The organism is Mycolicibacterium brisbanense, assembly GCF_001570425.1.
Classification (GTDB): domain Bacteria; phylum Actinomycetota; class Actinomycetes; order Mycobacteriales; family Mycobacteriaceae; genus Mycobacterium; species Mycobacterium brisbanense.
The window spans coordinates 1-223,161 of sequence record NZ_BCSX01000018.1 but is presented as its reverse complement, the minus strand read 5'-3'; the positions used below and the strand labels follow the sequence as shown (position 1 = coordinate 223,161).

Annotated in this window: 226 protein-coding genes and 1 pseudogene (1 of these 227 only partly in view); 113 read left to right on the top strand and 114 right to left on the bottom strand. The window is 67.1% G+C overall.

Annotated features, from left to right (window positions below; all coding sequences use genetic code 11):
* From RMCB_RS07700 to RMCB_RS07690, 3 genes are all read right to left on the bottom strand, one after another.
* Nucleotides 1-230: the 5' portion of a thiamine pyrophosphate-requiring protein gene (locus RMCB_RS07700; protein WP_062828288.1), read on the bottom strand. The gene continues 1,570 nt to the left of window position 1, outside the view; only the first 230 of its 1,800 coding nucleotides appear in the window; it begins with the start codon at nt 228-230; its stop codon lies off the left edge, out of view.
* Nucleotides 231-283: 53 nt separating this feature from the next.
* Nucleotides 284-1,297, bottom strand: coding sequence for an SDR family oxidoreductase (locus RMCB_RS07695; protein ID WP_062828287.1), 1,014 nt, complete (start codon nt 1,295-1,297; stop codon nt 284-286).
* 94 nt (nt 1,298-1,391) lie between these two features.
* Nucleotides 1,392-1,937 (bottom strand): hypothetical protein, encoded by a 546-nt coding sequence (locus RMCB_RS07690; RefSeq protein ID WP_062828286.1) that lies wholly within the window; start codon nt 1,935-1,937, stop codon nt 1,392-1,394.
* Nucleotides 1,938-2,089: 152 nt separating this feature from the next.
* Between RMCB_RS07690 and RMCB_RS07685 the strand changes: the two genes are divergently transcribed.
* A complete protein-coding gene (locus tag RMCB_RS07685) occupies nt 2,090-2,575 on the top strand; it encodes a MarR family winged helix-turn-helix transcriptional regulator (RefSeq protein ID WP_062828351.1) in 486 nt (161 codons plus the stop codon).
* Nucleotides 2,576-2,645: 70 nt separating this feature from the next.
* Nucleotides 2,646-2,837 (top strand): CsbD family protein, encoded by a 192-nt coding sequence (locus RMCB_RS07680; protein WP_029373436.1) that lies wholly within the window; start codon nt 2,646-2,648, stop codon nt 2,835-2,837.
* A gap of 316 nt (nt 2,838-3,153) precedes the next feature.
* Here RMCB_RS07680 and RMCB_RS07675 read toward each other — a convergent pair whose 3' ends face one another.
* Both RMCB_RS07675 and RMCB_RS07670 read right to left on the bottom strand, forming a co-directional pair.
* Nucleotides 3,154-3,762: an LGFP repeat-containing protein gene (locus RMCB_RS07675; RefSeq protein WP_029373431.1), complete on the bottom strand. Its 609-nt coding sequence runs from the start codon at nt 3,760-3,762 to the stop codon at nt 3,154-3,156.
* 346 nt (nt 3,763-4,108) lie between these two features.
* Nucleotides 4,109-4,906, bottom strand: coding sequence for a transporter substrate-binding domain-containing protein (locus tag RMCB_RS07670; RefSeq protein ID WP_234792031.1), 798 nt, complete (start codon nt 4,904-4,906; stop codon nt 4,109-4,111).
* A 568-nt stretch (nt 4,907-5,474) separates the two neighbouring features.
* Between RMCB_RS07670 and RMCB_RS07665 the strand changes: the two genes are divergently transcribed.
* Nucleotides 5,475-6,821 carry a phenylacetate--CoA ligase family protein gene (locus RMCB_RS07665; protein ID WP_109784201.1) on the top strand — a complete coding sequence of 449 codons (1,347 nt, stop codon included), beginning with the start codon at nt 5,475-5,477 and terminating at the stop codon, nt 6,819-6,821.
* Between the two features lie 13 nt (nt 6,822-6,834).
* Here the strand turns inward: RMCB_RS07665 and RMCB_RS07660 are convergent, their stop codons facing one another.
* Nucleotides 6,835-7,488, bottom strand: coding sequence for an AmiS/UreI family transporter (locus RMCB_RS07660; RefSeq protein ID WP_062828349.1), 654 nt, complete (start codon nt 7,486-7,488; stop codon nt 6,835-6,837).
* Between the two features lie 237 nt (nt 7,489-7,725).
* Nucleotides 7,726-8,721 (bottom strand): helix-turn-helix transcriptional regulator, encoded by a 996-nt coding sequence (locus RMCB_RS07655; protein WP_062828285.1) that lies wholly within the window; start codon nt 8,719-8,721, stop codon nt 7,726-7,728.
* A gap of 384 nt (nt 8,722-9,105) precedes the next feature.
* Between RMCB_RS07655 and RMCB_RS07650 the strand changes: the two genes are divergently transcribed.
* From RMCB_RS07650 to RMCB_RS07625, 6 genes are read left to right on the top strand one after another with little or no spacing between them, the layout of a single operon-like run.
* Nucleotides 9,106-9,807 (top strand): urease subunit beta, encoded by a 702-nt coding sequence (locus tag RMCB_RS07650; RefSeq protein WP_062828284.1) that lies wholly within the window; start codon nt 9,106-9,108, stop codon nt 9,805-9,807.
* A 1-nt stretch (nt 9,808) separates the two neighbouring features.
* Nucleotides 9,809-11,530, top strand: a complete 1,722-nt coding sequence (gene ureC / locus RMCB_RS07645; protein ID WP_029373425.1) for an urease subunit alpha — start codon at nt 9,809-9,811, stop codon at nt 11,528-11,530.
* A gap of 13 nt (nt 11,531-11,543) precedes the next feature.
* The gene (gene ureG, locus RMCB_RS07640; protein ID WP_062828283.1) at nt 11,544-12,164 is read left to right on the top strand and encodes an urease accessory protein UreG; all 621 of its coding nucleotides are present in this window, start codon (nt 11,544-11,546) and stop codon (nt 12,162-12,164) included.
* Nucleotides 12,161-12,946, top strand: coding sequence for an urease accessory protein UreD (locus tag RMCB_RS07635; protein WP_062828282.1), 786 nt, complete (start codon nt 12,161-12,163; stop codon nt 12,944-12,946). The genes ureG (RMCB_RS07640) and RMCB_RS07635 overlap by 4 nt, the downstream gene beginning before the upstream one ends.
* Before the next feature lie 11 nt (nt 12,947-12,957).
* On the top strand, nt 12,958-13,440 hold the full coding sequence (locus RMCB_RS07630; RefSeq protein ID WP_062828281.1) for an urease accessory protein UreE: 483 nt from the start codon (nt 12,958-12,960) through the stop codon (nt 13,438-13,440).
* A complete protein-coding gene (locus tag RMCB_RS07625; protein WP_029373421.1) occupies nt 13,421-14,119 on the top strand; it encodes an urease accessory protein UreF in 699 nt (232 codons plus the stop codon). The genes RMCB_RS07630 and RMCB_RS07625 overlap by 20 nt, the downstream gene beginning before the upstream one ends.
* Before the next feature lie 15 nt (nt 14,120-14,134).
* Here the strand turns inward: RMCB_RS07625 and RMCB_RS07620 are convergent, their stop codons facing one another.
* A complete protein-coding gene (locus RMCB_RS07620) occupies nt 14,135-14,563 on the bottom strand; it encodes a cellulose-binding domain-containing protein (RefSeq protein ID WP_234792030.1) in 429 nt (142 codons plus the stop codon).
* Between the two features lie 165 nt (nt 14,564-14,728).
* Here RMCB_RS07620 and RMCB_RS07615 point away from each other — a divergent pair, with 165 nt between their 5' ends.
* The gene (locus RMCB_RS07615; protein WP_062828279.1) at nt 14,729-15,130 is read left to right on the top strand and encodes a type II toxin-antitoxin system VapC family toxin; all 402 of its coding nucleotides are present in this window, start codon (nt 14,729-14,731) and stop codon (nt 15,128-15,130) included.
* A 71-nt stretch (nt 15,131-15,201) separates the two neighbouring features.
* On the opposite strand, the gene RMCB_RS07610 is transcribed toward RMCB_RS07615, so the two are convergent.
* Nucleotides 15,202-16,398, bottom strand: a complete 1,197-nt coding sequence (locus tag RMCB_RS07610) for a DUF480 domain-containing protein (RefSeq protein ID WP_062828278.1) — start codon at nt 16,396-16,398, stop codon at nt 15,202-15,204.
* Nucleotides 16,399-16,636: 238 nt separating this feature from the next.
* Here RMCB_RS07610 and RMCB_RS07605 point away from each other — a divergent pair, with 238 nt between their 5' ends.
* A complete protein-coding gene (locus tag RMCB_RS07605; protein ID WP_062828277.1) occupies nt 16,637-17,092 on the top strand; it encodes a DUF1942 domain-containing protein in 456 nt (151 codons plus the stop codon).
* Between the two features lie 19 nt (nt 17,093-17,111).
* Here RMCB_RS07605 and RMCB_RS07600 read toward each other — a convergent pair whose 3' ends face one another.
* From RMCB_RS07600 to RMCB_RS07585, 5 genes are all read right to left on the bottom strand, one after another.
* The gene (locus RMCB_RS07600) at nt 17,112-18,005 is read right to left on the bottom strand and encodes a phenylalanine 4-monooxygenase (RefSeq protein ID WP_062828276.1); all 894 of its coding nucleotides are present in this window, start codon (nt 18,003-18,005) and stop codon (nt 17,112-17,114) included.
* A 196-nt stretch (nt 18,006-18,201) separates the two neighbouring features.
* Nucleotides 18,202-19,590 carry a hypothetical protein gene (locus RMCB_RS07595; RefSeq protein ID WP_051244364.1) on the bottom strand — a complete coding sequence of 463 codons (1,389 nt, stop codon included), beginning with the start codon at nt 19,588-19,590 and terminating at the stop codon, nt 18,202-18,204.
* An 82-nt stretch (nt 19,591-19,672) separates the two neighbouring features.
* Nucleotides 19,673-19,897 carry a hypothetical protein gene (locus tag RMCB_RS35810; RefSeq protein ID WP_131805499.1) on the bottom strand — a complete coding sequence of 75 codons (225 nt, stop codon included), beginning with the start codon at nt 19,895-19,897 and terminating at the stop codon, nt 19,673-19,675.
* 62 nt (nt 19,898-19,959) lie between these two features.
* The gene (locus RMCB_RS07590) at nt 19,960-20,430 is read right to left on the bottom strand and encodes a QcrA and Rieske domain-containing protein (RefSeq protein ID WP_062828275.1); all 471 of its coding nucleotides are present in this window, start codon (nt 20,428-20,430) and stop codon (nt 19,960-19,962) included.
* Between the two features lie 134 nt (nt 20,431-20,564).
* On the bottom strand, nt 20,565-21,443 hold the full coding sequence (locus RMCB_RS07585) for a helix-turn-helix transcriptional regulator (RefSeq protein ID WP_062828274.1): 879 nt from the start codon (nt 21,441-21,443) through the stop codon (nt 20,565-20,567).
* 171 nt (nt 21,444-21,614) lie between these two features.
* On the opposite strand from RMCB_RS07585, the gene RMCB_RS07580 reads away from it, so the two are divergent.
* From RMCB_RS07580 to RMCB_RS07565, 4 genes are all read left to right on the top strand, one after another.
* A complete protein-coding gene (locus RMCB_RS07580; protein WP_062828273.1) occupies nt 21,615-21,950 on the top strand; it encodes a carboxymuconolactone decarboxylase family protein in 336 nt (111 codons plus the stop codon).
* A gap of 303 nt (nt 21,951-22,253) precedes the next feature.
* Nucleotides 22,254-23,018, top strand: a complete 765-nt coding sequence (locus tag RMCB_RS07575) for an alpha/beta fold hydrolase (RefSeq protein WP_062828272.1) — start codon at nt 22,254-22,256, stop codon at nt 23,016-23,018.
* Between the two features lie 143 nt (nt 23,019-23,161).
* Nucleotides 23,162-24,589, top strand: coding sequence for a serine hydrolase domain-containing protein (locus tag RMCB_RS07570; RefSeq protein WP_062828271.1), 1,428 nt, complete (start codon nt 23,162-23,164; stop codon nt 24,587-24,589).
* A gap of 131 nt (nt 24,590-24,720) precedes the next feature.
* Nucleotides 24,721-25,461, top strand: a complete 741-nt coding sequence (locus RMCB_RS07565; protein WP_084388397.1) for a cutinase family protein — start codon at nt 24,721-24,723, stop codon at nt 25,459-25,461.
* A gap of 26 nt (nt 25,462-25,487) precedes the next feature.
* Here RMCB_RS07565 and RMCB_RS07560 read toward each other — a convergent pair whose 3' ends face one another.
* Nucleotides 25,488-25,808 (bottom strand): hypothetical protein, encoded by a 321-nt coding sequence (locus RMCB_RS07560; RefSeq protein WP_029373408.1) that lies wholly within the window; start codon nt 25,806-25,808, stop codon nt 25,488-25,490.
* 7 nt (nt 25,809-25,815) lie between these two features.
* Nucleotides 25,816-26,133, bottom strand: coding sequence for a hypothetical protein (locus RMCB_RS07555; RefSeq protein WP_062828269.1), 318 nt, complete (start codon nt 26,131-26,133; stop codon nt 25,816-25,818).
* Between the two features lie 301 nt (nt 26,134-26,434).
* Here RMCB_RS07555 and RMCB_RS07550 point away from each other — a divergent pair, with 301 nt between their 5' ends.
* Together RMCB_RS07550 and RMCB_RS07545 are read left to right on the top strand one after the other, a co-directional pair.
* The gene (locus tag RMCB_RS07550; RefSeq protein ID WP_062828268.1) at nt 26,435-26,836 is read left to right on the top strand and encodes a hypothetical protein; all 402 of its coding nucleotides are present in this window, start codon (nt 26,435-26,437) and stop codon (nt 26,834-26,836) included.
* Nucleotides 26,837-26,934: 98 nt separating this feature from the next.
* Nucleotides 26,935-27,849, top strand: a complete 915-nt coding sequence (locus RMCB_RS07545; protein WP_062828267.1) for an MBL fold metallo-hydrolase — start codon at nt 26,935-26,937, stop codon at nt 27,847-27,849.
* Here RMCB_RS07545 and RMCB_RS07540 read toward each other — a convergent pair.
* Nucleotides 27,843-28,688 (bottom strand): hypothetical protein, encoded by an 846-nt coding sequence (locus RMCB_RS07540; RefSeq protein ID WP_234792028.1) that lies wholly within the window; start codon nt 28,686-28,688, stop codon nt 27,843-27,845. The genes RMCB_RS07545 and RMCB_RS07540 overlap by 7 nt on opposite strands.
* Nucleotides 28,689-28,761: 73 nt before the next feature.
* Nucleotides 28,762-28,914 (bottom strand): hypothetical protein, encoded by a 153-nt coding sequence (locus tag RMCB_RS35990; protein WP_165606260.1) that lies wholly within the window; start codon nt 28,912-28,914, stop codon nt 28,762-28,764.
* Between the two features lie 210 nt (nt 28,915-29,124).
* Here RMCB_RS35990 and RMCB_RS07535 point away from each other — a divergent pair, with 210 nt between their 5' ends.
* Nucleotides 29,125-29,604, top strand: coding sequence for an SRPBCC family protein (locus tag RMCB_RS07535; RefSeq protein WP_062828266.1), 480 nt, complete (start codon nt 29,125-29,127; stop codon nt 29,602-29,604).
* 28 nt (nt 29,605-29,632) lie between these two features.
* Here the strand turns inward: RMCB_RS07535 and RMCB_RS07530 are convergent, their stop codons facing one another.
* The gene (locus tag RMCB_RS07530; protein ID WP_062828347.1) at nt 29,633-30,655 is read right to left on the bottom strand and encodes an alpha/beta fold hydrolase; all 1,023 of its coding nucleotides are present in this window, start codon (nt 30,653-30,655) and stop codon (nt 29,633-29,635) included.
* A 329-nt stretch (nt 30,656-30,984) separates the two neighbouring features.
* Between RMCB_RS07530 and RMCB_RS07525 the strand changes: the two genes are divergently transcribed.
* The 4 genes from RMCB_RS07525 (at nt 30,985) to RMCB_RS07510 (ending at nt 35,409) form a co-directional block, all read left to right on the top strand.
* Entirely contained in the window at nt 30,985-31,584 is a 600-nt protein-coding gene (locus RMCB_RS07525) for a hypothetical protein (RefSeq protein ID WP_062828265.1), read from the top strand.
* Nucleotides 31,585-31,589: 5 nt separating this feature from the next.
* A complete protein-coding gene (locus tag RMCB_RS07520) occupies nt 31,590-32,984 on the top strand; it encodes an MFS transporter (protein ID WP_062828346.1) in 1,395 nt (464 codons plus the stop codon).
* Nucleotides 32,985-33,055: 71 nt separating this feature from the next.
* Nucleotides 33,056-34,744 carry an ATP-binding protein gene (locus RMCB_RS07515; protein ID WP_201028248.1) on the top strand — a complete coding sequence of 563 codons (1,689 nt, stop codon included), beginning with the start codon at nt 33,056-33,058 and terminating at the stop codon, nt 34,742-34,744.
* Nucleotides 34,726-35,409: a response regulator gene (locus RMCB_RS07510; protein ID WP_062828264.1), complete on the top strand. Its 684-nt coding sequence runs from the start codon at nt 34,726-34,728 to the stop codon at nt 35,407-35,409. The genes RMCB_RS07515 and RMCB_RS07510 overlap by 19 nt, the downstream gene beginning before the upstream one ends.
* On the opposite strand, the gene RMCB_RS07505 is transcribed toward RMCB_RS07510, so the two are convergent.
* Together RMCB_RS07505 and RMCB_RS07500 are read right to left on the bottom strand one after the other, a co-directional pair.
* Nucleotides 35,410-36,039 (bottom strand): maleylpyruvate isomerase family mycothiol-dependent enzyme, encoded by a 630-nt coding sequence (locus RMCB_RS07505; RefSeq protein ID WP_062828263.1) that lies wholly within the window; start codon nt 36,037-36,039, stop codon nt 35,410-35,412.
* A 68-nt stretch (nt 36,040-36,107) separates the two neighbouring features.
* Nucleotides 36,108-36,461 carry a VOC family protein gene (locus tag RMCB_RS07500; RefSeq protein ID WP_062828262.1) on the bottom strand — a complete coding sequence of 118 codons (354 nt, stop codon included), beginning with the start codon at nt 36,459-36,461 and terminating at the stop codon, nt 36,108-36,110.
* Nucleotides 36,462-36,657: 196 nt separating this feature from the next.
* On the opposite strand from RMCB_RS07500, the gene adhP reads away from it, so the two are divergent.
* Both adhP and RMCB_RS07490 read left to right on the top strand, forming a co-directional pair.
* On the top strand, nt 36,658-37,737 hold the full coding sequence (gene adhP / locus RMCB_RS07495; protein ID WP_062828261.1) for an alcohol dehydrogenase AdhP: 1,080 nt from the start codon (nt 36,658-36,660) through the stop codon (nt 37,735-37,737).
* An 89-nt stretch (nt 37,738-37,826) separates the two neighbouring features.
* Entirely contained in the window at nt 37,827-38,435 is a 609-nt protein-coding gene (locus tag RMCB_RS07490; protein ID WP_062828260.1) for a class I SAM-dependent methyltransferase, read from the top strand.
* Here RMCB_RS07490 and RMCB_RS07485 read toward each other — a convergent pair.
* From RMCB_RS07485 to RMCB_RS07470, 4 genes are read right to left on the bottom strand one after another with little or no spacing between them, the layout of a single operon-like run.
* Complete coding sequence (locus RMCB_RS07485) at nt 38,427-38,918, bottom strand: GNAT family N-acetyltransferase (protein WP_062828344.1); 492 nt, start codon at nt 38,916-38,918, stop codon at nt 38,427-38,429. The genes RMCB_RS07490 and RMCB_RS07485 overlap by 9 nt on opposite strands.
* A 16-nt stretch (nt 38,919-38,934) precedes the next feature.
* Nucleotides 38,935-40,503: a diol dehydratase reactivase ATPase-like domain-containing protein gene (locus RMCB_RS07480; protein WP_062828259.1), complete on the bottom strand. Its 1,569-nt coding sequence runs from the start codon at nt 40,501-40,503 to the stop codon at nt 38,935-38,937.
* Complete coding sequence (locus tag RMCB_RS07475; protein ID WP_062828258.1) at nt 40,500-40,859, bottom strand: diol dehydratase small subunit; 360 nt, start codon at nt 40,857-40,859, stop codon at nt 40,500-40,502. Before RMCB_RS07475 ends, RMCB_RS07480 begins: the two co-directional genes overlap by 4 nt.
* On the bottom strand, nt 40,856-43,138 hold the full coding sequence (locus RMCB_RS07470; protein ID WP_062828257.1) for a propanediol/glycerol family dehydratase large subunit: 2,283 nt from the start codon (nt 43,136-43,138) through the stop codon (nt 40,856-40,858). The genes RMCB_RS07475 and RMCB_RS07470 overlap by 4 nt, the downstream gene beginning before the upstream one ends.
* Nucleotides 43,139-43,396: 258 nt before the next feature.
* On the opposite strand from RMCB_RS07470, the gene RMCB_RS07465 reads away from it, so the two are divergent.
* From RMCB_RS07465 to RMCB_RS07455, 3 genes are all read left to right on the top strand, one after another.
* Nucleotides 43,397-44,830: an APC family permease gene (locus tag RMCB_RS07465; RefSeq protein ID WP_062828256.1), complete on the top strand. Its 1,434-nt coding sequence runs from the start codon at nt 43,397-43,399 to the stop codon at nt 44,828-44,830.
* Nucleotides 44,831-44,978: 148 nt separating this feature from the next.
* The gene (locus RMCB_RS07460) at nt 44,979-46,031 is read left to right on the top strand and encodes a PucR family transcriptional regulator (protein WP_062828255.1); all 1,053 of its coding nucleotides are present in this window, start codon (nt 44,979-44,981) and stop codon (nt 46,029-46,031) included.
* Nucleotides 46,032-46,162: 131 nt separating this feature from the next.
* Complete coding sequence (locus RMCB_RS07455; RefSeq protein WP_062828254.1) at nt 46,163-46,588, top strand: PASTA domain-containing protein; 426 nt, start codon at nt 46,163-46,165, stop codon at nt 46,586-46,588.
* Between the two features lie 4 nt (nt 46,589-46,592).
* Here RMCB_RS07455 and RMCB_RS07450 read toward each other — a convergent pair whose 3' ends face one another.
* The gene (locus tag RMCB_RS07450; protein ID WP_407662114.1) at nt 46,593-47,858 is read right to left on the bottom strand and encodes a S1C family serine protease; all 1,266 of its coding nucleotides are present in this window, start codon (nt 47,856-47,858) and stop codon (nt 46,593-46,595) included.
* A 566-nt stretch (nt 47,859-48,424) separates the two neighbouring features.
* Here RMCB_RS07450 and RMCB_RS07445 point away from each other — a divergent pair.
* Nucleotides 48,425-49,558, top strand: a complete 1,134-nt coding sequence (locus tag RMCB_RS07445; protein WP_062828342.1) for a hypothetical protein — start codon at nt 48,425-48,427, stop codon at nt 49,556-49,558.
* 62 nt (nt 49,559-49,620) lie between these two features.
* The gene (locus tag RMCB_RS07440; RefSeq protein WP_201028247.1) at nt 49,621-50,268 is read left to right on the top strand and encodes an FKBP-type peptidyl-prolyl cis-trans isomerase; all 648 of its coding nucleotides are present in this window, start codon (nt 49,621-49,623) and stop codon (nt 50,266-50,268) included.
* A gap of 42 nt (nt 50,269-50,310) precedes the next feature.
* Here the strand turns inward: RMCB_RS07440 and RMCB_RS07435 are convergent, their stop codons facing one another.
* From RMCB_RS07435 to RMCB_RS07425, 3 genes are read right to left on the bottom strand one after another with little or no spacing between them, the layout of a single operon-like run.
* The gene (locus RMCB_RS07435) at nt 50,311-50,976 is read right to left on the bottom strand and encodes an FMN-binding negative transcriptional regulator (RefSeq protein ID WP_062828253.1); all 666 of its coding nucleotides are present in this window, start codon (nt 50,974-50,976) and stop codon (nt 50,311-50,313) included.
* Complete coding sequence (locus RMCB_RS07430; protein WP_062828252.1) at nt 50,970-51,710, bottom strand: B3/B4 domain-containing protein; 741 nt, start codon at nt 51,708-51,710, stop codon at nt 50,970-50,972. Before RMCB_RS07430 ends, RMCB_RS07435 begins: the two co-directional genes overlap by 7 nt.
* Nucleotides 51,703-52,308 (bottom strand): helix-turn-helix domain-containing protein, encoded by a 606-nt coding sequence (locus tag RMCB_RS07425; protein WP_201028246.1) that lies wholly within the window; start codon nt 52,306-52,308, stop codon nt 51,703-51,705. Before RMCB_RS07425 ends, RMCB_RS07430 begins: the two co-directional genes overlap by 8 nt.
* A 447-nt stretch (nt 52,309-52,755) precedes the next feature.
* Here RMCB_RS07425 and RMCB_RS07420 point away from each other — a divergent pair, with 447 nt between their 5' ends.
* The 3 genes and pseudogenes from RMCB_RS07420 to RMCB_RS07410 form a co-directional block, all read left to right on the top strand.
* Nucleotides 52,756-53,097 carry a heme-binding protein gene (locus RMCB_RS07420; RefSeq protein WP_234792041.1) on the top strand — a complete coding sequence of 114 codons (342 nt, stop codon included), beginning with the start codon at nt 52,756-52,758 and terminating at the stop codon, nt 53,095-53,097.
* Nucleotides 53,097-53,417, top strand: coding sequence for a hypothetical protein (locus tag RMCB_RS07415; RefSeq protein ID WP_062828249.1), 321 nt, complete (start codon nt 53,097-53,099; stop codon nt 53,415-53,417). Before RMCB_RS07420 ends, RMCB_RS07415 begins: the two co-directional genes overlap by 1 nt.
* Before the next feature lie 273 nt (nt 53,418-53,690).
* Nucleotides 53,691-54,440, top strand: a pseudogene (locus RMCB_RS07410) (L,D-transpeptidase); the annotation flags it as partial.
* Nucleotides 54,441-54,532: 92 nt separating this feature from the next.
* Here RMCB_RS07410 and RMCB_RS07405 read toward each other — a convergent pair.
* Nucleotides 54,533-55,129, bottom strand: a complete 597-nt coding sequence (locus tag RMCB_RS07405) for a hypothetical protein (RefSeq protein WP_062828248.1) — start codon at nt 55,127-55,129, stop codon at nt 54,533-54,535.
* Nucleotides 55,130-55,509: 380 nt separating this feature from the next.
* Between RMCB_RS07405 and RMCB_RS07400 the strand changes: the two genes are divergently transcribed.
* The gene (locus tag RMCB_RS07400) at nt 55,510-56,346 is read left to right on the top strand and encodes a class I SAM-dependent methyltransferase (RefSeq protein ID WP_201028245.1); all 837 of its coding nucleotides are present in this window, start codon (nt 55,510-55,512) and stop codon (nt 56,344-56,346) included.
* An 8-nt stretch (nt 56,347-56,354) separates the two neighbouring features.
* Here the strand turns inward: RMCB_RS07400 and RMCB_RS07395 are convergent, their stop codons facing one another.
* The 4 genes from RMCB_RS07395 to RMCB_RS07380 all read right to left on the bottom strand — a co-directional run bounded on the left by RMCB_RS07395 (nt 56,355) and on the right by RMCB_RS07380 (nt 59,624).
* Nucleotides 56,355-56,765, bottom strand: a complete 411-nt coding sequence (locus tag RMCB_RS07395; RefSeq protein ID WP_029373375.1) for a transglycosylase family protein — start codon at nt 56,763-56,765, stop codon at nt 56,355-56,357.
* Nucleotides 56,766-57,326: 561 nt separating this feature from the next.
* A complete protein-coding gene (locus RMCB_RS07390; RefSeq protein ID WP_062828340.1) occupies nt 57,327-57,932 on the bottom strand; it encodes a hypothetical protein in 606 nt (201 codons plus the stop codon).
* Between the two features lie 108 nt (nt 57,933-58,040).
* Nucleotides 58,041-59,201, bottom strand: a complete 1,161-nt coding sequence (locus RMCB_RS07385) for an RNA polymerase sigma factor (RefSeq protein WP_201028244.1) — start codon at nt 59,199-59,201, stop codon at nt 58,041-58,043.
* A 15-nt stretch (nt 59,202-59,216) separates the two neighbouring features.
* Complete coding sequence (locus tag RMCB_RS07380) at nt 59,217-59,624, bottom strand: YciI family protein (RefSeq protein ID WP_029373372.1); 408 nt, start codon at nt 59,622-59,624, stop codon at nt 59,217-59,219.
* Between the two features lie 200 nt (nt 59,625-59,824).
* Here RMCB_RS07380 and RMCB_RS07375 point away from each other — a divergent pair, with 200 nt between their 5' ends.
* Nucleotides 59,825-60,076, top strand: a complete 252-nt coding sequence (locus RMCB_RS07375) for a hypothetical protein (protein WP_062828247.1) — start codon at nt 59,825-59,827, stop codon at nt 60,074-60,076.
* Between the two features lie 67 nt (nt 60,077-60,143).
* Here the strand turns inward: RMCB_RS07375 and RMCB_RS07370 are convergent, their stop codons facing one another.
* Entirely contained in the window at nt 60,144-61,718 is a 1,575-nt protein-coding gene (locus RMCB_RS07370) for a threonine/serine exporter family protein (RefSeq protein ID WP_062828246.1), read from the bottom strand.
* Between the two features lie 303 nt (nt 61,719-62,021).
* A complete protein-coding gene (locus tag RMCB_RS07360) occupies nt 62,022-63,098 on the bottom strand; it encodes a threonine aldolase family protein (RefSeq protein ID WP_062828245.1) in 1,077 nt (358 codons plus the stop codon).
* A 303-nt stretch (nt 63,099-63,401) separates the two neighbouring features.
* On the opposite strand from RMCB_RS07360, the gene car reads away from it, so the two are divergent.
* Complete coding sequence (gene car, locus RMCB_RS07355) at nt 63,402-66,932, top strand: carboxylic acid reductase (protein WP_062828244.1); 3,531 nt, start codon at nt 63,402-63,404, stop codon at nt 66,930-66,932.
* 14 nt (nt 66,933-66,946) lie between these two features.
* On the opposite strand, the gene RMCB_RS07350 is transcribed toward car, so the two are convergent.
* The 4 genes from RMCB_RS07350 to RMCB_RS07335 form a co-directional block, all read right to left on the bottom strand.
* Nucleotides 66,947-68,758 carry a fatty acyl-AMP ligase gene (locus RMCB_RS07350; RefSeq protein ID WP_062828243.1) on the bottom strand — a complete coding sequence of 604 codons (1,812 nt, stop codon included), beginning with the start codon at nt 68,756-68,758 and terminating at the stop codon, nt 66,947-66,949.
* Between the two features lie 50 nt (nt 68,759-68,808).
* Entirely contained in the window at nt 68,809-69,738 is a 930-nt protein-coding gene (locus RMCB_RS07345) for an extracellular catalytic domain type 1 short-chain-length polyhydroxyalkanoate depolymerase (RefSeq protein WP_062828242.1), read from the bottom strand.
* 129 nt (nt 69,739-69,867) lie between these two features.
* Complete coding sequence (locus RMCB_RS07340; protein ID WP_062828241.1) at nt 69,868-70,308, bottom strand: SRPBCC family protein; 441 nt, start codon at nt 70,306-70,308, stop codon at nt 69,868-69,870.
* A complete protein-coding gene (locus RMCB_RS07335) occupies nt 70,305-70,637 on the bottom strand; it encodes an ArsR/SmtB family transcription factor (protein ID WP_029373364.1) in 333 nt (110 codons plus the stop codon). Before RMCB_RS07335 ends, RMCB_RS07340 begins: the two co-directional genes overlap by 4 nt.
* Nucleotides 70,638-70,718: 81 nt before the next feature.
* Here RMCB_RS07335 and RMCB_RS07330 point away from each other — a divergent pair, with 81 nt between their 5' ends.
* Nucleotides 70,719-71,423: a DUF899 domain-containing protein gene (locus tag RMCB_RS07330; protein WP_062828240.1), complete on the top strand. Its 705-nt coding sequence runs from the start codon at nt 70,719-70,721 to the stop codon at nt 71,421-71,423.
* A 1-nt stretch (nt 71,424) separates the two neighbouring features.
* Here RMCB_RS07330 and RMCB_RS07325 read toward each other — a convergent pair whose 3' ends face one another.
* The gene (locus RMCB_RS07325; RefSeq protein WP_234792038.1) at nt 71,425-72,099 is read right to left on the bottom strand and encodes a M15 family metallopeptidase; all 675 of its coding nucleotides are present in this window, start codon (nt 72,097-72,099) and stop codon (nt 71,425-71,427) included.
* 106 nt (nt 72,100-72,205) lie between these two features.
* On the opposite strand from RMCB_RS07325, the gene RMCB_RS07320 reads away from it, so the two are divergent.
* The 3 genes from RMCB_RS07320 to upp are packed head-to-tail and all read left to right on the top strand — an operon-like array spanning nt 72,206 to nt 75,341.
* A complete protein-coding gene (locus RMCB_RS07320; protein WP_062828339.1) occupies nt 72,206-73,480 on the top strand; it encodes a GTP cyclohydrolase II in 1,275 nt (424 codons plus the stop codon).
* Nucleotides 73,477-74,703, top strand: coding sequence for a URC4/urg3 family protein (locus tag RMCB_RS07315; RefSeq protein WP_062828238.1), 1,227 nt, complete (start codon nt 73,477-73,479; stop codon nt 74,701-74,703). The genes RMCB_RS07320 and RMCB_RS07315 overlap by 4 nt, the downstream gene beginning before the upstream one ends.
* Before the next feature lie 8 nt (nt 74,704-74,711).
* Nucleotides 74,712-75,341 carry a uracil phosphoribosyltransferase gene (gene upp, locus RMCB_RS07310; RefSeq protein ID WP_062828237.1) on the top strand — a complete coding sequence of 210 codons (630 nt, stop codon included), beginning with the start codon at nt 74,712-74,714 and terminating at the stop codon, nt 75,339-75,341.
* A gap of 10 nt (nt 75,342-75,351) precedes the next feature.
* Here the strand turns inward: upp and RMCB_RS07305 are convergent, their stop codons facing one another.
* The 3 genes from RMCB_RS07305 to ripD form a co-directional block, all read right to left on the bottom strand.
* Nucleotides 75,352-76,134 (bottom strand): hypothetical protein, encoded by a 783-nt coding sequence (locus RMCB_RS07305; protein ID WP_062828236.1) that lies wholly within the window; start codon nt 76,132-76,134, stop codon nt 75,352-75,354.
* 56 nt (nt 76,135-76,190) lie between these two features.
* Nucleotides 76,191-77,249: a M48 family metallopeptidase gene (locus RMCB_RS07300; RefSeq protein WP_062828235.1), complete on the bottom strand. Its 1,059-nt coding sequence runs from the start codon at nt 77,247-77,249 to the stop codon at nt 76,191-76,193.
* A gap of 86 nt (nt 77,250-77,335) precedes the next feature.
* Entirely contained in the window at nt 77,336-77,956 is a 621-nt protein-coding gene (gene ripD, locus RMCB_RS07295) for an NlpC/P60 family peptidoglycan-binding protein RipD (protein WP_029373356.1), read from the bottom strand.
* A gap of 272 nt (nt 77,957-78,228) precedes the next feature.
* Between ripD and tenA the strand changes: the two genes are divergently transcribed.
* The gene (gene tenA / locus RMCB_RS07290) at nt 78,229-78,903 is read left to right on the top strand and encodes a thiaminase II (protein WP_062828338.1); all 675 of its coding nucleotides are present in this window, start codon (nt 78,229-78,231) and stop codon (nt 78,901-78,903) included.
* Between the two features lie 58 nt (nt 78,904-78,961).
* On the opposite strand, the gene tpx is transcribed toward tenA, so the two are convergent.
* Nucleotides 78,962-79,456 (bottom strand): thiol peroxidase, encoded by a 495-nt coding sequence (gene tpx / locus RMCB_RS07285; RefSeq protein WP_062828234.1) that lies wholly within the window; start codon nt 79,454-79,456, stop codon nt 78,962-78,964.
* A gap of 60 nt (nt 79,457-79,516) precedes the next feature.
* Between tpx and RMCB_RS07280 the strand changes: the two genes are divergently transcribed.
* Nucleotides 79,517-80,410: an aminoglycoside phosphotransferase family protein gene (locus RMCB_RS07280; RefSeq protein WP_062828337.1), complete on the top strand. Its 894-nt coding sequence runs from the start codon at nt 79,517-79,519 to the stop codon at nt 80,408-80,410.
* 6 nt (nt 80,411-80,416) lie between these two features.
* On the opposite strand, the gene RMCB_RS07275 is transcribed toward RMCB_RS07280, so the two are convergent.
* Both RMCB_RS07275 and RMCB_RS07270 read right to left on the bottom strand, forming a co-directional pair.
* Nucleotides 80,417-81,364, bottom strand: a complete 948-nt coding sequence (locus RMCB_RS07275; RefSeq protein WP_062828233.1) for an enolase C-terminal domain-like protein — start codon at nt 81,362-81,364, stop codon at nt 80,417-80,419.
* Nucleotides 81,365-81,397: 33 nt separating this feature from the next.
* A complete protein-coding gene (locus tag RMCB_RS07270; protein ID WP_109784198.1) occupies nt 81,398-81,916 on the bottom strand; it encodes a hypothetical protein in 519 nt (172 codons plus the stop codon).
* A gap of 75 nt (nt 81,917-81,991) precedes the next feature.
* Here RMCB_RS07270 and RMCB_RS07265 point away from each other — a divergent pair, with 75 nt between their 5' ends.
* From RMCB_RS07265 to RMCB_RS07255, 3 genes are read left to right on the top strand one after another with little or no spacing between them, the layout of a single operon-like run.
* Nucleotides 81,992-82,240: a hypothetical protein gene (locus RMCB_RS07265; protein WP_062828232.1), complete on the top strand. Its 249-nt coding sequence runs from the start codon at nt 81,992-81,994 to the stop codon at nt 82,238-82,240.
* Nucleotides 82,241-82,250: 10 nt separating this feature from the next.
* Nucleotides 82,251-82,910 carry an MOSC domain-containing protein gene (locus RMCB_RS07260; RefSeq protein WP_062828231.1) on the top strand — a complete coding sequence of 220 codons (660 nt, stop codon included), beginning with the start codon at nt 82,251-82,253 and terminating at the stop codon, nt 82,908-82,910.
* Nucleotides 82,910-83,881: a GlxA family transcriptional regulator gene (locus RMCB_RS07255; protein ID WP_062828230.1), complete on the top strand. Its 972-nt coding sequence runs from the start codon at nt 82,910-82,912 to the stop codon at nt 83,879-83,881. The genes RMCB_RS07260 and RMCB_RS07255 overlap by 1 nt, the downstream gene beginning before the upstream one ends.
* A 4-nt stretch (nt 83,882-83,885) precedes the next feature.
* On the opposite strand, the gene RMCB_RS07250 is transcribed toward RMCB_RS07255, so the two are convergent.
* The 3 genes from RMCB_RS07250 to RMCB_RS07240 form a co-directional block, all read right to left on the bottom strand.
* Nucleotides 83,886-84,572 (bottom strand): Rv0518 family GDSL lipase, encoded by a 687-nt coding sequence (locus RMCB_RS07250; protein WP_029373347.1) that lies wholly within the window; start codon nt 84,570-84,572, stop codon nt 83,886-83,888.
* A gap of 149 nt (nt 84,573-84,721) precedes the next feature.
* Nucleotides 84,722-85,936: an acyltransferase family protein gene (locus RMCB_RS07245; protein WP_029373346.1), complete on the bottom strand. Its 1,215-nt coding sequence runs from the start codon at nt 85,934-85,936 to the stop codon at nt 84,722-84,724.
* Nucleotides 85,937-86,175: 239 nt separating this feature from the next.
* Nucleotides 86,176-86,712: an Rv1352/Rv1906c domain-containing protein gene (locus RMCB_RS07240; protein WP_029373345.1), complete on the bottom strand. Its 537-nt coding sequence runs from the start codon at nt 86,710-86,712 to the stop codon at nt 86,176-86,178.
* A gap of 99 nt (nt 86,713-86,811) precedes the next feature.
* On the opposite strand from RMCB_RS07240, the gene RMCB_RS07235 reads away from it, so the two are divergent.
* From RMCB_RS07235 to RMCB_RS07215, 5 genes are all read left to right on the top strand, one after another.
* On the top strand, nt 86,812-87,972 hold the full coding sequence (locus tag RMCB_RS07235) for an alkaline phosphatase family protein (RefSeq protein WP_062828335.1): 1,161 nt from the start codon (nt 86,812-86,814) through the stop codon (nt 87,970-87,972).
* 83 nt (nt 87,973-88,055) lie between these two features.
* Entirely contained in the window at nt 88,056-88,391 is a 336-nt protein-coding gene (locus tag RMCB_RS07230) for a DUF732 domain-containing protein (protein WP_029373343.1), read from the top strand.
* A 47-nt stretch (nt 88,392-88,438) separates the two neighbouring features.
* Nucleotides 88,439-88,903: a DUF5078 domain-containing protein gene (locus tag RMCB_RS07225; protein WP_029373342.1), complete on the top strand. Its 465-nt coding sequence runs from the start codon at nt 88,439-88,441 to the stop codon at nt 88,901-88,903.
* A gap of 310 nt (nt 88,904-89,213) precedes the next feature.
* Nucleotides 89,214-89,642 carry an MmpS family transport accessory protein gene (locus RMCB_RS07220; protein WP_062828229.1) on the top strand — a complete coding sequence of 143 codons (429 nt, stop codon included), beginning with the start codon at nt 89,214-89,216 and terminating at the stop codon, nt 89,640-89,642.
* Nucleotides 89,639-92,545, top strand: a complete 2,907-nt coding sequence (locus RMCB_RS07215; RefSeq protein WP_062828228.1) for an MMPL/RND family transporter — start codon at nt 89,639-89,641, stop codon at nt 92,543-92,545. Before RMCB_RS07220 ends, RMCB_RS07215 begins: the two co-directional genes overlap by 4 nt.
* Nucleotides 92,546-92,568: 23 nt before the next feature.
* Here RMCB_RS07215 and RMCB_RS07210 read toward each other — a convergent pair whose 3' ends face one another.
* Nucleotides 92,569-93,300, bottom strand: a complete 732-nt coding sequence (locus RMCB_RS07210) for an ArsR/SmtB family transcription factor (RefSeq protein WP_062828227.1) — start codon at nt 93,298-93,300, stop codon at nt 92,569-92,571.
* A gap of 538 nt (nt 93,301-93,838) precedes the next feature.
* Here RMCB_RS07210 and RMCB_RS07205 point away from each other — a divergent pair.
* The gene (locus tag RMCB_RS07205) at nt 93,839-94,447 is read left to right on the top strand and encodes a hypothetical protein (protein WP_062828226.1); all 609 of its coding nucleotides are present in this window, start codon (nt 93,839-93,841) and stop codon (nt 94,445-94,447) included.
* A gap of 63 nt (nt 94,448-94,510) precedes the next feature.
* On the top strand, nt 94,511-95,257 hold the full coding sequence (yaaA, locus tag RMCB_RS07200) for a peroxide stress protein YaaA (protein WP_062828225.1): 747 nt from the start codon (nt 94,511-94,513) through the stop codon (nt 95,255-95,257).
* A gap of 10 nt (nt 95,258-95,267) precedes the next feature.
* Here yaaA and RMCB_RS07195 read toward each other — a convergent pair whose 3' ends face one another.
* The 3 genes from RMCB_RS07195 to RMCB_RS07185 all read right to left on the bottom strand — a co-directional run bounded on the left by RMCB_RS07195 (nt 95,268) and on the right by RMCB_RS07185 (nt 98,123).
* Nucleotides 95,268-96,287, bottom strand: coding sequence for an alpha/beta fold hydrolase (locus RMCB_RS07195; RefSeq protein ID WP_062828334.1), 1,020 nt, complete (start codon nt 96,285-96,287; stop codon nt 95,268-95,270).
* A 198-nt stretch (nt 96,288-96,485) separates the two neighbouring features.
* Nucleotides 96,486-97,739: a hypothetical protein gene (locus tag RMCB_RS07190; RefSeq protein WP_062828224.1), complete on the bottom strand. Its 1,254-nt coding sequence runs from the start codon at nt 97,737-97,739 to the stop codon at nt 96,486-96,488.
* 129 nt (nt 97,740-97,868) lie between these two features.
* Nucleotides 97,869-98,123, bottom strand: a complete 255-nt coding sequence (locus RMCB_RS07185; protein ID WP_234792027.1) for a hypothetical protein — start codon at nt 98,121-98,123, stop codon at nt 97,869-97,871.
* Between the two features lie 917 nt (nt 98,124-99,040).
* On the opposite strand from RMCB_RS07185, the gene RMCB_RS07180 reads away from it, so the two are divergent.
* The 5 genes from RMCB_RS07180 (at nt 99,041) to RMCB_RS07160 (ending at nt 104,542) form a co-directional block, all read left to right on the top strand.
* Nucleotides 99,041-100,429, top strand: coding sequence for a pyridoxal phosphate-dependent decarboxylase family protein (locus RMCB_RS07180; RefSeq protein WP_062828223.1), 1,389 nt, complete (start codon nt 99,041-99,043; stop codon nt 100,427-100,429).
* Between the two features lie 99 nt (nt 100,430-100,528).
* Nucleotides 100,529-101,422 carry a fructose bisphosphate aldolase gene (locus tag RMCB_RS07175; protein ID WP_062828332.1) on the top strand — a complete coding sequence of 298 codons (894 nt, stop codon included), beginning with the start codon at nt 100,529-100,531 and terminating at the stop codon, nt 101,420-101,422.
* Between the two features lie 22 nt (nt 101,423-101,444).
* Complete coding sequence (locus tag RMCB_RS07170; RefSeq protein WP_062828331.1) at nt 101,445-102,371, top strand: alpha/beta fold hydrolase; 927 nt, start codon at nt 101,445-101,447, stop codon at nt 102,369-102,371.
* 33 nt (nt 102,372-102,404) lie between these two features.
* Nucleotides 102,405-103,052, top strand: a complete 648-nt coding sequence (locus RMCB_RS07165) for an MBL fold metallo-hydrolase (RefSeq protein ID WP_062828222.1) — start codon at nt 102,405-102,407, stop codon at nt 103,050-103,052.
* 107 nt (nt 103,053-103,159) lie between these two features.
* Entirely contained in the window at nt 103,160-104,542 is a 1,383-nt protein-coding gene (locus RMCB_RS07160) for an FAD-dependent oxidoreductase (RefSeq protein ID WP_062828221.1), read from the top strand.
* Between the two features lie 13 nt (nt 104,543-104,555).
* Here RMCB_RS07160 and RMCB_RS07155 read toward each other — a convergent pair whose 3' ends face one another.
* The 5 genes from RMCB_RS07155 to RMCB_RS07135 all read right to left on the bottom strand — a co-directional run bounded on the left by RMCB_RS07155 (nt 104,556) and on the right by RMCB_RS07135 (nt 111,252).
* Complete coding sequence (locus RMCB_RS07155; RefSeq protein ID WP_062828330.1) at nt 104,556-105,899, bottom strand: pyridoxal phosphate-dependent decarboxylase family protein; 1,344 nt, start codon at nt 105,897-105,899, stop codon at nt 104,556-104,558.
* A gap of 140 nt (nt 105,900-106,039) precedes the next feature.
* Nucleotides 106,040-107,323, bottom strand: coding sequence for a competence/damage-inducible protein A (locus RMCB_RS07150; protein ID WP_072278431.1), 1,284 nt, complete (start codon nt 107,321-107,323; stop codon nt 106,040-106,042).
* Nucleotides 107,324-107,403: 80 nt separating this feature from the next.
* Complete coding sequence (locus tag RMCB_RS07145) at nt 107,404-107,628, bottom strand: hypothetical protein (RefSeq protein WP_029370626.1); 225 nt, start codon at nt 107,626-107,628, stop codon at nt 107,404-107,406.
* Between the two features lie 9 nt (nt 107,629-107,637).
* Nucleotides 107,638-110,361, bottom strand: a complete 2,724-nt coding sequence (locus tag RMCB_RS07140) for a glycoside hydrolase family 2 protein (RefSeq protein WP_062828329.1) — start codon at nt 110,359-110,361, stop codon at nt 107,638-107,640.
* A gap of 153 nt (nt 110,362-110,514) precedes the next feature.
* The gene (locus tag RMCB_RS07135; RefSeq protein ID WP_062828219.1) at nt 110,515-111,252 is read right to left on the bottom strand and encodes a glucose 1-dehydrogenase; all 738 of its coding nucleotides are present in this window, start codon (nt 111,250-111,252) and stop codon (nt 110,515-110,517) included.
* A 78-nt stretch (nt 111,253-111,330) separates the two neighbouring features.
* On the opposite strand from RMCB_RS07135, the gene RMCB_RS07130 reads away from it, so the two are divergent.
* A complete protein-coding gene (locus RMCB_RS07130; RefSeq protein ID WP_062828218.1) occupies nt 111,331-112,404 on the top strand; it encodes an NAD(P)H-dependent amine dehydrogenase family protein in 1,074 nt (357 codons plus the stop codon).
* Here RMCB_RS07130 and RMCB_RS07125 read toward each other — a convergent pair.
* Nucleotides 112,401-113,126: an HAD family hydrolase gene (locus tag RMCB_RS07125; protein ID WP_062828217.1), complete on the bottom strand. Its 726-nt coding sequence runs from the start codon at nt 113,124-113,126 to the stop codon at nt 112,401-112,403. The genes RMCB_RS07130 and RMCB_RS07125 overlap by 4 nt on opposite strands.
* 200 nt (nt 113,127-113,326) lie before the next feature.
* On the opposite strand from RMCB_RS07125, the gene RMCB_RS07120 reads away from it, so the two are divergent.
* The 3 genes from RMCB_RS07120 (at nt 113,327) to RMCB_RS07110 (ending at nt 117,710) form a co-directional block, all read left to right on the top strand.
* Nucleotides 113,327-114,457 carry a nitronate monooxygenase gene (locus tag RMCB_RS07120; protein ID WP_062828216.1) on the top strand — a complete coding sequence of 377 codons (1,131 nt, stop codon included), beginning with the start codon at nt 113,327-113,329 and terminating at the stop codon, nt 114,455-114,457.
* Between the two features lie 408 nt (nt 114,458-114,865).
* Nucleotides 114,866-115,432 (top strand): TetR/AcrR family transcriptional regulator, encoded by a 567-nt coding sequence (locus RMCB_RS07115; protein WP_062828215.1) that lies wholly within the window; start codon nt 114,866-114,868, stop codon nt 115,430-115,432.
* Between the two features lie 25 nt (nt 115,433-115,457).
* Entirely contained in the window at nt 115,458-117,710 is a 2,253-nt protein-coding gene (locus tag RMCB_RS07110) for a molybdopterin-dependent oxidoreductase (RefSeq protein ID WP_062828214.1), read from the top strand.
* Between the two features lie 15 nt (nt 117,711-117,725).
* On the opposite strand, the gene RMCB_RS07105 is transcribed toward RMCB_RS07110, so the two are convergent.
* A complete protein-coding gene (locus tag RMCB_RS07105) occupies nt 117,726-118,367 on the bottom strand; it encodes a hypothetical protein (protein ID WP_062828213.1) in 642 nt (213 codons plus the stop codon).
* Nucleotides 118,368-118,573: 206 nt separating this feature from the next.
* Between RMCB_RS07105 and RMCB_RS07100 the strand changes: the two genes are divergently transcribed.
* A complete protein-coding gene (locus RMCB_RS07100; RefSeq protein WP_062828212.1) occupies nt 118,574-119,854 on the top strand; it encodes a cytochrome P450 in 1,281 nt (426 codons plus the stop codon).
* Here the strand turns inward: RMCB_RS07100 and RMCB_RS07095 are convergent.
* On the bottom strand, nt 119,775-120,131 hold the full coding sequence (locus tag RMCB_RS07095) for a hypothetical protein (RefSeq protein ID WP_072278427.1): 357 nt from the start codon (nt 120,129-120,131) through the stop codon (nt 119,775-119,777). The genes RMCB_RS07100 and RMCB_RS07095 overlap by 80 nt on opposite strands.
* Before the next feature lie 156 nt (nt 120,132-120,287).
* Between RMCB_RS07095 and RMCB_RS07090 the strand changes: the two genes are divergently transcribed.
* Nucleotides 120,288-121,019: a helix-turn-helix domain-containing protein gene (locus RMCB_RS07090; RefSeq protein WP_062828328.1), complete on the top strand. Its 732-nt coding sequence runs from the start codon at nt 120,288-120,290 to the stop codon at nt 121,017-121,019.
* 3 nt (nt 121,020-121,022) lie between these two features.
* Here RMCB_RS07090 and RMCB_RS07085 read toward each other — a convergent pair whose 3' ends face one another.
* The 3 genes from RMCB_RS07085 to RMCB_RS07075 all read right to left on the bottom strand — a co-directional run bounded on the left by RMCB_RS07085 (nt 121,023) and on the right by RMCB_RS07075 (nt 124,591).
* Complete coding sequence (locus RMCB_RS07085; protein WP_029370617.1) at nt 121,023-121,808, bottom strand: L,D-transpeptidase; 786 nt, start codon at nt 121,806-121,808, stop codon at nt 121,023-121,025.
* 240 nt (nt 121,809-122,048) lie between these two features.
* On the bottom strand, nt 122,049-123,356 hold the full coding sequence (locus RMCB_RS07080) for a DUF7159 family protein (RefSeq protein ID WP_062828211.1): 1,308 nt from the start codon (nt 123,354-123,356) through the stop codon (nt 122,049-122,051).
* A 269-nt stretch (nt 123,357-123,625) separates the two neighbouring features.
* Complete coding sequence (locus tag RMCB_RS07075; protein ID WP_062828210.1) at nt 123,626-124,591, bottom strand: threonine ammonia-lyase; 966 nt, start codon at nt 124,589-124,591, stop codon at nt 123,626-123,628.
* Between the two features lie 65 nt (nt 124,592-124,656).
* Here RMCB_RS07075 and RMCB_RS07070 point away from each other — a divergent pair, with 65 nt between their 5' ends.
* From RMCB_RS07070 to RMCB_RS07055, 4 genes are all read left to right on the top strand, one after another.
* Entirely contained in the window at nt 124,657-125,079 is a 423-nt protein-coding gene (locus RMCB_RS07070) for an acyl-CoA thioesterase (protein ID WP_029370614.1), read from the top strand.
* An 88-nt stretch (nt 125,080-125,167) separates the two neighbouring features.
* Nucleotides 125,168-126,157 (top strand): agmatinase, encoded by a 990-nt coding sequence (gene speB, locus RMCB_RS07065; RefSeq protein WP_029370613.1) that lies wholly within the window; start codon nt 125,168-125,170, stop codon nt 126,155-126,157.
* Nucleotides 126,158-126,233: 76 nt separating this feature from the next.
* Nucleotides 126,234-126,440 (top strand): Rv3202a family protein, encoded by a 207-nt coding sequence (locus RMCB_RS07060; protein ID WP_029370612.1) that lies wholly within the window; start codon nt 126,234-126,236, stop codon nt 126,438-126,440.
* Between the two features lie 17 nt (nt 126,441-126,457).
* Nucleotides 126,458-126,784 carry a hypothetical protein gene (locus RMCB_RS07055; protein WP_029370611.1) on the top strand — a complete coding sequence of 109 codons (327 nt, stop codon included), beginning with the start codon at nt 126,458-126,460 and terminating at the stop codon, nt 126,782-126,784.
* On the opposite strand, the gene RMCB_RS07050 is transcribed toward RMCB_RS07055, so the two are convergent.
* The 3 genes from RMCB_RS07050 to RMCB_RS35985 form a co-directional block, all read right to left on the bottom strand.
* Nucleotides 126,726-127,625, bottom strand: a complete 900-nt coding sequence (locus tag RMCB_RS07050) for a cytochrome c biogenesis CcdA family protein (RefSeq protein ID WP_062828209.1) — start codon at nt 127,623-127,625, stop codon at nt 126,726-126,728. The genes RMCB_RS07055 and RMCB_RS07050 overlap by 59 nt on opposite strands.
* 5 nt (nt 127,626-127,630) lie before the next feature.
* Nucleotides 127,631-128,146: a protein disulfide oxidoreductase gene (locus RMCB_RS07045; protein ID WP_109784197.1), complete on the bottom strand. Its 516-nt coding sequence runs from the start codon at nt 128,144-128,146 to the stop codon at nt 127,631-127,633.
* A 152-nt stretch (nt 128,147-128,298) separates the two neighbouring features.
* The gene (locus tag RMCB_RS35985; protein WP_029370608.1) at nt 128,299-128,775 is read right to left on the bottom strand and encodes a hypothetical protein; all 477 of its coding nucleotides are present in this window, start codon (nt 128,773-128,775) and stop codon (nt 128,299-128,301) included.
* Nucleotides 128,776-128,957: 182 nt separating this feature from the next.
* Between RMCB_RS35985 and RMCB_RS07040 the strand changes: the two genes are divergently transcribed.
* Nucleotides 128,958-130,412, top strand: a complete 1,455-nt coding sequence (locus RMCB_RS07040) for a glycosyltransferase family 39 protein (protein ID WP_072278426.1) — start codon at nt 128,958-128,960, stop codon at nt 130,410-130,412.
* A 63-nt stretch (nt 130,413-130,475) separates the two neighbouring features.
* Nucleotides 130,476-131,759, top strand: a complete 1,284-nt coding sequence (locus RMCB_RS07035; RefSeq protein WP_029370606.1) for a cytochrome P450 — start codon at nt 130,476-130,478, stop codon at nt 131,757-131,759.
* A 14-nt stretch (nt 131,760-131,773) separates the two neighbouring features.
* Here the strand turns inward: RMCB_RS07035 and RMCB_RS07030 are convergent, their stop codons facing one another.
* The 6 genes from RMCB_RS07030 to RMCB_RS07005 all read right to left on the bottom strand — a co-directional run bounded on the left by RMCB_RS07030 (nt 131,774) and on the right by RMCB_RS07005 (nt 137,905).
* Nucleotides 131,774-132,160 carry a cupredoxin domain-containing protein gene (locus RMCB_RS07030; protein WP_062828208.1) on the bottom strand — a complete coding sequence of 129 codons (387 nt, stop codon included), beginning with the start codon at nt 132,158-132,160 and terminating at the stop codon, nt 131,774-131,776.
* A gap of 35 nt (nt 132,161-132,195) precedes the next feature.
* Nucleotides 132,196-133,539 carry a glutamine synthetase family protein gene (locus tag RMCB_RS07025; protein ID WP_029370604.1) on the bottom strand — a complete coding sequence of 448 codons (1,344 nt, stop codon included), beginning with the start codon at nt 133,537-133,539 and terminating at the stop codon, nt 132,196-132,198.
* A complete protein-coding gene (locus tag RMCB_RS07020) occupies nt 133,536-134,975 on the bottom strand; it encodes an APC family permease (protein WP_029370603.1) in 1,440 nt (479 codons plus the stop codon). The genes RMCB_RS07025 and RMCB_RS07020 overlap by 4 nt, the downstream gene beginning before the upstream one ends.
* A 66-nt stretch (nt 134,976-135,041) precedes the next feature.
* Complete coding sequence (locus RMCB_RS07015; protein ID WP_029370602.1) at nt 135,042-135,710, bottom strand: YoaK family protein; 669 nt, start codon at nt 135,708-135,710, stop codon at nt 135,042-135,044.
* Nucleotides 135,711-135,793: 83 nt separating this feature from the next.
* The gene (locus RMCB_RS07010; RefSeq protein WP_062828207.1) at nt 135,794-136,897 is read right to left on the bottom strand and encodes a glycosyltransferase; all 1,104 of its coding nucleotides are present in this window, start codon (nt 136,895-136,897) and stop codon (nt 135,794-135,796) included.
* 84 nt (nt 136,898-136,981) lie between these two features.
* Nucleotides 136,982-137,905 carry a dienelactone hydrolase family protein gene (locus tag RMCB_RS07005; RefSeq protein WP_062828206.1) on the bottom strand — a complete coding sequence of 308 codons (924 nt, stop codon included), beginning with the start codon at nt 137,903-137,905 and terminating at the stop codon, nt 136,982-136,984.
* Nucleotides 137,906-137,988: 83 nt separating this feature from the next.
* Here RMCB_RS07005 and RMCB_RS07000 point away from each other — a divergent pair, with 83 nt between their 5' ends.
* From RMCB_RS07000 to RMCB_RS06985, 4 genes are all read left to right on the top strand, one after another.
* The gene (locus RMCB_RS07000; protein WP_029370599.1) at nt 137,989-138,915 is read left to right on the top strand and encodes an SDR family oxidoreductase; all 927 of its coding nucleotides are present in this window, start codon (nt 137,989-137,991) and stop codon (nt 138,913-138,915) included.
* A gap of 99 nt (nt 138,916-139,014) precedes the next feature.
* Entirely contained in the window at nt 139,015-140,802 is a 1,788-nt protein-coding gene (locus RMCB_RS06995) for an N-acyl-D-amino-acid deacylase family protein (RefSeq protein ID WP_084388391.1), read from the top strand.
* The gene (locus RMCB_RS06990) at nt 140,792-141,235 is read left to right on the top strand and encodes a nuclear transport factor 2 family protein (protein ID WP_062828204.1); all 444 of its coding nucleotides are present in this window, start codon (nt 140,792-140,794) and stop codon (nt 141,233-141,235) included. The genes RMCB_RS06995 and RMCB_RS06990 overlap by 11 nt, the downstream gene beginning before the upstream one ends.
* A gap of 414 nt (nt 141,236-141,649) precedes the next feature.
* Entirely contained in the window at nt 141,650-142,204 is a 555-nt protein-coding gene (locus RMCB_RS06985) for a DUF3291 domain-containing protein (protein ID WP_062828203.1), read from the top strand.
* Between the two features lie 130 nt (nt 142,205-142,334).
* Here the strand turns inward: RMCB_RS06985 and RMCB_RS06980 are convergent, their stop codons facing one another.
* The 5 genes from RMCB_RS06980 to bfr form a co-directional block, all read right to left on the bottom strand.
* Entirely contained in the window at nt 142,335-142,706 is a 372-nt protein-coding gene (locus RMCB_RS06980) for a VOC family protein (RefSeq protein WP_029370595.1), read from the bottom strand.
* A gap of 158 nt (nt 142,707-142,864) precedes the next feature.
* Nucleotides 142,865-144,235 carry a type I glutamate--ammonia ligase gene (locus tag RMCB_RS06975; RefSeq protein ID WP_062828202.1) on the bottom strand — a complete coding sequence of 457 codons (1,371 nt, stop codon included), beginning with the start codon at nt 144,233-144,235 and terminating at the stop codon, nt 142,865-142,867.
* Nucleotides 144,236-144,256: 21 nt separating this feature from the next.
* Entirely contained in the window at nt 144,257-144,739 is a 483-nt protein-coding gene (locus RMCB_RS06970; RefSeq protein WP_062828201.1) for a carboxymuconolactone decarboxylase family protein, read from the bottom strand.
* A 42-nt stretch (nt 144,740-144,781) separates the two neighbouring features.
* Complete coding sequence (locus RMCB_RS06965) at nt 144,782-146,833, bottom strand: MDR family MFS transporter (RefSeq protein ID WP_062828200.1); 2,052 nt, start codon at nt 146,831-146,833, stop codon at nt 144,782-144,784.
* A gap of 157 nt (nt 146,834-146,990) precedes the next feature.
* Nucleotides 146,991-147,470 carry a bacterioferritin gene (gene bfr, locus RMCB_RS06960; protein ID WP_062828325.1) on the bottom strand — a complete coding sequence of 160 codons (480 nt, stop codon included), beginning with the start codon at nt 147,468-147,470 and terminating at the stop codon, nt 146,991-146,993.
* 239 nt (nt 147,471-147,709) lie between these two features.
* Here bfr and RMCB_RS06955 point away from each other — a divergent pair, with 239 nt between their 5' ends.
* Together RMCB_RS06955 and RMCB_RS06950 are read left to right on the top strand one after the other, a co-directional pair.
* On the top strand, nt 147,710-148,342 hold the full coding sequence (locus RMCB_RS06955; protein ID WP_062828199.1) for a hypothetical protein: 633 nt from the start codon (nt 147,710-147,712) through the stop codon (nt 148,340-148,342).
* A 12-nt stretch (nt 148,343-148,354) separates the two neighbouring features.
* Nucleotides 148,355-148,627 (top strand): (2Fe-2S)-binding protein, encoded by a 273-nt coding sequence (locus tag RMCB_RS06950; RefSeq protein WP_062828198.1) that lies wholly within the window; start codon nt 148,355-148,357, stop codon nt 148,625-148,627.
* 1 nt (nt 148,628) lies between these two features.
* Here the strand turns inward: RMCB_RS06950 and RMCB_RS06945 are convergent, their stop codons facing one another.
* Together RMCB_RS06945 and RMCB_RS06940 are read right to left on the bottom strand one after the other, a co-directional pair.
* On the bottom strand, nt 148,629-149,384 hold the full coding sequence (locus tag RMCB_RS06945) for an enoyl-CoA hydratase/isomerase family protein (RefSeq protein WP_062828197.1): 756 nt from the start codon (nt 149,382-149,384) through the stop codon (nt 148,629-148,631).
* A 29-nt stretch (nt 149,385-149,413) separates the two neighbouring features.
* Nucleotides 149,414-150,127, bottom strand: coding sequence for an EthD domain-containing protein (locus tag RMCB_RS06940; protein WP_062828196.1), 714 nt, complete (start codon nt 150,125-150,127; stop codon nt 149,414-149,416).
* A gap of 78 nt (nt 150,128-150,205) precedes the next feature.
* On the opposite strand from RMCB_RS06940, the gene RMCB_RS06935 reads away from it, so the two are divergent.
* Nucleotides 150,206-152,203, top strand: a complete 1,998-nt coding sequence (locus tag RMCB_RS06935) for an FUSC family protein (protein WP_062828195.1) — start codon at nt 150,206-150,208, stop codon at nt 152,201-152,203.
* 6 nt (nt 152,204-152,209) lie between these two features.
* On the opposite strand, the gene RMCB_RS06930 is transcribed toward RMCB_RS06935, so the two are convergent.
* On the bottom strand, nt 152,210-152,839 hold the full coding sequence (locus RMCB_RS06930) for a PaaI family thioesterase (RefSeq protein ID WP_029370585.1): 630 nt from the start codon (nt 152,837-152,839) through the stop codon (nt 152,210-152,212).
* A gap of 47 nt (nt 152,840-152,886) precedes the next feature.
* Nucleotides 152,887-153,270: a cupin domain-containing protein gene (locus RMCB_RS06925; RefSeq protein WP_062828194.1), complete on the bottom strand. Its 384-nt coding sequence runs from the start codon at nt 153,268-153,270 to the stop codon at nt 152,887-152,889.
* 118 nt (nt 153,271-153,388) lie between these two features.
* Between RMCB_RS06925 and RMCB_RS06920 the strand changes: the two genes are divergently transcribed.
* From RMCB_RS06920 to RMCB_RS06910, 3 genes are read left to right on the top strand one after another with little or no spacing between them, the layout of a single operon-like run.
* Entirely contained in the window at nt 153,389-155,065 is a 1,677-nt protein-coding gene (locus RMCB_RS06920; protein ID WP_234792026.1) for a tetratricopeptide repeat protein, read from the top strand.
* Nucleotides 155,066-155,113: 48 nt separating this feature from the next.
* The gene (locus tag RMCB_RS06915) at nt 155,114-155,593 is read left to right on the top strand and encodes a nucleoside deaminase (protein ID WP_029370582.1); all 480 of its coding nucleotides are present in this window, start codon (nt 155,114-155,116) and stop codon (nt 155,591-155,593) included.
* A complete protein-coding gene (locus tag RMCB_RS06910; protein ID WP_062828192.1) occupies nt 155,586-156,926 on the top strand; it encodes an alpha-amylase family protein in 1,341 nt (446 codons plus the stop codon). The genes RMCB_RS06915 and RMCB_RS06910 overlap by 8 nt, the downstream gene beginning before the upstream one ends.
* On the opposite strand, the gene RMCB_RS06905 is transcribed toward RMCB_RS06910, so the two are convergent.
* Entirely contained in the window at nt 156,881-157,312 is a 432-nt protein-coding gene (locus tag RMCB_RS06905; RefSeq protein ID WP_029370580.1) for a DUF1810 domain-containing protein, read from the bottom strand. The two genes, RMCB_RS06910 and RMCB_RS06905, sit on opposite strands and share 46 nt — an antisense overlap.
* Before the next feature lie 91 nt (nt 157,313-157,403).
* Here RMCB_RS06905 and RMCB_RS06900 point away from each other — a divergent pair, with 91 nt between their 5' ends.
* From RMCB_RS06900 to RMCB_RS06890, 3 genes are all read left to right on the top strand, one after another.
* Nucleotides 157,404-159,572, top strand: coding sequence for an adenylate/guanylate cyclase domain-containing protein (locus RMCB_RS06900; protein WP_062828191.1), 2,169 nt, complete (start codon nt 157,404-157,406; stop codon nt 159,570-159,572).
* The gene (locus RMCB_RS06895) at nt 159,569-161,002 is read left to right on the top strand and encodes a mechanosensitive ion channel domain-containing protein (RefSeq protein WP_062828190.1); all 1,434 of its coding nucleotides are present in this window, start codon (nt 159,569-159,571) and stop codon (nt 161,000-161,002) included. The genes RMCB_RS06900 and RMCB_RS06895 overlap by 4 nt, the downstream gene beginning before the upstream one ends.
* Nucleotides 161,003-161,126: 124 nt before the next feature.
* Nucleotides 161,127-162,134: an esterase family protein gene (locus RMCB_RS06890; RefSeq protein WP_062828189.1), complete on the top strand. Its 1,008-nt coding sequence runs from the start codon at nt 161,127-161,129 to the stop codon at nt 162,132-162,134.
* 236 nt (nt 162,135-162,370) lie between these two features.
* Here the strand turns inward: RMCB_RS06890 and RMCB_RS06885 are convergent, their stop codons facing one another.
* A complete protein-coding gene (locus RMCB_RS06885; RefSeq protein WP_051243922.1) occupies nt 162,371-163,669 on the bottom strand; it encodes an HNH endonuclease signature motif containing protein in 1,299 nt (432 codons plus the stop codon).
* Nucleotides 163,670-163,968: 299 nt separating this feature from the next.
* Here RMCB_RS06885 and RMCB_RS06880 point away from each other — a divergent pair, with 299 nt between their 5' ends.
* Entirely contained in the window at nt 163,969-164,478 is a 510-nt protein-coding gene (locus RMCB_RS06880; RefSeq protein WP_029370575.1) for a hypothetical protein, read from the top strand.
* Between the two features lie 15 nt (nt 164,479-164,493).
* On the opposite strand, the gene RMCB_RS06875 is transcribed toward RMCB_RS06880, so the two are convergent.
* The 3 genes from RMCB_RS06875 to RMCB_RS06865 are packed head-to-tail and all read right to left on the bottom strand — an operon-like array spanning nt 164,494 to nt 166,296.
* Nucleotides 164,494-164,694, bottom strand: coding sequence for a hypothetical protein (locus tag RMCB_RS06875; RefSeq protein WP_062828188.1), 201 nt, complete (start codon nt 164,692-164,694; stop codon nt 164,494-164,496).
* 40 nt (nt 164,695-164,734) lie between these two features.
* Nucleotides 164,735-165,661 carry an NADP-dependent oxidoreductase gene (locus RMCB_RS06870; RefSeq protein WP_062828187.1) on the bottom strand — a complete coding sequence of 309 codons (927 nt, stop codon included), beginning with the start codon at nt 165,659-165,661 and terminating at the stop codon, nt 164,735-164,737.
* A gap of 5 nt (nt 165,662-165,666) precedes the next feature.
* Nucleotides 165,667-166,296: a TetR/AcrR family transcriptional regulator gene (locus tag RMCB_RS06865; RefSeq protein ID WP_036424541.1), complete on the bottom strand. Its 630-nt coding sequence runs from the start codon at nt 166,294-166,296 to the stop codon at nt 165,667-165,669.
* 49 nt (nt 166,297-166,345) lie between these two features.
* Between RMCB_RS06865 and RMCB_RS06860 the strand changes: the two genes are divergently transcribed.
* Both RMCB_RS06860 and RMCB_RS06855 read left to right on the top strand, forming a co-directional pair.
* Nucleotides 166,346-167,530 (top strand): FAD-binding domain, encoded by a 1,185-nt coding sequence (locus RMCB_RS06860; protein WP_062828186.1) that lies wholly within the window; start codon nt 166,346-166,348, stop codon nt 167,528-167,530.
* Between the two features lie 152 nt (nt 167,531-167,682).
* Nucleotides 167,683-168,717, top strand: a complete 1,035-nt coding sequence (locus tag RMCB_RS06855) for a hypothetical protein (RefSeq protein ID WP_062828185.1) — start codon at nt 167,683-167,685, stop codon at nt 168,715-168,717.
* 9 nt (nt 168,718-168,726) lie between these two features.
* Here the strand turns inward: RMCB_RS06855 and RMCB_RS06850 are convergent, their stop codons facing one another.
* Both RMCB_RS06850 and RMCB_RS06845 read right to left on the bottom strand, forming a co-directional pair.
* Nucleotides 168,727-170,172, bottom strand: a complete 1,446-nt coding sequence (locus tag RMCB_RS06850; protein WP_029370570.1) for a DHA2 family efflux MFS transporter permease subunit — start codon at nt 170,170-170,172, stop codon at nt 168,727-168,729.
* Nucleotides 170,173-170,297: 125 nt separating this feature from the next.
* On the bottom strand, nt 170,298-170,666 hold the full coding sequence (locus RMCB_RS06845) for a SpoIIAA family protein (RefSeq protein WP_029370569.1): 369 nt from the start codon (nt 170,664-170,666) through the stop codon (nt 170,298-170,300).
* 192 nt (nt 170,667-170,858) lie between these two features.
* Here RMCB_RS06845 and RMCB_RS06840 point away from each other — a divergent pair, with 192 nt between their 5' ends.
* The gene (locus RMCB_RS06840) at nt 170,859-171,569 is read left to right on the top strand and encodes a response regulator transcription factor (RefSeq protein ID WP_062828184.1); all 711 of its coding nucleotides are present in this window, start codon (nt 170,859-170,861) and stop codon (nt 171,567-171,569) included.
* Nucleotides 171,570-171,649: 80 nt separating this feature from the next.
* Here RMCB_RS06840 and RMCB_RS06835 read toward each other — a convergent pair whose 3' ends face one another.
* Nucleotides 171,650-171,928, bottom strand: a complete 279-nt coding sequence (locus RMCB_RS06835; protein ID WP_062828183.1) for a hypothetical protein — start codon at nt 171,926-171,928, stop codon at nt 171,650-171,652.
* 185 nt (nt 171,929-172,113) lie between these two features.
* On the opposite strand from RMCB_RS06835, the gene RMCB_RS06830 reads away from it, so the two are divergent.
* Together RMCB_RS06830 and RMCB_RS06825 are read left to right on the top strand one after the other, a co-directional pair.
* Nucleotides 172,114-172,893: a bestrophin-like domain gene (locus RMCB_RS06830; RefSeq protein WP_062828182.1), complete on the top strand. Its 780-nt coding sequence runs from the start codon at nt 172,114-172,116 to the stop codon at nt 172,891-172,893.
* A gap of 130 nt (nt 172,894-173,023) precedes the next feature.
* On the top strand, nt 173,024-173,590 hold the full coding sequence (locus tag RMCB_RS06825) for a cupin domain-containing protein (RefSeq protein ID WP_062828181.1): 567 nt from the start codon (nt 173,024-173,026) through the stop codon (nt 173,588-173,590).
* On the opposite strand, the gene RMCB_RS06820 is transcribed toward RMCB_RS06825, so the two are convergent.
* Nucleotides 173,558-174,592, bottom strand: coding sequence for an AraC family transcriptional regulator (locus RMCB_RS06820; protein WP_062828180.1), 1,035 nt, complete (start codon nt 174,590-174,592; stop codon nt 173,558-173,560). The two genes, RMCB_RS06825 and RMCB_RS06820, sit on opposite strands and share 33 nt — an antisense overlap.
* A gap of 155 nt (nt 174,593-174,747) precedes the next feature.
* On the opposite strand from RMCB_RS06820, the gene RMCB_RS06815 reads away from it, so the two are divergent.
* The 15 genes from RMCB_RS06815 (at nt 174,748) to RMCB_RS06745 (ending at nt 191,236) form a co-directional block, all read left to right on the top strand.
* Nucleotides 174,748-177,087 carry an arylsulfatase gene (locus tag RMCB_RS06815; protein ID WP_084388389.1) on the top strand — a complete coding sequence of 780 codons (2,340 nt, stop codon included), beginning with the start codon at nt 174,748-174,750 and terminating at the stop codon, nt 177,085-177,087.
* A gap of 191 nt (nt 177,088-177,278) precedes the next feature.
* Nucleotides 177,279-177,554 carry a hypothetical protein gene (locus tag RMCB_RS06810; RefSeq protein ID WP_062828179.1) on the top strand — a complete coding sequence of 92 codons (276 nt, stop codon included), beginning with the start codon at nt 177,279-177,281 and terminating at the stop codon, nt 177,552-177,554.
* Between the two features lie 111 nt (nt 177,555-177,665).
* A complete protein-coding gene (locus RMCB_RS06805; protein ID WP_234792025.1) occupies nt 177,666-178,295 on the top strand; it encodes a VC0807 family protein in 630 nt (209 codons plus the stop codon).
* A gap of 37 nt (nt 178,296-178,332) precedes the next feature.
* Nucleotides 178,333-180,654 (top strand): endopeptidase La, encoded by a 2,322-nt coding sequence (gene lon / locus RMCB_RS06800; protein WP_062828178.1) that lies wholly within the window; start codon nt 178,333-178,335, stop codon nt 180,652-180,654.
* Between the two features lie 111 nt (nt 180,655-180,765).
* Nucleotides 180,766-182,202, top strand: a complete 1,437-nt coding sequence (gene cycA, locus RMCB_RS06795) for a D-serine/D-alanine/glycine transporter (RefSeq protein ID WP_062828177.1) — start codon at nt 180,766-180,768, stop codon at nt 182,200-182,202.
* A gap of 9 nt (nt 182,203-182,211) precedes the next feature.
* Nucleotides 182,212-182,544, top strand: coding sequence for a TfoX/Sxy family protein (locus tag RMCB_RS06790; protein ID WP_062828176.1), 333 nt, complete (start codon nt 182,212-182,214; stop codon nt 182,542-182,544).
* Between the two features lie 40 nt (nt 182,545-182,584).
* Nucleotides 182,585-183,235, top strand: coding sequence for a hypothetical protein (locus RMCB_RS06785; RefSeq protein ID WP_062828175.1), 651 nt, complete (start codon nt 182,585-182,587; stop codon nt 183,233-183,235).
* A gap of 80 nt (nt 183,236-183,315) precedes the next feature.
* Entirely contained in the window at nt 183,316-183,540 is a 225-nt protein-coding gene (locus RMCB_RS06780; protein ID WP_062828174.1) for a hypothetical protein, read from the top strand.
* Between the two features lie 14 nt (nt 183,541-183,554).
* Entirely contained in the window at nt 183,555-184,430 is an 876-nt protein-coding gene (locus tag RMCB_RS06775) for an oxygenase MpaB family protein (RefSeq protein WP_062828173.1), read from the top strand.
* Nucleotides 184,430-184,675: a hypothetical protein gene (locus RMCB_RS06770; protein ID WP_062828172.1), complete on the top strand. Its 246-nt coding sequence runs from the start codon at nt 184,430-184,432 to the stop codon at nt 184,673-184,675. The genes RMCB_RS06775 and RMCB_RS06770 overlap by 1 nt, the downstream gene beginning before the upstream one ends.
* A gap of 28 nt (nt 184,676-184,703) precedes the next feature.
* Nucleotides 184,704-185,273, top strand: a complete 570-nt coding sequence (locus RMCB_RS06765; protein ID WP_062828171.1) for a hypothetical protein — start codon at nt 184,704-184,706, stop codon at nt 185,271-185,273.
* Nucleotides 185,274-185,312: 39 nt separating this feature from the next.
* Complete coding sequence (locus RMCB_RS06760; protein WP_062828322.1) at nt 185,313-186,047, top strand: DUF72 domain-containing protein; 735 nt, start codon at nt 185,313-185,315, stop codon at nt 186,045-186,047.
* A gap of 6 nt (nt 186,048-186,053) precedes the next feature.
* The gene (locus tag RMCB_RS06755; protein ID WP_062828170.1) at nt 186,054-187,292 is read left to right on the top strand and encodes an NAD(P)/FAD-dependent oxidoreductase; all 1,239 of its coding nucleotides are present in this window, start codon (nt 186,054-186,056) and stop codon (nt 187,290-187,292) included.
* Between the two features lie 114 nt (nt 187,293-187,406).
* Nucleotides 187,407-188,054: a hypothetical protein gene (locus tag RMCB_RS06750; protein ID WP_062828169.1), complete on the top strand. Its 648-nt coding sequence runs from the start codon at nt 187,407-187,409 to the stop codon at nt 188,052-188,054.
* The gene (locus tag RMCB_RS06745; protein ID WP_062828168.1) at nt 188,054-191,236 is read left to right on the top strand and encodes a helicase HerA domain-containing protein; all 3,183 of its coding nucleotides are present in this window, start codon (nt 188,054-188,056) and stop codon (nt 191,234-191,236) included. The genes RMCB_RS06750 and RMCB_RS06745 overlap by 1 nt, the downstream gene beginning before the upstream one ends.
* A 42-nt stretch (nt 191,237-191,278) precedes the next feature.
* Here the strand turns inward: RMCB_RS06745 and RMCB_RS06740 are convergent, their stop codons facing one another.
* Genes RMCB_RS06740 through RMCB_RS06710 form a run of 7 tightly spaced genes read right to left on the bottom strand, consistent with a single transcriptional unit; the run spans nt 191,279 to nt 199,302 of the window.
* A complete protein-coding gene (locus tag RMCB_RS06740; protein ID WP_029366002.1) occupies nt 191,279-192,328 on the bottom strand; it encodes a substrate-binding domain-containing protein in 1,050 nt (349 codons plus the stop codon).
* A 55-nt stretch (nt 192,329-192,383) separates the two neighbouring features.
* Nucleotides 192,384-193,400 (bottom strand): ABC transporter permease, encoded by a 1,017-nt coding sequence (locus RMCB_RS06735; RefSeq protein WP_029366003.1) that lies wholly within the window; start codon nt 193,398-193,400, stop codon nt 192,384-192,386.
* Nucleotides 193,397-194,929, bottom strand: coding sequence for a sugar ABC transporter ATP-binding protein (locus tag RMCB_RS06730; RefSeq protein WP_062828167.1), 1,533 nt, complete (start codon nt 194,927-194,929; stop codon nt 193,397-193,399). The genes RMCB_RS06735 and RMCB_RS06730 overlap by 4 nt, the downstream gene beginning before the upstream one ends.
* Nucleotides 194,926-195,984: a zinc-dependent alcohol dehydrogenase gene (locus tag RMCB_RS06725; RefSeq protein ID WP_062828166.1), complete on the bottom strand. Its 1,059-nt coding sequence runs from the start codon at nt 195,982-195,984 to the stop codon at nt 194,926-194,928. Before RMCB_RS06725 ends, RMCB_RS06730 begins: the two co-directional genes overlap by 4 nt.
* Entirely contained in the window at nt 195,978-196,745 is a 768-nt protein-coding gene (locus RMCB_RS06720) for an SDR family NAD(P)-dependent oxidoreductase (RefSeq protein ID WP_062828321.1), read from the bottom strand. Before RMCB_RS06720 ends, RMCB_RS06725 begins: the two co-directional genes overlap by 7 nt.
* Nucleotides 196,746-196,759: 14 nt before the next feature.
* Nucleotides 196,760-197,776, bottom strand: coding sequence for an NAD(P)-dependent alcohol dehydrogenase (locus RMCB_RS06715; RefSeq protein ID WP_062828165.1), 1,017 nt, complete (start codon nt 197,774-197,776; stop codon nt 196,760-196,762).
* The gene (locus RMCB_RS06710; RefSeq protein WP_062828164.1) at nt 197,773-199,302 is read right to left on the bottom strand and encodes an FGGY family carbohydrate kinase; all 1,530 of its coding nucleotides are present in this window, start codon (nt 199,300-199,302) and stop codon (nt 197,773-197,775) included. The genes RMCB_RS06715 and RMCB_RS06710 overlap by 4 nt, the downstream gene beginning before the upstream one ends.
* 228 nt (nt 199,303-199,530) lie before the next feature.
* Here RMCB_RS06710 and RMCB_RS06705 point away from each other — a divergent pair, with 228 nt between their 5' ends.
* Nucleotides 199,531-200,445, top strand: a complete 915-nt coding sequence (locus tag RMCB_RS06705) for a sugar-binding transcriptional regulator (protein WP_062828163.1) — start codon at nt 199,531-199,533, stop codon at nt 200,443-200,445.
* Nucleotides 200,446-200,451: 6 nt separating this feature from the next.
* Here the strand turns inward: RMCB_RS06705 and RMCB_RS06700 are convergent, their stop codons facing one another.
* On the bottom strand, nt 200,452-201,927 hold the full coding sequence (locus RMCB_RS06700) for an acetyl-CoA acetyltransferase (protein WP_062828162.1): 1,476 nt from the start codon (nt 201,925-201,927) through the stop codon (nt 200,452-200,454).
* A gap of 105 nt (nt 201,928-202,032) precedes the next feature.
* On the opposite strand from RMCB_RS06700, the gene RMCB_RS06695 reads away from it, so the two are divergent.
* Both RMCB_RS06695 and RMCB_RS06690 read left to right on the top strand, forming a co-directional pair.
* The gene (locus tag RMCB_RS06695; protein ID WP_062828161.1) at nt 202,033-204,402 is read left to right on the top strand and encodes a phosphoketolase family protein; all 2,370 of its coding nucleotides are present in this window, start codon (nt 202,033-202,035) and stop codon (nt 204,400-204,402) included.
* Nucleotides 204,403-204,440: 38 nt separating this feature from the next.
* Nucleotides 204,441-205,199 carry a CPBP family intramembrane glutamic endopeptidase gene (locus tag RMCB_RS06690; protein WP_062828160.1) on the top strand — a complete coding sequence of 253 codons (759 nt, stop codon included), beginning with the start codon at nt 204,441-204,443 and terminating at the stop codon, nt 205,197-205,199.
* A gap of 147 nt (nt 205,200-205,346) precedes the next feature.
* On the opposite strand, the gene RMCB_RS06685 is transcribed toward RMCB_RS06690, so the two are convergent.
* Nucleotides 205,347-205,916, bottom strand: a complete 570-nt coding sequence (locus tag RMCB_RS06685; protein ID WP_062828159.1) for a CGNR zinc finger domain-containing protein — start codon at nt 205,914-205,916, stop codon at nt 205,347-205,349.
* 122 nt (nt 205,917-206,038) lie between these two features.
* On the opposite strand from RMCB_RS06685, the gene RMCB_RS06680 reads away from it, so the two are divergent.
* On the top strand, nt 206,039-206,521 hold the full coding sequence (locus RMCB_RS06680; protein ID WP_062828158.1) for a hypothetical protein: 483 nt from the start codon (nt 206,039-206,041) through the stop codon (nt 206,519-206,521).
* A 5-nt stretch (nt 206,522-206,526) separates the two neighbouring features.
* Here RMCB_RS06680 and RMCB_RS06675 read toward each other — a convergent pair whose 3' ends face one another.
* On the bottom strand, nt 206,527-207,528 hold the full coding sequence (locus RMCB_RS06675) for a zinc-binding alcohol dehydrogenase family protein (RefSeq protein ID WP_062828157.1): 1,002 nt from the start codon (nt 207,526-207,528) through the stop codon (nt 206,527-206,529).
* Nucleotides 207,529-207,553: 25 nt separating this feature from the next.
* Complete coding sequence (locus tag RMCB_RS06670; protein WP_029366016.1) at nt 207,554-207,856, bottom strand: GlsB/YeaQ/YmgE family stress response membrane protein; 303 nt, start codon at nt 207,854-207,856, stop codon at nt 207,554-207,556.
* Between the two features lie 458 nt (nt 207,857-208,314).
* On the opposite strand from RMCB_RS06670, the gene RMCB_RS06665 reads away from it, so the two are divergent.
* The gene (locus RMCB_RS06665; protein WP_029366017.1) at nt 208,315-208,572 is read left to right on the top strand and encodes a CDGP domain-containing protein; all 258 of its coding nucleotides are present in this window, start codon (nt 208,315-208,317) and stop codon (nt 208,570-208,572) included.
* Between the two features lie 41 nt (nt 208,573-208,613).
* Here RMCB_RS06665 and RMCB_RS06660 read toward each other — a convergent pair whose 3' ends face one another.
* The 3 genes from RMCB_RS06660 to RMCB_RS06650 all read right to left on the bottom strand — a co-directional run bounded on the left by RMCB_RS06660 (nt 208,614) and on the right by RMCB_RS06650 (nt 211,705).
* Nucleotides 208,614-209,621 carry an APA family fibronectin-binding glycoprotein gene (locus RMCB_RS06660; protein ID WP_062828156.1) on the bottom strand — a complete coding sequence of 336 codons (1,008 nt, stop codon included), beginning with the start codon at nt 209,619-209,621 and terminating at the stop codon, nt 208,614-208,616.
* A gap of 210 nt (nt 209,622-209,831) precedes the next feature.
* Nucleotides 209,832-210,914, bottom strand: coding sequence for a sulfate/molybdate ABC transporter ATP-binding protein (locus RMCB_RS36960; protein WP_062828320.1), 1,083 nt, complete (start codon nt 210,912-210,914; stop codon nt 209,832-209,834).
* A complete protein-coding gene (locus RMCB_RS06650) occupies nt 210,911-211,705 on the bottom strand; it encodes an ABC transporter permease (protein WP_109784195.1) in 795 nt (264 codons plus the stop codon). The genes RMCB_RS36960 and RMCB_RS06650 overlap by 4 nt, the downstream gene beginning before the upstream one ends.
* Nucleotides 211,706-211,868: 163 nt before the next feature.
* Here RMCB_RS06650 and RMCB_RS06645 point away from each other — a divergent pair, with 163 nt between their 5' ends.
* From RMCB_RS06645 to RMCB_RS06635, 3 genes are all read left to right on the top strand, one after another.
* Complete coding sequence (locus tag RMCB_RS06645; protein ID WP_029366021.1) at nt 211,869-212,543, top strand: SDR family oxidoreductase; 675 nt, start codon at nt 211,869-211,871, stop codon at nt 212,541-212,543.
* Between the two features lie 68 nt (nt 212,544-212,611).
* A complete protein-coding gene (locus RMCB_RS06640; protein WP_062828154.1) occupies nt 212,612-213,538 on the top strand; it encodes an LLM class F420-dependent oxidoreductase in 927 nt (308 codons plus the stop codon).
* Nucleotides 213,539-213,637: 99 nt separating this feature from the next.
* Nucleotides 213,638-215,011 (top strand): type II NADH:quinone oxidoreductase Ndh, encoded by a 1,374-nt coding sequence (locus RMCB_RS06635; RefSeq protein WP_029366023.1) that lies wholly within the window; start codon nt 213,638-213,640, stop codon nt 215,009-215,011.
* A gap of 3 nt (nt 215,012-215,014) precedes the next feature.
* Here RMCB_RS06635 and RMCB_RS06630 read toward each other — a convergent pair whose 3' ends face one another.
* The 8 genes from RMCB_RS06630 to RMCB_RS06595 form a co-directional block, all read right to left on the bottom strand.
* On the bottom strand, nt 215,015-215,650 hold the full coding sequence (locus RMCB_RS06630; protein ID WP_062828153.1) for an urease accessory protein UreD: 636 nt from the start codon (nt 215,648-215,650) through the stop codon (nt 215,015-215,017).
* Nucleotides 215,650-216,330, bottom strand: a complete 681-nt coding sequence (ureG, locus tag RMCB_RS06625; protein ID WP_062828152.1) for an urease accessory protein UreG — start codon at nt 216,328-216,330, stop codon at nt 215,650-215,652. The genes RMCB_RS06630 and ureG (RMCB_RS06625) overlap by 1 nt, the downstream gene beginning before the upstream one ends.
* 17 nt (nt 216,331-216,347) lie before the next feature.
* Complete coding sequence (locus RMCB_RS06620) at nt 216,348-216,983, bottom strand: urease accessory protein UreF (RefSeq protein WP_062828151.1); 636 nt, start codon at nt 216,981-216,983, stop codon at nt 216,348-216,350.
* A 14-nt stretch (nt 216,984-216,997) separates the two neighbouring features.
* Nucleotides 216,998-218,719, bottom strand: coding sequence for an urease subunit alpha (locus tag RMCB_RS06615; RefSeq protein WP_062828150.1), 1,722 nt, complete (start codon nt 218,717-218,719; stop codon nt 216,998-217,000).
* Nucleotides 218,716-219,033: an urease subunit beta gene (locus tag RMCB_RS06610; RefSeq protein ID WP_029366028.1), complete on the bottom strand. Its 318-nt coding sequence runs from the start codon at nt 219,031-219,033 to the stop codon at nt 218,716-218,718. The genes RMCB_RS06615 and RMCB_RS06610 overlap by 4 nt, the downstream gene beginning before the upstream one ends.
* Nucleotides 219,034-219,038: 5 nt before the next feature.
* Nucleotides 219,039-219,341, bottom strand: a complete 303-nt coding sequence (locus RMCB_RS06605) for an urease subunit gamma (protein ID WP_029366029.1) — start codon at nt 219,339-219,341, stop codon at nt 219,039-219,041.
* Between the two features lie 53 nt (nt 219,342-219,394).
* The gene (locus tag RMCB_RS06600) at nt 219,395-219,799 is read right to left on the bottom strand and encodes a PaaI family thioesterase (protein WP_062828149.1); all 405 of its coding nucleotides are present in this window, start codon (nt 219,797-219,799) and stop codon (nt 219,395-219,397) included.
* A 156-nt stretch (nt 219,800-219,955) separates the two neighbouring features.
* Nucleotides 219,956-220,726, bottom strand: a complete 771-nt coding sequence (locus RMCB_RS06595) for a hypothetical protein (protein ID WP_062828148.1) — start codon at nt 220,724-220,726, stop codon at nt 219,956-219,958.
* Between the two features lie 222 nt (nt 220,727-220,948).
* Between RMCB_RS06595 and RMCB_RS06590 the strand changes: the two genes are divergently transcribed.
* The 3 genes from RMCB_RS06590 to gndA form a co-directional block, all read left to right on the top strand.
* Nucleotides 220,949-221,365: a BlaI/MecI/CopY family transcriptional regulator gene (locus RMCB_RS06590; protein WP_029366032.1), complete on the top strand. Its 417-nt coding sequence runs from the start codon at nt 220,949-220,951 to the stop codon at nt 221,363-221,365.
* A 14-nt stretch (nt 221,366-221,379) separates the two neighbouring features.
* Nucleotides 221,380-222,363, top strand: a complete 984-nt coding sequence (locus RMCB_RS06585; protein WP_062828147.1) for a M56 family metallopeptidase — start codon at nt 221,380-221,382, stop codon at nt 222,361-222,363.
* Nucleotides 222,364-222,425: 62 nt separating this feature from the next.
* The coding region (gndA, locus tag RMCB_RS06580) for an NADP-dependent phosphogluconate dehydrogenase (protein WP_072278425.1) at nt 222,426-223,161 on the top strand (736 nt) is incomplete at its 3' end.

Here is a 223,161-nt window from a genome sequence, read left to right as displayed (position 1 = left end):
GGGCCGCTGGTGGCCACGCAGACCCCGACCTGACCGGAGAACTTGGCGAAGCCGACCGCCTCGAAAGCGGCCATCTCTTCGTGTCGTGCCTGGACGAACTGTGGCTTGTCGTCGGCGCGTTGCCATGCCGCGAGCAGCCCGTTGATGCCGTCACCAGGGAATCCGAAGACTTGTTTCACGCCCCATTCCCGCAATCGGCCCAGTAGCACGTCACCGACGGTGTCAGACATGTTGACTCCTTCAAAAGTGTTGTCGTTTTCGGGATTTGCGTCGCCACCGCGGTTCAGTGCCGGTATCGGGTCAGCACGGCCCCTCCGGCGGTGAGCGCGGCGGCGGCCACCGACAGCGAGCGCGCATGCCGAGAAAGCCACACCTGCGGCGAGCGACTGATCGAGCGGTCGTCGAAGGAGCCGTGTGCTCCTCGGTCGCTGTCCGGGCGCTCGTCGAGGGGCTGCCACAGGTTGTTCGGCCGGTCAGGGCCGACCGGCTGGCTGGTCTGTTGTGATGAGTAGCCGGTGCGGGCGAGGTAGCGGTCGAGCACCGGTGGCATCATGCGCTGTGCGAGGACGGTCAACGCCGTGCTGGCACCGACCCAATATTGCTTACGCTGTGGATGGTCGGCTGCCCGCAGGATGGCGCGGGCAGCCACTTCGGGTTGATAGATCGGCGGCACGGGCTGAGGGTGGCGCGGCAGCCGCGACAACACCCAATCGAACTGGGGCGTGTTCAGCGCAGGCATCTGCACCACGGTGATGTGGACATTGCTGCGGTCGTGCAGCAGCTCGGTGCGCACGGACTCGGTGAAACCGTTGATGCCGTGCTTGGCCCCGCAGTACGCCGACTGCAGTGGGATGGCGCGCGCGCCCAGTGCGGAACCGACTTGCACGATCGCACCGGCATCGCGCGGCTTCATCCGAGCCAGTGCAGCCATCGTTCCGTGGACGAAACCGAGGTAGCTGACCTCGGTCACGCGCCGGAACTCCGCCGGAGCGATCTCGGTGAACGGCGCGAACACCGACGTGAAGGCGACGTTCACCCACACATCGATTGGCCCGAAGGTGTTTTCGACCTTGGTGGCCGCGGCATCGACCTGCTCGAAATCGGCGACATCCGTGGGCAGCGCCAGCGCTGTCCCACCCGCGGCCTCGACGTCATCGGCGGCCCCGCGCAGCCCGTCCTGCCCGCGGGCCAGCAGTGCGACGCGATCACCTCGCTGCCCGAAGGCTTGGGCAGCGGCACGTCCGGTGCCGGCGCTTGCACCGGTGACGACCACGGTGCGAGATGAAGTGGTGGTCATTGAGAGTCCTTTCTGTTCGCGGGCAGCCGAGAATCGGTGTGAGGCGGCACAGCCAGGCGCACTGGGAATTCGATGAAGTCGGGCATGCTGCAACTCATGAGCCGGAAGAGTCGAATCGTTCCCGAGACGACGTCGCGGAATCGGTGTGGTGGCGCGTCCGCCGCGTCGGAATCCAGGCCGGCCCCTGGAGCTGGTCCGGCAGGATCCACATCGCTGATGCGATGCTCCAGCAAAAGAGGATCGTCCACAGCAGGATCGCAGGCGCGGTGAATCCCATCGGGCCGGGATCGTGGTGTACCGCGGCGACCGAACAGATGATCATCAGGGCCACGGCGGCGGCACCCATTCCGAGCGTAAAGACCTTCGCCGTCCGGCGATGCAGAACCGACAGGGCCGCAAGCGCGGCGATGGTCAGCAGGACAGCGCTCAACATCGGCGTGAGCGGCACCCCGAGCACCGACCATCCGTCGTGCTGAGGGCGGACAAGAACGCCGATCAGACCGGTCATGCCGAGCACACCTGTCGCGACCGCTTCGCCTGCCAGGATCAAGCGGCCCTGTCTCCAATGGGACGGGTTGAGGCTCACCCGGCGTAGGCCAGCCGTCTGCGGTGGCATCGGACCGCGCGTGTCTCGCGCCATGCTGCCTCCTTGGTCTGCTGATCTCGGCGGCCGGTTACCCAAACGGCCGTCGTTTACCCGGCCAATGGCGATATATCCAGAATGGATGTTTTGCAAACAGGGATATTTGACTCGGTGCACGACATTCATTGCGGATGTATGCTGGCGGTCCCATGAGTGCCGCAACGGACGCGACCGCGGTCGCGAAGCCTGACGCCCAGTACGTCGCCCAGCTCGAACGGGCCACGCGGGGCTTGCTCGCACTGAACGTCGTGGTGTTGGAGGAGATCGAGAAACGCGTGGGGCTGCCGACGCTGCGCGCGCTGCAGTCCCTACAGCGCCTCGGCCCGTGCCAGGTCACGGAATTGGGAGACGACCTCGACATGGCGCCGTCGAGCGCCAGCCGGCTCAGTGATCGACTCGCGGACGCCGGGTTGATCACCCGCAACGTCGCCCCGCACAACAGGCGCGCGACGATTCTGGAGATCACCGACGCCGGGCGTGCGATTCTCGACGAGGTCGTCGCGGCGCGCGCAGAACGCTTCGGCGCGGTCACCGAGCAGATGAGCCAACTCGAGCGTGAGCAGCTTCTCGCGGGGGCCGCGGCCTTTACGGCTGCCTACAACCGGCTGGCCACCCGCGCCTCGACCGACGCCTGAGGATCGGCGCCAAAAACGGGTACTCCCCTCGCTGATTCTTCAGGACAGCAGAGTGGGCAGGAGTGGTGCGATGAGTGGCGCCGACAAGGCCAGGAACAAAGTGGATCGGGTCAGGGGCAAGGTCAAGGAGACATTCGGGCGCGCGACCGGCGATCCCCAGCTGGAAGCGCAAGGCAGGGCAGATCAGCGGGCGTCTCACCTCAAAGACGCTGCTGAAAAGGTCAAAGACGCGTTCCGCCCGCGACGCCGCAGACAGCTCTAGCCGAAACCGACACCGGGACACCCGTATCCGCCTGCGGGCGTTCACCATTGGACTGACGGCTATGGCTACCAAGGTCCAACGCCCACACCGTTTTCAGGTGTGGCTGCTAAGGAGACCACCTCCGCCGCAGCTGCTGGGCCTGGTTATCAGTCCGCGAACACGATCGTCATATCTGGGCTACGAGCGCAGCCACATCACCCAACCCAGCGTCCTCGCCGCGCTGCGACACGACAAAGCCCCCATGCCGAGATAGCGGCGACGCGCAGACCGCGACCTCGAAGCCGCTCAATTCACTTGTGGGGCTGCGCGACCGCCGCTACAGCCCCGACGGCACGACCTTGTCGTTGACCGTCACCTCAACCTGACCGGTCTTCGGGTTGTACTCGATCTTGCCGTGCTCGAACGTCGACACCAGCACATCCCCGACGGCGTTCTCGTCGCTGGTGGGCACGCCCAGCGGGCCGGCGGAGCCGTTGTCGCCGGTGACCGAAGGTACGCCGTTCGCGTCGCGTTGGACATTCCACGCCTCGCGGATCTTGCCCCACGTGATGTACGCGGGGGTGCCCGCCTGGTCGTTCTTGGCGATGATCACGCCGCCCTGGAACTGCTGGAACACCACCCCGCTGTCCCGTGTCCCGGCGTTGTGGTCACCGGTCAATGGTTTCCCCAGGGCGTCCTTCTGATGCTGGGTTGCCGACTGGTACTTGGCAGCGATCGGGCCGGTCAGCGTCACCTCGACGTCCCGTTCCCCGATCAGCTTCACCACGGCAGGATCCGCTGGGGCCGCCGCTGTCGTGGTCGCAATCAACCCGACCTGCGGTGACGCCGACTCGTCGACGCCGTTTCCAGTGCTGCAGCCGACAGTGATGAGAGCGGCGGCCGCCAAGCCGGCAAGGGCCGTATTACGGGATGCGATCGTCCTCATGGTGTTCCTCTCGCGTCTTCCTGCGGTGTGATCAAGTTGCTGAACCGCTCGTGCGACCCGGACGGCAACCGAACCACCGGCGTGGCGGGCAATTGCGGTCCTCGTAGCTCCGAACCGACCTACGACGCGGCCATAGACGGCGAGCCAGAGCATCTGTGTAGAAGATCACGAATGCTCGATGAAATCCACCATCAATTGCACCGTAGGCCCTTCGATGTGTCCCTGCCGTGCCGGCGGACGGAAACGAAACCGCCGCAAAACCGGGGTGAAAAACTTTGGTCGGCTCAACCTTTGGCCTCATGTGTCGAGAGCGGCCCCGACGCCGCCTGCGATCGTCTACGAATCCTCACGGTCCGGTGACCGCGCCAAAGTACTTCTGGCTCAGCGCGGCATACGTTCCGTCGTTCAGGGTGATGTTCAGCCACTGATTGATCCACTGCTGCAGGTCTGTCGCAGGTTGCGTGATGAGATACGCCTTCTGCGAGAACGTGAACGGGTGATCCAGGCTCTCACCACAGAGCTGAGGATTCTGTCTTGCCTGCCAACGGATCTCGCTGGTGTCCGTGATCATGGCATCGGCCACACCGCTGACGATTTGCGAGAAAATCGTATTGTTGTCGGGATAGTTCACCACTTGCGCGTTGTGCAGATGATCCTTGGCGAAATCAGCATTGGTGCCACCGGGATTGACCACGACGCGGACACCCGGCCGGTCGATCTCGGACAGGGTCTGGAATTTCGCACTGTCAGCACACCGAACGATGGCCGCCTTCCCATCACGCAGGTACGGGGAGCTGTAGAGGGCTTGCTCGGCGCGCTTCAGCGTGATGCTGATTCCGCCCATGGCCACATCGCACTTGTTGTTCAGATCGTCGACCAGGTTTGCCCACGTGGTAGGCACCATGTCTACCCGGACTCCGAGCCGACCGGCCATATCGTTGGCCATATCGACGTCAAGGCCACTCCAAGCGCCTCGGGGATCACGATAAGTGAATGGGCGATAGTCACCGGTACTGCACACGCGAACCGTGCCGCGCTGCAGCACTTGCGCCAACCCGCCGGGTTTCGGCGGGCTCGGGGGCGACGTCGTCGGACTCGATCCACATCCTGCGGTCAGCGCCAGCATGCCGACCAGTGCGACCATCTTGACCACCCGCATCACGGTGACCGGCCCTCTCACTCGGGACGCGAAGGCGACTTTCGTCGTTCGCTCACTCAAACTACCCATCGCTGATCTTCCTCGACCATCACCTTCTTTTGCACAAGAGCCCATCCGTTCCGTCGTCGCGATCAGGGCGCCACGGCGATGAGCACAATGCGCACAAGCACAAGATCGCGCACTGCGCGGCTTGCGCGCACAAGCGAGCCGTGACCATGGCGCCGGGGTGATAGTTGCTGCGCGCCGGAGATCGGCGCAACCACAACAACGATCTGTCGAAGGAGCACTGACATGAACGGATACACACTGGTCTCTCGGATCGCCGACTTCTTCCGTGCCGGATACCCGACGGATGCACCTCGGCTGGGACATGTGGCATTGATTGCGATGTGCCCAGCGGCCGTCAGCGTGGTGCGACCGGCCGAGACGACCCGAAACAGGCTCGGATGAAGCAGTTTCTCGCGGCGACGGCCCGGCGATGGGGCAGGCCATGCAACGCTCACGCCGATTGCGGTGTCCTCGTGACACACTCGGTTCGGAGATAGGAGCCGCCATGGACCGGGCCGCGTACGAACGCCTTCGCTCCGCCCATCTCAGCGCCGTTCAATCGGCACTCGACGATCACGTCGGCCGCCTCGACTGGTCGGCCGATCGACTCCGCCGCCACCGCGACCAGGCGTTGCGATCGCTGCTCGGCTACGCACGCGAACGCTCGCCGTTCTACGCCGCCCGGCTGCGCGGACTCGACCTCGATACGGTGACCGCCGCCGACCTGGCATCGGTACCGGCACTGACGAAAGCGGAGGCACAAGCGGAGTGGGACGCCATCATCACCACACCGGATCTCAATCGCGCTCAGGCAGAACATGTTCTGAGTGAGCAGGATTGGTTCTCCTACACCTCCGGCGACCAGCAGGTGTTCAGTTCTGGCGGCTCAAGCGGGGTGCGCGGGGTGTACGTCTGGGACTGGCAGTTCTTCGTCACCACTGCGTGCCTTGCCTGGCGCATTCAGGCTCGGGACGAGCGCCGTCAAGGCTCGGTGCCGAATGCGCGACTGGCGGTGCTCACCGCAGGGCTGCCGCCTCACGCCAGCACCCCGCTGTTCGACGTGCCGACCACCGCAGACATGCAGACCCTGGTCATCGAAGCCGGCGCACCGTTCGAGGAGGTACTTGCCGCGGTCGAACGGTACGCCCCGACGCACCTGGTGGGGTACGCCAGCGTCATCGGCCGGCTCGCGCGCGCCTCGCTGACGGGTGACCTGCGCATCCGCCCTGTCCGGGTGAGCACCAATTCCGAACCACTGCTGGCCGCAGACCGCGACGCCATCGTCGATGCCTGGCATGCCCCACTGCACAATCTTTGGGGCTCAACGGAAATCGGGGTGCAGGCTGTCGGCTGTTCGCAGGGATCCGGACTGCATGTGTGCGAGGACGAGGTGATCCTCGAAAGGGTCGACGGACGGACGCTTGCGACCTGCCTGTCGAACCGCACGTTCCCCTTCATCCGCTACGACCTCGGCGACGAGATCACGATGACGTCCGAGCCGTGCGCGTGCGGCATGGCCTACCCGCGCGTCGCCGACATCAGCGGCCGCCGTGACGATGACTTCGTGTACGGCCCATATACGGTGCCGGCCAGCGCCTTTCGACATGTCCTCGGTACCGACCCCCGCATCGTCGAATACCAGGTGGTGCAGACCGAACGCGGCGCCGACATCATCGTGGTGGCGGGTGGCGGTGTCACGGACTTGTCCCCCGCGCTGGCCAAGGCGATGCAGCGCTTCGGCGTCACGTCGCCGGTTGTTCGGATACGCACGGTCGAGAGGCTCGTGCGCAGTGAAGGCAGCGGCAAGCTCAGGCGCTTTGTGCCACTGCCAAGGCCGCAATCACCGGTCTGACGCCCTAGACAGGTCAGACCCGTAGATCCGCCTTGACGTCGTGGCCGACATCGGCAGACGTATCACGACGGGCACTGCGCTGTGCCAGCGCCACCGAAAGCACTGTCGCGATTGCCAACACCACGAGCGCGCCGTAGCCCGCCGCCACCGAGGTCGTCCAGAGCCCGTTGAGCAGCAGGAGCGCGGGGACCGTACACGTCGGGATACCCAGCAATATCACGAACCATCCGGTGAAATGTCCCAGGTCAACCCGTCCTGCCCTCGTCACACCAAGCCCCAGCATCACGAAGAACAACGTCCAGATGATGGCCCAGGTCGCCCAGATGACGGCGAACACCGGGTCTGTGCCGACGCTCCTGATCGCAAGAAAAGTCACCACCACCGCCACGAACGAGCAGTACCAACCGAATCCCCGCCCGTCGATGTCGAAGATCTGGATGAGCCCGAACCACAGATAGGTGAATCCGAACAGATAGCTCGGCCAGGCGGCGTTGACGACGGCGAGGTCGCCTCCCGACTGTGCAAGAACCAGCGTCGGCACCACGATCTGAGCGGATCCGACGAACAAATTCAGCGGCGCTGCACCGCGCCCATCGACGACTCCGATGGCCACCAACCCGTTGACCAGGAGCACTACCCCGACGAATAGCAGTCCGACATTACCCATCAGCGGCCGGCCCAGTCCGCGGACGGACCGCTCTGCCTGATCGATCCGAAAGCGTCTGGGTGCAGCCATGTTTCGCCCAGGTGGGTGATCGCGCGAGTAGGTTTCAGCATGTGTCAGGACCCCTGTCGTGTGACGGTGAGTTCTCGACAGCGTAGAAACGGCCGCATTGCCGCGGCTATGGGAGGAATCTCCCATTCGGTTGTCCCGGCACGACACTCGGTCGATGCCGAGCGGATCTCACCCGGACGCCACACCATGGGTGTCGAGATCGCGCAACATTCTGCCGGACAACAACCCCCACGACATGGCCTGCGACACGCAGGACGCCCGGTTGCTGGCGCCGAGCTTGGCCGTCGCACTCTCCAGATGGTGTCCCGCCGTACGCACGCTGATGAACAGCTGCGTCGCGATCTGATTGTTGGTCAAGCCGCGGGCGGCAAGGGTGAGGGCATCGAGTTCGCGCGGGGTGATCCCGAACGGCAGCGCGGAGCGGGTGATCAGCATGACGGCGTGCAGGCTGTCTTGCGGGAACCGCGGCGCCGTTCCGATGTGCCGCACATGCAACCATCCCGTTCCGTCATGCCAACGCGTCGTCGTACCCCCCACTGTGGCCGCCGCCATCTCACCGACAAGTGCCTCATCGATGGGCGCGTCCCACTGGCCGCCCAGCCGCAACAGGTGCGCACGGCCCGTCCTGTCGACCGCCCAGGCCTGAGCTTCCGGCCCCATCAGTTCGGCCACCATGCGTGGCCTCACCGAGAGGTCCAGGTGTTCGGCCATCTGCAGGCGCAGCATGTTGATCTCGTCCACGTCGTTATCGCTGGGATAACGGGGATCGTCACAGTTGACGTGGATGGTGCCGGCGTAATTGCCCTCAGCGGTGACCAGCCGCGCCGACAGCCCCTCGTCGAACCCAGCGGGGGCGAAGACCCCGGTCACCGAGTACGTGGTCCGGTAGGCCGGAAAATCGCGCCACCGGAGCGCTCCGAGACTACGTCTGCGCATCGCATCGAACAGCGGGTCGTGCTCGACGAACCAGGTGTTGAAGTGATCCATCACCTCATTGGGGTAGCCGTGGTTTGCGATGGAGAGATGCCGATGCTGAATCGGGTCCCACAGGCAGATCGCCGACGCGGACGACGCCACCCGCTTACCGAGGGCGTCCAGCACCTCGCTTGCCCGGTCTTCAATGCTGGCGTCACTGTCCAGCATCGCGGCATAGGTGCTTGCCATCGCCAGAAGTCCCTTCGTGCGGTTCACCAGAACTGGTCCGCCTCAGGTGTCACGGACCGCGGCTCCGCGGAGTGTAATCCCCGAAATGTGAATCTGTGCCGCATTCAGAGAATTCAGCCGACATTTGCCCGATCTCTCAACACGGAACGCGGCCACTGGCGAAACCATAATTGGCAGCGCATGTTTGGCGCACCAAATGGGAGATTCCTCCCATAGCCGGGCATCGCGGCCGTTTCTACGCTGGCGAGAACTCACCGTCACACGACAGGGGCCACGACACATGCTGAAGCTCACCCGACATCGCCGTACCGCGCTGATGTTCGAGCCACTCCGACCCGTACCGGCAGAAGCGGCTCTCAGCCGCCGCATCGACGGGCTGACATCATGCATCTGACACCCAAGGATGAAGACCGGCTGCTGCTTTTTCTGGCCGCCGAACTGGCTCGCAAGCGGCGCGCTGCCGGGTTGGCCCTGACCTACGCCGAGGCGCGGGCACTGATCGCCGACGAGGTCGCCGAGTCGGCGCGAGCCGGCGGCAGCGTTGCCGAGGCCGCTGCTCACGGTGCCGGCCTTCTGACCGATGACGACGTGCTGCCCGGCGTCCGCACACTTCTCGGCTCGGTCCAGGTGGAGGCGCTTTTCGAAGACGGGCAGAAGCTGGTCACCGTGCACGACGCGATCACCCCGGGCAACCGGACCGCGGCCGAGCTCGCCGTCATACCCGGTGAGATCCTCACCGCCGAAGGCGATCTGGAGCTCAACGCGGGCCGGCAAACCGCGACGGTGACGGTCGAGAACACCGGTGACCGGCCGATCCAGGTCGGCTCGCATTTCCACTTCTTCGAAGCCAACCGGGCACTGCGCTTCGACCGGGCCGCAGCCTTCGGGATGCGTCTCGACATCCCGTCGGGCACCGCGGTGCGATTCGAACCGGGTGAGGCTCAGGATGTTTCGTTGACGCAGTACGCCGGCGAACAAGTCGTCATCGGACAGAACGACATGACGAACGGCCCGACCAAGACCGAACCGAGTGGAGAGCTCATGACCAACCTGCACCAGCACGGCTTCTTCGATTCGGAGGCCTGAGATGACGCACCGGATCAGCCGTCAGCGCTACGCCGAACTGTACGGGCCCACGGTCGGCGACCGGGTTCGATTGGCCGACACCGAATTGCTGGCCAAGGTCGAGGCCGACGCAACGGTGTACGGCGACGAGGCCGTATTCGGCGGCGGCAAGACCATGCGCGAGGGTATGGCCGTGCACGGCGACGTGACCAACGCCGAGGGTGCGCTGGATTTCGTGATCACCAACGCATTGATCATCGATGCCGTGCTGGGTATCCGCAAGGCCGACATCGGGATTCGTAACGGCCGCATCGCCGGCATCGGCAAGGCCGGTAACCCACGCACCATGGCAGGCGTCGACCCGGAGCTGATCATCGGCGCGGGCACCGACATCCGCTCCGGCGAGGGCATGATCGCCACTGCGGGCGCGATCGACGTTCACGTGCACTTCGACAGCGCCGGACTGGTCGAAGAGGCCATCTCAAGCGGCATCACCACGATGATCGGTGGCGGACTCGGTCCCGTGACGGTCGGTATCACCTCGTCAGGACCGACCAACCTGGCCCGAATGTTGAAGGCGGCCGAGGCATTCCCGATGAATTTCGGATTCCTCGGAAACGGCAGCGCATCGAGCACCGCACCCCTGATCGAACAGGGGCTCGCCGGTGCCATCGGGTACAAGATCCACGAGGACTGGGGCGCAACGCCCGCCGCAATCCGCGCGTCCTTGGACGCCGGCGACGAATTGGACCTGCAAGTGCAGATTCACTCAGACACTCTCAATGAGGCGGGGTTCTTCGAGGACACGATGGCCGCCATCGGCGGCAGGCCCATCCACACCTACCATGCCGAGGGCGCAGGTGGTGGGCACGCACCCGACATCATGCGTGTGGTCGGCGAATCATACTGCCTGCCATCGTCGACGAATCCGACAAACCCCTACACGCTCAACACCTTCGACGAACACCTGGACATGGTGATGGTGTGTCACCATCTCAACCCGCGGATCCGCGAGGATGTCGCGTTCGCGGAGTCGCGGATCCGCCGTGAAACCATCGCGGCCGAGGACGTCTTGCACGACCTCGGCGCCATATCGGCCATGGGTTCGGACTCCCAGGGCATGGGGCGGATCGGGGAAAGCATCGCGCGAACATGGCAACTGGCATCGCACATGCGGGCCACCCGTGGGCCCCTCCCCGAGGATGTGACCAGCGGCGCCCCGGCCGACAACGCCCGGATCCTCCGCTACATCGCGAAGCTGACCATCAACCCGGCCATCCTCTTCGGCATCGACCACGAGGTCGGCTCCCTGGAGCCGGGCAAGCTTGCCGACATCGTGCTGTGGGAGCCGAAGTTCTTCGGTATTCGTCCCGAAGTCGTGTTCAAGGGCGGATTCCCCGCCTGGTCGGTGATGGGTGAGGCCAACGCTTCACTGATGACCTGCGAACCACTGAAATACCGACCTCAGTGGGCAGCCTACGGTCGCACCCCTGCCGACGTCTCGGTGAACTTTGTCGCCGAGGGGGCCATCGCAGGCGGGCTGGCCGGAAAGCTGGACCTGCAGACCCCCCTCGTAGCCTGTCGCGGCGCCCGGTCCCTGACCAAGGCCGATCTGCTGCACAACAATTACCTGCCCGACATCTCGATCGAACCCGATACCTACCGCGTGATCGTCGACGGCGAATTGTGCACCAGTACCCCGATGACAGCTGTCCCGCTGGGGCGGCGTTACACCTTGAAATAGGCAGGAAGACAACATGAGTGAGGTACTCAGAATCGGTATCGGCGGTCCAGTCGGGTCCGGGAAGACCCGACTCGTGGAGACGTTGGTTCCCGAACTCGTCCGAAAGGGTCTCAGCGTCGCGGTGATCACCAACGACCTGGTGACCGACGAGGACGCCCAGCGCGTGCGGCGCAGCGGTGTCATCGACCCCCGCCGGGTGCGAGCCGTGGAGACCGGGGCGTGTCCGCACACCGCGATCCGTGAGGATCCGTCAGCCAACTTGGCCGCCGCGCGGTCGCTGGCCGCGGAGTTCGAGGACCTCGACCTGATCCTCATCGAGTCGGGTGGCGACAATCTGGCCGCCACGTTCACCGCGGACCTGGTCGACTATTGGATCTTCGTGATCGACACGGCCGGCGGTGACGATATCCCCCGCAAGAAGGGCATCGGTCTGCTGCAGGCGGATCTGCTGGTAGTCAACAAGATCGACCTCGCCGACTTGGTGGGGTCCGATCTGGACGGGATGCGGCGCGACTGTGACATCGCCCGACCGACCAAGCCGACGGTGTTCACCGACCTTCGCTCCGGGAACGGGTTGGACCAGTTGACCGAGGTTCTGTTGCGTGACGCCATGCTCGTCCCGAGCCGCCCGTGATCGAGCCCGGCGAGCTGTCCGTCCACGCGGTCATCGACGGTACGGGGCGGACCCGCATCAGCAACCTCCGGCAACGGTTTCCGCAGCGGGTCACCACCGCCCTGCACTCCGATGAGCGGTTTCCGCGCGCCGCGCTGCTCTGTGTCCAGAGCCCCAGTGGTGGGACGTTCTCCGACGACAACCTGCGTACCACCGCGGTGTGTGGGCCGGGATCCCACCTGCTGCTCACCACCCAGGCCGCCACCCAGGTGTACGCCGGGGACGGCCCGGGTGCCACGCATCGGCTGCAGTTCACCGTGGTTGACGACGCAACGCTCGAGTACTTGCCCAAAACGGTCATACCGCAATCAGATTCGAAGTTCGACCAGAATCTCGAGATCGACATTTCGCCGAACGGGACGTATATCGGGTGGGAAGCCGTGGCCGCTGGTCGGATCGCCCATGGCGAACGGTTCCGCTACGCCCGCAGTGACTTTGCCGTCACGGTGCGCAGCGAGGGACGCGTGGTGGCACGGGACCGGCAGCGGTTCGCTCCGTCGGTCGCGCAGTTTCTCGACGGCGACTATGTCGCCAGCATGATGGTGCTCACTCCGGGTCGACGACCGGTCACCGACGTGGTTCGAAAGGCACTGGCAGGCCTGTCCGGCGTGCGTGGCGGGGTCGGCGAGTTGCCGGGCTCCGCCGGTATTTTTGCGCGACTGACCACAGACCGTGCGCCTGCGCTACGCCATGCCCAACAGCGTGTCCACGCGGCGGTGCGCGACGCCGTCCTGCCCCACTGAAAGGTGCCACGATGCTCAACGCCGAAGCCATTCTCGGCAACGCAACCGACCCGCAGTTCGCCGGGCGCAAAGTACATCACGTCGACATCGGTTGGGGCGACGCCAGTAAACACCGTCAGCGGGTCACCACCGATACCGGTTACGAGGTGATGATCGTCCTCCCCCGCGGTACCTTCCTGCACGACGGCGCCGTGATCAGCGATGACGGGGCCGAGGTGATAGTGGTGCGCCGTCCGCCCGAACCCGCCATCCGAGTCCGGTTCGCGGACAACACCGGCCGCGCCCTGATGATGTTCGGTCACGTGCTCGGCAATCAGCATGCCCCGGTCGACGTGGACGACGACGGGCTCACCGCGCCGCTGTTCACCAGCGCCCACGCGGCCCAGCATCTGCTCGCCGACCTCGGCCTCGTCGGCGAAGTGGGCGCCGTCGCGATGGCCCGCAACGGTTGGTCCCGTACGTCCGCGGATAGCCATGCCGGCCATCACCACTGATCCCGACGTCGGAGCGGCACTCTGGATGCAATTGCACGACAGCGCTTTTCCGGCGGGGCGGTTGGTCCACAGCCATGGATTGGAGGAATGGTTGGCCGCACACCCCGACGCCGACGCCGCCACCCTGGAGGCCACGGTGTTCGGTTACCTCATCCACGGCCACGCTCCGTTGGACGCCACGATCACCGCGCACGCCTGGAGTGCGGCCGACGCACCGGACCGTCTTGCCGAACTCGATGAACTCGCCGCCTCGTACAAGCTCTTCGGCAACGCGAGGACCGCGTCGACAGCGATCGGCCGCCAACTCGCTTCCACCGCAACGGAAATCGGCATGGTGGGAGATGATGCATATATCTCCGGTGTGATCACCGGAGTCTTTCCCGGCCACGCGGCGGTCGTCGACGGCGCGGTCCAGTCGCGACTCGGAATTCCCCGGCACATCGCCGTGCTCGGTTCGATGCAATCGATGATGGCCTCGCTGCTCAGCGCCGCGGTGCGGCTGGGCCGATTGGGCCCATTGCAGAGTCAGCGCATCCAGTTACGCGGCGCCGAGTTGGCTGTCCAGCTGTCAAAGGAGGCTTGCGAGCGCCCACTGCACGAATTGTCCAGCACAACACCCGCCCTGGAGATCAGCGGCATGCGTCATGAAGAACGGACGTCGAGACTGTTTGCCACCTGAGCCGCGTCCTGGTCGCTAACTGCACCGATATTGGCCGTTGAGCACACAATTCGACGGTGGCGAGTAGAAGCCGCTGAGCACGCCTCGGATCCCGCCCGTTGCGGTACCGCCCGGGGCGATGATGCGGTTCCAGTTTGCGGGTCCGATCACATAGTGCGTGCCATATTGGGTGAAGGTGCTGCTCCACGTGTGCGAGATGGATTCGCCGGGCGGCAAGTCAAATTCGAGCTTCCAGTCGCTGAGCGGCACCGTGCTGGCGTTGGTGATGACAAAGCGGGCGATGAAGCCGGTCTGCCACGTCGATGTCACCGATAGGGTCGCCGCGGCCGCGGCCGCGTGAGCTACGGGCGGGATGGTAAGCCCGAGGGTGACAACCACCATTGCCGACAGGATCAGGTGAAGCGCTGTACGCCAGCGCTTCACATAGTTGCCCACCTCGACCACAACGTCCAACACTAACGCCAACGAGACGGTGCCGGCCGCCGTAAGCCGGGTGGGCTGCAAGACCTTTGCTCAACTGAGACCACGGCGAGATGTTTGCCGTGACCTGGTGCGCCTCGCCGACCCAGCCAGTCGGCAACGCACACCGACGCGTGCGATGGTGCTCGTATGACAACGTTCGTCATCGATGCACAGGTGGCCATCGACCTCGCCCGTGGCGGCGTGGCCATTCCACCGCAGCACAGCCTGGCGGCCCCCACGTTGCTGCGTTCGCAGGCGCTGGCCCTCGTGTATGAATCGGTGCGCTGCGGTCAGATCGACGAACGGATCGGCCGACGGGTTCTCGACGGAATTCGCGGGCTGCGGATCCGACTACTCGGCGACCGATCACTGCAAGACCACGCGTGGCGGATCGCCGCCGAGCTGAACTGGCCGGACACGTACCGCGCCGAGTACATCGCGCTGACGCAGCTGCAGGCCGATGCGCTGGCCACCGCCGACGGTCAGCTCGCCGCCGCGGCGCGAGCATTCGTCGACACCGTCACACCCGACCACATCCTGCGACCATAGAAACACCGTCTGCGGATAGGCTCAGCCCCTGTCCCGCAACGGATATCGGAGTCGGCGCGTGGATCAGTCCGTCATGGCCGCCGGGCCACGACGTACAGTCGCTGGGTGGTCTCGCCGCGCGATTCATGCGGTCCGCGCAGATACCACTCGACATCGGTGAGCCCCGCCGCCTGTACCGCCGCAACGACCGTGGTCGCATCATGCAGCACCACGTCCAGGGCAGGCACGTCGGTGTCGAACCAGTTGGTCACCCGGCGTACCTCGTCACCGGCATGCAGAGCGAGCACCAGCAGGCCACCGGATGCGAGTGGCCGAGCCAGCGCGGCGACCGCGCCGGGTAGTTCGGATGCGGCGAGGTGGATCAGGGAGTACCACCCGAGGACGGCACCCCAACCGGCGGCCGCTGCCGGCCGCATCAAACGCCGCAGATCCCCCACCTCGTAGCCGACGTCAGGATGTCGCTGCCGCGCCTGGGTGATCATCTCCGGGCTGAGGTCGAGACCGTGAGCGTCCGCGCCGGCGGCTGCGAGGTACGCGGTCACGTGACCCGGACCGCAGCCCGCATCCATGATCGGCAGATCACGGGCCGCCACAGCCACACGTTCGAGGAGCCAGCGCTCGAACGGCAACGCGTCGAGTTCGTCGGACAGCTCACGCGCGTAGGCGGGAGCCACGGCACCGTAGGTCGCCCGCACCCGATCGTCGCGGGCCTCGGGCGAGTCCGCGATGGGCGCCTCCCGATCGACCGCCGGGCGCACGGGCAGCTCGCCCGTGTCGACTGGGCCCAGTTCGTGCACCCATCGGTAGTCCTGCTGGCCCGGTCGCCGGTCGAGCCGCCGCACCAGCGGTTGATCCCGCTTGCCCATCCGGTCCAGGCACGCTTCGACCGCGCCACGGTCGGAGAACGGGAACAGCCGCTCGGTTCGAGTGCGCAATTCTCCGGGCGCCTGCGGTCCGCGCAGGAGCAGCACGGTGAGCACCGCCCGCTCGTCGTCGCCGAGTTCGAGAAGCTCCGACAAGGTCTGGTGATACTTCAGAGTGCGCCGTCCGGTGTCGGACCACACGATGCGCAACAACCCGCGGTCCTTGAGCGCTCTGGCCGTCTGCTCTACCGTCCGTTCGTCGAGGTCCATGACCGGCTCGCGGCTGCTGGTCTGGTTGCAGGCGGTGCGCAGGGCAGACAGCGTCAGAGGATACGACGCGGGAACCGTGACCTGCTTTTCGAGAAGGCTTCCCAGGATCCGCTGCTCGACCGGCTCGAGGTCCATGCGCAGACCCTACTTCGACACCATCCGGGCGGTGATCCAACCGCCGTATTGTTCGTCACTTCAATGGCTTTCGGTGGCTCAGGCCGGTGGTAGCAAACGTTCGTAGAGGTTCTGGTGGTCGCCACACTGTGCGCACCGCCGTGCCGAGCAGGTTTGAAACCCGCCGGTTTGGATAGACCGACTGTAGGTCGGACGGTAATTACGCCTGGACAACAGGGCTTGGCGAAGGGAGCTTGACGTGATGTTCTCACGGATCGCATCGAAAACGACGGCTGTTGCTACCGGAATCGTGACGGCGGGAGTGTTGGCAGCGGCACCGGCGCTGGCCGACCCGGAAGCGCTGCAATTCGGCCAATCGGCAGAGATACCCAGCCCGGGTGGCGCCATCCAATACACCGTGAGCAACTTGCAGCCCAGTGGCCACAATGACGGCATCTGGTACTCAGATGTCACCGCTCAGGCGGTGAGCGGCTTCCCGACACCCAACATTTCCGATTTCAACGCGCGGGCCGTCAACAGCTCGACCTATGCGGATATGAAGGGCAACGAGACCGACGGTCTACCCAATCAACCGATCGCGGTGGGCAGCCAGACATCAGGCCGGATCTATTTCGACGTACGCGGCGGTACGGCACCCGACAGCGTCGTTTATCGCGACGCCGGCGGCACCGACAAGGTTGTCTGGAAGGGCTGATCGCCTCGGACTTCGCCGCTCAGGTCGGCGCCGACGCGTCATGCAGCAGGCGCTCGACCATGGCGTCGTCGACATCGGTGAAGAACGCACCGACCACGTCTTCGATCTCATCGAAACCCTCGGCGCAGAAGAGCACCGGCTGATAGTGCGTGATGTCGTACGTCTGAACACCCATGCGGCCGACATCGAGCGCCCGGAGTTCGGCATGCTCGATCTGCTGGATCTCGCCGTATGAGGAAAGCAGCCCCGCGCCATAGGTGCGCACTTCCCCGTGCTCGCGCACCACACCGAACTCCAGGGAAAACCAGAAGACCTTCGAGACGAACTCCAGCGCCTCAGCCGTTTCCACGCGCCGTGCCGCTTGTCCCGCCAACCGGTACAGCGCCGCGAAACGATCGTGAGCCAGACAGTTGCCGTGCCCGACCACCTCGTGGATCAGATCGGGTTCTGGCGTGTACAGCGGCACGGAGTGGTGCCGGAGGTACTGCGTCGAGTGGAAAATCCCATCGGCAAGGAAACCGTAGAACTCGCGCAGCGGCACCAGGCCGGCTGCCGGCACGTATTGAAAGCCGGTCAGCGGCTTGAGCATCTCGTTGACGTCGACGAGTTGCGGAATGTGATCCTCGGGAAGCTGCAGTCGCTCACGGCCCTCCAGGTAGGCAGCGCAGGCCAGCCGCCGGTGCAGCTTGTGCAGTTCGGCGCACGCGATGCGCCAGACCTCTTGCTCGGCGTCGGTGTACGTCGCGATCGGCGGTGGTGTGCCGGGCTGCCAATCCATGGCGAGTGCGGCTATCTCATTGCGCCGCGCACGGTATTCGGGGTCGACCGCACCTGGGTGGTCGGCAGCCAGGTGAACGGTGACGCCATCTCCCGAGCGTGTCACCGGAGCATAGAGCTGAGCTTCCTCGAACATTGCTGCCTCCCGGAGATCCGGGCGTCGCATAGTGCGGCGTCGCTCGTGGCCGACCGTCGCTACGGCTTGCCACAGCGGCAGCCAGCCGGATTATGTCTTCCTGCAAACCAGGATATGCGCGCGACGGGCTTGGCGACGGATGCGCGCTGATGCGCGTCAACCGATTTCGACCGCACATCCGCTACGGCATCCGGGACTACCGCACCGAATCCATGGGGATCGGCGGGCTGACCAGACGGAAGTGCGACTTGCTGCGTTCCATGAATCGCCGCTCGTATGTGCCCTTGATCTGCTTGCCGTCCAGCTCGCCCGTCAGCACCAACCGGTCCTTGTCCGGCTGGGTGGCGCGCAGCACCACCTGCGTCGAATCCGACTCCGGCTCGCGCAGCTCGAGGCGATCTCCGTCGATGTTGAGCAGCCACCTGGTGGTGTAGCCCGCGGGCCCCTGGCTGACAAACCTGACCACGCCGAGTTGGCGCACCTTGTTGCGGTCGGTGATGGCGACGTTGACCCACGGCTGCGGACTTGCCTGGTTCAGCGTCGCTTCGCGCCCATCGACAGTGAATGATGTTGCGCGCCAGACGCCGTCGAGCGTTGAGCTCGGCGTGTGATAGCCGATGTACGCCAAGACGCCACCCACGCCGGTGATGGCCAGCAGCATGGCGGCGATGCCGAATTTGGCGACCACTCCAGCTCGTCGCAGCCAGCGCTTGTCTGCCCACAGCGGCGACCACAGCTCGACCGGGCGGGTCCCGCCGCGATTGAAGATCACGCGCGCCAAGTTCGGCCAATACGGGCACGTGATAGCGATTGCCACCAGGAACAATTGGGCCGCAACCAGCTTGACCGGCACGTCGTAGGTCATGTTCAGCAGGAACACCTGGGCTGTGGAGATCACCGACCCGAGCGCCCCGAGCACCCACGTGCGGTTCCACAGCAGGAGCAGTCCCGACAGCAGTTCGACCAGACCAATAGCGACCGAGTACGGCTCGGAGGCCCCTACGAAACCCCACAGGACGTTGAACAGGCTGGTGTCACCCGTCAGCTGCAGCTGATGCTCCGGCAGCGCCATATACCCCATCTGGACGGGGATCACCTTGCCCCACCCGTAGAAGATCATCACCAACGCCAGGCCGAAGCGCGCGAACACCAACAGCGAAGCAGCCAGGCTCCGGTAGTTGGGACGCCGCCGATCCATGACCGTCCACAACGCAGTGATGGGCAGTGCCACCGCAATCCATCCGAGTTGGAAACACCACATCCACAACATGTCTCCACCGGCAGACCTGGTGATCTCGACGCTGCGACCTCGAGTCAGATAGCTACCGATCTGCGCGAGTAGCCACAGCAGGCGCTCGCACGGATAGTGGCCCTCGTCGAAACCCACGACACTGCCGAATACCGTGACCAACAGAACCACACCGCCGGTGACGGCAAGCATTCCACCACCAACGGTGAAAAGCAGTCGGAAACCCAGTTTCTGAAGCGATGTCCACTGCGGGACGCTTTCGGCGATATCAAGTGTTTCCGTGGTGGGAATCGGCGAGTACGCGGCTCTCGTCACGGTAGCTAGGGTAAGGCTCATTGCGCTTCCACGCGCGTTAATTGACGAGAAGCCGTGGGCGTCACTTCACCAAAACCCTTGGCACTAACGCGATCTCGATTGGCTATAACTGACGTCCGCGTGGATGAAGGTACGGAAGAATGCAGAAAGAGCAAATAATCTGGGTTGCCACTCGCATTTTTCCCACAACCGGTTCACCTGCGAGATCTTCGGTTCTGAATGTCGACGGTGCGTCACGCCAGTTCATCGCGATGTGGGCAAGCTGATCGGCCAGTGTGGCGTTGCCAGAATTGAGCCGTTGTGAAACATCGGCGATCAACTCAACCATTGCGGGGCCACGGATTCTGACGGGCCGGACACCCGAACCAATCGCGGTCGGCTCGCAGCGGGTCAGGTGATGGTGAGGGTGTCACCGGTCGTCGTGACCGTCTTCGGCGCCAGAGGCTGCTCGGCCGGCCCCTTCACGACAGAGCCGTCGACATCGCTGAAACGGCTGCCATGGCAGGGGCAGTCGATGGTTCCGTCGGCGACTTTCGCCACCAGGCACTGCTTGTGCGTGCACACCGCTGTGAACGCCTTGAACTGGCCGGGCTGCGGTTGGGTGACGACAACCTTGGGCTCCTTGAGCACGACACCCCCGCCCACCGGCACGTCGGACGTCTTCACGGATACGGGTGCCGCCGCGGCCGTCGAACTCGGCTCACTGCTCGCGGACTGACCGCCCGACGGCGACGGTTCTTTACCGCCGCACGCGGTGACGGCCATCCCGGCGGCGACCGCTCCGGCACCGATGAGAACGCCGCGGCGGCTCGCCACGCGCGGCCGCTCGTGCAGTTCGGCTGTGTGCCCGGTCTCTGTCATGTGCCCAGCCCTTCGTTGCGCCTAAGCAATGGTCGCAGACAAAGTGCTCCCAAGATGGCGAATCTCGGCATAGTCGTGGTACCGACCCGACAGCCCGACCTACGGCTACCGAGAAGCCCTGCAGGCCAACGCAATCAGATGTCGGACCGCGCGTCGGAGGCTGCCCAGCTCGCGAGCATGCGCAACTTTTCGTCGGAGGATGACCCGGGGGCGGCGGTGTACCCGTTGAACACCAGCCGGTGGTCACCGGTGGCGCGCACATCGAGCGAGTCGTAGGCGAGGTCGATGGGACCGACGACCGGGTGGTTGAAGTGTTTGAGCCCGGTGCTGTGATTACGCACATCGTGGGCGCCCCAGCGGCTGCGGAACGCCTCGCTGCGGGTCGCGAGTTCACCAACGAGGTCCGTGAGTTCCTTGTCGTACGGGTCGCGGCCCGCCTCGGTGCGCAACAGCGCGACCGTGGTGTCCATCGAACCCGCGTAGTCCGGGAAGAAGTCGGCAGCCCGCGCGTCGAGGAAGTTGAACCGGGCGATGTTGGCTTTCCAGGCGGGTTCGTCGAGCACCGGCGCGTACAGCGCCCGGCCGAGAGCGTTGGTCGCGATGATGTCGAGTCGACCGTTACGGATGAACGCGGCGGCTCCGGTCATCGCGTCAAGCAAGTGCTGGAGGCTCTCCGGGAGCCGCACGGGCGTTCGACGACGCGGGCTTCGCGCAGGCTTGGCGGCGCGGGCCAGATGGAACAGGTGGGCAGTCTCGGCGTCGTCCAGCAACAGAGCGCGGGCGACCGCGGCGAGCACGTCGTCGGATACACCCTTGATGTGGCCCTTCTCCAGGCGGGTGTACCAGTCGGTGCTCACCCCGGCGAGCACCGCGACCTCTTCGCGGCGCAGCCCGGGAACGCGGCGTTGAGTCCCGCCCGCGGGGAGCCCGACTTGGTCAGGGGTGATCCGGCCACGGCGTGTGGCCAGGAAATCACGGATGTCGGCGCGCTGCGGGGTGCCGCTGGTGTTCACACCTCCGACGGTACGACCAGCCGTCGCCGGGATGGGGGTCGCATTTGTACCCCCTCCGGTTCGACCTGTCGCGCGCGGTCGAATCGGGGTTATCTGGCGGTCGTCTCAGGGATCGGGTCGGACGCTGAGCCCACCCAACACACGCACAACGCCGAAGAGAGGAAACCAACGATGAGCGATGAACAGAACACCGGCTGGACGGGCGGCCAGCGCGCTTTCGGCGACTTCGCCCCCGGCATGGTGCACTACACCGACCGCGTCCTGTTCGACGAAGTGTGGGAACGGCCGGACCTGTCCAAACGCGACCGCAGCCTGATCACCGTCGCGGCTCTCACCGCCATGGCCAAGACGGATCAGCTGCACTTCCACCTCGGGTTCGCCCGACAGAACGGGGTCACCGACGACGAACTGAAGGAAGCCCTGCTGCACCTCGCGTTCTATTCGGGTTGGCCCAACGCGATGGGCGCCACCACAGTGTTGAAGAACATTGTCGAGAACGACGAGTGAGACGCACCGGCCAAGACGCCGACAGGACCCAGACCAGGTCCGGCCAAAACCCGGCATTCACAAGCGAATTCGCAATCAGCGTAGGCCATGCAGATGGGGATCGCCACCGTTCGGTTCGACAGGAAAATGGTTGGACGGCGCCACGTTCGCATTGCTAGCGTGCGCAAGACCGTGGCAGTACGCGAGGAGGTGAGCCCCATGGACGCAGTAACCCTGTGGGTGCTCCCACTCGTGTTCACGGTTGGGCGATCGAGGTAGGTGTCGCCGGGAGCGCCGAAACGGCAATCCCGAGAGGCAACCGCTATGCACTTCACTTCTGAAACATCGTCCAACGGTGTCATCGAACGTTCCTTCACCCTGGATGACGTCACCGGCGTCCTCTGGTCACCAGAATCTGTCCCAGGCGCCGCTCCCATGGTCTTGGCCGGTCACCCGGGTGGGCTGCACAAGAAGGCCCCGGGACACGTCGCCCGGGCCCATTCCCTGGTGACCGTTGACGGTTTCCATGTCGTCTCCATCGACGCACCTGGCCACGGTGACCGGCCGCGAAACAGCCGGGACGAGCGCCGGATCGCGGAGTTCCGCCAGGCGCGGGCCGAAGGCAGTCCGTCGTTCGGCCAGATCCTTGCCGAGTACAGCGCCTCGGTGGCCGAGCGTGCCGTCCCCGAATGGCGGGCAACCATCGACGCCGTGATGTCGCTGCCCGAGATCGGCGCACATGTTCCGGTTGGCTACTCGGGCATGTCTCTGGCGGGCGCGGTCGGGATACCGCTCGCAGCGGTCGAGCCTCGGATCACCGCGGCACGCTTCGGCTGGCTGTCCGCGCATGACGCCTTGCTTGAGGCGGCGAAACAGATAACGATCCCGATCGAGTACCTGCTCCCGTTGGACGACAAGGAAATTCCACGCGCATTCGGTCTCGAGTTGTTCGATGCCTTCGCCTCGGCCGACAAGGTGCTGCACGCCTTTCCGGGCGGGCACAGCCAGGTACCGACAGATGGCCGGATCGACACTCGGTTCTTCGCGCGGCATCTCGGGGGTCATCGGCCGGCCTGCGACATGACGTGAAAGCGGGTTCGGCGGCCGGGGCCATACCGGCCGCCGAACCCCCTGGCCGATATGCGTAAGCCCTGCTACTCGACCGATCGAATAGGTATTCTCAGACCGCGGCACCGACTTGGAGCAGCGCACGAGAAGCGTTGGGCAACACGATGAGCGTATGTACCGAGACGGCTCCGCCGGCGGCTTTTGACGAGCTCGACACCAAGATCACTGCGGGCATGGCGGCCTACGGCATACCGGGCGCTGCCGTTGCGGTCTGGGCCGGCGGCCACGAACATGTCAAAGGCTTCGGTGTCACCAACGTCGACCATCCGAGACCTGTCGACGGTGACACGGTCTTCCGGATCGGCTCGACCACAAAGACGTTCACGGGCACCACGGTGATGCGGCTGGTCGACCAGGGCGACGTGGATCTGGACGCGCCCGTGCGCCGTTATCTGCCCGACTTCGCTGTGGCCGACGCGGCTGCCAGCGCCTCGGTGACCGTGCGGCAACTGCTCAATCACACGTCGGGCTTTCTGGGTGACGACATTCAGGGATTCGGGCGCGGTGACGACGCAGTGGCCCGCTATGTCGCCGCGATGGCGCGACTACCGCAGCTGACACCGCCGGGAACCGTGTTCGCCTACAACAACGCAGGTTTGGTGGCGGCCGGACGGATCATCGAGGTCGTCACAGGCTCGACCTATGAGTCGGTGGTGCAGAATCTAGTGCTCGAGCCGCTGCGGATGGGCCACTCGCACTACTTCTCCGACCAGATCATCGGCTTGAACGTGGCCGCCTCGCACACCGTTGTCGACGGCAAACCGGTTGTCGACACCGGTTTTTGGACGTTCCCACGCAGCTGCCACCCAACCGGCGGCCTGATGTCCACGGCACGAGATCAATTGCGGTACGCGAAGTTTCACCTCGGCGACGGCACGGCACCCGACGGCGCCCGGCTGCTCAGTCCGCAAGCCCTCACGGCAATGCGATCCAACCCGGGCGCCGGAGGCACACTGCAGGTCGATCTCACCGGCATGGGCATCACCTGGATGCTGCGCCCGTCGGCGGAGAACGTGACGGTCGTTCAGCACGGCGGCACCTGGAACGGCCAGCACTCGGGATTCTTCATGGTGCCCGACCGCGACTTCGCCATGACCGTCCTCACGAACTCCGACGGCGGAGCACAGCTGATCAACGATCTCTTCGGCGACGACTGGGCGCTGCGCCGGTTCACGGGGATCAGCAACCCGCCGGCCACGGCCCAGGATCTCGCCGCCACCGACCTGGAGCCCTTCCGGGGGCGCTATGTCGCCCAGCACGTCGCCGAATCCGGTGATCCGGGGCAGACGGTCATCGACTTCGAGGTGGGAAGCGGTCGACTTGACGGCACGATGACCGCCGATGACATCACGGGAAGCAATCCGAATTCGCAGACCAGCCACCGAATGGGCCTTGCCTTCTATCGCCCGGATCACGGACTCGACCTGGGAGCCGACGCCAAACCGATCGGAACCCGCTCCGATTTCGTACGCGGTGCCGACGGCACCATCACCTGGTTCCGCAGTCACGGGCGCCTGTATCGACGCCAATAGCGCGGGGCATGGGGGCACGCCGCCCGCGGCGGAAACCCTCGGCAGATCGTCGGCGTCACCTGCACACCCCAGGGCCGTTACGTAACATCGATCCAGGCAATCGGCAGTCCTACGCAACGCAAAGGTTCTCCATGTACACAATCGATTGCACTGAAGCCCCCGTGGCGCCGCCCCAAAAGGGCCCGCGCAGGTTCGCGGGCATCCTCACGATCGCCTTCGCCGTGCTGGCATTGGCAAGCGCTCCGATACCCGTTGCCAACGCCGAGCCGTGCCCGGATGCGGAAGTGGTCTTCGCCCGCGGCACAGGCGAGCCTCCGGGTGTCGGCGGCATCGGACAGGCGTTCGTCGATGCACTACGCGCCAAGGCCGGCGCCAAATCGGTCAATGTCTACCCGATCAATTACCAGGCCAGTGCCGATTTCGGCGACGGTTTCCAGTTCGCGCTGACCGTCATCGACGGGATCCGGGACGCTACCAACCACATTCAGGCCGTCGCCGCCACCTGCCCCGCCACCAGAATGGTGCTCGGCGGATTCTCTCAGGGTGCTGCCGTGGCAGCTTTCACCACGTCGGCGGAGATCCCCGAAGGCGTCCCCGCAGCTTTCGTGCCGCCGCCGATGCCGCCCGAGATCGCCAACCACGTCGCTGCCGTCGCATTGTTCGGCAAACCCTCAAACCAGTTCCTCAGCGATGCCGGCGCCCCGCTGATCACGATCGGTCCGCTGTATGTGCCCAAGACCATCGATTTGTGTGCCAGCGGCGACAGCGTCTGCGACGGAGCGCCACCCGGGCCGCCTACCGGAGCGCACAACTCCTACATCGCCAACGGCATGGTCGATCAGGCCGCCCAGTTCGCCGCCGGCCGACTCTGACGACGAACTGGGATACGCGGCGGGCACTAACTCTTCGCGCCTCTCAGGCCCGTTCGCGACGGCAGCGCTTCCTTTTTGAGCGTGCGCTTCGCCGGGTCAACTGAATAGCGCGCACGCTCGGAGAATTCGTTCGCACCTACGTGCAGAACCTGCAGCCGCTTGGTGTCGAGCCCCAAGTTCTGTGCAGCCCTGAGCGTCTGAGCTTCCAACTCGGCCTGCGAGGTGTCGGGCGCCCCTTCCATCGTCACAACGCGATGGACGTGATGTATTTCGCCACCCTGCGGATCGAACAGTAGACAGCAACTGACCGATTGCACGTTCTGCGAACCAGTAGACGAGAAGTTCATGGCGCACCTATCCCCAGTAGTCCATGCGTGCGACAAGGTAGGCCTCTTGATCTTCACCGGTGGCGGTGGCGAAGGTGATGGAACTGACGTGATCGAAGATGACCGGGGGCCAGTTCGGCCAGGCGCCGAAATCGATGTCCTTGTCGGATCCGTCCTTGAGCCGTCGCCGGTAATGCATGATGCCGGTGTAGTTCGCTCCCCCGCCGACCTGGCCTTGCAGGGCCGTTTGGGCACCCAACGTCGCCGGCGGCAGATTCACCTGGACGGTGTTGTAGCCGGGTGGCCAGCCGTCCATCCAGTGCCAATCGATTCTCGTCACGGTCATGCCAATCACCCTCCCTGGCTTGTCATCTGGGATCTTCGCCTGCGGATCACCACCGCCTGCGCAACACCTAGGATCGGGCTTGCCGGTAGCCGCCCAATAGCGTAGGGCGCTACTCGTTTCTCGGGTTTGCCGTTTCGACATGTCGTGACCACGACGCATCGTGCCTGCCAGAGGACATCGAGTGCGACCCGCCCGTGGCCGTCCGAACACATCTGACCCTCGCGTCAAAAATCAAGCGTCAGTGCGTTTGTCGCGAGCAAAGCCGTCGTTTCGGGCGCCATTTCGACGAGGAGCTGCGAGCATGGTCGCGGACGTATCCGCGGTCGGCAAACACAACAGGATTTCTGGACCCGAGGAGCTGCAGATGAAACGGTTGACCCGTTCCGGCGTGCGCAGAACGGTCTTCGCGACAGGAATCGCCGGGGCAGCCGTGATGGCGGCGATCGTTCCCGCGAACGCAACGCCCACTGCAGCCGGCCCGGCCGGCGTCCCGATACCCCTGGGTCCGTTCTCCCTGCGAAACGATCCCGGGTGCGACGTATTCGGATGGCAGCATCCGATGTGCGCCGGAGGCGCCTTCGACACGCCAGCGGACGACGGAATCCCGGGAGACAATGCGGCATTCGGCGGCATACCGGCGCCCGCGAGCGTACCCAATGTCGACGGCTCGCTCAGTCCTCCCGGCATGCCCGGCGATGTCTGACCCGTCCAGATTCCCTGGATAACTCATAGCGCCGGAGGGCGTTCTACGCGACGACAGGTCATTTCCGGTCCTCGGTAGAGCGTCAAAAGGAGAATCGCATGAGCGTGGACAACATTTCGCACCTGGGCGCGCAGGGAGCCGACGAGCTCGTCCCGTCGCGCTACGCGGTGCAGGTCGGTGACATCGAAGTGCTGGTGATCAGCGACGGGGTGCTGCCGATAACCGCCTCGACATTGGCCACCAACGTCGAGGCGACGGAGCTGGCGCACTGGCTGGACGACAATTTCCTGCCACCTGAGGTGGTCGACTGGCCGCTCAACGTGGTGGTGGTGCGCAGCGGCGACCGAACCATCCTCGTCGATGCAGGGCTGGGCCTGGAGTTCCCGGACTTCCCCCGGGCCGGTCAGACGGTGCAGCGGCTGGAGGCAGCCGGGGTCGATCTCGCATCGGTGACCGACGTGGTACTCACCCACATGCACATGGACCACGTCGGCGGGCTGCTCACCCAGGGGTTGAAAGACCGGCTGCGTCCCGACCTGAGAGTCCACGCCTCCACAGCGGAGGCCGAGTTCTGGGACGCGCCCGACTTTTCGCGCACCACCATGCCGCAGCCGATACCGGACGTGCTGCGCCGGGTCGCTTCGCAGTTCCTCGACGAGTACCGCGGTCAATTGCGGACATTCGAGACGGAATACGAGGTGGCGCCGGGCGTGCTGGTTACCCGGACCGGTGGTCACACCCCGGGACACAGCGTGGTCCGCCTGGCTTCAGGCAGTGACAAGCTGACGTTCGCCGGCGACGCCGTGTTTGCACCCGGATTCGATAATCCTGAGTGGCACAACGGATTCGAGCATGACCCCGATGAGGCGGCCCGGGTCCGGATCCGTCTGCTCAGTGAGCTGGCGGCGACCGGCGAATCACTGGTGGCCACTCACCTACCGTTCCCATCCGTCTGCCGGGTCGCCGCATCGGGTGACGTCTTCCGGTGTGTACCAACGGTGTGGGATTACTGACGGCGAGACGTGTTCACCGCCTTGGCCAGATCAAGGCGGTGAACACTCGACCATTCGGCTGTCAGCGGTCCGACTGGGATTGCGAAGCGATGATCCAGTTGCCGAATTCGACCGCGAGGTACCAGCGGTGGGCGGCGACCAATGGCGCGGGCGTGAGGCCCGGAAACTCCACGGTGAGAAGGGCTTCCAGCGCACCATCGCGGTCGCGTAGCTGGTGACGGACACCGCCGATGACGAAACCGTCGTCGAGGAGCGCCTGGCCCGCGATCTGGATGGGGTAGTCGGGATCGGCCGGCGTCGAGAGCGTGTCGGTCGTGGTGTAGTCGACCAGGAATCGCGTCGGTATCGGTGAGCCACCGGTTGTCGACGACCTCCTGTCGTCCGTCGGGCAGCCCGCGCAGCAGATAGTGGTCGGGCATCGCGTCGATCATGTTCACCTCGTCGTTGACGACGACGAGGTTGTTGAACCAGTCGGCGAACGCGGCGGCCGAACATCCCGGCGCAATCACCCGGATGACACTGCGGGCAACACGTCCCCGGCTGGCTGCGACGGCGACCCGGGAGATCTTCTCCGAGGTGGCCAGGTCTCGGCGCAACATGGCATAGATCCCGGCATGCCCGAGTCCGGTCTTGAGGGTGACCAGCGCTGCCCGCTGTGTGTCGAGGTCGGCGGTGAGCACGGTATCGATGTTGACGTCCGGCGCGATTTCAGCGATCGCTCGGGTGCCCAACCGAGAGACGAACTTCCTGAGGACCGCCTTGGCGCGGCCGGCTTCCCAACGCTGGACGTCAGATCGGGCCACGGCCCTGTCATCGATGAAGCTGGTGATGGCTGGCATTGAGCCAACATAGGCCTTGGCCGGCAACAGCGTGGCCGCGGTATGACAGCCGTCGGCCCAAACCGTCTTGCGGTCACTGGGTGGACACCGCGCACGTTGTCGCCGGTGCGCTCACCGGCGCACCGCTGGCATGTGCAGCCGCCGACAAACCCATCGCACCGCCGATGACGACAGCGACAGCGGCGGGCACAACAGCGTGGCGACCCAGGCTCTTGACGAAGTTCATGGCAATCCTCCTGTGTTGGTGAGCGTTGTGGCAGGACACTACGAAGCCGACCGACGTACGCGCGCTGTTGTGCGCACAACCTGGACAAACGCGCAATGAGCAGGCTTTTCCGCGTTCTGCTCACTGCTCCGGTCCGACACCAAGCAGATGGGACTCGACCGGCCGGCGGCGGTTCGATGAGTTACCGGGCCACCGCCGGTCTGTACCGGCATGACTGACGAAACCATGAGCGCCGCGTGCACCATCAACGCGCCGGCGACCACCGTCTTCGCCGTGCTGGCGGACCCGACCATGCATCAAGCGATCGACGGCACCGGCTGGGTGCGCGAGTCGCTGGACGGCAAACAGCTGACCGCAGTGGGCCAGGTCTTCCGAATGGCGATGTACCACTCCAACTACGGAGGTATGCACTACGAGATGGCCAACCGAGTCGAGGTCTTCGAGCCGCCGCATGTGATTGCGTGGCTGCCGGGCCAAGGCGCCGACGACGACCACCTCGAGTTCGGCGGCTGGATCTGGCGATACGACCTCAAGCAGGTTGAGGTCGACCGGACGGAGGTCACACTGACCTATGACTGGTCGGCGGTACCGCAGGCCATTCGGGAACACATCGGGTTCCCGCCGTTCGACCGGCAGCACCTCGACAACTCGCTCAAACACCTCGCCGAGCTGGCGCAGCATCGGGCCTAGTCCGGCGCGCTGTCATTCAGCGCATCGCTCATGACACCACGACGGCGAGTTGCGCTGCAGAAGCGCGGTTCCCGGACGTGCGCACACGGGCGGGACGACGGAAACCGCGATGCATGCCCATCGCCCTCCCGATGGCATCGGTGACACATTCGGCGGCGTCGTGCAGCAGCATGTGGCCGGCGCTCGGATGGTGCAGGTGGACCGCTCCGGGAATGGCCGCGGCCAGGTCACGCGAATGCGAAGGCGGCGTCAGGACGTCGTTGCCGCCGCTGACGACGAACGTCTTGGCAGCAATGGACTCCAGAGCGTGGTACATGTCGTAGCGTTTGAGGCTCGGCAGAAAGCCGGCGGCTGTCGTCAGTGACGCTGTCCGCAGGGCTGCGGCCCCCACGGCGGCGACCGCTGCGGCCGTGGTGCCGTCACCCGAGAACGTGCTCAGCACCTGACCCAACGGGCGGACGAGCGCCTGGACGGCTTTGTCGGTCGCCCGCTGTGGCATGCGGTGAACCAGCCCGAACAGCGCGCCCGGAGCAGGAGTTGCCAGCAGGCGACCGATCCCCCGCTGGGCGATGCTGCCTGCCGCAGTTCCCACCAGGACCAGACCTGCAGGCTCGACGGGACGTTGCGACGCCGCGCGACCGAAGTATGCGAGCGCTGTCATGCCGCCCATCGAATGGCCGGCCAGAGTCAACGGGCCGGTGATGTGCATCGCCGTCAAGACCTCTGCGAGATCGGCTGCGAGTTGGGAGATTTCGTAGGTGTGCATTGGCGCGCCGGCCGACCTGCCGTGACCGCGGTGGTCGTAGGCGATGACCCGAACCCTGCCGCCGTAACGGCGGCGCAGTTCACCCACCTGCAGTCCCCAGCTCTCTTGCGAGAGCAGAAGACCATGCAGCAAAACAACTGTCGGCGCGTCGGCGTGTTCAGAAGGGTACTCCGATATCGCGAGAAGGACGCCGTCCTTCGTCGTCACCGTCCGCGCGACGCACTCCTCGCGTGCTGCCGCAGGCCCAAACACGTTGGGCACCAATGGTTCGGGGGCAACCGACATGATGCACTCCTCGGTACGGGTGGACACCGGTACGGTCCCGGTATTTCGCTGCGCCAGAACCTACGGCGGAGATGCACCCGGCGGCTCGCTTGTGCGCGCTACCCGCACAACTCGCCGATTTGGAGTTTGTGTGCATTGACCGCGTCGCTTGGCGTCCTGAATACGTTGCGGGAATTGGGGATTCGAGCCGACTACAACTACGTGAGCACAATGCGCAAAAGTGACAAAACGCGTACTTGTACGGCTTGTGCGCACAAGCGGGCCAGCGCGCAGGCAGTTCCCTAGCGTCGTGAGCACAGATGACCAAGGCCCCACACAAGGAGCGACAAATGACGACGCGGCCTCCGAACCACACCGACGACCCATGGTCCGCCGCGACCATGGCCGCCAGCGTTCCCCAGACGGTGACCATGCGCGCCGCCGCGGCAGACTCAGCCACCACCCATTACGCGTGGTCGGCCGAGCCGCCCGAGTCCGCCGTGCCACAGCTGGCCCGCGAACCGCACCATCGGTTCATACGCCGACGTGCCCTGCCCCTGATCGCGGGTGGCCTGGCGGTCGCAGCGTCAGTCGGTTTCTTCGGCGCCCTGCACGCACGCCCGAGCACGACTGTCGACACGGCCACCCTCACCGCTGCGGCCCCCGCGGTGGCGCCGGCCGCGGCGCCCCCCTCGCAAGCGGTGTCACCGCCGGCGGTACCGGCGCCCACGCCCGTCGTTCACACGATGCGCACCACCACGAATCACCCGGCGCCCACGGGCCACAAGACATCGAATGCCGTCAAGCGGCCGTCTCCGCCGCCGCAACCCCAGTCGAACCACGACAGCGTGTCGACGCCCAGAAGCTGGAATCACAGCTTCTTCTCCTGGTTCACTCATCGTCACGACCACGACGGCCGCTGGCTGCACAACTTCGGACACGCGAAATGACCACGATGACACCTACAGCACAGCCCGACCGGGACAGCGAACAGCGGCAGATCGGGCGGCTGCTCGACAACCTTCCGGTCGGCCCCGTCCATCGCAGAGCGGTCATGGCCATCGGACTCGGCCTCTTCTTCGAGGTGTACGAGATCTTCCTGTCCAGCACGATCGCCGCGACGCTCAAGACGCACTACGGGCTGGGCGGCACTGCGCTACAGCTGCTCCTCGCGTCGTCATTCCTCGGAATGTTCGTCGGCGCCATAGCATTCGGCCAGATCGCCGATCGCATCGGGCGCCGGCGAGCCTTCCTGCTCACCCTGGTGTGGTTCTCGGTGTGGAGCGTCATCGCCGCCTTCGCACCCAACGCATGGCTGCTCGTGGCAGCACGTTTCATGGCCGGCATCGGTGTGGGAGCCGAATATCCCATCGCCGACTCGTATCTCGCCGACGTACTGCCGAAGGCTCATCGGGGACGCATGGCCGCGTGGGCCTACACCTGCTCCTTCCTCGCGGTACCGGCACTGGGCTTCCTGTCACTGTGGCTTGCCGGCCGCAGCCTGTTCGGCGTCGACGGTTGGCGAATCCTCTTGGTGATCGGCGCGATCGGCGCGGTGTTCATCATCGTGCTGCGCCGCAGCCTGCCGGAGTCACCGAGATGGCTGGCCGGTGCCGGGCGCATGGATGAAGCTCGCGTCGCGCTGCGCACCTTCGCCGGCGGCACCGATCCGGCCCCGCAGATCCCGGCCGACCGCGATGAGGCCGATGAAGTCGTCACAGTGGCGCCGGCACCGGCCGCGTCGGCGCTCTCGCGCCTGCGGCAGTCGCCCTACCGGCAGCGGCTGATCATGCTCGGCGTCTTCCACCTGTTCCAGCCCTTCGGCTACTACGGGTTCGGCACGCTGGCGGTGCTGGTACTGGTCAGCCGGGGTTACAACATCACCTCGTCGCTGCTGTTCACGGCCGTGTCCTTCATCGGCTACCCACTCGGTTCGCTCATCTCCATCCCGCTGCTCAAGCGGTTCGAGCGCAAGTACTTGATCATGGTGACCGTCGTCGTGATGGCAGTCTGCGGTGTGCTGTTCGCAACCGCGACCGTTCACGTACTCATCGTCGTGTACGGGTTGCTGATCACCGCCTCGAGCAACGTGTTCTCGAACATCTACCACGTGTATCAGGCGGAGATCTTCCCCAGCGACGTGCGCGCAACCGCGGTCGGGTGGACCTACTCGGTCTCGCGGCTGTCCAGCGCGGCGCTTCCGTTCATTCTCGTCCCGGTGCTCGACCACTACGGGGCCACGGCGATGTTCGCTGTCGTGCTGGTGGCGCTCGCCGCCACGATCGCGGTGATCGCGCCGATCGGACCGCGCACCACGGGCAAGAGTCTCGACGACATCAATCCGACGTGACCGGTCTGCAGACACGTGACCGGATCGCAAGTTTTGCTCATTGTGCTCAAGACGGCGCGTACGCTCAGCCCATGGTCAGAAGGCTGCACATGGATGTGCGGCTTGCCACCCAGGTGCTGTTGCTACAAGTCGCCGTAGTGACGCTCACGCTGGGCATCGCCGGCGGTCTGCTGGCCTTCATGAGCCACGAGCGTCTCGCCGCCCAGTACGAGGACCGGTCACTGGACATGGCACGCGCCATCGCGTTCGCGCCCGCCGTCCGTGCCGATGTCGCGCGCTACGACGCCACCCCGCTGGTCCCGAGCCCGGCGCTCACCGACGAGCTGGCGAGCGGTCCGCTGCAGCAATTGGCCACCGAGATCCAACAGCGCACCGGCGTGCTGTTCGTGGTGATCACCAACAGTCAGGGCATCCGGCTCTCGCATCCCAACCGCGACGAACTCGGCAAGCATGTCAGCACCGATCCCACCGAAGCGCTCGCGGGCCACGAGGTGGTAACCCGCGAGTCGGGCACCCTCGGACCGTCCGTGCGCGCGAAAGTACCTGTGCTGGCGCCGGATTCGAACCGTGTCATCGGCGAGGTCAGCATCGGCATCTCGACGTCCGCGGTGCACCGCCAGCTGTGGACCGATGTGCGGACCGCGGCGGTCCTGGTCGGCCTGGCACTACTCATCGGCGTGGTCGGCTCGTATCTTCTCGCCCGGCGCTGGCGCGGGCTGACCATGGGCTTGCAGCCTTCGGAAATGGCAGAGTTGATCCGCAGCCAGGCCGCGGTGCTGCACGGTATCGACGAGGGCGTGCTCGCCGTCGACACCGCCTGGAAGACAACATTCATCAACGACGAAGCCTCCCGGCTGCTCGAGGTCGGCCGCGAGGCGGGCAGGCCCGCGGAGGACATTGGCCTGACCCCACGGGTGCTTGAGGTGTTTCGGGCCGCGGACGCCACACCGAGCATCGCCACCGTCGGCGACCGGATCGTGGTCGTGTCCTCACGACCGGTCACCCGCGACGGCCGTGAGCTGGGCACCGTGTTGGTCGTGCGGGATCGTACCGACGTCGAATCGTTGACCCGCGAACTCGACGCCGTGCAGCTGATGAGCACGGTGCTGCGGGCCCAGCGCCACGAGTTCGCCAACCGGCTGCATCTGCTCAACGGTCTGCTGCACAGCGGACATGTCGACGAGGCAGCGCAGTATGTGGAGGAACTGCTCGGCTCCGGCCCGATGGGCTCGGCGCTGCCGGGCATCGAGGCCGTCCGCGATGCATTCCTGCAAGCATTCCTGGCGGCGAAGGCCGCTGTCGCCCGAGAAGCCGGCGTCACCCTGACGATCGGCGAGAACACCTGGGCGCCCGGCAGGCTCGCGCTTCCGGTGGATGTGACATCAGTGCTCGGCAATCTGCTGGACAACGCCATCTACGCAGCCCGCACCGGCGCGCAAGCCGACAAAGTCGTGGAAGTCGAGCTCCTGCAGGATGGTTCGACATTGCACATCACCGTGGCCGACACCGGTGACGGGGTTGCGCCTGATTTCGTCGAGCATGTGTTCACCGAGGGCAAGTCGACCAAGCCGGACTCCGGCATACCGGGCGGACGCGGCATCGGCATGGCTCTGTCCCGGCAGATCAGTCGTGCGCTGGGAGGCGACATCCGGCTGTCGAGCCCAGGTAATGCTGACGCGAAATTGTGCGGCGCAGAGTTCATCGCCCGGCTACCGGGTGTGATGGTGGAGGAGGAAGCCCAATGGGTGGCACAGAACTGACGGTGCTGGTGGTCGACGACGACTTCCGGGTGGCGAACATGCACGCGGGCATCGTCAACGCCTTGCCGGGGTTCTCGGTGTCGACGACGGTGACGACGCTGGCCGCCGCTCACAAGGCCCCACCGGTCGACCTCGCCCTGGTGGACGTCTATCTTCCTGACGGCTCAGGAATTGACTTCGTCCGCGAACTACAGTGCGACAGCATGGTTTTGAGCGCGGCCACCGATGCTCGCACGATCCGCGCAGCGATAGCGGCCGGCGCGCTGAGCTATCTGGTCAAGCCGTTCGCACCGACCGACCTCGCCGCCCGGCTGTCGGGGTATGCGCGCTATCGCCGAATCCTGTCCGGGACCAACCTCGGCGGCAGCGAAGTCGACTCGGCCCTGGATGCCCTTCGCCCCCGCATCGCCCCTGCGCAATCCTCCACGGCCGTTGCCTCGCCGACCAAACAGCTGGTGCTCCAAGCACTTCGCACCTCGGGTCGGGCGATGTCGTCAGCCGAGGTCTCCACGGAGATCGGGGTATCCCGCGCAACGGCGCAGCGGTATCTGTCGACATTGGCCACCGCCGGCGAGGTCAAGATCCAGCTGCGCTACGGCACGACGGGCCGGCCGGAACAGGAGTTCGTGGCTGTCGACAAACCGCCCAGTCGCCCTGCGCGGTAACTAGATCCGCCGGCTGAGTTCCTCGACTCCGGGTCCGGACAACTCCGGCAGCGCTACGCGACGACCGCACGCCGCGAGCAACAACGACACCACAGGCCCCTCGATCTCCGGCCCGTCACCGATGACGAAGTCGACATCGGTCCCGATCAACCGCAAGCCAGCCAGACGCTTCCGCCCACCCGACCGTCGATCGGCCGCCATGTATCCGACGGCAGCTCCGATGTGATCGGTGCAGTACACATGGTCCAGCCCGAGTGGGCGACGAATGTCCTCTCCATGCACGACGATCTCGACGATGCGCGAAATCACGGGAAGCGGCGGGGACGCAGTCGAATTCGCCGATGCCCGCAATGCCGCCAGAAGTTCCGACGGGTCGGTTTTGCGGCCGGCCATCACCTGCCGTTGCACGATCCGGTCCACACTGAAGCCTGCGCGAAGGAACTCGCCGGCGAAGCCCCGTTTGGTCAGGACCGCCGTTGCCGCCAAGTGGGCCACCACGTCGCGAACGGTCCAGCCGGCGCACAACGACGCGACGTCCCATTGCTGCCCCGTCAGCCCGCTCAAGTCCTCGATCAGTGCACGTCGTTCGGCATGCACATCGGCCCACACCCCACGCGTGTCGCCAACCATGGTGACCAGCCAACCACATCCGCACCACGCCGAAGAGGTCACGCCCGAAGCCGTTTGGGGCGAGCCGGTCAGTACTTCACCCGGAAGCCGCCGATGAGCCGGATGGTGTTCTCGTCGGGGTCGGTGATAGTTGACAACCGAACGCCTTTGGCCGCGTCGACGATGTCGCCCGGGTCAAGCCCACGTCGCCGCAATTCGGCGAGATGATGCTCAAGATCATCGACCGCGAAGTTGAGTAACGTCGACCCGGCCCGCTCGGCGTCGACGAAAACCTGCACCCAGCCGCCGGGTACCACCTGCCACTCGAGCAAATTCGGCATCGGATTGTTGTCCGCCGGCCGCCCGAACAGTGCCTGGTACCACCGCTCGCTGCTTGCCAGGTCAGACACTGGGGCAACGGCCAGCACATGCGCTATCGACATCTGAGTTCTCTCCTCTCAACACGCGTACACCTATGCCGACCACGCTCGCGCCGACAACTCATCGCGCACGCAATCGGACCGCCGGGCAGAGACGTGCCCACCGCTGGCACCGGCCCGCATCGCCCTGCCCGTCAGGTTCTGCCACACGGGACCAAAGGCCCTACTGTGGGCCCTCATCGAGGACTGCAATGGTCCAATGACGACTACCGCCCTCAGCATGCCCACTACATCCGACACCACCGACGGCGTGCGTGCCGCGTTCGTAACCGCCTTCGGTGAACCACTCCGTATCGAAACACTGGATCTGCCCACGCCCGGTTACGGTGAGGCGTTGGTCAAACTCGAAACATCCGGCGTCTGCCACACAGACCTTCATGCCGCACACGGTGATTGGCCGGTCAAGCCGCAACCACCGTTCGTTCCGGGACACGAGGGGTACGGCACCGTCGTCGCGCTCGGCGACGGTGTCGACGACCTCAGCATCGGCGACAAAGTGGGCAACGCCTGGTTGTGGTCTGCGTGCGGCCGTTGCGAGTACTGCCGCACCGGGTGGGAAACCCTTTGCGAGAGCCAACAAAACGGTGGCTACAGCGTCAACGGAAGCTTCGGCACGTACATGCTGGTCAACGCCGCCTACGCGGCGCGGATCCCCGATGGCGTCGATCCGCTCGAGGTGGCGCCCATCCTGTGTGCGGGTGTCACCGTCTACAAGGGTCTGAAAGTAACCGACACCAGACCTGGCCAGTGGGTGGCGATTTCAGGCATCGGCGGGCTCGGACACATCGCGGTGCAGTACGCCCGCGCGATGGGATTGCGCGTTGTCGCCGTGGACATCGACGATGCCAAACTTGCCTTGGCCACGCGCCTCGGCGCGGAACTGGCCTTCAACGCCGCCACCTCTGACGTCATCGCCGAGGTGCAGGCGGCCACCGGCGGTGTGCACGGTGTGCTTGTGACGGCCGTGCATCCACAAGCGTTCGGCCAGGCAATCGGCCTGACGCGACGCGGCGGGACGATCGTCTTCAACGGGCTGCCTCCCGGTGAGTTCCCGGCTCCGATCTTCGACATAGTCCTCAAGGGCCTGACCATCCGCGGGTCGATCGTCGGAACTCGTCAGGACATGGCCGAGGCGTTGGACTTCTACGCTCGTGGTCTCATCCACCCGACGGTGCATCGCGCGAGCCTCGATGACATCAACGACGTGTTCATCCGGATGGAGCGCGGCCAGATCGACGGCCGCATCGTCATCGATTACCGTCAACCACCCGCTGAGTAGTCAGGAGCACCTCGCGCCACAGGTCTGTTCCCGCATCCCGGCAACCCCTCCGCCCGATCGGCCTGAACCCGCGCTGCGACAATGGGCACATGGTCGAGCAGAGCATCTGGATGCAAAAGGTCGCGGCCGACCCAGGCCATTCACAGTGGTACATCGAGCGGTTTCGATCCATGGCACGGGCCGGCCAGGACCTGGCCGGCGAGGCTCGCCTGATTGACGCGATGGTCCCGCGCGGTGCCCGCATTCTCGACGCCGGCTGCGGTCCCGGGCGTCTCGGTGGGTATCTCGCGGCGGCCGGCCACACGGTGGTCGGTGTCGATGTCGACCCGGCGCTGATCGCGGCCGCAGAGCAGGATCACCCCGGACCACGCTGGCTTGTCGGTGATCTCGCCGAACTCGACCTGCCTTCCCGCGGAATCTCCGAGCCGTTCGACATCATCGTGTCGGCGGGCAATGTGATGACTTTCCTCGCCCCGAGCACCCGCGTTCAGGTGCTCAGCCGTCTGCATGCACACCTCGGCGACAGCGGCCGAGCAGTCATCGGTTTCGGGAGCGGTCGCGATTACGAGTTCAGCGAGTTCTTCGACGACGCAGCCGCGGCCGGATTCACCCCGGATCTGCTGCTGTCCACCTGGGATCTGCGTCCGTTCACCGAGAACTCCGACTTTCTCGTCGCGATTCTTCGGCCGTCACCCTAGGGCCTTGGCGAGGAAGACCCTGTCGAACCCGTCTTCGCAGCGCCTCTCGATCTCGACGTAACCGAGGCGCGCGTACCACGCGACGTTCTCGGTCATCGCCACGTTGGTGTACAGACGTGTCTCGCGGTAGCCCAATTGCCTTGCCCTGCACTCTGCTTCGGCAAGGAGCACACGCCCGTGACCCCGGCCCTGGGCGGCGGGTGCGACAGCGACATTCTCGATCAGCAGATGGTCGACGGCCGCGACCAAGACCATGACACCGACGATGTCGCCGGCGTCCTGCAGGACACTCACGTGGTCGGTCGTGCGAACGAGTTCGTGGTAGTCGACCGACATGGGCGCCGGCTTGCGACCGATCCGGGCGATGTAGGGCGAATAAGCCTCGGCGACGATTCGGGTGATCGACGCCGCGTCAGACGGCACTGCGCGGCGGATGAAGCCGTTACTGCAAATGGGGCCGCCCTCCGTTCCATCGTTCGACATAGTGCGGGCACCGATGTCAGTGCGCCGCGGCCGCCAACGCGACCAGCCCATAGGCCACCGCGAAGCGATGACCGAGCTGCCCGCGCACGTTACCGCGCCCGACAGCGACGCGGTGACCGAGCTGCTCGCTGACCGCGCGCACAAGTTCGTCGTCACCTGCACCCCCACCAACAAGCAGCACTCCGCCGGCGTCGGGGGCCACCTTCTCGATGCCCCGCATCACGTTGCCGCCGATCACCGTCCGCTTGGCCGCCAGACGCCAACTGCGCCATTCAGCGCCGGTGAGCCGCGAGGTGAACGGCAACAGGCCGCTCGGGGCCGAGGTCAACAGCCAACCTGTGCAGCGGCCGTCGAGAGGTTTGTCGAGGAACTGGCGCCGCCCGTGTTCGTCCTCGACCAGCTGCACGGTGATGGCGGTGAGCGACTCCGCTCGTTTGGCGTATTCTGCAGCGCTCCTGGATATGTCGAGCGCCGTGGCCGTGGCGCTGGTGAGAAGCTGGCCAGCTCCTGGCAGTGCGATGCGCGTGTCGTCGGTGACGACGTCCACGGTTCCCCCACCGACGTCGACAACCACCACGTCGGCGGTGGCGCCGGGTGTCGTGAGCGCACCTGCGCGCGCCGCCGCGGCCTCGGAATCGATGCGGGTGACCGGGACTCCGAGGGCGGCGCCGAGCACGTCGACATCCGCCGGTGCCCGGTCCCCGCTATCCAGGGTGGCCATCACGAGGCTGTCCGCCACAACCGAACCGCGCCGCGAATTGGCTTGCGCTGCAATGTCGGCCAGGTAGACAAGCAGGGCCTGATCGCCGTGGTTCGGTGCCGGCTGCGGTGAAGCCGACGTGGAACGCGGGGCACCGTCGAGACAGACCACCGCGCACACACTGTCGAACAGCGAGTCAGCAACGGCACAGGCGTCGGCACGTTCGTCATCGCGCAGGCCGAACACGTCGGCGAGCCAGAAAGGATCGGTGAGCCGCTGCAGCGGTCCCGCTCCCTGCCGCACTTCCACCGCAACCAGGGTTGCCGAGAGCACCCGCTGCACATCGACGTCGTCGACCACCGGTACGCCGACGCTCAGCCGGTTCGACACGAGCACCGCCTCGTCGTTCGCGGTCAGCACCGCGACGACGTTGCGCCCCGCCGCCACGGCCTCGTTCACCCGGGCGGCCACCGCGCCGTAGCCCCATTCGGTGCTCGCGCACGCCACGACGGGACGGTCGGAGGTCACCTCGCTCAGGCGTTCCACGGGTACAGGTAGGCCGACACCGGCGTCGTCACCCGCGGTGGTGGCCGCCGAGCGCGTCACGACGGTGAGCCGGCCGGTGGGGCGTACCGCCAACCGGACCCGTTCGACGGCCGAGGAGACCGGTGGGGTCGGCGCGAATGCGGCTCTGTCGACCACCAGTCCATGGGCGTCGGCCAGACGTCGGACCAGCTGCGCAGCACCTTGCACGGCGCGCAGCGACCCCTTCCCACCGCGGGTCGGAGTTCGCGCGCTCGCGCGCACGTCGGACCCGTCGGCCCCGGCGCAGAGCACCACTTCGGTGGTGGCGTTACCGATGTCGACACCGGCCCACACGGTCATCGCAACAAGCCACGCCGCCGGTACACCGCGGCCGCCTCACGCACGAACTCCGCACAGGTGGGCGCCTGTTGGCCGGCGAGTCGTTGAGCCACCGCCTCCAACTCCTCGAATGTGGAACGCCCCGGGCGCAGCGCCTCGTACGCGGCGAGCATGTCCTCGGCGCTCAGGGCGGTCATCTCGGCTGCCCGCCGAAGGTTCTGGGCCAGTTGGACCGACCCGGCCAGTTCGGCGGTGTCAGCCTGACCGAGCAGTGTTTCCCGGCTGATCCGGACGTCATCGAGCGTCAGGACGCCGTTGCGGGCGGCCTCGACGGTGACTTCGTGAACGCTGCGGCCCGAGTGTGACGTGGCAGTCATCGCTTGAACTCCAATTCGACGTGCGGGATGCTGTCGTTTCCGTTGCGGCAGGCCGACTCCCGGCGCTCAATGGCGACCATCGCGACAACCTTGGTGTGATACCGAGCGGTGATTGCCTCATCGGTGTAGGCGTTGCGCATCGGTGCCGGCGTCACGCCCTTGGCGTGTCTGCCCGCATTGATGCCGATGAGGCGGTACATCTCCGGGGTGATGAGCGGAGCGATGCTGAGCAGTTCGAGGTTGGCCAGCGGGGACAGGTCGCGGCGATGGATGATCGTGGTGCCCTTCGCTTGTAGCCCGACCGAGATGCCGGACCCGGACAGCCGCGCCGCGGATTTTCCCATCGCGCCGAGATCGATGCTGTCGGCGATCCGCACCAGGCGCGGCACGCACTGCTCCTCCTCGAGACCGGCGAAGATCTGCTCAAGCGCGTCGTAGATGGTCATGCCCGAAAGAGTGCGAAACAGCTTGGTGCCGAACGCAGGCGACACCCCGATGACGACTTCCCGCGGATCCTCGCCCACCCGCGCCGGGCCGCAGACGATCAAACGGTCCGGTTCGGCAAAACTCGCCTGCTCCCGCACCAGGTCGGTCACCGACCGGGCCTGCCGCACGCTGTCGATCTGCGCCTGCCGTTCGGCTGACGGCCGGTAACCCGTGCCCGGGCCGCGGTAGTCGTTGGGGTCCGTCAACACCGACAGCACGTTCATCTCCTCATCGAAGATCGCCGCGGTCTGCAGGTAGTCGCCGGAGATCCGGGCCCGGGCCATGCCCAGCACGCGATCGGCGAGGTCGGGAAATCCCGTCTCGGCGAGCGCGGCGACAACGTCGAGAACAGTGAGTCCGGATTGCTCGATCATCCTGGCAGCACTGAGCACCCGCACCCCATCGGTGCTCGGCAGGTCCTTCGAACCTTCCGCCCCCACAACAGCTTCCACGTGCTCGTCATCGAAGTCGGCGAGCCCGAGGTATTCGAAGACCGCACGCGTGGCTTCGGCTGCCTGTCGGCGCATGGCCTCCAGCGTGGTCGGGTCGACCGACCGCAATCCACCGTCGACACCCCAGTCGCGCTGTAGCACCAGGTAGTCGTCGAGGTCGCTCGCATTGAAATTGGAAGGCCCGAACATGTTGTCGTAGGCCATCACCGAGCCGAAGCCGGAGAAGATGAAATCCGATCCGGACAACAACACCGGCAGCGTTCGACTGGTGCGGCGCATGGTCGATTCCGAGACCAGGGTGTCGTTGCCGCTGCATGATTCCAGCCCGCGAAGCATGACCATGAGATTTTCCGCGATCAGCTCACGGACACCACCGGGCACCGACGCCGTGATCGACGCGCCGTCGATACCGCCGTTCTGGACTCCCTGGGCCCCGATCCCCTTGGCGAGGGCCACGCATCGGGATTCCAGGTAGTTCATCGACTTTCGCTCGGCCTCGCCCATCAGCACCTCGGACCCGGCACCGCTGGACAACCGCATCTTGATCCCACGGGACGCGTAGCACGAGGTCAGGAACGCCTTGGACCACGGGGTGTCGTCACCGTCGGTGAAGACCTGTTCGGTGCCGTACACCGATACCGTCTCGGCGTACGAAACCAGCCCCCGCACACCCATTTCCAGCTCGCGAGCCTCCTCGACCGAACACTGGGTCAGCGCGCCGGGGGCGGGCACTTGAGAGCCGATCAGCAGTCCCACGGCAACGGCCGGGGCATCGTCGAGCACCGGGACCGTTGCCTCCAATTCCCGGAACCCGTACACCACCGCGGTCGCGGCATCGGCGGCGATCAGCAACGGGTCGTCGAGACGATTTGTCACATGAGCCTGGTTGGCGGGAGTGCGACGGGCACGCATCTTCATCATCGCCATCTGAATTTCGACCGGCTGCAGCATCGCGACCACGCGGGCCATCTTCGCCGGGGTCAACCCCGCGCAGACCCTCAACACCTGCTCGCGGGGGACGCTGGAGTCGACGATCATCCGCGCCAGATCGACTTCGGCGATCGCCATCGACCGCGGCGCCTCGGCATGATCGATCGCGTACCGCACGATGAACTCGTCGATCGTGTCGAAGTCCGCGGCCTGAGTGGAATCCATCTCCAGCACGGTGCCGTCCTCGGCCACAACCCAGGACGGTTCCGGGTCGTGCGGTGACAGGTGCGAGATCATCCCGAGTTCCGGGTCGGCTTCGGCGAACCCGTCGAGGTTGACCCGCTGCTCGTCCAGCATCCGGATACGCCCGAGCCGGTGATCCAGCTCAAACTCGGTGCCGCTCAGGTACATACCGGTCCCCCATACCTCTCTCGTACACGACGGGCTCAGCATCCATGGGCCGCCGGGGCGCGACAACCGTTTGCGCCCGGCTTCCACCAACATGTTGATGCAGTGCTCACCACGGCGGTACCGGTGTGACATGGCCTACAACAATGTGTTGGAAAGACACTGAGAGCCTCTTACGGTCGGCCCACCCGTCTCGCAGACTTGCGCCGAACTGCACGCAGCCGCCGCCCGCGACTGCGCTGTGAGAGGAGGAATCAACCCATGACCGAGGTTGTCAACGCGGACAACACGCCTCGCGGCGACACGTCACCGGAACGACATCCGGCCAAACTGCGCGGGCATCTCGGCGTGCCCGCCATCGTGCTGATGGTCGTGGCCGCTGCGGCGCCGCTGTCGACCATCGGCGGCAACGTGCCGATCGCGATGGTGCTCGGAAACACCACGGGCATACCGGTGGCATTCGTCGTCGCCGGCGTGATCTTCCTGCTCTTCGCGGCCAGCTTCGTCGCGATGTCGAAATACGTCACCGATGCCGGCGCCTTCTACGCCTACATCCGGGAGTCACTCGGCCGCGCGGCCGGGACCGGCGCCGCCGTTCTGGCGCTCCCGGCCTACATGGCGACCCTGCTCGCCGTCGCCGCCTACGACGGCGTCATCCTCAACGGCCTCATCACGCGATTCGACGGACCGAACATCCCCTGGTGGGTGTTGACGGGGCTGGTCCTCGCGGCCGTCGCCTGGCTGGGCTACCGCGACATCGACCTCAGCGCCAAGGTTCTCGGCGTCTTCCTGGTCTCCGAGGTCGCCATCCTGCTGGTCCTGGACCTGGTGATCGTGGTGCGCGGCGGCGAACACGGCATCACCGGCGACTCGTTCACCCCGCAGGGCATCGCGGGTGGATTCGGCATCGCCCTGCTCTACGCGCTGTGGGGTTTCGTCGGCGTCGAGGCGACCGCGGTCTTCCGGGACGAGGCCAAAGATCCCGACCGCACCGTGCCACGCGCCACGTACTGGGCGGTGGGCATCGTGGCGACGTTCTATGCCTTCTCCAGCTGGGCTCTCATCGAGGGCAACGGTGGGCATGACGCGATCCAGGCGGCCAAGGATGATCCCGACAATTTCATGGTGAACACCGCGCAGCAGTACCTCGGGATGGTGGGCCGTGACCTCAACACCGCGTTCTGGTTCGTCAGTGTTTTCGCGTGTGCCTTGGCCTTTCACAACATCAGCTCGCGGTATTTGTTCGTCCTCGGTCAGAGTGGAGTCTTCTCGAAGAAGATCGGCCAGGTGCACGCGCGGCACGGTTCGCCCTCGAACTCCTCGCTGGTCATCACCGTGGCATCGTTCGTGATCATGGCGGTCCTCGCCGCACTGAAGCTGGATCCGGTGCTGCAGATCTTCGGCCCGCTGGGTGGCCTGGGCATCCTGGCGCTGGCGATCCTGTGGTTGCTGACGACCGTCTCGGTGGTGATCTTCTTCCGCCGCCGCGGCGGATCCACCGGCACCGTGGTGCTCGCATCGGCGGCCACCCTCGTCCTGGCCGCGGCCCTGGTGCTGGTCGTATCGAACCTGACCCTGGTGGTCGGCGGGACGCCGACGCTGGCCGCGATCTTCGGCGTGATGCCGCTGGTGTTCTTCGGAGTCGGCATGCTGCTGAGCCGGCGGGCGACCGCGGAACTCTCGGCGGCCCCATGAGTGTCGTCTCTCACCGACCCGTCTCCTGATTCCACAGCCGTCCAGGGCGCTGATACCGTCGAATCCGGTGTCGGCGCCCTGCGGCGGTCTCGCCGGCACCGGTACCGAACAGCCGAGCCGAATACGGTCCATCAGCAGAAGGGACGACATGTCGCGGGACACGCCGCTGAGCGTCGCGGCGGCCTTGACCGTTCCGCCGCTGGACCAGGGTTCGGTCGTCGCCGGGCATCGCGGGTTGACGCGCGAAGTCCATTGGGTCGACATCAAGCACGCTCCCGCCGAGTCTTTCGTCCGCGCCGGTGACCTCGTCTTGACCACCGGCGCCGACATCCATCAGCCGGGTGTACGGGACTTCCTCACCTACGTCGTCTCCTCCCGCGCCGCCGGGGTGGTGGTGAACCCTCCTCCGGACGTCGCCGTCCACGAACTACTGGCCTCACTGGTCCCGCTCGCGGACCACCACGAGTTTCCCGTGGTGCTGCTGCCCTGGGAAGTCGCGTTCTCCGAGGTCCAGCGAAACCTGCTGCCCTTGGTCAGCCCGTCGTCGCCCGACACCCGGATCGAACTGGCCATCGGCCGCCGCGAACGCGAGCATGCCTCCTGGGTTGATGTCGCCGGGGCCTTCGCGCACGCTCTGCACGACGTGACGGCCGCGGCGGGCCTGTCGGTGCGGTCATCGGTGACCGAGGACCTCGTGATGTGTCAGTTCTCGGCGGCTCAGCCTGCTGCGACGGTGTCGGCGTTGGTCGCGTCCGCCCACCAGCTCAGGGCGCTGCCGGACGACCTCGTCAGTTGGGTTCTGCTTCCTGCCCTGCAAGGCCAAGCGGTCACCGTCGCGCCGTCGGTAGCGTCACCGGTGACCGAGAAACCAGCTGGCTCATGGCAATTCGCTGAAGTGCTGCGGCAGCATCCCCGGTGTATGGCGACCATCCTGCAAACCCTGCAGCCGTTGGTGGACTACGACAAGACCCGCCGCGGCCAACTCGTGCACACCTTGGAGATCCTCCTCGACGAGGCCACGAACATCAGCGCCGCCGCCCGGGCCCTCTTCCTGAACCGGCACTCCCTCATGTACCGGATCAAGCTCATCGAGGAACTCACGGGACTGTCGCTGAAGAACCCGGCCGACCGGTTCCAGCTGGAGGTCAGCGTTCGCGTCCACCGGATCAACGAGGCACGCGTCGCCAGTCTTCGTCCGTGACGGCGTTATCGCACCGGCCAACCGAATCCGCAGCAAAACCCCAAAGAGCTGCCAGATCCATCTCAGCGTCCTAACAGTGCGCCGCTCATAACGTCGCTTGTGCGTTACGAATGCGACCCGATCGGAGGACGATGAGCAAGCTGGTCGGCAAGGCCGCCATGGCAATCGGCGCGGCAGCCATTCCGGTGGGAATGTTGGCGACCGGCGTAGCCTCGGCGGACGACTACGCAGGTAAGACCTACGCCGACGCTCAGTCGGCACTCTCGGCCGCGAGCATGAAGGGTGTCATCGCCACCCGCTCGGGCGATACGCTGCCCGACGACAAGTGTGTGGTGACCAGCTCGGAAAAGGCACCCTGGATCAAGGGCGACAAGTTCGCGGCGGTCACCGACACCGTGCTGCTCAACCTGAACTGCAGCGCCACGGTGGCCTCCGCAACCCAGGCCGGCAACTCCGCGGCCAGCCCGGAGGGACGGGCCGCGATCGCCGCCGCACAGCAGCAGGCCGCGCAGGATCAGGCACAAGCTGCCGCCGATCAGAGCAACAAGAAGCACTAGGCAGTTACGACTGCACCTGGCCGAGGGTGACCTGAACGGTCCGGGAGGCTCCCGACGGGTCGTCGTAGGTCAACGTGATGTTGTCCCCCGGCGCCTTCGAACGAACCGCGGCGACCAGTGCGTCCGGCCCGTCGATCACCTGGTTGTCGAGCTTGGTGATCACCGCGCCCCTGGGCAGGCCGGCCTGGGCCGCCGGGCCCCCGTCGACGACTCCGGCGACGGCAGCACCGTGGCTGTCTTCGGCAGTCGCCAGCTGGACACCGAGGGAGGCGTGCTGGACGGTTCCTGTCGAAATCAATTCGTCGGCAATGCGTTTGGCCTGATCCACAGGTATCGCGAAGCCGAGCCCGATCGAACCGCTCTGCCCGCCACCCTGCGAGCCCTGGCCCAGTGACGCGATCGCCGAGTTGACCCCGATCAGATCGCCGTTCATGTCCACCAGCGCCCCTCCGGAGTTGCCCGGATTGATCGCGGCATCCGTCTGGATGGCGCTCATCACCGAGTGCTGACCGGTCTGCTCGTCACCGGTCGCGACAGGTCGGTCGAGTGCGCTGATGATGCCCGTCGTCACGGTCCCCTGCAGGCCCAGCGGTGAGCCGACCGCCACGACGTTCTGCCCCACCTTCAGATCCTTCGAAGAACCGATGGTGATCGGCGTGAGCCCGGAGACGTTCTGGGCCCGCACCACGGCGATGTCGTCGGCAGGGTCGGTTCCGACGACGGAGAACGGCACCGTACGGCCATCGGACATGGTCACCGTCGCCTGCGCGGCTCCGGAGACCCGGCCAGAGGGTCGTGCGGAGGGCCCATCCGACTGGGTGTCAGGCCCGTCCTGGCTGTCACCTGGGAACTGCCCACCAGGAAGCATTCCGCCCGGCAGGCCGGGGATCCGCATGCGGGGTCCGCTGTCGGACGTCATCGGCCCCTGGTTGCCGGCGTCCTGGGCGACGGCAGCCACCACGTGATTGTTGGTCAGGATGAGCCCGTCGGAGCTGAGGACGATGCCGGAGCCCTCCTCACGCCCCTGCCCGGTTTCGATCTGGAGCTTCACCACGCTGGGCAGGACCTTGGCCGACACCTGCTCGACCGAACCCGTGGGCGCGGCATTTCCCGGCTGCGCCGGCGCGGAACCCTTTGCCGGCGCGGGCTTTCCGATGTTCACCGGGGCGGGCGCCTGCGCGGTGGGTGTCGCGTGCCCCGCATGGTCCACCACGGCGACAGCCGTCGCGGCACCTGCAGCCATCGCCATCGCGGCCGTGCCGACGACCAGGACACCGACCCGAGAGCGCTTACGCTGCGGCGGGTTTTGCTGTCCCTGCGGTTCCTTGTAGGAGGCGCCCGCATCGGGGTACGCCACATACGGCGGCGGATACGCCCCACTGAGACCGGACGAATTGGGCGCATAGTGGTACCCGGACTGGTTCCACTGTTCCGGGTTATGGTGATCGGAAGGCTGTTTCGGGCGCCACTCATCGTGGCTCGGCTGTGACGAATTCCTCGACCAGTCACTCATTGCGTGCTTTCTTCTTCCTCGAGACGCAGATACCCATGCGCCGTGCCGGCGCCTGAAAGTAGGTTGCCTGCGCCGACTGAGGCTTTGCTGAGAATGAGTTCGGTGCCGGCCAAGACTTTTGGCGCGGGTCAGACGTGTGATCGTGCGAACCCGGGAATGCGACCGTCACCGCCCAGCGGGCGAAAACAGGACTGCCGCATTCTGTGTCGTGGCCGCAAGCACCGGCTACGCTTCGGAAGTTGTTGTCCTGAACCGAGCGGAGGACTCATGCACGTCGGTCGAGCCGCTGTGGAAGTCCCGCCGTGCGCTCGAACGAGGATCCGATGACAGCAACCGGCGCGGACCTGCGCGCCGCCGAACGCTGGTTTCTGGACCGTGGTCTTCCCTCGGTTCTGACAGCGCGCGGGCGACTGCGGGCGGTATGGCCGCGATCGGCTCCCGCCTTGTCCGGCTTCGCCGTGATTTCAGCATGCTCGATGATCATCTACCTGCTCACCGGCGCGACGGCGCTTGACGTCGACGAGGTCGACATCACCCCGGTTCAATGGGTCGCGCTCACCGTCGTGACGGTTGCGGTGCCCCTTGCTGCCGCCGTCGGCTGGCTGGTCGCCCGGATGACCACGGACCGCAGTCAGTCCGTCGCGTCGGCGACGTCAGTGGTGATTGCCTTGGTCTGCAGCGCTATTCAGCGAGACTGGGTGTCCTTGGGAGTGACGGTCTGCGTCGTCGCCGCGGTGCTCGCGCTCACAGCATCGGGTTTCGGATCGGTCCTGGGTTGGGCGGCCCGGCTCACCATCACGCAGATCGCGGGACTCGGCGAATTGATGGTCGGGTCCTTGCCGGTCGTACTCCTCACCGTGCTGGTGTTTTTCAACACCCACGTGTGGCTGATGGCCGCGACGATCACCCCGGTGCGGATGTGGCTGGCCGTCGGTCTTCTGGTGTTGATCGCCGTCGCGTTCGTGATCTCGCGCCTCGTCGAGCGAGCCAAACCGATCCTGCAATCGGCTTCAGCGTCCGCGCGTCACGCCGATCGTTTGGAAGGGACACCGTTCGACCGGATGCCCGACCCTGACGAACCGTATCCACTCACCCGTGGCGAGCGATTCAACGAGGTTTTCGTTCTCGCCGCCACCCAGATCGCGCAGGTTCTGACGGTCGCGGCAGTCACCTCGGGGATCTTCTTCGTGCTCGGCCTCATCGTGCTGAGTCCCGAGGTCGCCGACAAATGGACTCGCGGCGGCGCGGGTTCGGCCAACATCCTCGGGCTGGTCGTGCCCGTCCCCCAAGCGCTGGCCTACACCACCCTGTTCCTGGGATCACTGACGTTCATGTACGTCAGCGCGCGGGCGGTCACCGATGCCGAATATCGCGCGACCTTCTTCGACCCGCTGATCGACGATCTCAAGCTGACGATGGTGGCGCGCAACAGGTACCGCTACAACACGTCGGCATGACCTTTCTGCCGCCAGGTGCCCGATTGCCGGTGAACCGCAAAGGGGACTGTAGCGTGGCGGCCGTGAACTCCTCTCGTGTGTCCCGTTCCGTCGGGTTTGCGGCCTGTGCTACCTCGATCGCCATCACGCTTGCCGCGTGTGGCTCCGACGCGGGCAGCCCGTCGGCAGGTACGTCGAGCGCACCGGCGACACACATGTCTTCAGCCGCTACTGCGCCGTCTCCGGTCAGCACCACCGCACCCATCGCCAGCACCTGCCCGACGGCAGCGCCGGCTGCGGGCGGCAATCCCCAGTGGACACTGACGGGAGCCACCGGCAGCGTCGGCGTCACGGGTTCCACCGACACCACGGCGCCGGACGTCAAGGTCGGCGCACCGTTCAGTGTGACCGAGACACAGGTGCACACACTGGTTCCCGGCGACGGACCGGTCGTCGCGGACACCGCGACCGTGTCCGTGTGCTACATGGGCGTCAACGGACGCGACGGCAACGTGTTCGACAGCAGCTACCAGCGCGGCGAACCCGTCCAGTTCCCGCTCGACGGAGTGGTGACCGGCTTCAAGAAGGCCATCGCCGGACAGAAGATCGGCTCCACGGTGGCGGTCGCCATGACCCCGGCAGACGGTTATCCCGAAGGTCAGCCGCGCGCCGGCATCGAGAAGGGCGACACGCTGGTATTCGCGATCAAGATCCTCGACGCCACGAGCTGAGCTGCAACAGGGCGCGCCGAATCGCGCGCCCGCCCACGTGGGTCATCGGTTGTGGCGGAACGTCTTCCAGTCGCCGATCGCGTCCAGTCGACGTCGCTGTTGGGCTGCGGCTCCGCTGTCGAGACCATGGTTGCGGTCCTCGAGGTTGCCGATGACGCGTTCGCGGTGCTCGACCGGATTATGGTCGTCGTACTTGAACTTCGCCTCGACGCGCACAACCGACAGCCGGAGGCCACGGATGCCCGGGAGCATGCGCCCGTACGGACCATCGTCGACGGCCACCTCGGCATGCCGGCCCTCGGGCTGGAAGTCCCCGAGCTGAGCAGCCAGAATCGCCACCTTGCCCTCGGCGTCGTCGACCACCGTCGGGCGGCACACGAACTGCACGGAGGTGTAGTAACTGGTGGGCACGCCGTCCTCGTCGGGGCCACCCGCCTTGGCGCGCCAATACGTCGGGATGTACGCGTAATCACCGATCACCACCACCCGGACCTCGCCGGCAGCCTCCAGGTGCGGCCACACCGGATTGGGCCGTGCCAGATGGACCAGCAGCTCATCCCCGGCAGGGGTGAAGTGAGTGGGCACCACCACCGGCGCCTGAGTCGGGTCGATGTTGTTGACCGCCAAAATCCCGAACTGGTCGGTGTGGGCAAGCCACTCCTGCCATTCGGCAGTTTCCAGTGCGGCATCCCATGGGTGGATCAGCATTCGGATTCCTCGGCTTTCAGTAGGCTACCGGACATAAAGCGTTGTTCTACAAGGACATTCGTTCCCAGCCCACGCAGCCGGGCGGCCAGATCCTCGGCGGCGGCGTGCAATTGCGCGTCCGTCATCGCACCGAGCGCGTCGAGGATGAACAGCGCCGACGTGGTGCCCTCCCGAAGCTGGGTGCGGCGGGCCTGACGCCAGTTCCACCGCCGGCATGTCACCCCTGCGTCGTCGCACCACACGACTTCGCCGGGCTCCGGATTCTCGACGACTTCCAGACCGTCGGCCACGGTGTCGAAACTTTCGGCGCCGGTGGCGCGGATCAGCTGCGGCGCCCCCTGGTACCGGGACAGGTCTTCACCGCCCACCGGCACCTGATGCAGCACAGAGATCGCGTTGTAGATATCGGTGAGCCGATTGACCCGCGGCAGACCCGAACCCGCCCGCCGCGTCAGGGCTTCCACGCTGTTGCGGGTGCGCTGCGGTTTCGCCCCGAACGCGCGGTACGCCTCGCGCCAGTCCGCGATGTGCGGAAGCTGATCGACGGGACCTCCGCTGATCGCTTGCGCGGCAAAGGATTCAGCCTCGCGCAGCAGAGCCTCACCGGCTTGGTCGCTGGGCCCGGGCACCAAGCCGTCGACCGCCAGCAGCACAGCACGGTAATCGGGCCGCAAGGCGAAGACGGCATCATCGATTCGCGCGCCGGCAAGGAACGCCGCGAGGGATTCAGCCATGCCGGGCCTCCGAAGACGCAGACGCTGGGCCCAGTCCAGGTTCGAACACGGCCAACGAGAACCGTGCCGCGTCCGCGTGGGGATTGGCATACGCGTGGTCGACATCGCCGGGAAAGGCGATGGCATCGCCCGTTTCCAGTGCGATCACCTCATCGGCCACCTCGACCGTGATCGCGCCCTCCAGCACGTGGACGAGTTCCTTGGTACCGGCGGCGTGCGCCTCGCTGGCGTGCCGGTCGCCCGGCCCCAGCGACCAGTCCCACAACTCCATGACATCCGGAGGGTTCGTGCCTGCGACCAACACACCGCGCCCGCCTGCCGCGCCACTCCACAGCTCCGCGCCCTCACCGCTGCGAACCACCTTGACCGCCTTCGGTTCCGGTGACTCCACCAGCGCCGGAAGCCCCACACCGAGAGCGTCACTGAGCCGCAGCAGCGTTCCCACACTGGGATTGACGGCACCCTGCTCGACGCTGACCACCATGCGGCGACTGACCGACGCGACCTCGGCGAGATGATCCAAGGTCCAGCCGCGCGCCTGACGCTCCTGCTTGACGCGCGCACCGATCGCGGTCGCGAGTTTGGCTACCGAATCCACGTAGTGCACCATAGCGCACTAGTGGTGCATGAAGCCACACTGAAGGCCGTGCAGGGATGGTACCCGGGAGGGTCCTCGTCGCGACGACCCGTGGACGGATCGCAAAGCCTTGGTGCACAACGGATTACCGAGCAGGACGGTGATCACGATCCGCCAACCAGGTGATCGGGCCGACCGCGAAATCAGCCGGATCGCGGCCGGCCGGGCCGTGGCGGGAATCGTCGGGACGCCGGAGCTTTCTCCGACTTCCAGAACCCCTCCACGGCGCCGCTGCCCGGCGGCGAAGACTGACGAAGACCCAGGAACACCAGGAGAATTCGGCAACGTGCCCGGTAGCGGGCCCGCTATACTCCTGCTGCGCCGCAGCTCGATATCGGTGCCACAACCGGGAAGGATCGCCCTGCCATGCCAATGACTTCTTCGATCGCGCGACGGGCGACACTGCCGATGGCCGGCGTAGCTGCCGCGCTCATGGCCTGCCTGCTCATGCCGGCGACCGCGGGTGCCGAGCCCGTCGACGCACCCAACTGCACGGCCGCAGACCTGGCCGGTGTCTCTGCGGGTGTCGCGGCATCGGTTTCGGCATATCTGTTCACTCACCCGGACGTCAACGACTTCTACACCGGCCTGCGCGGCCAGCCCCGTGACCAGATGGCGGCTGCGGTGCGCACCTACTTCGACGGCAATCCGCAGGCCCATACGGATCTGCTCGGTATCCGCCAACCCCTCGTCGACTTCCGCAACCGCTGCGGCATGTCGGAACCCGACCAGCCGCTGCTGGGGCAGTGATGTCGAGATCATCGACCCCGTCACGGTCACGCCGATCCTGGCTCGCGGCGGCGTTGGCGACAGCCGCCATTCCGGGTGCGATGGTGTTCATCACGCCCGCGGGTAGCGCCGCGGCCGACGTGTGCGTCGGTGCGGGCCGCCGGATCAACGTCAGCGGCTGCGCGAACATCGCCGACGCCGTCGCGCCGTATGTCCCACCGCCGGCCTACTACGCGCCACTACCCGAAGACGTTCCGCCGCCGCCTCCCCCGCCACCGCCTGCCATCAGCGGCTGCATCGGCTACAACGGCCGGTGGGTCAGCGCGAACGGCTGCCGATAGTCGGCTCGGTCACCACCGCATACTCCGAAAGGTCCTGGCATCGCGTCGAGCAGTTGACCGTGCGCGCCGCGTCACAGGTTCGCTGACAGGCACGATCACTAGGATGCCTAACGACTGGATCCCAACCGGGGTCCGAATTCGTGAATCGGAGAATGGCAAATGGTGAGTGCAGTGCGGGCTTCGATGCTGCTCGCTTCGGTGGCGACAGCGCTGACAGCACTGCTGTGCGCACCAGCGGGGGTGTCGCACGCGGACGACCCAGGCCTGCCTCCGGTGTCGTTGACCGGTACCTCAGGTGCGCCGCTGCAGCCAGGCGCCACCTACGGCGTCGGGATGGTCGTGGTTGCGCACTTTGCCGGGCCCGTCGACGACCGCGGCGCTGCCGAGCGCCAGCTTGCGGTGACCACCGATCCGCCGGTAGCCGGGGCGTGGCACTGGGTCGATGACCACACCGCGCACTGGCGCCCGCCGCAGTACTACGCCCCCGGCACCCTGGTCACCGTCGGCCAGGACGCGCCGTTGACGTTCACCATCGGGGCGTCACACATATCGATCGCCGACGATGCGACCAAGCAGGTCAGCGTCTACGACGGTGGCACGCTGGTGCGCACCATGCCTACGTCCATGGGACGCGGCGGCACCGAGAAGGTCGGCGACAAGACGCTGAGCTTCTGGACACAGCCCGGTGTGTACACCGTCATGGACAAGAGCAACCCGGTGGTGATGGATTCATCCACCTACGGACTACCGATCAACTCACACCTCGGGTACAAGGAGTCGATCAACTACGCCGTGCGCATCAGCTCGGATGGGGTGTACCTGCATGAGCTCGAAGCCACGGTCTGGGCGCAGGGAAAGACCGACACCAGCCACGGCTGCCTGAACCTCAACCACGACAACGCCGCCTGGTTCTACAACTTCTCGGTCCCCGGCGATGTCGTCGAGGTCAAGAACACCGGCGGAAAACCCTTGCAGCTCTGGCAGAACGGTGACTGGAGCGTGCCCTGGGACCAATGGGCCTGAGCGCGCCGCTCGCCTGACGGCGCGAAGGCCCCGGTAAGACAAGCGGTTTCGGCGCGGCCGCCCGATCGCGGCCGCGCCGAAACAGTGTCAGATCAGCCCTGGGCGAGAGCCGCGTAGAGCGAACGCTTGGCGTCGGTGACGGCGGCCAGGATCGTGTCCCGCGCCTCCTCCAACTTCTCCCTCTGCTCGTCCGTGCCGGTCCACATGATCGTGCGGGCCAGACCGGCGACCTCGAAGAACTCCTTGCGCAGCTTGAGGACACCGGCGAACTTCGACGCCTGCGCCAGGAACGCATGCGCGGTATCGCTGTTGATGCCTCGCCAGGCCAGGATGTTCTCGCCGAACTCGGTCAGCGTTGCGACACCCTCGTCGACGGTCACCACGCCACGCCCTGCCAACAGGCCGATACCCACCTCCGCCGCCCCCTCTGGCGGCGTGAATGCGCCGTCAGTCGCCTCGGTAACCCGGCGGGTGATCTCTGCGGCGTCGGCCGGACCGTCCAGCAATAAGGCCGCGGTGGCCGCCGCCGCGAACTGGCCGCGACCGAACCCGTGGCCGCCGAAACCCGGGCCACCCCATCTCGGGCCCCCGGACCCGCCGCCGAAGCCGTGCCCACCGAAGCCTCCCCCGAAGGGACCGAAACCCGCTGCGCCGAACCCGAATCCACCGGGGAATCCACCGTGAAACATGCCTGCCTCCCTCTCGTGAGGTCTTCAACTGTGTGTTTGAACGCTGCATCGCGTCAATATCACGATATATCGCTAACTTGTCGAGGTGGTCTACCTAATCCAAACTCTCAGCAAAAAATCAGGCGCGCCGAAAAGCAGTTGTCAGCGCGAGAAGCCAACCCCTACGGTCGGGCTATGCCCGCACACGTACTGACGACTCTGGCGACGAGCGGCGGCATCGCAGCGGGTGACCGACACCCCACCGCCGGCGGCTACCGCTCCTGCCGCAGCAGCACATCCACCGAATATGGCGCCGAAAATCCTTCAGCCCGCGCATATTTCGTTGACGCAACCAACCACCCGGGGACCGCGACGGCGCTCGATGGCCGACGGCTGTGCGGATGATGACGGACTTCTTCAACGCGAACCGCGCCAACTGGGATGATCGTGCCGGGCTGCACGCTGCCCGGGACGGTTCCGGATACCGCGTCCAGCAGTTCATCGACGACCGGTCAGCGATCTCGCACGTCGTACGGTTCGACCTCCCGCGGCTCGGCGACATCCGCGGTGTCCGAACCGTACATCTGCAGTGCCACATCGGGACCGACACGCTCTCGCTGGCCCGGCTCGGTGCCGCGGTGACGGGCCTGGACTTCTCCGGCCGCTCGGTCGAGGAGGCCCGACGACTCGTGGCCGAGACCGGCGACACCGTGGATTTCGTTCAAGCCGACGTCCGCGAGGCCACGTCCGTGCTGCCCGCCGGGGGCTTCGGTCTGGTCTACACGGGCGTGGGCGCCCTGTGCTGGCTGCCCGACGTCGGCCAATGGGCAGACGTCGTGGCAGCACTGCTCGCTCCGGGAGGCGTCGTCCACATCCGCGAGGGTCACCCGATCCTGTGGGCGATGGACGAAACCCTCGACGACGACTTGCATCTGAGGTTTCCGTATTTCGAGCGCGAGACCCCCTTGGAATGGGATGACGCGTCGACCTACGTCCCGACCAGCACGCCACTGCAGGCAACCAAGACCTACGAGTGGAATCACTCCATCGGCGAGATCATCACCGGCGTGCTCGATGCGGGTCTGCGGCTGGAGATGTTCGTCGAGCACGACAGCGTGCCGTGGGAGGCACTCCCGGGCCAGATGACATTGCGCCCCAACGGCGAGTGGGCACTGACGACGCGGTCGGGCGTGGCACCGCTGAGCTACACCCTGCGGGCCCGCAAGCCAATCGGTTAGGTGCCGGCTCAGCCAAAGGGGTTGAGCAGCAGCGTGCACAACCGCGGCAGACGGCCGATGGGAATCCAGGCCACCATCGAACGACACGTCCCCGACGCCATGCCGACCGGTCCACCGCAGACCGGCCACGCGCCGAGTCCCTGTGTCTGCAGGACGTTGCGGGCAACCCGGATCTGCTCGGCACGAGGGGCGTCGGCGGGCGAACCCGTGCCGCCGTTGGCCGCCCACGTGGCCGGAGTGAACTGCAGCCCGCCATAGAAGCCGTTACCGGTGTCGGCGGCCCAGTTCCCGCCCGATTCGCATTGGGCCATCGCGTCCCAGTTGGGTTCAGCGTCGGCGGCCGGGACTTGCAGAGCTGTTTGCGCCACGGCCATCGCACCGATGATCGCGAGCACCGTGACGATCTTTCGCACGAGCATGTCGATCCCTTCATTGGGCCGTGCGCCGAGGCGCACCCCTTCAAAGGCAAGGGCGAGACGCTTTCCCCACCCCCATCGTGATACAGAGTTTACCCACGGGGCGTGAGTTAATCAGGCGTGCTAGAGAGTCTAATTGTCTTCTTTGAGTTTATTTAATAGTTATGTGCCAAATGGGGCAAATGAGGCTCCATTCATCGCATAGATGCAGGTCAGAAGCCTGCAGATTGTCGATGCGGACACCAGTACCACTGGCGCCATTCACACAATTGGACTGAATTACTGTGACAAATGGTGGCTTTGATACAAGTCGGATCAAAGTTGCTGCAGTGGTAAAAATGAAGATTGTTACTGCTGTGATATATGAGGTGCCTGTGATTATTGAGGTCTAACGGATGGGCACGTCAGACACCGAACCAGCGGTGCGATACGCGGCTGCGCGAGGCACGTACCGCGCCGCGGGTCAGGCAAGCGAACACGGGCGTATCACTGATTGGCGACGCCGGCGCTACGCCGAGCAGGCGACCGTGGGCCGCCCAGTGAGTTCAGGTGTACGGAGAACCGTCAGGACGCCGGCGGGGCGGTCACCGGCTCGCCGGGCGCAGGCGGTTGACCGCCCGGTGAGTTGTTGAACTGGTATCCCGGTGGCGGCGGACCGTTCAGCGGGTAATAGCCGGGCGGCAGCGCGGGCCCAGCGGGCGCACTACCCGGGGCAGGCGCGGTCACCGGGGTCTCGGAGCCTGGCGCATTGATGGATACGTATCCGGGCGGCAGTTTCGGTGCGGGACCTGCACCGGGCGGGGGCGCGACGCCGCCGGCCACGTCGGGATCCTGGAAGGCGTAAGGATCGCGGGCCTGGTGCCACAGATCGCGCAGCGAGCCGATCGGCCCCGAACCGTACTGGCCGGAGCCGTACACCGGATTCGCGATCTCAGGGACCTGGGGCGGACCAACCGGCGGCGCAGCAGGCGGACCAGCGGGGCCGTCGTTCGACACGACAATCTGGCCGGGGGCCGCGACAGCCGGATCTGACGGACCAGGTGCCGGTGTCGGCGCGGCCGGATCAGCGAACGCCGGGATGGCGGGGGCCAGGACGGCACCGACCGCGGCCACGCCTGCGATCGCGAACTTCACAGTGCTGGTGGCGAGCGTGGAACGGCGCTGGGTCATCGATCCGGCGGTCCTCTCTGTTGCCCCGTGGGAATCGGTTGCGGCCCCGGAGTTCATGACGAACGAGCCGAGGGTAGAGGCATCGTCGCACACATCGGCTCGGCGCACCTATCTCACGTCGAATGTTCCTGCCTGCCGCTGGCGCAGAGTCGCCGCCTGCAGCGTGAGGTGATTGCGCTCGGCGAGATTCTGCGCGTGCGTCGCGGCCTCGGCGTAAAGCCTTGCCGCCGTGGCGAGATCGCCGGATCGTTCGTGCAGGTAGGCGGCGGCCGCGGAGTACCTCGGCAACGTCGGATCGAGCTGCGCCAGCGCCGCGAGCCCGGCGCGCGGTCCATCGGCCTCGCCGACGGCGACCGCGCGGTTGAGTCTGGCGATCGGGCTGTCGGTGAGCCGCACGAGTTCGTCGTACCACTCGACGATCTGCACCCAGTCGGTTTCCTCGACGGTCTGCGCGTCGGCATGCAGCGCCGCGATGGCCGCTTGCGCCTGGTACTCCCCCAGTCGGTCACGCGCCAGTGCAGCTTGCAGCACCGCGACCCCTTCGGCGATGAGGTCGCGATCCCACAGATCGCGGTCCTGCTCAGCCAACGGCACGAGGCTGCCGTCCGGACGAGTTCTGGCCGTGCGTCGTGCGTGGTGGAGCAAGAACAGCGCGAGCAGTCCGGCGACCTCGGGATCGTCCGTCGCCGCCGCCAGCTGACGGGCGAGCCGGATGGCTTCCACGGCGAGATCGACGTCGCCGCTGTAGCCCTCGTTGAAGACGAGGTACAGCACCCGCAACACGGTGTGTACATCGCCGGGACGGTCGAACCGCACGGCACCCACCGTCCGCTTCGCGCGGCTGATCCGCTGAGCCATCGTCGCTTCGGGCACGAAGTAGGCCTGGGCGATCTGACGGGTGGTCAGGCCACCGACCGCCCGCAGTGTCAGCGCGACGGCTGAGGACGGCGTCAGACTGGGGTGCGCGCACAGGAAATAGAGCTGCAGCGTGTCGTCCGTCGATGCGACCGCTCCGGGCGGCGGCTCGGCCCACAGCCGCTCCTCGCGGTTGCGGCGCGCGGTGTCGGACCTGACCAGATCGAGAAACCGGTGCCACGCCGTGGTGATCAACCAGCCCTTGGGATCGTCGGGCGGGTTGTTCGCCCATGTCTCAACGGCTTTGACGAGCGCCTCCTGGACCGCGTCCTCGGCTGTGGCGAAGTCGGCGCCGCGATGGACGAGCGCCGCGAGCACACCGGGAATCAGATCCCGCAGCTGCGCATCGTCCATCGCGTGATCCGGCATCTACTCGGTGACGGTCGGCGTGTGGGTCAAAAACGGCCGCAATTCCAGCCATTCGTGGATCGGCGCGCCGCCGGCGCCTGGCGCTGCGGACAATTCGCCTGCCAGCTCCACCGCCCGGTCATAGGAGTCGACGTCAATGATCATCCAGCCCGCGATCAAATCCTTGGTCTCGGCGAACGGGCCGTCGGTGACCGGTGGCTTGCCCTGACCGCCGTACTGCACCCAGACGCCCTCGGGGGCGAGGGCCTGGCTGTCGACGTATTCGCCACTTTCCTGCAGGCGAGCCGCGAAATCGTTCATGTACCCGATGTGCGCCTCGATCTCGGCGGGCGTCCACTGATCCATCGGCACGTCGTTGACCGCGGCCGGCGCGCCGCGATAGTGCTTGAGCAGCAGGTACTTGGCCATGACATCCTCCGATTCTGGTCCGCTCGGTGAGCGACCCTAGTTGGTTGTTCATTCCTGGGACGGAGCCGCGACGACGTTCTCGACATCTTTCGTCGCACTTTTTCAGGTCTTCTCCAAGACGACGCGGCCGACAGCGGATCGCTTAGATTGGTTAAGCTTCAAGTGTCCGACGTCAGTCACAACCGCCGAGGTACGCAAACATGATCCTCACCAGCAAGAGCGCGCTGGCGGCCGTCGCGGTCGCAGGCGCGATCGCCGGCTCAGCAGTCGGTCTGAGCGCCGCCACCGCGAGCGCCGATCCGGCCGTGCCGCCGCCATCGCTCGAGGCACCGGCCTCGGCGCCGCGCAAGCCGGCGCAGACGTGGCAGGGCCAGCCGGTCGTGTGGTGGGACTGGGGTTCGGGCGGCCACTGGGGCGTCTGGATCAACGACGGGTTCATCCCGCTCACCTGACCCGGGTGATCTGCGGCGCGGTCAGACCCGACACTGCAGTCGGGTCCGACAGCGCCGCTGCGCGAGATCAATTCGGCGGCGGATCCTCGCCGTCGGCGGCCCCCTCGACACGGGGCTGCGGGGCGCGCTTCGGTTTCAGTGCGAAGTTCCGCTGACGTCGCGCGTTGCGCCCCGACGGTGGCGTGACGGCCGGGCGTAGCCGCGCGACGCGGCCAACGACCCGCCGCAGGCCCGGGGGGCCTTCGATCCGGAAGAAATCACGAATCCGCCCGGTGCCGTGCCGCAGCGGTGACCCGAACAGCTCACCCATCACCACACCGGCACCCAGCGCCAGCGCTGTGGCTCCAGCAGCCACCATCTGCGCGACGCCGTCGGTGAACCGGTCTTCGACGGCGAAGAAGAAGACCGCCCGGAACACCGCCAAGCCAGGCAGCATCGGCATGATGCCTGCCGTCGAGGTCACCAGCGCCGGTGCGCGCCGGCGGACCGACACCAGCGTCGCAAACAGGCCGACGCCGATGGCCGCGATACCCGTCGCCACCAGTTGACCGAACCCGGCCAGACCCAAACCGATCAGCACCAGCTCTGCCAGCCCCGCCGCGAGCCCGGCGGGTGCGGCCGAGCGCAGCGGCGCGTAGCTCGCGATCGTGAAGCAGACGCTGGCCAGCGCCGCGCCGACGACCGCCAGCAGGATCGGCAGTGGCCGGTCAGGGGGAACGAACGTCTGCGTCGAATCCACATGCAGCCGGATCTCGATGCCGGCGACTGTGACGACCTGCAGGCCGGCAATGATGCCGACGACAATGCCTGCGGTGAGGAAAAGCGCCTCGCTCAGCCGGGCAACCGCAGTGATCATGTGACCGGTGAGCGCGTCCTGCGTCGCACCGACCAGCGTCAATCCCGACAGCAGCATGACGATTCCGGTGGCCACCAGCGCGGTGAGCCCCTCGCCGGTAAGCAGGTACGCCCCGATCGCCACCAGGGTCGCCACCGCGGCGCCGACCACGTTCTGGAAGAAGAACGGCGTTCCCATCCGGTTGAGGACGCGTCCGAGCCGATCGATGGCGGCGGCGGTCAGCGCTGCGAGCAGACACGTGAACCAAGTGCCGCCGAGGAGCATCGCGACGCCGAGAGCAAAACCGGCCCACCCCGCTGTCGCCAGCCACCGCGGGTAGGGATGGGGGCGCTCGGTCAACCGGTCCATGGCCTCGTGGGCGTGATCCAGCGTGACCTCGCCGGAGGTGATCTGCTGGACGAGTCGGTCCAGGTCTGCCATCCGGGTGTAATCGGTGGCACGAGTCCGGACCGATCGAACGATTGTCACCGGCGCAGCGTCGACGGTCGGCGGAGCCGACACGAAGATGGTGGTGAACGCGATGTCGACGACGCAATCCGTGAGCTGGTACGCCTGTGCCACATCCTTGGCCGTGGCCACCACGTCGGCGGTGCCCGACCCCGACGACAGCATCACTTCGGCGAGCCGGATGGTGAGATCGAGGATCTTTCGGGTGTGCACTTCCCCGATCTCACTGGAAGTCCGACTGCGTTGGCCTGCAAGGGGTGCCGGGTCACGGCGTCCGGGTAGCGCAATCCACGCCCCGCTGCGGAAGCGGGGCAGGCCGCCTGATCGATCTCGTGCCATCACCCAAAACGATACTGAGCGGCCGGCCCCGCCACGCCACGGCTGTGTTGCAGACCGGTCACCTCCCCGGCTCGGCGGATCTGTCACCGGGGCTAACTCAGGCGGTGAGCGCATCCGTGCGCCTGGAAAGCGAAGTGGGACTGTGGACTCCGCAATCGGTGTCGTGCACCGCAATGCGCGCGCGACTCAGATCGGCGAGCGTGGTGCGTCGGCCTCTTCCTCGGTCACCATGACCTGTGGCACCTGAAGCAGTCCTCGGGCCTAGTCGAAATATGTTGTCGCCGCGAGGTTCTGGGTACGGCCCTATCCGCGGCCGAACTCCTCGCGGATGATCGCGACGAACCGGTCGACATCGTCTTCGGTGGTGTCCCACGCGGCCATCCAGCGCACCTCGCCGCGGGCGCGGTCCCAATCGTAAAACCGAACACGTTGGTGGATCCGGTCCGCGACAGTTGTCGGTAGCGTCGCGAAGATCGCATTGGCTTGGCTGGGCTGGGTAAACGCCAACCCGGGTAGCGCCCCATCGGCGATGCCTGCCTCCAACGCAGATCGCAGCCGAGCCGCCATCGCGTTCGCGTGCGCGGCGCTGCGCAGGCCCAGATCGTCGTCGAACAGCGCGAGCAGCTGCGCCGAGGCGAACCGCATCTTGCTGGCCAGCTGCATTGTCAGCTTCCTGAGGTAGACGAGCCCGGTGTCGGGGGTAGCGGCCAGTGCGACGACCGCCTCCGCCCCGAGCAGACCGTTCTTGGTGCCGCCGAGGCTCACGATGTCGACCCCAGCATCGACGGTGAACTCCCGAAACGGCACTGCCAGGGCCGCCGCGGCGTTCCAGAGCCGCGAGCCGTCCATGTGTACCGCCATGCCATGGTCATGGGCGAAGTCCGCGATGGCGCGCACCTCGGCGGGTGTGTAGACGGTGCCCAGCTCGGTGCTCTGCGTGATGCTCACGGCCAGCGGCTGCGCCCGATGCTCATCACCCCACCCCCACGCCTCACGAGCCACCAGTTCCGGCGTCAGCTTGCCGTCCGGCGTCGGCACGGTGAGAAGTTTGATACCGGTCATGCGCTCGGGAGCGCCGGCCTCATCGGTGTTGATGTGCGCCGTGGACGCGGCCACCACCGCGCCCCACCGTGGGAGCAGACTCGTGAGCGCGACGACGTTGGCCCCGGTGCCGTTGAACACCGGGAACGCCTCGGCATGGTCGCCGAACTGCTCGCGTACTACCTCCTGCAGACGGGCGGTGTACCGATCGCCTCCGTAGGCCACCTGGTGGCCGCCGTTCGCCGCGGAGATCGCCGCGAGGACTTCCGGGTGCACACCGGCATAGTTGTCACTGGCAAAGCCACGCCACTGCACGTCATGGATTGAAGAGATCGCCACCCGTCCATCTTCGCACCGGCGAACCACCTGCCCGATGCGGGCAGCGCCGCCGCGAGTAGTGGAGTAACTCGATCGGTTAAAGCGTGTGTGCACAACGACATTCACACCATGACCCAAGCAGCGTCAGCGTCTACCCAAGATGACCGTACGCTGGAAAGACGTTGTGGCGTAATCTCTTTCATTCCTGAGCAGGGTATGACGCCGTAACCGTGGCTGTGTGTTGCCTGAACACGTGGCAACCTCCGACGCCAAGTGGTGTAGTGGATAGATGTGCATCCGGTACGACGGGGGGACGACACCACGATGACCGACGACGCCCGACAGCAACGACTCATCCAGCGCATCCAGCAGTTGCACGCGACGGACCCACAGTTCCGGGCCGCCGCCCCGGATCCCGACGTCAGCGCGCGCATCCAGGATCCTGACCTGCGGCTGTGGCAGGCGATCGACGCGTGCCTGACCGGCTACGCCGACCGACCCGCCCTGGGCCTGCGATCCCGTGAGGTGATCCGCGACCCGGCCACCGGGCGTACCACCACCAGCCTGCTGGCCGGCTTCGACACCATCACCTACGGCCGCCTGCGAGACAATGTGGTGGCACTGGCCAACACCTGGCACGGCAGCGGGTTCGAGCCCGGAGACTTCGTCGCGGTGCTCGGTTTCACCAGCATCGGCTATACCGTGATCCAGCTGGCCTGCGCGCGCCTCGGGGCGGTTTTCGTTCCGCTGCAGACCAGTTCGTCGGCACGGCAGCTCGCGCCGATCATCGCGGAGACCACACCGCGGATCTTCGCCGCAAGCGTCGAGTCCCTTGACACCGCGGCCGAGTTGATCATCGACGCCCCGTCGGTGCAGCGGTTGGTGGTTTTCGACTACTCCGAGGCCGACGACGACCAGCGTGAGCGCTTCGAGGCGGCGACCGCCCGCCTGACCGCGGCAGGCCGGACGGTCGAGGTGGTATCGCTGGTGGCCGACATGGACGCGGGGCGGTCGATGGCCGAAACCCCACCGTTCATCCCGGCACCCGACGAGAACCCGCTGGCCACGCTGGTCTACACGTCGGGCAGCACCGGCGCCCCGAAAGGGGCCATGTACACCACCGATCTGATGACGCGGCTGTGGCAGCGGCCGCGCAGCCCGGCGCTGGACATCGGTATCGAGATCCCTGCGATCCACCTGCAGTACATGCCGCTGAGCCATGTGTACGGGATGGCGTGGCTCATCTCGACGTTGACTTCGGGTGGCATCGGCTACTTCGCGGCCAAGAGCGATATGTCGACCCTGTTCGACGACATCACGCTGGTCCGGCCCACCGCGCTGAACCTGGTGCCGCGGGTGTGCGACATGTTCTTCCGCCGCTACCGCAAGGAACTCGACCAGCGCACCGCGGCCGAACCCACCGCGGCGGATCTGGAGGAGACCGTCAAGGCCGAGCTGCGCGAGGACTTCCTCGGCGGCCGGGTGGTGTCGGCGATGTGCGGCAGCGCACCACTGTCGAAAGACATGCACGCGTTCGTCGAATCGCTCCTGGATATCGCCGTCAGCGATGGCTACGGATCGACCGAGAACGGTGGCGGCATCATGCGCAACGGTGTCGTGCAGCGCCCACCGGTCACCGAGTACAAGCTCGTCGACGTACCCGAACTCGGTTACTCCACCACCGACAAGCCGCACCCTCGTGGCGAGCTGTACATCAAGACGACCACCCTGATTCCCGGCTATTACAAGCACCCCGAACTGTCGGCCGACATCTTCGATGCCGACGGCTTCTACAAAACCGGGGACGTGATGGCCGAGATCGGCCCGGATCACCTCGTATACCTGGACCGCCGCAACAACGTCATCAAGCTGTCGCAGGGCGAATTCGTGGCGGTGTCCAACCTCGAGGCGACCTATTCGACCAGCCCCTACATCCGGCAGATCTTCATCTACGGCAGCAGCGATCAGCCGTTTCTGCTCGCCGTGATCGTGCCGAACGCCGACGGCGTGGGGGCGGGCGACGCCCGGTCGCTGATCGCCGACTCGCTGCAGCAGATCGCCGCCGAGAACCACCTGAATCCCTATGAGATACCCCGGGATTTCCTGCTGGAATCCGAACCGTTCACGCGCGACAACGGCCTGCTCTCCGGGGTGGGCAAACTGCTGCGCCCCGCGCTCAAGCGCCACTACCAGGACCGCTTGGATGCGATGTACGCGGAAATCGCTGCCGGGCAGGACAATCAGCTCGACGCGCTGCGCACCGCCAGCCGTCATCAACCCACCATCGAGACCGTTCGCGGCGCAGCCGCCGCGACGCTCGGCCTCGACGCCGGTGGATCCGACCTGCCCGCCGACGCCAAATTCATCGAACTCGGCGGTGATTCGCTGTCTGCGTTCTCGTTCGCGACGCTGCTGGAGGGCATCTTCAACATCGATGTGCCGGTGCAGACCATCGTGAGCCCCACCGCGACGCTGACCACCGTGGCGGAGTATGTCGACGGAGAACGCCAATCCGCCTCCACCCGACCGACATTCGCATCGGTGCATGGTCGCGATGCCGAGGTGGCCAAGGCGACGGATCTGACCCTGGACAAGTTCATCGATGCGGCCACCCTCGCCGCCGCACCAACTCTGCCCGCCCCGAGTGCCACCGTGAATACGGTGCTGATGACGGGGGCCAACGGCTATCTGGGCCGATTCCTGTGCCTGGACTGGCTGGAACGCCTCGCGCCCACCGGAGGCCGGCTGATCTGCCTGGCGCGGGGCGCCGATCCGATCGCCGCACGGCAACGCATCGAGGAGGCCATCGATTCCGGCGACGAGACGCTGTCCAAACGCTTCCGCGAACTGGCCGACAAACATCTCGAAGTCCTCGTCGGCGACGTCGGTGCGGCGAACCTGGGTGTCGACACGGTGACGTGGAACCGGCTGGCGGACTCGGTCGACCTGATCGTGCATTCCGCTGCGCTGGTCAATCATGTTCTGCCATATAGTCAACTGTTCGGGCCGAACGCCGTCGGCACCGCCGAGATCATCAAGCTCGCGATCACCAACCGGCTCAAGCCGGTCAACTACATCTCCACGGTCGCGGTGACCGCCCTGCCCGACGGCACCTATGTCGGCGAGGACGTCGATGTGCGGACCGCCAGCCCGGCCCGCTCGCTCGGCGCGGCATACGCCGGTGGTTACGCAACGAGCAAATGGGCGGGCGAAGTCCTGCTGCGCGAGGCCAACGATCTGTGCGGCTTGCCCGTCACGGTGTTCCGGTCGGACATGATCCTGGCCCACAGCACGTATTCGGGTCAGGTCAATGTCACCGACATGTTCACCCGGCTGATCCTCAGCATCGTCGCGACCGGCCGGGCACCCAAGTCGTTCTACACCCTCGACGCCGCGGGCAACCGCCAGCGGGCCCATTACGACGGACTGCCTGCGGATTTCACCTCGGCGGCCATCACTGCCCTCGGCGCCGCCAGCACCACCGGCTACCACACCTACAACGTGCTCAACACCCACGACGACGGGATCTCGCTCGACGAGTTCGTCGACTGGCTCATCGCGCAGGGGCTCGACATCGAGCGTATCGATGACTACGAAGAGTGGCGCGAGCGATTCGAAGAGGCCATGAAGGCACTGCCCGAGGACCAGCGCAAGAACTCGGTGCTCCCCTTGATGAGCGCGTACGCGCACCCCGCGCCACCGACGGGCGGCGTGGCGATGCCGGCCGAAAAGTTCCGTGCGGCAGTGCAATCCGCCGGCATCGGAGCGGGCCGCGATGTTCCCCATCTGTCGGAGGAGTTGATCGCGAAGTACATCGCCGACCTGCGCCAACTCGGCCTGCTCGACGCCGGGTAGCGTTACCCGGTGATCTACCCCGCCAGATACTGCGCACGGCAGGCCCGGCGGGCCAGCTTGCCGCTGGTGGTGCGCGGGATGGCACCGGCGGGAACGAACTTCACGTCGGCGGCGGACAGTCCGTGCCGGTTGATCACCGCGGCGCGGATCGCCTCGACCGCCGGCTGCGGGTCGGTGCGCCCGGTTCCGGTCGCCCGTTCGGCGATGATCACCAGTTCGGCGTCCCCTGAAGGCTTTTCGCGTCCGGGTACGGCGAAGGCGGCGACATGCCCGCGCCGCACGATCGGTGAGGCGTCGGCAACGGTCGCCTCGATGTCCTGCGGGTAGTGCTGTCCCCCGGCGATGACGATGAGGTCGGCCATCCGGCCCGTGACGTAGAGTTCGCCGTCGAGGTACACCCCGAGGTCCCCGGTGCGCAGCCACGGGCGGGCCGGGTCCGCGCCTTCGGTGTGACCGCCCGCACGACGCGTCCGCAGTTCGGCGCCGAACGTCTGCCGCGATTCTTCCGGGAGCCCCCAGTAGCCACGCCCGATGTTGTTGCCCTGCAACCAGATCTCGCCGACCGAACCGTCCGGCAGCTCCGCCGCGGTCAGCGGGTCGACGATGGCGGCCTGCAGGCTGCGCGCGATCTGCCCGCACGCCACATGCGCGACCGCACCGACGGCGTCGGCCGCGACCCGCACCGCACGGCCTGCGGCGAGCTGCTCACGGTCGAAGTACGTGGCGGCCGCCTGCTCCTGCGGAGCAATGGTCGACACGAACAGGGTCGCCTCGGCGATCCCGTAGGACGGTTTGAAAGCCGTGGCGGGCAACCCGTATGGCGCGAACGCCTTGTTGAAGGTGGTGATCGCCCCGATGCTCACCGGTTCGGAGCCGATGATGAGCACCACGTTGCTCAGATCGATGTCGTCGCCCGGCGCGGGCAGTCCCCGCTGCGCCGTCCACTCGTAGGCGAAGTTGGGTGCCGCGGTGATCACCCGGCTGTCCCGCGATTCGTCGGACAGGGCGCGGATCCACCGCTGCGGCCGCCGGATGAACGCGGTCGGCGACATCAACGTGGAATGCCCGCCATAGACGGCAGGGAAGCCGATCATCGACAGCCCCATGTCGTGGTAGAGCGGTAACCAGCTGACGCCGTGCGTATTTCGATCGAGCAGATCGATCGAGAGGATCATCTGCAGCAGATTGGTACCGACGGCACGGTGGGTGATCTCGATGCCGACCGGGGGCCGCGTCGACCCCGAGGTGTACTGCAGATGCGAAACGTCGTCGGCGTCGATCACCACCGGTTGGAACATCTCCCCCGCCGCGTCGGGAATCTCGTCGATGCACACGACGTGTGGTCGCCGCTCGGGCTGCAGCGTCTCCAGGAACTCGGCGACCGCGGGGTGCGCGGCCGTCGTGGTCAGGATCACCGCGGGCCGCGCGTCGAGCAACGCGGTCTCGAGCCGTTCGGCGTGACCTTGCAGTTCCGGGGCGAACAACGGAACGGCGATCATGCCCGCCTTGATCGCGGCGAAGAACCCGGCGATGTACTCGAGGCCCTGGGGCGCCAGGATCGCGACCCGCTCACCGCGGGCCGCGGTCTGTTGCAGTTGCGCTCCGATCGCACGCAACCGCACACCGAGTTGGGTCCAGGTCAGCTCAGTGGTCTCGCCGTCGGAACGGCTGTGGTCAAGGTACCGGTAGGCGACGGTGTCGCCGACGTTGGCGATGTTGCGTTCGATCAAGGAGATCAGGTGCACGCCTGGCGGCAGCACGACGTTGCCGTCTGCGTCGAGGCAATCCTCGATCCGCAACAGACCTTCCGGTGCCTCAAAAGCCATGCTGGCAGTCTAAAGCGCGCCGCGGACCGGCCCGCTGAGCTGCAGAGGCGCTACCTCGCGTGGCTGTCGAAGAACTGCCACGACTCTTCGGACGCGTCGAACCCGTGGGTGGCCGGGCCGACCGCTTGCGCCGGCAGGATCTCCGGGGCGCCCGGCCAGGTGTGGCCGCCGCCGTCCACCCGCATGAACACCACCGCGGTGCCCTGCGCGCAGGGGGCGTAGGTGATGCGTTGCGTGCCGATGCCGTCACCGGTCGCGGGCAGCTGGTCCGGCGCGGACGCGTCCGGGCAACCGTTCACCTGACGCCACCGGTCGATCAGCGCCGGGGCGGACAGGATGTCACTGGTGCCGCCGCGACCGGTCATGGTGCCGCCGTCGAACGGCACGATGGGGTCCGCGGTTCCGTAGGTGGCCAGCACCGACACCGGCCGCGACGGGCTGCAGCCCACGTTGACGCCGAGGGTGCCTGCCACCGGGGCGATCGCGGCGAACAGGTCCGGGCGGTCACATGCCAGCCGGTTGGCCATGAATGCGCCTGCCGACAAACCGGTCGCGAACACCCGACCCCGGTCCACGTGGTACTCGGCGACCAGTTGGTCGACCAGCGCGGAGATGAACCCGACGTCGTCGACCCCTTGCCGGTCGGGCACCGAGGCCCCGCGCCCGTCGGCCCAGCTCAGATCGATGCCGTCGGGATAGACCACGATGAAGCCGTGCGCGTCGGCGACCGCGTCGTAGTGGGTGAGCGCGGCCTGGTCGCGGCCCGTCGCACCCGCCGCATGCAGATTCACCACCAGCCCGGAAGGGTGATCCACCCCGGCCGGCACGTGCAGCTCATAGCTGCGGGCCAACCCGCCGACGTCGATCTGCGCCGTAGGCCGGGGCGCCGGAGAGGCGTGCGCCGTCGCCCCCGGGGTAAGCGCCGCAATCGTGACGGCAGTGGCGATGATCGGGCCGATACGTCCGAAGGCGAGCCGCATGGTGCCAATATGCCCCACTCCGGGCCTGTCGGCTGGGACTAGCACACCGTTGACTCTGCGGCCTGGGCTACAACCGCCGAGACGACGGCGCCCTGAGCGCAGAGCCAACGAACACGCCGGCCGGGTGTATCAGCGGTGGGCCAGCACCGCCGCCAGCTGATCGACCGTGAGGATCCAGCCGTTGTGGAAGTTCTCGAATTCCTCGGACGGCAGCAGAGAATGCTCGATGGCCATGAGCGTTTCATCGTCTCCGTGCGCGGTGAAGGTGACGTTGACGACGCTGGATGCGGTCGGATCAGACCAGTCCGAGTTGGACCACGTGAAGCTGAGCAGCCGCGGCCGGTCGATCGTGAGGAATTGACCGGTGATCAGCACGCTGGAGCCCTGGTCGTCGACGTCGAACCGGACCAGACCGCCGACCCGGGGTTCGACCTGGACCGCCACGCAGTGCACCGGGCGTGGGCACATCCACTCCCGCAGCGCCTCCGGGTCGAGCCATTCGTCGAAGACTTCCTCGGGGGTGGCGGGCATGACCCGCTGCACCCGGACCACCACGGTCTCGGTGCTCATTGACCGCCCTTCTTCCGCCTCAGCCGCTCGGCCAGCGCATCGGTACGCACCGCCCAGAATTCGGTCTGCTCGTTGATCCACCGCTGTGCCAGCGCCAGCCCGTCGGGTTGCAGCGACAGCCAGTGTTCGCGCCCGCGCACCTCGCGCCGGACCAGCCCGGCCGATTCCAGCACCCCGACATGTCGTGACACGCCGGCAAAGGTCATCGGTAACGGCGCAGCCAGGTCGGTGATTCGCGCGTCGCCGTGGCGCAGCGCCTCCAGCAACCGGCGACGGGTCGGATCGGCGAGCGCCGCGTACGCCCGGTCCAACACCTGATCTTCAACCACATTGTTGACTATATCCACATGTCGTGTTGTCCTGAAGGAACAGATATTCAACCGTTTTGTTGAACGTCAGGAGGAGTCCACATGCAGACACCACCGATCGTCACGGCGCAGGAATGGGATGCCGCGCACCGCGAGATGCTGGTCCGCGAAAAGGAATTCACCCGGGCCCGCGACCAATTGGCCGCGCAGCGTCGCCGCATGCCCTGGACTCCGGTGCGCACCGATTACGAATTCGACGGTCCCGACGGCACCGTCACGCTGCTCGACCTGTTCGATGGCCGCCGCCAACTCATCGTGTACCGCGCGTTCGTCGAACCGGGCGTGCACGGCTGGCCCGAACACGGTTGCGTCGGTTGCTCTTTGATGGCCGATCACATCGGCAACCTGGCCCATCTCAACGCCCGAGACACCACGCTGGTGTACGCCTCACGCGGATCGCAGGCCGACATCACAAGGATCAAGGCCCGCATGGGCTGGCACATTCCGTGGTACACCATCGCATCCGAGCCGGCCTCCGGGCAGCCGTTCGACGTGGATTTCGGCGTGGACCAATGGCACGGCACCAACGCCTTCATCCGCGACGGTGACCGCGTCTTCCGTACCTACTTCATCAACAACCGCGGCGACGAGGCCTTCGTCAACACCTGGAACTTCCTCGACATGACGGCCCTGGGACGCCAGGAGACCTGGGAAGATTCACCTGAGGGCTATCCCCAGTCCGCACCGTACGAATGGTGGAACTGGCACGACGAGTACGGCCCGCCGCCGGCCGCGTCGTGCCACTGACTCAGCGCATCTCGAAATGCTGGTAGTCGATCGGGGATCGCCACGCGCCACCCCATTGCCAGCCGCGATCGGTGAAGGCGCGCACCGCCGAATCGTCGGCGTGCAGCAGCCCGGGGTCCGTGCGCGTGCGATCCAGATACCGTGTGGCGTTCGCCGGCTCCACATCAGCTCCATCGACGTACGGATTGAGCAGCGGGTTGAGGTCGATGGCCCGGCCGTAGGCATGCAGTGACCAGTTGCCGGAGCCCGGGATACCGCGGCAATTGAACGCAGAGGTGTTGTTGTCCTCCATCGACAACTCGTCCTGCGCCTGCGGGTAGTGATCCACCGTGCGCATGCGCTCGATCGGGTAACGCATCCGGTGCAGCTGGTCGAAGATCGCAATCACCTGCGGCACAAGGCTTTCGTGCACGACGAGCACGCCGCGCCGGGTCGTGCCGTCGAAGCCCAGGTAGTCGAGCTCAACCCGGCGCAGCTGCTCGGGCGCCAGCGGACAGCCCGGATGCCAGGTCGCGCCGAGGTCGGCGGCCGTGACCCGATCAACCGACGGCGGCGCCTGCACGGCCCTCGACGAGGGGGTCGCCGACGGCGCCGGCGGCGGGGCAGGAGAACACTGGACCAGCGCAAGTGCGGCCGCCACCACGGCGACCGCGCACCGGGCCGGCGTCTGGTCCACCACCTCTTTGTACTCGGCGATCTCATCACACTGTGGCGACGCCGCTGCGCGCCCGGCCAATTCGGGGTTGACTGGAGGCCTCACGCCACAGAAAGGGGCCATGGCCATGGTTGTGGATTCAGGCTCTGCCGCACCGGGCCACGGTCCGGCCCGGCACATCCGGCTGACCTCACACAGCGGTGCGGCCGACGCCCTGACCATCCACTGGGGCGCGCCCACCGCCGCCGAACGGGGCCCGGTCATCGGAACGACGATCACCCGCGCGCACCGCAACGTGATCGGCACGCACAGTGGCTCTTACAGCGTGTACCGCGCGTTGGCGGTGGCGGCCGGAGCACTGTCGCGCGACCACCGTGCCGATCTGACCAACACCGCGCCCACCGACGTGATCGGCCCCTATCCGCAATGGGGAGAACCTGCCACGATCGTGAGCCTGGACCCGTGGGGCGCGATGATCTCCGAGGCATTCACGGCCGAACTCGCCGCCGGCTACGACATCCGCCCGACCATCGCGGTGACCAAGGCTCACGTGATCCTGCCGGAGATTGCCGAAGCGGTCGCAAAGGGCCGGCTGACGCCCGACGGTCAGATCCTGCTGCCGAGCGGCGCCGCCGTCGTCACCAAGGCCGCGATCGAACCCGTGTGGCATCTGCCCGGCGTCGCGGCGCGCTTCGGGTGCAGCGAGAACGACCTGCGGCGGGTGCTGTTCGAGGAGACCGGCGGCATGTACCCCGAGCTCGTCACCCGGGGTGATCTCGAGGTGTTCCTGCCCCCGATCGGAGGCCAAACCGTCTACATCTTCGGCACTCCGCGAGACCTGGCCGATCCCAGCGTCGAACTGACCGCGCGGGTACACGACGAGTGCAACGGGTCGGACGTCTTCGGCTCCGACATCTGCACCTGCCGCCCGTATCTCACGCATGCGATCGAAGAGTGCATCCGGGGCGCGCAACACGGCGGCGTCGGCCTGGTGGCCTACTCCCGCAAGGAGGGACGCGCGCTGGGCGAGGTCACCAAGTTCCTGGTCTACAACGCCCGCAAGCGCCAAGTTGGCGGCGACACCGCCGAGGCATACTTCACCCGCACGGAATGTGTTGCCGGGGTGCAGGATATGCGGTTCCAGGAACTGATGCCCGACGTCTTGCACTGGCTGGGTATCCGCAAGATCCATCGCCTGGTATCCATGAGCAACATGAAGTACGACGCCATCACCGGCTCCGGCATCGAAGTCGGCGAACGGGTGAACATCCCCGACGAGCTGATCCCACCGGACGCTCGCGTCGAGATCGACGCGAAGATGGCCGCAGGCTACTTCACTCCCGGACCGGTACCCGACGCCGCGGAGCTCAGAATCGCCAAGGGTCGCGGTCTACTGCAATGACCGCCGCCGACACCGAGGCCGCAGCCGCGGTCGCCACGCTGCGCACGACCGCCGCCATCCGGGAGCGGGCGGCAGTCCTGCTGCAACGCGCCAGGGCCGGCCGCTCCCCCTGGTTCGTGGTCGACGACGAGGCGTTGCCGCGCGCGGCCGCCGAAGTCGCCGCCGTCACCCGCGAGCGCTACCCCGATCTGCGCATCCCCTATCACAGCCGGTGGCGCCACTTCGAAGCCGGCGGTGTGGACCGCAAGGCCGAACTGGACGCCCGGCTGGCCGATCTCGACCCGTCGGCCCGGGCCAGGACCCTGATCGATCTCACCGTCGTCAGCGTGCTGCTCGACGCCGGGGCGGGCCCCGGCTGGCAGTACCGGGAAGCCACCACGGGCCGCAGCTTCACCCGTTCCGAAGGCCTCGCGGTCGCGAGCTGGCACGCGTTCTTCGACGGCGTGTTCTCCAGCGACCCGGACCGGCCCTGGCAGGTCGACGCTGCCGGCCTGAGCACACTCGACGACGACTCGCTGGCCCGGGCTTTCCAGGTGGATGCGCGCAATCCCCTGGTCGGCCTCGACGGGCGGGTGCAGCTGTTGCGTCGTCTGGGGGCCGCGATGGCAGGTCAACCGGCGGTCTTCGGCCAGGCCGGCCGCCCCGGTGGGCTCTTCGACACCGTGACCGGCCCGACCGTCACCGCCCACACCATCCTGACCCGGCTGTTGACCTCGCTGTCCGGTATCTGGTTGGCCGACAACGTCATTGACGGCCAACCCCTGGGTGATTGCTGGCCGCACCCCGCGGTGCCCGGCGACGGGCCGTCGTGGGGATGGATGCCGTTTCACAAGCTGTCGCAATGGCTGACGTACTCGCTGCTGGAACCGTTCGCCTGGTCCGGAGTGCAGGTGACGGGCCTCGACGCGTTGACCGGTCTGCCCGAATACCGCAACGGCGGTCTGCTGCTCGACACCGCGGTACTGCAGCTGCGGAAACCGGAATGGGCACGGCGGGCGTGGTCGGTAGGAGACGAGCTCGTGGTGGAGTGGCGGGCTCTGACCGTCGCGCTGCTCGACGAACTCGCCGCGCTGGTGCGGGTGCGGCTCGGCGTCGGCGCCGAGCAATTGCCGTTGGCGTGTGTGCTCGAAGGGGGCACCTGGGCCGCCGGACGTCGGCTGGCCGAGCGGCTGCGGGCAGGCAGCCCACCGCTGACCATCAGCAGCGACGGCACGGTCTTCTAGGAGGCGCCATGGGTAACCTGCGCATCGTCGACCACCCGCTGGTGGCGCACAAACTCACCATGATGCGGCAGAAAGAGGTGTCCACCAAGGGATTTCGACAGCTACTGATCGAGATCTCGATGCTGATGGCCTACGAGGTGCTGCGCGATGTCCCGGTACACGAGATCGAGATCGAGACCCCGCTGGAATCCACCACAGGCTCGGTGATCGACGGCAAGAAGCTGGTGTTCGCATCCATTCTGCGGGCCGGCAGCGGCATCCTCGACGGCATGCTCAACGTTGTGCCGAGCGCACGCGTCGGTCACATCGGCCTGTACCGGGACCCGAAAACCCATGTCGCCGTTGAGTACTACTTCAAGATGCCGAGCGATCTACACGAACGCGATGTGGTGGTGGTCGATCCGATGCTGGCGACCGGCAACTCGGCGGTGGCTGCCATAGACCGGCTCAAGGAATACCAGCCGAAGTCCATCAAGTTCGTCTGCCTGCTGACCTGCCCCGAAGGCGTCGCCGCCATGCAGGCCGCCCACCCCGACGTGGCCATCTACACCGCGGCGCTGGACCGCGAACTCGATGCCGACGGCTACATCGTGCCCGGCCTCGGCGACGCGGGCGACCGCATCTTCGGGACCAAATGACAACAAGCGGTCAGCGTTTGCGGTCCCGCACCTTGTAGGTCGAGGGCCAGGACATCCTGGTCTCATCGCCCAGCAATGGCGTGCCCGCTCCCCCGACGCGTACGTCGTATGCCTCCTGCCCGGCGCCCACTTCCCGGTTGGCGTGCTCCTGCGCGAGGTAGTACAGCTCGTCGATCGCCGCTTCGCTGTAGGCGACGAAGGTCGTCTTGCGGACGATGTCGTCCATCCCGGCTGTCATGCGGTCCGGCAGGACCCGCGATGCCAGCGCGGCGATGCCCAGCAGGACAGCGGGAATCACCCAGTAGCAGATGAACGACAGCGGTGTTCGGGTGTCGAGGATGGTGGCGTCGCCCTGCACGATCGGCGGTATCGCCGACGACACCGTCATGCCACCGAAGGCGGCGACCCAGATCCACGTCAGGATCGTCACGATCCGCTTGAACAGGTCGCTCTCCACCACCCCGGGAGGCTGGCCCACGGCCGCGTACTCCTGCACGAACGGCTTGCCGAGCAACAACCCGATCAGCGCGACCAGGAAGATACCGGCATTGCTGAGCGGCTGGATCCACCTCTGCAGGAAATCCTGGCTCAACGCCACGGTGAGTACCGTCAGCACGACGAAGGTGCCGAGCGCGCCGACTTCCAGAGTGCGGCCCGGGGTGCCGGCGATCCGGCTGATGACGAACGTCGCGACCGCAGCGGCCAGCGCGACGAGCACGGCGGTGAGAAATGGAACGTTGCCGACGAGAACCCAGTAGATGATCCACGGCGCGAAACCGAACAGGATGCCCACGAAAGGTCAGTCTAGGGGCTTACCGTTGCCGCGACGTGTCGCGCCGTGGGCCTCGGCTATTCGTCCTCGGAGCGTGAATTGCGCCGCCACTCAGCGATTTTGCGGCCCATCGAATCGGCCGCGCTGGTGGCGGCCTGACCGACCCCGTCAACGAACCCGCCCAACCCGTCACGGATACCCCGGATCAGCGGATCGTTGGACTGGTCGAAACCGTCCTTGTACTGGCGGGCGGCAGCGGCGACGTCGTCGGACCACCGGACGCTGTCGTCGTCGGCCCGCAGAGGGTAATCGCCCGCCATGATGGAGCCGTAGCCCCCGGTGTCGACCCATCTGGTCAAGGCGGCCGCGCGCAACACCGAGAACGGGTGGCTCCGCAACTCGAGATTGAGCAGCTTGAGCACGCCGTCGCGCATGTCGCCTGCGGCATCGTAATCCCGCGCCTGGGCCAGGAAGGCCTGGGTGTCGAGCTTGTCCAGCCGGGCCCCGGCGGCCAGCTTGAGTTCGACGCGGATGGCGGTGTCGAAATCCTGGCCGCACAGCAGACCCGCCCGATCACCCGAAAGCTCGGATTTGCGTTGCCATTCCTGCAGTGCCGCCACGATGGCCCGCAGCGCCCACCCGCCGAGCGGGATGAAACCGAACGACGCCGCAAGGCGCATCAGGTGGTTGAGCATGGTCCGGTAGACCGCGTGCCCGCTGAGCGCGTGCCCGAGCTCGTGGCCGATGATGAAACGCATCTCGTCGGGGGTCAGCAGGTCGTACATGCCCGAGGTGATGACGATGAACGGCTCGTCCATCCCGATGGTGTAGGCATTCGCGAAAGGTGACTGCATGACGAACATTTCGGGCCGGGTGGGCGCGTCGAGCACCTGCACGCACTCGTCGAGCAGCGCATGCAGGTCGGCGAACTGACGGGGCCCCACGCGCGCCGAATTGGCCAGGTACACCAGCCGGTGCTGACGCTCCCGCAACATCCCCGACAGGAGCTTGAGAATCTGGTCGAAACCCTTGAGCCGGCGCAGCGCGGTCAGCGCGGTGCGGTCGGCAGGGTGCTCCCACGCCCGGGAACTGATGCCTGGGAATACGGTGCGCGTGGTCGCGGGTGGCTGGTCCATCGGTGTGCCCTTCGTCGTGTCAGCCCCAACACTACGGAGAGTTGCACCGCGGCCCCGACACCAAATCGCGGGCCCACCGCCGGGCGTCAGGCGATGATGCGAACCAGATACGGCGCCATGCCGTTGGTACGCACCGGCGACACCGCCACGCCACGCTCGGTGGTCTCGACCATCTGCCCGTTTCCGATGAACAGCGCGACGCTCTGGGTGCCCTCCGGGCCATAGAAGATCAGATCGCCGGGCGCCGCCTGCGCAGGCGCGACCTTCTGGCCGACCTTGTACTGCTCACCGGAGGACCGCGGCAGCTTCACGCCGACACCGGCGAACGAATACACGATGAGACCCGATGCGTCGAAGCCGACGACGTTGGGAGCGACGGGCGCGGCCGGCGTGGCACCGAGACCCAGCAGGCCGGGAAACAGTCCCGGGGACGCCGGTGTGGTGGGCGCCAGGACCGGACCCGCAGCACCGGGGAGAGCGGGGTTGGCGGCGGCCACGGTGGCGTCACGCACAACGCCGCGCGTGGGTCCGTTGGAGTCTCCTCCGCCGTAGACGAACGGCACGCCGCGTTGCGAAAGTGCCCGGGAGATAACCTGTTCGATGAACTTCTGGTTGCCGGCCGGCCGCTGGTACGGATCTGCGGACGCGAGTCCGGGGGCCGCCAGCAGCAGAGCCAGGCTGACCATCAGGGCATACGTGCGCTTCATCGGATACTTCAACTCTCTTCGACCCAGTGTCATCTCAGGCTGACCACCCGTCGACAGCAGTCACCGCAACTATTTGTACCGGCCGATCGACGTTTTGCCCAATTTCTCTGCGGCACAACGCTAATGAGATGCAGTACCGTGACCGAACGGTGACTCAGGCCGGGCCCGGTGCTGCACCGCCGGCCAACCTCGCTCTACCGTCGAACGCGTCAATGACGTTGTGCGGCAATGCGTTTTCCCGCGACACCGACAGACGTGACAAGATGGCGGCCATGAACGCGACGACAAGCTGGTCGAATCGGTTGTGGGCCGACATCGAGGACACGTACACGGCCATCATGGAGCATCCCTTCATCACCGGGCTCACCGACGGCAGCCTGGACGACAAGGCGTTCGCCCACTACGTCGCCCAGGACGTCCACTATCTGCGGGACTACGCGCGGGCGCTGGCCATCGTCGGCGCAAAGGCGCCCGCGCTGACCGACACCGCGATGTTCGCCCGGCACGCCGCAGAGGTGTTCGACGTGGAGCTGGAACTGCACACGCAGCTGCTGCCCGAACTGGGACTGGACCCCGTGACGTTGAATGCGGAGCCGGTCGCCCCGACCACCCGGGCCTACACCAGCTATCTGCTGGCCACCGCGTACAGCGGCAGCTTCGCCGACGGGTTGGCGGCGGCGCTGCCGTGCTACTGGATCTACGCCAGGGTGGGAGCCGATCTGGCCGCCCGGGGATCGAGTGATTCGCGCTATCAGCGCTGGATCGACAGTTACGGCGGCGAGGCCTTCGCCGCGACCGTGGCGGAAGTGCTGGCCCTGACCGACCGCGTGGGAGTGACCCTGACCGAGGCCGACGAGGCCGTCGCGCGGGCGCATTTTCGGCAGACCGCGCAATACGAATGGATGTTCTTCGACGCCGGGTACCGGCGCGAGCAGTGGCCGATCTGAGGCCGATGCACGTGCTGCCCGCCTGAACCGCAGGCGGGCAGCACGTAGGTCGAACGGATTACTGCAGCGCGGCCAGCGCGGCGTCGTAGTTCGGCTCGTCGGCGATCTCGGGCACCAGTTCGGTGTAGGCGACATTGCCGTCGGCACCGATCACCACGACGGCCCGGCCGAACAGTCCGGCCATCGGACCGTCGGCGATGGTGATGCCGTAGTCCTCACCGAAGCCGTCGCGGAAGGCCGACGCGGTGGTGACGTTCTCGATGCCCTCGGCGCCACAGAAGCGGCTCTGCGCGAACGGCAGGTCCTTGGACACGCACAGCACGGAGGCACCGCTGGCTGCGGCCTTCTCGTTGAAGGTGCGCACGCTGGTGGCACACGTCGGGGTGTCGACCGACGGGAAGATGTTCAGCAGCACGGACTTGCCGCGGAACTGCTCGTTGGTGACCGGGCCGAGATCGGTGCCGGTGAGCGCGAAGCTGGGCGCCGGGGAACCGACGGCGGGCAGCTCGCCCACGGTGTTGACGGGGTTTCCACGCAGGGTTATCTGTGCCATAGGCACAGTCTGTCAAAACCGGCGGCGGGTGCGGCAGGCCGGGGTGCGACCATGGAGCCGATGATCGATCTGCCCGACGCGGTGCGCGCGATGGCCGTGCGTGGACCACAGTGGCAGGACTGGGTGGACCGGCTGCCGCGGCTACTGCGGGCCCAGCTCGACGACTGGGCACTCACCCCGGACGGGGCTCCCATGCACGGCTTTTGCTCCATCGTGGTGCCCGTGCGCAGCCGCGACACCGGGCCCGCGGTGCTCAAGATCGCCCTGCCCGACGAGGAGTCCGAACACGAACACCTGGCGCTGCGCCGGTGGGGCGGCGACGGCGCAGTCCGGCTGCTGCGTGCCGAGCCTCATCGCCGGGCCCTGCTGCTCGAGCGGTTGCAGCCCCGAGATCTCAAGGAGCTCTGGGATATCGAGGCCTGCGAGATCGTCGCGTCGCTGTACCGCAGGATCCATGTTCCGGCCCTACCCCAGCTGCGCCGGCTGCCCGCACTCGTCGAACGCTGGACGGCCGACCTGACAGCGCTCCCCCGCAACGCGCCGGTACCACGCCGACTGGTGGAGCAGGCCATCACGCTGGGCACCGAACTCGTCGCTGACCCCGCAGCCTCGGCAACGCTCATCCACAGCGACCTGCACTACGAGAACGTGCTGGCCGCCGAACGGGAACCCTGGCTGGTGATCGACCCGAAACCGATCAGCGGCGACCCGCACTACGAGATCGCCCCGATGCTGTGGAACCGGTGGGCAGAACTCGCCGGTTACGTTCGCGACGGTGTGCGACGCCGGTTCTACGCCCTGGTCGACGCGGCCGAACTCGACACCGACCGGGCCAGGGCCTGGGTGGTCGTGCGGACCATGCACAACGCGATGTGGGAGCTCACCGAGCAGGCTGAACCGGACCCGGACTGGCTGACCACCTGCGTGACCATCGCCAAGGCCGTGCAGGACTGACGGCTCTCAGCGCCCCCCGGCGGTCGCCGCGCGCACGCGGTCGCGCCACCACGCGATCCGCCGCGGGTCGGTGACGGCGTACTGCTCGATCAGTTCCGGTTGGGGCGCGGGAGGCATCGGGGCGACGGGCAGGAAACCGTCCACCACAGTCAACGAACGGGATGGGGCGACGACGTCTCCGGCCAGCAGCGCTCGGCCGCCGAGTTCGCAGGCGTAAGGCAACTCTGGCAGGGCGCCGGCGAGCGCAAGCCCGGCCATGAGGCCGATGCTGGTCTGCACGGTCGAGCTGACGACGCACGGCAGCCCCGTCATCTCGGCCACCCGCAGGGCCCGGCGGGCGCCGCCGAGCGGTCCGCACTGCACGACGGCGACGTCAGCCGCCTCGCGCAGCACCGGGGTGTCGAGCACTGACACGTCGGCCGCGATGCGGACACCGACGCGACCCCGAACGCGGGCACCGTCGGCGACGCTGGGACAGGGTTGCACGACGAACTCCAAGTCGCCTGCCGCCCGGTGCAGCTCGCCAATCGCTGCGACCGCGGTGTCGACGTCCCATCTCCCCTTGGCGTCGCAGCGGATCGCGCCGTCGGGTCCGAGAGCGTCACGCACCGCGGCGATTCGGGCGACGTCGTCGGCCAACGCGGTGCCGACCTCGACCGCCGCTGACCGGCAACCTGATGCGACCACGATGTCGCGGGCGCGGGCGGGGGCGACGGCGGGCACGGTGACAGCGATGGGGATACGCCCGCGCACGGGATCAGGCCAGCCGACTGTGCCGGGCTCGGTCGCGGCGGTCAGCCAGCGCACCAGCGCCGGGGCGCCGACATCCGACGGCGGGCCGAACTCGCCCCAGCCCTGTGGTCCCTCGACCAGCACGCCCTCATAGCTGGCGGTGCCGTCGCGCAAAGGAATCGCGAACACCGGTGAGTTGTCGAGGTCGATCAGGGTCTGCACAAGCAGGTGACGCTAGCCGACGCCGGGATCACCTCACCGGCGGGCGGATCCGGACAGCGCAGTCCCGTCCGCGGCGTACAGCACGCAGATCACCGAACTCGGTTCCGGATTGTTCGAGGTGCGGTCCTGACGGGAATCGATCAGATAGGTCACCGACAAGCTGCTGCCCGCCGCGGGATGACCGGTGTAGGAGACCAATCCCGAAGCACAGGCCTGGTCCGCCACGCCCGCGACGGCGTCGTTGACGGCCACATCACCGCGGTAGAACGCCTCGGCGCGATGCGGCGTGGCGCAGTCGACGGTTGTCACCATCACCACGCTGGGATCGGTCGGAGGCATGTCGACCAGGCAGTCCCCGGCCTGCAGATCCACCCACGGCTTGCTCTGCTGCCGGGCCACGGCAGCGGCACTCGGTGGTGCTGCGGGTGCTGCGGTGTGCATCGATGGTGCCGGTTGCGTACTCGATGGGTCGGCGACGTGCTGCCCGCCGCCGCACGCCGTCAACGCCGCACCCACGATCACCGCCGCCGGGATACGCGTCGAGGTGAGCAATGTTGACCTCCTCCTCTCGTCGCAGCCTAAACTTCCAAGCAGGCCAGGAAGACCCGAACACGTCAGGAGTGCGGCATGGCAAGCCGAGCACGGCGGAGCATCATGACGCTGGCAGCAGTGGTGTTCGCCGCGGTACCTGCGGGATTTGCCGGCACCGCGACGCCCACGGTGGTGGCGGGCTGCCCGGACGGTGAAACCGGCGTCATCTACGGATGCGCACCGTTCTGCGTGCCCGGCCGCCAACTCGACACCGCGACGGGACTGTGCCTGCCGGTACCTCGGCCGCCGGCAGCGCCGAATGGTGTTGCGACACCGATGGTCTAGCTTGAGCGTCATGGCACATGTTCTGACCGTCAACGTGGCTCATCCGCGACCCAACCCCGACGATAAGCGCGCGATGACCGGCATCGACAAACGCCCGGTCGACGGGGCAGTCGCGGTCCGCGCCCCGGGCCCCATGCACGGCGGGCTCGGCAGCGGCCTGGTCGGCGACACCATCGGCAACCAGTTGGTGCACGGCGGTGACGATCAGGCCGTCTATGCCTACGCCCGCGAAGATCTCGACGACTGGCAGAGCGAACTGGACCGTGAGATCGCCAACGGAGTCTTCGGCGAAAACCTCACCACGGCGGGCATAGACGTCACCAATTCGGTGATCGGCGAGCGGTGGCGGGTCGGCTCGGACGGCCTCGAACTCGAAGTGTCCCGGCCGCGTATCCCCTGCCGCACTTTCGCCGCGTGGCTGGAGATCAACGGATGGATCAAAACCTTTACCGGGACCGCGATTCCGGGCGCCTACCTACGCCTCGTGACCCCCGGCACCATCCGCGCGGGTGACGAGATCACGGTGACCGAACGGCCCGATCACGACGTGACCGTGGGCGTCGTGTTCCGTGCGCTCACCCTCGAACCCCAACTGCTACACGAGATTCTGCGGGCCGACGCGCTGCCGACCGAACTCAAGGAGCTCGCCCACCGCAGAACCGCAGGCTGATGCCCGGCAACGCCCGCCCGCGGGTGGTGGTGATCGTCGTCTTCGACGGCGTGAAGCTGCTCGACGCGGTGGGCCCTGCCGAGGTGTTCGCCGAGGCGAATCGGTTCGGCGCGCAGTACCTGATCCGGATCGCGTCGCTGGACGGGCACGAAGTCACCACCTCCATCGGCACGAAATTCCCTGCCACTGAACGCATTTCGGATATCGCCGAGGCCGACACCGTACTGGTGGCCGGCGGCGACAACCTGGTGGGGCGACCGATCGACCCGGCGCTGGTCTCCGCGCTGCAGCAGATGCCAGGCCGTACCCGCCGGCTGGCGTCGATCTGCACCGGCGCGTTCATCCTGGCCGAGGCGGGTCTGCTGAAAGGCCGGCGGGCCACCACGCACTGGCGGCATGCCCGCCTGCTCGGGCGTGCGTATCCCGATACCGTCGTCGAACCGGACGCGATATTCGTCGAGGATGCCGACATCTACACCTCGGCGGGAGTGTCGGCCGGTATCGATCTGGCGCTGGCCCTGGTCGAGCGTGATCACGGTGCCGAGCTGGTCCGCGAAGTGGCGCGGTCACTGGTGGTGTATCTGAAGCGGGCGGGCGGTCAGTCGCAGTTCTCCACCCTGGTGGAGATCGATGCGTCCGAGCCCTCCGTGTTGCGGCGCGTCACCGATGCCGTCGCAGCCGACCCCACCGCCGATCACAGCGTGAAAAGCCTTGCGGCCGTGGCGGCTTTGAGCACCCGGCAACTGACGCGGCTGTTTCAGGCAGAGCTGGGCACCACCCCGGCCCGCTATGTGGAGCGGGTCCGCACCGACGTCGCCCGGGCGGCGCTCGACGCCGGCCATTCTGTCGCGGAAAGCGCCCGGCTCGCCGGTTTCGGCAGTGCCGAGACGCTGCGCCGCGTGTTCGTCAGCCACCTCGGTGTGGCACCGAAGGCCTACCGCGACCGGTTCCGCACCTCGGCCCCCAACTGACCGCTCAGAGCGCGCGCGGCAGCTGCCTGCCGATGAGCGGGGCGAGCCGGTCGGCCATGTACGCGTGCCCGGCGTCGGTGGGATGGATGCCGTCGCCACCGATGAGGTCGGGCCGGTCGAAGAACCAGCCGTCTTCGATCGGGTCGAAGAACGCCGCGCCGACGTCGCGCGCCTGGGCCTTGAGGATGTCGCGGATGTTCAGGATCGACGGCGGCACGTCGGCGGACACCCACGGCGGCGCGATGACGAGCAGCTTGGCCGACGGCGCGATGTGCTGCGCGAGCGTCAAGGCGTTGTGGCTCATCATCGTGATCGCGGCGGGGTCCATGTCCTTGTCGTTGCGCGATCCGAAGAACACGATCAGCGAGTCGTCGGGCTTCACCGCGCGCGCCGTCAGATCACCGAAGATGCTGCCGTGGTTGCCGCGCTGCACGTAGCCCGCCCCGCCCTCGGCGACCACGTCAGCCTTGACCTGCACGCCACGATGAGCGAGCTGATCCCACGCCAAGGTCGTCCAGCCCCGCGGACCCTCGCCGCCCTCCAGGCTGCCGGTCGTGTACGAGTCGCCGATGACGGCAATGTGATTCAGCCGCGGATCCAGCCCGGATGTCGTATACCGCTGCACGGGTATGTGCGTGACCACACCTGCCAGAAGGCCAAGTGAGATGACGAAAGTGAACACACGACTCACTGCTACCTCCACTGCCGGCGAGACGACGTGTCCCCCACCGTGATCACGGTGCGCCCTTGGCCCCGAGGCAGGTTACCCCAGCCACGGTGACACACCGATAACGAGCCCATTACAACCTGTGGCACAGGCTGTTTCGCTGCCGTGCGCATCTATCCGGCGCGTGCGGAAACGCCGGTCGGGCGGGCTTCGAGCTCGCCGTCGATACGGTGCAGTCTGTTGGGTGGGTCCGCCGGCTTGATGTCGACCATCCTGCGCATCCAGCGCCGGGCCGGCTCCTCGACGACGTGGTACAGCAGCACTCCACCGAGGACCGACAGAGCGACGAGGCCGAACACGGTCGCCTTACCGGACAATGTCGGTGTCAGCGTGATCTCGAACTGCTTGACCGTCCAGATCCATGCGGTGTGCACGAGCTCGTGCACCATGTAGAGGCCGAAGGAGATCTGCCCGCCGTAGACGAGCAGCCGGGTCGAGAGGAAGGCCGGGAGGCTGCCGGTCCCGACGGCCAGCAGCACTATCAGCGGCACGAACAGCACATCGACGATTCCGCCTGCGTCACCCACGGTGTTCAGCGGATGGGCGTCGAAGAAATACAGTCCCCCGATGACCAGCGCCACCAGCGGGATGGAGAGGTACCCTGCCCGACGGCAGGCCGTGTCGCTGAGGTCCAGCTTGCGCACCGCGGCGCAGGCCAGCGCCCCCGCCGTGAACTGCATGACGATTCTGGGCAACCAGCTCCACGGTGTGTAGATGTGTCCACTCACCATCATCAGCACCACCGGAGGCGTCGACGCCGCGATGGCCAACAGCACCAGGCTGCGCGCCCGCGTCGCCCGTGCGACCCGGAACACGACGAGGATCAACGCCCCGAACAACAGGTAGGCCAGCCATTCGGCGCTGATCGACCACGCCGGGCCGTCCCAGCTCGACCCGTCGAAGTACGGCTGGAACCACAGCTGCACCAGGAAGAGCTGCCGGAAGTAGCTCACCGCGTTGAAGGGGCTGACATCCTCTGGGGGGATGTGGCCGACGTTGAGGGTGAAGATCACCCACAGTGCGGCCAGATGAAGAGTCACCAGGTAGACCGGCCAGACCCGGGAGAGTCGCAACCAGAGGAAGTGCAGGGTCGCCCGAGTGGACCAGGACGGACCCATCCTCTCGAAGTAATTCCACGTCAGCACGAAACCGCTGAGGATGAAGAAGAGGTCGACGCCTTGCGCGCCGCAGTTGAGCACGGGGGCCAGCGCCTTGGTGAGGTCGGGCGCCACTTGGTACAGCAGCGGGCGGAAGTGGAACAGGACCACCCACACGGCTGCGACGATGCGCACTCCGGTCAGGGCTTTGATCTCTGCGCCGCGCGCCACGTTTTGCGTATCCTTGCCGATTTCCGTGTCCACTCGCCGATGCGACCTGGCGACCGGCGGCCTTCGCAGACTAACAGCGGGAGCGCCCACGTCGCGCCTCGCTGCTGCTGTGCACTTGCTGAACGAGGCCGTCGAAAAGCTGCGCGCGCACCGGTTTCACCTTGCGCGGCAAGGCTTTCAGCTCACGCATAGGGCGCCGGTGCAGACGCTTCGGCGCGGGCTCGGCGTGTCGGGCTCGGTCAGCCCGTCGGGACCTGCGATCCGTCGTACTGGCGAGCGCCGTTGTTGAGCGTGCCCAGCATGCCGCGCAGCTGACCCCCGGCAATCAGCGCAGGCAGCAGGCCGCCCTGCGCCTGGGCGTCCGGTGGCGCATCGGTCTGCGCCCACGGCTGGCAGCCGCTGGTCTTGAAGGCCTTGTCGGTGGGTTCGATCGCCACCGTCTGGGCTTTCTTGGTCATCGCATTGTCGATGATCGGGTTCTGGTCGTCTCCGATCCGCTTCCAGTAGCACGCACCATTGCCGACCGGGCCCGCCGACGCGTACGTGCCCGGCGCGATGTCCTTGCCGACCACAAAGGTGCCGTCGTGATCGATGCTGGTGGCCAGGGCGCCGGCCGGCGCCGCGGGCGCGGGAGCCGCCGGTGCATTCGGGCCGGGCGCAGGCGCGGCGGGCGTCGGCTCCGGCGTGTCGGGATCAGCGGTGGCTACGCCGCTGAAGGTTCCAGCTCCCGCCGCGACAAGCGCCGCGGCGAGAATCGCTGCTCTCATCGGCCTCATAGCAGGCCAGCGTACCGGTTGCCGGGGCATGCCCCGGTGTCCGCGCACGGGCGCACCACGCCGACCCGGGCCGGCCGGCAGCTGTGGGAAGCTCGCAATGTGGATGTGCCGCACCTTGATCCGGACGCCCCTGCGCTGGCCGACGTGGTGCCGGCAGTGCTGAGCACGCTCGGGGTGACGGGCTTCGATTCCCGCATCCAGGATTCCCGCATCCAGTTGCCCGGCCCCGCGCGCGGGGCGTGCGTTCTGCTGGTGGACGGGCTGGGCGCCGAACTGCTGGACGCCCATGCATCCGACGCCCCGGTGCTGGCGGGCTTGCGCGGCCAGACCCTGCAGGTCGGGTTCCCGTCCACGACGGTGGCCGGCCTCGCGGCGATCGGCACGGGATGCCGGTCGGGCGAACACGGCCTGGTGGGCATGTCCTTCCGGGTTCCCGACGCCCCCGACGTTCGCGTGATGAACGCGCTGCGGTGGCGGCCGCACCCCCGCGGCGACGACCTGCGGGAGCGGGTGCGCCCCGAGGCACTGCAGCCACTGACCACGACGTTCGAGCGGGCGGCGACGGCGGGGGTGGCGGTCAGCGTCGTCTCCGGCGCGGAGTTCGCCGGGTCGGGGTTGACCCGGGCTGTCCTTCGGGGCGCCCGCTATGTCGGTGTGCACGCCCTCGGCGAGCTCGCGGCTGCCGTGACGGACGCGGTGGCCCGGGGCGGATTCTGTTACGGCTATCACGGCGAACTCGATCTCGTCGGCCACTTGCACGGGCCGGGCTCGCCGGCCTGGCGGATGCAGCTGCGCCAGGTCGACAGGTTGGTGGAGTCGATCATCGAGACGCTGCCGCGCGACGCACTGCTTGCCGTCGTCGCCGACCACGGGATGGTCGCCGTCGATCCCGCAGCGGCCGTCGATCTCGATGAACGCGCTGACCTGCTCGACGGCGTAACGGACATCGGCGGCGAAGCGCGAGCCCGGCACGTCTACACGGCTGCCGGCGCGCGTGACGATGTGCTGGCCCGCTGGCGTGAGGCACTTGCCGACACGGCATGGGTGCTGCCGCGCGACGAGGCCATCGCCGCCGGGTGGTTCGGGCCCCGGATCCGCGATGCGGTGCGCTACCGCATCGGTGATGTCGTGGCGGCGACACGCGGTTCGGCGGCATTGCTGCGCCGCACCACCGAACCGATCGAGTCTTCGCTGATCGGCCAGCACGGCTCATTGACCAGCGCCGAACAACGAATTCCGCTCTTGGTGGCCCAGGGGTGAGCAGCCTGGACCCGCCGGATTGGGCATCAGATGTTCGGGGGTTGACTGTCCAATTCTGTATTAGATGATCTAAGATTCAGCGCATGAAGCTTGCAGGCCTGGCAGCAATCGGCGCCGCCGCCGCCATCGCGTTCGCCGCTCCGGCACACGCCGAGATCGACACCGACTTCGCCAACCAGCTGCACACTTTCGGCATCTACGGGCCGCGTGACTACAACGCCTGGATCGGAAAGATCGCATGCAAGCGGCTGCACAACGGCGTCGATCACGACGCGTACCAGTCGGCCAAGTTCGTCTCCCAGAACCTGCCCAAGGACAGCACCACCGCGCAGGCCTGGCAGTTCGTGGGCACGGCCATCAACTTCTACTGCCCTGACCTGCAGCCGGTGATCGATCAGGTAGCAGCGCATCAGGGCTGATTGTCAGCCAATCCAGATCGAGGGCTTGGAGCGATACATTGAAGGCTATGCGTACACGTCGGGTAAGCAATCTGATCCGCGCTGGTGTCGCCGCGTGTGCCGTCGCGGGTAGCCTGGCCGCCGCGCCGGGCATCGCATCGGCGGACGCCACCGACGACTACCCGATCCCGAACCGCATCCTGCGGACCACGTGCACCGCGGAACAGATCATGGCGGCCGCCCGGGACGTCGAGCCCGTGTACTACGAGCGGTACATGATCGACTACAACAACAAGTCCCCCGAACTCCAGCAGGAGACCCAGGACCGCATCCACTGGTTCTTCTCGCTCGATTACGCGGCCCGGCGGCAGTACTCCGAGGACACCGCGACCAATGCGTTCTACGAGAACATGGCGTGGAAGTGGCCGAACTGGGCCAAGCTGTTCTTCAACAACAAGGGTGTCGCAGCCCGCACCACGGATGTCTGCGCGAACTACCCGGCCGGCGACATGTCGGTATGGAATTGGCAGTAACCCACGGGTACGCCAAAACCCCCTGCGGCTCGACCGCAGGGGGTTTTCTTTTCCACGACGGCATCGGCGACTGCGGCTACCAGCTACGACGCGCCCAGCTATCCGTTTTGCGAATCTGTTAAATAGGCTAATATCTCGCGTAACTCACGGTGACGGCAACCGTGAACGGGGGATGGCGACGGCGCGTCTCCGCATGACATCGGCGACTATCCAATCGACTTGATTGAAGTTAGCCGACTGTATAGGTTTCACTTGTCGTACGGCAAGGACAGCTGTCTCGTCGCGCACCCGAAAGGCTGACCAGCGAAACATGAAGCTCTTGAGACGGTTCTGGATCCCCGTGCTCATCCTGGTTGTGGTGGTCATCGGGGCTTTCAGCGTGATGCGGGTCCGTACCTTCTTCGGTGCCGGCGACGGTTCGGGTGTGGCCAGCGCCAAAGTCGACGACACCAAACCGTTCGACCCCAAAGTCGTGGTCTACGAGATCACCGGCGAGCCCGGCGCGACCGCCGATGTGAACTACCTCGACCTCAACGCCCAGCCCCAGCGCGTCGACGGGGTGTCGCTGCCCTGGACGCTGCGGCTGGAGAGCACCGCACCGTCGGTGTTCCCCAACATCGTGGCCCAGGGCAACGGCAGCACCATCAGCTGCCGCATCACCGTCGATGACGAACTCAAAGACCAGCGCACGTCCACCGGCGTCAACGCCCAGACCTTCTGCTTGGTGAAATCTGCATGAGCACCCCCACGCACGACGCGCCCACCGACGCGTTCCCGGCAGCATCGCCGCCCGAGCACGCCAACCACGGCGGGCTCGCCAAGTGGATCCGGCGCCTGGCGCTGCCCATCATCCTCGGCTGGATCGCGATCATCGTCGTGCTCAACGCGGTGGTCCCCCAGCTCGAAGAGGTGGGGAAGATGCGCTCGGTCTCGATGACCCCTGACCAGGCGTCGTCGATGATCGCCATGAAGCGCGTCGGCCAGGTCTTCCAAGAGTTCAAGTCCAACAGCTCGGTCATGATCGTGCTCGAGGGTGACGAGCCGCTGGGCTCCGATGCGCACGACTACTACGACCAGGTTGTCGCCAAGCTGCGGGCCGACACCAAGCACGTCGAGCACGTCCAGGATTTCTGGGGCGACCCGCTGACCGCCTCGGGCGCCCAGAGCGCCGACGGCAAGGCCTCCTATGTGCAGGTCTACACCGCCGGTAACCAGGGTGAGGCGCTGGCCAACGAGTCCGTCGAAGCCGTCCAGAACATCGTCAAGAGCGTGCCGGCCCCGCCCGGCATCCACACGTACGTCACGGGACCCGCGGCGCTGGCAGCCGATCAGCACATCGCCGGTGACCGCAGCATGCAGATGATCGAGGCGCTGACCTTCACGGTGATCATCGTCATGCTGCTACTGGTGTACCGCTCGATCGTGACGGTCGTGCTGGTGTTGCTGATGGTGGTGCTCGAACTATCCGCCGCACGCGGTCTAATCGCGTTCCTGGGCTACTACAACATCATCGGGCTCTCGACGTTCGCGACGAACCTGCTGGTGACCCTGGCGATCGCCGCGGCCACCGACTACGCGATCTTCCTGATTGGCAGATATCAGGAAGCCCGCAGTGTCGGTGAAGACCGGGAATCGGCCTACTACACCATGTTCCACGGCACCGCCCACGTCATCCTGGGGTCCGGGCTGACCATCGCGGGCGCCACGTTCTGCCTGCACTTCACCAACTTGCCCTATTTCCAATCCCTGGGTATCCCACTGGCCATCGGCATGGTCACCGTGGTGTTCGCGGCGCTGACCATGGGGCCCGCCGTGATCACCGTCGTCACGAAGTTCGGCAAGACCCTGGAACCCAAGCGCGCCATGCGCACTCGCGGGTGGCGCAAGGTCGGAGCGGCCGTCGTGCGCTGGCCCGGACCGATCCTGATCGCCACCATCGCACTGTCGCTCATCGGCCTGTTGACCCTGCCCGGCTACCGGACCAACTACAACGACCGCAAGTACCTGCCGCAGGACATCCCGGCCAACAGCGGTTACGCCGCGGCCGACCGGCACTTCTCCCAGGCCCGGATGAACCCGGAACTGCTGCTCATCGAAAGCGATCACGATCTGCGCAACTCCGCGGACTTCCTCGTCGTCGACAGGATCGCCAAGCGCATCTTCCAGGTGCCGGGCATCTCCCGGGTGCAGGCCATCACCCGGCCGCAGGGCACGCCGATCGAGCACACCTCGATCCCGTTCCAGATCAGCATGCAGGGCACCACGCAGATGATGAACATGAAGTACATGCAGGACCGCATGAAGGACATGCTGAAGATGGCTGACGAGATGCAGGTCTCCATCAACACCATGGAATCCATGGTCAAGCTGACCCAGGAGATGGCCGACACCACGCACAGCATGGTCGGCAAGATGCATGTGATGGTCGCCGACGTCGCCGAATTGCGGGACCACATCTCCGATTTCGACGATTTCTTCCGGCCCATCCGCAACTACCTGTACTGGGAACCGCACTGCTTCGACATCCCGGTCTGCTGGTCGATGCGGTCGATCTTCGACACCCTCGACGGCGTCGACACCATGACCGACGACATTCAGAAACTGATGCCGGACATGGACCGGCTGGACGTCCTGATGCCGCAGATGGTCAAGATCATGCCGCCCATGATCGCGACGATGAAGAACATGAAGACGATGATGCTGACCATGCAGTCCACCATGGGCGGGCTGCAGGATCAGATGGAAGCGATGATGAAGGACCAGACGGCCATGGGCCAGGCCTTCGACGCGTCCAAGAACGACGACTCGTTCTATCTGCCGCCGGAAACGTTCAACAATCCGAACTTCAAGCGCGGCATGAAGATGTTCCTGTCCCCTGACGGGCACGCGGTGCGGTTCATCATCAGCCACGAGGGCGATCCGATGAGCCCCGAAGGCATTTCGCACATCGACGCCATCAAGCAGGCTGCCAAGGAAGCCATCAAGGGATCCCCGCTGGAAGGCTCGAAGATCTACCTCGGTGGAACCGCGGCCACGTTCAAGGACATGCAAGAAGGCGCCAACTACGACCTGCTGATCGCCGGCATCGCCTCGCTCTGCCTGATCTTCATCATCATGCTGATCATCACGCGCAGCGTGGTGGCCTCGGCCGTCATCGTCGGGACCGTCGTCATATCCCTGGGCGCATCGTTCGGCTTGTCGGTGCTCATCTGGCAGCACCTGATCGGCCTGGAGCTGCACTGGATGGTGCTGGCCATGTCGGTGATCATCCTGTTGGCCGTCGGCGCCGACTACAACCTGCTGCTGGTGTCCCGGTTCAAAGAAGAGATCCACGCCGGGCTCAACACCGGCATCATCCGCGCCATGGGCGGCACCGGCTCGGTGGTCACCTCGGCAGGCCTGGTGTTCGCCTTCACCATGATGTCCATGGCCGTCAGCGAACTCGCCGTCATCGGCCAGGTCGGCACCACCATCGGCCTCGGCCTGCTCTTCGACACGCTCGTCATCCGGTCGTTCATGACGCCGTCGATCGCCGCCCTGCTCGGAAAGTGGTTCTGGTGGCCCCAGCAGGTGCGCCAGCGGCCGCTGCCTGCTCCGTGGCCCGAGCCGGCGAACAAGAACCGGGCGGACGCTCTCGCCTGAGGCACCACGCCCGGCGCTCTGGGCTAGGGCGCATCCTGTTCCAGCCGGGATTTCAGGCGGGCCAGCTTCATCGGCCAGCTGTATGACATCAGCGGGAGGACGACGCTGCCCGGGCCGACATCGTCGTGGACGACGGCGAGCCTCACCAGATCGTCGAGCGGCTCGATGTCGAAATGCACGCGCGAGCGCGGCTCGGCGGCAGCGGCGACGAGAAGTTCCTCGGTGAGGTCGGAGACGTCGGCGGCAAGTGTGCGGAAGGTGAATCCGAGCCGCCGATACGGATCGGATTCCAGGATCACCTGGTCGGGGTGTTCGGTCCGCGTGCCGTTCTCGATCCAGGTGTAGGCGGAACCCTTGAGCCACGCCGACTCGATGGCGTGGCCCAGATAGTCGGATGCCACGGCCGGGTTGGTGACGGCCTGCCACAGCCGCTCGGGCGTCGTCCTTATATACGTGGTGTAGCGGAACTCTGTGACGGCGGGCGGTTCGGCGATCACCGGGTGGTAGCGGCTGAGCCATCCGGTTGCGAGCGCGGCGATCGGCTCGGCGTTGACGTAGTGCAGCTTGTGCCTGCCCTCCCGCACTGTGCTGACGAGCCCGGCGGCCTCCAGCAGCGCCAGGTGCTTACTGATGGATTGCCGAGCGATCGGCAGGCGGGCGCACAACTCGGAAAGACTCTGCCCGCCACGGGCGTTGAGAGCATCCAGCAACCGCCGCCGGTTCGGGTCGGCCAATGCCTTGAACACCTCGTCCATCCGCTTGCCGGCCTCCTGATCCGCGGCCGTTCGGCCGCGCCGTCTCATTATGCAGCCATCTGGCTGCATGAGGGCTCGCGCGGCACACGAAATGGCGCCCCGACGCGACTCGGGCCGGGATTTGATATCGGTCCGCCATTCGCCAGAATCACTGCGCACCGTCCAACGCCACAATGCCACCCGCAACTCATATGACGTACCCGATTCTCGACGCCGCGTGCGGAGAGCTGTCGGGAGACCCCATCCCGCGTGGTCGCGAAATTGCCTATTTGATAAGCAAACTCGGCCAATTCACATATTCGCCCACCCGATGTCGTCGTGACGCAACGGCGACTGAACCATGTGCGACAACAACATTGGAGTAAACCGTCACGCGAACCCAAAGTTCGCCTCGGCTGGCTGTCAGGGCCCCGGAACAGTCGTCACCGAAGACCACACTCATTCGGAAATTGCGTGAACCAGCCAATAGTGGATAGCCCTTGTGAAGGGTGTCACATATTTTGTCAGCCCAGTTTGCCTGCTGTTAACGTCCCGCCGCATGTTTGCTATTGCGACTGCATCGCTGATGGCGCTCGTCCAGTCCGTTTCGGGCACGCCGTATATCTCCGGTGGTGACACTCCCGCCGGCACCGACTGCTCTGGTCTGGCCTCCTGGATCAGCAACGTGGCAACCGGCCGCCCCGCTTTCGGGGACCGTTTCAACACCGGCAACCAGGAGCGCGCGCTGCTGGCCCGCGGCTTCAAGTACGGCAGCGAGCCGGGCGCGCTGGTGATCGGCTGGAACGGCGGCCATACCGCCGTGACCCTGCCCGACGGCACGCCGGTGTCGTCCGGTGAGGGCGGCCGCGGCGTCAAGATCGGCGGCGGTGGCGCCTTCCAGCGTCAGTTCACGCACCACATGTACCTGCCCGTGGCCAACGAGGATCCGGCCGCGACGGCCCCCGAAGCACCCGCGCCGTTCGACGCTCCGCCGCCGGAAGCTCCCATGCCCCCGGGACCGCCGCCAATGGCCGACCCGATGGCTCCGCCGCCGGCCGACCCGTTCGCCCCGCCCCCACCGGTTCAACTCGACGTGCCGGCTCCGCCCGCCCCCGAAGCGCCGGAGGCGCCGCCTGCGGACCCCTTCGCACCGCCCATGCCGGTCTGACCGGACACGGGTCACACCGATCGGAGCGCTACGGAGCACGATCCCTCCGCTAACCTCGCCCGAGTGATCGTGCTCCTGCCTCCTTCCGAGACCAAGCGCGCCGGCGGCGACGGCCCGCCGCTGCGCTTGGACAAGCTCAGCTCGGCGGCCCTGACACCGCTGCGTGAAGAGCTCGTGGACCAACTGATCGGCTTGTCCGCCGATCTACCGGCGAGCCGCAAGGCGCTGGGCCTCTCGGCCAAGCAGGACGCAGAGATCGAGCGCAATGCCGAACTGCGTTCGGCCCCGACGCTGCCGGCGATCCACCGCTACACCGGTGTGCTGTACGACGCGCTCGACATCGGGTCGTTGCGTGGCGCCGCGGCCGAGCGGGCGCGGGCCCGGCTCGCGGTCGGGTCGGCGTTGTTCGGCCTGCTGCGCGCCGACGATCCGGTGCCCGCATACCGGCTGTCGGCGACGTCGAAACTGCCCGGACAACCGGGGCTGAACACTCGGTGGCGTCCGGTTCTGGAGCCGGTACTCGCCGAGTTGTCCGCCGACCATCTGATCGTCGATCTGCGATCGGGCTCCTACGCAGCGCTCGGCCGCATACCCGGTGCGGTCCGCGTGCAGGTGCTCGCCGAACACGCCGACGGACACCGCACCGTGGTCAGCCACTTCAACAAGGCACACAAGGGACGCCTGGCACGGGTCCTGGCGAGCTCCAGATCCGAACCGGGCGACGCCGCCGCGGTGGCCACGGTCGCCCGCAGGGCCGACATGCATGTCGAACGCGACGGCGACGAGCTGACCGTCGTGGTCCCCGCCTGAGCCGTACGCGCTATCCGAGTTTGCCGACTTGCACGATGCTGTCGGCGAATTCGTTCGGCGCCTCCTGCGGCACGTTGTGTCCGATGCCATCCAGTACGCGGTGGGCATACTTGCCGGTGAACTGCCCGCGATAGGCAGCACCGTCCTTGTTGGGTCCGTCGAAATCGCTGCCGATCGTGATGGTCGGCACCGAAATGGGTGGTCGCGCAGCGAGTTTGCGCTCCAGCTCGGCATACTGCGGCTCCCCCGGCGCCAGCTCGAGCCGCCACCGATAGTTGTCGATGACGATGTCGACATGGTCGGGATTGCCGAAGGCGGCGGCGGTCCGCGCGTAGGTCGCGTCATCGAAATGCCACTGCGGCGAGGCAAGTTTCCAGATCAGCTTGTTGAAGTCGGCGGTGTTCTGCCGGTAGCCGGCGACGCCCCGGTCGGTGGCGAAATAGTACTGATACCACCAGCCGTGCTCGGCTTCCGGTGACAGCGGTTTCTGATTCGCCTCGAGGTTGACGATCAGGTAGCCGCTGACCGCGACCAGGCCTGCGCAGCGCTGCGGCCATATCGCCGCGACGATGCCCGCGGTGCGGGCGCCCCAATCGAATCCACCGAGGATCGCCTGCGGAATGTGCAGGGCATCCATGAAGTCGATGACATCGGTGGCCAGTGCCCCCTGTTGGCCGTTGCGCACCGTGGTGGCCGACAGAAACCTGGTCGAACCGTAGCCGCGCGCGAACGGCACGATCACGCGGTAGCCCTGCGCCGCGAGCGCAGGCGCCACATCCACATAACTGTGGATGTCATAGGGCCAGCCGTGCAGGAGGATGACGGGTTGTCCGTCGGGCGGGCCCAGTTCCGCGTAGCCGACGTCGAGCAACCCCGCGTTGACCTGTTTGACCGGACCGAGCGAGGTATGCCCTTGTGGCGGCGGGGTGGTCGACGCAGGCGCGGTCTGCCACGACGACGAGCAGGCTGCCACCGTCGCTCCCGCCGCCACCGCCATCAACCCCATCGAAAGATTGCGCCTGCTGATCACCATCGGACTCCTCTCCTGGGCCTCCCCCAGCACTACCGGCAACGCAATGGACCCACAAGTCCAGAAACCGTCGGCGGCAGTACCTTCGGCCGCGCTCGGGCCGATTGATCATATTGTCGCCGGGCTCTATTCGCTGCCGCCGCAATGCCGGGCCCGTGGGCGCGGCGCCCGTAGTTGCGCGGGATGAGTAGGAGTAGCTCAGGTGAGCGCGCCGCTGACGATGGCGGTCTCGTCCGGAATCTGGTTGACGGCGGCCGTCTTCAGCACCGCGCGCTTCGGGATGTCAACGGCCGTCACGGTCTTCGTCGCAGGGTCGGTGACGTAGGCGACAGAACCGAGCGCCGTCACCGCAGGCCGCGGGTCCTGCCACTGCGCGGATTCGGTCCACGGCTCGGTCACCTTCAGCTCTGCTGCAACGACACCGGTGTCCGGGTCCAGGAACCGGAGCATCCCGTCGGTGCCGAGCACCAGGGCCTCACCGAGCTGGCCCCGGGCCAGCGAGCGGAAGCTGTACGACGCGGGCAGGTCGACGAGACGCAGTGTGTCGGTACGGGTGTCGACCAGGCTGACCCGCGTCGGCCGCTCAGGCTGCGCGGCCTTGTCGACCTTGTAATCGCCCAGGACGACCGGGTGCGCCTCGGTTGCGGCCACGTTGCCGATCCGGGCGTAGCCGGGCGTCGGGCTCGGGACCTTGGCGATCGTGTCACCGTGCACCACGAGCATCCCGTCCTCGCATCCGAACACCACGGCGCCGCCGGCCGCGGCGCCCTCGCCGTGCACACCGGGGCAGTTCTTCGCCTCGGCGATGACGGCGCGCCGGGCATCGAGCACGGTGACGCCGGTGCGGGTGTTGTCGTCGCCCACGGTGATCAGCAGCGATCCATCGGTGCGCTGCACCGCAACTCCGTGGTGCGGATGCGGCGCCGTATACACCGACCGCGGCGCGGCGGGATCGCCGATGCGATCGCTGGCAATCGACGTTGCGGTGCCGGCACCGTCGGAGAACAGCACGGTGGCGCCGTCGTGCACCACCACGTGACCGGGCTCGGGTGCGGCGATCCGGATGTCGGTGCGCTTCGGCGCAGCGGTGCGGTAGTGGGCGTGATCCCCGTGTGGCTGCGCCCATGTCCCCAGGTCGAGCACGCCGAAGCCGTCCCCTTCGGCGATGATCACGTGCCGACCGTCGCCGGCCGGACGGACCCGCAGGTAACCGCTGCCGGGCAGGTCTGCGATCTGTTCGAGGGTGGCGGCGTCGAGGACCATCACCCCACCGTCGTAGGTGACCGCCAGACGCGGGGTGGGCCGGCGCTGCTCGGTCGCACCCGCGTCCTGGGCGCTGTGGGCATCACCCTCGTCATGCCCGGGGCCGGACGACGTCGGCTCCTGCGCCGTGCCGCAGCCGGCGAGAAGCAGGATCGCGACAAGGGCAGGGGCGACGTGACCGGGATGCATGCCGACAACAAGTAGCCGGTGCTGAAATCCATTGTCAAAGAGCCGCATAAAGATACGTGCATGCACGATGCCGGCGAAGATCGGCGCGCGTCGAGGAGCGTCGGCCGGCACGGCACACTCCGGATCGTCTCACCGCCGGCAATCGAGGTCCACGTAGACCGTTGTGTACTGCAAGACCTGACTCGGCCCCATCAGCGTGAAGCGAGCGTTGACAGGTGCCTGTGGACCCGTGACGGTGCGCCCCTGCCGAACGGCACTGACCGTGCAGTTCTCGATGGATCCGTTGCCGACCTTGCTCAGGATCACCCGATAGCCCTCACTCTGCAGCTGATCGATGGTGTCGGTCGCGGATGCCCCGGACAGTGGCGCAGCGATCGCAGGCACCGCAGCGCCTACACCCACAGTCGCCAATCCGAAACTGACTGCCACCAGGCGCTGTCCACCACGTTTGAGCAGATTTCGTTTCACAGGATTTCATCGCCCCTTCCAGGTTCGGTCATTGCCCGATAACCGTAGGCCGCCGAAAATCTGCGACGGTCAGCGAGTTCGCGAATTCATATGAAACACATACAGTTCCGAGTTCAGGCTGACTTCAGAGCGACTTCATAGCATTCGCACGTAATGCCGGTCCCGCGACAGCATCGGGCCGGGGACCAGGTGCGCGGCGTTCACGGGTTCGAATCAACGCCCGCACCAATGCTTTTGGCGAAGAGTCCGGCGAAACAAGCTGGCGGCAAGCAGGATTCGCGACCACATCGCTTGATCGAGAGCGAACGGGACCCGTACGGCGACGGCTGGGGTGGAGAAGTTCGCAGTCGCGGAGGAAACCACGCGCCCTCTCACCTGTAGGCGGCCATCAATTTGCCGCTCTCAGGGCAGCGAAGGAATTATCGTCCTTACAGCTAACCACCAGACAACGAGTCAAGATCGCGTCGACCGCAGCCGAGGGTGAAGTTTCCCCGTAGCCGAGGCGATCAGACCCCTCGTACTGATCGCCTCGACGTTCCCAAATCTTTGGACATCCGACACAACCCTGTCAAGAGCGGTACCCCTATCGGTCGCATACGGCCAGTTCAGAGCACTGGGACGCCGGTAGTACCGCCGATTTCGGCAAGTCCGTGCCCGTATCACGCCAGGACGTAGACGCACACCGGGCAACGGGTCACCCAGGGACGCGTTCACCTCCCGTGGCTAATGTCACGCGTAGATCTCGACACCTTCTCCGAGGTTGCTGCACACGTATCGCTGTCAGCGTCCGCCGAGACGCCACAACGCGAGCGTCGAACCCGTATGGTCGGGCCATGTCGACCCAGTCCCCCACGCGCGCGGCCGGATTGCGGGCCGCTCTCGCTCAAGCCGAAGCATTCCTGTCCGGCCTCGATGACCGACCGGTCGCCGCGCGAAGCGATGCGTCAGCCGTGCGGGCGGTCCTCGGTGGCCCGCTGCCCACTGATGGCGAAGACCCGGCCGCCGTCATCGACGCACTGGCCGCCGGCGCCGAGCCGGGACTGGTCGCCTCCGCCGGGCCACGCCATTTCGGGTTCGTCATCGGCGGTGCGCTGCCCGCGGCCCTCGCAGCGGACTGGCTCGCATCGGCGTGGGACCAGAACGGGGCGTATCACTCACTGTCCCCCGCGGCGGCAGCCATCGAGGAGGTCACCGCGGGCTGGCTGCTCGACCTGTTCGGACTACCGCCCGCGGCCAGCGTCGGGTTCGTCACCGGCGCACAGGGCGCCAACACAACCGGTCTGGCGGCGGCGCGGCACGCCGTGCTGGCGCGGGCCGGCTGGGACGTCGAGCGGGACGGTTTGACCGGCGCGCCCCGGGTACGAGTGCTGTGCGGAGAGCAGGCACACGCCACCATCTACACGGCGCTACGGTTACTCGGCCTGGGCGACGGCACTGCGATCCGGATCCCGGCCGATGCCCAAGGCCGCATGGACCCCGACGCCTTGGCACATGTCCTTGCCGATGATGCCGCCCCCACGATCGTCTGCGCCCAGGCCGGCAACGTCTCCACGGGTTCGTTCGACCCGTTCGAGCCCATAGCCGACGCGTGCGCGGCACACCGAGCATGGCTGCACGTCGACGGCGCGTTCGGGCTGTGGGCGGCTGCCGCACCCGGCACCCGGCACCTCACGCGGGGTGTGCAGCGGGCCGACTCCTGGGCTGTGGACGCGCACAAGTGGCTCAACGTGCCCTACGACAGTGCGATGGCGATCGTGGCCGATCCCGACGCCCATCTGGCCGCGATGACGCTGGCAGGTCCCTACCTGGTCGCGGACCCGGGCCAGCGGGACGGCACCAACTTCGTCCCGGAGAGCTCCCGGCGGGCCCGCGCCGTCCCCGTGTACGCGGCACTGCGTTCCCTCGGCCGCAGCGGCGTCGCCGAACTCGTGGAGCGCAACTGCGCGCAGGCTCGCCGGATGGCCACGCTGCTGGCCGACATCCCCGGCGCCGAGATACTCAACGACGTGGTGCTCAACCAGGTGCTGGTCCGGTTGCCCGGTGACGACGACGCGAACCGGCGCGCCGTCGCGGCGATCCAGGCCGAGGGCACCTGCTGGCTGGGTGGCACGACGTGGCAGGGCCGTTACGTTCTGCGGGTGTCCTTCTCCAACTGGGCGACCACCGACGACGATGTAGACCGGTCGGCCGCCGCGATCCGGGCCGCGCTCAGCACACTGTGAGCAGGCGACGTTCCGTCGCGCAGGCGGTGACGAATATCCTTTAGTCGAATTCGAGCGAACGCCGACGGCAGGAACGTCTTCGAAAGAGTGGACAACCCGATGGTGAACCAGCAGCAGGCCGACAAGATGACGTCAGGGAAAGGTTTCATCGCGGCGCTCGATCAGAGCGGCGGATCCACTCCCAAGGCACTGCGCCTGTACGGGATCGAGGACAGCGCGTACTCGTCGGAGGACGAGATGTTCGATCTGATGCACCAGATGCGGGTACGCATCGTCACCTCACCGGTGTTCGGTGGCGACCGGGTGCTCGCGGCAATTCTGTTCGAGCAGACCATGGATCGCGCGATCGACGGCAAACCTGCGGCCGCGTACCTGTGGGAGGAGAAGGGCGTGGTGCCACTGCTCAAGATAGACAAGGGCCTGGCCGAGCCGACCGATGGCGTTCAGTTGATGAAGCCCATTCCGGATCTCGACGCGTTGCTCGCCCGCGGCGTGCAGAACGGCATCTTCGGCACCAAGGCGCGTTCGGTGATCGGCGCGGCCGACCCGGTCGGAATCGCAGCGGCCGTCGCCCAGCAGTTCGAGCTCGGGGGCCAGGTGCTGGCGCACGGTCTCGTCCCCATCCTCGAGCCCGAGGTCGCGATCTCGATCGCCGACAAGGCCGAGGCCGAGAATCTGCTGCGCGACGAGATCGCCAAAAACCTCGAGGCGCTGCCCCAGGGCCAGCGCGTGATGCTCAAACTCACCTTGCCGAGCGTCGCGAACCACTACGAGGTGTTCGTCGAGCACCCCAAGGTGATGCGGGTCGTCGCCCTTTCCGGTGGATATTCGCGCAGCGAGGCCAACGCCCTGCTGGCGCAGAACACCGGTGTGATCGCCAGCTTCAGCCGGGCCTTGACCGAGGGCCTCTCGGCACAGCAGACCGACGAAGAGTTCAACGCCACGCTGGACGCCTCGATCCAGTCGATCTACAACGCCTCGGTCGCGGGCTGACGCGCGCCAGAAGGATATGCACATGGTCATCTCCATCGCCCGCCCCAAGCTGGAGGGCAACATCGCGGTCGGCGACGACAGACAGATCGGATTCGCCGAATTCGGCGATCCTCAAGGGCGGGCGGTGTTCTGGCTGCACGGCACGCCCGGTGCCCGGCGCCAGATCCCGACCGAGGCCCGGATGTACGCCGAGCAGAACCACATTCGGCTGATCGGGGTGGACCGCCCCGGCATCGGCTCGTCCACCCCACACCAGTACGACCGGGTCCTGGATTTCGGTGACGATCTGCAGACGATCGCCGACACGCTCGGTATCGAGAAGATGGCCGTGGTCGGGTTGTCCGGCGGTGGGCCCTACACCCTGGCGTGCGCGGCGGCCATGCCTGACCGGGTGACCGCGGTCGGCGTGCTCGGCGGGGTGGCCCCGCTGGTAGGGCCCGACGGCATCCACAGCGGTCTGATGGATCTCGGGGCCACAGTGGCGCCGCTACTGCAGGTGGCCGGTATGCCGATCCGGCTCGCGGCGTCGGGCCTGATCCGGCTGATCCGTCCGGTGGCCTCCCCGGCCCTGGAGATCTACGCCCGCATGTCGCCCGAAGGCGACCGCCGGATGCTGGGCCGCCCGGAGTTCAAGGCCATGTTCCTCGATGACCTGCTCAACGGGAGCCGCAAGCAACTGGCTGCGCCGTTCTACGACATCATCGTGTTCACCCGCGACTGGGGCTTCCGACTTGATGAGATCACTGTGCCGGTGCGGTGGTGGCACGGCGACCACGACCACATCGTCCCGTTCGCCCACGGCAAGCACGTGGTGTCGAGATTGCGCGACGCGCAGCTCACGGAGTTGCCCTACGAGAGCCACCTGGGCGGGCTGGGCTGCGCCGAGGAGATCATGCGCACCATGATCGAGGTTTGGGATTCTGCGGAAAGCACCGCGCCGCAGGGTTGACCTCAACCATTGTTGAGGATAGAGGCTGTCGTCATGACGTCCTCTCTCACCCAGATCCGAACCGACCTGTGGGAAACCCGAACGGACTCACCGTTTCCCGGGCTGACCACGCATGCGTACCTGTGGAAAGCCAACGGGCACAACGCGTTGTTCTACTGCCCGGCCACCGACGCCGACTTCGGCGCCATCGATGCGCTCGGTGGCGTCGACGATCAGTACCTCTCACATCAGGACGAAGCCGGGCCGATGCTGGCCCGGATCGCCGAGACCTTCGGCGCGCGCCTGCACGCACCGGCCGCCGAGCTGGCGACGATCGGCAGGCACGCCCATGTCGACGTGCCGGTGTCCAGCCGCCACCTCGACGCCAACGGTGTCGAGGTGATCCCGACCCCGGGCCACACGCCGGGCAGTACCAGCTATCTCGTCGACGGCAGCGACGGACGCTACCTGTTCACCGGTGACACCATGTTCGTCAGCGCCGACGACCGGTGGTCCACGTTCGTCATTCCGGGCGTCGGCGACACCGCGGCCCTCAGCGACAGCCTGGAACTGCTCGCAACCCTCGAGCCGGACGTGGTGATCTCCAGCGCCTTCGGAGCCACTGCGGTCACCGCGCTCGGTACTCGGCGATGGACCGACTGTGTCGCCGAAGCCCAAGGCAGCATTGCAGCGCACCGCTGACGTCGGCCGCTGAGCTTTTGAGGTAGTCGATTACCCTATGCCGCCTGCGCGAGCCGTTCGACGATGGTCGGCAGACCCGGTACCGCGCCGGGCGACGGAGGTGTCCGATGACCAGAATCGGCGAGCGCGCAGTAGTTCTCGGATGCAGCATCGGCGGCCTGCTGGTCGCCAGAGTGCTTGCCGACCACTTCGACCACGTCACCGTCATCGAACGTGACACCTTGCCCACCGGCATCGCGCAGCGGCGGGGCGTACCCCAGGGCCGCCACGTACACGGGTTGCTGTCGAGCGGGGCGCAGGCACTCGAGGACCTGTTCCCCGGCTTCCTCGACGATCTCGTCGACGACGGCGCGGTCGTCCTCGACGGCTCCGGCGTCTCCCGGGTGTCGATGACCTTCGCCGGGCATCCACTGAACCTGAACGGGCCGTTGGCCAAACCCATCACGTCGTATCTGGCCACCAGACCATTCCTGGAAGCCCATGTCCGCCAGCGTGTCCGGGCAATCCCGAACGTCGAGATCCTCGACGGGCACGATGCCGTCGAGTTCGTCGTCGCAGGCGCTGGGCGCGTGACCGGGGTACGGGTCGCAGCCCACGACGGGACCAGCCACCTCGAGGTGGCCGCCGATCTGGTGGTCGACGCGACCGGCCGGGCCGCACGGACCCCGGCCTTCCTGGACAGCATCGGCTACAAACGCCCTACCGAGCATCGCAACACCATCCACGTCGCCTACACCAGTCAGTTGGTGCACATCCCGCCCGACGCGATCGTCGAACGACTCTTCCTCATCGGGGCACGTCCCGAATTACTCTGCGGCGGAGCACTTTTCGCGTGCGAGAACGATACCTGGATGCTGACGCTGGTCGGCATGACCGGACTTCAACCGCCCGTCGACAGGGATGGCATGCTCCACTTCGCCGAGAAGTTCGCACCCGCGGCGATGATGACGGCGCTGCGGGCAGCCGAACCATTGACCGAGGCCGTCACCTATCGCTATCCCGCCAGCGTGCGCCGGTTCTATGAGCGGTTGCCGCAATTCCCCAGCGGGCTGCTGGTATTCGGCGATGCCATCTGCAGCTTCAACCCGGTTTACGGTCAGGGCATGTCGGTGGCAGCCCTGGAGGCACTCGCCTTGCGGGAGTGCTTGAAGGAAGGGCCAGACGATCTGGCGCGCCGGTTCTTCCGCGCGGCCGCCAAACCCCTTGGCCGGGCGTGGCAGATGGCAGCGGGTGCCGATCTGACGCTGCCCGGGGTCGAGGGCCACCGCTCAGCGTCGATCCGGTTCGCCAACGGGTACACCGAGCGAGTCCTGACCGCCGCCGAATCGGATGGCGTTGTGGCCGAGACGTTCCTGCGGGTGAGCAACCTCGTCGACGCGCCCTCGGCGCTGCTGCGACCGTCGATCGTCGCGCGGGTGATGGCCGCGCCGCGGCGTCATCCGCGGGCCGCTCTCACGTCGCGGGCGCAGGCCCCGGCTCAACCCGCGTGACAGCCCGGCCGGATCAGCGCGTCCGGTCGAGCACCTCACGCACCAGGTCCATCGACGTATCCGGATGCAGGAACGCGAAGCGACCGACCGTCTCGCCCTCCCATTTGGTGGGCGGGATGAACGCGATCTCGTCGTCGTGCAACTTCTGCGCCCAGGCGTCGTAGTCCTCGCCCTGCCAGCCGAGCCTCCGGAACAGCACCACGCCCAGATCGGGCTCGCGGATGAGTTCCAGGTGTGACTCGCTGTTGATCAACACCGCGGTCTGCCGGGCCAGCTCGGCGGCCACTTCGATGGCCTCGCGATAGGCCTCGATCCCGTTGACCGCCAACGAGAACCACAACGGCAGGCCACGGGCCCGGCGGGTCAGGTGGTAGGCGTAGTCGGTCGGGTTCCACTCGCCGTCGGAGGTGTGGATGACGTCGAGGTAGGACGCGTCCTGCGTATGGGTGGCCCGGGCCAGCTCCGGATTGCGGTACAGCAGCGCGCAGCAGTCGAACGGCGTGAACAACCACTTGTGCGGATCGAGGATGAACGAGTCGGCCTGTTCTATGCCGTCGTACTTCGACCGCAGCGACCGCGCGAAGATGCCCGATCCGCCGTACGCCCCGTCCACGTGGAACCACCAACCACGCTCTTTGGCCAGCGCACCGACCCCGGCCAGATCGTCGATGATGCCAGCGTTGGTGGTGCCCGAGGTACACACCACCGCGGCGATGTTGGGTGTGTCGGCGGGCACGGCGGCGCGTACGGTGTCGGCGGTCAGCCGGTGTTCCGGTGTGTCCACCACGAGGGCGTCCATCTCCAGCAGCTTGAGGGTGTTGACGATCGAGGAATGCGCGTCGGTGCCGACCACCACGCTGAGCCGGCCGGTGGCGCCGTGGCTCTTGGCGGTTTCGCGCGCCGTCGCGAGCGCCGACAGGTTTCCGGCCGAGCCGCCCGAGACGAAACAGCCGCCGGCCGTCGACGGCAAACCGGCCTCGTCGGCGATCAGCCGCAGCACGGTGTTCTCCGCGGCGATGGCGCCGGACGCTTCCAGCCACGAGATGCCCTGGATCGACGCGCACGACACGAGCATGTCGAACAGCAGGCTGGCCTTGGTCGGCGCGGCGGGGATGAACCCGAGGAAGCGCGGACTGTCCGCCGAGATGATGCTGGGCGCGATCACCGAGCTGTACACGCCCAGCACCTCATCGGGGTGCCGTGGCGTCTCGCGGATCAGCCCGTCGAGGCGACGATAGAGTTCCTCGGCCGACAACGATCCCTTGTCCAAGGGCACCGGGTTCATCCGCAATCGGTTCTCGGCGTACGCCAGAACGCTGCGAACGGTCTGTTCGGTGGTGTCGTCGACACTATGCATCGCCACAACTGTCTCCTCGCCGGTGCCGGGTACTGCCGGATCCGTGCGGACCCTGCACGGAGTCTGTCAGCCCGATTGGCCGAAGGCGCCGTTTTCGCCGGGCAGTTCTGCGCGCCGACTCGGCCCACCGGCGAGTGTGGTTACTGTGCGCTGCCGCCCTGTAACGCCCGGCGCAACATGTGCATTGCCACGGTGGTCGAGCGCTCTCGGATGTCGGTGCGGTCACCCGGCAGCCGGACTGTTCGGGTGACGGGTTCCCCGCCGGCGAGTTGCACGGCGAAGCACACCGTGCCGACCGGCTTGTCCGCACTTCCGCCGCCCGGGCCGGCGATCCCGGTGACCGCCACTGCGGTGTCGGCTTCGAAGGCGGCCAGCGCCCCGGTGGCCATGGCCGCGGCCACTGGCTCGGAGACGGCTCCGTGCTGGGCCAGCAGTGCTTCATCTACTTGCAGCAGTTCGGTTTTGGCGTCGTTGGCGTAGGCGACGACGCCGCCTGCGACATAGGCCGACGCCCCTGGCCGCTCGGTCAGTCGTGCCGCCAGCAGACCCGCGGTGCACGATTCCGCCGTCGCCACGCGACGTCCGGCGAGCAGCGCGGCCACCTGCTCGTCGACCGTGGCACCGTCCTCCGAGTAGAGGGTGTTGGCATGCCGGTCGCGCAGCAGCGCCACGAGTTCGGCGTATGTGTCTGCCGCCGCCGGTTCGTACCGGGTGACGATCTCCAGTTCGCCGCGACGCAGGCAGGTGGTGATCTCCAGATCGGCGAACCCGGCGATGGCGTGCTCGGCTTCGCGCAGGGTTTCGGCCAGCCCGGACTCGGCGAGCCCGAACATGCGCAGCATCTCCTGGCGGTAGACGGTGCGCTGCGCGATCGCGTGCTGGGCGGCCTCCGTTTCGATGGCCTTCGCCCACATCGGTTGCAGTTCGCGCGGCGGGCCCGGCAGCACGATCACCGTCGGTGTTCCGGGCACCACGACGCCGGGAGCGGTACCGATCGGGTCGAGGACCTCGGCACCGACGGGCACCAGGGCCTGCTTGCGGTTGGCCGCCCGTACCGCCTCGAAGTCGACCTCCGAGAAGACACCGCGCCCTGCCATCAGCCGACGCAGGATCGCGGCGATCCGCTCCTCCATCTCGGTGTCCAAAACCAGTTCGCGGCCGCAGAACTCGGCGACCGTGGCCACCGTCAGGTCGTCCGCGGTGGGCCCGAGTCCGCCACTGGTGACGATCAGGTCAACCCCTTCTGCGGCCAGGAACCGCAGCTGCGCGGCGATGTCCCGCGGCCGGTCACCACAGATGGTGATGTGGGCGAGCTCGACACCCAGCTCGAGCAACCGGTCGGCGATCCACGGCCCGTTGCGGTCCTGAACCCGTCCGGTGAGAACTTCGGTTCCGGTCACCACGATGCCTGCGCGTGCACTCACACCGCTGCACATTACGTGCCGCGTTCGGCTCAGCAGCCGTGCACCGTGCGCGTCCGCCGCGGATCAGCAGCGCGAAGCGGTCAGCGTGTGAGCCAGTTGCTCACGGTCGCCAGGTCGCGCGTGTAGGTGCCCATGATGTCGTCCTGGAATCGGCTGGCACCGCTGATCGCGTTCGAACCCTGCCAGATCACGCGGATCCGGTCGTTGCCGCGCTGGTAGACGTCGACCCGGTCGAGGTCGCGGCGCGCCCAACCGCTGGACTCGGCTACCTGGGACAGATCGCGGCGCTCATCGGTTGTGGTCATCAGGCGATCCTATCGGCGCGTGGACTGGTCGATCGGCACGGTCACCGGCGCGGAGTTGTATCCGGTGACCCGAACCCAGTTGGCCTGGGGTTCGGGACCGTTGATCGTGGCTGTCAGGATCACCGTTTCGCCCGGATAGACCGTGACGTAGTTGTCGGAGTACTCGATGGGCAGGATCTCGTCACCGTCGTGAGTGTCGGTGACCTCGGCCCGGTCGAAGAACGCGATCTGCCGGGTGGGGTTGTGCAGGCGGATGGCCACCACCGTGCGTTCGGGTCCGGCGGTGCGGGAGGCGCTGACCTGCAGGGGTGCCGGCGGCATGGTGTTGAGCGGGGTCATGTCGGCCCAGCTGGTCTGGGCCAGATCGAACGCCTGGTCGTTCATCGGGTTGCCGACGTCGTCGGGCTGCTGCGACTGCCAGTACGTGTTCTCGGTGACGACATCACCGGAGGCGTCGAGCAGTTCGGCACGCACGAAGAACACCCGCGAGTCGCGGACCACATGCGGCAGCGCCAATGCCTGCACGGCGCCTCCCGAGGGCACCCAGATGGTGTCCGTGGTCCGGTCGTCGCGCACACGCCCGGACAGATCGTAGGTACGCACCCGCACGTGCAGGCCGTGCTGGTCAGACGGCGTCTGGTTGACGACCGTGATGTTCGCGGTGTTGTGATCACCGGTGGCGAAGGAGTCGAACACCACCGACAGCGGGCGCAGGCCCTTCTTGGCGCCGAAGTAGGCGCCGCCGGGCCGCAGGTAGTAGTCGAAGAGGTGCCCGAAGAACGACGGCCAGTGGTTGTTGAGCATCCAGTAGATCGTCATCTTGTGGTTCGCCCAGCCCATCGCGGCGAACGCCTCGAACTGCGCCCGGGTGGACTCGTAGTGCGCCAACTGTGCCTTGCGGGCGAATTCTTCCGCGTTCGGCGACGAGCCGTACCGTCGTACCACCGCGGTGCGGATGCTCTCCAGCGAGTTGTTACTGGGGTTGGCCCCGGCGTGGAAGTACCAGGTGTCGTTGATCGGCCACAGCTTGTCCGGTGGGAGGAACTTCCGCAGGCTCGCGAACGGCGGGATGTTCTCGTTGTCCCCCTGCTCGGCGTTGGATCCCCGGGTGGCCTGATAACCACCGCTGAACCAGTAGCTGGGTGGGCGCCAGGTGTACGGGCCCGCCATGTGGATGCCGTCCCAGTCGGGCTGACCGTCGCCGTCGCGGGCCAGTGACGACACCGTGTCGACGACGGCGTTCGGCCAGTGCAGCTCGGCCAGGATGCCGTGGTAGGCGTCGAGCACCGACTGCGGCGGTTTGCCGTCACTGCCGTTGGCCCAGATGAACGCCGACGGGTGACCACGCAGGGTCAGCAGCTGCGAGCGCAGGCTCTCGTTGGCGACGCGGTGGTCCTCGGCGTCCCACTGCGACCACTTCTCCCACTGGTTGCAGCACATCCAGCCGTACATCAGCGGGATGCCCAGCTCGTCAGCACGTTCGATGATGTTGTCGCCCGGGAACTTTCCCTCCAACCGCAGCATGTTCAGCCCCATGTCGCGGACGTAGCCGAGGATGGCGTCCTCGCGCTGCGGGTCGTACCGGAACAGCAGATCGGGCGTGTAGGCGGCGCCGCGGACCAGCAGGTCCCTGCCGTTGACCGTGAGGTAGAAGCTGCCCCCGCGGCCCAGGTCCGGGTACTGCTCGTCGTCGTCACGATGCTGGGTGATGGTTCGGATGCCGAACCGCGAGTCGTCGGTGTCGGTGGCCCGGCCGTACTGCCGGAACTCGAGGCGCAGGTTGTAGAGGTTGGGTTCGCCCATGGTGTACGGCCACCAGAGGTCCGGGTGGTGCACCGTGAGCGCGGCGTAGGAGTCCGGATCGAACTTCACCTCGCGGCGCTCCCCCGCGCCGAGGGTGACCGGTTGATCGAGGGTGATGTCCGGCTTGCCGGCCCGGCTGATCGTTGCGCGCACGACGCCGCGCAGGGTGGTCGACGACGTGTTGCGGACATCGCTGTACACGGTGAGCCGGGCCGTATCGGTCGACGGCAGGGGCAGCTCGGTGGTCACCATCGGATCGCTGACCACGCCCGTCCCGGAAAAGCTCAGGTAGACCGGTTTGAAGATGCCCGCGTTCCGGTCGGCGACAAAGGAATTGCCGCGCAGCGGATTCTTGCCCGGCCCCTGGTAGCCGATCCGGTTCCAGTTGATCCAGTCCCACCAGCTGTCGGCGAGCTCGACCCCGTTGATGTCCTGCAGCGCCTGTTCCGGGGTGACCTTGACGGCCAGGGTGTTCTGACCGCCCTGGTTGAGCCACGGTGTCACGTCCAGCTCGTGGGCGGTGTACATGCCGACCACCTCGGAGTTCCCTGCGATCTGCCTGCCGTTGAGCCACACCTCGGCGCGGTAGTTGATGCCGGGGAACTCGATGCGGTAACTCGCGCTTCCGGCCGGTGCCGTGAACGTGGTCCGGTACCACCAGTCCTGGCGGTACAGATCGTCGGGAACGTTGGCCAGGTTCTCGCCGTAGTACAGGTTCGGGTACGTGCCGTCGTCTTCGAGCGCCTGCAGCACCGTGGCGGGCATGTGCTCGACCTGATGCCAGCGGTCCCCCCGGAATCCCGCCGAGGAGATCTCTGCGCCTCCGGTCATCACGGCGCGCGCCGAGGTCAGCTGCCAGCCGGTCGACAGCTCGATCCGGCCCGACGGTGGCTCCGGCCGGGCGAACACGGGCAGGTCGGTGACACACACCGACAGCAACAGCAGCGTGACGACGACACCCGCGATGAGCGGGCCGACGCGACGTTTCGGGCTGGAAATGGGTGGCTCCTCGGGACCGATGCGGCGGGCGGCCGCCCGGTCATTCTGCCGTGAACCACGCCCGACCGCGCGGCCGGTGCACCCTCAGAGCTTGTGCGGGACGTCGTTGACCAAGCCGCCGTCCATGACGAACTCGGCGCCTGTGGCGTACCGGGATTCGTCGCTGGCGAGGAAGACCACGAAGCTGGACACCTCTTCGGGTTGCCCGGGCCGGCCCAGCGGGATCGTGAGCATGTCTTCGGGGAAGTGCTCGGTCATCGGGGTCCGGATGAAGCCGGGGTGGATCGAGTTCACCCGGATCTGCTTGGCGCCCAGTTCCAGCGCGGCCGATTTCGTCAGGCCCCGCACGGCCCATTTCGACGCGACGTAGGGGTGCACCATGGCGGCGCCACGCAACCCCTCGATCGACGACACGTTGATGATCGACCCGCCGCCCGCGGCTTTCATGGCCTTGACGCAGGCCTGCATCCCCAAGAAGGTGCCGGTGAGGTTGACGTCGATGACCTTCTGCCACTGGGTCATGTCGAACTTGCCGATCTGACCGAGAGCGACGATGCCCGCGTTGTTGACCAGCACGTTGAGCAGGCCGAACTCGTCGGTCGCGGTCGTGACGGCCGCAGCCCACTGATCGGCGTCGGTCACGTCGAGATGGACATAGCGCACGGCGTCGCCCAGTTCGGCGGCCAGGGCCTTGCCCTCGTCGTCGAGGATGTCCCCGATCACCACCTTGGCGCCCTCGGCCACCAATGCGCGGGCGTGCTCGGCGCCCATGCCCCGAGCACCGCCACTGATCAGTGCCACTTTTCCGTCAACCCGTCCCATGACGGCTGAGGCTACCGCCTGACGGGCCAAATTAGAACCTGTTCCAATTTGTCCGTCGAATCGGCATACTGCGTTCCCATGGCCATCCGCGTCGCCCATATCGGCACCGGCAATGTCGGGCGTCTGGCACTGACCGGGCTGCTGACCAATCCGCGTTACGAACTCACCTCGCTGTGCGTCTCGACGCCGGAGAAGGTCGGCAAGGATGCGGGTGAACTTGCCGGCCTTGACATTTCGACAGGCGTCTCCGCGGTCGCCGATCTCGACGCCGTGATCGCCGCCAAACCGGACTGCGCGGTCTACTGCGCGATGGGCGACACCCGCGGCCCGGAAGCGATCACCGACGTGGTGCGACTGCTGGCGGCAGGCATCAACGTCGTCGGCTCGGCGCCCGTCGTGCTGCAGTACCCGTGGCACCTCATGCCGGGCAAGTACGTCGCAGGCATCGAGGAGGCCGCCAAGGCCGGCAACGCGAGCCTGTTCATCACCGGCGTGGATCCCGGTTTCGCCAACGACCTGATCCCGTTCGCCCTCGCCGGTACGTGCCAGAGCATCCGGCAGGTGCGCTGCATGGAGATCGCCGACTACGCGACCTATGACGGCGTCACGGTGATGTTCGACGTGATGGGCTTCGGCAAGCCGCTGGACGATACGCCGCTGCTGTTCCAGCCCGGGGTGCTCAGCATCGCGTGGGGCACCTCCATCCGGCAGCTGGCCGCGGGGCTGGACATCGAGATCGACGACATCACCGAGGTGTGCGAAAAGGAGCCTGCCCCAGAGTCTTTCGACGTTGCCGCGGGGCATATCGCCGTAGGCACCGTGGCGGCCATGCGGTTCGAGATCCGCGGCATGGTGCGCGATGAGCCGGCGATCGTGATCGAGCATGTCACCCGGCTGCGCGAGGATCTGCGACCGGATTGGGCGCAGCCGGCCCAACCCGGCGGGTCGTATCGCGTCGAGATCGTCGGGGAACCGTCCTACGCCGTCGACATCTGCCCCAGCAGCCGCAAGGGCGACCACAACCACGCGGCGATCGTCGCGGCGGCCGGCCGCATCGTCAACGCCATACCGCACGTGGTGGCGGCGCCTCCCGGCATCCGGACCACCCTGGACATGCCGCTGGTGACCGGCAAGGGTCTCTTCGGGCTCTAGCGCGCCCGCTGCACCGTCAGCACCGGCCAGTCGCGCTCGACGGCCACCGCGGCCAGGCCGGGCCTGGGATTCACCGGCCGGGGATGGCCCACCAGCCGCATCAATGCGCCGTCCTCACCGCCGTCGGCATAGAAGTAACTGCGATCCAACTCGACGTCCTTGTCCTCGCAGAACCGCTGCACCGCATCGGCTTTGCGGGTACCCCAGACGATGGGCCGGATCACGTTGCCGGTCAGCAAACCCTGACCGTCGGTCTCGAAGTGATTGCACAGTACATGGTCGATGCCGAGATGACGCGCGACCGGTTCGGCGTGGATGGTCAGCGCCGACGAGCTCATCACCACGGTGTGGCCACGCTCCTGGTGGCGTCGGACCACCTCGCGCATGTGCGGGTAGACCTTGTCGAGGATGTGCCGGGTGAACAACTGCTCCCCCAGGGCGTCGAGTTCCTGCAACGACTCACCCCGCAGGTAGCCCGCGGCCCGCACGATCAACCGCTCGAACGGCATGCGGCCCAGCCGGTAGCGCACCGAGGCTTCGATGATGCCCAGGATCTCCCCGATGGCGGCCTGCCGATTGCGGATCCGGTGCCCGGCGTGGGCCGTCGCCGTGAACCCGTCGACGAGCGTCCCGTCGAGGTCGAAGAACGCGCCCACCCGCGCACCGCCCGGGCCGTCGCCGATTTCGGCCAAGGACTCGGGTGGCGACAATGTGCGGCCCATGCAAGCAAGTAGACCAAGCCGGGCCGCACTCCGCTAATCCTTAATGGATCACCGACGTTCCCCGACGACACCCCGTCGGTGGGATTCTCGGGATGTTTTGCCCGGGTCCCGCCCCGTAGCGACGCGCCGGAGTACTAAACTAGAACACGTTTCAGTGGATTTTGGTCATGATTTCGCACCCCCGCTTGGAGGAAGCCCGCATGCACACCGCACTCTGCGACGAACTCGGTATCGAATTCCCGATCTTCGCCTTCACCCACTGCCGCGACGTCGTCGTGGCGGTGTCCAAAGCCGGGGGGTTCGGCGTCCTGGGCGCGGTCGGCTTCACCCCTGAGCAACTCGAGATCGAGCTCAACTGGATCGACGAGCACATCGGCGACCATCCGTACGGAGTCGACATCGTGATCCCGAACAAGTACGAGGGCATGGACACCAACATGTCCGCCGACGAGCTGAAAACCATGCTGCAGTCGCTGGTTCCGCAAGAACACCTCGACTTCGCCCGCAAGATCCTCGCCGACCACGGCGTGCCCGTGGAACACAGCGACGACGACGCGCTGCAACTGCTCGGCTGGACCGAGGCCACCGCGACACCACAGGTCGAGGTGGCGCTACGACACCCGAAGATGACATTGATCGCCAACGCGCTCGGCACGCCACCGGCCGACATGATCAAGCACATCCACAACGAGGGCCGCAAGGTAGCGGCGCTGTGCGGCTCCCCCTCGCAGGCCCGCAAGCACGCCGACGCCGGGGTCGACATCATCATCGCGCAGGGCGGCGAGGCCGGTGGGCACAGTGGCGAGGTCGGCTCGATCGTGCTGTGGCCGCAGGTGGTCAAGGAGGTTGCTCCCGTGCCGGTCCTGGCCGCAGGCGGTATCGGCAGCGGTCAGCAGATCGCGGCCGCACTGGCACTCGGGGCGCAGGGCGCGTGGACGGGATCCCAGTGGGTCATGGTCGAGGAATCCGAGCACACCGACGTGCAGCACGCCGCCTACGCCAAGGCCACCAGCCGCGACACCGTCCGCAGCCGGTCCTTCACCGGCAAGCCGGCCCGCATGCTGCGCAACGACTGGACCGATGCCTGGGAGAACCCGGACAACCCCAAGCCACTCGGGATGCCGTTGCAGTACATGGTGTCCGGCATGGCGGTCGCCGCCACCCACAAATACCCCAACGAGAGCGTCGACGTCGCGTTCAACCCGGTGGGCCAGGTCGTCGGGCAGTTCACCAAGGTGGAGAAGACCTCTGCGGTCATCGAACGCTGGGTGCAGGAGTATCTGGAGGCCACCGGCAGGCTCAACGAGCTCAACGAGGCCGCCGGCGTATAGAGCCGGCTCGAGTCTGGGCTTTATACCGAGGATCGCGGCCAGTATGTGGCTGCGATCCTCGGCATTGCAGTTCGTAGGGTTCAGGCGTGGCGCAGCGTAAAGCACTGCCGCCCAAGCCCGTGCGGCCAAGTCGGCGGTCGGTTGTGGTCCACACAGACACCGTCGCACACGCGCGCCCGCTCGTTGCATGTGAGCAATCGCCGGATCTGGCGCTGTCGCATACCCGCGTCGAGAGCTTGCCGACGTGACACGACGCCCTGCCGCGTCAGCGATCTGTTGATAACCGCGCTACGCCGAGGATCTCGGCCAGTATGTGGCTGCGATCCTCGGCATAAGCCTGCGGAGACCCCTGGCCTACGCCCACCTGACTATGTATGGTTGCATACATAATCCAGGAAGGGCGGCGACGTGACGACCCCACGCGAGCGCATGGTGGCCTCGGCTGCACTGCTGATCCGTGAGCGCGGCGCACATCCGACGGCCATCGCCGACGTGCTGCAACACAGCGGTGCGCCGCGCGGTTCGGCGTACCACTACTTCCCCGGCGGTCGCAGCCAATTGATCTGCGAGGCAATTGATTACGCCAACGATCAGATCGCCGCGCGCATCGCCAAGGCCGACAATGCCACCGCTCTGCTCGACGGCATGATCGTCGGCTTCCGCAAGCAACTGCTCAACAGCGAGTTCCGCGCCGGCTGTCCCGTCGTCGCCGTCGCGGTGGAGGCAGGCGATCCGGACGACACCGCCGCGCCGGTCCGGGAGCGTGCCGGCGCGGCATTTCACCGCTGGACCGGCCAGATCGTCGAACGCCTACGGAACGACGGTGTGGCGGCCGACCGCGCCGAGCAACTCGCGATGCTGATCATCAGCTCGATCGAAGGAGCGGTCGTCATCGCCCGCGCGACCCGCGACGTCAAACCGCTCGACCTGATCCACCGTCAATTGCGCGAGCAACTGGCGGCAGCAACCCGCTGAGCCCTACCACCCGAAGGACACCGCCATGACGGTCGACCAATGGCAGCCCACCGCATGCATCTTGTGCGAATGCAACTGCGGCATCGTGGTTCAGACCGAAGGGAGGGCCATCGCCAAGATCCGCGGCGACAAGGACCATCCGGCATCACAGGGCTATACCTGCAACAAGGCACTGCGGCTCGACCACTACCAGAGCAGCACCAATCGGTTGACCTCGCCGCTGCGCCGCCGGCCGGACGGATCGTATGAGGAGATCGACTGGGACACCGCCATTTCCGAGATCGCAGACAGGTTCCTGCAGATTCGCGACAGCCACGGCGGCGACAAGATCTTCTACTACGGCGGCGGCGGTCAGGGTAACCATCTCGGTGGCGCCTACAGCGGGGCCTTCCTCAAGGCGATCGGGTCGCGGTACCGGTCGAACGCCTTGGCGCAGGAGAAGACCGGTGAGGCCTGGGTCGATGCGCACCTGTACGGCGGTCACACCCGAGGCGAGTTCGAACACGCCGAGGTTGCGGTGTTCGTCGGCAAGAACCCGTGGATGTCACAGAGTTTCCCGCGCGCCCGCGTGGTGCTCAACGAGATCGCCAAGGATCCGGGCCGCGCGATGATCGTCATCGACCCGGTCATCACCGACACCGCCAAGATGGCCGACTTCCACCTGCGGGTGCGGCCCGGCACCGACGCGTGGTGCCTGGCCGCGATGGCCGCCATCCTGGTTCAGGAGAACCTGTGCGACGAAACCTTTTTGGCCACCCACGTCAACGGTGCCGATGCGGTTCGCGACGTGCTGAGGCAGGTGCCGGTCGGCGAATATGCGGAGCGCTGCGGCGTCGCGGAAACCCTGCTGCGCCGAGCAGTGCGCCGGATCGGCGCGGCCGAGAGCGTCTCGGTGTTCGAAGACCTCGGCGTTCAGCAGGCGCCCAACAGCACACTGTGCTCGTACCTGAACAAGATGCTCTGGATCCTCACCGGTAATTTCGCCAAACGCGGTGGGCAGCACCTACATTCGTCCTTCGCGCCGTTGTTCGGCTCGGGCGGGGTCGGTCGCAGCCCGGTCACCGGCGCGCCTGTGATCGCCGGTCTCGTGCCCTCGAACGTGGTGCCGCAGGAGATCCTCACCGATCATCCCGACCGGTTCCGCGCGATGATCGTGGAGAGCAGCAACCCGGCGCACTCGGTCGCCGATTCTGCAGCGGTGCGCGCGGCGTTGCAGTCACTGGAACTGCTGGTCGTGATCGACGTCGCCATGACGGAGACGGCGCGGCTGGCCCATTACGTGCTACCCGCGGCGAACCAATTCGAGAAGGCCGAGGCGACGTTCTTCAATCTCGAATTCCCGCACAACACCTTCCACCTGCGCCACCGGCTGTTCGAACCGCTGCCGGGCACACTGCCCGAACCGGAGATCTGGGCCCGGCTGGTCCGGGCCATCGGCGTGGTCGACGACGCCGAACTGCAGCCACTGCGGCGCGCCGCGCTCGACGGGCTGGATGCTTACGCCGCAGCGTTTCTCGGTGCGGTGGGAGCCAATCCGGCGCTGGGCCGGGTGCTGCCGTACGTGCTGTACGAGACGCTCGGGCCGGCGCTGCCGGACGGGCTGGCCGGCGCCGCGGCGCTGTGGGGCCTGGCCCAGAAGACCGCGATGTCATACCCGGACGCCGTGCGACGGGCCGGGCACGCCGATGGCAACGCGCTGTTCGAGGCCATCCTGGCCGGCCGATCCGGGGTGACGTTCACGGTGCACGAGTATCGGGATGACTTCGCGTTGATCAGCCACGCCGATCACAAGATCGCGTTGGACATGCCCGAGATGCTCAATGCCCTAACGGCTTTGCCGACCATGCCGGTGGCGCTGACCACCGCGGAGTTCCCGCTGGTGCTGTCCGCCGGGGAGCGCCGGGCCTACACGGCCAACGACATCTTCCGCGACCCTGGCTGGCGCAAACGCGACGCCCAGGGCGCGTTACGGGTCAGCGTCGAGGATGCCCGCGCCATCGGCCTGAGCGACGGTGACCGGGCCCGGATCACCACCGCGACGGGTAGCGCCGAGGCGACCGTGGAGGTCAGCGATGCGATGCTGCCCGGGCACGTTTCGTTGCCGAACGGATTCGGTCTGGATCACACCGACGCCGAGGGCCGAACGGTGACACCGGGGGTCGCCCCCAACGAACTGACCGCCACGCAGTGGCGCGACGAATACGCGGGCACGCCGTGGCACAAGCACGTGCCTGCCCGGGTGGAACGGGTACCGGTCGTCAGCGTCTCCGGGCTCTGAGCCCGCGGGCCGCGCTCAGGGCAGCGGCGGAGCCGGATCGGCCGGCGGCGGCGCGAACGGGTTCCACGGCGCAGGGGGCGGCGGTGCCGGGACATTTGCCGGAGCCGGCGCGTTACCGGGTACCGGGGCGGCGGCGGGAGCAGGTGCGCCGGGCAGGACGGGACCTGCCGGGGCGACGGTGTGCGCCCCGGGTGCGCCCTGGGGCGCAGGGTCGCCCGGTGAGAGCGGCACGTTCGGCCCGGGTGCCTGATTCGGAATCGGGGTGCTCATGTTGCGCTGCGCGAGGCCCAGGAGCAATGCCTGCTTGCCGCTGATCTCGTTGTTCTGGACCGCGTGCCACAGATCCTTGAGATAGCTCACGTTGGGGCTGTCAGGATCCTGCGCGCTGGGATCCATGGTCGATCCCGGCGGCAGCGAGTCCGGACTGGCCAGGTGTGGGGTGCCCGAAGGCGGCACGGGAAGCGCTCCGGAGGCGGCCGGATCGGCCGCCTGGGGGCCCGGTGCAGCCGCCTGAGGCGCCGGCGCGGCGCCGGGATCCGGGGGCGGTACTGGCAAGCCTGGATCGGCTGACGCCGCCGCTGCGATCATCAGCGCGACGACGGGAGCCGACGCGCAGCACGCAGCCGCGCACGCAAGCTTTCGGATGTCGACGGTCATCGGTGGCCTCTCGCTGTTACTCCAGGGGCTGATGGTAGCGCTGGGTCCATCGGCGGTGCCACCCAATCGTTACACCGGCCGAATCGGAACACGTTCCAAAACCGAGGTCATCCGACTTTGTGTAACCCGCTGCACACCCCGCCAGCTGTGGTGTAGCAAGGAGTCACAACACTACACAACGTCGTCGCGAGGGAGCACTCCACGCCATGCCGACCCTGAATCTCCCGCCCGGATTCGACTTCACGGACCCCGACATCTACGCCCAACGGCTGCCGGTCGACGAGCTGGCCCAGATGCGCAAGCTGGCGCCGATCTGGTGGAACGAACAGCCCGTCGACGGCACGGGCTTCGATGACGGCGGATTCTGGGTCGTCACCAAGCACAGGGACGTCAAGGAGGTGTCCTTGCGCAGCGACGTCTTTTCCAGCCAGGAGAAGACCGCCCTGCCCCGCTACCCCGAGGGCAGCATCTCCCAGCAGATCGAGCACGGAAAGTTCGTGCTGCTCAACATGGACGCCCCGCATCACACTCACCTACGCAAGATCGTCTCGCGGGCATTCACCCCACGTGCCGTGGAAAAGCTGCGTGATGACCTCGCCCGGCGCGCCCGCACCATCGTCAAGGCCGCGGCCGCCGAGAACGCCGGCGACTTCGTCGAGCAGGTGTCGTGTGAACTGCCGCTGCAGGCCATCGCCGGGCTCATGGGGGTGCCGCAAGAAGACCGTAAGAAGCTCTTCGACTGGTCCAATCAGATGGTCGGCAACCAGGATCCTGAGTTTGCCGGCAACGACGCCATGTCGGCGTCGGTGGAGCTGATCATGTACGGGATGAAGATGGCAGCCGAGCGGTCCGCCAACCCCGGCGACGATCTGGTGACCACGCTGGTGCAGGCCGATGTCGAGGGCCACAAGCTCTCCGACGACGAGTTCGGCTTCTTCGTGATCCTGCTGGCTGTTGCGGGCAATGAGACGACCCGCAACTCGATCACCCAGGGCATGATGGCGTTCACCGAGTTCCCCGACCAGTGGGAGCTGTTCAAGCGGCAACGGCCGGCCACCGCGGCCGACGAGATCGTCCGCTGGGCCACTCCGGTGACATCGTTCCAGCGCACTGCGCTCGCGGACACCGAACTATCCGGGGTGCAGATCAAGAAGGGACAGCGGGTGGTGATGTTCTACCGCTCGGCCAACTTCGACGAGGAGGTGTTCGACGATCCGTACACTTTCGATATCTTGCGAAATCCCAACCCGCACGTGGGATTCGGCGGTACCGGCGCGCACTACTGCATCGGCGCGAACCTGGCCAGGATGACCATCGACCTGATGTTCAATGCCATCGCCGACGAGATGCCCGACCTCGCGCCGCTGGCCGAACCCGAACGGCTACGGTCGGGTTGGCTCAACGGCATCAAACATTGGCAGGTCGACTACCGCGGCACTGCGAATGCGAAATGCCCTGTGCCGCATCATGACCAGGGTAGTCAATGATCGAACGCCAGTAGTCCTCTGGGATTTCGGCGCCGCTGCGCAACACGATGGCCAATCCGGTTGCCATGGCTATGCCCAAAAGACCCAGCCACAGCCCGAACACGGCGATCACGATCCACAGCACCACGGTCACCGCCGGCCACGGCGATACCACCGCCAGCACCGGCGCGAAGAAGAATCCGGTACCCACATAGGCGGCCGAGCCCGCGCGGTCGGCTGTCATCACGAAGCGCAACCATCGTGGGATCGGCGTAGCCGGGCGGGTGAGGTGAACCATGGCGCCTCCTGTACTTCAGAGTTTGTCCCGACATCACCACGCTCGCCGGTGTGCGTAATGGGCGCAATTACCTCAGAGGTAGTGGCGCAGCAACGTGCCGTCGCCGAGACTGGTCGGGTGACCACGGCGACCAGGCAGTCATCCATCGGCACATTGATGCGTGAGTGGCGGCAGCGCCGCCGGATCAGTCAGCTCGAGCTGGCGATCGAGGCGGACGTGTCGGCGCGGCACGTCAGCTTCATCGAAACCGGGCGCTCAACCCCGAGTCGGGCGATGGTGCTACGACTCGCCTCGGTGCTGGATGTTCCACTGCGGGAACAGAATCGGTTGCTGATGGCCGCGGGGCTTGCCCCGGTGTACGGCGAACGCCCCCTTGACGATCCCGATATGGCCGCGTTGCGGGACGGCGTGACGCGGGTGCTGGAGGCCTACCACCCGTACCCGTGCGTAGTTATCGACCGGGCGTGGAACCTGGTGCAGGCCAACGCCGGAACGGCGCTGCTGTTGCAGGGCGTCGCCGAGCACCTGCTCGCCCAGCCCAATGCGTTGCGGATCACGCTGCATCCCGAGGGCATGGCGCCGCGGATCCGCAATCTGGCCGAGTGGCGTCATCACCTGATCAGCAGGCTGCAACGCGAGGTGTCCGTCAGCGGGTCCGACGAGCTGGCCGCGCTGCTGTCCGAGATCGAGTCCTATCCCGGCGGGTCGGCGCCGATCCGGGATCTCGGCGGCGTTGTGGTGCCACTGGAGCTGGACACCGAACACGGCCCGCTGACGTTCCTGAGCACGGTCACGACGTTCGGTACGGCGCTGGACCTCACCGCGGCCGAGCTCAGCATCGAGGCATTCCTGCCCGCCGACGCGGCTACCGCGGCGGCGCTGCGCTGAGCGTCAGGCGTTGATGATGATCGGATCACCGATGTTGACGGTGTTGAAGTACCACGCCGCGTTGTCCGGGCTGAGGTTGATGCAGCCGTGGCTGACGTTCGAATTGCCCTGTTGTGCCACCGACCACGGCGCCGAGTGCACGTACACCCCGCCCCAGGTGACCCGGACCGCGTCGTTGACGGTCAGCTTGTACCCTTCCGGATCGCTCAACGGGATGCCGATGGTCCGCGAATCCATCACCACCGTCTTCTCTTTCGACAGTGCGGTGAAGGAACCGACGGGAGTCGGGTGCTTGGGCTTGCCCATCGAAGCGGGCATGGTGCGGGCGACCTGACCGTCGATGCTGACGGTGAAGGTGTGGGCGCTGATGTCGGCCACGCCGAGCACGGTGGCGCCGGTTTCGAAGCTGGTCTTGAAGCCCTCGGCGCTCACCGAAATGGTGGAGTGAGCCGGGTAGAACTGATCGGGCGTCCATCGCATCACGTCATTGCTCAACCAGGTGACCTTGCCGGTCGGCGCGGTCCCCGCCGAGGTCGTCACCCGCAGGCTGTGCTCGGCGGCCCCGCGGTCGATCACCGGAGCGCTGAACGTCACGGTCACCGGGTACGCCACCCCGACGACGGCTCCTGCCGACGGCTCGACCGTCGCCACCGGATTCGGGGTACTGACGGCTGCCGCCGCGACGTTAACCGAGCCGGCGAGGGCCAGGGTGGCGATCCCGATCACCGCAAACACTTTTCGGACCGATCCCAGCGCGGTTCGAGGACCGGGCGACGAGGTGTTCAGCATTCCTGCAGTGTAGTTCGTCCGCTCCCCCCGCCGCGGTAATCGCAGGCCGAGGCCGGTAGGCGTCGCATCGGATTCACGAGGGAGGCGAGTCACGCTTATTGCATCGACACCCGCGGCAGGAACGTTTCATCCGCCCCGGGATGGGTGTGGTGCGCCACGGTCCACCAGCAACACCGCGCCGGGCGAGATCGCTCGATACCGAAAACGACTCGGTAATTGCCACCGGCCCGTGCGGGTGGACTATGGCACCGGGGGCGGTGCCGGCACGTCCTGCGCGGGAAGCGGCTGGTCGGGAGCGGAGGCCGGCGGTTGCGCGGGCACGGCCGCACCGGCCTGGTCGGGGAGCTGCTCGGTCGCGACGTCCGGCGCCGGGTGCAGGCGCCCCAATCGCCCGAGGATCCGCATGCGCAGCGGCAGCTTGGTGGCGGGATCCTCCTGCGCCGCGGGCGCGGCGGGGACCTCCGCCTGCGGCGGCGCGTCCGGCGTCGCCGCGGGCACGTCGGGAACCTGGCCGCCGGGTGCCTCCTGAGGAACCGGAACCCCGGCGGCAGGCTGATCGATGCTGGGCGCGGTGACGAATTCCGGCGCCAGTGGTTGCGGTGCGGACGATTCGACGGGCGCCGACTCGACGATCTGGGCCTGTGGCGTCGGCGCAACCGCCGCGGGCGGCGGTGCAGGCACCGCCGCTGACGCGCCCGAGACGTTGACGGCCGGACGGGTGCTCGGTGGCGCGGGTTCCTGGCCCGTCACGAGGTGCATGCTGACCGCAACGGAGGTCGAAACGACGAACGTCACCACACCCCCGGCCAACATCGCCACCGGCGCGAAAGTTGCTGCAGTCCAGTGTTTCCGGCGTGCAACGGGGCTGCCGTCGAACATGAACCGACCGCGTCGCGCCGAGGAGAGGGCCGCACCGCGGGCCAGCGCCAGCTCGGCTTCGGCAGGCGTGTACACCGGAACCCCGAGCGTCCGTTCCAGCCGGGGCATGACGCCGGTCAGGTCACCCGCCGACCCGACCACCACCACCGCATCCGGACGCGGGGCTGCGGCGGCGAAAACACCGCGCAGCCAGTCGGACAGCCCCTCGTCACCGTCGACGAGGTGGTTGACCGCGCTGCGTACCGGCCCGCCGCCGGGCCGAACGGTCAGTGCGATGACCATCTCGGGTTCGATGATGCAGACCACCGTCGAGTCGAACCCGACGACGTCGGCGATGCCGCGGGCCAGCGCCTCGGTGGCCTGGGGCAACCGGACCGGCACCACACTCGGGAAGCCGGACTCCGGGAGCGTCTTGATCACCTGGGACGCCTCGCGTTCGGCGTAGTCACTCCACGTGACGCCGACCGAGCGCAATTCGTGGCCGCTGCCCGCCGCCAGCGCGTCGAGGTGCGCCACCGCGGATACGACCTCGTCGCAGACGTCGCGCTCGTTGTAGGACCGCAGATCGATCGTGTCGCGGGCCAGCGTGGTGCCGTCCCCGTCGCGTCCTTCGGCCAGGACCAGACCGACGCTGGATCCCGTCATCGAGACGCCGAGCACCGCGTCCACACGTACTCCCCTCGGAGCTGTGGCCACGAAACGGTGGCCCGCCGCAACGCGACTACGCAACATACCGCGGGCCTGGAAGTGTGGCCGCCGTCCACCTGTTCGGGCTGACCATACCCGGGCCTCACCGGGCAAGTACACCTGGTGACCGGCCGCTTCGGCGCGGGTGCCGCACGTCAATATGTGCTGTGCCGGGTGAACGCAGTGCACAGGACGGGAATCGATTTTGCGGGCGGACGCGGTAAATTACCGCCCGGAATCAGGGCGCCCCGTCAGCCCCGCGTGTCCTGCCCGCCGGAGAGAATGTCGCCCAGCAGTGTCGGTTCGATGTTGCCGCCTGAGACGATGACCACCGTTGGACCGGCGGGCAGCGGCCCCCTGCGGTAGCCGGCGAGCGCAACGGCACCACTGGGTTCGGCGATCAGATGCGCGCGCTGCGCCAGTTCCCGTACCGCCGTGCGGATCTCGTCCTCGCTGACCGTGATGACACCGTCGAGAACGTGTTGCAGGTGGGCAAACGTCAGCGCCGACGGGGTGGAGCGCAATCCGTCGGCAATGGTCCGGTTACGTTGTGCCACTGGCCAATCCACCAGATGGCCGCACGCCAGCGCTTCGGCGGTGTCTGCCGCCAGCTCGGGTTCGACACCAAATATCTTGGCGTGCGGGCACAGTGCGCGGATCGCGGTGCCGATCCCGGAGGCCAGCCCGCCACCGCTGATGGGAATCAGCACCGTCGCGACAGCGGGGAGGTCCTCGGCGATCTCCAGCCCGGCGGTCCCCTGACCGGCGATGACAGCCGGGTGGTCGAACGGCGGTATCAGGACACCGCCGGTGCGTTCGACGAGTTCTGCGGCCACCCGTTCGCGCTGGCCCGCGGCACACAGCACCACCTGCGCGCCGTGCGCCCTGGTCGCGTCGACCTTGACCGCGGGCGTTTCCTCGGGCATCACGATGTGCGCGGCGACGCCGTAGCGCGTAGCGGCGAAGGCGACCGCCTGGGCGTGGTTGCCGCTGGAGTACGCCACCACTCCCCGATTCCGCACCTGCGGATCCAGCACGCCGAGCGCGTTGAACGCGCCGCGGATCTTGAACGCACCGATGGGTTGCAGATTCTCGGGTTTGAGCCACAACGGACGGTCCGCGTCGCCCCACGCGGCACGCAACAGCGGAGTACGAACCACGTCAGCGGCGATACGCCCGGCGGCGGCACGGATGTCCTCGATGGTCACCAGTCTCACGCCGCCAAGTCAACACCGCGGCGCTACAGTGGCTCGCGCCCGGGTGTCGGCGAAAGGGTGTTCAGGTGACGGAGTTCAGTTTTCCGATCGTGCCGCGGTACGCGGAGATCGACCAGCAGGGTGTGGTGTTCAACGGGCACTACCTGACGTGGTTCGACGAGACGTTCGGTGCACTGTTGGATCACCTCGGCGAAAGCTACCCCGACCTCATCGCCTCCGGATTCGACGTGCAGGTGGTGCACAGCGAGATCGACTACCTGGCGTCGGTGCGCTGGCGCGACGCCGTGCGGGTCACCGCGCAGTGCGAGCGCCTCGGTACGACGAGCTTCACCCTGGGCTTCACGGTGCTGAGCTCCGATGCCACCACCGCCGAACGGCCCGCCGTCACCGGCCGCAACGTCTACGTCGTCGTCTCCACCGCGGACTGGGCCAAACGACCGGTCCCCGAACCTCTCCGCACGGCACTCAAAGCCGTTGCCGTGCAATGAGTCTCACCGGTCAGCCGTAGCGCGTCGACGGTGGCGGTAGGGTCGCCGCATGCGCGACCACGGAGCACACCGAGAACTGCCACCTGGCATGGCCGAACAGCTCGATCTGCCGTACTCCGGGATGGTGTCGTTCGGCCACCGCCCCTTCCTGACCGAGGTCGACCAACTCGACTCGTGGCAGCCCGATGTCGCGATCCTCGGGGCCCCGTTCGACGTCGGGACGACCAACCGGCCCGGCGCGCGCTTCGGCCCGCGCGCCATCCGCGCCACCGCTTATGAACCCGGCACCTACCACCTCGACCTGGGGCTGGAGATCTTCGACTGGCTCGAGGTGGTGGACTTCGGTGACGCGTACTGCCCGCACGGGCAGACCGAGGTGTCGCACGCCAACATCCGTGAGCGGGTGCACGCGGTCGCCTCGCGCGGCATCGTCCCTGTCGTGCTCGGCGGCGACCATTCCATCACCTGGCCCTCGGCCACCGCGGTCGCCGACGTGCACGGCTACGGCAACGTGGGCATCGTGCACTTCGACGCACATGCCGACACCGCCGACATGATCGAAGGCAACCTGGCCAGCCACGGCACGCCGATGCGTCGGCTCATCGAGTCCGGAGCGGTGCCCGGCACGCACTTCGTACAGGTCGGCCTGCGCGGATACTGGCCGCCGCAAGACACGTTCGAGTGGATGTTAGAGCAGGGCATGACGTGGCACACCATGCAGGAGATCTGGGACCGCGGCTTCAAGGAAGTGATGAACGACGCCGTCGGCGAAGCCCTGGCCAAAGCTGAAAAGCTCTATCTCTCAGTCGATATCGACGTTCTCGATCCGGCACACGCACCGGGCACCGGCACCCCGGAGCCGGGCGGCATCACCAGCGCCGACCTGCTGCGGATGGTGCGCCAGCTGTGCTACAGCCACGACGTCGCCGGCGTGGACGTGGTCGAGGTCTCCCCCGCCTACGACCACGCCGAGCTGACCGTGAACGCCGCGCACCGCGTGGTGTTCGAGGCACTGGCGGGTATGGCTGCCCGGCGCCGCGACGCCGCCCAGGCCAAACCGGGCCCGCCGGCCCGCTGACCGGTGCCGTTGAAACACCCTGGCGCCAGTAGGACAATCGGGGTGGCCATCGCGGTCCGATCGGGGAGGAACGATCATGACGTATGCCGGCAACAGAACCTTTGACGACGACGCACCTGAGGCTGATGCGGTCGAACAGCTCACTCCCGTCACCGTCGACGACGAGGACATGTCCGAACCCGCAAGGGTGCGGATATCGCCCGACACGGATGCCGACGAGGCGGATCTGATCGAACAAGCCACTGCCGTCCCGTTCGACGACGACCTGGATTTCGACCGCTGACCAGAGAGGACGCCGGCATGCGGATGCCCGAGGCGCTGGAAGCCCTGTCCACCGATCCCGACGCCGACCGGGTGTTCGGTGAGCCGTATCAGACTCCCGACGGGGCCACCATCGTCCCGGTGTCCAAGGTGCGGCACCGCCGCGACGGCAGCCGGGTCACTCGCGCGCTCGGCGTGTTCGTGGTCAAGGACGGCAGGCCGGCGTGGGTTCCCGCCGTCGACGCCACCCGGCTGGCCTTGATGGGCGAATTGATCGGCCTGGTCGCGGCGACGCTGGCCACCGTGGCTATGATTCGTCGCCCGCCGTGGCCGGATCTGCGGGCCGACCTTTCGCGCTGCGCCTGACCGTCAGTCGCCACAGCGCGGCGGTCACCGCCAGCGCGGCGAGCGCGGCCAGCCAGGGCCAAGCCCCATGCTGATGGACCCAGCCCGCGATGGTGCCCTGCACGCGACCGGCCCCGGCGATCACCGGGTCGTCGGGTGAGCCGCCCCCGCCGAACAGCCGGATCTCGTAGAGCCCGTAGTACGCGACGTAGGCCCCGACGGCGATCAGCAGTGCGCCGCTGATTCTGTTGACGTGCGGCACTATTCGCCGTATCCGGTCGACCACCACAGTGCTCGCCGACGCGGCGGCCACGGCGAGGACTCCGACGATCACCATGAATCCGGCCGCGTAGGCGCCGAGCACGGCGACGCCACGCAGCGGGGTACCCGATCGGAACGCGGCACCGGTTGCGGCGAGAAATGGTCCGACCGTGCAGGACAACGAGGCCAAGGCGTAGCCCACGCCGTAGCCGAACATGGACCCCAGGCGCGCCGTCGGCGCCCAATTGGCGTGGCGTGTCAACGTGTCTGCGGCGAGCAGTCCCAGATGCCGGCCCGCCAGTAGCCAACCGCCGAGCCCCAGCAGGACCAGCCCGATCAGCACCGTGACATAAGGCAGGTAACGCTGCACGGTGCTGGCCACCGCGACCGTCAACGCGGCGAAAAGCCCGAAGACCGCGACGAAGCCCGCCGTCATCGCGACTGTGGCGAGCAGGGCGCGGCGCACCGCCCGGGGCCATTCGCGTTCGTCCGGTCCGCGCACGACCAGCACGAGATACCCTGGCAGCAAAGCGAATCCACACGGATTCAGCGCTGCGACAAGGCCGGCGCCGAACGCCAGCCCCACCAGTTCGTCACCCACGCCGGTCAGCGCAGCGCAGCCACCCGACTGGCCAACTCGTCCTGCGGCATGGCCGATGTCGGGTTGTTCACGAACGTCGACGACCCGTCGGCGCGGTAGAAGACATAGGCCGGTTGCCACGGCACGTTGTAACGCGCCCAGATCGAACCGTCGGCATCGTTGAGATTGGTGAAGTTCAGGTGGTACTTGTCGACGAAGCCCTGCATCGCACCGACGTCGGAGTGCGCGGCCACGCCCACGAACGTCACGCCCGGGTTCGCGGCCGACACGGCGCTGACACCGGGAGCCTCGGCGTTGCAGAACGGGCACCATGGCGTCCAGAACCACAGCACCGCAGGGTGCCCGGCCAGGGTCGAGCCGTTGAACGGTGCGCCCGAGAGGGTCGTACCGGTGAACTGCATACGGTCATCGGCGAGCGCGGCGGGCGGGACCACCAACGCCAGCCCGAGCGCGACCACACTCATGACGGCGGCCAGGGCGAAGCTCAACATTCTCGGTCGCCGCCAGATTCGCGTACTCATGGCACCATCTCCTCGGCTCAAGGTGCAGCATGCACGCGGGTGCGCGCACACACCCATGACACGACGGTAAGCACACCCGGGTTCAACAGGAAGGGCCGAAACGAAACTGATGCCGCAGCGACGTACGCTGCGGCATCAGCCGGTCCGGCGGGTTATCCGACGCCGAAGATCGGGATGAACAGGCCGAACAGCCAGACACCCCACTGGTGAGGACCGTCATTCCACACGGGTGTCAGGTTGTACCCGTAGTAGTTGATGGTCGGCGGCAACGGTCCACCGCGCCACTGGTACGGCGGCGGCGGGCCCCAGCCCCATGGCGGCGGGCCCTGGCGGTCATCCCACCAGTCGTGCCGGTTGTTGGCCCACCACGGACCCTTGTTGTCCCAGTCCCCGTGATCGTTGCCCCAGCGGCCGTGGTCGTTGTTCCAGTCCGCGCGGTCGTTGTTCCAGGGGCCGCGGTCGGGTCCCCGGCCAGGCCCGTTGCAGAACGGGAAGCAGTCGTCCTGACCGTGTCCGGGCTGTAGCGGCGCAGGTACGACTGGGGCCGCCGATGCGGCCGGAGCGCCTGCGACTCCGATTCCGAGTGCGCCGACGGTCATCGCCGCCGCGACGAAATTCCTCAGTTTCATTCATGAACCTCCTACGTTGGTGACCCGGGCGCCTGCCATCCCCCAATGGCCGGGCGCCGTAACGCCTTGCGACTTCACCGCAGTGAGACGTTCACCCCGTGTGAGTTATCGGCGCGGTTGCCCCGAGCGTTACCCCGCGTGGGTACCCGGCGATTCGGCGCGGCGCGGTTAGCCTCGAGGCGATGTCGCACGTCGCCACAGCCGAACCGACCCGTTCGGTGCCCAAGTTCGCTGCGGCGGCGGTGCTGGCGATCGCTGCCGTGACTGGGTTGGCACATTGCGTCGCAACGCTATTGGGCCGGGGCTACTGGTTCGACGAGGTGTACATGCTGGCCATCGGCCGGTATCACCTGGACTGGGGTTCGGCCGATCAGCCGCCTGGCGCCACCGCGCTGGCCGCTCTCATGGACACCGTTGCGCCGAACTCTGTGTTTGCGTTGCGCATTCCCGCCATGCTGGCGACCGTGGGCGCCGTTGTGGTGGCAGCGCTGATCGCCCGGGAGTTCGGCGGAGACCGTGGCGCCCAGGTGATCACGGCTGTGGCGCAAGCCACAGCGCTCTGGCCGACGCTGACCGGGCATTGGTTGACGCCCTACACGCTCGAACCGGTCCAGTGGCTCACCATCATGTGGCTGTTGGTCCGCTGGGTGCGGCTGCGCGACGACCGACTGCTGGTGGCGCTCGGCGTGGTGGTCGGCCTCGCCGTGATGACGAAGTTCCAGGTGTTGCTGCTGTGCGCGATGTTGCTCGTGTGCATCGCGATCACCGGCCCGCGCGATCTGCTGCGCCGACCGGCTCTGTGGCTGGGCGCCGCGATCGCCGTCGCCGTTGCCGCACCGACGCTGTGGTGGCAACAGTCACACGGTTGGCCGCAATGGCAGATGACCAGCGTGGTCGCCGGCGAAGCCGAGGCGCTCTACGGCGGGCGCCCGGGTGTCGCGGTGCAGCTGGTGCTTTACGCAGGGGTACTCGGGGTGGTCCTCGGGCTCTACGGCACCTGGCAGCTGCTGCGCGCGCCACACTGGCGGGAGTACCGGTTCATCGCGGTCACCGCCGTGGCCCTGTACGTGGTGTTCGTCGCGACGCTGGGCCGCCCGTACTACCTGGCGGGGCTCTACGGGGTGCTGGCCGCGGCAGGCGCGGTGAGCCTGCAACTGCGACGTGCGGGCAAGGCCGGCGCTCGGCGCTGGCCGGCACGTGTGGGCGTCTTGACGAGCATCGCAGCGGCGGTGCTCATCCTGGTCTTCTCCGTCGGGGCCACCCGCTCGGAGGTCGGCGAGAGGATCGCCCACACCACCGCGCAGGCCTACCACAGCCTGCCCGGACCCGAGCGCGAACACACTGCACTGCTGGGCGAGTCCTACATCGTGGCGGCATATCTCGACGGCTATGCACCGAGGTACGGCCTGCCGCCGGCCTACAGCACCAACCGCAGCTACGGCTACTTCCCGCCGCCACCTGAGTCGGTGGACACCGTGCTCTATGTGGGCCGAACCCCGGAACCGCTGCGGGGATACTTCGCATCCGCAGACAAGGTCGGCACGGTGAACGACGATCTCGACATCTATCTGCTGAGCAGGCGCGAGCAACCGTGGCAACAGATCTGGCCGCTGCTGCGCACACTGACCGTATCCTGACCGCGCGACGGGTCTGGGCCGAATGCCCACCACGCTGCGGGCGGACGCTCTACGCTCGCTTGGATGGTCTGCAACGGCATCGCGGCCCGGCCCAACGGCACCCCACCGCCCGAGGTACCTCTGTCCGAGATCAACTTGGGCTCTTGGGAGTTCTGGGCGCTCGACGATGACATCCGCGACGGCGCATTCGCCACGCTGCGCCGCGAGGCTCCCCTGTCATTCCAGCCCGAGTTCGTGCAGGAGGGAGCGCCGATCGGCAAAGGGCATTGGGTCGCCACCCGGTACGACGACGTGTTCCACGCCAGCCGCCATCCGGATATCTACTCCTCTGCCAGCGGTATCACCATCGGTGACGAGAATCCGGAATTGGCAGAGTATTTCGGGTCGATGATCGCGATGGACGATCCGCGGCACACACGGCTGCGCAACATCGTCCGCAGTGCCTTCACACCCCGGGTGGTGGCGCTGATCGAGGACTCGGTCCGCGCGCGGGCGCGCAGCCTGGTGACCGCCATGACGACGCGGCATCCCGACGGGCACGCCGACCTGGTCGAGGAGTTGGCCGGCCCGCTGCCCCTGCAGATCATCTGCGACATGATGGGCATCCCGGAGCACGACCACCAACGCGTCTTCCACTGGACCAACGTCATCCTCGGCTTCGGCGACCCCGACATCACCACCGACTTCGAGGAATTCTTCAGCGTCGCAATCGAAATCGGTACCTACGCAAAGGCGCTGGCCGAAGCTCGACGGTCCGAGCCCGGACTGGATCTCACCACCAGCCTGGTGCAGGCCGAGGTGGACGGCGAGCGGCTGACCTCCGCCGAGATCGCGTCGTTCTTCATCCTGCTCGTGGTGGCGGGCAACGAGACCACTCGCAACGCCATCAGCCACGGCATGCTGGCTCTGAGCCGGTACCCGGAGCAGCGACAGCGCTGGTGGGCCGATTACGACGAGCTGGCTCCCACGGCGGTCGAAGAGATCGTGCGGTGGGCCTCTCCGGTGAGCTACATGCGGCGCACCGTCACCCGCGACACCGAGCTGGGCGGCACCCCGTTGGCCGCGGGCGACAAGGTCACGCTGTGGTACGGGTCGGCCAACCGCGACGAGGCGAAATTCGCAAATCCGTGGTTGTTCGACGTCGGGCGTCACCCCAACCCGCATCTCGGATTCGGCGGTGGCGGAGCGCATTTCTGCCTCGGCGCCAATCTGGCGCGGCGCGAGATCACCGTGGCCTTCGAGGAGCTGCATCGCCAGGTGCCCGACATCGTCGCCGTCGCCGAACCGGACCGGCTGCAGTCGGCATTCATCCACGGCATCAAGCGACTACCGGTGGCGTGGGTTTGACCGGCGCAGGCCCGCTATTTGACCGTCAGGCTGCTGACCATCGCCGGATGGTACGTGCAGTCGAAGCCGTACTCCCCGGGGTCGGAGGGCGCGGTGAGCAGCGCACGCTGCTTGCCGCCGACGTGAACGTCGAACAACCCCTTGGTGCGTGAGGTCACCGTGTGCGCGACCTCGTCGTCGTTGACGATGGTGATCTGCGCGCCCGGCGCAACGGTAATCGGTGCGCTGTAACCCATTCCGGAGATCGTGATGACGGGCGTGCCCGGCCCGGGCGGCGGCACTGGACTGCCCGTCGTCGTCGCGGCCGCGGTGTCACGTCCTGCGGTGGTCTGCGAATTCGAGCACGCCACAAGCCCGAACGCCAGTGCGGCAGCCGCACAGCACACCACGATGCGATTCATACTGACGATTATCGACCGGTCGTCAACCGGGTGAGCTATGAGTTCGCCAGGTACCTGCGCCGTTCCCAATCGCTGACGTGCCCGGTGTAGGCCTGCCACTCGCTGCGCGCGATCTCGGCGAAGTCGTGCACCGAGTCGGCACCCAATATGCCGGCGATGGTGTCGTCCTGCGTGGCCAGCGCGATGGCCACCCCGAGCGATTCGGGCAGCGGCACCCCTTTTTCGTAGAGGTTCCCACCTTCGGCAGGCGGCGGTGTGCGCTGCGCCCTGATGCCGGCAACCACCGCGGCCAGCGCCGCGGCGATCAACCAGTACGGGTTGGCATCGGATGCGCCACTGCGTAATTCGATGCGGGTGGCGGTGGGATCGGATTCGACCAACGAGCGCACTGCCGCGCTGCGGTTGTCCCGGCTCCAACTCACCGTCGCAGGTGCGAACGAATCCGGGGCGAAGCGGCGGTAGGCGTTCACCGAGTGGGCTCCGAACAACGTGATCGACGGCAGGTGCTCCAGCAGCCCCGCGATCGCATACCGGGCCAGCTCGTTCTCCTGACCGTCACGCGGGACGAAAGCCGGTGCGCCGTCTCGCCACAACGACACGTGCAGATGCGCCGAGCTGCCCGAGTGTTCGCTGAACGGCTTGGGCATGAAGCTCGCGATCCGGCCGTGCCTGCGCGCCACCTCCTTGGCGGCGTACTTGAGCCGGGCAGCGTCGTCAGCCGCCTCGAGCGCATCGGTGTAGATCAGGTTGGCCTCGACCTGCCCTGGGCCGTACTCGGTTTCGATGCCCTCCAGCCGGGTGAACGCCGCGAGGGTTCGGTGCAGGTCGGTCAGCAGAGGTTCGAGTGCGTTGGCGTTCTCCAGCGAATAGGCGTGAATATCGTTCTGGAACGCCGAGCCGTCGGGGTTGAGCAGGTAGAACTCCAGCTCGACGCCGACCTTGGCGGTGTAGCCGAGCGATGCCAGTTGCGCCAATACCCGTTTGAGCACCGCACGCGGGTCCAGCAGCGATGGCCGTCGGTCGTGCGAGACGATGTCCGAGATCACGTGACCGGCGCCCGGTCGCCACGGTAGGGGCCGGAACGTGGTCAGATCGGGCACGGCGTACACATCGGGGTAGCCGCCGGCCCAGTTGGTCAGCCGCAGGTTGTCGATGACGGTGGCGTCGGCGTTCCAGCCCAAAGACGCCTCGCAGAAGGCAAATCCGCTGCCGCGGGCGCGCTGCAGGAATCCCGCTGCCGGGATCCGCTTGCCCTGGGCATGCCCGAACGGGTCGCTCCAAGCCACCTCGATCTCGGTGATCGAGCCGTCGTCGATGCGCCCCAACAGTTCTCGCTCCGGGGTGGTGGCTGCCGCCCCGACCGTTCCGTTCAGCGTCATGACGGCGTGTCCGCCTTCGCGTCCACTCGGGTCCCCACAGCGGCGCCCGCGACGAAGGCCCCAACCAACACCGAGACGATCACCCAGGCCAGCACGCTGGATCCGCCGACCAGATCGCTGAGGTTGGAAAGGATGAGCACCAACGCACCCAGCAGCCCAGCCAGGCCCAGCGCGGGCGCGATGCGGACCCGCCACAGCGAGTTGCCGCGCCGGTCGCGGGCGAAGTAGACCAGCACCGCCACGCTGGTCACGATCATCAGGACCACCACGCCGACCGTCGTCGCGCCGGCGAACCACGTGTAGAACTGTCCCGCCGGGTCGAGACCGAAGACCACGGCCAGCAGCACCGCCACCGCCACGACCCCCGAGATCCACAGCGACGCCTGGTGCGGTGAGCCGTGCCGATCATGCGGGCGGCTCAACGCGGCGGGCAGCACGTCGCGCTGCGACAGGGCGAACACGTAGCGCGACGCCACGTTGTGGAAGGCCAGGATGCAGGCGAACAGGCTGGTGAAATACAGCACGGTGATGAGGTCCGCACCGACGGCGCCGACGTAGCGCTTGGCCGTGTCACCGAGGAAGGTGCTGCCCGACTGCGTGGCGTGCGCGACGGCACCGTCGTCGCCCCAGCCGGAGATCAACGCCCAACTGGTGACCGCATAGAACACCCCGATCAGGATCAGCGCGGCGTAGGTGGCCCGCGGGATGGTGCGCTCCGGGGTCTTCGCCTCATCGCGGAAAATCGCGGTCGCCTCGAATCCGACATAGCTGATGATCGCGAAAAGCAGCCCGATGCCCAGCGATCCGGACAGGATTGCGTGGGGGTTGACGATGCCCGTGGACAGGCCGTGGTCGCCACCGCGGGCGACGATCACCAGGTCGAGCACGACCACGATGGCGATCTCGGCGGTCAGCAGGATGCCGAGCACGCGGCTGGACAGCTCGATGTTGCGGTAGCCCAGGTACGTGGTCACCACGAAGGCAGCCGCAGCGAACAGCCACCACGGTAGTGTCGGGCCGCCTGCCAGTTCGAGCACGCTCGACCCCGCCGGTCCGAGCAGCCCGTACACCCCGGCCTCCAGTGCGACGTAGCTGACCAGTGCCACGAATGCGACGCCGATACCGGCCGGAAAGCCAAGGGCCTGGCGGACATACGAGAAGAACGCGCCCGCGTCGTCGACGTACGGCGTCATGGCGGTGAACCCGGTCGCGAAAAGCAACAGCACCACGGTGGCGACGATGAAGGTGGCAGGGAAACCCGCTCCGTTGCCCGAGGCGATGCCCAGCGGTACCACACCTCCGATCACGCCGAGCGGTGCCGCCGCGGCGACGACCATGAACACGATGGCGACGACACCGAGATTGCCGCGCAGCTTGCGGTCGGGTGGCGCCGCCGGGCTACCTAAAGGCTCTGGGACCGTGGTGGTTTCGGACATGACCGGGGACCATAGAACCGGCACCACGGCCACACCAGGTCTGCGGTCACCCTGCGCAAAACCCTCTCAGGCCACCGCGTCGCGGTCGACGATGAAGAGCAGCAGGGTCACGGCGAGGATGCCCGCGGCCAGCCAGATCGCGTGCACACCCCAGGCTCGGCTCGCCACGCCACCGATCACCGCGCCGCCGGCGAACGCGAAGATCAGCGTGGCGTAGACACCAGTGGCGCGGCGCGCATCCGGGCGTCCCTCGACGAACCCGGCATAACCCGATTCGACGCAGCGCATGAGGTTCCCGGTCGTCGCCACCGGCAGGTAGGCCAGGTCCCCGATGTTGCGGAAGAGCCCGATCTGCACCGCGGCCAGCAGCGAGATCGGGACGGTGACCACGGTGTGGGACACGGTGGCAGGCACGAAACCGATCACCGCGAGCGCCACCACCTGGATGGCCATGGTCCAGCGCAGCGGGTACGGCAGCACATGCGCGGCGCGTCCCGACTTGATGTGCGCGGCGATCGACACCCCGACGATGAAGGCCAGGATCGGCCACAGGTGCGCGAGCGCCGTGCCCACATGCCGGTTGGACAAGTCGAGGGCCAGGAAGATGACGTTGCCCGTCTGCACGTTGGCGAAGACCTGCCCGCGTGTGAGGTAGGTGTGTGCGTCCAGGAAACCGTTGGTGAGCGTGAGCAGCAGGGCGAACCACAGCGTGGCAGTCCGTGCCGTGTCGTCGATACGGCCGCTCATGCGGACAACCTACCGTGATCCTGATTGCTCCTCGCGTCCGCCGTGACAACGCCGCCACGGCGCCGCGTTGTTCAGGCACCGAGCACGTCGAGCATGCCTGCCGCGGCCCTCGGCCAGGTGAACTGCTCGGCACGCTGGCGCGCACTGCTGCGCCGCAGTGGTTCCGGGCGGCTGATCACCGAGGTCACGGCGTGCGCGATGGCCCGGGGGTCGTTGTCGGCCGTCGCGCCGCTGTCGGAGGTGAGGATCTCGGCCAGGGCCGAGGTCCGCGACACCACCGCGGGGGTGCCGCAGGCCAGGGCCTCCAGAGCGGCCAGGCCGAACGTCTCGTGCGGGCCCGGGGCGAGTGCGACATCGGCCGACGCCAGAATGGTCGCCACCGTGTCCCGGCAGCCGATGTAGCCGGTGAAGTCGACCGGCAGCCGTGCCGCCTGACGTTCCAGCCGCGCCCGCATGGGCCCCTCCCCGACCACCACCAGTCGTGCGTCGACACCCGAATCGCGCAGTGCAGCAACGGTATCAATGCTTCGATGGGCGTGCTTCTCCACCGACAACCGACCGCAGTGCACGAGCAGAGTCTGTTGCGGGGCGGCCCACCGGCTGCGCATCTGCTCGCTGTGCCTGCGCGGGTGGAACTGCTCGAGATCGACGCCGAGCGGCACGGTCGCGACGTTGGCGGCACCGATGCGGTCGAACTCTTCACGGGCGAACGCCGTCGTGCACACCACCGCGTCGTAATTCGCCGCGGTGCGGCGGTTGGCGAAGTTGGCCACCGCGCGGGCCAGCGACCGCGGAAGCACCTGTCCGACAAGGCGGTCGAGGCGTTCGTGGGAGATCATCACGGTGGCAACGTGATTGCGCCGGCCCCACGGCCCGAGCGAGCGCAGGGTGAGCCGGTCGGACACCTCCAACGCGTCGGGCTCGAGTCGGCTCAGCAGTGTGGTGACCGGACCGGGAAGAACGGCGCGGTAACCGCCGGTGAACGGGATCTGTCTGGCCGGCAACGAGATTCGTACCACGCCGGTGGGTAGCATGTGCCGTTCGGGAACAGAGCCGGGCACGATGAGGTAGACCTCGTGGCCGGCCGCGCTGTATTCCGCGCCCAGCCGGTCGACCGCGGTGCGCAGACCCCCCGAGCGCGGGCCGTAGAAGTTGGCAACCTGGACAACCCGCATGCCCAGATCAGAACCGGGCGTGATGTGCGGTCAACAACGTGACCCCGACCGGTGCCTGAACAGCCGCTGAACTCCGCAGGCAGCTCAGCCGAGGTGCTGGCCGAACCAGTCCTGGACGCGACGCCAGGCATCGGCCGCCGCTGCCGCGTTGTAGCGGTCCCCGGTGTCGTTGAAGAACGCGTGGTTGGCATCGGGTTCGGTCACGAGATCGTGCACCATCCCGGCCTTCTCCAGTGCGGCGCGAACGACGGGTTCGGTGCTGGTCACCCGTTGGTCCAAGGCGCCGTAGAACGCCAGCACGGCCGCGCCGCGCGAGCCGGAGAAGTCCGGATTGTCCGGGGCCGGCCCGTAGAACGGCACCGCCGCAGCAAGTTGCGGGGCGCCTGCGGCCAGCAGTTGCCACACGAGACCGCCGCCCATGCAGAAGCCCACCGCCGCGAGTTTGTGGTCGGGGACGCGGCGGGCAAGCTCGTCGACACCGGACTTCAGGTTCGCGACGAACTCCTCGGGCGCGATCTTGCTCAGCGCCGCGGTGGCGGCAGCCGGATCGCTGAAGGCCGCGGTGCCGCCCTGGCCGGACAGCAGGTCGATGGCCAGCGCGGAGTAGCCGATGCCGGCGAAACGTCCTGCGACAGAACGGACCCAGTCGTTGAGCCCCTTGTTCTCGTGGATCACCAGAACCCCGCCGCGGGGTTGTGGCGCCGCCGCCCAGGCACCTTGGAGCTGCCCGGCGGGTCCGGCCCAGGTGATCGGGCTGGTGGGCAAGGCGCCGGCCGAACCCGGTGGCGGCCCGCCGGCACTCGGGCTCGGCGTCGGGCTGGGTGTCGGCGACTCCGACGTCGGCGGAGCGGCCGTCTTCTGCTCACCGCACGCGGCGATCAGAGCGGTGGCGGCGGCGGTGCCCATGCCGATGAGGGCCAGCCTCCGGAGTGCCTCACGCCGGGACAGCAGGCCGTCCACATGATCGGTGGCAATTTCCTCTGCGATGTAGCGCTGTAGCGGTGTCACCTTCGCCAGTATGCGCGGGCCGGCGCGGCGGCAACAATGCTGAACCGCAATGTTCGGTGGCCGTCGGGCGCGATACTCATCGGATGGTGTGGACGCCGGATCCGAATGCGCTGCGCGGCCGTGTCGCCGTGGTCGCCGGTGCGACCCGCGGTGCCGGTCGCGGTATCGCCATGGCGCTGGGCGAGGCCGGCGCCACGGTGGTGTGCACCGGGCGCAGCAGTGTCTCCGGCAGCCGCCTCTCCGACTATGACCGCCCCGAAACAATCGAGGAGACCGCCGAACTCGTGTGTGCGGTGGGCGGTGTGGGCATCCCCATCCAGGTCGACCATCTCGACATCCCTCAGGTCCGCGCGCTTGCGGAACGGCTCGGCAGCGACTTCGGCAGCATCGACATCCTCGTCAACGACATCTGGGGCGCGGAGATACTCAAGGGCGCTCCCGCGACATGGGGCCGGCCGATGTGGCAGCACGATCTCGACGACGGCTTGCGCATCCTGCGGCTCGGGATCGACACCCATCTGATCACATCGCATTGCCTACTGCCCCTGCTGACCACCAAGATGGGTGGTCTTCTCGTTGAGATCACCGATGGGACAACAGAATTCAACTTCGAGAACTACCGGCTTTCGGTGTTCTACGACCTGGTGAAGACTGCGGTCAACCGGCTGGCGTTCAGCCATGGCTACGAGCTTGCGGTGTTCGGCGCCACGGCGGTCGCCGTCACGCCGGGGTGGCTGCGTTCGGAGATGATGCTGGACAACTACGGCATCACCGAGGAAACCTGGCACACCGCACTGGACCCGATGCGCGCCGACGGCTACCCGATGGCCCCACCGGGTTTCGCCGAATCCGAGACCCCCCGTTTCGTCGGCAGGGGCATCGCCGCCATCGCCGCGGACCCCACCCGGGCCCGGTGGAACCAGCGGTCGGTCAGCTCGGTGGATCTGGCCAGGGAATACGGCTTCACCGACCTCGACGGCCGTCAGCCCGACGCCTGGGCGCCGCTATAACTGCAGCTCACTCGACCCCGAGACGGGCCAGTAGACATTTTTTGAAATCTGTTCACGGATTTCATTGACACCCGACCACCACGGCTGTTCTATGACTTGGTGACCTTCGACACAATCATTCGCAACGGCCGCTGGTTCGACGGCACCGGTGCCCCGTCGGCCGTGCGCACCATCGGGATTCGCGACGGCCATGTCGTCGCCATATCGCCCGACGACCTCGATGACACCGACTGCCCCCGGGTCATCGACGCCACCGGCAAGTGGGTCATGCCCGGAATGGTCGATATCCATACGCACTACGACATCGAGGTGCTGAACGGTCCGTCACTGTCGGAATCACTGCGCCATGGCGTGACGACGGTGATGCTCGGTTCCTGCTCGCTGTCGACGGTATATGTGGGCGGGGTCGACGCAGGTGACCTGTTCGGCCGGGTCGAGGCCATCCCGCGCGAGCACGTCATCGCCGCGGTCGACGCGAACAAGATTTGGACCAACTGCGACGAATACGTCGCCGCCCTCGAGGCGCTGCCGTTAGGCCCCAACCTGGCGGCGTTCATCGGGCACTCCGACATGCGCACCGCAGTGATGGGCCTGGACCGCGCCACCCGCAAGGACCAACGTCCGACCCGCGCCGAGCAGGCCCGCATGGAGCAGATGCTCGCCGAGGCACTGCGCGCCGGCTTCGTCGGAATGTCCTCGCAACAGCTGCTTTTCGACAAGATCGACGGTGACACCTGCCGGTCGCGCACGCTGCCGTCGACCTACGCCAAACCGCGCGAGCTGCGCAGGCTCAAGTCGCTGCTGCGCCGCGCGGGTCGGGTGCTGCAGTCCGGCCCCGACATCCAGAATCCGGTCAACCTGGCATCGCAGGTGGCCCAGTCGCTCGGCATCTTCCGCAATCCGCTGAAGACCTCGCTGCTGTCGGCCGCCGACATCAAGGCCAACCCCTACGCGATCCTTTTGATGGGGCCGCTGGCGCGGATCACCAACGCGCTCGGCGGCAACTTCCGCTGGCAGCACCTGCCGGTGCCGTTCGAGGTGTACGCCGACGGCATCGATCTGGTGGTGTTCGAGGAGTTCGGCTCGGGGGCGGCCGCACTGCATCTGCGTGACGAGGTGGAGCGCAACGAACTGCTGCGCGACGAGGACTACCGCCGCCGGTTCCGCAAGGACTACGAGAACAAATTCGGCGTCCGGGTGTGGCATCGCGATTTCTTCGACGCCGAAATCGTTGCCTGCCCTGACGATTCCGTGGTCGGCAAGTCGTTCGGCCAGGTCGGGGTCGACCGGGGCGTCCATCCGGTCGATGCGTTCCTGGACCTCGTCCTCGACCACGGAACCGCGCTACGGTGGCGCACCACCATCTCCAACCACCGTCCCGACGTGCTCAAGAAGCTCGCGCGCGACCCGGGTATCCAGCTGGGCTTTTCCGACGCGGGGGCGCATCTGCGCAACATGGCGTTCTACAACATGGGGCTGCGCCTGCTGCGACATGTCCGGGACGCCGAGCAAGCCGGTACGCCTTTCATGTCGATCGAACAGGCCGTGCACCGGCTCACCGGCGAGCTCGCCGACTGGTACCGCCTCGACGCCGGGCACCTCCGTATCGGCGATCGCGCCGACGTGGTCGTGCTCGATCCGCAACACCTCGACGGTTCGCTGGACGAGTACGCCGAGGACACTGTCGAGCACTACGGTGGGCTGTCGCGGATGGTCAACCGCAATGACGACACCGTCACTGCCGTCCTCGTCGCCGGCAAGGCCGTCTACCTCGACGGGCAACTCACCGACCTCGTCGGCGCCACACGCACCGGACGGTTCTTGCGCGCCGCCCACCGATCCCCGGCCCAGCCCACCCAGAAAGGCGAACTCACCAGTGTCAGTTGAGAATACGATCGTCGGGCTGTGGCAGGCACTGTCTGACCGCAACTGGGAGCTGCTCAAGACCTACGTCTCCGACGACTGCATCTACCTGGACATGCCGGTGGGCCCGACGGCCGCAGCCAGAGGGCCAGAGGACATCGTCAAGCGGCTCAAGATCGGACTGGAACCGCTGGCCTCCTACGAGAACTTCCCCGGGCTGCTGGTGTCCAACGGCGCCGACGCCATGTACGAGCATCACGAGGAATGGCATTGGCAGACAGGTGAATCCGCGATACTCAAGTTCGTCACGGTGCACCGCGTGGAGAACGGCAAGGTGACGCTGTGGAAGGACTACTGGGACATGGGCGCGCTGACCAACCACGCTCCGGCGAGCTGGCTGTCCGATTTCGCGACCGCGGACATGTCGTGGGTCTTCGACGCCACCGGGCTGGTCTGAGCAACGCAAACCCTGCCGGCCCCGCTTCATGGCCGCGGAGGGTTCTCGTCGGCGGCGACTTTGGTTGTGGCGTCAATCCTCGATCAGAAATGGCGACCCCGAAGTAGGCGATGCCACGCGGTCAGTCGTAGCGAGTCGCCGCGCCGCTCAGTGGAAGTGGGCAACACCGCGGTCCTGCAGCGCAACCATTAGTGGGAGAGGCCACGTCAGGCGGGGAATTGCAACTTCGACATGGCGCAAGAAAGCGGCTACCTTCGTCCGGGCTTCGGGTGCTCAGCACAGCCGCACAGGAGCTCGTACAGGCTAGGCCGGCCGTAACACGATGCATCCGGTCAGGCCCTGCGAACCCTCGCCCCACGATCAAGCCACGGACCGGGTGCAACACCCCAGGCAGCCCTGACCAGGAAGAGACGTATGCCTCATCTTGCGCTGTACACATTCGGCGTCCTGAAGTCTCCTCTCGCCGATTCCACTCCCCTCACGCGCGAGTTCTACGACATCGGTGCGGCTGTTTACGGGCAGATCAGTCGGCAGCCGGGCTATATCGCTCATGCCGAACCGGCAGACGGTAACCGTGGCGAACTCTTCGGGGCCGATTGGGGTGCGTGGGGAGAGTTCACCGTACCGACGTGGTACCGCAAGGGCCGTCCGGTGGAGACGACCGCCCTGGCCGCGACTCTCTCGCTCTGGACAGGCCTGCGCGCTGCCGCCGACGCCATTTACACCGGTCTACACCGTGAGGCGCTGAACAGGCGCTACGACTGGTTCGACAGGCTGGGGAACCCCAACCACGTGTGCTGGTGGATACCCGAGGAAGCCATACCCGTTTGGCGTGATGGGGTTTCCAAGCTGGAGCACCTTCACGACCACACTCCCGGGCCGGACGCTTTCACCTTCCATCACTCGTTCGCCCCGGACGGTGCCCCCACCCGGCGCAAGAACAGCGAACCGAGCAGCGGTCAGCCATAGTCGGCCGGGCGCGTTGCCGCGTGACGCTGGCGCCGTCGACCTGGAGCGGTCCTTGAACCAGTCAAAGGCACTGAGCTGTAAGCGTTTCCGGTCGCCCACAAACCGAGCATTAACTGGCCCTTCGGCGCTGTCAGGCCGAGTCGATGCCCCACACCAGACAGAACGGATGCCCTGCCGGGTCGCGGAACACGCGGAAGTTGTTCTCGCCCACCGCATCGGTGACCCGCGTCGCGCCCAGCTCCAGCACCTGGCGTTCGGCGACATCCGGATCGTCGACCTTGATGTCCAGATGCACCTGCTGGGACCCGGCAGGGTCGGGAAACTGCGGCGGCTCATGCTGCGGCGAGTACTGACACGCCAGGCGCCGCCCGGCCGGATCCGTCACCACCACCCACGTGTCGTCCTGGACGGCCACCTCCCCGCCGAGGAGACCGGAGTAGAACGCAGCCAGCCGATGAGGGTCGCGGCAGTCGAGGACCACAGAACGCAATGTGCCGATCATGGTCCCAGTATTGCCATTCGGATCACGATCGAATCCCCCGCACCCACACGCGAATCCCCCGCACCCACACGCGGAACTGTATTCCCGGTCGTTAAGCGTCAGCTTTAACGACCGGGAATACAGTTCCGCGGAAAACCTGGCGCGGAAAAACCGGGGGCCTAGACGCTCCAGGCCATCCGGAACTTCTCGGCGAGTTCCTCGTCCGGGAGATGCCCGAAGTACTGCAGTTCGTAGCGCCGGACCGCCAGCACCGCATCGACCGGCTCATCGCCCAGAATCCCGCGGATCAGCGACGAGGCACCGAGCGCCGCCTGCGCATCGCCCGGCTGGGTGGGCAGCTGCACGATGTCGTGCTCGGCACGCTGCACTTCGGTCAGACTGCCGGGGTCGACCGTGATCTCCGGGCCGAGCGGCAGTTCGTTCTCGATCCCGTGATGCGCCAGGCCCAGGATCACGGCGCTCGCCAGATACGGGTTGGCCGAGGGATCGATCACCTTGACCTCGACGTTGGCGCCGTACGGGTTGCTGGGGCCGCCGATCAGGAAACGCACTGCCGCCTCCCGGTTCTCGGTGCCCCAGCAGTTGTACGCGCCTGACCAGTGTCCGGGCTGCATACGCAGGCCCGAGAGCACCGACCCACACAGCACACCCTGCGCGGCAGGCAGCCCGGCGAGCAGGCCCGCGATGGCGGACTCGCCCTGCGCCGCCATGCCCCGCATCCCGCTGCCACCGGAGAACAGGGCGGTGTCCCCGAGTGTGAGCGAAAAGTGTTGATGGGCACCGGAACCCACACTTCCGGCGAACGGTACCGGCGACAGGCTGACTCGCATACCGTACTTGCGGGCCACCCGGCCGACGATGATGCGCATGAGCACCAGCTGATCGGCGGCCGCGACCGGCGGCTGGGGGGCGAGCGATATCTCGAACTGGTTGGCGCCGTACTCGGGGTGGAACTGTTCGATGGCCACCCCGGACGTCGTCGCCGCGTTGGTGACGTCCCGGACGAAGCCTTCGAACTCCAGCAGCCCGGCCAGTCCGTACTGGGCCCACATGACCGACGGCAACCGGCCGCCGTCCGGACCGACCAGGACGAATTCCATCTCGTGGCCGACCACCGCGGCCAGGTCGGCCGCTGCCATCCGGTCGGTCACCCGTTGCAGGACGCCCCGCGCGCAGTACGGGTCGACCGTGCCGTCCTGGTTGAAGAACTCGCCAGGCGCCCAAGCCAATCCGTCACCCAGGATGCGCAGCGCATCCAGGTCGATGCGGATCCGCTGATCCCCCACCACGCCGAGGGCGTCGCTGAACACGATGCCGGTCTGGTCGATGGTGAACGCGTGGAACACCGGACTGGCGCCCAGCCCGGGGTCGGCGAAGATCCCCATGCGGCGCAGCGGAACAGTTTTCGCATGGATCAGGCCGGCCGGATTGACGACCGTGCCGATGAGTGTCGCAACCCCATCCGCTTCCAACTGGGCGATGGCCGCTGCGGCCAACGGTTTGGCTGCCCGCGCTGTCACAGGTGCCATTGTGCGCCGCTGCGCGGCGACCTACAGCGTGATCGTGCAGGTTTGACCGATGTCGAGCGTGCGCAGCATCCGCCCCATGCCGAGCCACATCGCACACGACAACGCCAGATCGGTCAGCAGCTCCGGGTCGAACTGTTCGGCTGCCCGTTGCCAGAAATCCTCGTCGTCGCGCAATTCGGTGTGCCCGGTGGCGAACCGGTGGGCGAACTCGGCCGCAACCCGCTCCGCGGGACTGTATCCGGGCCAGGTGCGCCATTCGGCCGCGTGGTCGTAGAGATCCTCGTCGACGCCGGCCGCGGCGCCTTCGGAATCGCGGGTGTTCTGGCACACGGCGCACTCGTTGTCGAGCGCGATGACCATGCGGGCCAGCTCCCGCACGCGCAGCGGCAACCGCCCTTTGGTGTACACGGCGTTGGTGAAGTTGGCCATGGCCGTTCCGATTTCGGGTGATCGCAGCACCCAGCCTGCAACATCGTCGTCGGGGAAATCACCGATGCGGCTCATGCAGCGAATGGTACGCGGGACGCGAGCATTCTGGAACAGGTTCTAGTTTTTCGCCGAGGCCAGTTCGGTGCGGTCGTCGCCCCAGTCCCGTTGCACGAGCACCCGGTGCACGATGCGCTCGAGCGCGGCCTCCACCTGATCGCGGTCCGGTCGCCCTTCGAACGACGGTGAGGTGGCGAGCTTTTCGACGATCCGCCCGACCAGCGCCGATGACACCGCGTCGACCTGACCGAGCCCGCGCTGCGTCAGCCACAACTGATCGCCGGTCCGCAGGGCACAGCCCTCGGTGACCAGGGAGTCGAACGTCGGCTCGAGTACCTCGTGCGGTACGCGCAACCGCTCGGCGATCTCGGTGAGCCGGGCCGTTCCGAACACCTGGCCTTGCCGGTAGATCTGCAGCAGCGCCCACAGCCCGGCCACGTCGAGGTCGCAGCCGGGCGAGCCTGCCACGGTCCGCAACCGGATGTCCTGCGAGTGGCGCATCAGCCTGCTGATCGCCGTTTCGAGCACCTTCTCCGCCGATTCCGCGCTGGGCATGCCGAATCCCTCGCCGAGATCGGCCGCCACGCCGGCGTCCATCTCCTGCAGCGGGACCTCCTTGAGGAAGAGGGCCACGACGAAACCGAGCAGGGCGACCGGTGCCGCGCAGAGGAACACGTTGCCGAGCGCACCGGCGTACGCGTCCACGATCGGTGCGGCCACCTGCGCGGGCAGTGCGTGCAATACCTTCGGTGATGCCCCGGCCTCGGGAGGTGCGCCGCCGGCCGCGAGCGCATGCGCCAGGCGACCCGACAGGAAGTTGGTGAACAGCGACCCGAAGATGGCGGCGCCGAACGAGCTTCCGATGGTCCGGAAGAACGTCACGCCCGACGTCGCGACTCCCAGATCGGCGAAGTTGGACGTGTTCTGCACGGTCAGGATCAGCACCTGCATGCACATGCCGATACCGATGCCGAGGATGAACAGGTACAGCGACTGCTGCAGTGTCGGAGTGTGCGCATCCATCCGCGACAGCAGCACGAATGCCAGCGTCATCACCGCGGTTCCGGCGATCGGGAACATCTTGTAGCGACCGGTGCGGCTGACGATGGCGCCGCTGCCGGTCGAGGTGATGAGCAGCCCAGCCACCATCGGCAGGGTGCGCAGGCCGGATTCGGTGGCCGAGACACCGTTGACGAATTGCATGAAGGTGGGCATGAAGGTGAGTGCGCCCAGCATCGCGAAGCCGACGATGAACGACAGCACGCAGCACACCGTGAACACCGGGCTGGCGAACAGCCTCATGGGCAGGATCGGTTCGGCCGCACGGGTTTCGGCCCAGACGAACGCCGCGAGCGCGATCGCCGAACCGATGAACAACGCGATGATGACCGGCGAGGTCCACGCGTACTCGCCGCCGCCCCAGCTGGTGGCGAGGGTGAGCCCTGACGCGCCGAGACCCACCAGAACGATGCCGAGGTAATCGATGACCGGCCGGCCGGCACGCGCCAGGGCCGGGATGGTGCCCGCAGCGACCAGGAACACGACGACCCCGACCGGGACGTTGATCCAGAACGCCCAGCGCCAGCTCAGGTGGTCGGTGAAGAAACCGCCGAGCAGCGGGCCGATCACCGTGGTGACGCCGAAGACCGCGCCGAGCATGCCCTGGTAGCGGCCCCGGTCGCGCAGCGGGATGACCTCGCCGATGAGCGCGGTGGCGGTGACCATGATGGCTCCGCCGCCGATGCCCTGCAGGGCCCGCGCGGCCACCAGCATGGTCATCGAACCGGACATGCCACACAGCACCGAACCGACGAGGAAGAACGCGATCGCGGCCTGGAACACCGCCTTGCGACCGAAGATGTCTCCCACCTTGCCGACCACGGCGGTGACGATCGTGGAGGCCAGCAGATAGCTGGTCACCACCCAGGATTGATGGCCCGCACCACCGAGATCGGCGACGACGGTGGGCAGGGCCGTGGCCACGATGGTCTGGTCGAGGGCGGCCAGCAGCATGCCGAGCATCACCGCGACGAACACGAGGTTGCGTCGCCGCAGGCTCAGCAGGACACCACCGCCGGGTTGCGGTTCCGTGGTTGTCGGTGCGCTTGTCATGACATCCTTTCGCCGACGGTCGGGGCTGTCGGTCCAGACGTCATATCGTTAGGTTGCCTATGAAAGTTACCGTGATCCCGGGCACAGACGACAGACCGCCCCGGACATCCGATATGGGACCGGTCGTCCGGGGCGGCGAAACGCGTGGTGCGCGAGACTACTGCGGCGGCCTCGACACACACTGCGCGGCGTACAGCTGATCACCCAGCTTGTCCATGAGTTCGAGCTGCGTCTCCAGGTAGTCGATGTGACCTTCCTCGTCGCTCAGGATGGTCTCGAACAGGATGGCCGACACGGCGTCCTGCTTCTCACGGCACATGATGATGCCGGGTTTGAGCCGCTCGACCACCTCGTATTCGATGGCCAGATCCGCCTCGAACTGTTCGCGCAGGGTCTGCCCGACGCGCAGCGAGAACAACCGCTGGTAGTTCGGCAACCCGTCGAGCAGCAGGATGCGATCGGTGATCGCCTCGGCGTGCCGCATTTCTTCGAAAGATTCCGAACGGGTATGGGCGGCCAGTTCGGTAAATCCCCAGTTGTCCTGCATCTTGGAATGTAGGAAATATTGATTAATGGCCGTGAGTTCACTGGTCAATTGCTCGTTGAGCAATTTCAGGACGTCCGGATCCCCTTGCATCGTCACTCCTAAGCACCTTGAGGGCTGGTCAAGCGTTGCTGTTTGCCGTGCACCGCCAATCTAGTGCAGAGGCTCCGGAGAGGTCGGTGGATTTCGGCTGTGCTGGGCGTGTTTCCCGGCCAACCGCGTGACACGCGCGGGGCCCACACCACCGGCGGTCCTCGAACGCTGGACTGCCTGCCCTAACTAAGGTTAGACTGGGCTAACATGTCGGCCGATGGACGGAATCGCGAGAAATAATGGGTGAGTTTGATTTGCACTCGCTTATTTTGTCGTGCGATTTCCGCGTCGACGATGTCGAACAGATGTGGAAATGGATGAAAAAGCATCGTTCGGGATTGTTGACGATCGGGGCCCATCACGTGGTGCTGTACACGTCGATCTGGGAGCCGCGCCGCGTACTGGTGACCATCGGGATCCGCAATCCCCACTCCATTCGCGATGTCCTGCGGTCGCCGGCCATTTTCGAGTGGTTCGACAACTCGGGCGTCCAAGACATTCCGCCCATCTTCGGCGGTGAGGTGGTCGAGAAGATCGACCTGTCGGGGCCGACGTCGGAGGACTACGTGGCGGGCGTGATCGTCGGCGCGGTCTCGGTGGTCGACGACGTCCCGACGCTCATGCGCAAGGTCCATGACGGGCTCAGCCGCTTCGAGAACAGCGGCATCAGGAAGGTGTGGGTATACCAGGCACTCGACGACGGTCAGGAAGTCATGATCCTGCAGGAGATCGAGGACGAGGTGCGCGCACGACAGTGGATCGACCATCCCGACGCGGCCGCCGAATGGATGACGCACGCCGGGTTCGGCGCCTACCCGAGCCTGTTCGTCGGCAAGTTGGCCCACATCATGACCGTTGACGGCCAGGAATGAACCGGTGAGCTGATGTTCGTTTGCCTATGCACCGGAGTCACCAGCCACGTCGTCAACGACGTCGTGGCGGCGGGAGCCACCACGTCCAAACAGATCGCAGAGGCCTGCGGCGCGGGCAGGGACTGCGGGCGGTGCAGGCGCACCATCCGGGCGATCATCGCCGCCCACCAGGCCAACGGCTGCCCGACCCCGTTCAACGGCTGCCCGGCCCGCACCAGCGCATCGCCGCGCATCTGCGGTGAGGTCGTGGCGTCGGTGGACAACGGGACCGGCCGCGCCCCCTGAGCTACTTGCGATCGGCGAACGCCGCAAGCGCGTCGACGTTGGCCGCGGCGCCCACAAGTTCCACGAACAGCGCCTTCTCCCGTTCCACGGCCGCCACGATGTCAGCCCGGACGGGAGCCAGCATTGTGTGCTTGACCGCCTTGAGGCTCGAAAGTGGCTTGGAGGCAAGAACTTCCGCATGCCGGCGCGCCTCGGACAGCAGTTCCTCAGGGGCACAGACCCGCCACACCAGGCCCATGTCCTTGGCCTCCTCGGCACTGATCCACTCCGAGGACATCAGAAGCCAGGCCGCGTTCTGCCGCCCGATCAACCGCGGCAGCAGGTAGGACGACGCGGCCTCGGGCGCGACGCCAAGGCTGGTAAACGGGCACTTCAGCCGGGCGGACGTGGACATGAACGCCAGATCGGCGAAGCCGAGGATGGTGGCGCCGATGCCCACTCCGAGACCGTTGACGGCGCAGATCAACGGTTTCGGAAAGTCGACGAGCGCATCGAGCATGCCGTAGAAGCCATGCTCCCCTGCCGGAGCAACATCGGCACCGCTGATCCGGGCCTGCATCTCGACGAGGTCGTTGCCCGCGCTGAATGCCCGACCGGCCCCGGTGAGCAGCACCACGCCGACCTCGGGATCGTCGGCTGCGGTCCGCAATGCGGCGGTCGTCTCGTCGTAGAGCGCCTCGTTGAAGGCATTGAGTGACTCCGGGCGGTTGAACGTGAGTGTGCGTACGCGGTTGAGGTCGTCGATCAGCAGGTTCACATCTCGAAGCGTAACTAGAACACGTTCCACTATTGGCGGTCGGGTGCCGCGAACGGCGAGCGGAACACGTAGCGACTGGTGGGCACCGTGTCGATGTTGGTGCTGGCCCCGAACGCCTCTGTGCTGGCCACCATGCGCCGCATGCGGTCCGCCAGATCGGCGTCGTCGGCAGCACCGAAGAAGGCATGCACATCGGCCACCGCCGACTGCGGGAACAGTTCCTCGACGATGCCCGAGATCACCGGGGCATCGGGCGTCAGCGCCCGCACCACGGCGTTCTGCGTGTAACCGAACGTCGCCTGGGTGTCGATGGCCACCTGCGTGTGGTCGACGTGCCAACGGTGCCGCCAGGTGTCCTCGCTCAATTCGGCCGGCCGCCGCAGCAGGGCGATGTTGGCCAGGCCGTTGGTGCGCCGACCCGGATCGGTCCGCGGAGGCGGCATCGGCACCGATTCGGTGACCAGGTAGGCGTGTACCGAATCCGCTTGAGCGGCAAGCAGTTTGATCGCCGTGCCGACCTGTTCGCCGTAATACTGCTGGGTCCACAGGCCGGCCACCGCGACCACCGGTGGGTCCAGCGTGGTCAGCGTCATGAGCGAATCACGCACCGGGGCGTCCCGCACGTTGATGGACAGTCCCGGCAGTCCCGTGTCGAGCAACTCGTCGGCCACCTGGGTCCGGAGCCGTGCGCACCAATCGTCGTCGGCGTCCGCGGCGCGCACCAGCACGATGATCTTCTCCATCCAGCGGACAGTATGCGATTCGCGCCACTTGGCCCCGGTTGGCCACCCAACCGCGCTGACAGGCGCCAGAATGGGCACGTGCAGACCGGTGGACAAGCAGCCGACGCGCTGCGGCTCAGCACTCCCGACGCAGGCGCGGTGGCACGCAGCCTGATCGGCACGCTCGTGCTCAGCATGCTCGCGCTCTACGGGGTGTCACCGACCGCAGCCATGTGGACCTTGGGCGCCGGCGTGATCGCCGGTGCCATCGCACTGCAGCGCAGCCCGGGCGGCCGAGTGCCGCTGGTCGCGACCGCGTCGGTCGAGCTGGCGATCGTGGTGCTGCTCGCGGTGTTGAGCGGTTCCCACGACGTGGCGTTCGTCATCGTGGTCGCGCTGTGGTGCTTCGCCGCGGGGATGCAGTGGTCACTCGGTGCCAACGCCGGCCTCGTGGCGTCGGCCGCGAGCGCGCTGCTGGTGATCGCCCCGGTCACCGCGCCGACGCTGGCCGACACCCTGCTCTCCCTCCTACTGGTGCTCCTGGCGGGACTGTTGCAGGCAGCGCTCATCTCCGTGCGACCACCACGGCGATGGCGGGCCCAGCGGGAAGGGCTGAGCCGGGCCTACCGATCGCTGGCCGCCGATGCCCGCAGTGTGGCCGCCGACTGCGCGGCCGATGTCGACGATGCGCCGATGACGTGGCTGCGCGAAGTGTTCGCCAACAGCCAGGTGAGCCAACAGCCTCGGGCCTACCACGGTGGCTACCGGCTGCCGGAACGGCTGGCCGCGACGCTGGTCTCCTTCCGCTCGACGGCAGGGGGCGATCGCCGTGACGGGGTGCCGCAACTGCTGTCCGCGGCCGCCGTGCTGCTCGACGCGATTGCCGATCACAGCCACACCGCGCGCCGCGACGCCGAACATGCCCTGGTCAGGGTCGATGCCACCGCCGCCGCCGTGACCGGCGCGGAAGCCGCACGCGCACAACGTTTCTCCGAACAGCTGCGAGAGGCCGCAGTGCTGCGCTTCGGGCAACTACACCGCCCGGACCTGATCGGTTCGCTGGCATCGGCACCGGCTGTCGTCCGTTCGCACCTGACGTGGACGTCGCCGATCCTGCGGCACGCGATCAGGCTCTCGGTGACCACGGCCGTCGCCGCGGCCGCCGCGCGGTACGGCACGCTCGGGCACGGCTACTGGATGGCGTTGACCGTCGTGGTGGTGCTGCGGCCCGAGACCGCGCACACCTACACGCGGTGCGCCGGCCGGATGGCCGGACTCGCCGTGGGCATCGTCGTCGCGTCGGCGCTGACGGTGTTCTGGCAGCCGGGAACCATGGCTTCGGTGATCTGCGCGACCGTGTTCGTCGCAGTCGCCTACGGCGTGATCAGATTCGGCTATCTCGCGGTGGTCGTGGCCATCGGCGCCGTCATGGTGTTCGTCGTCGGCGTCGGTGGTTTCACCGACTGGGCGGGCGTGCTCGACCGACTGGTGGGAGTGCTCGTCGGCGGCGGGCTGGCGGTGATGGCCCATGTGCTGCTGCCCGACCATTCCCTGATCCGGCTGCGGCAGCGGGCCGGTGAACTGCTGATGACCGAGATCGACTACGCGGCAATGGTGGTCACCGCGTTCGTGCACGAGGTAGATCATCCGGCCGAGGCGCTGTCGGCGGCCTGGCAACGCGCGTTCCGGGCGCGTGCGGCGTTCGAGGCCGCCTGGGGCGCGGCGAGACTGGACTCTCCGACGCTGCGCCGGTGGCTGCGGTCCTACCGGACCGCGCTGAACGCGGTGACGAGTGCGTGCACCACGTTGGAGAACAGCCTGCCGACCCATCCGTCGTCGGCGTTGGACGCCGAATTCATCGCCGCGGTCGACGATTACATCGCAGCCTTGCGTGGCGCACCGCCCAGCCCGGCGGTGCCGTGGAGCCTGGACACCGTCGAATTGTCGGCCGCCCTGCGGCGCGTGCACGATCTGGCGTCGACGTTGGCGACCGACAACGGGGCAGCGCGCATCCTGGTGGGCGAGCTGACCACCATCACCGGCAGCCTGGCCGACATCGCGATCGATCGGGTGGAACCGGCCGCGCCGTCCCGTTGACCGCGATCAGCCGCGGGCCCAGCGCGGCAGGATGAACACGCCCTCGGCCTCGGCGGTGACGCCTTCCGAATCCGAGAGATGGCCGGCGGCATAGGCTTTGATGCCGTCGGTGCGGGTGATCTGGCCCTCGGCGTGCAGATCACCCAGCGGGGTGGCCCGCACGTAGCGAATGGTCAGGGTTCCGGTGAACCGTGGACTGTCCGGATCGCTTGCGGCCACCTCGCCGAGCAGGTGGTCGAGCACCATCGCGACGATGCCGCCGTGGACATGCCCGGGCGGCCCTTCGTAGGCAGCTCCGAGGTGAAAGTCGGTGGACAGCACGCCCGAGGGGTGCTTGACCATAACCAGCGGCGGCGCGATGGGATTACGGATGCCGATGGCCGGATTGCCCCACGGCATCCGGTCTCCGTCGGACGTCAACTGCACGCCGAACGCACCGTCGATCTGCTTGGCCCGCAGCCGCGCCGTGGCCGCGTCGATCTCCGCCTTGGCCGCGGCCACCTCGGCGGGGTCGGCCTCCGAGCGGATGGTCGCGTCGATCAATGCGCGCACCGACTCGGCCAGCGGCCCGTAGGTGGACTTCAGTCGTTGCACGTCGGCCGAACGCAGGCCCTCGACATGGGTGTAACCGGGCATCTCAGCACTAGAACACGTTCTCGTGCCGGTGTCGAATCCCCTGGCTGCTACTGCGCCTCGAACGGCACGACGACGTCGTCGGCCAGCACGACGTACATGCGGCGCCACGGATCGCCGTCCTGCAGCTGCCATTGGTGTCCGGTACCGACAGTGTCCTCGGCCAGCAGGACGTCGCCGGGGTGCAGCGTGAATGTCTCGCCACCCCGAGTGGTGAACACCAACGTGCCGGACAGCGTGATCACGAGCTGGCGTACCGGCGCGGTATGCCAAGCCAGTGTGCCGCCGGCAGCGGTCTCCTCGACCGTGACATGCGTCGCGCCCATCGCGGCGGACACCAGATCGTCGTTGCGGCCGGGATTCATCTCCAGCCGGCCGACCTGCACATGCGAGGCACCGTCGGCCCCGGTCGACAAGCGGACGCAGCGAATCATTCCGCCACCGTATGCGGGTAGGCCTGGACCGGTCCACCGATTCGGCTCAGGGGTTTTTCAGCTCAGGGGTTGTGCCAACACTTCTCGCGGCGCGAGCGGCTGAACTATCGTGCCAGCCGTGACGGAAGCCGAACCGTATTACGACCTGGGCACCTACCACCGACCCGTGGACACCCCGTCGCAGCCGGCGCAGACCTGGTTCGACCGCGGCCTCATCTGGGCCTATGCGTTCAACCACGACGAGGCCATCCGCTGTTTCGAACGCGCGCTGGAGTTCGATCCCGACCTGGCGATCGCGCGGTGGGGCATCGCATACGCGGTGGGGCCCAACTACAACAAGGCCTGGGAGGCGTTCGATCCGGTCGACCTGGCCACGTCACTGGCCCGGGCCCGCACCGAGCTCGACCTGGCTGCGGACGGACGTGCGTCGAGCATCGAGCGGGCCCTGATAACCGCTCTGCGACAACGGTTTCCGACCGACGACCCCGAGGACGCCGAGGCACTGACGGCGGGCCACGCCGCCTACGCCGACGCCATGGCGGCCCTGGCCTCCGACCATCCCGGCGACATCGACGTGCAGGCGCTGGCAGCCGACGCCCTGGTCAACGTGACCGCCTGGGCGCTGTGGGACGGGCGAACGGGCGAACCCGCGCCCGGTTCCCGGGTCATCGAGGCCAAGGCCGTCCTCGACGCCGCGCTGACCACCGCCGAGGGACGCAGCCACCCCGGAATCCTGCATCTGTACATCCATGCCATGGAGATGTCGACCACGCCGCAGGACGCCCTCGCCGCCGCCGACCTGCTGCGCGGCCTGGTGCCCGACGCGGGGCATCTGCAGCACATGCCCAGCCACATCGACGTGCTCTGCGGCGACTACCACAACTCGGTGGTCGCCAATCAGGCTGCCGTGCAAGCAGACCGGAAATTCGTCGAGCGGTCCGGCGCGCTCAACTTCTACTCCCTCTACCGCGCCCACGATCTGCATTTCGTGGTGTACTCGGCGATGTTCGCGGGCAACTACCAAACGGCGAGCAGCGCGGCCGACGAGCTGGCGCGCCAGCTCACCCCCGAACTGCTGGCGGTGCCGTCACCACCGATGGCCGACTGGCTCGAGGCCTTCGTGCCGCTGCGCGTGCACGTGCTGGTGCGGTTCGGGCGCTGGGACGATCTGATCGCCGAACCGCTACCCGCCGACACCGAGTTGTACAGCACCACCACGGCCACCATCCATTACGGCCGCGGTGTCGCCCACGCCGCCAAGGGCCAACTCCCCCAGGCCCGCGTCGAGCGGGAGGCCTTCGCTGCCGCGTACCGGCGCATCCCGGAGAGCCGCTACCTGTTCAACAACACCAGCCGCGACATCCTCGCGGTCGCCGAAGCCATGCTCGACGGTGAGATCGCTTACCGGGAAGGCAAATTCGACGACGCGTTCGCGCACCTGCGGCGGGCCGTCGAGCTCGACGACGGGTTACCCTACGACGAACCGTGGGGCTGGATGCAACCCACGCGGCATGCCTATGGCGCCCTGCTGCTCGAACAGGGCCGGGTCCAGGAGGCCGCCTCGGTGTACGCCGCCGACCTCGGGCTGGACCCGACGCTGAACCGGTCGAGCCATCACCCGGGCAACGTATGGAGCCTGCACGGATACCACGAGTGCCTGCAGCGGCTGGGCCGCGACGCCGAGGCGGCGATCATCGCTCAGCAACTCGAACTGGCCCGGGCCCGCGCCGATGTCCCGATCGTCGCGTCGTGCGCGTGCCGCCTGGACGTCGCACCCACCTGTTGCGGCGGTTGACCGTCGTTGTGCCCCGGAGGTGTCGTCGCTCGCCGTAAACTCGCGACCGTGGCCATCAGCGACACCGACCTCAAGCATCTGCGTAAATGCGTCGCACTCGCCCGTGAAGCCCTCGACGACGGCGACCAACCGTTCGGCTCGATCCTCGTCGACTACACCGGCACCACGGTGTTTTCCGATCGAAACCGGGTCAAGGACGGCGACCAGACCCAGCACCCGGAGTTCGCCATCGCCCGGTGGGCCGCCGAGCATCTGAGCCCGCAGCGGCGGGCCCGCGCCACGGTGTACACCTCCGGCGAACACTGCCCGATGTGCTCGGCGGCACACGCCTGGGTCGGGCTGGGTCGCATCGTCTACGCGACCTCCAGCGAACAACTGACCGGATGGCTCAGCGAATGGGGTGTCCCGCCGGCGCCGGTGGCGCCCCTGCCGATCAGCACCGTGGCGCCCGGCGTCACGGTGGACGGACCGGCCCCTGAACTGGCCGAGGAAATGAAGGATCTGTACGCGGCGAAGTTTCGTGCCTGAGCCGGGGTGGGTGGCGCACGCCATCTGGTGGCAGATCTACCCCTTGGGCTTCGTCGGGGCGTTTCCCGCCGACCCGGCGCCCGGCCCCGATGAACACCGCTTGCGCCGGGTGATCGAATGGCTGGACCACGCCGTGGAACTCGGCGCGTCCGGCATCGCCCTGGGACCGATCTTCGCCTCCCGCACCCACGGTTACGACACCACCGATCACTTCCGGATCGATCCGCGGCTTGGCGACGACGCCGATTTCGACGAGTTGGTGGCCCAGGCGCACCGGCGCGGGCTGCGGGTCCTGCTCGACGGGGTGTTCAACCACGTCGGCACCGACTTCGCGAAGTACCGCGACGCACTCGACGGCGGCCCCGACCACCCCGCGTCGGCGTGGTTCCGGCGGCGCGGCCCGCAAGCTCGGTTCGACACCTTCGAAGGGCACGGTGAACTGATCGCGCTCAACCACGCGAGCGCAGAGGTGGTGGAGTACACGGTCGCGGTGCTGCGGCACTGGCTCGCTCGCGGTGCGGACGGCTGGCGACTGGATGCCGCCTACGCGGTTCCGGACCGGTTCTGGGCACAGGTATTGCCAAGCGTGCGTGAGGAATTCGCCGACGCATGGTTCGTCGGCGAGGTGATCCACGGCGATTACGCGGCCACGGTCAGCGCTGCCACCTTCGACTCGGTCACGCAGTACGAACTCTGGAAGGCGATCTGGAGCAGCCTCAACGACGGCAATTTTCACGAACTGGACTGGGGGCTGCAGCGGCACAACGATTTTCTCGATACGTTCGTGCCGTTGACGTTCGTCGGAAACCACGACGTCACGCGGATCGCCAGCCAGCTGACCAACCCGGACCACCTCGAACATGCGCTGGTCATCCTGCTCACCACCGGGGGAACCCCGAGCATCTATGCGGGTGACGAGTCGGGCTACCGCGGTGTCAAGGAAGAGCGCCGGGGCGGGGACGACGCCGTTCGGCCCCGATTCGATGAACTCCCTGAGGATTCCGACGTCCTGCGGTTCCACCGCTACCTGATCGGACTGCGCCGGCGCCACCCGTGGCTGCACACTGCGAAGACAACCGCGCTGAAACTGACCAACACGCAGTACATCTACCGCACCACGGCCGGTGACGGATCGTTGATCGTCGCCCTCAATGTCGACGACGCGCCACTCACGGTCTCGCTGCCCGACCTCGGCACGCCCGCTGGAACGGTGATCGCCGGTTCAGGGGCTCCCCCGCAACACGAGATTGCCGAGACCGAGGTTGCACCGCACGGCTGGCTGATCATTCAGCCGAGCATCTCGCACGTCGCCGGATCGGCGAGCCCGTCGTAGAACTTGTCCAGCACCGCCTGGAAGTCGGCGGGGTCGTCGGCAACCGCGGCGAAGAGCGTCATGCACGACCGGACCTTGAGGCAGTCCGGCCAGCCGAAGATCTGCTCGGCGGACCGCCCGTCGATCGCGGCCACCAGGCGTGCGCACTCCCGCAATCGCGGTCCCAGTATCGGGTCGGCCAAGTAGGCGCGCGCCTCTTGCGCCGACGCGATGCCGTAATGATCCGCTGTCGCACTGCGACCCAGCCCACGCAGCTGCGGGAAGATGAACCAGATCCAGTGACTGCGCTTGCGGCCGCCGGCCAGTTCGGCGAGCACGGTCGGGTAAACGCGTTCCTGCGCCTCGGTGAAGCGACGCAGATCATCGGGGTCATCGGCGGTGACCATATGTCGAATGTCGCACAGATACCGGCCGGCGAACCAGACTTGACGGGAAAGCGCTGAGCTCGCCGAAAAGCCCAGCTAGTGTTCCCTTCCGATGACGACCGCAGCCGAGACTCCGGACCCCGAGACGCCCCCGCGCAAACGGCGACACCTGCGCCGGCGCGTCATGTCCCGGATCAGCATCCAATCCAAACTGCTCGCCATGCTGTTGATCACCAGCGTGCTGTCGGCGGCCGTGGTCGGGGCCATCGGCTATCAGTCGGGCCGAAGCTCATTGCGCAATTCGGTTTTCGACCGGCTGACCGAGATCCGCTCGGCGCAGACCCGCCAGCTGGAGGCCGAATTCCAGTATCTGCGGGACTCACTCGTGGTGTACACGCGTGGCACGACCGCCACCGAAGCCGCCCGGGCCTTCACCGCCGGGTTCGACCAACTGGACAATGCCGTCGTCACGCCCGCCCAGCAGCAGGCGGTCGTCGACTACTACCGCAACCAGTTCGCCAAGGCCGAGAAAGCCCAGACCGGCAACGATATCGATGTGACCGAGCTGCTACCCACGTCCAACCCGCAGAAATGGCTCCAGGCCAACTACATGGCGCCGTTCAGTGACTGGGACACGTCGCTGAAATTCTCCGACGCGCATGACGGCAGCGCCTGGTCGGCCGCGTGCGCGCGGTTCAACGACTACTTCCGCACCGTCGTCGAGCGCTTCAAGTTCGAGGACGCGCTGCTGCTCGATACCCGCGGCAATGTCGTGTACAGCGCATACAAGGGTGTGGACCTGGGCACCAACGTCTACACCGGACCGTTTCGCACGAGCAGCCTGACCGACGCGTACCGCCGGGCGGTCGCGTCGAACGCGATCGACTACGTCGACATCACGGATTTCAGCGACTATCAGCCGGCGCAGGCCCCGACCGCCTGGATGGTGTCGCCCATCGGCAACGAGGGCCGGGTGGAAGGCGTGCTGGCCCTGCAGCTGCCCATCACCGGGGTGAATCGGGTGATGACCGCCAACCAGAAATGGCAACAGGCGGGCATGGGATCCACCGGCGAGACCATGCTGGTCGGGCGCGACGGTCTGATGCGTTCGGTGTCCAGGATGTTCGTCGAGAACCGCGACCAGTACAAGAAGGACGTGATCGACGCAGGCACCCCACCCGACGTGGCAGAGTCGGCGATCCGCCAGGACGGCACCACCCTGGTTCAGCCGGTGGCCAGTCAGGCGGCACGGTTGGCACAACGCGGCCAGACCGGCACCATGATCGACGTCGACTATCTCGGCCACGAGACACTGCAGTCCTACGCCCCCGTGAACCTGCCGGGCCTCGACTGGGTGATGGTGGCCAAGATCGACACCACCGAGGCGTTCGCCCCGGTGACGGTGTTCACGCGGACCCTCGTGCTCTCGACCGTGGCCATGATCTTCGTCGTATGTATCGCCGCGATCGGGTTGGCCCGGATCTTCGTGCGTCCGCTGCGGCGTTTGGAGGCGGGGGCACAGCAGATCAGCTCGGGCGACTACGGGGTGTCGCTACCGGTCCTCTCGCGTGATGAATTCGGTGATCTCACAGTCGCTTTCAACGAGATGAGCCGAAATCTGCGGATCAAGGAGGATCTGCTCGAAGAACAGCGCAAGGAGAACGACCGGCTGCTGTTGACGATGATGCCCGAACCCGTGGTGCAGCGGTACCGCGAGGGCGAAGAGACCATCGCCCAGGACCACCAGAACGTCACCGTGATCTTCGCCGATTTCGTGGGCATCGACGAGCTGGCCGCCAATCTCAGCTCCGACGAACTGCTGGCCATCGTCAACAAGCTGGTACGGCAATTCGACGCCGCGGCCGAACATCTGGGTATCGAGCGGGTGCGCACGTTGCACAACGGGTACCTCGCGAGCTGTGGCCTCACGGTGCCGCGCCTCGACAACGTCCGCCGCACCGTGGATTTCGCCGCCGAGATGCAGCGCATCGTCGACCGGTTCCGCGCCGAGACCGGACACGACCTCAGATTGCGGGCCGGCATCGACACCGGCACCGTGAGCAGCGGTTTGGTCGACAGATCCAGCCTGGCCTACGACATGTGGGGCACGGCCGTCGATCTGGCCTATCGGGTGCGCAGTGGTGGGCCGCAGCCCGGCATCTACGTGACGACGCGCGTACGTGACGTCACTGGGGACGTCCGCCAGTTCACCGCCGCAGGGTCGGTAACCGTCGACGGCACCGAGGAGCAGATCTGGCGGCTCGCGGAGCGTCAGTCATGAGAAGCGTGCTGGAGACCGGCTGGTTCTACTGGGCGCTCGCTGTGGCGATCGGTCTGCCGGTCGGCCTGGTACTGCTCACCGAGCTGAACAACACGCTGGCACGCCGCGGAAGCTATCTGGCTCGGCCGGTGGGCCTGCTGCGCAACTACATCCTGCCGTTGGGGGCCCTGCTGGTCCTGCTGGTCAAGGGCGGCGACATCTCGGGCGAGACGACCACCGTGCGCATCGTCGCCACCGTGTTCGGTTTCGTGGTGATGATCCTCTTGCTGTCGGGTTTGAACGCCACCTTGTTCCAAGGCGCGCCGGAAGGCAGCTGGCGCAAGCGGATTCCGTCGATCTTCCTGGATGTGGCGCGCTTCGCCCTGATCGCGGTCGGTGTCGGGCTGATCTTCGCCTACGTGTGGGGCGCCCATGTCGGCGGGCTGTTCACCGCTCTGGGCATCTCGTCGATCGTGCTCGGCCTGGCGCTGCAGAACTCGGTGGGGCAGATCATCTCCGGTCTGCTGCTGCTGTTCGAGCAGCCGTTCCGGCTCGGCGACTGGCTGGACACGCCCTCGGCGCGGGGCCGCGTCGTCGAAGTGAACTGGCGCGCAACCCATATCGATACCGGCAGCGGCATGCAGATCATGCCCAACTCGGTGCTGGCGGGCGCCTCGTTCACCAACCTGAGCAGGCCGGAAGCGTCGTACTCGCTCTCTGTCGTCAGTACGTTTGCCGCCTCGGACGCACCGGACCAGGTGTGCGCGCTGCTCACCGGGGTCGCCCGCCGACTTCCCCAAGTACGTCCGGAGGCCGCGGTCAAGGCGGTTCCGATCGGCGGCAACGACTACCGCACGACCATCCCGGTGCGTTCCCCGGCCGACGACGGCGCCGCGAAGGCGATCTTCCTGCGATGGGTCTGGTATGCCGCGCGGCGAGCCGAATTGCACCTCGACGGTGTCGAGGACGAATTCAACACCCCGGAGCGGCTGACCAAGGCCTGCCGGCGATTGGCATCGACGCTGCGACTCAGCCATACCGACCTGCAGGAGTTGCTCGGACACGCCATCCTGAGCCGCTACGGAGTCGATGAGACCATCCAGACCGCGGGCGAGATACCGACCTGCATGAGCTTCATGGTGCAGGGACGAGGACAGGTCACCGCGATCGGACCCGACGGTACCGTCGCGCCAGTCCGCGCGTTACGGCCCGGAGACTTCCTCGGTCACAGCGCGCTGACCCGGGAAGCTACGCGGACCTCGGTGCACGCCGTCGAGGAAACCACGATGCTGCAGGTGGACCGCGACTTTCTCGAAGAGTTGGTGACGCGAAATCCCTTGCTGCTGCACGAGTTGAGCCGGATCTTCGACCAACGCCGGACCGAGGCTCGCCAGGCGGTGGCCACCGCTGCGCCGCAGGACTCGGTCTCGGCGCCGAGTTCCAATCGTTAGCCAACCGCGATCTGCCCGCCCGGTCGTGTTACGCGTGTGACTCATGGGGCACATGATTCACTTTGCTCGCAAAGCGACGGCAATTGCTTGTAGCAAGCAAAGGAAAGGTGGGTTGGTTGCCGTTATGAAGTTCCTCAGAAACATGCATGGCACGACAGCATGGATCACGTTGCGCCGATTGATGATCGGCGCCATCGCGATGCTGGCACTGCCCGGGCTGATCGGTATCGCCGGGGGGTCGGCGACCGCTGGTGCGTTCTCCCGCCCGGGGCTGCCCGTCGAGTACCTCGATGTCTTTTCGCCGTCGATGAACCGCAACATCCGCGTGCAGTTCCAGGGCGGCGGCCCGCACGCCGTGTACCTGCTCGACGGTCTGCGCGCCCAGGACGATTTCAACGGCTGGGACATCAACACGCCCGCGTTCGAGTGGTACTACCAGTCCGGCCTGTCAACGATCATGCCGGTCGGCGGCCAGTCCAGCTTCTACACCGACTGGTACCAGCCGTCGAAGGGCAACGGGCAGAACTATACCTACAAGTGGGAAACGTTCCTGACCAACGAGCTGCCCGCCTGGCTGGCCGCCAATCGCGGTGTGTCACAGACTGGTAACGCCGTCGTCGGGATCTCGATGGCCGGCAGCGCGGCCCTGACCTACGCGATCTACCACCCGCAGCAGTTCATCTACGCCGGCACCCTGTCCGGCTTCCTCAACCCGTCCGAGGGGTGGTGGCCGATGCTGATCGGTCTGGCGATGAACGACGCAGGCGGCTACAACCCCGAGAGCATGTGGGGCCCGTCCTCCGACCCGGCGTGGAAGCGCAACGATCCGATGGTCAACATCAACCAGCTGGTCGCCAACAACACCCGCATCTGGATCTACTGCGGCACCGGCACCCCGTCGGATCTCGACAGCGGAACCAACGGCGGCAACCTGATGGCCGCGCAGTTCCTCGAAGGGCTGACCCTGCGCACCAACGTCACCTTCCGCGACAACTACATCGCGGCGGGCGGCAAGAACGGGGTGTTCAACTTCCCGCCGAACGGCACGCACAGCTGGGGTTACTGGGGGCAGCAACTGCAGGAGATGAAGCCGGACATCCAGCGGGTGCTGGGCGCTCAGTCCGCCACCTAACAACAAGATCCACCCACCCAGGGAGCCTGCCGTTACCCCCGACGGCAGGCTCCCTGTCCATGTTGGGCGCGCTCGTCTTCGCGGCTCACGCGGTGGAATGTGTTGGAGTCGTCGGCCACCTGGCCCATGGATTACGTAGGCAGCACCGGGCCCTACCTGAATCGACCCACGTGGGCCCCAGCCCGAATGGCATGGCGGCCAGTGTTATCCGGCCCGCGATGCCGCCGGGCTTTTGCCTAGTTGGGCGACGGGGGTGGTTGGGGTTGGAAGGGGGTGTACCACCACCAGTCGGCGCGTTCACCGGTCGGCCCACGATAGGGCGGGACATTGGGTGGCGGGGTGGTCGGTGGGCGGGCCAGGGAACCGCCGTGTAGTTCTCGGCCCGTGGCATCGGTGACCTTGAGCCGATCGGAGGGGCCGGTGATGGTGATGAGTCCGCGGTGATGCAGCCGATGATGAAAAGCGCAGAGCAGCACCGCATTTCCGAGTTCGGTGGGTCCGCCGTCCTCCCAATGCACAATGTGGTGAGCCTGCAGCCCGCGGGTGGCTCCGCACCCTGGCACTGCGCAGCAGCGGTCTCGATACTCCAACGCGCGGCGCAGCCGGCGACTGATGGTACGGGTGGTGCGGCCCGCGCCGATTGCTTGGCCGTGGCGTTCGAACCAGACTTCGCAGGTCGCATCACAGGTCAGATAACGTCGCTCCGCGTCGGTGAGCACCGGGCCCAGATGCAGGGCGGCGACGGGTTTCTCGCCGTCGCGGTCGAGGTCCAGGTGCACCACCACCGTGGTGTGCTGCCCATGCGGGCGGGCCGCCACGTCGGCATCCCACCCCGCTTCGACGAGACTCATGAACGCATCGACAGTGTCGGGGAACGGCGGGGACTGCTCGCCCGGTTGGTCACCGGCGTCGTGGTCCCGTTTCCACGCCGCGATCAGCGCCTCCTGATGTGACCGCACCCCGGCATCCAACTTCGCTGCTTCCAGCCGGGGCAGGGTGATCTGGTAGGTGGTGGAGTCATCGTGCTCGATTTTGGTGAACGAGCGTTTCGGCTCCGGCACCACCGGCTCCGGCTCAGTGGGCGCTTCGGGATCGGGCTGGGGTTCGGGCTTGGGTTCCAGTTTCACCGCGGTGCGTAACTGGGCCACGGTGGCGACCGGCGCCAACTGGGCGTAGTGCTCATCGGAGCCGTCGGCGGCGCGTTCGGCGATCACCCCGACCTGATCGAGTGACAACCGGCCCTCCCGCAGCGCTTGGGTGCAGAGCGGGAATTGCTCGGCGCGCCGCGCCACCGCCACGATCGTCTCGGCATTGTTCGGGGTGACACCGGTCTTCCACGCCACCAACGCCATGATCGAGCGGGCCCCAGTGGCGCCACACAACTCATCGCGATCCAACTCGGCGACAATGTCGACGATGCGTCCGTCGATCGCATTGCGCTGCCCGCACAACTCCGACAATTCGTCGATCAACACCTCCAGCCGCTGTGCAGGGCTTACCCCGCCATCAGCGAAAGATGTTGGCTCCGAGGACATGACACCATCATCGCAGAAGCCACCGACAAAAATGGGTCCTGTGCACCCCGAGCCCGAGAACAGCCGGGAACAGAAAAAGGGAGTGCGCTACCCCGAAGGCATCTGCGGAAAAGGATGAGTGCAAGACTGGATGCACGGGCGGATTCAACCACCGCCCAGCGGCTCACGAGCCGCGGGATTTCGAACTGCCCTACCACGCAGTGTGTTTGGTGACCGCGAGGGAGTCCAGCCCCTAACGGCAGCAGCGATGTCCGTCATTCCCGTTGCCACGATGCCGAGCGCAGCTAGGCTTGCGCAGCATGATCGACGAGCCACGCGCCCGTGAGCTGGCCATCGGCGCGTTCGATGCCCAGCAAGTGGTCCTCGGCGGCGCCCAGGAATTGACCGATGGGTGGTTCTTCCCTGCCGTGGCGAAAGGCCGCGACCTCTACACCGGCGTCATCGTCAACAAAGAGACCGGCCGGTGCCTGCGGGTGCGGGTGCATACGCCCCTGGACAAGGACCCGACGCTCTACGACCGTGGCTACCAGTACGACAGCTATGACCTGGTCGTCCTGGCAATCGGGGACCTGGATCAAACCGTTCGTGTTGTCATGGACCTGCACGTGGTCACCCTTGACACGTACTACAAGAACGACCGGGTGTACCGCGTCGGCCGAGGCCTCACCGAAGCCGAAGTGCGCGAACGTCTTTCGAAGCTCCCGTGCGTACTCAGCGGTCCGTTCATGTACCGCATCGACAGGCTCGAGCACGCGCGCGAAGCCGGCTGGATGTCGTTCAAGGTTTTCGAATACCGCGGCAAGGAATGAGACGCCGCGATCGGATCACTTGGCCGAGAGCTTGCGCCAGCTGAACACCCCGATACCGATGCCGATGACCGCGGTGATCGGGCCGATGACCGACCACGTGGTGGTATTGCTCATCGGACTGCCCTGCAGCACACCGAAGCCCTGCAGTGCCCAGATCAGGCCGAAGAGCGTCAGGATCACACCGATCGCGAACGTGACTACGAATCCCCGCTTCATGGTTGGATGCTACGCGCCGCCGGGGGCATCTCACCGAACGTCACGGGCGCAGCACCAGCTTGCCTCTGGTGTGGCGCTTTTCGAGCTCGGTGTAGGCCGCTCGCACGTCGTCGAGGCCGAACACCCGCGCGATGGGAACTTCGAGCGCACCATCGGCCACCAGCCCGGCCAGCTCCGCCACAACCGCGATGTCGCTCGCATCGGCGTTGCCTGCTCCGAGGACACCGAACCGCTCGATGGCGGGAAAGTCGATGATGGTGTCCACCCGGCCGGGCTCGACACCCAGCTCCTCGACCGCAAGCTGCACGTAGCCCCCGCCGAAGAAGTCGAGGAACGCGTCCACGCGACCGCTCGGCGCCGCGGCCCGCAACCGGTCGGCCAGCCCGTCGCCGTAGTTGACCGGGATGACGCCGTGCGCGGTGAGCCAGTCGTCGTTGACGGGGCCGGCGATCCCCAGAACGGTCGCTCCGGCGCGCACGGCGAGTTGCACAGCGACGGTCCCGACACCGCCTGCCGCGCCCGCGACGGCCACCGTGTCGCCGGGCCGTAGCTGCACCGCGCGCACAGCCGCATATGCGGTGGTGCCCGCGACGAACAGTGAACCGGCCACCTCCCACGGCACGCCGGCAGGCTTGGCGGTCACCTGATCGGCAGGCACGGCCACGTATTCGGCCTGGCTCGACCGGCGCTCCGAAAATCCGATCACCTCGTCACCGACATTGAATCCCCGGACACCGGGACCGATTTCGGCGATCACCCCGGCAAGGTCACTGCCCTGCCCGGATGGGAACGTGGCCGGCCAGCGATCGTGCAGGGCACCGCGGCGAATCATCGCCTCGCCGGGATTGATGCCTGCGGCCTTGACCTCGACGAGCACTTCGCCGTCGGCCGGGACGGGGCGGGGCACGTCACGAACCTGCAGAACGTCGATCCCGCCATATTCATCGAATTGGACTGCTCTACTCATCTCCCCTACGACGAGCCGGCGCCCCGAAACATTCCCCCTGGTGCGGTCAGGGCGGTGGACAGAATCGCTTGCGCTGTCCCACAAAGCATTTCAGTCACCTCGTCGCGCGCCATCCCGGCGACGTCGACGAGCCAGACGAAGGACTCGATGCCGGTGGCGGCGCGGATCGCAATGGCCAAGCGGTGGATGTCGACATCGGGGTGAGTCGATCGCAGCGGTGCCAGCGCGTCCTCGATCCAGCCGACAGCGTGGCCGCGACGCAGTACCGGCAGCTCTGCGTTCCCGGGTTCAAGCGACAGCCGAAGCGAGGTCCGCAGTTCGGGTTCCCACATCGTCGTGATCCGCATGGACTCCCGCATGACGAGCTCCAACCGCCGGTATGGGTCGTCAGGCGCGCCGTCGGGCAGCAGCGAAGCTGCGTCGATCTCCGGGTGCACCGCGGCCAGCAGGCAGCGCTGGTTCGGGAAATATCGGTAGGCGGTGGTCCGGGAGATGTCGGCAGCGTGAGCGGCGTCTTCGACCGTGGGCAGCAGGCCTTGCGCGAGCAGTTCCCGTGTCGCCTCGACCAGCGCGATGCGGGTGCGCGCCTTCTGGCTCCGCCTCCCCGTCGCCTCATATGGTACTTCGATGCCCATGACGGTATGTTAGTTCCATATCGAGGTGCGACGAGGAGGCGCATGCCGGATGAAAGTCGCGATCAGTGGCGCAGGCATCGCCGGCCCGACACTGGCCTACTGGCTACGCCGTAGCGGGCACGAGCCGTGCCTCATCGAGCGGTCCCCACAGCTGCGCACGGGCGGTTACGTCATCGACTTCTGGGGTGTGGGATACGACATCGCCGAGCGCATGGGTCTGGCCGCCCAACTCGACGCGGCGGGCTACAAGATCGGCGAGGTACGACTCGTCGATGCGCGCGGCCGCTGGGTCGGTGGGTTCCCCACCGGAGGGTTTCGCCGCGTGCTGGGAGGCCGATTCACCAGCCTGCCCCGCGGAGAACTCGCAGCGATGCTCTACGCCACCGTCGCCGACGACGTGGAAACGGTCTTCGGCGACAGCATCACCGCGATCCACCCCGACGATTCCGGCGTGCAGGTCGACCTCCTGAGCGGCCAGTCCCGTCGGTTCGATCTGCTGATCGGTGCCGGTGGGTTGCATTCCCCGGTACGGCGCTTGGCATTCGGGCCGGATACCCAGTTCGAGCGCGATCTCGGCTACCGCGTCGCCGCTTTCGAGGCTCTCGGATACCGACCGCGCGATGAGCTTGTCTACGTGTCCTACGGCCTACCGGGACGCATGGCGAGTCGGTTCACGATGCGTGATGACCGGACGATGTTCTTGTTCATCTGCACCAGCGAGAAGATGAACGGCGCTGACCCGCCCGGCGCGGATGCGGTGAAAGCGGTTCTGCACAACGTATTCGGCGATGCAGGTTGGGAATGCCCGCAGATTCTCGAGGCTCTGGACCGCGCCGAGGACGTCTACTTCGACCGGGTGAGCCAGATCCGCATGGACCGCTGGTCGAACGGGCGGGTGATGTTGATCGGCGATGCCGCCGCCGCGGTGTCGCTGTTGGCCGGTGAAGGTACCGGGCTCGCAATGCTCGAGGCATACCTGCTCGCCGGTGAATTGCACCGCGCGGGGTCTGATTTCCACGCCGCTTTCGACCGCTACCGCCGGATGCTACGGCCGTTCATCGAACGCAAGCAACGCGCCGCGCAGAGATTCGCGTCCGCCTTCGCACCCAGAACCCGGCCCGGGGTGTGGGCGCGCAATCGGATGAGCAGGGTGCTCTCACAACCGCATATCGGCGACTGGCTGATCCAGCGTCAGTTGCGCGACGACTTTCCGCTACCGCACTACGTCTTCTGAGTAGCGAGCCGATGACGTTGCGCCGCAACCGCATCGGATCAGCAGTAGCTCGTCGCCCCCGACTGACAGCATCCATCCAGTTGCCTTGTGCAATGATCGCCGCGTCGGACAATCGAGACTCCCCGCAGCGGGATGGATGCGGAAGGACCGTCATGGTGACCGGCGTGATCGCCCGGATGGCCGCGATGGCCGCGCTCGTCACCCTTCTCGTGACGGCCTGCCAAGGCGCACCTCCCGACCGGCGCGCTGACGTAACCCGGCTGGCGGACATCCTCGGCCGGATGCCCGGGGTGCACGCGGTGAGCAGTCGGGTCACCAACCGTCCCGCCCAAGGATGGGTGTCGTTCACCATCACGGTCGAACCCGCCCCGGGCATCACCGCGGTGCAGCTGGCCGCTGTCACCGACCGCTACCTACAGGACCTCCAACTCGTCGACTACTCCGGGTATCGGTCAGAACTCGACGTCACCACCGGCTGGAACCGGTTCGCCGTCGACGCCGGGGAACTACCCATCATCAACGACCAGCAGATCATCGCCCAGGCGCGCGACTGGGTCGCGTTGCGAGAACAGTTCCCCACCGCGACGATCAGGTTGCGCGCCACCATCACTCACCCCGGCAACCAGTCACCCATCCGTGATGCCGGCCATGCCAACATCGCCACGATCCAGCTGCCCGACGACGCCGACTACACCGACGCGGCCGCGGCCGCGGCCACTCTGGCCGACCGCTTCCCCCAACTGGCCGGCCTCACGTGGACCATCAGCACCGGCAGCCAACACCCGGCCGATATCAAGACGACGCGACGCTACCCCAGCGCCGCCGAGCTCGACGTCTGGCGCAGGATCAACGCCGAGCAGACCATCCCCCACACCAGCCAGCTGACTGTCAACGGGCGGGTGTCGGCACCGGTGTGGATCGCCGTGCAGACCCGTTCCCACGATCCCGCCGATGCCGCGGCACTGGCGCGTCAGCAGCTACCGCAACTGCGCGCTCTGCCCGCGCCCGTGCTCTACACCAGCAGCGATCAGATCCAAGGTCATATCAACGGCGACGGACGCGCTACGGGCCCGATCGCCATCACCGTCGGCGGCTGCACCGACCGCGACACCCTCGTCTACCATTCGCCACCCGCCGAGCAGGCCCTGCGCACGACCTACGAAACCTGTCCTCATCCGGCGCCCTGAGTTCTCGGATCAGTGCGTCGGGGTCCCGCCTGCCGGGCTCGGCCGAGCCGCGGTGAAGAACGCCGCGACCACGGCGATGATGCTGATGATCGCGGCCACTGTGAACGCTGCGTGCACACCGGGCAGATCCGGCGCGCCGCCCGACTGCGACGCCTTGGTCATGACCGTCACGAACAGCGCAGTTCCGGCCGCGCCCGCAACCTGTTGCAGCGTCGTGAGAATGGCGCTTCCGTGCGAATAGAACCGGTCGGGCAGCACCCCGAGCGCGTCGGTCATCAACGGCGTGAACATCATCGACAGCCCGACCATCATGACCGTCTGGAGGACGACCAGCTGCCAGACCGGTGACACCGCAGACAACGTGGTGAACCCCCACAGCGACGCACACAGCATCAGCGATCCCGGCACCACGAGCACTCGGGCACCGTGGCGGTCGTAGGCCCGCCCCACCAACGGGCCCGCCAGGCCCATCAGCAACCCGCCCGGCAGCGTCGCCAAACCGGCCACCAACGCACTCTGTCGCAACACGTCCTGCACGTAGAGCGGCACCATGATGATCGCGCCGAACAAGCCCATGAAGCCGAGGATCACCAGACCCAGCGACACCGAGAACCGCCGGTACGTGAATGGCCGCAGATCCAGGAACGCGCGGTCACGTCGTTGCAACTGCAGCTGCCGGGCACCGAAGAGCACCATCGCCGCAGCACCGACCGCCATCGGCAGCCACGCCGGCACCCCTGGGCGACCGTGCGCCGATTCACCGAGCAGCGAGAGCCCAAACACCAAGCCTGCGAACGCGACCGCGGACAACGGCACCGAGATGGCATCGATGGGCGTCGGGTCTTGACGCTCGTCGTCGACCCGCAGCCAGATGTACCCCGCCGTGAGCGCGACCAACGCGATGGGCAGCACGATCCAGAACATCCAGCGCCATTCGAGGGAGCCCAGGATGAACCCCGACAATGTGGGCCCGATCGCCGGTGCGACGGCGATGACGATCGAGATCGTCCCCATCATCTGCCCCCGCCGGTCGGCGGGGATCAAGGTCATGACCGTTGTCATCAGCAACGGCATCATCACGGCGGTACCGCAGGCCTGCACGATCCGTCCTGTCAGCAGAACCGCGAAACCGGGCGCCAGCGCGGCCACCAGTGTGCCGGTGCAGAACAGCGTCATCGACACCAGATAGATCCCGCGAACCGGGAAGCGCTGCAGAAGTGACCCCGACATGGGGATGACGACGGCCATGGTCAGCAGGAAGCCGCTGGTGAGCCATTGCGCCGTGCTGGCCGCGATGTTCAGGTCGACGATGAGGGCGGGCAGCGCGACGCTCATGATCGTCTCGTTGAGGATCATCACGAACGCCGAGCCGACGAGCAGCCCGATGATGACGTTCGTGCTGGACTGGGCACGCGGTCGCGTCGTGATCGCCCCCGTGCTCGGGCCCGTCGTCATGTCCCTCCCCTGTACTTGGTTTGTGCGGCTAACCAGAGTAGGTGCCACCACCACGCGCAGGGAAACGAGCTTTGTACCGGAGAGCGCCCGAGCGCCGAGTCACATGACGCAACTCGGCGCGACCGCTACGCCTCGCCGGTGATCCAACGCTGCGCTTCTCCGACATCACCAGCGGAAAATTTGCGGATCTCGGCTGACACGAAGTGCGCCGCCAGATGCTCGGCGAAGTCCCCGAGGCGCGAATCCGTCACCACCGCAACCTTCTTCACATGCTTGTGATGGTCGTGCACGAAGCGGATATGCGTCACCAGCGCGCCGAAGCTGTCCCAACCCGGAAATGTGGGCGCCTCGATGATCAGGCCTGCCAGGTCGCCTTCGGCCTCGATCTGAGGGTCCACCAGCTTGCCCAGTTCGACGAAGTCATTCCGGTCGAGCGGCGACTCCGGGCGTACGACGACGATCGCGTTCTCTTTGTCCAATGTGCAGTCGAGCATGACGCGCTCCTCACTCGGGTCCCCCACCAATCGCCATCGTCCTGGCACCGCGCGACACCTGGAAGAGCACAAGGTCCCATTGTGAGCATCGGCACCAAAACTCAGCGTTCTCACAGCGAGTACTTGTCACTCTGGTAGCTGCCGATTTCTTCACGGGATCGACAACCGGCCCTGCAACGGAAAGCCACGGGTATGAAGGTCCTGATCGTCGAGGACGAGCAACGGCTCGCCGGTGCCTTGTGCAGAGGCCTGCAAGCCGAGGGTTACGTCGTGGTGCACGCCGGCAACGGAACCGAGGGACTGCGTCAGGCGACCGGCCACGACTACGACGCGGTGCTCCTCGACATCATGCTGCCGGGCCTCGACGGCTACGAGATGCTGCGGCGCATGCGAGCGCAGCAGGTGTGGACGCCAGTGCTGGTGCTGACGGCCAACGACGAGGACGACGCTCAGGTCAAGGCCTTCGACCTGGGTGCCGACGACTACCTGACAAAGCCCTTCTCGTTCACCATTCTGGTGGCGCGACTGCGGGCACTGATTCGTCGTGGTGCGCCACACCGACCGATGGTGCTGACCGCGGGCAGTCTGTCGCTGGACCCGGCGCGACGCGTCGTCGAACGCGAGTCCACGGCGATCGACCTGACGCCGCGCGAATACGGTCTGCTGGAGTTCCTGATGCGCAACAAGGATGCCGTCGTGACCAAATCGGAAATCCGGCAGAACGTCTGGGCCAACCAGACCGGTGGCGACAACGCGGTCGAGATCTACATCGGATACCTGCGCCGCAAGATCGACCTTCCGTTCGGCACCAACACCATCCAGACGGTCCGCGGTTTCGGCTACCGCATCAACTCGCCGGCCTCGGCACGCAGCAATTCACCGATGGTCGACGCAGTGCGGTGAGTAACGCTTTCAGCGCGTGGCCGGCCATGGCACGGTGATCGGGAAAAGCCGTGCCATGAAAGCCCGTTCGGCCTCAAGCGTCAATTGTCGTCGCGGATGCGGTCGCGGATGCACCACCAGTTCCAGTCGCACCCCGCGAATCGGCCTTCGTTGAATTCGGCGGGCGGCGGACCGTCACCGCCCCAGCCCACGTCACCGGCGTGGGCGTTCCAGGGGAAGTTCGCGCAGATGTCGGCGGGATAGCCACCGCAATCCCACAGTGGATGGTCGGCGTGCGCCGTAGGGGCGCCGACCATGACGGCACCGGAACCCAAGGCGCCTGCGACGGCGACGGCAGCCACGAAATCTCTGAGTTTCACGGCAGACTCCTCATCTGCGAGCCCCGACGGTATTGGCGGGCGAAAGCTAACACATCCCGATGCTGTTTGCTGACTGTTCGCAAAGTCATCAACAAATTGCCAGGCGAAGCGCGGTTATTAACGGCAGCAACGATTTTGCGTTTTTGATTGGCAACAGTTCGAGGTTGCTGCATGCTTGTTGACCTATGGGCGATCTCGGTGTTTTCGGAGCATGGCTGTTGTTGGCCGGCGTCGTTGTCGTCGCCGTCGGCGTGGCCATCGGCAGCGTCCTGCTGACCCGCCGCATGGTGGACAACCGGCCGGAGCACAACTCGATATTGTCGCCGTTCCTCACCGTCGTGGGCCTGGTGTACGGTGCGCTGCTCGGTTTCACCGTCGTCGTCGGCTGGCAGCAGTATCTGACGGCTCAGACCAACGTGTCCAACGAGGCGGCCACTCTCACGACGCTGTACCGCCAAACCGTCGCCATGCCACAACCGGAACAATCGCAGGCGCGTGAGCAGCTGCGCCGGTACGCCGAAGCGACGCAGGGACCCGAATGGGGCAAGGCCGAATTCGGCAAGATCACCAACGACGGCCGCGCCGCACTGACCCAGCTGTACCGCATCGTCGGCACCCAAACATCAGGCGCCGCAACACCTCCGATCAACCAGCCGTTCCTCAGCGAATTGACCACTCTGGCGTCCGACCGCAGCGCCCGCATCCTGGACGCTCAACGCCGCGTCCCACGGCTCCTGTGGTGCGCCTTGATCTTCGGCGGCCTCGTGCTGATCACGCTGACCAGCTTCATGCGGCTGGCGAACGACCGTTACCACATGGTCCTGGTCAGCGCCGTGACCGTGCTACTGGCGCTGCTGCTCTACGTCATCTTCTCCCTCGACCACCCGTTCGGCCCGGCAGGCGTAACACCAGAACCGTTCACCCATGCGCTGGAGGTGTTCGACCTCGTCGATCGCGGAAGCTGATATTTTCCTGTGTATCAAAAGCTTTCGCCGATTTTCGGTGTTACCTGTTCGGCAGTTCCCCACCCTGTCCCGGGGTTACGATGCGACGCGTCGACCAGTTGCGACACCCATCGACCGAGGGACTCCTGCGATGACGGACGATGCCTCCCGATTCGGCAATCCGCGGATACCCGCCGAACTCGACAACACCGCTTCCCACCTGTTCCACCTAGGCACGGCGGATCCACTGGTCTTCGACGGCGGCACGTTGCGTCAGGCCCATGAGGACAACTTTCCGATACTGCGCGGCCAAGAGGCCAGCCTCGCGTTGCTGAATCTGCAGCCCGGTGGAATCCGAGAACCCCATTGGCATCCCAGCGCGTGGGAGCTCAACATCGTCACCTCCGGTGTCGCGACCTGGACGCTGCTCGACGTCATGGGACACAGCGAGTCGTTCGACCAACACCCTGGCGACGTCGTCTTCGCACCGCAGGGCTCATTCCACTATTTCGAGAACAAGGGCGATGTCGACCTGGACATCGTGATCATCTTCAACGCCAGCACGCCGGAAGCCAAAGACGACATCGGAATCGGCGCCTGCATCAGCGCGCTACCCCCGACCGTCCTCGGCGCGGTGTTCGGTGTTCCCGCTGACACCTTCGCCAACTTCAAGAAGATCAACCACTCACTGCTGCTCCTCAAGCGGCCGCCGACGTGATGACGAAATTCGCGTGCTGCGGTAAGCGGTTGGCGTCATGTCGAACCAGCGCTTGCACGAGCGGGTGAGCACACTCTGCTCGGCGTAGCCCAGCTGTCGGCACAACTGGTCGAGGCTGAGGTCGGTATCGAGCAGTAACCGTTGAGCGGTCTCGCGGCGCGTCTGATCGACCAGCTCGCCGAACGTCGCATTCTCGGCGGACAGCCGCCGCTGCAGGGTTTTGGGGTGAACACCGATGTGGCGGGCGATGTCTGCCAATCCGACCATGCCGGTCGGCAGTAGTTGTCGCACCAGGGTGCGCACCAACTGACTGGTGGCGGGACCGAATTCGCCGACGACCTGGGCGAGGTAGTCGACTGCGGTTTGATGGGCCACCTGATCGGTCGGAAGGGGGCGCTGCAGGTCCGATGTGCGCAGCGTGAAACCCGCGACCGGTTCGCAAAAACTCGGCGGGCAGCCGAAATAGGTCTCGTAGTCGTCGGCAGGGGTCAGTGCGGGATGCGGCAGATGCACCGCGATCGGCCGGTAGTCCGCGCCGAGGAACAAGCGCAGGACCCGCAGGGTGACGCCCAACGAGAGTTCGATGGCCTGCGCCTGCGGTGGGGATGGATCGAGGAGGTACTCGAATTCGAAGCGCCGTAGTTCGGGGTCGAGGTGCGTGGTGATCCGTGCGGCGATCGACGGGCTGTAGGCCGCCATGAACTTGTCGAAGATCAGGAACGCTTCGGCGACCGTCCCCGCGTTCCGCCCGGCGAGCCCGACCGGCCCGAGAATCTCGATGCCTTGGCGCAGCGCCAAACGCCGCCCGAAATCGGGGGTGTCGAGGGCGACGGCAGTGGCTTCGAGCATCCCGGCTCCATTGGGCAGGGAGATGAACCGGTCGTGGCGGCCGACATCGTCGTAGGGAATGTGGGCGGCGGATACGAGAGTGCGACTGTTTCCGCCCAGTTCGGTAACGAGCTGATGAAAGTTCGTGAGCGCGGTCCCACGAATCACAGCCATGTCCCAGACTGTCAAAGATTTGTCCTGGAATGTCAAGACGAAAGGCGCTGGCTTGCTGCACAGTAGATGCCCGGGTCGGGATGAGTCGGCTGCGCGGCTTGCCCTGTCAATGGCCGGCTGCACAGACCAAGGTTCCTATCGAGGAGAGGGGCACGGTGTCTGACGTGCAGGGTGATCAGTTGGTGGCGCCGGTTCTACCCGGAGGCGGGGTGTTACCGTTCCCGCCAGTCGGATCCGGCAGCATCGCCGGGCGCACGTTGCAGGAGTCGATCTACAGTCCACGGCCGGCGCCCAAGCGTCTGCACGAGAACTCCCCCAACATCGTCATCGTCCTCATCGACGACGCAGGCCCCGGTTTGCCGTCGACGTTCGGCGGCGAGGTGAACACCGCGACACTCGACCGGATCTGTGGCGAAGGCGTGTCCTACAACCGCTTTCACACCACCGCAATGTGCTCACCGACCCGGGCCTCGCTGCTGACGGGCCGCAACCATCACGAGATCGGCAACGGCCAGATCGCCGAACTGGCCAATGACTGGGACGGGTACGCCGGCAAGATCCCACGGTCCAGCGCGACCGTGGCCGAGGTGCTCAAGCAGTACGGCTACGCAACATCGGCGTTCGGCAAGTGGCACAACACTCCCGCGGAGGAGACCACCGCCGCCGGCCCGTTCGACAACTGGCCCACCGGACTGGGTTTCGAGTACTTCTACGGCTTCCTCGCCGGTGAGGCCTCGCAGTACGAGCCGAACTTGGTGCGCAACACCACCGTCGTGGCCCCGCCCAAGACGCCGGAAGAGGGCTACCACCTGTCCGAGGACCTCGCCGACGACGCGATCTCGTGGCTACACCGGCACAAGGCATTCAACGCCGACAAGCCGTTCTTCATGTACTGGGCCAGCGGCTGCCTGCACGGGCCGCACCACATCATGAAGGAATGGGCGGACAAGTACGCGGGCAAGTTCGACGACGGGTGGGACGCCTACCGGCAGCGCGTGTTCGAACGCGCCAAGGACAAGGGATGGATCCCGCAGGACTGCGAGTTGACCCCGCGCGATGACACCATGGCGGCCTGGGATGACATCCCCGAGGATGAAAAGCCGTTCCAGCGCCGCCTGATGGAGGTCGCTGCCGGCTACGCCGAGCACGTCGACGTGCAGGTCGGCCGGATCGCCGATGAGCTCGAGGCACTGGGCTACGCCGACAACACGCTGTTCTTCTACATCTGGGGCGACAACGGGTCGTCGGGGGAAGGCCAGAACGGCACCATCGCAGAGCTATTGGCGCAGAACGGAATTCCCACCACCGTACGTCAGCACATCGATGCGCTCGAAGAACTCGGCGGCCTCGACGTGCTCGGCTCGCCGCTGGTCGACAACCAGTACCACGCCGCGTGGGCGTGGGCAGGGAGCACCCCGTACAAGGGAATGAAGCTGCTCGCGTCGCACCTGGGCGGCACCCGCAATCCCATGGCGGTGCGGTGGCCGGCGAAGATCACCGCCGAGGCCGCCCCGCGCGATGTGTTCCTGCATTGCAACGATGTCGTGCCGACCATCTACGACGTCGTCGGCATCGAACCGCCGCGAGTGGTCAACGGTGAACCGCAGATACCGCTTGCGGGCGTGAGTTTCGCTCGCACCCTCGCCGACCGAAATGCGCCCGGCGGCAAGGCCACCCAGTATTTCGAGATCATGGGCAGCCGAGGGATCTATCACGACGGATGGATGGCCTCGGCGCGCGGGCCCCGGCTGCCGTGGGTACCGGGCCAGCCGCCGGGTATCGCCACGTGGACACCCGACAACGACACGTGGGAGCTGTACCACCTGGACGAGGACTGGTCGCAGGCGCACGATCTCGCCGACCAGATGCCCGAAAAATTGGCGCAGATGCGCGAGATGTTCATGGTCGAGGCAGCCCGTAATGCGGTGCTACCCATCGGTGGTGGCCTGTGGGTGCCGGTCTACCACCCAGAGCTGCGCATCGCGCCGCCGTACAAAGAATGGGAGTTCTCGGGCGACACCGTGCGTATGCCTGAATTCTGCGCTCCCGCACTGGGCAACAAGAACAACGTCGTCACCATCGACGCGGACATTCCCGCCAATGCCAACGGTGTGCTGTACGCGCTGGGTGCCGCCGCCGGCGGGTTGACCCTCTATCTCGACGAGGGCTACCTCTGCTACGAGTACAACCTGTTCATCTTGTCGCGCACCAAGATCCGCTCGGCGGCCAAGATGCCGCCGGGACGCGCCACCATCACGGTCACCACCCAGTACGCCGACCCGCGCCCGGCCGGCCCGCTGGACGTCACCGTCGCACGCGACGGTGAAACGGTCGCCGCGGGACAGGTTCCGATCAGTGCGCCGCTGCTGTTCACGGCCAACGACTGCCTCGACATCGGCACCTGCCTTGGCTCACCGGTGTCGCTGGACTATCGCGAACGTGCTCCGTTCCCGTTCGAAGGCCGCATCCACCGCGTGCACGTCGCCTACACCTGAATCGGCGAACAGACCGACCCCGCTGCCGCGACCGGCGGCAGCGGGGCCGGTCAATTATGCTGTGCTGCAACAGATTGACAGCTCCGCTGCCGAGCAGCAACCAGCTGGCTGCCACCGGCCGTCACAAAGGTCGCCTGACCGCCGCACCAAGCGGCCAGGCCCAAATATCCGCACCCACAAGGAGATAACCGATGAAGAAGCGCACAGTAACGCTACTGGCGGCCGCGGCCGTCACGGGCGCGACTCTGGCCGGCACGCCACTGGCGATCGCGCCGAGCGCAGGCGCGGACGTCTGCGCAGACGCCGGAGGCCGACACTTCTCCGCCGGCGGCTGCACCGACATCGCCGGTGACGTTGCCACCGGCGCCGCCATCGCGGCCGCTCACGTCCCGTACGTGCCAGGCGAAGTCCCGTGCTACACAGTCGAAGGCGTCCCCTACTTCACCCCGCCGGGAGACCCCTGCTAGACGTCGGATGAGTGCTCGGCCGGGACAGTCATGCCTGTCCCGGCCGAGCGCGTCAGCGGACCGCTCAACGCGCACAGGGCATTCACAGGAAGTGCCCATATCTTCACGGTGGTGAGCCAAGATCACTCACTGCGCCCCGTGCTGCGGGGCATCCTGCTCGATGTCGCCCCACCCCTGCTCGCCTACTACGGGCTGCGCGCCGCCGGAGTGTCGGAATACGTCGCACTGCTGACGGGCACCGTGCTCGCGGGGATCAAGGTGTCCTACGACGCGATCAAGGCTCGCCGCCTCGATCCGTTCGCGGGCTACCTGATGCTCAACTTCGGGCTGAGCCTCGCGGTCGGCCTGGCAACCTCGGACGCCCGGATGCTGATGGTGGGCAACACCCTCGTCGGAGGCGTCGGCGCGGTCGTGTTCCTGGGCAGCTGCTTCATCGGCACACCGCTGACCCAGATCATCGCCGAGCGGGTACGGGTGATCTCCGACGAGAGCCCCGAGCCCGGCGAGGCGGAGTTCAAGCGGCGCGTCAACGTTTCGCTCTCAGCGATGTGGGGCATCGGATTGCTGATCGGGACGCTGATCAGTTTGGCGATCATCTTCTCGCTGTCCGTCGACGTCGCGAACGGCGTGAACACGGTTGTTTCGTTGGCGTTCACGGCGCTGCTGATGGTGGTGACGGTTGTGATGGCCAAGCGGGCCAGGACCAGATGGGACCACTTGCGGGAACAAACCGCCGCCTGAGAGAGTTGAGCGCATCAGACTGAACTTTGGAGGTTTGATGTCCGAACAAATATCTGTGCCGGTGCTGTTCGTCCAAGAACCGATCCTGCTGCCGGGCATGGTGGTGCCGATCGGCCTCGACGACACCGCCCGCGCGGCTGTCGATGCAGCTCAAGCGAGCGAATCCGGCAAACTGCTGATCGCGCCACGCCTGGACGACCGCTACCCGACCCACGGCGTGATCGCGTCGATCGTGCAGGTGGGCCGCGTGCCCGGAGGCGGCGCAGCCGCCGTCGTCCGCGGTGAACGGCGCGCCCACATCGGATCCGGCACCACCGGACCCGGCGCCGCCCTGTGGGTTTTCGTCGAGGAGGTCGGTGAAGAACCGGCGGACGCGTCGACACTCGCACAGGCCGCCGAATACAAGAAACTCCTGCTGGCCATGCTGCAACGCCGCGAAGCGTGGCAGATCGTCGACGTGGTCAACAAGATCACCGACCCCTCGGCGCTGGCCGACACCGCCGGCTACGCGTCCTACCTGACCGACGTGCAGAAGCGTCAGCTGCTGGAGACTGCCGATGTCGCCGAGCGGCTGCGGCTCCTGATCGACTGGACCGGCGAGCACCTGGCCGAGGTCGAGGTCAACGACAAGATCGCCGAGGACGTGCGGTCCGGCATGGACAAGCAGCAGAAGGAATTCCTGCTGCGCCAGCAGCTCGCGGCGATCCGCAAGGAACTGGGTGAAGGCGAACCGGAGGGGTCCGACGATTACCGGGCCCGCATCGAAGCCGCCGACCTGCCCGAGAAAGTGCGCGAGGCCGCGCTGCGCGAGGTGGGCAAGCTGGAACGCGCCAGCGAGCAGAGCCCCGAGGGCGGCTGGATCCGCACCTGGCTCGACACCGTGCTGGACCTGCCGTGGAACGTCAAGACCGAGGATTCGACAGACCTCAAGGGAGCGCGCGAGATTCTCGACGCCGACCACCACGGGCTCGACGACGTCAAGGACCGCATCGTCGAATACCTGGCCGTGCGGGCCCGTCGCGCGCAGCGCGGCATGGCCGTCGTCGGCGGGCGTGGTTCGGGTGCCGTGATGGTGCTGGCCGGCCCGCCCGGGGTCGGCAAGACGTCACTGGGTGAGTCCGTGGCGCGCGCGCTGGGCCGCAAGTTCGTGCGCGTCGCCCTGGGCGGTGTGCGCGACGAGGCCGAGATCCGCGGTCACCGGCGCACCTACGTCGGTGCGCTGCCGGGCCGCATCGTGCGGGCCATCGGCGAGGCAGGTTCGATGAATCCCGTTGTGCTGCTGGACGAGATCGACAAGGTGGGTTCCGACTACCGAGGCGACCCGTCGGCCGCGCTGCTCGAGGTGCTGGACCCCGCGCAGAACCACACGTTCCGCGACCACTACCTGGAGCTGGACCTGGACCTGTCCGACGTGGTGTTCCTGGCGACGGCCAACGTCATCGAGAACATCCCGTCGGCCCTGCTGGACCGCATGGAGCTGATCCAGCTCGACGGTTACACCGAGGACGACAAGGTCGCCATCGCGCGTGACTACCTGCTCCCCCGGCAGGCCGAACGCGCGGCGCTGACGGCGGACGAGGTGACGGTCACCGACGCTGCCCTGCGCAAGATCGCCGCGGACTACACCCGCGAGCCGGGTGTGCGGCAGTTCGAGCGGTTGCTGGCCAAGGCGCTGCGCAAGGTCACGACCAAGCTGGACAGCACCGAAGCCCCGATCGTGATCGACGAGCCGGATCTCGTTGACTACCTGGGCCGTCCGCGGTTCACGCCGGAATCCACAGAGCGCACCGCGGTGCCGGGGGTGGCGACCGGCCTTGCCGTCACAGGCCTGGGCGGTGACGTGCTCTACATCGAGGCCAACTCGAACGAGGGCGAGCCGGGACTGAAGCTCACCGGTCAGCTGGGCGACGTGATGAAGGAGTCGGCGCAGATCGCACTGTCCTACGTGCGGGCGCACGCTTCGGAATTGGGTGTGGATCCCAAGGCACTGGACCGCCAGATCCACGTGCACGTGCCGGCAGGCGCGGTGCCCAAGGACGGCCCGTCGGCCGGTGTCACGATGGTCACGGCGCTGGTGTCGATGGCCACCGGACGCCAAGTGCGCGGCGACGTCGGCATGACGGGCGAGGTCACGCTCAACGGCCGGGTGCTGCCCATCGGCGGCGTCAAGCAGAAACTGCTTGCGGCCCAACGGGCCGGGCTCAAGACGGTCTTCATCCCGATTCGCAACGAGCCCGATCTCGACGATGTCCCTGCCGAGGTGCTCGAGGCGTTGGAGGTCAGGCCGATGACCGACGTCGCCGACATCGTCGCGGCGGCGCTGGAGCCTGCCGAGCAGGTCGCGACGGCCGCCGCCTGATGACGAACGTGCGGGTTTGTTGCTGCTGACGCGGCGTGTCGGCCAACAGACCCGCACGCTCGGCGTGGACCTGGGTGCGCCGCATGCTGGCGCACCTGGAATCCTCGGGATGTGACGTCAGATACGACCACGGGCGAGCGGCATCTCTCCCGTCAGCTGTCCAACCGGCACATCCAGCTCATCGCGATCGGTGGGGCGATCGGGACCGGGTTGTTCATGGGCTCGGGCAAGACCGTCAGCCTGGCGGGCCCGTCGGTGATCTTCGTGTACATGATCATCGGCTTCATGCTCTTCTTCGTCATGCGGGCGATGGGCGAGCTGTTGCTGTCCAACCTGCACTACAAGTCGTTCGCCGATTTCGCCGCGGATCTGCTCGGCCCGTGGGCGGGCTTCTTCACCGGCTGGACATACTGGTTCTGCTGGATCGTCACCGGCGTCGCCGACGTCGTCGCGATCTCCGGGTATGTCACCTACTGGTGGCCGCACCTGCCGCTGTGGATACCCGCCCTGGTGACCGTCGGCGTGCTGATCGGGCTGAACCTGCCGACCGTGCGCGCGTTCGGGGAAACCGAGTTCTGGTTCGCCCTGATCAAGATCATCGCGATCGGGGCGTTGATCGTCGTGGGCCTGGTGATGGTGTTCACCAGCTTCCAGGCGCCGGGCGGGGCGCATGCCAGCTTCGCCAACCTGTGGAATGACGGCGGCTTCTTCCCCACGGGGCCAATGGGATTCGTGGCCGGGTTCCAGATCGCCACGTTCGCGTTCGTCGGCATCGAACTGGTCGGCACCACCGCGGCCGAGGCCAAGAACCCCGAGAAGAACCTGCCGAAGGCCATCAACTCGATCCCGGTGCGCGTGATGCTGTTCTACGTCGCGGCACTGGCCGTCATCATCTCGGTCACGCCGTGGCGTGAGATCAGCGCCGACCGCAGCCCGTTCGTCGCCATGTTCAGCCTCGCCGGGCTGGGCATCGCCGCGTCGGTGGTCAACTTCGTGGTGCTCACCTCGGCCACCTCGTCGGCCAACTCCGGCATCTACTCGACCTCGCGAATGGTCTACGGCCTGGCTCAAGAGGGCGACGCACCCTCGGCGTTCGGCAAGCTGACGTCCCGGCACGTGCCGGCCAACGCGTTGTTCCTGTCCGGGGTGTTCCTGCTCTCCGGTGTGGTGATGGTCGCCGTCGGCGGCTCGATCATCGAGGCGTTCACCATCGTCACCACGATCTCGTCGCTGTGCTTCATGTTCGTCTGGACCATCATCCTGGCCAGCTACATCGTCTACCGCCGCACCCGCCCGCAGTTGCACGAGGAATCCAAGTTCAAGATGCCCGGCGGCATCGCGATGTGCGCAGTGGTGCTGGCGTTCTTCGTGTTCCTGGTCTGGGCGTTCACCCAGAAGGCCGACACGCTGCACGCGCTGCTCGTCACGCCGGTGTGGTTCATCGTGCTCGGCATCGCCTGGGCGGTCCTGCGCAGCAGGCCCCGCCACCTGGCACGGGAGGCCGCGTTCCGCGCCGAGCTGGACTCCCAGGACACCTCGGACGAGTGAGCCGACGCCATGGCCTTCGACCCGGACCTCGCTGACCGGATCCGCGAACTCGTCGCCTCCGAACGCGGGGTTGAAGAGAAGCGCATGTTCGGCGGACTGGCGTTCCTGATCAACGGCAACATGGCGATCGCGGCCAACCGCGGCGGCGGCCTGCTGGTACGGGTGGCACCGCAGGATGCCGAGCAGTTGCTGAGCCGAGAACACGTCGAACCGATGGTGATGGGCGGTCGCGAAATGCGCGGCTGGCTGCGCGTCGACGCGGCCGGGGTGCGCACCAAGCGGCAGCTGCAGGGCTGGGTTGCGCGCGGCGTCGGCTTCGCCAAAGGTCTGCCACCCAAGTGACACCCGGTTTCCGCGACGCGGCAGCGGGTACGCGGACTGCATGGCCAAAGACGATCTGGTCCGGCGCCTCCTCGACACCGCCGGCACGACATACGCCGAACAAGCCGGAATTCACCTGCGGGACAAGCCCATGCCACTGTTCGAGCTGCTCGCGATGTGCATGCTCGCGAGCAAGCCGATCGACGCCGGGATCGCGACGCAGGCCGCCCGCGAACTGTTCGGCTGCGGGTTGCGCACGCCTGAGGCGGTGCTCGATGCCGACCGGCAGACGATGATCGAGGCGTTCGGCCGCGCCCACTACGCCCGCTACGACGAGAGCTCCGCGACCCGGATGTCGGCGATCGCGACGGCGGTGCGCGACGAGTACGGCGGAGATCTGCGGCGGCTCGCCGACAAGAGCGAGCACGACACGGGTGCGGCCAAGCGACTGCTGATGCGGTTCAAGGGAATCGGCGACACCGGCGCAGACATCTACCTGCGCGAGGTGCAGGACACCTGGCCGTGGGTGCGTCCGTATTTCGACGATCGCGCGCTGGCCGCCGCGGCAGATCTCGGACTGCCCGACAGCCCTGAGGCCCTGGGCCGCATCGCGCCCCGCGAGACCGCGAAACTGGCCGCCGCCCTGATCCGGGTTTCGTTGGATTCCGGCCTGCACGCCGAGCTGACAGCCGGCTCGACGTCGAGCGCATGAGATAGCCAATCCCGCCGAACGGCACCACCCCCGCCAGAATGGCCATTAACATAGGGCGCGACGACGGGGGTAACCGCTTCATGCAGACCGCAGTACGCAAGATCTTGGGCTTTCAGATGACCATCGCCGAGTGGATCGGCACCGCGGTCATTCTTGCCATTCCCTACCTGGCCATCGGCGTGGCGTGGTCGGTGACCCACATGGAGCACCTGCACGGCATGGACCGCACCGACGCCGTGGTGTCGTTCCTCGGTTCCATCGTCTCGTGGCCGGTGCTGTTGTTCGCCAACGTCTGCATGAGCTGAAGGGATCCGCATCGATGCCCGTGGGCAACGACGTTCTCGCCAACCGGATCTCGGTGAAGCGCCGCACCTCCCGGTGGGACGACCATCCGGTCAGTGTCGCCGACGCCATGGACTTCTGGGCCTTCGCCGCGGGCGCGGCCAACGTCATCATGCAACTGGCCCGCCCGGGCGTCGGGTACGGAGTGGTGGAAAGCCCGGTCGACTCGGGCAATCTGCTCAAACATCCGTGGAAGCGGGCCCGCACCACGTTCAGCTATCTGGCTGTGGCCATCCTGGGCAGCCCCGAGGATCGACAGGCATTCCGCGCCGCCGTCGACGTCGCGCACCGGCAGGTGAGGTCAGGACCATCGAGCCCGGTCGCCTACAACGCGTTCGACCGGGACCTGCAGCTGTGGGTGGCGGCCTGCCTGTTCGTGGGTCTGGAGGACACCTACCAGTTGCTGCGCGGCGAGATGTCCGCCGAGCAGGCCGAACAGTTCTACCAGTCCGCCGCGACGCTGGGCACCACACTGCAGGTCACGCAGGACCAGTGGCCTGCCACTCGCGCCGAGTTCGACACCTACTGGGACACCGCCTGCCGGCAGGTGGCCATCGACGACGTCGTGGGCGCCTACCTGCACGACCTGGTCGCGCTGAAGATGGTGAATCCCCTGCTGCGAGTGCCGTTCCGGCCGCTGCTGCGGTTTCTCACGGCCGGCTTTCTGGCGCCCGTGTTCCGCGATGCGCTCGGTGTCGGCTGGGGGCCGACGCGCCAGCGGCTGTTCGAGTGGCTGTTCCTGCTGGTCGCGTTCGGCAATCGGTTCCTTCCCGTGTTCCTGCGGCAGGGCGGAAGCTATCTGCTGCTGGCCGACGTTCGCCGTCGGGCCCGCTCCGGCCGTCCGCTGATCTGATGCTCCGCCGGGTCCTGAGCCGCCGGGTCAGCGTCGAGCAGCTGCTCGAAGCCCTGATGTGGCTGGCCATCCCGTACCTCGTCGTCGGCCTCGGCTGGAGCTTCTTTCACGCCGAGCAGGTCGCGGCGATCGAGAAGGCACTGCTGACGCGGCTTCCCGCGGGCGCGAACCTGGTGGCATTCGGCGTGGAGACGGCGCTGTGGCCGCTGCTGCCGTTCGCCGGTGACATCTGCATGACGCCGTGACACGGCCGTCGGGCTATGGTTGCGCGTCGTGAGACGTTGTGCGGTCCTGATTGCGGCAGCTGCGGCCCTGGCCGGGTGTACGCCCGGCACCGTCGTCAACACCGGCGAGGCACCCCCGCAAACCGCCACGAGCACATCCACCGCGGTACCGCAGTACGGCACGGCGAACCTGGTCGACGGCTCGGCGTATGCCACCGAGGTCAACGGCCGCACCGGCTACTACTTCAGCACTCCCAGCGGACGCTGGCGCTGCGCGATCCTGCCCCGTGACAAGGCGGGCTGCCAGTCGGCGGGCGGGTTGTCGACCATCTCCGTCCCCGGCGCGCCGACCGCCGTACCCGACGGCAACGGCGGGACCAGCGCACCCAATGCGGTCGCCGTGGACCGTGACCACGATGCCGGATTCATCGCGCTGACCGAACCCGAGTTCTCCGTCGACGGCGCCAAGCCGCTGCCTTTCGGCAAAGTGCTTGCGGTGGCGGGCTTTCGGTGCAACGTGCAGCAATCGTCGGGGGTGTCGTGCGTGCGGGAGCTGACGGGCAAAGGGTTCACGTTCTCGGGCGACACGTTCGCCCCGCAGTACACCGACGTCCCGTGACTAACGTGGAGGCTGCGGACGCGAAGAGCAGGGGTGGCCATGATCCGGATCGGCACGTCGGGCTGGTCGTATGACCACTGGACCGACGTGCTGTACCCGACCGGAACGCCGGTCTCGGCGCGGCTGGCCCGCTACACCGAGGAATTCGACACGGTCGAACTCAACGCCAGCTTCTACCGCTGGCCCCGCGACACCACATTCGCCGGATGGCACCAGCGGCTGCCCACCGGATTCACCATGTCGGTCAAAGCGCACCGCGGGTTGACCCACTTCCGCCGGCTGCGCTCCCCCGAACCGTGGATCGAGCGGTTCGACCGCTGCTGGACTGCGCTGGGCGACCGCGCGGAAGCCCTGTTGGTCCAGACCCATCCAGCACTCGAACGCGACGACGATCTGCTCGCCGGATTTCTCTCGCAGCTGCCCGCGCGCATCCCGGCAGCGATGGAACTACGGCACCCGTCGTGGCATGAACCCGCGGTCTACGAGCTGCTGGAGCGGTTCGGCGCGGCGTATGTGGTGATGAGTGGACCGGGGTTGCGGTGTGAACCACGCGCCACCAGTCACCTGGTCTACCTCCGGCTCCACGGACCCGCCGACGCCACGATGTACGCCGGCTCCTATCCCGATGACGAACTGGTGCAATGGGCCGAGAGGATCCGTGCATGGGATGCCGAGGGGCACCGCGTCGTCGTGTACTTCAACAACGATCTCGGCGGTCATGCGGTGCGCAATGCCCGAACCCTCAGGCGGTTACTCGAGGCACGAGTACGCTGAGTTGGCATGACTCAGTCTGCGTCACAGTCACCCACCTTTGTGATCGTCGGCGGCGGTCTGGCCGGCGCCAAAGCCGCTGAAGCACTGCGGGACAACGACTTTGGCGGACATATCACATTGTTCGCCGCTGAAGAACAGCTGCCCTACGAACGCCCGCCGCTGTCCAAGGAGTTCCTCGCGGGCAAGAAGGCGCTCACCGATTTCACCGTCCACGATGCCGACTGGTACCGCGACCACAACATCGACCTGCGGCCGGGCACCACGGTCACCGCCATCAATCCCAGCGACCACACCGTCACCCTGCCCGACGACAGCACCGTCGCCTACGACAAGCTACTGCTGGCCACCGGGTCTGCGGCGCGGCGCCCACCGATCCCCGGCAGCGATGCGGAAGGCGTGCACTACCTGCGCACCATCGACAACGCCACGGCATTGCGCGACACCCTGACCGAGGGGGCGTCGCTGGCCATCGTCGGCGCCGGCTGGATCGGGCTCGAGGTCGCGGCGGGCGCCCGGGAACGCGGTGTCAACGTCACCGTCGTCGAGTCGGCCCGACTGCCGCTGCTGGGTTCCCTCGGCCCCGAGGTCGGCAAGGTGTTCGCGCAGCTACACCGCGACCACGGTGTCGACCTGCGGCTCAACGAATCGGTGCAGGAGATCACCGTGGCCGACGGGCACGCGACCGGTCTGCGGTTGGGTGACGGGTCGACCATCGCGGCCGATGCCGTGTTGGTGGCCGTCGGCGCCGCGCCCAACATCACGCTCGCCGAGCAGGCGGGGCTGACGATCACCGACGGCGGCGTGCAGGTCGACGCGACGCTGCGCAGCAGCGATCCCGACATCTATGCCGTCGGCGACATCGCGGCCGCCCAGCATCCCCTGCTGGACACCCGCATCCGCACCGAACACTGGGCCAACGCCCTCAAGCAGCCGGCCACCGCGGTGGCAGGCATGCTCGGCAAGCCTGCCGAATACACCGAGCTGCCGTACTTCTTCACCGACCAGTACAACCTCGGCATGGAGTACGTCGGGCACGCCCCCGAGTACCACCAAGTGGTGTTCCGCGGCGATGTCGCCAAGCTCGAATTCGTCGCCTTCTGGCTGTCTGCGGAGAACCAGGTGCTCGCAGGCATGAACGTCAACGTGTGGGACGTGCTCGACGCCATCAAGACCCTGATCCGGTCGCGGGCCCAGGTCGACCCGCAACACCTGGCCGATCCGCAGCGGTCACTGGCATCCGGTTAACTGGTCCCCGAGACCATTTCGACGGCTGGGCCCCGAACGCGGCGCACGGCGCGGTGCGCCGCGCGGGCCACGCGCCCGGCGCGAGCCGATCCCGGCAGGAAGGTGACACCCCCGGTGAGTGTGAGCCCCGACGAGCTGACCGGCACCGAGCAGGCAGTTCTGCTGGTGCTGATGGCAGAGTCCCGCCCGGTAGCCAACCCGGAACTGGAACGGCTCGGCCCGAAGCTCGACAAGCCGGGCCGCGACCGGCTCAACCGGCTGGGCTTGATCGAGACCACCGCCGGACGGCCCCTGGTGCACGAACTGACCGACGCCGGGTGGGCGGTGGCCCGTGAGCTGTTCGGCGCCGACGCCCCACCGCGATCCCTGGGCCAGGGCCGCGCCCTCTACACGCTGCTGCGCGCCCTGCGGCGCTACTTCGACGACGCCGACCTGGTGCCCGCCGACGTGTTCCTGCCGCCTGACGACCCCAGCACCGCCGTATCCTCAGACGCCGCGCCCGACGGTGTCGAAGACCGGCTGCGCGCGGCGTACACGCGGCTGGCTGCCCGGCCCGGCGGCTGGGTCAGCCTGCTGCGGCTGCGCGAGGAGGTTCCCGACGTCGCTCGCGCGACCGTCGATGCCGCACTGACCAGCCTCTACCAACAACCCGGCGTCAGCCTGATCCCGGAGGAGAACCAGAAGGTGCTCACCCCCGCCGACCGCACCGCCGCCGTGACCATCGGCGATCAGCACAAACACCTGATCGCGATCGAGTCCTGATGGAGCTGCAACACCGCGAAGCACTCAGCGCCCTACGTCTGACCTGGGCACCCACCGCCGACGATCTCTGGCACTCGCAAGGTGCGCTGCACGTCGGCGGACTGCACGACCGGCCGATGGCCGACGTCATGGCGGCGTTCGGTGACGCCCAGCGCGAGGCCGATTCCAGCCCGCTCGGAGTGGTGGTGCGTGGCCCCGCCGGGTCGGGCAAGACGCACTTGCTGGGCCAGGTGCGCGAACAGGTGCAGCTGGCGGGCGGGTATTTCTTCCTCGTCGAGCTGCTCGATGCGACCGGGTTCTGGCAGTCGGCCCGGTCGGGCATCTTGGAGAGCCTGGGCCGTCCCGGCGGCGAACGCGACACCCAGCTCAAGGATCTGCTGTGGGAGCTGTCGTCGGTCGCCCACATCTCGCGAGCCAACCGTCGGGCCATCATCGGCGACGATGAGCTGACCCCCGAGACCCTCAGCGACTTCGTCAACGCCCTGCACAAGGCGCGGCGCGAGACCGTACGCCGCACCCACCACACCGTGCGGGCCCTGGTGCTGCTGGCCGCCGCCGACCTCGAACTGCAGGACATCGGCGAGGCATATCTCACCGGCAACGACAGCTCGGGACGCGACGAACGCGCCGTCTGGGGCCTGCCCGCGCCGACGCTGACCGCGCAGGAATCCGTGCGCGACATCTCGCGGATCGTCGCGCTGGCCGGACCCGCGGTGCTGGCCCTGGACCAGATCGACACTCTGCTAGCCCAGACCGTGGACCGCACCGACACCGACGGGGACGTGCCGTCTCCGCAGCAGCGCAAGGCCGCCGAGGCAGGCAACCGCGACCTGGAGCACGTGGCGCACGGGTTGATGGCGATCCGCCAGACGATGCGCAGGACCGTGTCGGTGGTCGCGTGCCTGCCCGCGGCGTGGGAGGCCATCCAGGACCGGGCGACCGCGACGGTGCACGACCGCTTCCGCACCACCGCGCTGCTGCAGGGCCTGCCCACACCCGACGTCGGCCGCGCCATCCTGGAACGGCGCTTCACCGCCAGCTACCGGGCCGTGGGATTCGCACCGCCGTATGCGAGCTGGCCGATCCTGCCGTCGGCGTTCGACGACGCGACCCAGTACACGCCGCGACAGCTGCTCAAGCGTGCCGACGCCCACGTACGACGCTGCCTTGAGCGCGACACGGTCGAGGAGCTGGCCCGGCTGACCGGTGAGGTGGCCGAGGCACACGAACCGTCGAGTGGGGACGCGCCGCGCGGCGACACCGGCGAACTCGACCGCCGGTTCGCGGAGTACCGCCGGCGCGCGGTGCCCGCGGCGGCCCTCGATCCCGACGGTGAGGACACCACGATGCCCGGCCTGCTGACCGCGGCGCTGGAAGCGTGGATCACCGAACGCGGCGAGAGCGAGCAGTCGTTCCGGCCCGATCCGCCACCCGGCTCGCGGGTGGTGCTGCATGCCCGGTTGCGCCAGAGCCTGGACGCCAGCACCGACGACGAACGGCACTGGGCGTTTCGGGCCATCGCATCGGGCAATGCCGTGGCGGTGCTCAACAGGATTCGCAAAGCTTGCGAGGCAACGGGTTTGAGCAGCGAACGGACCGACCGGCGCCGGTTGTTCCTGCTGCGCAACACCGCGTGGCCCAACGGAGCCAAGACCGCCGCGATGCTCGCCGAGTTCGAGGCGGCGGGCGGCAAGGTGCTGCCGTTGAGCGAAGACGACCTGCGCACCATGACCGCGCTGCGCGACCTGATCGACGACAACCACCCCGACCTGCCGGAGTGGCTCCGCCAACGCAGACCAGGGCACGGCATCACCGTGTTGCGCGCCGCACTCGGTGATCAGGCGGGTGAGGCGCCGCCGCCGATCCCGGCGCCCGAGGCTGCCCCGGCTCCTCCGATCGCCGCACCCGTCGAGGTTCCCCCCGCGCCCGTCGAGCACTCCCCCACGGCCATCACGCTCGGCGTGGATGCCGTTTCAGGACAAGCGGTTTCGGTCGATCTGGCGGCGCTGCGCAAACACACCGCCATCTTCGCCGGCTCCGGCTCAGGCAAGACGGTCCTGATCCGCCGCCTGGTCGAGGAGTGCGCGCTGCGTGGAGTGTCGTCGATCGTGCTCGACCCCAACAACGATCTGTCTCGGCTGGGCAGCCGCTGGCCGGAACCGCCACCGGGCTGGCACCCCGCCGACGACGAGCGCGCCGAAGATTACTTCGACAACACGGAGGTGGTGGTCTGGACGCCGCGCCGGGCGAACGGCAGGCCGCTGAGCTTCCAGCCCCTGCCCGACTTCGCCAGCGTGCTCGATGACGAGGACGAGTTCGGCGACGCGGTCGAATCGGCCGTCGCCGCACTCGAACCGCGCGCGCTGATCTCCGGCAACACCGCCAAGGCCACCCAGTCGCGAGCGGTGCTGCGGGAAGCCTTGCGGTACTACGGCGCTCAGCATTCGGTGACGCTCAGTGGCTTTCTCGACCTGCTGAGCAACCTGCCGCTTGAGGTCAGCGAATTGGGCGAGGCCCGCAAACTGGCCGCCGCGCTGAGCCAGAACCTGCGGGCCGCGATCGTCAACGACCCGCTGTTCGGCGGGGCCGGGACAGCCGTCGACCCCGGGGTGCTGCTGACACCGTCACCCGGCTACCGGGCCCGCGTCTCGGTGATCAGCATGGTGGGCCTGACCAGTGAGCAGCAGCGCGAAGGCTTCGTCAACCAGCTGCAGATGGCGTTGTTCGCCTGGATCAAGCGCAACCCGGCCGGCGACCGGCCGCTGGGCGGGCTGCTGGTGATGGACGAGGCCCAGAACTTCGCGCCGTCCAGCCACACCACGGCGTGCACCCACAGCACGTTGGCGTTGTCGTCGCAGGCGCGCAAGTACGGGCTGGGCCTGGTGTTCGCCACCCAGGCACCGCGCGGCCTGCACAATCACATCCCCGGCAATGCCACCACCCAGTTCTACGGCCTGCTGAATTCGCCGGCCCAGATCGCGGTCGCCCGCGAGATGGCAAGGGTGAAGGGAGGTTTGGTGCCCGACATCAGCAAGCTGCGGTCGGGGAATTTCTATCTGGCCTCAGAAGGCGATGCGTTTCACAAGATCCGCACGCCGTGGTGCCTGTCGTATCACCCGCAGAGCCCGCCGACCGCCGACGAGGTGCTCGAGCTGGCCCAGCGGGAACTGGCCGACCGGTGACACGTGCGGGGCCGGTCCACATCAGACCGGCCCCGCCGCGCATCACGGCTGCTTCTGGCCGGGGATACCTTCGTAGGCGATGTCGCCGGTCTGCAGATTCTTGTTGGTGAGCTCGACGAGCCCGTCGAGGAACTTCTGCCGGTCGGTCACCACATGCGCCAGTGCGACATCCACGTTCTCCTTGGTGATCGCGGGCATCACGTAGACCGGATCGGTCTTCACCTTCTCCTTCTTCACCAACGCGTTGGCCACCGCCAGTCCCGCCGACAGCTCGACGGTGCCGTTCTGCAGTGAGGTGCCGATGAACTCACCGTTCTTCACGGCGTTCAGACCGTCCTCGATGCCGTCGATGCCGACGATCGGGACCCCGGTGCGGCCTGCCTCCTTGAGCGCCTGCAGGGCGCCCAGACCCATGTCGTCGTTTTCCGACACCACGCCGTCGATCTGGTTGCCGAAGCTGGAGATCCAGTTCTTCATCTTGTTGACGGCCTGATCGCGCTTCCAGTTGGCGGTGTCCTTGGCCAGCACCTTGATGCCCGGGTACTTGGCGAGCACCTGGTCGATTCCCTTGCCGCGGTTGATCTCACCGGATCCGCCGAGCGGCCCCTGCAGGATGACGATGTTGCCCTTGCCGCCGAGCTTGTCGGCCATCATCTGCATTTCCTGGGCGCCGGCCGCGACGTCGTCGGGCTGCACGTTGCCCGCCAGGTCCGGGCTCTGCAGCTCGGCGTTGACGGCCAGCAGCGGGATTCCCTTGGCCTTGGCTGCGGCGACCTGCGGCGCCAGCGAATCCGCCTGCACCGGAACGACGATGATGGCTTCGACGCCCTGGTTGATCAGCGAGTCGACCTGGCTGGCCTGTGTCGACACGTCGTCGTTGGCCGAGTTCCACACCAGCTCAATGTCGTTGGCCTTGGCGTAGGTGTCCATGCCCTCTTTGCCGGCGGTGATGAACGAGCTCATGTCGTACACCGTCACGCCGATGCGGTGGGTGGACTTGTTGGCGTTCGGATCACCCGCACCGCATGCGGTCATGCCGAACCCGAGTACGCCGACCGACGCGATCACGCCCAGCTGCCTCGACAGTCTCATCTGGTTGTCTCACTCTCTACTTGATGGGTTGGTCCGCTGAGTCCTGTCGGGGCGGTCACGTTCGGCGCCGTGACGACCACACGTCGACGGCGACGGCCGCCACGATCAGCACGCCCTTGATGACGTCCTGCCAGTACGCAGGCACGACGAGGATGTCCAGGCCGTTGTTGAGCGTCTGGATCATCAACAGGCCCAACGCCGTACCCCAGATCGTGCCGCGCCCGCCCATGAGGCTGGCGCCGCCGATCACCACCGCGGCGATGGCGTCGAGTTCGTATCCGCGGCCGAGGTTGGGCGGACCGGAGATGACCCGCGACGCGAGCATGACGCCGGACAGGCCGGCCAGCACGCCCGAGAAGGCGTACACGCTGAACAGCACGTTGCGGGCGTTGATGCCGGCGATCTCGGCGGCGTTGCGGTTGCCGCCCACGGCGTAGACCCGCATGCCGTAGGTGGTGCGTTTCATGATGACCGCGAGCGCGATGATGCCGACGATCATCAGCAGCACCGGGATCTGCAAGCCCAGGATCTTGGTGTTGGCGATCTTGCCGAACTCGGCGGGCAGCCCGTTGATGGGCGCACCGCCGCCGATCACGTACGCCATGCCCGACCCGGCGGTCAGGGTGCCGAGGGTGGCGATGAACGGCGGAACGTTCAAGCGGGACACCAGAAGTCCGTTGACACAGCCGACGGCGAGCCCGACCAGGATGGCCACCAGCACGGTCAGCCAGACCTGGCCGGGATTGGCCTTGGCCGTTGCGGCCGCCGCCATCGCCGAGACCGCGATGACACTGCCGACCGACAGGTCGATACCACCGGTGAGGATCACCAGCGTCTGGCCGAGTGCGATCAGCGCGAACGGTGCCGCGGCCACCAGGATGGTCACCAGATTGTCTGGTGTGGCGAATCGCGCACTGCGGTAACTGAAGTACGCGATCACCAACAGCATCACGATCACCATGGCGTAGCGCACGGCGATCCCACCGAACCACTGCGGGGAGAACAGCCGCACGGGCTCGCCGGTGGTCGGCGAGGCGACCGTCGCGGCGGGCTCGTCGGATGTGGTCGTCACGATGCTTCCTCCTGATCGGCGTTGTCGTCCCGGGCGGCGAGGGCGGTGGCCATCCGGAACACCGACTCCTGCACCTCGGGGTGGTCGAGCGCGTCGCGGTCGAGTTCGCCGACCAGCGCGCCGCCGCGCATGACGAACGCGCGGTGCGACAGGCCGACGACCTCGGGCATGTCCGACGACGCCATCAGCACGGCCATGCCTTGCGCCGCGAATTCGGTGATGATGCGGTAGATCTCGCTGCGGGCGCCGACATCCACACCGCGGGTGGGTTCGTCGAGCAGCAGCACGTTGACCTGACCGGTGAGCCAGCGCGCCAGCACCACCTTCTGCTGGTTGCCTCCGGAGAGGGTGCCGACCTCCTGGCCCAGCCCGCGGCTGCGCAGCCGCACCGACGACATCACCTCGGAGACGGCCGTGGTGCGGGCCTTGCCACGCAACCAGCCCGCCACGCTGAACGACGACATCCGCGGCAGCGTGCCGTTGTCCAGCACGCTCATCGACAGCACCGCGCCCGAGAGTTTGCGGTCCTCGGGGACCATGGCCATGCCCGCGGTGATCGCCGCGGCAGGATTATTGCGCTTGACGGCCTTGCCCCGCACCGTGACCTGGCCGGTGCTGCGCCGGGCCCCGAAGATGCCCTCCAGCAGTTCGGTCCGCCCGGCCCCGACAAGACCTGCGAGGCCGACGATCTCGCCGGCCTTGACGCTGAACGACACCGGGCCGGATGCGCCTTCGACGTGCAGGTCGCGAACCTCGAGCACGGTATCGGTGCCGGGTTCACCGCGATCGGGGAACAGCGTGTCGAGTTCGCGGCCGATCATCGCGGTGACGATGTCGTCGTCGGAGACGTCGGCGATCGCCTTGTCGAGGATGAGCCCGCCGTCGCGCAGCACCACGACGCGGTCGGCGATGGCGCGGATCTCGGCCATCTTGTGGGTGGTGTAGACCATCGCGACACCGCGGTCACGCAGTTGCCGCACGATCTTGTACAGCCCTTCGACCTCACGCTCGGAGATGGCCGAGGTGGGCTCGTCGAGCATCACCACCTGCGCGCCCGTGCGGGCGGCCTTGACGATCTCGACGATCTGACGCAGGCCGACGGGCAGGCTGCCCATCCGGGCCGTCGGCGGGATCGCGACGTCGAAGACCGCGAGGGTCTCCTTGGCCTCGGCGATCATGGCGCGCCGGTTGAGGAACGGTCCGCGCTTGATTTCCCTTCCGACGAACAGGTTTTCGTAGACCGTCATGTCCTCGATCGAGGCCAGTTCCTGCGGCACGATGGCCACACCGTTCTTGACCGCGTCGCGGGTGCTGCCCGCCGTGAGGTGATTGCCTCGCACCGACACGGTGCCGTGGTCGGCACTGTACTGGCCGGAGACGATCTTCATCAGCGTCGACTTGCCCGCGCCGTTCTCACCGGACAGGGCCGTCACGGTGCCCGGTTCGAGCCGCAGGGTGATGCCCTTGAGCACCGGGACCCCGCCGAAACTCTTGCGGATGTCCGTGCATTCCAGCAGCGCCTGGCTCACGACGGGTCACCCGCGCCGACGGTGACGAGCACCTTGACGTTCTCGGCGTCGGCCGAGGCGGTGAAAGCCGCTGCGGCATCGGCCAGGTCGAATTCCGCGCTGATGATCTCGTCGACCGGGACGGCGCCGGAGGCCAGGAGGTCGACTGCGGCCAGGAAATCCTCCCGCACGTACATGAGGTTGCCGATCAGCGCGAGCTCGCGATCCTGGATGAGCCCCAGCGGAACCGGTGTCGCACCCTCGGCCACCCCGACGATCATCACGGCGCCACCCTTGTCCACGAGGTCCACCGCCTGGGCCACCGAACTCTCCCGCGACACGCAGTCGATCACCACCGCGGCGGGGCCGCCCATCAGCCGCAATGCGGTGTCGACGGCGTCGGGGGCGGTGGGGTCGAATGTGCCGATCGCGCCGAGCCTTTCGGCCCTGGCTCGCTTGGATTCCAGCAAGTCTGCGACGATCACGCGGGCACCGGCGTGGCGGGCACCCAGCAGCGCGAACAGGCCGATGGGGCCCGCGCCCAGCACCACAACGGGTCGGCCCGCCAGGTCGCCGACCGCAGCCGCGGCTCGGCGCACCGTGTGCACCGGGGTGGCCAGCGGCTCGATCAGGATGGCGTGCCGATCGTCGAGCGCGTCGGGCAGTGCCACCAGCCGGTCGGCGGCGATGGTGAACGAATCCGCCAGCGCGCCAGGGGTTTGGCAGCCGAACACCAGCAGCTCGCGACAGATGTTGTACCGGCCTTCGGCACACTGCGGGCACTTGCCGCAGGCCAGGTTCGGTTCGATGGCCACCCGGGTGCCGACCCAATCGCCTTCGACGCCGGCACCTACTGCGTCGACCACCCCGACGGCTTCGTGACCGGGCCGGTAGGGCAGGTCGATGAAGGGATGCCGGCCGCACGCGGCGTGCAGATCGGACCCGCAGATGCCGACCACGGTGGTGCGGACCCTCGCCTCACCGGGCCCGGGCACTGGCTCTGGGGTGGTCTCCACGGTCACATCGTCGAGTGAGTTGACGACGACTCTCCGGTTGGATGCACCGGTTTCTACCATGCGGTGTAGCCCCCGTCGGCCACCAGCACCGAGCCGGTGATGAACGACGCCGCGTCGCTGGCCAGGAACACCACGCTGGGCGCGATCTCCTCGGGCAACGCGTAACGCAGTTGCGGGGTGTCATCGATCCAGTGCCGCTTGAATTCCGGCCGGTCGACGGGCGCCATGTCGGTCTTGACGTAGCCCGGCGCCAGCGCATTGACCCGGATACCGAGCGGAGCCCATTCGGCGGCAAGCGATTTGGTCAGATGGTGCACGGCCGCCTTGGAGGCGTTGTAGGCCGGCTGCATCTGCGGCCGGTTCACGATGATGCCCGACATCGAGCCGATGTTGACGATCGAACCCGAGCCCCGCTCGCGCATGTGTGCGCCCACGGCGAGCGAACACGCCCACAGCGCTTTGACGTTCAGGTCGAACACATCGTCCCACTGCTGCTCGGTGACGTCCCACGACTCGGCGTGGTAGCAGGTTCCGGCGTTGTTCACCAGGATGTCGACGTGCCCAAGGGCGGCAATGGCTTCGGCCGTCATGCGCTCGACGTCTGCGGACTTGGTGATGTCGGCGGTGATCGCATGCAGTTCGTGGCCTGCGGCTGCGGCTTCGGCGACGACCTTGTCGTTACGCTCGGCGTTGCGGCCGGAGAACGCAACGCGCGCACCGGCTTCGGCGAGCCCGACGGCGAAAGCCTTGCCGAGGCCCTGGTTGCCGCCGGTCACCAGCGCGGTGCGGCCGGTCAGGTCGAACGGGGATGTCTTGCTCATGGCGGGTTTCTCACTCACTGCGGGCGGACGATGGACTTGAGGCTGGCGGGGTCGGTGTCGCTGTCGAGGGCTTCGCCGACGTGTTCGAGGTCGTAGCGACCGGTCACCATGGCGTCGAGGTCGACGGCTCCGCTGGCCGCCAGATGGATTGCGGCGGGCCAGGTGTCGGTGTAGCGGAACACGCCGGTGACGGTGATCTCGAGGTTCTGGATATGGCTGACCGGCAGCGCGTACTCGTCGGCGCCCATGCCGACCAGCACCACGTGACCGGCCGGGCCGACGGCCTTGATGCCGCTCACGACCGCGACCGGGACACCGGTGGCGTCGACGAACGCGTCGACCGGTTCGATGGCCGACACGTCGACGGCCGTCGGGTCGAGTACCTCGGTGGCGCCGAACTGCAACGCCTTCTCGCGGCGCGAGGCCACCAGATCGGTGACGACGATGCGGGCCGCACCGAATGCGCGTGCGGCCTGTGCGCAGATCACGCCGATGGGCCCGGCGCCGGCGATGAGGATCGACGAGCCCGGGACGATGTGCGCCTTGCGCATCGTGGCGATGGCGACCGACAGCGGTTCGAGCAGCGCGGCGGCCTCGTCGGACACCGAATCCGGTACGGCATGCGCCATGTCGTCGTCGATGGTGACGTAGCGGCAGAACGCGCCGTCGACGGGCGGCGTGGCGTAGAACTTCATCTCCGGGCACAGGTTGTACCGCCCGGCCAGGCACTGCTTGCAGCGTCGGCACGGATGTTGCGGCTCCACTGCGACGCGCTGGCCGACCCGGTCGGGGTCGACGCCGTCGCCGACGGCGACGATGCGCCCGGACAACTCGTGGCCCAGGATCATCGGTTCCTCGACGACGAAATCGCCGATGCGCCCGTGCCGGTAGTAGTGCACGTCGGATCCGCACACGCCGACGGCGGCGACCTCCACCAGCACCTCGTGGGCTGCCGGTGACGGCACCGGCCGGTCTTCGATCTGCAGGGTGCCGACCCCGGTCATCACGCTCGCGCGCATCGTTGTGGTCATCTGACGGTCTCCTCTCGGTGGTCCTGGTCGGGGGTGGGCAGCGCGTGCCCGCCGGAATCGAGAAGCGGCGAGCGGGCCACCTCGGCCCACCGGGCTCGAAGGGCGGTGAGGTCACGGCGGCGCCGCCGCGGTGCGACGCGGGCCCGCACCGGCGGTTGCCAGCGCTTGGCCAGGTCGACCAGTCCCGCGACGTTCATCTCCCCCGCGACCGCAGCGGCCTGGACACACGCGCCGCGGGCGGTCGCCTCGTCGGCGTCGAGCACGGTGACTTCGTCGCCGAGCAGATCGGCGAGCAGCTGCAGCGTCGCCGGCGACCGGGTACCACCACCGACCGCGACGGCATTGCCGCCGAGGTCGACGTTGCACTCGCGCAGGTGATCTCGCGCGTTCATCAGAGACAGCAGCGGACCTTCGACGAAGGCTCTGGCGAGTTCTTCCCGGGTGGTGTGACTGGTGACATCGACGAGGCCGCCGCGTGCTGCCGGGCGGTCGGGTTTGCGCTCGCCGTCGAGAAACGGGACCAGCACCGGACCGGGCGCATCACCGGCGGCCAGCGCCAGCTCGGCCAACCCGGCCAGGTCGGTGCCCAGCAGCCGGGCCGCGACCTCGCCGACCCGGGCCGCGTTGAGGGTGCTGACCAACGGGAGGTAACCGCCGGTCAGGTCGGCCACGCCGTCGACCATCCCGGTCGGATCGAAAACCGGTGCGCGCCGCGACGTCGCGACCACACCGGAGGTGCCGATGCCGATGTACTGGTCACCGTCGACGAGACCGAGACCCAGATACGCCGCGTGCTGATCGCCGCCGCCAGGCGCCACGGTGGTCCCGGCTTCGAGGCCAAGCGCTGCCGCGGCCGCGGCGGTGAGGGTGCCGGCAGGCTGGCACGGCGCGAGGACCGTCGGCAGCATCGCCGACCAGTCCCGCGGTCCGCCGGCCAGGTCCAGATATCCCGGGATCCATTGCCCCGCATCGGTGTTGAAGTAGCCGGTGCCCGATGCGTCGGAGCGGTCGGTGACCCGCGCGCCGGTCAGCCAGTAGGTCAGGTAGTCGTGCGGGAGCAGAAGCGTGGCGGCCCGATCCAGCGTGCCGGGTTCGTGCGCGGCCAACCACGCCAGTTTGGCGATGGTGAACGCCGCGGTCGGCAGTGACCCGATACTGCGGATCCAGCGTCCGGACCCGATACGTTCGACGAGCACTGCGAGATTCGGCGCTGCGGTGGTGTCGTTCCACAGCTTGGCGGCCCGCAACGGTTCGCCGTGCGCGTCGAGCAATACCAGGCCGTGACACTGGGCGGCCACCGAGATGGACCGGATGGCCGGGGCGACCGGGCACGCGGCCAGTGCGGCGCGGGTCGCCTCGATGAACGCGCTGACCCAGTCCCGCGGGTGCTGTTCACTGCAGGGCGGGTACGCGGGCGGATGCGCGGCCGAACCGGACCCCAGCAGCCGTCCGGTGGCCAGCTCACGAATCTCGACCTTGCACGACTGCGTGGACGAATCCACGCCTAGCACAGCATCTTCGGTCATGCCCGTACCAAGGGATCGGCGAATGCCTGCGACGACACCGCGCCGGCCGGGGCGACCGATTCGGTCTCGTCCTCGACGGTCATCCGCTGGTCGCCTCCGCTCATCTGATATTCATGACCCTCATCTGATCGACTGTGACTCGGATCATGCAGTGCTCTATGCTCATATGTCAATGCGGCTGCACATATGTGCATCGTGTCGGCCGCGCGAGTCCGGAAGGGGGCAAGCGTGGGGCCGGACGAGTTGTTCCAGCGGGCGATGATCGCCCGGCGCTACTACCTGGAGGGCCGCACCCGCATCCAGATCGCCGATGAACTCGGCATCTCGCGGTTCAAGGTGGCACGCGAACTCGACGAGGCAGTCGCGTCGGGGATGGTGGAGATCAAGATCCACGATCCCGGCTCCATCGACGTCGCGCTGTCTTCGGCCCTGCAGAGCCGGTTCGGACTGCAGCACGCCTATGCCGTCACCTCCGCCGACTCCGGCGACCGGGTCGAGGCCGTCACGCGGGCGACTGCCGAACTGCTGCAATCGGTTCTGCGAGAAGGCGACGTGATCGGCGTCGACTGCGGACGCACGCTGGCCCGCATCGCCGATCACCTCACCGCGCTGCCGGCCTGCGACGTCGTCCAGCTCACCGGCATGGCCGGGGCGATCATCCACAACGGCGCCGATCTGGTGCGACGCATCAGCGAGGTCAGCGGCGGAACCCCCTGGCCGCTGTACGCGCCGCTGGTGGTGTCGGACGCGCGCACCGCGGCCAGCCTGGCCGGCAACCAGCAGATCCAGGACACCTTCTCCCGCTACCCGCAGGTCAGCTGCGCGCTGGTGTCGGTCGGCGCGTGGAGCGATGGCGCTTCCCAGGTCTACGCATCGCTGTCGGACGACGAGGTCCGCGAGTTCGCGGCGGACGGCGTGTGCGCCGAGACCTGCGCGCTGCTGCTCGACGCCGACGGCCACCGCTTGCCCGGCCTCGACGACCGGCGCATGGGTATCGACGAGGCCACGCTGCGTGCCATCCCGACGGTCATCGCGCTCGCGACCGGCGCGGAGAAGATCGCCGCCACCCGCGCCGTGCTGCGCTCCGGGATGGTGTCCGCACTGGTCACCGATTCCGAGATCGCCGCTGCGATCCTCGGCTGAGCGCGCTCAGATCAAATTCGCGGTGCCGTCGGCGTGGACGGTGACCTTGGCCCCCGCGATGTCAGCGGCCACCGTCGCAGCCGCGTCGGACGAGTCGGTGATCAGCGCCAGGGTCCGCGCGTCGTCGGGCGTCCGCACGGCCAGATAGGCCTTCTCGGGCGTGCCGTCGCGCTGAAACGGCGTGGTCCACGATTCGACCGTCCCCACGCCCGACCACTCGACTGCCAGTCTGCGGGTGGGCTCCCGGTCGACCGCGGATTGCACATCCTCCCAACGGAATTCACTGCCGGGCGGTTCGGTGCCGTAAACCCCGAAACTGTGCTTGGTCAGATAACCACCGTTGGCGGTGATCAGGCCGCGGGTGCCCGGGCGGGCCACCAGTTGCTCGGCCATCGTCGCGATCGAATGCGTGACGTAGTTGCTCCACGGCCCGCCCGCGAAGGTCAGCCCGCCGGTGACGGTCAGCGGCCGAGCCGGATCCCCCAGCGGCAGACCGAGTTCGGTTGCAGCCACCTGCATCGCCGACGGGAAGCACGAGTACACGTCGATCAGGTCGAGCTCGTCGACGCCGAGACCCGCCAACTCGAGCACCCGGCGGCCACCGATGCGGATCGCCGGAGATCGGAAGAGTTCCGCACGCTCCCCGATCGCGTACGTATCGTGCGCATCGGTCCCTGCGTACGGGAAAACCCAACGGTCCCTGGGAATCTGGAGATATTGCGCCTTCTGGACCGACGTGAGGATCAGTGCCGCACCCTGATCCACCATGTTGTTGGAGTTCATCAGCTTGGTATAGGGCCAGCTGATCATCCGGTTGTCCGGTCCGGGTTCGGTGATCTGCTCGCCCGTGAACCGTTCGGTGGTCCAGGCGTGCGGATTGCCGGCGGCCACCGCGCTGAATTGCGCCCACAGTTCGCCGATGCGCTGCCGGTGGACATCCGGGGCCTCGCCGGCCGCGATCCGCACCGCCTGCTCGAACATCGGATACACGTACGCCGGGCGGTCGAGCATGATCCGGATCTCGGCGTCGCCGGCCATCGGCACGCCGTCGTCGCTGCCCGGAGCCAACGGCACCGATTCGTCCTGGCGAGTCCAGTCGGGCTTGACACCGCGGGCCCGCAGACGGCTACGCGTACGCCAGGTTTCGGCACCCGCGATCAGCACGGCATCGGCGCGGCCCGCCATCACATCCCGGCATGCCTCGTTGACCAAGGTCTGCGGCACGTTGCCGCCGATGCCGGTGTAGCGCGTGGACGCGTTACGGGCGCGAATCCGCTGCGCCAACAACAGTCCCGGATCGCGATACCGCCACGACAACAGGTTGACGATGCGGATGGAGTCCACGGCCTCCAGGACCCGCGGGTCGGCGGCGTTGCGGGCCGCCGCCACCATGAGGTCGACTGGTTCCCGCCCGGGATCTTCGTCGCGCTGATTGACCTGGCCGTATCCGACGAGTACCGGCGTCCTTGGGTCGGTGGGCATCGGTGCACCATATCCGGCCCGCGACGACGACGATTCGCGACATCGCCGCCGCCGGCGTCAATAATTCTCACCCACTGTTCACCGATCGGGGCCATGATGGGATAGATGACTGCACAGGCGCTCACCCCTACGCTGTCCGATGCCGAACTGACGCTCATCGATTCCTACTGGCGGGCCGCCAATTACCTCTCGGTCGGCCAGATCTACCTGCTGGACAACCCGCTGCTGCGCGAACCACTGGTGGCCGACCACGTCAAACCGCGCCTGCTGGGCCACTGGGGCACCACGCCGGGACTGAACCTCATCTACGCCCACCTCAACCGCATCATCCGCGAACGCGATTCCGACGTCATCTACATCACCGGGCCCGGTCACGGCGGCCCGGGATTGGTGGCCAACGCGTATCTGGAAGGCACCTACAGCGAGGTCTACACCGGTATCGGCGAAGATACCGAGGGGCTGCGAAAGCTGTTCCGGCAGTTCTCTTTTCCCGGCGGCATCCCCAGCCACGTCGCGGCCGAGACACCGGGCTCCATCCACGAGGGCGGCGAACTGGGCTATGCGCTGGTGCACGCCTACGGCGCCGCCTTCGACAACCCCGATCTGGTGGTGGCCTGCGTGATCGGCGACGGTGAGGCCGAGACCGGACCACTGGCCGCCAGTTGGCATTCCAACAAGTTCCTCAACCCGGTGACCGACGGCGCGGTGCTGCCGATCCTGCATCTCAACGGCTACAAAATCGCGAATCCGACTGTGCTTGCCCGCATTCCGGCCGAAGAACTCGACGCCCTGCTCTACGGGTACGGCTACCGACCCATCACGGTCGCCGGTGACGATCCGGCAAACGTGCATCAACAGTTGGCCACCGCCTTCGACGAGGCCTTCGACCAGATCGCCGCCATCCAGCGCGCTGCCCGCCTCGACGGCGAACCCGGCCGCCCGCTGTGGCCCATGATCGTGCTGCGCACCCCCAAGGGCTGGACCGGCCCGAGCGAGGTCGATGGCAAACAGGTCGAGGGCACCTGGCGCTCGCATCAGGTGCCGCTGTCGGAGACTCGCACCAACCCCGCGCACCTCGCCCAACTCGAAGAGTGGCTGCGCAGCTACCGCCCCGAGGAGCTGTTCGACGACACCGGGGCGTTACGCGAAGAGCTGCGGGCCGCGGCACCCGCTGGCGAGCGGCGGATGAGCGCCAACCCGCACGCCAACGGCGGGTTGTTGTTGCGCGACCTCGACCTGCCGAAGTTCGCCGACTACGCCGTCACCGTCGACCAGCCGGCGGCCGCAACCGCGGAGGCCACCCGGGTCCTGGGCACCTTCCTGCGCGACGTCATCGCCCGCAACCCCGACCGGTTCCGGTTGATGGGCCCCGACGAAACCGCGTCCAACCGGCTCGCGTCGGTGTTCGAATCGACCGACCGGGCCTGGCAAGCCGAGATCGAACCCGGCGACGACCACCTAGCACCCGACGGCCGGGTGATGGAGGTGCTCTCCGAACATCTGTGCCAGGGCTGGCTGGAGGGCTATCTGCTGACCGGCCGGCACGGCCTGTTCAACTGCTACGAGGCGTTCGTGCACATCGTCGACTCGATGCTCAACCAGCACGCCAAATGGCTGTTCAGCAGTTCACACCTGCCGTGGCGGCGGCCCATCGCCTCGCTGAACTACCTGCTGACCTCGCACGTCTGGCGCCAGGACCACAACGGCGCGTCACACCAGGACCCCGGGTTCATCGATCACGTGGCCAACAAGCGGCCCGAGGTCGTGCGGGTGTACCTGCCGCCGGATGCCAACACCCTACTGTCGGTCGCCGACCACTGCCTGCGCAGCCGCGACTACGTCAACGTCATCGTGGCAGGCAAGCAACCGGCGCTGACCTACCTGACCATGGACGAGGCCATCGCCCACTGCGCCCGGGGGCTGGGCATCTGGGAATGGGCGAGCACCGGATCCGACGAACCCGACGTGGTGCTGGCGTGTGCCGGTGACATTCCGACGCTGGAGACCCTCGCCGCGGCCGACATCCTGCGCCACCGGCTCCCCGACCTGAAGGTCCGGGTGGTCAACGTGGTCGACATCATGCGGCTGCAACCCGAATCCGAGCATCCGCACGGCATGTCCGAGCGCGAATTCGATTCGGTGTTCACCACCGACAAACCCGTGATCTTCGCCTACCACGGCTATCCGTGGCTGATCCACCGCTTGGCATACCGGCACGCCAACCACGATCAACTGCATGTCCGGGGATTCAAGGAGCGGGGCACCACGACGACACCGTTCGACATGGTCATGCTCAATGACCTGGACCGGTTCCACCTGGTGATGGATGTCATCGACCGCGTCGACGGGCTGTCCAGCCGCGCCGCGGGGCTGCGGCAGGAGATGGTCGACGCCCGACTGGCCGCCCGCAGCTACACGCGCGAACACGGAGAAGACGATCCGGCGATCTCCGGGTGGACCTGGGAACGGATGTGACCTGGGGTATTGCGTAGCGCCCGTATGATGGGCAAGTTATGTCTGACCACGCCGCGGTAGCCGAGCATCCCCTGGTGGGCCAGCTGTCGGCGTTGCATCACTTCCGTATCTACGCCGATATCGGTGTCGTGGTCGTGGTGCTGACGCTGACCAATGTGATCGCACACTTCACCACACCGTGGGCCAGTGTCGCGACCGTGCCGGCTGCGGCGCTCGGATTGCTGGCCCTCGTGCGGGCACGCGGTCTGGGATGGGCCGAGCTCGGTCTGAGCCGCGAGCACTGGCGGTCAGGCGCGGGTTATGCGCTCGCGGCGGTCGCATTGGTGCTGACGGTGATCGCGATCGGCGCCCTGTTGCCGTGGACGCGGCCGATGTTCATGAACAACCACTACGCGACCATCTCGGGCGCAGTGATCGCATCGATGGTCATCATCCCGTTGCAGACGGTGATTCCCGAGGAGCTGGCCTTCCGCGGTGTGCTGCACGGCGCGCTCGACCGGGCCTGGGGTTTCCGTGGTGTCGCCGCGGCCGGTTCGCTGTTGTTCGGCTTGTGGCACATCGCCAGCTCCCTGGGCTTGACCAGCGGCAACGTGGGGTTCACCCGGCTGTTCGGCGGCGGGTTCTTCGGCATGGTGGCCGGAGTCGTCATGGCCGTGGTGGCCACTGGGGTCGCCGGATTCGTGTTCACCTGGCTGCGCAGGCGCAGCGGCAGCCTGCTGGCGCCGATCGCCCTGCACTGGTCATTGAACGGGCTGGGTGCGTTGGCCGCCGCTGTCGTCTGGCACCTGTCGACCTGAGCAGTCGGGCACCCAGCTCAACCCGCGCCTCCGGCGCCCCAGCTCAACTCGCGCCTCCGGCGCCCCAGCTCAACTCGCGCCTCCGGCGCCCCAGCTCAACTCGCGCCTCCGGCGCCCCAGCTCAACTCGCGCCTCCGGCGCCCCAGCTCAACTCGCGCCTCCGGCGCGGCGGCGCGCGCGGAACTCCCGATTCTTCAACTTGTTCCCACAGTCGGCCATGTCGCACCAGATGCCGCCGTGGTTTCGAGATCTGTCGTAGAAAGCCCACGCGCATTCGTCGTTGGCACACGCCTTGAGCCGTGACCAACTGCCGTCGCGCTGAGCGTCGCGGATCACCACCAGCAGTTCGACGAGACGCTCGCGCAGGCTGTCACCGGACGCGGCCAGGGTGATTTGCCCCTCGGTGTCCAATCCGACCTGTGCGGGAGCGCGGGCAGCGACGTCGCGCAGGACCCGCAGGGTGCGCGGCCCGGGTGCGTCGCCTCCCGCGTTGTGAATCAGCAGCGCCCGCAGCGCTTCCCGAACCTCGCGGAGGAACTCCAATTCGTCGGCCGTGGGGCTGGCGCCCGCTTTCAGCAGACCGTTGTCGATCAGCCATGGGGCGGCGTCGTCGGCACGGGCCAGCCGGTCCGGGCCCGCGGGCAGTTCGACGGTGTTGACCAGCGCTTGGACCCGGGCAAGCGGCCACGGTGCGGGTTTGGTCTCGCCATCGGTCATCGCACCACGGTACCGCAGAGTGACCGGTTAAATCAGTTGACCAGTCACTCGTGACCGGCGTAGCGTTTTCACCAGTCACGAATCCACAGGCCCGATACTGAGCAAACTACGAGGTAGCTGCCATGAGCGACAACCGATTTTCTGCGGCGTCAGTCCCCACCCACACGCCCACCGCAGATTCGTCGACCGTGGCTCGGCCCTCGATCCGGGCCCGCCTGCTCGCGCGACTCAACGCCGGAAAACTCGATGCGATGTTGGCGGTCGGCGCTCCGACCCCGGCAGGCAGCCCGATCGCGGTGCGCGCGGCCCGCCTGACCTCGATCGCCGAACGCGAGGAGTTGGCCCGTGTTCTGCATGAGATCGTCGAGCAGGCCAAAGCTGACGTGAACGTGTGGTCCGTGCGAGTTCCGTTGCACTACACCAACGTCGCCGCCGCAGAGGACGTCATCGCCGCCATCAGGTTGCGGCTGCACGCGCCGCTGCCGGTCAGTGCGCGCGGCATGGCGCGGCTGAACCGGGTGCTGACCGACGGCTGCGGCCCGCTGTACGAGGACGGGCGCGGCGACCTGGCCGGCCGGCTCGGCGCCGCGCTGGCCGCGATGTAGGCCCGTCAGGGCACGAGGACCGCCGCGCCGGCGATCCGTCCCGCACTCAGGTCGGCCAGCGCATCGTCGGCACGATCCATCGGATACCTCGGCGTGGTGACCTCCACCCGGTGTCTCTCGACGAACGCCAGGAACTGTCGAGCGTCATCGCGGGTGTTGGCCGTGACCGACCGGATCTCACGTTCTTGGAACAGATGCCGTTGGTAGTTCAGGGCGGGCACGTCGGTGAGGTGAATGCCGGCGATCGCGAGCACACCGCCACGGTCGAGCGCTTCGAGCGCGGGCAGCACCAACTCCCCCACCGGCGCGAACAGAATGGCGGCGTCCAGCGGTTCCGGCGGCTGGTCGGCGCTGCCCTGCACCGACGCGGCTCCGAGCGCCGTGGCGAGCTCACGAGCGCTCTCGCCGCGAGTCATGACGTGGACGGTGGCGCCCTGGGCGATCGCGACCTGAGCGGTCAGGTGCGCGCTGCCGCCGAAGCCATAGATACCGAGCCGTCCGCCGGCCGGCAGATCGGTGCGCCGGAGCGCGCGGTAGCCGATGATGCCGGCACACAGCAGCGGCGCGAGTTCGGAATCGGAATAGCCCTGGGGTAGCCGGTGAACGAATGCGGCCGGGGCAGTGGTGAATTCGGCGTACCCGCCGTCGGCATCCCACCCGGTGTATTGCGAATGCGGGCACAGATTCTCCCGTCCGCGGCGGCAATATCCACACTGGCCGCAGGTGTGCCGCAACCAGGCCACCCCGACACGGTCGCCGGGCGCATAGCTCTCGTCGATATCGGGGCCGACCGCCACCACCTCGGCGACGACCTCGTGCCCGGGTATGACCCGAGCGCGGTGCACCGGCAGATCGCCTTCGGCGACGTGCAGATCGGTGCGACACACGCCGCAGGCCCGCACCGCGAGGAGCAGCTCACCAGGTGACGGCTCCGGGATCGGAACCGTCACCCGCTCAAGCGGATTGGTGCTGACCGGACCGGGACTGGCAACCTGCCAGGCAGACATACTCCCCTTGGACATGGGGCGGGCATCAGTTGCCTCTGCGCACCAATCCGACAATCCAGAGCAGGATCACCGAGCCCAGGATCGCCGTGAACAGAGTGAACCACCAACCACCCGCGGCCGTGTTGAGGAAGAAGCTCAGCAAGAACCCACCGATCAACGCACCGATGATTCCGATGACGATGTTCATCAAGATGCCCGAACCACCGCCCTTGACGATCTTGCCCGCGATCCAGCCCGCAATCGCACCGATGATGATGTAGCCGATCCAGCCAACACTGGTCAGCGTCGTGGAGCGGGCCAGGAACTCGGTCGTCGCCATTACATCCATTGCAGATCTCCTGCCTGTCGCCGGCTCAGCCCAGCGGGGCCCGCGGGGCCTCTCCTAGATGTACCCATCGAACGTAACAATTGATCTGACGAATTGGGAACGATCGGCCGACGATCGCCGTCGCGACAGTGTCACCGCGGTCGCACAGGCAACTCGCGAGCAAATCGATATCACATTGTCGGCGTGTCGTTACGCGACTATTCTCTGTCTCATCTGGCAACTCGCTGTGGATCAAGTCCGGCGCCGCGCAGATGCGACGCCACGAGAGTGCGGAAGGTCGCGGTGTACAGCACAGATGCGTCAGGTCGGCGACGTGGGTCACGCGTCGGGTCCAACCCCGGATGTCCACCGGGGTCACCGTTCAGCAATCTCACACAAGCCACTCCCGTCACACCAGCACCACACGCCACAGCGTTCGGCCAGCAAACACATTCCGCGGGTTCGACGAGGAGACGGCGATGAAGGCTCTCATTGGACTGGCAGTCACCGCGCTGGCGGCGAGTGGCATCGCACTGGCGACTGCGGCGCCGGCCGGCGCTGGGTGCCAGGGCGGCTGGACGCCTTGGGGCGGCGGCACGACCTGTGACGGACCGATCGCACAGGACGGCACGTTCCAACGGTGCGTGACGGCCGGCGCGATGGGCTTCGGCGGCACCAACTGCTACCTGATGAACGTCAACAACCTCGCAGGCAACGTGCCGTACGTAGGGCCGTAGGCACTTTGGGCCCGGCCAAACGGCCGAGCCCAAGGTGACCACTACGACGGCGGCATCATCTCCGGCGGAGCGTTGGTGACCGGAACCGGCACACCCAGAGCCGGCCGCCCCGGTGGGGCGTTGGGCGCAGGCGGCGCGTTCGGATCAGCCGGCGGCGCAGCGGGGGCGTTCGGATCCGGCGGCGGTGCAGCCGGCGGTGTCCACGGGCGGATCGAGTTCGCCAGGGCCACAGCGGCGTTCTTGTCGACGGGGTGCGTGGCGGAGCCGAGCCAGACCACGAACCACCGTTCGGGGGTGCGCTGGCCACGGGGCGCGTTCGCAGGCGTCGGATTGCCGACCACACCGGCCCAGATCTGACCGTTGGGCTTGTTGGCGTCGGTGAACTTGACCTCGTAATACGAAGCGGCGCCGGGCAATCCGTTGGCGTTGAGCGGCACGGTCTCCTGGTTGACCCGGGTACCGGGGAACGGCATGAAGAACTCACCCATGTCCGACGCCAACCGGACCGCGGCCTTGCCGTTGTCGGCCTCGGCACCGGCGAACAGCTTCAGATCCAGCCGACCGAGCAGGACGCTCGTGTCGTTGGGCGGCTCGGGTGTGCCCTCCGGCGGAATCTTGGTCAGCAGTGCCTGCCCGTACGACAGCTGGGTGGCATCGGAGACTTTCCAACCCGCAGGCAGCAGATAGCTGAATCCGCCCGCCGCGTTGTCGATGCGGCCGGGCTCCGGCGCGGGCGGAGCCGGAGGTGCGGGCGGGGCGTTCGGATCGGCAGGCGCCGGGGCGGGCGCGCCGGCTTGCGCGGGGGCGCCGGGGGCGGCCGGAGCTGCAGGGGCGCCCGGTGCCGGAGCCGCGGGTGCGGGCGGAGCGTTCGGATCAGGTGGGGGCGCGGGCAGGAAGGTGTTGCCGGGCGGCGGGGGCGGCGGCGCGGGATCCGCTTGTGCGACCGCAGGCAGCGCCACAGCCGCCGCGGTCACGCTGGTCACCGCGGCCAGTGCCAGTTTTTTCGACAGGCCTCTACGTCGAGGAGACATCGCGTCCGACTCGTCCATGGGGAAGAAACTACCGTGTTACCGCCGTGACGCAAGTGTGAGTTGCTCTTAGAGTGCTCAACTGAGAGATTGCTGGCGAGCGCAAAAGCCCATGCCGCAACGCGCATCAACGATTGCTGGCATGACAAGGTCAGCGCCGCCACGCCCGACCCGGCAATCGGGCCGCGTCGGCGGCAATCCCACCGGTTATCGCCTGTGCACGGGACACCGTTACGGCGCGGGATGCACCGCAACCTCCTGCGCCTTGACGGTGAAGTACACCCGCTCCCCCGGCGCCAATCGCAGCTGCGCGGCCGACTCCGCGGTGATGTCGGCGGCCAGTCCGGGAGCGCCGTCCGGTTGCTCGTCGGCGCGCACCCGGATGCCGGGCCCGCGGCTGTCGAGCTCGGCGACGGTGACGGCGACGGTGTTGCGTGGGCTGCCATGCGGCTCGTCGCGGTAGACGGCCACGGCCGACGGTGCGAACACCGCGACCGCGGGACCGCCGGCGACCACGTCCTCGGCAGGCATGCCGTGCCAGCTGACACCCCAATCGGTCGTCAGGCCACCCGCACCGTCGGCGGTACCGGCGACGAGGTTGACACCCGCAAGGCGGGCCGCGAAACGGCTCTTCGGCACGGCCAATACCGCTGCGGTCGAACCACTTTCGACGATGCGACCGGATTCCAGCACCACCACCCGGTCGGCCAGCGTCAAGACATCGAGCAGGTCATGGGTGATCAACACCGCACACCGGCCGTCTGCCGTCAGCACCCGGCGCAGCACTTTGCGCATCGCGCCCGCCACCGCGACATCGAGGCCCGCCATCGGCTCGTCCAGCAGCAGCACGTCGGGCTCGGCGGCCAGCGCCCGCGCCAACGCGACCCGCTGAGCCTGCCCCCCGGATAGCTGCCGCGGCGTGCGATCGGCCAGGTCACTCCCGTCGACCTCGGCCAACCAGCGGTGCGCACAGTCCCGGGCGGCCGCGCGAGTCACGCGCCCCCGGCTGCGTGGGCCGAACGCCACGTTGGCACTGACGCTGAGATGCGGAAACAACAGCGGGTTCTGCAGCATCAAACCCACACGGCGCGCGTGGGGCGGCACCCGGATGCCGGCCTCGGTGTCGGTGACCACCCGATCGCCGATCCGGACACGGCCCACTTCGGGGGCCACCAGACCGGCGATGACGTGCAACGTCGTCGACTTCCCTGCGCCGTTGGGTCCGAGCACCGCCAGCACTTCGCCGGGCGGGACCGTGAACTCCAGATCGAGGCCCCGGCGCTCGAGCACGGCACGCACGGCCAGCCCCGTCATGCCCACGCTCCCGAGCGCAGCCGACGGCCGCCGAGCCCGATCACCACGACCGCGGCCACCACCACCAGCACCACTGACAAGGCCACGGCGGCATCGGCGTCGGCCTCGCGTTGCAGGTAGATCTCCAACGGCAGGGTCCTGGTCACGCCCTGACGCGAGCCCGCGAATGTCAACGTGGCGCCGAACTCCCCCAGCGCGCGGGCGAAGGCCAGCACCGCGCCCGACAGGAGCCCGGGGGCGAGCAATGGCAGTGTCACGCGCCACCACACCGTGCTGGGCCGCGCCCCCAGGGTGGCGGCCACCACCTCGTATTCGGCGCCGGCGGTACGTGCCGCCCCTTCCAGCGAGATCACCAGGAAGGGCAGCGAGACGAAGGTCTGCGCGAGCACGACGGCCGCCGTGGTGAAGGCGATGTGCACCCCGGCGGCCTCCAGATACCGGCCGATGAGGCCGAGCCTGCCGAACGCGTACAGCAGCGCGATCCCGCCCACCACGGGTGGCAGCACCAACGGCAGCAGGATCAGCGGTCGGGTCAGCCGCACCAGCCTGCCTTCGCTGCGTGCCAACACCAACCCCAACGGGACACCGAGCAGAAGGCACAGCAGCGTGCTCGCGGACGCGGTCTTGAGGCTCAGCAGCAGCGCGGCCGTGGACGAATCACTGACGATGAGCGTCCAGAACCGGGTCCAGTCGACCTTCACCACCACGGCGACCAGCGGCAGTACGACGAAGACCGCGCCGAGGGCGGCAGGCAGATAGATCCACCGGGGCAGGCCGGGCGGTGCGCTCACGACCGGGGTGCGCCGGTGCTGGTCCGCGTCATGGCACAAACCGTAGGCGAACTAACAGCCAGATTGGTGCGCGTCAGGTTTCGTCAGATTGCTACCGTCCAGTAACATCGTCGGGTGATCGTCCCCGTCCGGGTGGCGATCCCCAGGTACATGGAGGTACATCATGGCGGAGGTGCTGGTCACCGGCGGCGATACAGAGTTCGGCCGCGTCATCGCGGCGGGCTTCAAAGATGCCGGCCACAACGTGGTTATCGCCGGCAGTCGCCGTGACGACCTCGAGGTCGCCGCCAAGGAGCTCGAGGTCGAGTCGATCGTCTTCGACAACACCGATGCGGCCAGCCTCGAGCAGGCCCGCCGGCTGTTCCCGCACCACATCGACACGCTGGTCAACGTCCCGGCTCCGCGCTGGGATGCCAAGGACCCGCGTACCTTCACACTGGCCGACCACGCCGCAGCCTGGCGCAACGCCCTCGACAGCACCGTGGTGTCCGCCGCGCTGACGGTGCAGATCATCGGCGATCACCTGCGTTCGGGCGGCACCATCGTCAACGTCATCACCGAAAGCCCCCGCGCGGGCAGCGCCGACGCCGCGGTCAAGGCCGCATTGGCCGACTGGACCGCCGGGCAGGCCGCCTACTTCGGCACCCGCGGGATCACCGTCAACGCCATCGCTCCTGGCCTCAGCGCAGAGCCGGGATACGCCGGCCTGACCAGCACGCCGCCGTCGGTTGCCGACGAGATGGCGCGGCTCGCGGTGTTCCTGACCACGCCTGCCGCCCGCCACATCACCGGCGAGACCATGCACGTCGGGCAGGGCGCGTTGGCAAGCTTCGCCTGAAATATTCCGCCGTTCACTCGGAGCTAAACGGGGTTGCCACTCCGCTTAGGAGCTGGTTACGTGAAGGCGTGACCATAAAACTCGGCCTCCAGATCCCGAACTTCTCCTACGGCACAGGCGTTTCTGAACTCTTCCCGACTGTCATCGCGCAGGCTTCCGAAGCCGAGAACGCAGGCTTCGACTCGGTCTTCGTGATGGACCACTTCTATCAGCTGCCCGGCCTGGGCACCCCCGACCAGCCGATGCTGGAGGCCTATACGGCCTTGGGAGCGCTGGCCACCGCGACCGAGCGGGTCCAGCTCGGCACCCTGGTCACCGGCAACACCTACCGGAACCCGACCCTGCTGGCCAAGGCCATCACCACGCTCGACGTGGTCAGCCAGGGCCGCGCGATCCTGGGCATCGGCACCGGATGGTTCGAACTCGAGCACGACCAGCTCGGCTTCGAGTTCGGCACGTTCACCGAACGGTTCAACAAGCTCGACGAAGCGCTGCAGATCATCATCCCGATGATCGAGGGCAAGCGACCGACCTTCAGCGGCAAGTACTACAAAACCGTCGAGGCCATGGCCAATCCCCGGTTCCGCGAACACATTCCGCTGATGATCGGCGGCAGCGGCGAGAAGAAGACCATCCCGCTGGCGGCCCGGCACTTCGACCACCTGAACATCATCGCGGAATTCGACGAACTGCCCCGCAAGATCGCCGTCGTCAAACAAGAGTGCGAGAAGATCGGCCGCGACCCCGCGACACTGGAGACCAGCATGCTGGTGATCGCCCTGATCGGCGACCAGGTGAGCGCCGACGCGGTTCCCGACGACTTCAAGCAGCGGGCCGTGGTCGGCACGGGCGAGCAGGTGGCCGAGCAACTGCAGGCCAAGGTCTTCGACGCCGGCGTCGACGGGGTGATCCTGAGCCCGGTCACGATCGGTGGCTACGTCCCCGGCGGCATCACAGCCGTCGGTGAAGCGCTCAAACCGCTGATATCGGGGTAAACAATCAGTGCGATGAGCCATCTCACCGCGCTGGCAGGAATCCTGCCGACTACCCTGTCAGTTGGTATTGAACAGGTATACGTCCGCGAGGAGCAACGAATGAGCCACCCCGGAGCCACGGCAACGGATCGGCATAAGGTCGTCATCATCGGATCGGGTTTTGGTGGCTTGAACGCCGCGCAAACGCTCAAGAACGCTGATGTCGACGTCAAGTTGATCGCCCGCACCACGCATCACCTGTTCCAGCCGCTGCTGTACCAGGTGGCCACCGGCATCATCTCCGAAGGTGAGATCGCCCCGCCGACCCGGCTGATCCTGCGCAAACAGCGCAACGCGCAGGTTCTGCTCGGTGACGTCACGCACATCGACCTGGAGAAGCAGACCGTCGAATCGGTCCTGCTCGGACACACCTATTCGACGCCGTACGACAGCCTGATCATCGCCGCGGGCGCAGGCCAGTCCTACTTCGGCAACGACCACTTCGCCGAGTGGGCGCCGGGAATGAAGTCGATCGACGACGCACTTGAGCTGCGTGGCCGCATCTTGGGTGCGTTCGAGCAGGCCGAGCGGTCGAGTGACCCCGAACGCCGCAAGAAGCTGCTCACCTTCGTTGTCGTCGGCGCGGGGCCCACCGGCGTCGAGATGGCCGGCCAGATCCAGGAGCTCGCCGACCAGACGCTGCGCGGCAGCTTCCGCCACATCGACCCCACCGAGGCGCACGTCATCCTGCTCGACGCCGCGCCGGCCGTGCTGCCGCCCATGGGCGAGAAGCTCGGCCAGCGCGCCAAGGCCCGGCTGGAGAAGATGGGCGTGGAGATCCAGCTCAACGCCATGGTGACCGACGTCGATCACAACGGCATCACCGTCAAGGACAAGGACGGCACGCTGCGCCGTATCGAATCGGCGTGCAAGGTGTGGTCTGCCGGTGTCTCGGCCAGCCCGCTCGGTAAGGACCTCGCCGCGCAGTGCGGCGTGGAGCTGGACCGCGCGGGCCGGGTCAAGGTGCTTCCCGACCTGACCATCCCGGGGCACCCGAACGTGTTCGTCGTCGGCGACATGGCCGCTGTCGATGGCGTGCCGGGGATGGCACAGGGCGCCATCCAGGGCGGCAAGTACGCGGCCAAGCTGATCAAGCGGGAGGTCAGCGGCACCAGCCCGAAGATCCGCACGCCGTTCAAGTACTTCGACAAGGGCTCGATGGCGACGGTCTCGAAGTGGAACGCGGTGGCCAAGGTCGGCAAGTTCGAGTTCAGCGGGTTCTTCGCCTGGCTGGCCTGGCTGGGCTTGCACCTGATCTACCTCGTGGGCTTCAAGACGAAGATCGCCACCCTGCTGTCGTGGACGGTGACGTTCCTCAGCCGCCAGCGTGGCCAGCTCACCATCACCGAGCAGCAGGCCTACGCCAGGACAAGGATCGAGGAACTCGAGGAGATCGCCGCTTCGGTCAAGGAGACCGAGAAAGCCGCGTCCTAGCACCTAGCCGGCAGGCAGCCGGTCACCTTGCCAGGTGGCCAGGCTGCCGCCGCGTGCGAGTTCCAGAACCGTTCCGTCCGTTTCGAAAGACCGTGCGGGGTAACGCAGTTCGCTGATGCACGCGCGAGGTGCGGCAAGGGTGTCATCACCGACGGCCCCGCTGCCCAGCTCGACGCGGTGCCGCAGCAGCGGCGTCGCACCGACATCGGCGGACAGTGTTCCCGACCAGAATCCGTCGCGTTCCCCGCTGCGGCCGATCTGGACGCGTTCCCGTAATCGCAGTCGCGCGGTGTCCGCGAGCCGGATCCGCACGGCGGTGTCGTGGCTGGAGCCACCTGCGACGACCGTCGGTTGCGGATCGAGATCGAGGTCGCCGGCGTTCTCGATGTCCCACCACGCGGTCGAGTGGTCGGTGCGCACACCGGGCAGGGTCACCGCGGCCGCGACGGTACGGATGCGCAGCCGCGCGCCGGGCTCGACCACCAGCCGCACCTTCAGCGAGTCTCCGCCGAGCGGGGTGGCGGCCGTCGACACCAGATGCACGGTGTCCGGTTCGGTGTGCCGGCCCGCGATGCCGTCACTGCCCTCGATGCGCGCCAGCCGGCCCGGGCGCGCGATGACGACGATGCACGCCCGCATCACACCGTCTGCGCGAGCGCCAACTGCTCCCGTACCCAGGTCAGTACCGGACCGGCCGACGGATCGTCGGTCAGTGAGATCAGCACCGTGGGGCGATCCTCGCGAACCCTGGCGGCGTCGGTGCGCATGACGTCGAGATCGGCCCCGACCAGCGGGGCCAGATCAGTCTTGTTGACCACCAACAGATCCGAGAAGGTCACCCCAGGGCCGCCCTTGCGCGGGACCTTGTCGCCGCCTGCGACGTCGACGACGAAGATCTGGACATCCACCAGACCCGAGGAGAACGTCGCGGTGAGGTTGTCGCCGCCGGACTCGACCAGGATCAGGTCCAGACCGGGATTCGCGTCGATCAGATCGTCGATGGCGTCGAGGTTGGCGGTGATGTCATCGCGGATCGCGGTGTGCGGGCATCCGCCGGTCTGCACCGCGGCGATCCGCTCGTCGGGCAATACCGCGTGTCTGCGCAGGAAATCCGCGTCCTCGGTGGTGTAGATGTCGTTGGTCAGCACGGCCAGCGACAGCTCGTCGCGCAGCTGCCGGCACAACGCGGCCACCAGTGCGGTCTTACCGGAACCGACCGGCCCGCCGATACCGATGCGCAACGGCTCGCCTGGCTGTCGCACCCGCTTGGGCCGGGGTGAATGCGTATGCGGTTCACCGTCGATGACATGTGGTGGCATGGTTGCGGCTTCCCCTCTCAGGAGACGAACAGTGGTCGCTCGCGCTCGGCGTGTTGCTGGGCAAGCACATCCAGGAGCGGGTCGGACAGATCGGCCAGACCCGCGGCGGCCGCCGCGGCGATGGTTTCACACAGCCCGGACAGTGTGAAGGTGAGCGCCGCGACATCACCGGGGTCCAGTGCGAGCAGTCGTTGGGCAGCGGTGGCCGACCCGGTCATCGTGGTGTAGACGACTGAGAGCGCTGTCTGCTCAGGGGTCAGATCCGCTGCGGCGCCGACTGATCCGGCGGCGACGGCGAGATGCGGCCGGGTACCCAGAGTGTCCCAGCCGTGCTCGGGCCACACCCGCCGGGCCAACCGGACCAGTCCCCGACCCTGCGCGCGCGACGCCGCGCGGGACGCCGGAGCCGGTGTGCGCGCGTCGGTTTCGGCGTCGGCCGCACAAGCGTCGAGCACACCGGTACGGACTGCGACAGCCAGTGAGGCCGTCACCAGGCCGTGACTGCGGATCCGCCGCACAAGGTACGCCCCCACCGATCCGACGTCGCTGAGCAACCCGCTGGCCACGGCCTCCTCGACACCACCCGAGTGCACGTGCCCGCCAGTGGGTAGGCGGGAATCCGAGAGCGTCAACAGCGTTGCCAGACCGGTCATTTCCGTACGCCCGATCAGAACAGGAAGTACCGCTGGGCCATCGGCAGTTCGGCGGCGGGCTGCTCCTGCCACACCTCGCCGTCGATGCGCACCGTGAACGTATCGGGATCCACCTCGATGCGTGGCAACGCATCGTTGAGCGGCATGTCTGCCTTGCCGATACCCCGAACGTTCTTGACGGCGGCCAGTTTTCGCCGGACATCGAGCCGCTCGGCCAGTCCGTCCGCGATGGCCTGGGGTGAGACGAAGTGCAGTGACGTGGCGGCCGCGGCCGCGGGGGCGGCGCCGAACATGGGCCGCGGCAGCACCGGTTGCGGTGTCGGGATCGAGGCGTTGGCATCGCCCATCGCCGCCCAGGCGATCATCCCGCCCTTGAGCACGGCGTGCGGCCGGACCCCGAAGAAGGCCGGGTCCCACAACACCAGATCGGCGAGCTTGCCCACCTCGACCGAGCCGATCTCGTCGTCCATCCCGTGCGCGATCGCCGGGCAGATGGTGTATTTCGCGACGTAGCGGCGGGCCCGGAAGTTGTCCGCGGCGCCGTCGCCTGCCAGTGGGCCGCGCCGCCGCTTCATCACATGCGCGGTCTGCCACGTGCGCAGCACCACTTCCCCGACGCGGCCCATGGCTTGCGCGTCGCTGCCGATCATCGAGATGGCGCCGATGTCGTGCAGCAGATCCTCGGCGGCGATGGTCGAGGGCCGGATGCGGCTTTCCGCGAACGCCAGATCCTCCGGCACGCTGGGGTTGAGGTGGTGGCAGACCATCAGCATGTCGAGGTGTTCGTCGAGGGTGTTGACGGTGTGCGGCCGCGTCGGATTGGTGGAACTGGGCAGCACATTGGGGTGACCGGCGACGGTGATGATGTCGGGTGCGTGCCCGCCGCCCGCACCCTCGGTGTGGTACGCGTGGATGGCGCGGCCCTTGATCGCGGCCAGCGTGTCCTCTACGAAACCGGCCTCGTTGAGGGTGTCGGTGTGGATATTGGCCTGCACACCCGCGGCGTCGGCCACCGTGAGGCAGGCATCGATGGCCGCCGGGGTGGTGCCCCAATCCTCGTGGAGCTTGAAACCCGCTGCCCCGCCGCGCAATTGCTCCCACATGGCCTCGGCGCTGACGGTGTTGCCCTTGCCCAGCAGCGCCACGTTGAGCGGCCAGCCGTCGAGCGCCTCGAGCATGCGGGCCAGATGCCAGGCGCCCGGTGTGACGGTGGTGGCCTTGCTGCCCTCGGCCGGGCCGGTGCCACCCGCGACGATCGTGGTGATGCCGCCGCCGAGCGCCTCGGCCATGATCTGCGGGCAGATCAGATGCACGTGACAGTCGATGGCGCCTGCGGTGACGATGCGCCCGTTGCCCGCGATGATCTCGGTGGACGGGCCGACCACCAGGTCCGGATGGACTCCGGACATGATGTCGGGATTGCCGGCCTTTCCGATGGCGGCGATGCGGCCGTCACGGATGCCGATGTCGGCCTTGATGATTCCCCAGTGGTCGATGATCACCGCGCCCGTGATGACGGTGTCCGGGGCGCCGTCGGCGCGCGTGACGCGGGCCTGGCCCATCGATTCGCGCAACACCTTGCCGCCACCGAATACCGCTTCGTCACCGGCGAATCCCGGTCCGCCGCTGCGGTCTTCGGTGATCTCGACGAACAGGTCGGTGTCGGCCAGCCGGATCCGGTCTCCGGTCGTCGGCCCGAACAGCGCGGCGTAACGCGCCCGGCTCAGCTCGCTCATCGGGTCGCGTCCAATCTCCCCGGCGGGTTCAGGGTGATGCCGTGCACCTCGCGGGACCCGGCCAGCGGGACCAATGAGACACGCTGCAGCACACCGGGTTCGAACCGAACCGCGGTACCGGCCGGAATGTCGAGGCGATGGCCGTAGGCCGCTTCGCGGTCGAAATCCAGCGCAGCGTTGGCCTGCGGCAGATGTACGTGGCTGCCGACCTGCACCGGGCGGTCCCCGGTGTTGACGACGTCGATGGTGCGGCGCACGGAGTCGGCGTTGATGGTGATGGGTCCGTCTCCGAAGACGATCTCTCCCGGGATCATCGTCGTCAGCCGATCGGGTGGTGAACAGTGACCAGCTTGGTGCCGTCCGGGAACGTGGCCTCCACCTGGACTTCGTCGAGCATCTCCGGCACCCCCTCCATCACGTCGTCGCGGCTGAGCACGGCGCGGCCACTGACCATGAGCTCGGCGACCGTGCGCCCGTCACGCGCACCTTCCAGCAGGTGATCGGTGATCACCGCGACAGCTTCCGGGTGATTGAGCCGCAGCCCGCGGGCTTGTCGGCGCCGAGCCAGTTCGGCGGCATAGGACAGCAGCAGCCGGTCGGTCTCGTGCGGGGTCAATCGCATAGAGCGCGATACTGCCACGACACGCGCGAGTCAGCAGCGCACGCGACTTCGGGCTACTCCGCCGGGAGGTTCTGCAGCCGCACCTGGCCGCGGGCCACGAGCTTGCCGTTCTCGTCGGTGATGGTGATCAGCCACAGCTGCTGGCGGCGGCCCCTGTGAATCGGCGTGGAAACCGCTGTGACAGTGCCCGATCCGATTGCCCGCAGAAAGTCGGTGTTGTTGTTGACGCCGACGACGGTTCCCCCGCCGTGCTCGGAGAGCCAGACGTGGGCTGACACGCTTGCCAGGCTCTCGACGATCGCGCAGTAGACACCGCCGTGCATGATCCCCCACGGCTGCAGCAGCTCGTCGGTGATGGTCAGCTGGGCCCGACCGCCGTCGGGACTCAGTTCGACGTACTTCAGGCCGATGACGCTGTCGAATCCCTTGCCGAGGCCCTCGGGCACATCTGTGGTCACAGTCCTTGTGTCTACACGGCCGATCGGCGCAAAGAAGCGGGCGGGTCCCGCGCAATTCGCGCGGGACCCGCCCTTCGAGTGGACCGGGGGTCTCTGCAGCCCTCAGGACTCCGGCGCGGTCCGTTAGCTCGCCATCAAATAATAGGCAAGGCTGCCCTAATTAAGCAAGACCTTCCCTGCCCGACCCGCCCCGCGAACCGGCAGGCCGAACCCCGCCAGCGCGTCCAGCACCGCCTGACCGCGCCGCATGCTGACGAACTCGCTGCAACCGGACAGCAGCGGCACCTGCGTGGCGGCGGAGACAACGGCGGCGCCGACCATGTGCCACATGGCCACGGTCGAGATCGCCCCGTCGCTGATCTCGACCAACTGGTCGAACAGCGGTGCCAGCGCGCGGTGACTGCGATGGGCGACCCAGGTGGTGAGCGCGGCCTCGTTGGGCAGCGCCACGATGCCGTCGCGGGCCGCATCGGCAATGCGGGAGGGCCTGCCGCGGAAATGGATGTCATCGGGCAGGGCGCGCAGGAGCGGATCCACCACTCCGACCCAGTCGATGGACCCCTCCGAGTCGACATGCACCCAGAGGTTCTCCAGGCCGGTATCCCAGGCCCGCCCCTCCAAGACCAGCAGTGGCACCACGCGGCCGATGACGACGTGGGCGAGGGTGGCGGCGAGCTGGTGGGCCACCGCGGCCCGGTTGCCCGTTTCCGCGACGGCCGCGTCGAACATGCCCTGCAGCCGGCCGGCACCGACGGCCTCTTCCAGCGGCCACCACCGGCGCCGCGACAGATCACGCATCACGGCCACGCCGTAGACACGTGGGCACTCCGGATACAGCTCGCGCAACCGTCGGCTCGATTCGTGCAGCGGCAGCGTCCGCCTGATTGCCATACCCGCGATCAGGGGGTCGTCGACCACGACCGTCATGACACCTCCCAAGGCTCCCGATTGAGTTAGGTTAGCCTTACTATATCTACACGGCGGAGGGGTGCCAGACGGTGTGACTGGTTTCACAAGGCCCGGCGAACATGCGCTGACCTTGGGCTAACCGGCGCAGGCGGGACATCCACCAAACGCCGCAGAATCGATACGACGCGCGGTAGTAACGCCGTAGTACGCTGGCTTTACTGCTCAGGAAGTGAACGGAACATGGCGAAACTGACGCGCCTCGGGGAGCTGGAGCGCGAGGTGATGGACCACCTGTGGTCTGCACCCGAACCCCAAACGGTTCGCCAAGTCCACGAGGCGCTGGCCGCCCGCCGCGACTTGGCCTATACGACGATCATGACCGTGCTGCAACGACTGGCGAAGAAGAACCTGGTCGTGCAGCACCGCGATGATCGGGCGCATCGCTATGCGCCCACCCACGGCCGCGACGAGCTGGTCGCCGGTCTGATGGTCGACGCCCTCGACCAGGCCGCCGACTCCGGCAGCCGCCGGGCCGCACTCGTTCATTTCGTCGAGCGGGTCGGTGCGGACGAGGCCGAAGCCCTGCGGCGGGCTCTCGCCGAGTTGGAGAGCAAAGACCGAATTCCGCCACCGGCTGGCCATTCCAGCATCTCCTGAGAGAGACTTACGGCGTGTCCGCGCTGGCCTTCACACTCGTGGCGCTGGCCCTGGTGGGGCCGGTGCCCGCGATGTTGGCACGTGCATCCTGGCCTCTGCGGGCACCCCGGGCCGCGATCGTGTTGTGGCAGTCCATCGCGCTGGCCGCCGTGCTGTCGGCGTTCTCGGCCGGAATCGCCATCGCGAGCCGGCTGTTCGTGCCCGGCCCCGACGGCCGCCCGACAGCCACCATCACCGGCGAGATCGCGGCACTGAGCCTGCCTCTGTGGCTCACCTACGTCGTGGTGTTCACGGTCACGCTGTTCATCGGCGCCCGGCTGTGCCTCGCCGTCGTGCAGGTGGCCATCGCCACCCGGCGCAGGCGCGCACATCACCGCATGCTGGTCGACCTGCTCGGTAAGTCCCGCGACGGGCTGCCGCACCACGTCTGTACCCCTTCGGGAATCAACGTCCCGCTCGCGCGCGGTGGCCTGCGGATCCTCGACGTAGCCCAACCGCTGGCCTACTGTCTGCCCGGCGTGCGGAGCCGCGTCGTGGTCAGCGAAGGCACCTTGACCACCCTGTCCGACAGTGAGATCGCCGCGATCATCACCCATGAACGAGCACATCTGCGGGCCCGCCACGATCTGGTGCTCGAGATGTTCACCGCGGTGCACGCCGCATTTCCCCGGTTCGTCCGCAGCGCCAGCGCCCTGGACGCGGTCCGGCTACTGATCGAACTACTCGCCGATGACGCCGCCGTGCGGACCACCGGGCCGACGCCCCTGGCGCGCGCCCTCGTCGCGTGCGCAGCGGGCCGCACCCCGTCGGGTGCCATGGCCGCGGGCGGCCCCACGACCGTGATCCGTGTGCGCCGCCTCGGCGGAAAACCCAACAGCGTGCCGCTCGCGGTGACCGCCTATCTGACCGCGGTCGCCGTGCTCGTCGTCCCCACGGTCGCCGTGGCCGTCCCCTGGCTGACCGAGCTGCGCCGCCTGTTCAGCAGTTGGGCCGGTTAGGCGCGGATGCGCTGCCCGGTCGAAAAGCGTTCTGCGATAACAAAACAACGAAAGGTTGCTGCATGACCAACTCGGGCACGACCGGTACGGCTCAAATCGGGGTGACGGGCCTGGCGGTGATGGGTTCCAACATCGCCCGCAACTTCGCCCGGCACGGCTACACCGTGGCCCTGCACAACCGCTCGGTCGCCAAAACCGACGCCCTGCTCGCCGAACACGGCTCCGAAGGCAACTTCGTACGCAGCGAAACCATCGCCGAATTCCTCGACGCCCTGGAAAAACCCCGCCGCGTACTGATCATGGTCAAAGCCGGCGACCCCACCGACGCCGTGATCAACGAACTTGCCGACGCCATGGAACCCGGCGACATCATCATCGACGGCGGCAACGCCCTCTACACCGACACCATCCGCCGCGAAAAAGCCATCCGCGAACGCGGCCTGCACTTCGTCGGCGCCGGCATCTCCGGCGGCGAAGAAGGCGCGCTCAACGGCCCCTCGATCATGCCCGGCGGCCCCGCCGAGTCCTACACCAGCCTCGGGCCGCTGCTCGAAGAAATCTCCGCCCACGTCGACGGCGTCCCCTGCTGCACCCACATCGGCCCCGACGGCGCCGGACACTTCGTCAAAATGGTGCACAACGGCATCGAATACTCCGACATGCAACTCATCGGCGAGGCCTACCACCTGCTCCGCGACGCCCTCGGCCTGACCGCGCCCCAGATCGCCGACGTCTTCGCCGACTGGAACACCGGCGAGCTGGACAGCTACCTGGTCGAAATCACCGCCGAAGTACTGC

What these genes read in the sequence shown, in the direction of transcription:
- RMCB_RS06940 (WP_062828196.1), bottom strand. Translation starts at nt 150,127, where the DNA reads ATGGAGAAGATCATCGTGCTGGTGCGCGCCGCGGACGCCGACGACGAT.
- RMCB_RS07405 (WP_062828248.1), bottom strand. Translation starts at nt 55,129, where the DNA reads ATGTTTCACGGTGGATTCCCCGGTGGATTCGGGTTCGGCGCAGCGGGT.
- RMCB_RS07240 (WP_029373345.1), bottom strand. Translation starts at nt 86,712, where the DNA reads ATGAGGCCGATGAGAGCAGCGATTCTCGCCGCGGCGCTTGTCGCGGCG.
- RMCB_RS06865 (WP_036424541.1), bottom strand. Translation starts at nt 166,296, where the DNA reads ATGGGCATCGAAGTACCATATGAGGCGACGGGGAGGCGGAGCCAGAAG.
- RMCB_RS07695 (WP_062828287.1), bottom strand. Translation starts at nt 1,297, where the DNA reads ATGACCACCACTTCATCTCGCACCGTGGTCGTCACCGGTGCAAGCGCC.
- RMCB_RS07230 (WP_029373343.1), top strand. Translation starts at nt 88,056, where the DNA reads ATGAAGCTTGCAGGCCTGGCAGCAATCGGCGCCGCCGCCGCCATCGCG.
- RMCB_RS07460 (WP_062828255.1), top strand. Translation starts at nt 44,979, where the DNA reads ATGTCGCGGGACACGCCGCTGAGCGTCGCGGCGGCCTTGACCGTTCCG.
- RMCB_RS07480 (WP_062828259.1), bottom strand. Translation starts at nt 40,503, where the DNA reads ATGACCGTGTGGGCCGGTGTCGACATCGGTAACGCCACCACCGAAGTG.
- ripD (WP_029373356.1), bottom strand. Translation starts at nt 77,956, where the DNA reads ATGAAGCGCACGTATGCCCTGATGGTCAGCCTGGCTCTGCTGCTGGCG.
- RMCB_RS07505 (WP_062828263.1), bottom strand. Translation starts at nt 36,039, where the DNA reads ATGGTTGGCGACACGCGTGGGGTGTGGGCCGATGTGCATGCCGAACGA.
- RMCB_RS06645 (WP_029366021.1), top strand. Translation starts at nt 211,869, where the DNA reads ATGGCGGAGGTGCTGGTCACCGGCGGCGATACAGAGTTCGGCCGCGTC.
- RMCB_RS07380 (WP_029373372.1), bottom strand. Translation starts at nt 59,624, where the DNA reads ATGGCCAAGTACCTGCTGCTCAAGCACTATCGCGGCGCGCCGGCCGCG.
- ureG (WP_062828283.1), top strand. Translation starts at nt 11,544, where the DNA reads ATGAGTGAGGTACTCAGAATCGGTATCGGCGGTCCAGTCGGGTCCGGG.
- RMCB_RS06955 (WP_062828199.1), top strand. Translation starts at nt 147,710, where the DNA reads ATGGGTGAGTTTGATTTGCACTCGCTTATTTTGTCGTGCGATTTCCGC.
- RMCB_RS07510 (WP_062828264.1), top strand. Translation starts at nt 34,726, where the DNA reads ATGGGTGGCACAGAACTGACGGTGCTGGTGGTCGACGACGACTTCCGG.
- RMCB_RS06685 (WP_062828159.1), bottom strand. Translation starts at nt 205,916, where the DNA reads ATGACCGATGGCGAGACCAAACCCGCACCGTGGCCGCTTGCCCGGGTC.
- RMCB_RS07575 (WP_062828272.1), top strand. Translation starts at nt 22,254, where the DNA reads ATGCACTTCACTTCTGAAACATCGTCCAACGGTGTCATCGAACGTTCC.
- RMCB_RS07100 (WP_062828212.1), top strand. Translation starts at nt 118,574, where the DNA reads ATGCCGACCCTGAATCTCCCGCCCGGATTCGACTTCACGGACCCCGAC.
- RMCB_RS07675 (WP_029373431.1), bottom strand. Translation starts at nt 3,762, where the DNA reads ATGAGGACGATCGCATCCCGTAATACGGCCCTTGCCGGCTTGGCGGCC.
- RMCB_RS07385 (WP_201028244.1), bottom strand. Translation starts at nt 59,201, where the DNA reads ATGGACGATGCGCAGCTGCGGGATCTGATTCCCGGTGTGCTCGCGGCG.
- RMCB_RS07630 (WP_062828281.1), top strand. Translation starts at nt 12,958, where the DNA reads ATGCTCAACGCCGAAGCCATTCTCGGCAACGCAACCGACCCGCAGTTC.
- tpx (WP_062828234.1), bottom strand. Translation starts at nt 79,456, where the DNA reads ATGGCACAGATAACCCTGCGTGGAAACCCCGTCAACACCGTGGGCGAG.
- RMCB_RS35990 (WP_165606260.1), bottom strand. Translation starts at nt 28,914, where the DNA reads ATGAACTTCGTCAAGAGCCTGGGTCGCCACGCTGTTGTGCCCGCCGCT.
- RMCB_RS07180 (WP_062828223.1), top strand. Translation starts at nt 99,041, where the DNA reads ATGTCGACCCAGTCCCCCACGCGCGCGGCCGGATTGCGGGCCGCTCTC.
- RMCB_RS07055 (WP_029370611.1), top strand. Translation starts at nt 126,458, where the DNA reads ATGCGGATGCCCGAGGCGCTGGAAGCCCTGTCCACCGATCCCGACGCC.
- RMCB_RS06970 (WP_062828201.1), bottom strand. Translation starts at nt 144,739, where the DNA reads ATGAGCCGCATCGGTGATTTCCCCGACGACGATGTTGCAGGCTGGGTG.
- upp (WP_062828237.1), top strand. Translation starts at nt 74,712, where the DNA reads ATGGGTAACCTGCGCATCGTCGACCACCCGCTGGTGGCGCACAAACTC.
- RMCB_RS07090 (WP_062828328.1), top strand. Translation starts at nt 120,288, where the DNA reads ATGCGTGAGTGGCGGCAGCGCCGCCGGATCAGTCAGCTCGAGCTGGCG.
- car (WP_062828244.1), top strand. Translation starts at nt 63,402, where the DNA reads ATGACCGACGACGCCCGACAGCAACGACTCATCCAGCGCATCCAGCAG.
- RMCB_RS07475 (WP_062828258.1), bottom strand. Translation starts at nt 40,859, where the DNA reads ATGACTGCCACGTCACACTCGGGCCGCAGCGTTCACGAAGTCACCGTC.
- bfr (WP_062828325.1), bottom strand. Translation starts at nt 147,470, where the DNA reads ATGCAAGGGGATCCGGACGTCCTGAAATTGCTCAACGAGCAATTGACC.
- RMCB_RS07025 (WP_029370604.1), bottom strand. Translation starts at nt 133,539, where the DNA reads ATGACGCTGAACGGAACGGTCGGGGCGGCAGCCACCACCCCGGAGCGA.
- RMCB_RS06660 (WP_062828156.1), bottom strand. Translation starts at nt 209,621, where the DNA reads ATGGACGAGTCGGACGCGATGTCTCCTCGACGTAGAGGCCTGTCGAAA.
- RMCB_RS07590 (WP_062828275.1), bottom strand. Translation starts at nt 20,430, where the DNA reads ATGACAGAGACCGGGCACACAGCCGAACTGCACGAGCGGCCGCGCGTG.
- RMCB_RS07190 (WP_062828224.1), bottom strand. Translation starts at nt 97,739, where the DNA reads ATGCATCCCGGTCACGTCGCCCCTGCCCTTGTCGCGATCCTGCTTCTC.
- RMCB_RS06770 (WP_062828172.1), top strand. Translation starts at nt 184,430, where the DNA reads ATGCTCCGCCGGGTCCTGAGCCGCCGGGTCAGCGTCGAGCAGCTGCTC.
- RMCB_RS07655 (WP_062828285.1), bottom strand. Translation starts at nt 8,721, where the DNA reads ATGGCAAGCACCTATGCCGCGATGCTGGACAGTGACGCCAGCATTGAA.
- RMCB_RS06590 (WP_029366032.1), top strand. Translation starts at nt 220,949, where the DNA reads ATGGCGAAACTGACGCGCCTCGGGGAGCTGGAGCGCGAGGTGATGGAC.
- RMCB_RS07565 (WP_084388397.1), top strand. Translation starts at nt 24,721, where the DNA reads ATGTACACAATCGATTGCACTGAAGCCCCCGTGGCGCCGCCCCAAAAG.
- RMCB_RS06905 (WP_029370580.1), bottom strand. Translation starts at nt 157,312, where the DNA reads ATGGTCACCGCCGATGACCCCGATGATCTGCGTCGCTTCACCGAGGCG.
- RMCB_RS06675 (WP_062828157.1), bottom strand. Translation starts at nt 207,528, where the DNA reads ATGTCTGCCTGGCAGGTTGCCAGTCCCGGTCCGGTCAGCACCAATCCG.
- RMCB_RS07280 (WP_062828337.1), top strand. Translation starts at nt 79,517, where the DNA reads ATGATCGATCTGCCCGACGCGGTGCGCGCGATGGCCGTGCGTGGACCA.
- RMCB_RS07680 (WP_029373436.1), top strand. Translation starts at nt 2,646, where the DNA reads ATGAGTGGCGCCGACAAGGCCAGGAACAAAGTGGATCGGGTCAGGGGC.
- RMCB_RS06620 (WP_062828151.1), bottom strand. Translation starts at nt 216,983, where the DNA reads ATGACCGGTCTGGCAACGCTGTTGACGCTCTCGGATTCCCGCCTACCC.
- RMCB_RS07595 (WP_051244364.1), bottom strand. Translation starts at nt 19,590, where the DNA reads ATGAGCCTTACCCTAGCTACCGTGACGAGAGCCGCGTACTCGCCGATT.
- RMCB_RS07670 (WP_234792031.1), bottom strand. Translation starts at nt 4,906, where the DNA reads ATGGTCGCACTGGTCGGCATGCTGGCGCTGACCGCAGGATGTGGATCG.
- RMCB_RS36960 (WP_062828320.1), bottom strand. Translation starts at nt 210,914, where the DNA reads ATGACGGGGCTGGCCGTGCGTGCCGTGCTCGAGCGCCGGGGCCTCGAT.
- RMCB_RS06780 (WP_062828174.1), top strand. Translation starts at nt 183,316, where the DNA reads ATGCAGACCGCAGTACGCAAGATCTTGGGCTTTCAGATGACCATCGCC.
- RMCB_RS07650 (WP_062828284.1), top strand. Translation starts at nt 9,106, where the DNA reads ATGCATCTGACACCCAAGGATGAAGACCGGCTGCTGCTTTTTCTGGCC.
- RMCB_RS07040 (WP_072278426.1), top strand. Translation starts at nt 128,958, where the DNA reads ATGTCGCACGTCGCCACAGCCGAACCGACCCGTTCGGTGCCCAAGTTC.
- RMCB_RS07210 (WP_062828227.1), bottom strand. Translation starts at nt 93,300, where the DNA reads ATGGACGAGGTGTTCAAGGCATTGGCCGACCCGAACCGGCGGCGGTTG.
- RMCB_RS07215 (WP_062828228.1), top strand. Translation starts at nt 89,639, where the DNA reads ATGAGCACCCCCACGCACGACGCGCCCACCGACGCGTTCCCGGCAGCA.
- RMCB_RS06850 (WP_029370570.1), bottom strand. Translation starts at nt 170,172, where the DNA reads ATGACGACGGGCCCGAGCACGGGGGCGATCACGACGCGACCGCGTGCC.
- RMCB_RS07225 (WP_029373342.1), top strand. Translation starts at nt 88,439, where the DNA reads ATGCGTACACGTCGGGTAAGCAATCTGATCCGCGCTGGTGTCGCCGCG.
- RMCB_RS07030 (WP_062828208.1), bottom strand. Translation starts at nt 132,160, where the DNA reads ATGAATCGCATCGTGGTGTGCTGTGCGGCTGCCGCACTGGCGTTCGGG.
- RMCB_RS07175 (WP_062828332.1), top strand. Translation starts at nt 100,529, where the DNA reads ATGGTGAACCAGCAGCAGGCCGACAAGATGACGTCAGGGAAAGGTTTC.
- RMCB_RS07035 (WP_029370606.1), top strand. Translation starts at nt 130,476, where the DNA reads ATGGTCTGCAACGGCATCGCGGCCCGGCCCAACGGCACCCCACCGCCC.
- RMCB_RS07500 (WP_062828262.1), bottom strand. Translation starts at nt 36,461, where the DNA reads ATGTCGATAGCGCATGTGCTGGCCGTTGCCCCAGTGTCTGACCTGGCA.
- RMCB_RS07470 (WP_062828257.1), bottom strand. Translation starts at nt 43,138, where the DNA reads ATGTACCTGAGCGGCACCGAGTTTGAGCTGGATCACCGGCTCGGGCGT.
- RMCB_RS07430 (WP_062828252.1), bottom strand. Translation starts at nt 51,710, where the DNA reads ATGGCTGAATCCCTCGCGGCGTTCCTTGCCGGCGCGCGAATCGATGAT.
- RMCB_RS07265 (WP_062828232.1), top strand. Translation starts at nt 81,992, where the DNA reads ATGGCAAGCCGAGCACGGCGGAGCATCATGACGCTGGCAGCAGTGGTG.
- RMCB_RS06930 (WP_029370585.1), bottom strand. Translation starts at nt 152,839, where the DNA reads ATGCCCGGTTACACCCATGTCGAGGGCCTGCGTTCGGCCGACGTGCAA.
- RMCB_RS07525 (WP_062828265.1), top strand. Translation starts at nt 30,985, where the DNA reads ATGACGACGCGGCCTCCGAACCACACCGACGACCCATGGTCCGCCGCG.
- RMCB_RS06820 (WP_062828180.1), bottom strand. Translation starts at nt 174,592, where the DNA reads ATGGCTGTGATTCGTGGGACCGCGCTCACGAACTTTCATCAGCTCGTT.
- RMCB_RS07560 (WP_029373408.1), bottom strand. Translation starts at nt 25,808, where the DNA reads ATGAACTTCTCGTCTACTGGTTCGCAGAACGTGCAATCGGTCAGTTGC.
- RMCB_RS06870 (WP_062828187.1), bottom strand. Translation starts at nt 165,661, where the DNA reads ATGAGTAGAGCAGTCCAATTCGATGAATATGGCGGGATCGACGTTCTG.
- RMCB_RS06760 (WP_062828322.1), top strand. Translation starts at nt 185,313, where the DNA reads ATGATCCGGATCGGCACGTCGGGCTGGTCGTATGACCACTGGACCGAC.
- RMCB_RS07390 (WP_062828340.1), bottom strand. Translation starts at nt 57,932, where the DNA reads ATGACCCAGCGCCGTTCCACGCTCGCCACCAGCACTGTGAAGTTCGCG.
- RMCB_RS07615 (WP_062828279.1), top strand. Translation starts at nt 14,729, where the DNA reads ATGACAACGTTCGTCATCGATGCACAGGTGGCCATCGACCTCGCCCGT.
- RMCB_RS06610 (WP_029366028.1), bottom strand. Translation starts at nt 219,033, where the DNA reads ATGATCCCGGGAGAGATCGTCTTCGGAGACGGACCCATCACCATCAAC.
- RMCB_RS06690 (WP_062828160.1), top strand. Translation starts at nt 204,441, where the DNA reads ATGTCTGACCACGCCGCGGTAGCCGAGCATCCCCTGGTGGGCCAGCTG.
- RMCB_RS07000 (WP_029370599.1), top strand. Translation starts at nt 137,989, where the DNA reads ATGGTGTGGACGCCGGATCCGAATGCGCTGCGCGGCCGTGTCGCCGTG.
- RMCB_RS07340 (WP_062828241.1), bottom strand. Translation starts at nt 70,308, where the DNA reads ATGAGCACCGAGACCGTGGTGGTCCGGGTGCAGCGGGTCATGCCCGCC.
- RMCB_RS07685 (WP_062828351.1), top strand. Translation starts at nt 2,090, where the DNA reads ATGAGTGCCGCAACGGACGCGACCGCGGTCGCGAAGCCTGACGCCCAG.
- RMCB_RS07455 (WP_062828254.1), top strand. Translation starts at nt 46,163, where the DNA reads ATGAGCAAGCTGGTCGGCAAGGCCGCCATGGCAATCGGCGCGGCAGCC.
- RMCB_RS06715 (WP_062828165.1), bottom strand. Translation starts at nt 197,776, where the DNA reads ATGACCACAACGATGCGCGCGAGCGTGATGACCGGGGTCGGCACCCTG.
- RMCB_RS07415 (WP_062828249.1), top strand. Translation starts at nt 53,097, where the DNA reads ATGTCGAGATCATCGACCCCGTCACGGTCACGCCGATCCTGGCTCGCG.
- RMCB_RS06615 (WP_062828150.1), bottom strand. Translation starts at nt 218,719, where the DNA reads ATGAGCGAGCTGAGCCGGGCGCGTTACGCCGCGCTGTTCGGGCCGACG.
- RMCB_RS07445 (WP_062828342.1), top strand. Translation starts at nt 48,425, where the DNA reads ATGACAGCAACCGGCGCGGACCTGCGCGCCGCCGAACGCTGGTTTCTG.
- RMCB_RS06680 (WP_062828158.1), top strand. Translation starts at nt 206,039, where the DNA reads ATGAGCGACAACCGATTTTCTGCGGCGTCAGTCCCCACCCACACGCCC.
- RMCB_RS07120 (WP_062828216.1), top strand. Translation starts at nt 113,327, where the DNA reads ATGCACACCGCACTCTGCGACGAACTCGGTATCGAATTCCCGATCTTC.
- RMCB_RS07660 (WP_062828349.1), bottom strand. Translation starts at nt 7,488, where the DNA reads ATGGGTAATGTCGGACTGCTATTCGTCGGGGTAGTGCTCCTGGTCAAC.
- RMCB_RS07010 (WP_062828207.1), bottom strand. Translation starts at nt 136,897, where the DNA reads ATGCGGGTTGTCCAGGTTGCCAACTTCTACGGCCCGCGCTCGGGGGGT.
- RMCB_RS07145 (WP_029370626.1), bottom strand. Translation starts at nt 107,628, where the DNA reads ATGACCACAACCGATGAGCGCCGCGATCTGTCCCAGGTAGCCGAGTCC.
- RMCB_RS07520 (WP_062828346.1), top strand. Translation starts at nt 31,590, where the DNA reads ATGACACCTACAGCACAGCCCGACCGGGACAGCGAACAGCGGCAGATC.
- RMCB_RS06975 (WP_062828202.1), bottom strand. Translation starts at nt 144,235, where the DNA reads ATGGCACCTGTGACAGCGCGGGCAGCCAAACCGTTGGCCGCAGCGGCC.
- RMCB_RS06900 (WP_062828191.1), top strand. Translation starts at nt 157,404, where the DNA reads ATGACGACCGCAGCCGAGACTCCGGACCCCGAGACGCCCCCGCGCAAA.
- RMCB_RS06720 (WP_062828321.1), bottom strand. Translation starts at nt 196,745, where the DNA reads ATGAGCAAGACATCCCCGTTCGACCTGACCGGCCGCACCGCGCTGGTG.
- RMCB_RS07060 (WP_029370612.1), top strand. Translation starts at nt 126,234, where the DNA reads ATGACGTATGCCGGCAACAGAACCTTTGACGACGACGCACCTGAGGCT.
- RMCB_RS06745 (WP_062828168.1), top strand. Translation starts at nt 188,054, where the DNA reads ATGGAGCTGCAACACCGCGAAGCACTCAGCGCCCTACGTCTGACCTGG.
- RMCB_RS07130 (WP_062828218.1), top strand. Translation starts at nt 111,331, where the DNA reads ATGGCCATCCGCGTCGCCCATATCGGCACCGGCAATGTCGGGCGTCTG.
- adhP (WP_062828261.1), top strand. Translation starts at nt 36,658, where the DNA reads ATGACGACTACCGCCCTCAGCATGCCCACTACATCCGACACCACCGAC.
- RMCB_RS06630 (WP_062828153.1), bottom strand. Translation starts at nt 215,650, where the DNA reads ATGCGGGCGTGCATCGTCGTCATCGCGCGCCCGGGCCGGCTGGCGCGC.
- RMCB_RS06725 (WP_062828166.1), bottom strand. Translation starts at nt 195,984, where the DNA reads ATGGTAGAAACCGGTGCATCCAACCGGAGAGTCGTCGTCAACTCACTC.
- RMCB_RS06785 (WP_062828175.1), top strand. Translation starts at nt 182,585, where the DNA reads ATGGCCAAAGACGATCTGGTCCGGCGCCTCCTCGACACCGCCGGCACG.
- ureG (WP_062828152.1), bottom strand. Translation starts at nt 216,330, where the DNA reads ATGCCACCACATGTCATCGACGGTGAACCGCATACGCATTCACCCCGG.
- RMCB_RS06950 (WP_062828198.1), top strand. Translation starts at nt 148,355, where the DNA reads ATGTTCGTTTGCCTATGCACCGGAGTCACCAGCCACGTCGTCAACGAC.
- RMCB_RS07555 (WP_062828269.1), bottom strand. Translation starts at nt 26,133, where the DNA reads ATGACCGTGACGAGAATCGATTGGCACTGGATGGACGGCTGGCCACCC.
- RMCB_RS06710 (WP_062828164.1), bottom strand. Translation starts at nt 199,302, where the DNA reads ATGACCGAAGATGCTGTGCTAGGCGTGGATTCGTCCACGCAGTCGTGC.
- RMCB_RS06670 (WP_029366016.1), bottom strand. Translation starts at nt 207,856, where the DNA reads ATGGATGTAATGGCGACGACCGAGTTCCTGGCCCGCTCCACGACGCTG.
- RMCB_RS07085 (WP_029370617.1), bottom strand. Translation starts at nt 121,808, where the DNA reads ATGCTGAACACCTCGTCGCCCGGTCCTCGAACCGCGCTGGGATCGGTC.
- RMCB_RS06985 (WP_062828203.1), top strand. Translation starts at nt 141,650, where the DNA reads ATGCCTCATCTTGCGCTGTACACATTCGGCGTCCTGAAGTCTCCTCTC.
- RMCB_RS06700 (WP_062828162.1), bottom strand. Translation starts at nt 201,927, where the DNA reads ATGCCCACCGACCCAAGGACGCCGGTACTCGTCGGATACGGCCAGGTC.
- RMCB_RS07155 (WP_062828330.1), bottom strand. Translation starts at nt 105,899, where the DNA reads ATGCATAGTGTCGACGACACCACCGAACAGACCGTTCGCAGCGTTCTG.
- RMCB_RS06890 (WP_062828189.1), top strand. Translation starts at nt 161,127, where the DNA reads ATGAAGTTCCTCAGAAACATGCATGGCACGACAGCATGGATCACGTTG.
- RMCB_RS07255 (WP_062828230.1), top strand. Translation starts at nt 82,910, where the DNA reads ATGCCCGGCAACGCCCGCCCGCGGGTGGTGGTGATCGTCGTCTTCGAC.
- RMCB_RS07375 (WP_062828247.1), top strand. Translation starts at nt 59,825, where the DNA reads ATGATCCTCACCAGCAAGAGCGCGCTGGCGGCCGTCGCGGTCGCAGGC.
- RMCB_RS07095 (WP_072278427.1), bottom strand. Translation starts at nt 120,131, where the DNA reads ATGGTTCACCTCACCCGCCCGGCTACGCCGATCCCACGATGGTTGCGC.
- RMCB_RS06980 (WP_029370595.1), bottom strand. Translation starts at nt 142,706, where the DNA reads ATGATCGGCACATTGCGTTCTGTGGTCCTCGACTGCCGCGACCCTCAT.
- RMCB_RS07170 (WP_062828331.1), top strand. Translation starts at nt 101,445, where the DNA reads ATGGTCATCTCCATCGCCCGCCCCAAGCTGGAGGGCAACATCGCGGTC.
- RMCB_RS07545 (WP_062828267.1), top strand. Translation starts at nt 26,935, where the DNA reads ATGAGCGTGGACAACATTTCGCACCTGGGCGCGCAGGGAGCCGACGAG.
- RMCB_RS06830 (WP_062828182.1), top strand. Translation starts at nt 172,114, where the DNA reads ATGGGCGATCTCGGTGTTTTCGGAGCATGGCTGTTGTTGGCCGGCGTC.
- RMCB_RS07320 (WP_062828339.1), top strand. Translation starts at nt 72,206, where the DNA reads ATGGTTGTGGATTCAGGCTCTGCCGCACCGGGCCACGGTCCGGCCCGG.
- RMCB_RS07125 (WP_062828217.1), bottom strand. Translation starts at nt 113,126, where the DNA reads ATGGGCCGCACATTGTCGCCACCCGAGTCCTTGGCCGAAATCGGCGAC.
- RMCB_RS07110 (WP_062828214.1), top strand. Translation starts at nt 115,458, where the DNA reads ATGACGGTCGACCAATGGCAGCCCACCGCATGCATCTTGTGCGAATGC.
- RMCB_RS07490 (WP_062828260.1), top strand. Translation starts at nt 37,827, where the DNA reads ATGGTCGAGCAGAGCATCTGGATGCAAAAGGTCGCGGCCGACCCAGGC.
- RMCB_RS06860 (WP_062828186.1), top strand. Translation starts at nt 166,346, where the DNA reads ATGAAAGTCGCGATCAGTGGCGCAGGCATCGCCGGCCCGACACTGGCC.
- RMCB_RS07530 (WP_062828347.1), bottom strand. Translation starts at nt 30,655, where the DNA reads ATGTCGGTTGCCCCCGAACCATTGGTGCCCAACGTGTTTGGGCCTGCG.
- RMCB_RS06925 (WP_062828194.1), bottom strand. Translation starts at nt 153,270, where the DNA reads ATGATTCGCTGCGTCCGCTTGTCGACCGGGGCCGACGGTGCCTCGCAT.
- RMCB_RS06840 (WP_062828184.1), top strand. Translation starts at nt 170,859, where the DNA reads ATGAAGGTCCTGATCGTCGAGGACGAGCAACGGCTCGCCGGTGCCTTG.
- RMCB_RS06605 (WP_029366029.1), bottom strand. Translation starts at nt 219,341, where the DNA reads ATGCGATTGACCCCGCACGAGACCGACCGGCTGCTGCTGTCCTATGCC.
- RMCB_RS07515 (WP_201028248.1), top strand. Translation starts at nt 33,056, where the DNA reads ATGGTCAGAAGGCTGCACATGGATGTGCGGCTTGCCACCCAGGTGCTG.
- RMCB_RS07550 (WP_062828268.1), top strand. Translation starts at nt 26,435, where the DNA reads ATGGTCGCGGACGTATCCGCGGTCGGCAAACACAACAGGATTTCTGGA.
- RMCB_RS07160 (WP_062828221.1), top strand. Translation starts at nt 103,160, where the DNA reads ATGACCAGAATCGGCGAGCGCGCAGTAGTTCTCGGATGCAGCATCGGC.
- RMCB_RS06855 (WP_062828185.1), top strand. Translation starts at nt 167,683, where the DNA reads ATGGTGACCGGCGTGATCGCCCGGATGGCCGCGATGGCCGCGCTCGTC.
- RMCB_RS06695 (WP_062828161.1), top strand. Translation starts at nt 202,033, where the DNA reads ATGACTGCACAGGCGCTCACCCCTACGCTGTCCGATGCCGAACTGACG.
- RMCB_RS06885 (WP_051243922.1), bottom strand. Translation starts at nt 163,669, where the DNA reads ATGTCCTCGGAGCCAACATCTTTCGCTGATGGCGGGGTAAGCCCTGCA.
- RMCB_RS07580 (WP_062828273.1), top strand. Translation starts at nt 21,615, where the DNA reads ATGAGCGATGAACAGAACACCGGCTGGACGGGCGGCCAGCGCGCTTTC.
- RMCB_RS06790 (WP_062828176.1), top strand. Translation starts at nt 182,212, where the DNA reads ATGGCCTTCGACCCGGACCTCGCTGACCGGATCCGCGAACTCGTCGCC.
- RMCB_RS07610 (WP_062828278.1), bottom strand. Translation starts at nt 16,398, where the DNA reads ATGGACCTCGAGCCGGTCGAGCAGCGGATCCTGGGAAGCCTTCTCGAA.
- RMCB_RS06775 (WP_062828173.1), top strand. Translation starts at nt 183,555, where the DNA reads ATGCCCGTGGGCAACGACGTTCTCGCCAACCGGATCTCGGTGAAGCGC.
- RMCB_RS07165 (WP_062828222.1), top strand. Translation starts at nt 102,405, where the DNA reads ATGACGTCCTCTCTCACCCAGATCCGAACCGACCTGTGGGAAACCCGA.
- RMCB_RS07370 (WP_062828246.1), bottom strand. Translation starts at nt 61,718, where the DNA reads ATGGCACGAGATCGATCAGGCGGCCTGCCCCGCTTCCGCAGCGGGGCG.
- RMCB_RS07260 (WP_062828231.1), top strand. Translation starts at nt 82,251, where the DNA reads ATGGCACATGTTCTGACCGTCAACGTGGCTCATCCGCGACCCAACCCC.
- RMCB_RS07420 (WP_234792041.1), top strand. Translation starts at nt 52,756, where the DNA reads ATGGCCGGCGTAGCTGCCGCGCTCATGGCCTGCCTGCTCATGCCGGCG.
- ureC (WP_029373425.1), top strand. Translation starts at nt 9,809, where the DNA reads ATGACGCACCGGATCAGCCGTCAGCGCTACGCCGAACTGTACGGGCCC.
- RMCB_RS07020 (WP_029370603.1), bottom strand. Translation starts at nt 134,975, where the DNA reads ATGTCCGAAACCACCACGGTCCCAGAGCCTTTAGGTAGCCCGGCGGCG.
- RMCB_RS07485 (WP_062828344.1), bottom strand. Translation starts at nt 38,918, where the DNA reads ATGTCGAACGATGGAACGGAGGGCGGCCCCATTTGCAGTAACGGCTTC.
- RMCB_RS07300 (WP_062828235.1), bottom strand. Translation starts at nt 77,249, where the DNA reads ATGGACCAGCCACCCGCGACCACGCGCACCGTATTCCCAGGCATCAGT.
- RMCB_RS07350 (WP_062828243.1), bottom strand. Translation starts at nt 68,758, where the DNA reads ATGGCTTTTGAGGCACCGGAAGGTCTGTTGCGGATCGAGGATTGCCTC.
- RMCB_RS07330 (WP_062828240.1), top strand. Translation starts at nt 70,719, where the DNA reads ATGCAGACACCACCGATCGTCACGGCGCAGGAATGGGATGCCGCGCAC.
- RMCB_RS07625 (WP_029373421.1), top strand. Translation starts at nt 13,421, where the DNA reads ATGCCGGCCATCACCACTGATCCCGACGTCGGAGCGGCACTCTGGATG.
- RMCB_RS06810 (WP_062828179.1), top strand. Translation starts at nt 177,279, where the DNA reads ATGAAGAAGCGCACAGTAACGCTACTGGCGGCCGCGGCCGTCACGGGC.
- RMCB_RS35810 (WP_131805499.1), bottom strand. Translation starts at nt 19,897, where the DNA reads ATGGTTGAGTTGATCGCCGATGTTTCACAACGGCTCAATTCTGGCAAC.
- RMCB_RS06965 (WP_062828200.1), bottom strand. Translation starts at nt 146,833, where the DNA reads ATGACAAGCGCACCGACAACCACGGAACCGCAACCCGGCGGTGGTGTC.
- RMCB_RS07395 (WP_029373375.1), bottom strand. Translation starts at nt 56,765, where the DNA reads ATGCTCGTGCGAAAGATCGTCACGGTGCTCGCGATCATCGGTGCGATG.
- RMCB_RS07465 (WP_062828256.1), top strand. Translation starts at nt 43,397, where the DNA reads ATGACCGAGGTTGTCAACGCGGACAACACGCCTCGCGGCGACACGTCA.
- speB (WP_029370613.1), top strand. Translation starts at nt 125,168, where the DNA reads ATGGCCGAACAGCTCGATCTGCCGTACTCCGGGATGGTGTCGTTCGGC.
- RMCB_RS07045 (WP_109784197.1), bottom strand. Translation starts at nt 128,146, where the DNA reads ATGAGTACGCGAATCTGGCGGCGACCGAGAATGTTGAGCTTCGCCCTG.
- RMCB_RS06635 (WP_029366023.1), top strand. Translation starts at nt 213,638, where the DNA reads ATGAGCCACCCCGGAGCCACGGCAACGGATCGGCATAAGGTCGTCATC.
- RMCB_RS06875 (WP_062828188.1), bottom strand. Translation starts at nt 164,694, where the DNA reads ATGAAGCGGGGATTCGTAGTCACGTTCGCGATCGGTGTGATCCTGACG.
- RMCB_RS07205 (WP_062828226.1), top strand. Translation starts at nt 93,839, where the DNA reads ATGTTTGCTATTGCGACTGCATCGCTGATGGCGCTCGTCCAGTCCGTT.
- RMCB_RS07435 (WP_062828253.1), bottom strand. Translation starts at nt 50,976, where the DNA reads ATGCTGATCCACCCATGGGATGCCGCACTGGAAACTGCCGAATGGCAG.
- RMCB_RS06665 (WP_029366017.1), top strand. Translation starts at nt 208,315, where the DNA reads ATGAAGGCTCTCATTGGACTGGCAGTCACCGCGCTGGCGGCGAGTGGC.
- RMCB_RS06595 (WP_062828148.1), bottom strand. Translation starts at nt 220,726, where the DNA reads ATGACGGTCGTGGTCGACGACCCCCTGATCGCGGGTATGGCAATCAGG.
- RMCB_RS07345 (WP_062828242.1), bottom strand. Translation starts at nt 69,738, where the DNA reads ATGCGGCTCGCCTTCGGACGTATCGGCCCGATCATCGCCACTGCCGTC.
- RMCB_RS07105 (WP_062828213.1), bottom strand. Translation starts at nt 118,367, where the DNA reads ATGACCGTCGACATCCGAAAGCTTGCGTGCGCGGCTGCGTGCTGCGCG.
- RMCB_RS07600 (WP_062828276.1), bottom strand. Translation starts at nt 18,005, where the DNA reads ATGTTCGAGGAAGCTCAGCTCTATGCTCCGGTGACACGCTCGGGAGAT.
- lon (WP_062828178.1), top strand. Translation starts at nt 178,333, where the DNA reads ATGTCCGAACAAATATCTGTGCCGGTGCTGTTCGTCCAAGAACCGATC.
- RMCB_RS07570 (WP_062828271.1), top strand. Translation starts at nt 23,162, where the DNA reads ATGAGCGTATGTACCGAGACGGCTCCGCCGGCGGCTTTTGACGAGCTC.
- RMCB_RS07135 (WP_062828219.1), bottom strand. Translation starts at nt 111,252, where the DNA reads ATGGGACGGGTTGACGGAAAAGTGGCACTGATCAGTGGCGGTGCTCGG.
- RMCB_RS06845 (WP_029370569.1), bottom strand. Translation starts at nt 170,666, where the DNA reads ATGCTCGACTGCACATTGGACAAAGAGAACGCGATCGTCGTCGTACGC.
- RMCB_RS06740 (WP_029366002.1), bottom strand. Translation starts at nt 192,328, where the DNA reads ATGAGACTGTCGAGGCAGCTGGGCGTGATCGCGTCGGTCGGCGTACTC.
- RMCB_RS07315 (WP_062828238.1), top strand. Translation starts at nt 73,477, where the DNA reads ATGACCGCCGCCGACACCGAGGCCGCAGCCGCGGTCGCCACGCTGCGC.
- RMCB_RS07400 (WP_201028245.1), top strand. Translation starts at nt 55,510, where the DNA reads ATGATGACGGACTTCTTCAACGCGAACCGCGCCAACTGGGATGATCGT.
- RMCB_RS07535 (WP_062828266.1), top strand. Translation starts at nt 29,125, where the DNA reads ATGACTGACGAAACCATGAGCGCCGCGTGCACCATCAACGCGCCGGCG.
- RMCB_RS06755 (WP_062828170.1), top strand. Translation starts at nt 186,054, where the DNA reads ATGACTCAGTCTGCGTCACAGTCACCCACCTTTGTGATCGTCGGCGGC.
- RMCB_RS06825 (WP_062828181.1), top strand. Translation starts at nt 173,024, where the DNA reads ATGACGGACGATGCCTCCCGATTCGGCAATCCGCGGATACCCGCCGAA.
- tenA (WP_062828338.1), top strand. Translation starts at nt 78,229, where the DNA reads ATGAACGCGACGACAAGCTGGTCGAATCGGTTGTGGGCCGACATCGAG.
- RMCB_RS35985 (WP_029370608.1), bottom strand. Translation starts at nt 128,775, where the DNA reads ATGAAACTGAGGAATTTCGTCGCGGCGGCGATGACCGTCGGCGCACTC.
- RMCB_RS06880 (WP_029370575.1), top strand. Translation starts at nt 163,969, where the DNA reads ATGATCGACGAGCCACGCGCCCGTGAGCTGGCCATCGGCGCGTTCGAT.
- RMCB_RS07220 (WP_062828229.1), top strand. Translation starts at nt 89,214, where the DNA reads ATGAAGCTCTTGAGACGGTTCTGGATCCCCGTGCTCATCCTGGTTGTG.
- RMCB_RS07540 (WP_234792028.1), bottom strand. Translation starts at nt 28,688, where the DNA reads ATGCCAGCCATCACCAGCTTCATCGATGACAGGGCCGTGGCCCGATCT.
- RMCB_RS07690 (WP_062828286.1), bottom strand. Translation starts at nt 1,937, where the DNA reads ATGGCGCGAGACACGCGCGGTCCGATGCCACCGCAGACGGCTGGCCTA.
- RMCB_RS07665 (WP_109784201.1), top strand. Translation starts at nt 5,475, where the DNA reads ATGGACCGGGCCGCGTACGAACGCCTTCGCTCCGCCCATCTCAGCGCC.
- RMCB_RS06895 (WP_062828190.1), top strand. Translation starts at nt 159,569, where the DNA reads ATGAGAAGCGTGCTGGAGACCGGCTGGTTCTACTGGGCGCTCGCTGTG.